We start from the raw sequence: 230,686 nt of genomic DNA on the forward strand, positions 1-230,686 counted from the left end.
CGCTTTTTTTTGATATAACTGTAATCATATTTTCCAGAGCTCAAATTAAATCATACATTTATCTCTATGAAAAATATCTGTTTTATAATTTTCTTCGCCTCCTTATTCACTATTGCTAATGCCCAGGACTGTACTAAGGAAATGGCCGCCGCGCAACCAAGTATTTTTGAAAAAGCAACCGGCGAAAATAGTATCCGAATGAAAGATCCTGCTTTGATGAAAACGGGCGAAGAAATTAACACCATGATCCTGTCAGCATTAAAAGGAGCAAACGGTTTGCATGGATTTACAGATGTGAAGAACGATGCACGCAATAGTTGTGGCGGATTGACATCTTTCCAGGCATACCTCTACGCCTACAAAATACATTGTCAGAAGGGACCTGAGAAATTCAGCTGGAAGGGAATGTGGAATTTTGAAATTATGTGTGAGGCAAACAGTATCTTAAATATTGCCGAAACAGTGCACAATGATGATATTGGAACCGGCAGGAATAAAGATATATGTGTAAACAATTCCATTGTTTATGTTACCAAATACAAGCAAAACCAAACCCTGCTAAATGGTTATCCCTACTATGACTCGAATTCTTATTGTGACGGAGTACTGGTAACAAAACCCGGTGTCCCCTTTTTCCTCCCGGTAACCCGACGGGAATATCTTGTCCTGTTACGAAAAAATACGGAAGCAACATTACTAAAGCTTAAAAAAGACTTTGCTGGCTTTCAGAAAGAAAAGACTCCGGCTCAGCCCGGTTCGGAAATTTACAAATCCAATAAGGAAATAGAAGATCAGTATAACACTTCGATTGACGGCATTACAAAAGGACTTCAGGAAATTGACCGCTTTTCATCTTCTCAGAATGAAGTATGGATGACAAAACCATGCATCACAGGCCACCTGCTTGAATTACCGTTATACAATTCTTTTGACAAGGAAAAAGAATATTTTCAGGAAACCGATGACGCGGGAAAGGCATGGATGATCATCAATCCTGATTATATAAATAAAAACATCCCGCCTACTGCTCCACAGTTTTTTATGTCAGATGGGTAAAATCAAAAAGCAACTTCGACAAAGAAAGAAGTATTGCCGAAGCAAAAGCCGCTGAGCTGTTTAAAGCCAATTTTAATTTCGGGAAACTAGCTTCACTGTTAAAATAATTTGACCTATTTCGCTGGATAAAGTTTCTAAAATTTCAATATACGTACATCCAGACTTGAACAATCTATTCGATAACCAATTTTACCAACATCCTCTTTCCGGAATCAGTACTAATTTTACAAAGCAATACGCCCTTTGCATTTGCAGTCAAATCAATCGAACAATTTTCTCCATGCGGAATTTGTTCGTCTTTATAAATAGTTTCACCAAGCAGATTTACGATTTCGATATTACTTATTTTGGATGTCGAAGAAATAAAGTTAAATTTTCCATTCGATGGATTTGGAAAAACAGAAACCCGATCAAGTTCATTAGGCTCAAACACTGAAACAAACTCATCTCCATGAGCGATGTACAAATCATTCTCAGGCCAGGAATTCGTTTGCGAAACTGCGAAAACCAAATAAGATGCATTGTCTGATACAGTAGGTTGCGTTTTCCAGGTAACGGTATCCGCAATACCCTGAACGAGATTAAAGGAACTCAGGGTGAAAGAATCTGTGAGTGATGCACGGGTGTATTCATATAATCTTGATGGTTGTCCGCTTAGCTTTAAAGGCATAAAAAAGGATAATCCGTCTTTGGATAATTGTCCCGGACTGGCAATATAATTCATTGGCATTGGAAGGATTCGAACAAGGTCGAAGGATGTGGGTCCCGATCTTGTTAATTGAATTATTTCATTTTGTACTCCCACAACATACAAATAAAGTTCATTCTGCGATTGATCGAGTGATGGACCGGAAAAAAAAGAGGTTGTAAAACCATTCAGAGTAATAATAGAAAAACTCGAAAAAGGTAATGAGGTGGATGTACGGTGACCATAATATAAAGCGCCGCCACCAGAACCATAATAATCCAATTCATCATCCGATAACCAAATTGATAAAATAGAAACGGGAAGACTGACAGGAACCGGAGAAGAAAATGGGGCCGTTGTGGTTAATCTTTGGGAGAACATGATCTGATTTCCGGATGCTGAATTTACATAATACAAATGAAGCGCGTCCGGAGACAGCCATGGATAAGCATCAGCAGCGGTAGGATCATTTAGTTCATCAATTGTGCGTACAGTATCGTAGATAAGTGAATTTGAATTTGCAGTATTAAGCATTGTCGAATGGCGAAGAAGGTTAAGAGCTGACGGAGACTCAAATTTATCACCGCCTGACCAGCCATTCATGTCGGGATTTTGCCCTGATAAAGCAACAACTAACAATTGCAAAAACAAAAAAAGTGGTAAGATTTTTTTCATGTTGATTTAGTTTAAAAATTAAAGATCGGATTATTTGTCCCAGATAACAATTAAATTTCAGAAGTTAACTAACAAAAAATATCATGAATCAATAACCTGAATAATGTGAAGATAGAAAAATTTCCTTCCAAACGACAAATATCAAATAAAAATGACAAAATAATTTTCAAAAAGAAATCATTCAGACTATTTTTGAAAATGAATGGGTCCGTATCTTAATCAATCATTGAAAAGGTCGAATTAAATGCAATTGAATAATAAAACCAAATTAATCATTGTAAAAAGCATCCACACGTTTATCTGGATATTTTTTAATGTCGTAATGTTCTATATGCTATTTGCGGTCATCACGAATAAACTGGATCTCTGGTTGTGGATAGGCTTCGGCTTGTTTGTGCTGGAAGGAATCACCTTGCTCCTGTTTAAATTTTATTGCCCATTAACACTTATCGCCCGCAAATACTCTGATTCCACAAAAGACAATTTTGACATCTATTTACCAAACTGGCTGGCAAAATACACCAAGCTTATTTACACATCGCTGCTTGTCATGATACTGCTTATGACAATCTACAGGTTACTGTAACAACCACTTCAAATTCCACATAAATCACATTTTCGAAATCATTCCTTTTACACCATCCATAAATTTACATGATAATCCTGCGAAATAGTTTGGTATCAGATTTTTTTTTATCTTGGAGAATATAAATATTTAGCCATGGATAGATTTTCTCAAAAAGGATTCCTTGTGATTCTGTTTTTATTTTTATTTCTGAATAATAGCAAAGCGCAATCCGGTTTATGGACCTGGGTACATGGCGACAGTGCTTATTATACCCTTGCCCGTTATGGAACACGTGGGATTCCTGACAGCAGCAATGTTCCGCCGGGATTATATGCTTCCGTGTTTTGGACTGATCACAATGGTAAATTCTGGATTTATGGCGGCAAAGATTATAGTAGCGGGTATTTTTCCGATATGTGGATGTTTGATCCTGACACAAGAGTTTGGACCTGGATGAAAGGCGATAGCGGAGCAGTGAATCAAGCACCGACATTTGGTATTAAAGGAGTATCCTCTCCATTGAATTCTCCGGGTTGTCGTGGATTAGGCTCTCCGGCATGGACCGACAGTACAGGCAATCTATGGATGTATGGCGGTTATACAAAACAAAGAACCGGATCATTTCCATACAGGTATATGTCTGATTTGTGGAAATATGATATACAAACAAACGAATGGACCTGGATGGATGGCGATTCTCTCCCGGGAAATCTTGTACTCGGGGTAAAAGGCGTTCCGGCTCCAACCAACTCGCCAGGTTCTCTGGCTGAATGCTCCGATTATTGGACAGACAGCGAAAATAATTTTTGGTTCTATGGTGCAGGGCAGGATTTCTATTCCGCGTATTACCTCTGGAGATACAATCCGAACACCGGTGACTGGACATGGATGTCGGGTGGTACCAATTTTGGTAACGCGCATTATGGCACGAAAGGAGTTTTTGACAGCCTGAATTGTCCGGGTGCACGTTTCGCCCACACATCATGGCAAGGTAACGATGGAAAATTCTGGCTTTTTGGAGGAAGTTTTGACGGACTGGTCTATGATCAATTTTTAAATGACCTCTGGTGCTACGACCCTCAGATCAATCAATGGGCATGGTACGCTGGAGATGATTCCTTATCCGACATTGCTCACTACGGTCCGGAATGTCATCCAGGTGATTCGCTTACACCCGGAAATGGAATTGAAGGAAGAGCTGCATGGATCGACGATCAGGGTAATCTCTGGAAATTCGGAGGAAAGTATGAGGTGCCCGGTAATGCCTATACGTTGAATCAATCTTTACTCTGGTGTTTTGTAATGGCTGATAAAAAATGGATGCTGGTAAACTCTCCTGTACCGGATCCTTCCTTTTCTTTAGATGCTCAAAGACGTTTTGGAGTCCTTGGACAAGCCGATATCAACAGTCATCCTGGAGCACGATGTGGAACAGCGAGTTTCAAAGACCGGAACGGTGTGTTTTATATGTTTGGTGGTCTAACAAAAGTACCGGTCACAGGAATGGACGTCACTGTTAATGATATGTGGAGTTACGAACCTGATCCTTCCTGCCTCCAGCTTGCAGGTATAAATGAAAATAAAAGTTCAGAAGAAGAATTGATTGTTTTTCCGAATCCGGCAAATCAGGTAGTACATATTGAACAAATTAAAGGACTCAGGTATTTGCATATTGAACTAATAAATATACATGGACAGGTTGTTATGGACAAGAATGCCGGACTTCAAACCGAACTGAATTTACAAAATATGGCTCCGGGAATTTATTACCTAATTCTCCATAATCATACTGAAAATAAATATTTAAAATTGATCGTTCAGTAAATTGCACTACCATTCCGTTAAAATTAAATAAGTGCGCATTTAACAGGCTCTATACTACAATTTATATTAGTATCCTGACAAAAACTACAGTACTTTGAAAAAATATATACTCTTCACTTTATTTACATTATACTATCTTAATGCTTCTTCACAACATATCTTTCAAAGGAAGTATTACCTCCCCGACTCTATCTATTATTCCGCTGTCAAAACAAAAGAACGCTTCGACGGAAAATTTGTAAACATGACTATTTATAGCAATCTAACTTTCCCTTCAAGCCAGATTCACCTTACAGAAATTGATCAGGCAGGTCGATTACAATGGTACAAACGGTATAACGACTTAACTCAATATTCTTTTTATAACGATCTTGACATGCTTCCTGGCGGCGAATTAGCAGTCGTTGGACAAACCGCGGGAAGTGCAGCCACTCTGGTACTTTTTGATTCTTCAGCCAATATAACTGGCGCTTCAGCACTGTTTACCAGCGGAACATCGAATTTCGAATCCATTTTTCATTCCAACACAAACGAATTTGTGATGTGCGGCGGTCTTCGTCAGCCCGACAACGCTGTTGTATTTGTTACAGATCCTTCAGGAAATTTAATCCGTGAAAATGAATATCAGGTAAACGGAAAGCCTACGCATTTTCAGGAGGGGTTACTACTTAAAAACAACAATCATCTCTTCGCGGGACAAACCTATCCTGAAACAGGTAATAACTGGAAGTCACAACTTGCATTAATGGTAACAGACAATTCAGGAAACCCGGTATGGGGGCTTCAAACAGGAGATACCGCATACTCGATAAGTCCGTTGGTAGCATTTGAACTCTACGACCTCAGCATTGTTGTTGTAAGTATTTACACAACCACAGTCGGCGGCTTATCAACTTTTCCCGTTATCACAAAACTCTCATTTGACGGACATACGCAATGGGCAAGAAAAATAACCAGTCCGGATTTCCTTTCCATAACCTCTGCGGCTCTTGTGGGACAAGACAAAATTGTTTTGACAGGATTTAATTTGCCATCCGGAACTCCGGAATCAGCAGTTATCGCTGTGTGTGATACTTCAGGGTCAGTTCTCTTCACAAAAGGGGTTTATGAGAACATATTCGGTGTGGATGGGAAAGACATCACTGCCTGTGCTGATAGCGGAATTTTGATCTCCGCCTCCACTCCTGTTGGCAATGGATTTTATTTTCGATACCTCATCAAAACTGATAATGCATTCAATTTTCATTGCAATGAAAATACAATACAATTGTCTGACACTCCAATCGCATCTTATGACAGCAGCGGATACAATCAATTTACATCCACGTATACAATTAACCAAATACCTTTAAGCAACTTTCAATTTACGCTGGAAAACCCAATAGAAACGGATGCGTGTGATCCAAGCGATATTTCTGTATTGCCAATTTCCACAAATAACCTGATAGCTTATGTAAAAGAAAAAAATCTTGCTCTTAATTTCACAATGAGCCACCCGGATGTTTTGCTATTTGAGTTATTTGATCTTTCCGGCAGAAAAATACAGGAGCAATCCATTTTCGTTTCCGAAGGTGCTTCTCAAATTAAATTGCCATTAACAAACCTGACAAGTGGAATTTATATGGTCACTTTGCATTCAGCTAAAAATTACTTTGCTGCAAAATTGATTATAAATTAGATTGACTTCACTTCGAGCTTTCGCCTTGTGGATTCACCACTTCAGACTGCCATTCAAAATGGAAGACTAATTGAATCAAATTTCCTTCAAACAGATATTTTCGAGGGCAATAAATTTTTCTTTAGCTCATCCCCCGCCTTTCTTTGATTTCACACCTTTGTTAAAATGTGTTATGAAAGCTTTTAACATGGCCCAAAATTGAACACTTAAAATAAATTGACTCTTTCATTCGTCAATTCTTCCCGCTCAGCAACATTTAATTCCGGAATCAGGCTCACCAGAGTAAGCTTGCACAAGCTATTTCAAGGTCAAATAATTTGGATTTCATATGACTGATTGATAGCCAGATAAAGTGAGACAATCAAATTTCTATGTATTTCCTGCTCTAAAGCCAGCCAAAACAATAAAAACATGAAAACAAAATTACCCTCATTTATTTTTTCCATAATTTTCGTTACCCTTTTTCAAATAAATTCTACTTATGCTTTCGGTGAAAATAAAGACTCGCGTATCACTTTTCTAAGAAATGAAGGCCAGTGGGACAATAAAATTCTTTACTGTGGGCAATCAACAGCAACTCGTGTTGCATTTCTCTATGACGGTTTAAGTTTCTCGCAACCGGGAGAAGAAGTAGAGCTTCCTGATGGTACAGAAGATCATCCATTTATAGTCTGGAATATGAAATTCGTAAATCCGGAAAGTGACATGGAAATAATCGGTTCAGATGGAAAGAAAAGTGTTTACTCATATTTGTTTGGCAATGACCCTGGCAAATGGGTTGTTCATCCTGAAGAATTCACGCATCTAAAATACCAATCAGTATTTAAGAACATCGATTTACATTTTTACGGCTATGGAAGTGAGTTGAAATATGACTATATCGTACATGCCGGTGCAGACGTTCAATCCATTCAAGCTTATTATGAAGGTGTGAACAATTTATCCATTGACCCAAAAGGTGAACTGGCGATTGCAACAGATTACAACATTCAACTTCAAAAAAACCTGTCGCATGGCAAATCATCAATGGCACAAAACACTTCGTTGAAGTAAATTACACCATGATCAATGACACAACTTTTGGGTATGAAGCTACGACAGGATACAATAAAAATTACGACTTGATCATCGATCCACTTTTTCAGATGGTATGGAGTTCATATACTCGTGCAACAGGCGCTGGAAATAATATTAATTATTGTTTCAGTAATGCAATGGACCGTAACGGAAATGTATATCTCACAGGAATTTTCGACGGCTCCATGCCGGTCACAGCGGGAGCATATTCCGGGGCCGGAAATGTTTTCCCCGAAATATTTGTAGCCAAATTTTCCAGCGATGGAACCACCATGCTGTACGGTACATACTTGCCCGGAAACTCTTCTGAATTCGGAGCAGGAATTGCGGTTGACGACCTTGGACAAGCCTATGTAACCGGGGTTGTTGATTTAAATATCACAGGAATCACAAATTTTCCATCTACCGCAAACGCTTATCAACCTGTACACAATAGTGGTTCCGATGCATTTTTAACTGTGCTTAACGCGACTGGTACCGGATTAGTGTATTCGTCATTTCTTGGCGGTACAGGAAGTGAACAGGCCTATGGTATTACATTGGGCGGCCCTGGCATAGCTTATATTACAGGTAACACATCTATAGGAAATTTCCCGGTAAAAGCGACTTCAGTATTCCCAACCGGGGACAAAGATGCATTCGTCGCGAAATTTGATATTAACCAGTCTGGCACAAACAGTCTGATTTATTCTGTAAGATTAGGAGGAGGTTCATTCTGCAACGTTGAAGGTCGTAGTATCGCGGTAAACAGTTCAGGTGAAGCATTCATCACGGGAAAAATTTTCAGCAGCTTTGGAACACCTCTCTTTCCGATTACATCAGCAGCATACAATTCCGTTTTCAATACCGGGCAAGACGGAGTAATGACCTTCGTGACAAAATTAAGTTCTACTACACCGGTCACACTGGAATACTCGACTTATGTAGCTCCCGGAACAGGAAATGCGATTGCAATACACCCTTCAACCAATGATGCATTTGTTGTTGGATCGACGAATACTTTTGCATTTCCGATCACGCCGGGAGCGCTTCAACCTTTGCATGCCGGAAATAACGGGACGGATGCTTTTGTTGTAAGACTCAATGCAAGTGGAAACAATCTCGTTTACTCTACATTTTTAGGAGGGTATCGGGAAGACGTTGGAACAGGATTAGCTGTAAATTCTCTTGGAGAAGCATATGTCACAGGTATCACCCAAGATTCATTCCCCACTTCCATCGGCGCCTATCAGCATGACAATGCAGGAACATACGATTTCTTTATTGTGAATCTGAATACAACAGGCACCGGTTATGGATGCGGAGGATCAACTTATGTAGGGGGAAGTGACGCCGATTATTCAGGAAGTGTTTACGATTACCCTTCACCGCATCTTTCTCTTCGTGATCATGGTGGCAACAACGATACGATTTGTGTAAGTTCCACATCTCATTCCCAAGATTTCCCAACAACACCCGGAGTCTATGAGCCAACTAAAGTAAACAGCAATGCTGACCAACCTGTTTTCTTTAAGATGTCCTGTTTTACTCCCGGAAACATTCCATCAGTTCAAATGAGTAGCAGTGATACAGTTTGGTGTTCAAAAAAAGCGATTGATTTCTTTGATGCATCCACTAACAATCCTACATCATGGACCTGGTATTTTCCCGGAGCTGTTCCCTCCACTTCAACAGCGCAGAATCCAACTGGAATCTATTATGCAAATGGAGGAACATTTGACGTGACTTTGGTTGCATGTAATTCTTTTGGTTGCGATTCAACGACCTTTCCTGCTCATATTACTGAATTCAATCCGCCCGCTCAACCCCTGGTTAGCATCAATGGCGATACATTATGTACCGGAATTTACTCAACTTATGAATGGTTTGCTATTTCAAATCCTGGTGTAACCCTGTCAACAGATCAGTGTTTTATAGTACCTGTATTTGGAAATTACTCAGTTATGGTAACTGATTCAAATGGATGCCAGGCTACTTCAGAATCCGCGATTACCGGAGTAGCAGAGAGTTTTTTGAATCAAACTCCCATAAAAGTAATACCCAATCCTTCTTCAGGCATCTTCTCAATTGAATTCAATTTAAGTCATCCACAGGAAGTCTCAATAAAAATTGTAAATACACTTGGTCAGGTAATTCTTGAGAATAAAAAAGACGAATTTGAAGAAGGAATCCAAAATATCGAATTTGATTGCCAAGGACTTCGTAATGGCATATATTATTGCTTGATTACAATTAACAACAACTTACAAGTAATTAAACTGATTAAAAATTAATTGTCCCACACTCACTTTAGGCATTCGGGCAATCCTTATAAATTATTTTCAGAGATATAATTATTCTGCTTAACTTTTTACAGATTGAACAATTAATAAGCTGCATTAAGGCAGGCTTGAGAATGTATTTAAGCAGACGATAAAAGAGATATCTGCATTTTTCGTTCAATGCTGTGATTGTTTTTTTGTGTTATGACCGAAATCATGATTGCCGTTCATCATTGGTCATGTCTGTAAAAGCTGCCACAGTACTACTTTTAGACTTTCCCCCGGAAATTTTTTCTTACGCTAATTAAATTCAGTTATGCGTTTTCAAAAAAGGGGAATCTCACAGAACAACAGAATTCAACTTGCGCTAATTCTGGTTTGTACTTTTCACATTCCTCCTTGAGTTAATTCCAAAAAAACTTAACAACCGGAATTGTTGTCTTTTTTTCACTGCGACATCACAATTCCCTTAATAAAAATCACAACTAACATTAAAAGAGAAATTAATTATGAAAAACAAACTAACTATCGCACTATTACTTTCCGCACTCGCTTTTGTGTTCACAAGCGCTATGCTATCAAGTAATGGAAGAGCGGGAAAAACAGGTGCTCCCGGTGAAACAACATGTACCAGTTGCCATGGCGACTATGCGCTGAATGGCGGCCCGGGTTCAGTCACTATCGCTGGTATCTCAGGTGGATCGTATATCCCTGGTACTACTTACAACATGAGCATCACAGTTGCACAAACAAACTTCCCCCTTTTTGGTTTGGACTGCGAAGTCTTGACATCTGCAAATACAAATGCAGGAACACTTGCCATTACAAACGCGGTAGAAACAAGATTGCTTGCCGCAACTGTAAGCGGTGTCAGTCGTCAAAATGTTGTTCAGGCTGCCGGAGGCGGACAAACACTGAACTCACACACATTTGCTTTTAACTGGACAGCACCCGCTGCAGGAACTGGCACTGTTACATTTTATTACACAGGAATGGCTGCGGATAATACTGGTGATGAAATAAATGATTATGTATACTCAGGATCACTCGTATTGACAGAAGGTGGCGGTTGTACAACTCCTGCACAACCCGGAACAATTGCCGGAGCGACTACTGTTTGCTCAGGTTCCTCCCAAACCTATTCCGTTGCCGCAGTCAGTGGCGCGACCGATTATATCTGGACATTGCCAGGTGGCTGGTCCGGAACATCTACAACGAATTCAATTACAGCAACCGCAAGCAGCACTTCCGGAAATATTTCGGTTGCAGCTCACAATACCTGTGGAACAAGTACCGCACAGGTTTTAGCTGTTACGTCTTCAGCAAGTGTTACTCCGGGTGTTAGTATTGCCGCAAATCCGGGAACTACAATTTGTTCAGGAACAAGTGTAACATTTACAGCTACTCCAACAAACGGAGGGACAACACCGTCTTACCAATGGAAGCTCAATGGAGCTAATGTCGGAACGAACAGTGCTACCTATACAAATGCAGCCCTTGCCAACGGAAATACTGTCAGCTGCGTAATGACTTCGAATGCAAATTGCGCTTCCCCGACTACAGCAACCTCGAATACTCTAACGATGGTAGTGAACGCAGCCGTAACGCCTTCTGTTTCGATTGCCGCTAATCCGGGTACAACTATTTGCGCCGGAACAAGTGTAACGTTTACTGCCACACCAACCAACGGCGGAACAACACCTTCATACCAATGGAAGCTCAATGGAGCCAATGTCGGAACGAACAGTGCTACCTATACAAATGCAGCGCTTGCTAATGGAAATACTGTCAGCTGTGTGATGACTTCAAATGCAAATTGCGCTTCACCGGCTACTGCAACATCCAATACATTGACGATGACGGTGACCCCAGCCGTAACTCCTTCTGTTTCTATTGGCGCCAATCCGGGTACAACTATTTGCGCCGGAACAAGTGTAACATTTACAGCCACACCAACCAATGGCGGAACAACACCTTCATACCAATGGAAACTCAATGGAGCAAATGTTGGAACAAATAGCGCTACGTATACAAATGCAGCTCTCGCAAACGGAAATACTGTCAGCTGTGTGATGACTTCAAATGCAAATTGTGCTTCACCGGCTTCCGCAACATCCAATACATTGACGATGGTGGTGAACGCAGCTGTTACTCCTTCTGTATCTATTGGCGCTAATCCGGGTACAACGATTTGTGCCGGAACAAGTGTAACGTTTACAGCTACTCCTACAAACGGTGGCACAACACCTTCTTACCAATGGAAGTTGAATGGAGCCAATGTAGGAACAAATAGCGCTACGTATACCAATGCGGCTCTTGCCAACGGTAATACAATAAGTTGTGTAATGACATCAAATGCCAATTGTGTCTCTGCGGCAACTGCAACTTCAAATACACTTACAATTGTAGTAACCACTTCCATTACACCTACAGTCAGTATTGCACCGGCACCGGGTAACACAATCTGTGCTGGAACAAATGTCACGTTTACTGCTACCCCAACGAATGGAGGAACAACTCCGGCATATCAGTGGAAATTGAATGGTAATAATGTTGGAACCAATGCTTCAACCTATTCCAACAGTGCTTTAGCGAACAACGACCAGGTAAGCTGCGTAATGACATCTAATGCAGGTTGCCTTTCAACTCCAACAGCTACTTCCAATACTATTACAATGGTTGTAAATGCTGCAGTCACTCCTTCTGTGTCTATCTCCGCTAACCCTGGCACTACCATTTGCTCAGGAACAAGTGTAACCTTTACAGCTACGCCAACAAATGGCGGAACCACACCATCCTATCAATGGAAACTTAATGGAGCAAATGTTGGGACAAACAGCGTTACTTACACAAATGCAGCTCTTGCGAATGGAAATACCATCAGCTGTGTATTGACGTCTAATGCCGGTTGCGCTTCACCAACCACAGCTACATCAAATACCCTGACAATGGTGGTAAATGCTTCGGTGACACCTGCAGTTTCAATTGCAGCAAGCCCCGGCACGACAATATGCTCCGGTACCAGTGTTACTTTTACAGCTACTCCTACAAATGGTGGCACTCCATCCTACCAGTGGAAATTAAACGGAGGAAATGTTGGCACCAACAGCGCAACGTATACAAATGCATCTCTTGCAAGCGCTGACGTAGTTTCATGTATCATGACATCTACAGCAGCATGTGCATCTCCACTCACTGCCACCAGTAATTCACTGACGATCGTTGTAAGCGGAACAGTTGTTCCTGCAGTTAACATTACCGCAAATCCCGGCAATACAATTTGTGCAGGAACCAGTGTTACATTTACCGCTACACCGGTAAATGGAGGAACAACTCCATCTTACCAATGGAAATTAAACGGCGGAAATGTTGGAACCAATACATCTACCTATACCAATGCCGCACTGGTAAATGGTGATCAGGTGAGTTGTGTCATGACCTCTAATTCCGGTTGTGCTTCACCTTTGACAGCAACATCCAATGTGATCACGATGACTCTGACAACCTCAGTAACACCTGGCGTGAGTATTTCAGCAAATCCAGGAGCAACAATTTGCCAGGGAACCAGTGTTACTTTCACCGCCACTCCGACAAATGGCGGAACAACTCCGGCCTATCAATGGAAGTTGAATGGTGCAAATGTGGGAACAAACAGTAACACATATACAAATGCAGCTCTCGCCAATGGCAACACGGTTTCCTGTGTGATGACTTCAAATGCATCTTGTGTTTCTCCTGCAACAGCAACATCGAACACGGTTACAATGGTTGTCAACGCTTCGGTCACCCCATCGGTATCCATTACTGCGAATCCAGGAACAACAATTTGTTCTGGTACGAATGTGACATTTACAGCTACTCCGGTTAATGGAGGAACAACCCCGGCCTATCAGTGGAAACTAAACGGAACCAATGTTGGCACAAACAGCAATACGTATTCAAACTCCGCATTGGCAAATGGCGATGTTGTTTCTTGTGAACTCACTACCAATGCTTCCTGTGCAACAGTGTTAAAAGCAAATTCAAACACGCTGGCTATGGTGATTTCTACAGGAACCACTCCTGCAGTGAGTATTTCTTCCATTCCTTCTACAGCAGTTTGTCCGGGTACTACCATCACTTTTACAGCAACTCCGACAAACGGAGGAACAACTCCCGCTTACCAGTGGACGCTGAATGGTGTTAACGCAGGTACAAACAGTCCTGTTTTCGCAAGTAATGCATTTGTAAATGGAGATCTTGTACAATGTACCATGACCTCAAATTCTACTTGTGCATCTGTTCTAGTGGCTACGTCAAACAGCATTAATGTTGCGATCAGCGCGCTTCCTCAGCCAATTATTAATGCAGGCGGCCCGACAAGTTTCTGTCAAGGTGGTAATGTTGTGCTCACAGCTTCCTTTGCTGATGCAGCGTCCTATTCCTGGACTCCGGGAGGTGCAACTTCTGCAAGTATCACAGTTACATCAACAGGAACATATACTGTAACCGGTACGAACACGTCAGGTTGTTCCGCTGCTTCAAGTCCTGTTACTGTAACAGTGAATCCGTTGCCGGTTGTTACATTATCCGCTTTTGCCCAAGTATGTTCAACTGATGCTTCATTTGCGCTTACCGGCGGAAATCCTGCAGGAGGAACTTATAGCGGAACAGGTGTAACCGGAGGAAATTTTGATCCTGCAGTTGCCGGAATCGGAACCTTCCAGATTACTTATTCATATACAAATACTGCCGGATGTTCCAATACAGCATCAGCTTCAATCACTGTTACAAATTGTGGCGGAGGCGGTTGTACAACTGCTCCATTGCGACCAGGCTACATCAGTGGACCAGGCAATGTTGTTTGTGGTCAAACCTCAGTGACCTATTCAATTGCTCCTATAACCGGTGCAACCAGCTATAATTGGACAGTACCTGCAAACGTTCAGATTGTTTCAAATACCGGAACATCGATCACAGTTAACTTCCTTCCAGGATTCCACGATGGCGATATCCGGGTAACAGCAAGTAATGCATGCGGAACGAGTCCGGCACGCAGCAAGCACATTGAAACAGGCAACATGAACACTTCCAGAATTATTGGCGAAGAAAATGTATGCCCTGACCAGCTTATCCAGGTGTACAGTATTCCTGCTGTAATTGGCGCAACTTCTTACTCATGGACAGTTGGTGGTGGAGCAAGTTTTACTGCAAACCTCAACTCAATTACTGTTGACTTTACGGGAGTAACAACTGAGCATGTACTGATTCGTGTACGTGTAACGAATGCATGTGGTAACAGTCAGACCCGTTCACTGTGGGTGGAAGTGAAAGACCATTGTGACGGTGATGATCACGATCGTAAAGCCGGAACATTTAATCCATCCCAGATTCAATGTGGCATTTACCCGAATCCAGGCAATGGACAATTTACAATTCAGGTTACATCGATGATCCAATCGAATTGCATTATCAGCTTGTACGATTTAATCGGCAATGAAGTTGTTAAGAATTCAGTTTCACTTACAGAAGGAATCAATACCGTTGAATTCAATGCAACAAATGCAACTCCAGGCATCTATTTCCTGAAAATAGCAGTTGTTAATGGAGAAACCCAAACAATTCGTTTGGTCATTGACAAGTAAATAGAAGATTAGGAATTAAATTAAAAAAGGAGGCTGCTTTGAAAAAGGCAGCCTCCTTTCTTTGTCATTTTCCAAAATACCTTACCAAATTTTTACCTGATATCAGGATATAACTTTTCAAAAAAACCATTCCAATAACCTCCTTTTTGGATGATTTGAACAAGTAAATAATTTTCAAAAAATATTTACTACATTTCAAGAAAATCCAAACAACAGGATCATCTATCGAAATCACTTGCAAAGTATTATTTTGCCTGATCGCCAATATTTTTAGAGGTACCCCTAAATCAAATTCCATTTGATTCATTAATAATTGCATCATTCATTGTCTAAATTTGTTTCTATAAATTTCACCAACTCTAAACTTCTAATTAAATTATCATGCCAAAATTCGTCATCGAACGCGAAATCCCCGGAGCAGGGAAACTATCTGCCGAACAATTAAAAGCAATTTCCCAAACATCATGCGGTGTACTTAGTAAAATGGGCACTCAAATACAATGGATCCACAGTTATGTCACAGACAACAAGATTTACTGTATTTATAGCGCACCCAATGAGGAAATGGTACGCGAACACGCAAAACAGGGTGGTTTCCCTGCCAATTCAGTGAGCAGAGTTGCTGCAATCATTGACCCGACTACCGCTGAGTAATTCATTCGATTTGCTTTTACCTGAAACTAAAAGCGGATTCCAAAATTCAAGCAGAAGAAGCTCTGTAGCTTTTAGAGCGATCGCCGAATCTATTTTCTGCATAAATTGACTTGATTATTTCGCATGTTTTAAAATGCGAGTTAATTTTTCATGCCAAATTCGCAGCTTCCAAATTCAAAATTTTTTCCTAATTTGGTCTTCACCACTTTATTTTAAAGCTTTCATTTGAAGCAGCTGAAACAGGAGATTACTCCCTGTAATCCTATCGATCCTCTCAATTATGCATCAGATTAAAATTGTTGTATTACTGATTTTATTATCACACACGGCAATAACTGCACAAACCGAATTCCGTTACGAACATTACACCATTTCCAATGGTCTTTCCAGTAATTTTACAAAAGCGATAGAACAAGATACTTATGGATTAATCTGGATAGGAACAATTGACGGATTAAGTTGCTTTAATGGCTATGAGTTCACAAATTATTTAAATAAGGACAATGACACTACTTCCCTGAGCGATAACTCAATTAATGATCTCCTGATTGACAAGGATGGAACACTATGGGTCGCGACAAATAAGGGGTTAAACAAATATCAGAGAGCTTCCAACAACTTCCGGCGTTTTCTCAGTGGAAATAATCAACTAAACAAGGAAGCATTGATGATTAATCGCATTTCCATTGGGCCGGACAGCAATTTATGGCTGGGCACAGACAAGGGTATTCGTGTTTTCAGAACTTCAGACAATTCCATCTCAATACCAAAAATAACAGACGATTCACTGCGGAAATTTATTGAGAGCGGTATCTCAGGAATTTTTGCTGATAAAAATGGGATCACATGGATTGGTTCTTCGATTCGAGGAGGCTTCCGATGCATGGATTCAAAAACATACGCACCGGTTCCATATCCTTCATGTATTCAGAAAGGTGTATTGTCAGGTTATCCCGTTAATGAGTTTTATGAGGACAGAAAAGGTGTTCTCTGGTTCATGACCGGGAATGGTTTGTATTCTTATTCTTCGAAATCAAATTTGTTCAAAAGACACACTCGTGAAGCTGCCCCACAGGATACACTCAATTACCTGGCTACTTCTTTTCTTGAAGATCAGCAAGGTGAGCTCTGGGTCAGCATTGCATCAGGCCCACCCTTTTATACGAGTATAGCTAAAGTAAATCCGGAAACAAACGGATTTAAAATTTATCCTTATGTTGACAATGACGACAGAGGACTTGCATGGAGCTGGGCTTCATTTATCTTTCAGGATAAAAGCGGAATTTACTGGATAGGAACAAGCAGGGGAATCGATAAAATGGATCCTCTATGTCAGCAATTCAAATTGTACCAGCAATACACCAATTTGAAATATAGTCAATTCAACAATATCTACTCAATCGTTAAAGACTCACTGATTGTTTGGCTTGGTACTGACGGGAAAAGTCTGATCAAATATGATCTCTCCACTAATAAATTTGAAAAAATAGTACCCGATGGATTCGAAATTGATCTTGGACTCTGGGCAATGTTACAACTCAAAGACGGGAATTTATTACTTGGTTCGGGGCTTGGTGTGCATTTGTATGAAATAAAAAAGAACAGGTGTAAATTATTGGTTTCTCCACCACCACCAAAAGGCAGTGGTGATTCAGAAGTGAGTTGTATTACTCAAGGCGACAATGATGAAGTCTGGATAGGATTCAACGGAGGTGGCGTGATGCGGTATAATTTGAAAACAAAAAAACAAACGCTCTTTCGTAATGATGAATCAAATCCCAAAAGCCTTTGCAGTGATCAGGTGAATGTAATATTTAAGGATTCAAAAGGAACCATTTGGGTTGGAACTGCAGATGGTGTGAATGTTTTCGGAGGAATTTCAGGTAAAGGTCTCGATCGTTTCGACGCAAAAACCTCAACATTTACTCACTTCAATCATCGTGAAGGTGATTCTGCTTCACTCAGCAACAACAATGTCATTTGCCTTGCTGAAGATAAAAATGGCATCCTGTGGGTAGGAACCAGAAATGGAGGGTTGAACAGATTTGAACCAACTATCGGAAAATTCAGAAGCTATACAAAAAACGAAGGGATGCCTTCCAATTTTATCACCGCGATCCAAATCGACGATTCAAACCGTGTCTGGGCAAGCTCTTTTACAAATGGAATCGCCTGTTTGGATCCGGGCACAGGTATTATCAGGGCATTTGACATAAGTCATGGGTTGCAAAACCTACGATTTAACAGGCATGGATCATTTAAAACAGAAGATGGTGAATTACTTTTCAGTGGTGTTTCCGGATTCAATTCATTTTACCCTTCGAAATTAAAATTCAACACACAACCACCTCCAATTCTAATCACGGAAATAAAAATTAACAATGAACCTTATATTCATGACAGCGCTATCTATGATGTCAGGTACATGAATCTGGCTTATGATCAATCAGAATTGCAATTTGATTTTGCCGCATTAAATTTTTCACAAACGAATAAAAATAAATACGCTTACAAGTTAGAAGGATATGATAAGAGTTGGATCCTATCCGGTACCTCCCGCACAGCTAAATACACGAATCTGGATCCCGGCAACTACATTTTCAAGGTAAAAGCGTGCAACAATGACGGAGTCTGGAATGAACAAGGGGTTTCTGTTTCAATTCACATTCACCCACCATGGTGGCGTACCTGGTGGGCATATGTATTGTATTTCCTTGTCCTGACCGGAAGCATCTGGTACTATATCAAATGGCGGGAACGCATCCTGAAAGCCCGTCAAAAGGTATTGGAGCAAACCGTGTCAGAACGAACAGCTGATTTGGTTGCAGAAAAGAAAAAATCCGATGATCTCTTACTAAACATTCTTCCGGAAGAAGTTGCCGAAGAACTCAAAGCAAAAGGAAGTGCCGATGCTAAGCAATTCCAGGATGTAACGGTCATGTTCACCGACTTCAAAGGATTTACTCAAATTTCTGAAAAACTTTCTCCATCAGAATTAGTATCAGAAATTGATTATTGTTTTAAAGCATTTGATGCCATTATCGGCAAACACAATATTGAAAAAATAAAAACAATTGGCGACAGTTATATGTGCGCGGGAGGTCTGCCTGTAGTCAACCTAACAAACGCTGTTGATGTGGTAAGTGCGGCTCTGGAAATACAGGAATTCATGAAGCAACATCTTCTAAAAAGAAATCGTGAAGGAAAGGAACCTTTTGAAATAAGAATTGGCATCCACACAGGTCCTGTTGTCGCAGGGATAGTAGGTCTGAAAAAATTCGCCTATGATATCTGGGGGGATACTGTAAATATAGCCAGCCGAATGGAATCAAGCGGTGAGGCCGGGAAGGTAAATATCAGTGGCAGCACATGGCAATTGGTCAATCACAAATTCCAATGCACACAGCGTGGGAAAATTCACGCGAAGAATAAGGGAGAGATCGAAATGTATTTTGTAGAAAAAGAAAATTAGCGCTCAGCTCTTTTCAAATACAAATTTCAACTTCCGCTTACTTCGGATGTTTAGCATCTTCGTTTTGTGATGGGCGATCCTTTTCAGGATTTACATTCTGCTGTTTTTGTTGTGCAGGCTTTTGCCTAACCGGAGGCCGGTTTTGAGGATGTGGTACCGCACGCTGCTCCTGTTTCGGCTGCGTTGATGGTTGGCGAGGCGATTGATTTTGCTGTGGCTTTGCCTGCTGCTGCTTTTGCTGATCACGACGTGGTTGCTCAGCCGGTTGATTCAAGTCTGGTTTATTCTGTGGCTGTTGTGGCTGAACACGTTTTTGTTGTTGTGCCGGCTGATTATCCTTTTGTTGATTTTTGGGTTGCTGTGGTTGATGAATAGCAGGTTGATCACGTTTCGGTTGATTCTGTTTAGGTTGATTCTGTTTAGGTTGAATCCCCGGCTGAACCTTTTTCACCGGTTGATCCCGTCGCGGTTGCTGCGCAGGCTGTGCTTTTCCCGGCTTACTTTGATTAGGGGATTGAACATCTGAATGTCTCTCTTTGACAGGTTTCACCTCTTTCAAATCAGACACCTTCGAAGGTGCAGGCCTGTTACCGGCCGCATTATTATTTTCTATTCGTGGTCTGTACATCTGCAACTCCCCTTTGCTCATCTGCTGACCTGGCTTATTGTATTCTTTCAAGGGAACAGCATTGATCTTACTTCCTGTACGTTTTTGAACTTCCGCTCTTTCAGGTCCGGTATTATAGGTTACATGATTTGAATTATCAATATACGTATTGTTGATCACAGTGGAATTGTTTATGATCGTCGTGGTATTCGATGAATTCACATAATAGTTATGAATGTCTCTTCGCCCAAAATCACGATCCCGAACAAATCTCCATTGATCACGGGGAACATTGTATGAGTTGCTGTAAGCAATGTTGATACTAATTCCGGGGCCAATTGGTGCCCATCCATAATACCCTTCTGATCTTCTCCATGTCACCCAACCCGGTCCCCATTCATTTCCCGGAACCCATATTGGTCCATATACAGGATCTGAATACCAACGTCCATAGTGAAAAGGTGCCCAGCCCCAAGGATAATTGGAAACCCATGTCCAGCCAAAATCTGTGTACACCCAATAACCATTACTCCCGTAAGGAGTAAAACCGGGATCCACATTTGGAATCCAGACGTATCCATATTCAGGATTCTGAATCCAGCTTCCATACGGACTCAGGTCATCATAAAAGATCTGGAAGCTTACAGATACTTGTGCACTTGATTTTTCGGGCATTAGCCACATTCCTGATTGAATAACAAAAAACAGGAACAATATTTTATGAAAGGATTTCATGGCTTTGATGTTTTTAGAGTTGAAGAAATAAGCCTTAGAAGAAGAACAAATAGTGAGATGAATTTTAAAACTGAATTATCTCTTCTTTTTGTTCAAAATAGCCCACACTCCAACCACAATTACCAGCACGGCTAAAGCGCCCCACCCATACATTGGTAATCCATAGAAATGAACCGCATTGTTTTCGTGCATCGAAATAGTATTTCACTCATTAATTCACCACAATCGACAAACGTTAATTGTGTTATTTATGTAAACATAAAATTCATCAACAAAATTGCCCCAATTCTCTTAATTTAACATTACACAATTCAACAAGAATGTTACATGTTTCACACATTTTTCATTCTTAGATCCAAAAAAAATGAAAATTTACAATTGGTTCAGAAAATATTAGAAAAATGCAGGTTCAAAAAAAATCAAAATTGTCAAATCGCCATTTCAAGAAGCAAATGAAGAATGGTTAATAAAAATAAATCCGGTAAAACATTAGTGTCCTTCGCGTCTTTGCGCGAAATAAAATCACGGAAAAACGCAAAGGACACAAACTAATAATTCAACAACATTTCTCTGCCGGATCACAGCAAGGTTCTTTTTTCTTTTCAGCATAAACTGTCACACTGAAAATACCTACTCCCGCATTTTTGTATTCTGTAAGCTCAGCCTCGTTGAGATATTCTTTCAAAATATCATCCGGTACATGAATAGGTTTTTCTTTTTGAATGATGATATTATCGAAGCCTGCATTTTTTATCATCCCGAGATAGTCCTCTTTTTGTATCGCCCCGGAGATGCAACCTGCATACAATTCAGCAGTGCGTAACAAAGATGGCGGCAATGTCCCTTTCAATACAATATCCGAAATGCTGAAATGTCCGCCCGGTTTCAATACACGATAAATTTCAGAGATCGCTTTTTGCTTTTCAGGAACCAGATTCAGCACACAATTGCTTACAACAACATCAGCGACCGCGCTGGTCACCGGCATTTTCTCGATGTCACCAAGACGAAATTCAACATTATTAAAATTCAATTTCTCCGCATTCATTCTTGCCAGTGCAATCATGGCTTCGGTCATGTCAACACCAATCACTTTTCCTGTTTCTCCTGTTTCCGCACGTGCGATAAAGCAATCATTACCTGCGCCGGAACCGAGATCAATCACAACATCTCCTTTTTTGATCTTCGCGAATTCGGTTGGAAGTCCGCAACCCAGACCAAGATCAGCCCCGGCCTGATAGCCTTCCATTTTTGAATAATCATCGGCCATCAGATGATACACTTCATCCGAACAGCAAGTTGATCCGCAACAAGAACTTGCATTGGTATCCTTATCCTGTGTCGCGATTTCTGTATACTTTTCACGAACCATTTTTTTGATTTCTTCGATTTCGTTCATTGGGATGTAGCTTATTGGGTTATTAAGTTATTGGGTTATTGGGTTATTGGGTTATTGGGTTATTGGGTTATTAGGTTATTAGGTTATTAAGTTATTGGGTTATTAGGTTATTAAGTTATTAAGTTATTGAGTTATTGGGTTATTGAGTACTGAGTATTGTACCTTAATGGAAGTACAGCTGATCAATTAGCCATAATTCATAACTCATAACTCATAATTCATAATTCATAATTCTTCTATCGTAATATTACGTTATAATAAATCAAAAAAAATCAACAGCACTTTTTGCCCTGCTTCATGCTTTTGAACAGAGAATCCAGCACCTGGCTGGCGAGTTCCCATTCTTTTTCATTGATACAGTAACAGGTTTTTACTCCTTCAATTTCTCCGGTAATCAGTCCGGCATTTTTCAGTTCTTTCAAATGCTGGCTTATGGTAGACTGAGACAAAGGAAGTTCATCAACAAGATCACCACAAATGCAAGTCTGACGCTGTACAAGAATTTGCAGAATCGCGACTCTTGCAGGGTGTGCCAATGCTTTCGCATAACGCGCGATGCGGTTATCCTTTAAAGTAAACTCCTCTGTTTTGGTAATTCCCATTTCAAATAATCTATCGCAATATTACGATAAAAGATTGGTATTGTCAAGTGTTTTAAAAAAAAGAATTCGTTTTAACAGGAATTAACCCATCCTCTCCCTTTTGATCAGATAAGGTAAAAGGACATGCCGATAGCCTTCATTAATGTCAGCCTCCACAAAATCGATCCTGTATTGACCACAACGGAGTTTCAAATCCTTTTTATAGTTAGCCATGGCTTCTATATAAGTACTCCGGATTTCATTCGAATGCACTTTTACCTGCTCTCCGGATTCTACGTCTACGAATAAATAAGGACGGTTGTCAAAATTAAAATCCTCTTCCCGCTTTTTATCTGTTACATGAAAGAGTACTACCTCGTGTTTGTTATGTTTTAAATGTTGCAATGCTGAAAACAAATCATCCGTATTCTCACCGCTTTCCATCATGTCACTAAATACAATCACCAGAGAACGTTTGTGAATGGTTTCAGCGATTTCATGTAATGCCGCTGCGGCAGCTGTTTTTTTTCCAGTTTGAATTTTCGGATCCGTAATCAGTTTTTCCATTTCACTGAACATCATTTTGTGATGAATGGAACTGGAACGTGCCGGAGTATTCAGTTCAATTTTATCTGAAAAAATACTGAGTCCGACAGCATCTCTTTGAAGACGCAACATATAAGCGATAGCAGCGGCACAATGCACTGAAAAATTAATTTTATTCATCTCCACTCCTGCTTTTCCTTCTTCGGGAAAATGCATAGACGATGAATTATCAAGAATCACCTGACAACGAAGATTTGTTTCTTCTTCATATCTTTTTACAAAAAGTTTATCCGATCGCCCAAATAATTTCCAGTCGATGTGTTTTGTCGACTCCGCAGTATTGTACAATCTGTGCTCCGCAAATTCAACAGAGAAACCATGAAAAGGACTCTTGTGCAGACCGGTAATAAATCCTTCTACCACCTGCCTTGCAAGCAATTCAAGATGTCCGAGGAGTTGTACTTCGTGTTGGTTGATTGGCATTTTTAAATGTTCCGAGTTCCGGGTTGGTTGTTTGATTTTAGAGTTTAAAATTTTATGGTAATTGCAAGATCAAACGAAGCAATAGACATTAAATTTTCACACTTTACTATTCACTCTAAATCACTTGTAATATCACCAGCTAAATGTAAAAAAAATCGTTAATCATTTCAGTCTTCACCTCAACGATTAACGATTAATAATTTCAGTCACCAAATAACTTAATTACTTAATAACTCAATAAATAATAACCTCTCAGCAATTAACTCAATTGAGCATTCAGCTTACCGGCAAGTATTGATTTCGGAACTGCTCCTACTTGTTTGTCCACAACCTGTCCGTTTTTGAAAATCAAAAGTGTCGGGATATTGCGGATACCAAAGTTCATCGAGATATTCGGATTGTGATCGACATTTACTTTGCCGATTACAGCTTTTCCATCATATTCTTTAGAGAGTTCTTCAACGATAGGCCCTACCATGCGGCAAGGTCCACACCATTCTGCCCAAAAGTCAACAAGTACCGGTTTGTCAGATTTCATGACCAGTTCTTCAAAGTTCGCGTCATTAATTTCAAGTGCCATAATGTATTTTCCTTCTTTTTTGTTAAAATTTAATTGAATGCAAAGATACTTACAATAAATGAGCCCTCTATGAGCTGAAGCCAAAATGGCAGTGCTAATTGAGCTTGTATTCCAGCTCTTTAAAGCCATCCAGTTGGCTGATTAAATCCTTGTTAACCTTGATTTTCATGCGTTTTGAAGGCAATTCCAGACTTATTTGCTCTTCAGGATCGAGGATATTGAACTTTACAACACAGTTTCCGGGGGAATTGTTTAGCGTCATATTCAAATCAGTCAGAAACTTCTCAGAAACAGCATGCAAAGGCACTTTTAAAGTAATCGATTTGGCAAGCTTGTCAGAAATATCAGAAAGATACTGAATGGTTGTCGGCTTGGCTTCAAACTGATCCGGTGAATTATACCGGGACTGAACTTTTGCCTTTATATAAACAAAAGATTCCTGAACCAGGAACTCTCTCATCTTTCCATAATCTTCCCCAAACAAAGCCATCTGGCAGGAGCCGCTATAATCTTCAATGGTAAACGTACCAAATGGCTTTCCCATTTTGCTCATGCGGTGATTTACTTCTGAAAGAATACCTGCAATGGTAATATCCTTGTTTTTTAATTTTTCAAGATCATTGAGCTGATCAATCTTATGTGTACAAAAACTCGCGATCTCAAAACGGTATTCATCCAAAGGATGACCGGAAATATAAAAACCGATGACCTCTTTTTCTCGTTTTAATTTCTCCAGAGAATTCCATGGTTCACAATTCGCAAGAACCGGAGTGGCGACATTGTCCTGATGATCCTCTCCAAACAATGTATTCTGCATCGTAGATTGCTGAGCAGACATCGCGTTACCAAAACGCGCGGCACGTTCGATTCCTGGCAATGGGTCTTTTGCATCTGCGGCGAAATATTGCGCTCTGTGAATACCTTCGAAACAATCGAAGGCGCCTGACTGTGCCAGACTTTCCAGACATTTTTTATTTGCCGCTTTACTGGTAACACGACGAGTAAGATCAAATATATCTTTATAAGGACCGGCAGCTGTACGGTCTTCAATGATCGCGATCACAGCGTTTTCTCCAACACCTTTAATTGCTCCCAACCCAAAACGAATTTCACCTTTGCGGTTAACAGCAAAGTCATATAAACTTTCATTTACATCCGGACCAAGAACAGGAATACCCATTCTCCGGCATTCTTCCATGAAGAATGTAATTTTATCGATGTTGCTCAGGTTGTGCGTGAGCACGGAAGCCATGTATTCCGCCGGGTAATGCGCTTTCAGGTAAGCTGTCTGAAATGCGACAAATGCATAACAGGTAGAATGCGATTTGTTGAATGCATAACTCGCGAAAGCTTCCCAGTCGGTCCATACTTTCTCGCAAATTTTCGGATCGTGTCCATTGGATTTACATCCTTCAACGAACTTCGATTTCATTTTGTCCAGCACTTCCTTCTGCTTCTTACCCATCGCTTTTCGGAGGGTATCCGCGTCACCTTTCGTGAAATTCGCGAGCTTCTGAGAAAGCAGCATCACCTGCTCCTGGTAAACAGTAATCCCGTAAGACTCCTCCAGAAATTCCTTCATCGCCTCCAGATCGTATTTCACAGCTTCACGACCGTTTTTTCGTGCAATGAAATTCGGAATGTATTCCAGTGGACCCGGGCGATACAACGCGTTCATCGCGATGAGATCTTCAAATTTATCCGGGCGAAGTTCTTTCAGATATTTTTGCATCCCCGCGGATTCAAACTGGAACGTTCCGTTTGTTTCACCGCGTTGATAAAGCTCAAGCGTCTTCACATCGTCAAGTGGAATTGTGTCGATGTCGATTTTTATTCCGTGGTTTTCTTCTATCAGTCGCAACGCATCCCGAATGATGGTGAGCGTTTTCAATCCGAGGAAGTCCATCTTGATTACTCCGGCATCTTCAATCACTTTCCCGTCAAATTGCGTGATCAGCAAATTGGTTTCTTTCGATGTCGACACCGGAATCAATTCCGTGAGATCCATCGGGGCGATGATGATTCCGGCAGCGTGAATACCTGTATTCCGCACAGAGCCTTCCAGAATCACTGCTTCTTTTAAAACACGCGCCTGTAAATCTGTTCCCTTATATATCTCCCTGAGTTTTTTTACTTCACCCAGTTCATCGCTGTTGAGGTTTTCCTTTTCTTTTAAACTTTTCTCTCCGTCGAGAGGTGCTTCAAGGAGTCGTTGCAATTCAATGCCCGGACGCTCCGGTACATGCTTGGCAAGGAGGTTGGATTCCGCCAGTGGCAAGTCGAGCACACGGGCAACATCCTTGATACTCATCTTCGCGGCCATTGTACCATAGGTGACAATTTGCGCTACCTGATTCTTGCCATATTTCTCCACTACATAATCGATCACCTTTTGCCGACCGACATCGTCAAAGTCGGTATCGATATCGGGCATGCTCTTACGATCCGGATTCAGGAATCGCTCAAACAGCAAATTGTATTTGATCGGATCGATATTGGTAATGCCGATGCAATAAGCGACAGCGGATCCCGCTGCTGATCCCCGTCCGGGCCCGACAAAAACTCCAAGATCACGACCTGCTTTAATGAAATCCGCAACAATCAAAAAGTATCCCGCGAAACCCATGGTCTTCACGGTGAAGAGTTCAAAATTCAATCGCTCTTCGATCTCCGGTGTAAGTTCCTTGTAACGCGCTTTCGCTCCTTCATAAGTGAGATGACGCAGGTATTCATCCTGCGAATCAAAACCGGCCGGGATTTTAAAATGCGGAAGCATGATGTCCTGCTTGAGTTTCAAGGGTTGAATTTTACCAACGATTTCATTGGTGTTATCAATCGCCTGTGGAACATCATGAAAGAGAGCGCTCATCTCTTCCGTTTTCTTAAAATAAAACTGGTCGTTATAGAAAGCGAATCTTTTTCCCTTGATGGAAACATCATCATCAAAATCTTTCAGTATTGGTGTACTTTGCTTTTCACCCGTATTGATACAAAGCAAAATATCATGCGCGTTGTAATCTTCCTGATTCACATAATGCGAATCATTCGACGCGATTACTTTCACATTGTATTTCACTGCCCACTTCAGCAGGATTTCATTCACTTTATTTTGTTCGGGTATATCGTGACGCTGAAGCTCGATATAATAATCTTCACCGAATAAATCCAGCCACCATTTGAATTCAGCTTCACCCTCCTTTTCACCTTTTCTCAAAATTGTTCTCGGAACAGAAGCGCCCAGACAACAGGTTGTCGCGATCAATCCTTTGTGATACTGAAGTACAAGTTCTTTATCGATACGCGGATATTTTCCATACAATCCTTCGATATATCCGAGCGAACACAGCTTGACAAGATTCCGGTAACCTTCAGGATTCTTTGCCAGAAAAAGCTGGTGATACCGTTGGTCTTTATCTTCTTTGGTAAATTGTCTTTTGTGTCTGTTCTCAACCAGGTAAAATTCACAACCGACAATTGGTTTGATGGTATTCGGATTTTCTTTGGTATTGTGTTTTGTCGCCTCCGCTACAAATTTGAAAACACCAAACATGTTTCCATGATCAGTGATGGCAATCGCGGGCATGTTGTCCTTGACTGCCTTTTTGTACATGTCGGATATATCGGCCGCACCGTCAAGCAAAGAAAACTGCGTATGGACGTGCAGATGGGAAAACTGGGGCATGAATGAGGAATATTGGGAGGGGAAATTAATTCAGTATAGTGGTGTAAAGTTAACAAAGAGCGGCTTTTCTGCAAGGCGGAATTTTGCGCTTGCTAAGAAATTCAGCGTTAACTTGTTCCGGGTTCAGAGTTCCTGGTTTCGGGTTAGTGGTTAGAGCTTAGTGCTTAGTGCTTAGTGGTTAGTGGTTAGTGGAAGAGTAAGTGGAAGTGGAAGTAATACTAAGCACTAACCACTAAGCACTAACCACTAAGCACAAAGAACTAACAACTAACAACTAACAACTAACAACCAACAACCAAATCACCTCACCCTCCGCCCTTTCCACTGATAACGACCAAAAGGAGAAAGGATACCGATGAGTGTAATATAGATCCAATAAAAAGGTTGCGCGGGAATGAAAAGCCATAACAATGATTTTCTTTTAAAAAATATCGCGAGAGAATACAGGAGAAGAAATTCTGAAACTAATTTCAGTGATAATGCGACGAAAAAATAATTAGCAAGGACTGGAGAAAAGAAAAGAACAATACTTCCCAACAACAACAATGCATGTGTAAACCAGGAAACAATGGCTACAGTGATTGTAAATGAACTGAGCGCAACCGGAATTTTTGAGGCCCAGCGTTTTCGCTGATTCCACAATTGTGACCAGGAATGAACCGGCGAAGCTTTCACAATCGCTCCGTGATCTTTGAGGAACATCACTTTGCTCCTATTCAACCTGGAAATTTTCAGAAGCAATTGTGTATCATCACCACTAGCTCTGTTTTTCGAGTCATCAAACCCATTTACGTCCTGAAAAATTTGTTTGGTATACGAAAGGTTAGCGCCGTTACACATCATGGGTTTTCCGAGTGCAATGCCTGCGGCTGCTATTCCAACAAGCCCCATCATTTCCAGTGACTGAACAGATCCCAGTGCTCCACCGCCTTTATGAAATGCGATAGGTCCTGCAATGAATTCGACATCATGCATTCCGTAGGCATGTACATAGGTTCGGATCCACGTTTCCGGCACAACACAATCGCCGTCTGTCACAAGAAGGATGGAATTTTTCGCGGATTGAATAGCCAGTGTAATGGCTGCTTTTTTTGACCCTGCACTTTTTTCTTCCATTCTTAAAAGCCGGATCTGATCCCGAGCATGCTCCTGAATGAATTTTTGTATCTCCTTCACTGTTGAATCCACGGAACAATCATCAACGACCAATATCTCCGTGTTGTTTTTTGGATACTCTTGTTGTGTTATCGCAGTCAACGTTTCAGAAATGCTGTGCTCTTCATTCCGAACAGGAATAATTACAGAAACGCCGGGCAATACTTTATTCGAATGCACAGGTTCAGAAGAAATCCGGCTCCATCCGTACAAACACCATATAATAAACAAGGCGTACAGCACCGAAGCAATCAGGAGGAATGTCCCGATCCAGATCATCCTTCCCTCCTCTTTCCAAGCTTGAATCCAAAAACAAAAAAACAACCGATCAAAGCAGGAAGTACCAGGTTGATGAGCCACAAAGTGATGCTTGCATTCACAACAGCGATTGGATCAAGCGTAACGGGAGAAAAGAAATAAGTGGCTACTGTCCCTCGTACACCGATTTCCATCCAGGCGATCGTTGGAATGACAGACATCACATAATAGGTCATCGCGATCAACAAAAACGCGATTGGAAATGACAGTTCAACACCGAAGATCTTGAGCAACAAATAAAATTGTGTAGTAAATATCATGTAGCGAACCCATGCCAGTCCTAAGACTGATAACAATTCGCGTGTAGAATAAAATGAAAACACTCTGGGATATTGATTCCAGGAAGCCGGAAGTTTAAATTTCCGGAAAACATTACTCAACATGGATACATTCAGAAAAAGAAGCAAGCATGCAATCGAAAGTAGAATCAGGAGAATGCTGACACCAGTCCACAGGTATTCGGGAAGGTTCACAAATAACTTCAGATAAACAATGGTACCAATAGATCCGGTTATGAGTGTTACGAGCAGCTGACTGTAATTTTCTATAACGGTGATCAGCGTACCTTCGATACGATCAGCTCTACCCAAATGAAAAACTCTGCCTGCATATTCACCTACCCTGTTTGGTGTAAAAAAACTAACAGTGAGTCCGGAGAATACCGCTTCAAGCGAACGCAGAAAACTTACGTTTTCAATTTTACCAATCATCCTCTTCCATTTCAATGCCTCCACACTCCAATTGAACAACATAAAAAGCAGAACCAAAACAAAGAGCAGGGGATGATTACCTTCTTTGATGGAAACAAGAATGATGTCCAACCATTGTCCGACTGTCGCCTTGTCCAGGACCGCCTTGTAGATGAACCCAAGGGCAGCAGCCGCGATAATGAATTTAATGAGCAGCCAGGTCTTTTTGGAAATATTTCTCTTACTTTGTTCCATACAGGTTCGCAACAAGTTTACATAAAATAAAGTGGAGCTGTATCATGAAATTATGCCTGTACCTTCCGAACGAATTATTCTTGGCATTGACCCCGGAACCAACATCATGGGTTATGGATTAATTCGGATCCAGGGCTCCACGATGGAAGTGATTACCATGGGTGTTTTACATCTGCAAAAACTCGACGGCCACGCCCTGAAACTCAAGCGTATTTTCGAGAAAACGCTTGCCCTGATCGATGAGTACCATCCTGATGACCTTGCCATCGAAGCTCCATTCTTTGGGAAAAATGTGCAGTCGATGTTGAAATTAGGCCGGGCGCAGGGTGTTGCCATGGCCGCCGGATTGTACCGTACAATCCCGATTTTTGAATATTCTCCAAAAAAAATCAAGCAAAGTATCACCGGTAACGGAAATGCCTCAAAAGAACAGGTTTCCGCGATGGTACAGACACTTTTACACTTCAAGGAGGCACCAGAGTACCTTGACGCTACGGATGCATTAGCGGCCGCCATTTGCCATTATTTTCAGCACAAAAAAGAAACCGGTACAGGGAGCACCCATACCGGTTGGAAATCTTTCCTGGCCTCAAACCCGGGCAGGGTTGTTAAATAAACTGAGACCTTATTTTTTGAGCAATTTCCTCCATTTCATCGGGAGGAAAGGATAATTTCGGACTTGCAAAGTTCATGTCACTGACCTTGTTCATTGGAATCAGGTGGATATGAGCATGAGGTACTTCCAATCCTATAACGGCAATGCCAATCCGTTTGCAAGGAACAGCACTTTTCACAGCTTTTGCTACCCTTTTTGCAAAATCCCAAAGATCTTTGTGTTGGGCATCCTCTATATCAAAAATATAATCTGTTTCCTGTTTTGGAACCACCAGTGTATGCCCTTTGGCAAGCGGACTAATATCCAGAAAGGCAAAAAAACGATCGTCCTCAGCAATCTTGTAAGATGGGATTTCTCCGCTAATGATCCGTGTAAAAACAGAGGCCATTATTATCTTGAAATTTCAATGATTTCAAATTCAATTTTACCGGAAGGGACAGCGATTTCAGCAGTATCCCCAACACTTTTTCCGAGCAAGCCTTTTCCGATCGGTGAGGTAACAGAAATTTTTCCCAGTTTCAGATCCGCTTCATTTTCCGCGACGAGGAGATAAGTCATAACAGAACCATTGGTTTTGTTTTTGATTTTCACCTTTGACAATACAAGGGCTTTGGTATTATCCAACTTGCTTTCATCAACCAGCCTCGCGCTTGCAACGATTTCTTCGAGCTTAGAAATTTTCAATTCCAAAAGTCCCTGTGCATCTTTCGCCGCGTCATATTCAGCGTTTTCAGAAAGGTCTCCCTTATCACGTGCTTCCGCGATTTGCTGTGAAATCTTAGGACGCTCAATATTTCTAAGTTGATAGAGCTCGTCCTGTAATTTTTTCAATCCTTCTGCTGTGAAATATTGTACTGACATAATGTTTTCAATTTGGGAAATGAATAAAGCAAAGCAAGACCCTGTTCCCGGGGTCTTGCTTTGTTAAGACAAATATAAGCTTAAATTTTTTTGTTTACAAGGTGAATTTAGCGCCAAAGGAATGAACGCCATCATAGGGGTTAGTCGCCCGGAAAGAATAATCAATTCCGAATTTTTTACCGGATTTCCCCATGGGCACCTCGATGCTCATACCGGCAGAAGGACCGGAATATACAGTCGTTCTCAGGTTGTCATCAAACAAATCGGGTTCGTAAGTGAACCCACCACGAAGCATAAAGATGTTTTTAAATCCATATTCAAGACCGGCAGTATACTGGTCATTGGTAAAAGAATTGGATGTGAAATTCGCGGCAATTGTCAGGCGGTGTTCTTTCGCCAGATTGATATCGTAAGCACCACCGATATTTACAAGAGAAGGGATTTCAAAACCCTGTGAACGTTGCTCAATTGTCAACTGGTAAACTCCGGAAGCAACAGGTGCGCGTGAAGACAAACCGTCACCACCAAATTTCAAAGGAGTACCTACATTTTTCAGAGCAATACCGAATTTGATATTGTCTTTGTCTTCGTTGGTACCGGTCATGTACTGGATTCCCGCGTCAATCGCGATTCCTTTTGCCGACAAATTCGAAATGTTTTCGTTGATGATTTTCACAGACATTCCGCCATAAATTGAATTCGAGAAAATCTTCGCGTAAGACAATCCGAGATTGATGTATTGCGGAGAAAATTCACCGAGTCCGCCTTCAGGAGATTCAACAGTGGTTACCTGGATATCACCAAAATCCATTGACATCACGGACAAGCCAAGCACGCCTGCTTCACCTACTTTTTGGCTGATACCAAATGCATTGATGTTGATTCCGCTTCCTTTCAGGAAGTTGGTATGACTGAAGATCACTTCCGTCTTTTTGGTAAACGCGATACCCGCGACATTTAAGAATGTTGCTTCCAGGCCATGAACAGCACCGCTGTTCGCTCCACCCCATCCGCTGGATCTTGCCCATGGATTGATCAGGAGTTCTGAAGCTCCGGATTGACCTGCACGGTCAGGATTACCGGCATTTGAAACAACCGGCAACAGGATCGTGAGTAAACCCGCCAATAACTTCTTGCCTCTCATTATATTTTTCATATTAATGTTTTTTCGTGCGTGTGTAAAATCAGGAATGAAAATCAGAATGTATCCAGGTCAATCGGACGCATCGCGCCAAACCACTTGATGGTGCGCTCTCCAACTCCCGGTGCATCAATGTGGATGATGTACATACCACTTGCGATTGGAACACCCACTGAGTTTTTCAAATCCCAATCAATCGATGTACTGGAATTGCTTTCAGGGAAAGTAGAACCGGAGGAATTGTCCAAGGGAGCATCACGTTTGTACGTGCGGATCAATACTCCGGCCGGAGAATAAATACGAACTGTACATTTCGGAGGAAGATTCACAATCTTCACACGGTTGTCAAGCTGATTTTGCTCGTAACCGGAGTAAGCATAATATGGATTTGGAACAATATTGATAATGTCCAAAGCTGATTTTGCAACTTCAGTCTGTTTAACCAAACCTACTTTTGAATCAGTGCTGAAACGGTAATATGGCTTGTAATCGTTACCGTTGGCAGTTGAATCATTGGTGAAAGTGCGATACGGGTGTGTCATGCGCAAACGAATCTTCGCATCACTTGACAACCAGGACTGAGCAGGAACCGCCATCGGAATACTTACCCACATACAATCTTTCCAGACTTCAGTTAACGTAACTTTCTCAGCATTGGTTAAAGTAGTCGCATTCGGTCGTTGTAATTTCCACAATTTTGAGTGGAGATGTTCACAACCATCATATGCAGGTCCCCAATAAGATGTATCTGTAGGATTAACGACATTATGAACATTTTTTCTTCCAAAAACATACAGGAAATGTTTGCCACCAGCAATTACTCTTGGAGTAGCATTTGTATCTGTTGGATAGAAATAAGTCGAGGTAGGATTGAATTTCATATCTCCTCCTGTTTCACCGATGTAACCGTTATCCGGTGTGATATAGGAATCCTCACCAAATGCAATATTCAAACGCTCACCGGTTTCAACATCCATTGCATATCCCGGGAACCAGCTGTAACCTGAATCGGTAGTGCTATAAGTTCCATCGATATTCATGGAAGGATGACGGCGAAGAAGGTTTTTCAGGGCTTTTCCTTCAGCATCCTGAAAACGATAGTTCATTTCAAATACAACACAACGACTCCATTTACTCTTATCGTTTGTTAAGACTACATCAATTCCATCAAGGAATCGAAGTGAATCCAACTCCTGTGATAATTTACCGGTGGAAGCTGGTTCCACGGAAGAAGCAGGAGCTAATTTATCTGCAGTACCATCATTATTTACAACACGGAAAGGAGCCCATGTTCCACCAAGAATTCTTTCATACACTTCAGGATCATCAATTCCATCCCAGTCTGGACAAGGAGTCGCGTCACAAGATCCGGAACGGATCCAGTTCAATTGTTCATCTCCGTCAATATCCGGAACTCCGCCGAGCCAACGGCTGTTTGGATCTGAATAAGTCACAGAAGCCTCAATAAACCCATTACCTCCCGCAGGATATTCTCCCGGAGCTTTCACCTGGTTGATACTTACATAGAAACCGTAATTCTCGAACAACTGGTCATAAGGGAATTCAAGAGTCTTGATTGAATTATCCGTCTGGCCTGTGTTCATGTTTTTCAATCTCCAGTTACCGGTTGAAGTTGCTGTATCAGTAAGCCACAATTCAAAATTACCCGGAACCACTTTCATTGGGTCATAAATGCGGATATCCACAGGACCTCTGGCAGCCTGATATGTAGGGAAATCAATTTTACTTTTACCCTGATTAAAAATGATTTCATTCACCTGATCTTGTTTCAGATCAAGAGTACCACGATCAGAACCGATATTGTAACCATTACCAAGACCGGTAACACGTGTAATTTCCGGACCATCACCATAGAATGTACTCAACACCAATCCTTCGGATTCAGGTGTAGAAATGTGAGGGATCGCTGTATACACTTCAATACCTGTTCCTGTAGCACCACGACGGCCCGCGAGGTAAGGTGCACTCAATCCTTCAACATAAGGATCAAATGTCGCTTCATCAGCATTGTAAGCATAGGCAATTGCCAGGAAATAATAAGTCTTGTGATTTACAAGAGTCGGATCACCGGAAGAGAATGCATCAGTTGTAACCCGGAATGTATGACGCAATCCATTGTCTTCACCATTTACCTCCTCAACCGGAGCAAATGCATTCATGTCAGGCTGAAAATACTGATTCACGATTTGCGCAACACCATTTTTAATATCGCACTGGAAAACCAAACGCGCTTTATCAGCGTTCTTCAGATCATTCGTCGTTACATCAGGAGAAGCAACCTGGTAAACTTTATATCCTTCAAAAGTGAAATAAGAAAGAGTTGATGTTACAGCAGGATCTTTTTCTTTATACAACTCTTTGTAGTTGTTTGAACTCGGAAGATTGGACAAAGACATGATCAATTCTCTGTCAAGCTCACGAATGGTGAGTTTTGGAGCATCCGGTCCGTCAACAATTTTAAAGCAATTGTCAAAAAGTATCTGTGCTTTATCATCCGCAAGACGTAACAATTTCACGGAAGCCAAAGGTCCACCTGATGAAGTTCTTGCCCAAACAGCTCCTGTAGTGATAAAATTCACAGCTCCGGGTTGAAGTGTAAAGCTACCTGCCGACTGGAGGAAACGACGGTCATCCGGCTGGTTTGGCGGATCACCGGGTTTTGGATAGTTCTCCGACCACTGGAACAATCCTGTTACTCCATGAGTCCCCCATCCCGCAGGATCGGTTTCTCCCGGGAACATGAAATCACAACTATCACCACCTGACTGATAGCCATTACCACCATAAAGCAGTTTTGATCCATCTTTCCAGATACCACGGAGATAATTGTAATAGTGAAGATCAGTAGAAGGGTTTCCAATGTTGGAAAAGTCGTTGTTATAATAAACGAACTTAGACATGATGATTTGCTCACCCGCTTCGTCAATCACACTATCACGGTCATTGTCGACATGGTCACTATCGTCAGCGATAGGACCTTCAAAGAAGTCCATACCGATAGCAGGAGGATTGAAACCGTAACCGGTTGCACCATCGTCATCCGCGTCTCCATTGTAGCAATATCCAAAACCACGCTTTACATCACAACCCACATAGTCATCGAAAGCATTTCCAAGATCCGCGTCTACCCATGAACCGAAATAGGTATTGTTCAGAATTGTAGAAGCACGGTTAATGATTTTGTACTTGTAGAAAGTCATGTTATTGATTTCATCGTTGGTATTGAATCCAAAAGCCTGGGCCTGGATTTCCACACCGATGTTGTAACGGCTTCCGGTTTCAGAATGTGTATTACCGGCATCATTGAACACCCACCAGATAGTCTGATCACCGAGAAGATACTCACCGCATCTTTGTTCAGTAGAAGAAAGATTAAATCTTGGATAGTCTCCGCTTTGATAATCATAAACTCCGTTTGAATCGATGTCTTCAAATGGAGCAAGATATTTTCCCTGAAATAAAGTTGCATCACCATTTCCCGGCCATGTCTTGATGGCATCCGGAACATCGTAACCATCCAGGTCTCCGCTGTGAGCATTGAAATAATTTACAAAATCCGCGACTTCCGCTTTTGTAATCTTCCAATGTTTGTCGTATTTCTGACACACATCGTTCGTGATGGTTGCATTGGTCGTATCCAATGGACCCGGCCAGAAATCACTTCCTGACTGACGATAGGTCTGAGCTGCCATTTTAAGGTTACCCTGGTTGTCCAGTCCGCCCACCCAGATTGCTCCGGAGAAAAGTGAATGCTTACCGGAACCATACGGTACTTCGTATTCGGCATTACCTACAAGATCCCACCACATATCACCGTTGATATAAATCGGTGTACGGACATTATTAATATCAAGATCTGCCCTTCCCTTTGAAGGAGTACAACCGGCAAAAACCTTGTGGCTGCCTGCATCCGGAGCCGCCATCCTGTGCTGTCCGATGTTTTCTTTTCCCTGAGTGAGCACTGACAGCCCAAGGAATAAGAACATTGCTTTGGCGAATTTAATCATGGTATATCGAGTCATTTTTTTACGCGATTTAAAACAGAAGGGAAGATTAGAAATTCAACTGAACACCCAAACGAATCCGGCGCGGGAGACTGTAATTGCCCGGATTATTTTCAGCGATTGTGTACAGATCAATATATGATTGTGGACTAACCTGAGAAGCGATACTTGGCTGAGCGCCTGATGAAGCAAGGTAACCGTCATCATCCGGACTTCCTGTAGCACGATACACTCCGATTACATTCATCGCGTCAAGAAGGTTCAGCACCTGAAGGTAAACGTTTGCATAAATCGGGCGGCGTGCTTCTCCATCCACTTTCTTACCAAGTTTGATCTGGAAGCTCTTATCGACCTTCGCGTCAATCTTGAACTGCCATGGGTAACGTGAACCGTTAATAGAACCGGCAATTGTTGAACGACCATTGGCAGCTGTTGTGAAGTCTGCCTCCGGTGTGATGTTTCCTTTACGTGTATATGGTGTTCCTGATCCTGCACGAAGTACAAGGTTCAAGCCTGCATCGGAAAATACTTGTTTGCCAAACCAAACCGGACCATCATAATCTTTACCTGAAGAATAGTGGTAATCAAATGATGTCACGAACGTATGACGTTGGTCAAAACTCAAAGGCAATGTTTCGCGAAGGTTTGTTTGACCTTGTTGAGCAAGAATTCCCGCATTCGCGTTGGCATCAGAACCGGTACCGTCAGCAAACTGAAGTGTGTAACTGATGTTCATACGGATGTTGCCGGTACGACGAAGGTCATAATTGAAAGTGAGTCCTTTTACTGTACCAAAGTCGAGGTTACCATAAGTAGAATAAGTGATTGGATACGCATACTGAACAGTAGTGTACTGAATCATATCACGCAACTCTTTGTAGAACGCCGCGATGGAAAATGCGGAACTGCGACTGATTTTTTGCTGGAACACGATTTCATAATCAGTTGTACGTTCCGGTTTCAAGTCCGGATTACTGATTGTACTTGACAACCCTTGAGCAAGGTTGAGATAGGAAACCGGATTAAAACGAATGAGGTTCAAATCCTGTGGACGCTGTGTGAGGATGTCATAGTGTGCAGCGAAGTAAGCTTCGTCTGAAATCGGGAAAGAGAAGGCGATACGTGGCATTACATTCACTTGCGGCGTATAATCCTTGAATATGCCCGAACGAACACGACTGTTCTGAACATCATCATAATTGAATACATACGGCTGAATACCTCCGGTTGACCCGCCATTTTCAACAAGCGGAGTCAGATCTGTAATCTGGTTACCCTGCGCGTCATACCATTTTTCATCCTTACGGAAACCGGTGATACGGCTTGGGTTTTGGGAATTGTTTACATATACATAGTAATCGCTTCCGATATTATCCGGAATATTTCCCAGGTTTTTAGCTTCCTGATCACCGGCAGTGTGTGTTTCAAACAGAAGGTATTTATCTTTCAGTACACTTTGATTCGCGTCAAAACGATCCACACGAACACCGATATTGAAAATAAGGTCATTGAAAGTAAAACGATCCTGGATATAACCGGCAATATAATTTGGACGGAACGCATCAATTGCTCGTATGTAATTGTTCTCTGAATTTTTGTCATTGATAAACGATTCGAGAGAAGAACTGCTACTCTGCATAGTTCCAAGATAATCGTAACCGTAATAACCGATCAAACCATTGCTCAATAACTCATCAGGAGTAAACATACTCAAAGAGAAACGTGAAGGATCAATAGCGTCAACCTGAACAGTATCGTTCATTGCGTAACCAAGTTGGTCACGAATTTTTTCGTAGAAACCGGGAGCTTTATCTCCATCAAGATTGGTTGAAGGAGCATAAAGTGCTTCGGAATAATCAACCTGAGTGATTGTTTGTCCGCCAAAATTCACATAAGAAATATGAGCGGAGTTAGGATCTGTACCGGTGATTCTGCTGTTAGCCAATTGGCGCATAAGGCCCCAAAGGTTGTTCGGATTCACTGACCAGGCACGATCTGTTCTTTGTTCATATTCTATACCTACAACAAGGTTGTGGTTCTTTAAGTCAGCGGAACCGGAAGCACTGATGCGGAACTGATTGTTATCTGTAACACCATAAAAGCTACGGGTCCGTCCAGGAGTTGCCCACAAACCGTAAGTGTTCAATTGAAGACGATTATCGTTGTTGATAAGAGCCCCGCGATTGATGATGTTAAACAAATTGTCCTGATAACCTGCTGTTCCCAATCCACTTGTCAGATTATAGTATTGAGTAGTGTAATTGGAAGTATTAGGATTCTGGCTTCCCGGTTCAAAAGTTACGAGTGTATCAAAAGCACCTACCTGGTTGAACACGATAGAGTCGTTATTATTAATGTCTTTTAATGTTACAGGCTGATAACCAGGAGAACCGTAGGTTGTAAACTTACCTACATATCCATAATCAAAAATTCTGTCTTTATGAATTGCATTCTGATCCACTTCATGATTGTGTGAATAATCGACCTGGATAGAATAATATGCATTTTTAATTCCTGAGGAAGACGTCTTTTCTCTGTCTTCAGAAGTAAATCGCTGAGTAATCTTTGCAAAAGCTCTCCAGTTTGTTCCGATCGTCTGAGGATTGTTATCGTAATTCATCAAAGAATAAATATCGATATAATCACGGCTTTGTGAACGCTCCAGGGATCCACCCAAAGTGAATGTAACATTTTTCACAGGACGGAAATCCAGTTTACCATTCAGACGAATCGCGTCTGCTGCCACATTCGGACGGGCTTTCACTTTCTGCAGGCTATCCATTGTAAAATAATTAGAACGATGGATATAACCATTACCTGAAGGAGATGCAATCAAAGGGTTTTTACGAACGCTTTCCAGGATATCGTCTTTCACGACATAAAAAGGAGCTGCGGAAGGTGTCGGATCTTTGTCGTACTGATATTCACCGGAAAGGAAAAATCCGGCAATAGGCTGACCAGATTTTTGACCCGTAGAATCCTTCTTGGTGAAAATCGGTCCGGCCAGATCAAAAGAAGCAAGATTGTAACCGTAATCATCAAACAATTCAGAAGTGACGAATTCGACACCACCGGTATATTGTTTGGATGGTCCGCGTGTTGTGATTGAAATGACACCACCTGTCGCGTCACCATACTGAGCGGGAAGACCGCCGGTGATAACTGTGATCTGTTCAGTTCCTTTTTGTGGAAGACCAATACCTCCTCTTACTTTAATACCATCCACATAGATCGCAGTTGCATCGGAACGTGAACCACGGAAGTTCAGAGCACTACCTCCATCATCTTTTTGGTATACACCCGCGCTTTGAGAAGCGATTGACTGAACGTCACGCGTTGGTGCCGCCTGGATTTCTTCGTATGAAGTTGTCTTTTGTGTAGCAGGACTTCCTTTGTCGATCAGAGGAACGGTATATTCTACGATGTCCAGCACCTTCAGTTCAACTCCTTTTCCCAATTCAAAATTGGCAAAAGAAATTTTATCAGAGGTAACCAGTACTCCCGTTACTTCCTGAGAGTTGTAACCAACGCAGGTAGCTTTTACATTGTACTTACCGGGGTTCAAGGGCTTGATGGAAAAGTTTCCGTCAAAATCGGTGACCGCTGCCTGTACCTGAGTTCCGTTTAGCAGTGCAGCAACACTTGCAAAAGGTACACCTTCTTTGCCGCCCTTTTCGGTAACCTTACCGCGGATTTCACCGGATTGTGCAAAGGCGCCAAACCCGATGAATAGCAGAGCGATGAGTGGTAAGTAAAACTTTCGTCCCATATCAAGTATATATTATTGTTAAGATTTAGTTAATGCGGGTGGTAAAAGTATAAATTGAAAAATTAAAACCAAAACAAATTTTCGTCCTGTTGCGACCTTTGAATTTCCGGAATTTATCTTATCATTTGTATAGATTCAATTCCGGTTTTTTTCCTTCCTCATTATCAATCGAAGAGCATTTATCAAGCTCTTTGATTGCTTTGTTAATGGATTTTAAATTTTCATGGCCGAAAGATGGGTAATGCAAATAAAAAGAATGTCAGAACTCGGTCAATTCACCCAAACTGCATGAATTTACACTTTCGCCAATAGCCTTGCCGAGTTATTAACAAAATGGTGCTTCTTATCAGAAAAAGCTATTTTTGCAGCTATTCCCTGAAACACACTAATTTATTATGCGGTTAACAACCTTAGAAATCAAAGGATTCAAAAGCTTTGGCGATAAAGTAACCATCCACTTCGACAAAGGGGTTACCTCCATTGTGGGGCCTAACGGAAGCGGAAAATCAAATGTCGTCGATGCCATGCGCTGGGTATTGGGTGAGCAAAAGACCCGGATGCTGCGTTCTGAAAAGATGGAAAATATCATCTTTAACGGAACGAAAACGAGGAAACCCGCCAACCTGGCGGAGGTGTCTTTGTCTTTTGAGAACACGAAAAATATCCTTCCTACCGAATATTCCACTGTTACAATTACCCGTCGTCTTTATCGTACCGGTGAAAGTGATTATTTATTGAACAATGTTCCCTGTCGTTTAAAAGACATTACGGAACTGTTTATGGATACCGGAATCGGATCAGATTCTTATGCCATCATTGAATTGAAAATGGTGGATGAAATCCTGAACGATAAAAACAATGCTATCAAAAACCTGCTCGAAGAAGCAGCGGGAATCTCTAAATACAAGACAAGAAAAAAACAAACCCTTTCCAAACTCGAGGATACCGATAAAGATCTGAGCCGTGTGAACGATTTGCTGTTCGAAATCGAACGCAACATGAAAACACTGGAATCTCAGGCGAGAAAAACAGAACGGTATTACAAGTTAAAAGAACAATACAAGGAGCTCAGCTCCGAGTTGGCTTTGTTCACACTTGCCGGCAGTAAAAAAACATTTGAAGAACTCCAGCAACAGGAAGAAAAACAACAGGAAGAAAAAATTACACTGGATGCTTCTCTTGATTCCTCCGAAGCGGAATTGCAAATTGTCAAATTGCATTCTTTGGAAAAGGAAAAAGAACTTTCCGAAGCTCAAAAACTGCTGAACGAAAAAATCTCTTTCATTCGTCAGCAGGAAAATGACAAGAAAATCAGCAATGAGAAATTGAAATATCTTCAGGATAAAGAATCTTCATTATCTCAACAGCTCTCCACTGACAAATCCACGCTCCTTACAACACAGGATCAGATCGCGAAATCAGAGGAAGATAAATTCAACGAAGAAATTATCCTGGAACAACTCCAGCAACAACTCCATGAATTAAAAAGCGCGCTGGATGAAACACGTGGCAATCACGATCAGATGAAAAGCGACATCAATCGTTTTTCTTCCGAAGCACGTTCTATCCAGACTTCCATGCACGAGTCGGAAAAGAGTCTCGCGGTGACTCAGGCTCGAAAAGATTCTATTCAAAAGGAAATTGAACGTCTATCAGATGATTCAATGACCAAACAACTGGAACACGATGAACTTCACGCGAAAGCGGAACAAAGTCGTCAGTTGAAAGAAGAAAAAGAACAACTTCACCACCAGTTGCTGAGCAACGAGGAACATCTTGCGCAGGAAATCATTCATGGCGATGAAGAACTGAAAAAACTCACCGAAGAAGTCATTGCCGAAGGCCGTAAGCTGGATGCCCGTCAGAATGAATTTAACCTGACCAAAAGTCTGGTGGAAAACCTGGAAGGATATCCTGAATCTCTTCGCTACCTCCGTAAAAACTCTCCTTCTACCAGCCAGGCTCCTCTTTTCTCTGAAATACTCAACTGTCCGGCTGAATACAAATCCGCGATTGAGAATTACCTCGATCCGTTCATGAACTATTTTGTGATTGATCAGATTGAAGAAGCCAGTCGCGCGGTAAATGTATTGAGCGAAGCAGCGAAAGGAAGAGCGAATTTCTTCATTCTGAAAAATTTCGAAGATACTCCGGTTCCTGCATTCGAACAGGTTTCGGACTGCATGCCTGCTATTAGTATTATTGACATCGCGGAAAAATATCGTCCACTTTGTAATCATCTGCTGCGTAATGTATATGTCGTTACGGAGAACCAGGAAAATACACCATTCCTGCAGCAGGATAACAAATCCCTCGTTTTCATTTCCAAAAATGGAAAATACTGCCGTACACGTCACTCTCTTTCCGGTGGTTCCATCGGATTGTTTGATGGCAAACGAATCGGTCGCGCGAAACACCTCGAGAATCTCAGCAAAGAAATTGAATCTCTTGCAAACGGATTGGAACGCCTGAAAACACAGCGCGACCAGGTTCAGCAACAACTGCAGGAAAATAAACGCAACAAAGAAAAACTCACAGCGGATAAAAACCGTCTGCAACAGGAAGCTAATAAAGCTGTTCACGAACATTCCTCTTTGAAAAACAAAGCGGAACACCTTCATTCCAGCATTGAAAACAACAAACGTATCCTGCAGGGGCTGCACGAACAGCAGACTTCAATTGATGAAACGCTGAGCCAAAACAACCTGAGCTTCCATGAACACCTGGAACAACTCCGTACTCAATACGAAACGGTAAGCGGTCAGCTGAACACACTCCAGCAGGAATTCAATTCCCTGACGGAAGTGATGAACAACCAAAGTCAGGGCTATAACCAGCACAACATCCAGTGTATTCAACAGCAAAACAAGATCGCGACGATCATTCGTGATCACGCTTACAAAGTCAACCTGCTGGAGACACTGAATAAAAATATTGCCAGCAATTCAGCGGAACTGGAAAACATCCAGAACCAAATCCGCGAACTGCTCGAATCCTCTACAGATTTTGATTCACAGTTGCTGACTTTGTACTCCGAAAAAGATACGATGGAGCAATCTGTTGCCGCTGTTGAAACGGAATACTTCAAGGCTCGTGGTTCAATCGATGAACTCGAAACCCGTATCCGCCAGGTACGTCACCAACGCGAGCAGTCGGAACAGATCGGTTTGGCCATCAAAGACAAAACGATGGAGCTGAAAATGCAGCTCAATTCACTTAAGGAAAGATTGTCCGTAGAATTCAATCTCGACATCAACGATATGCTCGAGAAAGAACCTTCTCCGGATTGGACGGAAGAAGAGCTTCGCGAAAAAGTAAACAAACAAAAAAATCAGCTCGACAATTACGGACCCATCAACCCGATGGCGGTCGAAGCGTATACAGAAATCAGCGAACGCCATACATTCATCAATACTCAGAAAGACGATCTTGCCAAAGCAAAAGAGTCACTGCTGAAAACTATCGAAGAAATCGAAGTGACAGCTCGCGAGAATTTCATGAAGGCATTCACGGATATTCGTCAGAATTTCATTCATGTATTCCGCTCACTGTTCACCGAGGACGATGATTGCGATCTGGTATTGCTCAATCCGGAAAATCCGACAGAAAGTGAAGTGCAGATTATCGCGAAACCAAAAGGCAAACGTCCGCTTTCAATTTCCCAGTTATCGGGAGGAGAAAAAACGCTTACGGCCACTGCCCTGCTCTTCAGTATTTACCTGTTGAAACCTGCACCGTTCTGTATCTTCGATGAGGTTGACGCTCCATTGGATGACATGAACATTGACAAGTTCAATAATATCATCCGTAAATTCTCGAAAGATTCACAGTTCATTATCATCACCCACAACAAACGTACGATGGCATCAACAGACATCATGTACGGTATCACGATGGTGGAACAGGGAGTCACTCAGGTTGTACCTGTGGATCTCGCGGAGATGGCGGAATAACAAGCCACTCTACTTATTTAATTTCTCATAAAAACACCTTCTTTCCGGAAGGTGTTTTTTTTTATTTCAATGACTTCTGTTCTTTTTCACCTTTCCTCACCGTATTAATTTCGCATAAAAATTATTAAAGATGAAAAAGCTCATACTATTGTTATTCATCACTATTTGTGCTTCAACTTCAAAATCGCAAAGCCTTCAAAATTCAGAGTGGTTCGGCACCAATCCTCCGAGTATCAATCTTTATTTTCTTTTTGGACAGGACACTTTATTTTACGCTACAACCGCTTCAGGATATTCACCATTGAGTTTATATACATCAAACAACGGACAATTTGCCATTTTTGATCTTGGTACATCCTGTAGCGATACAGGTAATTATACATATGTGATTCAGGGAACCAACCTGATTTTTACACCAGTGGTCGATCTGTGCGCTCAAAGAAGAAATACCCTGACACAATATTCCTGGGTAAGAATAAATACCGGCGTTTCTGAAACGAAAATACCTGGAAATAACCTCTTGCAATTCGTGAACCCTGCTGTGGAAGGTATTTCTGCATTTAAATACAATGGAAATAATTTCACAGCGGCTCAAATCATGGTCTGTGACATGTACGGCAGAAAAATTTATTCAGGGAATCTTTCAGACTTAAATGGGCAGATTAACCTGTCTGATTTTACAAGAGGAATGTATCTTGTAAGTCTGATTGAAGAAAACATAAATTATACATTCAAAATTTTCCGTTAACACACGAATTAACTAAGTGCATAACTTCAGGGATGCATAGATACAATCAAAAACTGCTGATTGTTTTCCATCAATGCATAGTCTGCCGACTCAACAATGCCATCGCCGTTTAGATCACCGGCATGATATCCCGCCAACAAATTCTGTGTGTCATTTTCCAGGGAATTAAAATCATCAGTATTGATTTGCCCATCCTGAATTCCTGAGCTAACACCATTTGTGATATCGCCACTCCACAACGCCCATATTCCGGGGCTCACTTCAACCTGATTGGAACCATAAGCCTGAGCTGCATTTATACTGAAATCATAATTGGTTACCGACTCCATTACAACAACAGAGGATGACCAGGTCTCGATCGAATTCCGATGTTGAATACGTATATAGAAATTTTCATCTTTCAAAGCTGGCGAAAAGTAACAGGTGAGCAATCCGTTTACATCCAGGATTGCTTCAGAACACTCGACAACAGCATGTGTATTCACATCCATCAGACAAACATGAATCGTGTCACAATCAGTCGGACTGATACTGAGTCCGGAATTATACAATGCGGGATTCATGGAACCACTTTGCAGGTAATATCCCTGGAGAAACATTTTCAATTGCAAAGATGTACTGGTTAAACAGCTTGTCTTAATTGTAAACACAGGACTTTGACCTGAACAACCGGTTAGATTGTCCATCAAGTTCAGTGAACCTGATGTTGCACCATAAGGAACAGTTACCTGGATGCTATAATCATCCACAATCGTAAATACTGATGCGGGTGTACCATTAAAACTAATACTGGTGACATTTAACAAACCCGTTCCGTTCAGTGTAATAACATCTCCCGGGCAGGCTGAGTCAACCGGAAGGAAACTATAAACTTCGGGAACCGGATTCACGGTAAATACCAGGTGATTAGACTCCGAGGTACAGCCCATTGAGTCTCGTATGACATAAAAATCATAAGTGCCGGGAGGTGATAAGTTATAGGAAATTGATGCAGAGTTATCGTATGTTGGTAACCAGAGAATATTGTCTGACAAATCGGAAGTCATGGTTACATATTCATTATTACAAACTACAAGAGAAGTGTTCGCGTTGATTACCGGTGAAACAGGGCTCGCTCCGGCAATGAAAGAAATTTCATTGTGTGTAATGCAATTATTTAAATCTGTTGCGACAAGAGAATAAGTAGCAGCTGAAGAAATTGTAATACTCTGTGTTGTTTCAGTTGTACTCCAGTTCCACGATGAAAATTGCGGCAAACCATCCGCCACCAATTCCCGTGTGCCACTACACAATGACAAACCACCACCCAATACAGTGATCAGTGGTTGTATTGTATCGTAACGTGTAACCGATGTACTTGCAAGTTGTGATGAGCAAGATCCGTTGGTGGTATACAGTGTGATGTACCGAGACGTATTCACATTGATAGATGCAGTAGTCTCACCGGTACTCCAGTGATTCGAAACCGGTGAAGAAGATGTAAGGACAACATTACCTCCGGGACAAAACGCGAGCGGTCCTCCCGCTGAAATCACAGGCGGAGCCGGTTTGGGCTGAACTACCATGCTCAGTGTCGTGGAGGCAGTACATCCGGAGGTCGCTGTTGCAGTGACTGTATATACAGTACTTGTGCTTAATGCGTTCAGGTCAGGGTTCGCGGATGCGGCATTTGATAAATTGGAGGATGGTGACCAGACATAGCTAATGGATCCGGAACCTGAACAAGTAAATCCCGGAGTGAATCCATATGTGATTGAACTGCCGGCAAGCCAGTCGGTAGCATTTTTACCAGGTGCCGCGAACCCAATTGTTCCATCCGAATTCTCCACTCCCAGGGTTTTTAACCTGCCGGTAACTGTACCCATGTTCATCGCGTCGATGCGAAGTTCAATTTTGTTTGTGCCTTCGTGCAGAATTATTTTACCACCGAATGAACCTGACTGTGAACCGATATTATAAAAAGCGACAGCGCCGGCATTGAATCGAATAACAAATTTCCGGCTGCCCACACTTCCCACAGTGAACGTATCAACACCTGTATTGACTGCAGAATGCAGCAGATCATTCCAGCACAAGGCGATGATATTGTTCGGAGTCGTTGCGTTTGGTAATTGCTGCGCTGTGAGCGATGTAGAACTGGTTCCGAATGCAAGAAATCCATTCGTGGATACAAAGCCGGACGTATAGCTGTTTCCAAAATAATTGAAACTAAAAGGCAGATTGATGGTCGCAAAACCATCATCCGCGCTTGACATGGAGAGAAATCCTGTTGCCCCTGTCGGTGTATAGTTAGCCGACGATGAATCTATGTTCATTGTGGGGCTCACGTTCAGGCAGGCGCTTGCATGCAGTGTTGTGGATAAAGGATCACATCCTTCTGTTGTATCGGCCGTTGCAGACACGCTTCCAATTGCAGGGTATACATCAATTGTCGTTGAAGCGGTCATGGAGCAACCATTGGTAGTTCCTGTAACCGTATAAGTGGTGGTGCTTGCCGGTCCTGCGATGACCACTGCACCGGTCGTTGCATTCAAACCGGTAGCCGGTGACCATGAATACGATGCGGCACCATTACCGGTAAGGGTAACAGTTTCAATGCCGCAAATTCTATTTGAGGAAGGGGTAATGGAAGTAACCGGTAATGGGTTTACAAGAATAAATTGACCGGGTGACGAAACAGTTTGTCCACTGTTGGTACAGGTAACTGTCATCCTGTAATACACAGAATTGGTTAAAACGGGGGAAGTATAGTTGATGGTAGTGGCACCACTTCCTCCTGTAACGATTGCCCAGGGATCCCCTATCCCATTATCATCCGATTCTTCCCATTGATATTGAAGTCCGCTGAATCCAATTGTTGCTCCTGTTGCAGTAAGTGTTGTGTTTGATCCATAACAAACAGCTGTATTACCGGTGACATTTCCGGGAACAGGTGTGCCGGTGCATGCCGGAATTGAAATACAGCTTACAGTTGCATCCCAACCCGAGTAGCTGAGAGAAAGATCCGAAGTAAAATGAATGGTCAGACTACCATCCGCTGCACTTGAAGTGAACGTCCCTGGCAAAGCAGATCCAGAACCGGAAAATAATTGAGGAGCTGACACAGAGTTTCCATCAAATACACTTAAAAAATCATAGCCGCTTTCGGTTACAAATGAATTGAAAACGATTTGAATTTTATTACCCGGAAGCGGGTAGAATGTATAAGTATAATCTTCTCCGTTTACATAGGATCCGGAAGGTCCCCCACTATCGTAAAACTTCGCCGAGCAGGTTGTAATGCTCCCGTTTTGCATATTGATACAATTCGTTGTCTGCACCTGGTAAGCACCGGAATAAGCAAATTGATTGCTGTTGGTACAGGTCACTTTACATTGATAATATGTTGAAGCAACCGGAGTGGCAACGTATGTTGAAGAGAGTGCCAAAGGAATAATGCTCCACGAAGTTCCGTCTGCTGAGGATTCCCACTGATAATTGAGACCTGTATTCGAGGATGGGTTCTGTAGGGAAAGTGTTACCGAAGACCCCGAGCAAACCGGATTGATGGCAGATGCAAGGGTATTCCCGGGGGAAGGTGTACCGCTGCACGGTAGAGCATTCTCATAAGTAAACGAAATATTGTCAACTGCAGGATTCGCGTTAGGCGTAAATGCATCCGATTTAAAGGTAAAAACCAGGCGAACTGTTGTACCGGCAAGCGAACTCAAATCTATCGTTGGAATGGCGGTAAATGCAGGATAAGCAGTCGCTGTATTCACAAATCGCTGAACATACCCGGATCCTGGAATTGTGCCGGTAACAGGCGTATTTGCTGTCGTCGTTGTAAATACATAGAAGTAATCAAATGTATTGTCGGTTGTGATTTGCTTCAAATAAAAGTTCAGCTGGACATTGACTGCGCCGGCGGGTACAATCAGGTCTCTGTAAAAGTGATCCACCTTTGCATTGGCGATTCCGTTGTTGTTTGTAGATGATCCTACATAAGCAGCTCGTGTTCCAGCCTGAGAACCTGCGGGTGTACCCACCCACCATTTTCTGGCGTCTCCTGCTGCCTGAACTTCAGTCCAGCCATTCGCAGTAAAAGTGGTCCCTGACTCAAACCCGCCTGCACCTGTCGGTGATAACAGGGTAATGGTTTGCGCCTGAATCCTTCCGTTAAAAAAGAAATACGCCGACAAAAAAATAATTGTCAGGAGACTTTTTTTTAATAGAATATTACCGTCTTGATTTTGAAACATGGGGTTATGTTCTCAGATTATAACCTGATAAATCCAACACATGAAAAAGAAATCCAGAAAAAACTATTCGCCGTTGAAGCTGATATTTCACGACCATTTCCAATTCAATCCACTGGATTACTCTTTCGCTCTTACTGAAATATAACCCTAAAAAGACATTAAATAAACATGTATTTGGCAAATGGAAGTATTTGCTTGGTCAATTCAATTGAAAGAATGTTAAAGCGGAAAATTTTAACAAAAAAAACAGAGTCCTGAAATTTAATAAAATGCAAAAAAGACAATTATAAATGAAATTTAATTCAGTGGGCTTACCACACAGTTAACACGCTGATTTAGATCTGTAGAAATGATCTCAAAAAAAAAGGCCATCCTTTCGGACAGCCCATTTATATTAAATATTTTATTTGAATTAAGGTAAGATGGCAAATACACCAGCAAGGTTGTTGTTATCTACCATACTAACATCATCCCCACCAATAAATCCATCACCATTGACATCGGTAACAAAATAATCAAGGAACAATCCAGCAAGGTTATCGTTGTCAACAGTACCCACGTCATCACCACCGATAAATCCATCCTGGTTAACGTCACCGGAATAAATCGCGTAAACGCCGGGTTCAACCTCAATCTGGTTATCACCGAATGCCTGTGAAGCAGATGAACTAAAATCAAAAGAACCGTTTGCAGTAACCATTACCGCGGCATTGCTCCAGGTTTGAATTGAATTACGATGGTTTACAACGATCCAGCAATTCTGTCCGGTGAGGGACATTGGAATTGTACAGGATGTAAGACCATTTGTACCGGCAACAGACTTCTCAGAATACAAGATAACAGAAGGATCAGCAACTGATCTGAATTGAATCAGGAATGTATCTGCTTGCGATCCTGTAGCATTGCTTACCATTTGATTTGCCATAACTGTTGTCATCGCGGATGATGGTACATCATAATAACCCTGTACGAAAGCGGTCACCTGATATGTTGTCGCACAAGCGGCACTGTTCGCATTTGCGCTTGCAGGAGATTTTCCATCAGCGTCAGCAAGTGACCAGAGCTCACCATTGAAATATGCCTGACCGCCATAAGGACGAGCAGGATAAAACATTTCATAATTCACTGCACATGTTCCATTAATGCGCCACGAAAGAGAAGTGTGCAAACGTTGAGAACTTGCGCTTTGAACATAATTGAACATGAGATCAGGTGTTGATGCGCAGTTAAACGACGTTGTTGTAGTCATTCTTAAGCGGGTAACCCGAACCGGTGCACTCGAAGAAATTGAACTTGAAATACAGGAAGAAGGAGTTTTTACTCCAACATTCACTGCGCAATTGATAAATTTATCTGTGTTGTTCCACATCAATGCGCCGTTGTAGCCCGGTGATGTCATCTGTGAAGAACCGGAAACATTTTGTAATGACACAGTGCCTGCACCCGCCCATGTTGGACTAACCCAAATACCTGCCTGGAAAGTTCTTAATTCAAATGTCGAAGTTGGGCCTGCGGCTTTCACCATGATATCGAATTCAAATACACTATTAGAAACGTAAGCGGCATTGTCGATATAAACCGTGAATGATGGATCGACCGCTCTTGCAAATTTGTTTGCAAAAAGGAAAGTGGTGATCAATAAAATTGATTTGAAGAAAGTAGAAGCTTTTCTCATGACAGATAGTTCGTGTTTAATTTACTGCTTCTAATATAGAGCATTTTTACTGAAAATCAAAAAATAATTTGCGAATTATTTATCCTGAAATGCAAAGAATTTTAAGAATAATTCAAAATCCAAAATAAGTGGATTTAAAGAAAAAAAAGGGCCATCCCTTGTATGGCCCTTCGGCATTGAATTTCCATGCAATGGAAATAAAAAAAGGAAGTCCTCCCCTTTCGGGAAGGACTTCCTTTTATTTAAGTGGAGAATCGATTACTCAACCACGATGCGGAGGGTTTGTACGTTACCGCCTTCGTTTTCGAGAGACAGGAGGTACATTCCTTTAGCAACTTTGCTGAGATCAAGATCCTTCATGTTAACGCCTTCAACAGCACTAACCACATCACTGATCACTACATTACCGATCAGGTCAACCACTTTTACAGTGTATTTAGCCTTCACGTCAGCAGAGAAATTCAATGTGATCATACCGCTGGTTGGGTTCGGATAAGCGCTGAGTGCAGAAACTGCAGACAGTTCTTCCTGAGCCGTACGGCAACCAAGGTTAACAGCAACTATCTTCTGAGCCGGTTGACCAGCACCGCAAGCGTTGTTTCCATTTACTTTAATAGTAGCGGAAGATGACAATGCAGTGTTGAAGTTAACAGTAGCAGAAGTACCTGCAGGGATGATAGAAGCACCACCCGTTACAGACCAAGTGTAAGTTGCAGCACCGGAGATGGCAGCAATAGTGTACACCTGAGTTGAAGTTTTACAAACAGGAGATGGACCAGTGATTACACCGGATGCTGCAGGACGTGCAGTAACCGCGTAACAACGAGCTGCACCACTTCCACAAGCATTGCTTGCAGATACACAGATGTTACCAGTGTTGGTAAATCCGGCAGTGAAGTTAACAGTGATCGATGTTCCAGTCAATGGAGTAACCGCAGTTACACCAGCAGGAAGTGTCCACAAATATCCAGTTGCACCGGCAACGGCAGCAATTGAATATGTAACACCTGACTGACCACAAAGGTTGTTTGCAGGACCAGCGATACTTCCCGGTTGAGCAGGAGTTGATTTTATTGTGTATGTTCTTGTGAACGAACCGCAAGTGTTTGAAGTTGTTACAGAAAGTACACCTGTTGTCCAACCTGCGAGGAAGTCAACTGTACAAGAAGGACCGCTTGAAGTAGCGATAGTCGCGTTTCCAGTGATGCTCCAAACATAGCTTGTAGCTCCGTTAACCGGACCCATTGAATAAGCTACACCTGAAGTACCAGCACATACGAAGCTAGGACCAACCAATGCATTAGAGTGTGTTGGTACACCAGTCAGGTAAGTTGAACGTGCAGAACCATTACCTACGCAGTTTTGACCATATACAGAGATTGTACCTTGGCCCATACCTGCAGGTACGAATACCTGTACGCTGTTTGTACCCTGACCACTTACGATAGAAACACCTGTTCCGCCTACTGTCCAAACATAGTTTGTAGCATTAGCAATCGGAAGAACTGAGAATGTGTAAGTAGCAGGTCCACAAGATGGGAATGTTCCTGAAATAACGCTTGGTAAGCCTGGTTTAACAGTCAATACCGGAACGTTGATACAAGCTGCAAGACCATTACCACAAGCATTCACAGGAGTTACACAAATAAATCCACCTACATAAGCTGCTCCACCGAAAGCAACGGTGATGCTGTTTGTTGTAGAAGAACCGGTCACACCAGCAGGCAATGACCATACATAAGATGTAGCACCTGCAACTGGAGCGATTGAGTAAACAATACCGGTTGTGTTACGGCAAGCACCTGCAGGACCAGAAATCGGACCAGCATTAGCAGGACCAGAACCAACTCCGCCAACAAGGACAGAAGCAGAACCGGTACAACCGTTAGCATCAGTAATAGTTACAGTGTATGTTCCACCAGCAAGGTTAGTTGCAGTAACAGTTGTTTGTCCGCCCGGAGCCCATACATATGTATAGCCAGGAGTACCGCCTGTAGCAACTACAGTTGCAGTTCCATCATTGAATCCGCAGTTAGCTGCAGTAGATGAAGTAGAACCTTCAACTTTTGTAGGCTCAGTCAGAGTAACTGTTGTAGAAGAAGAACAACCGTTAGCGTCAGTCACAGTGTAAACAACTGTACCTGCAGCCTGGTTAAATGTACCTGTTCCAACATATGGAAGAGTACCACCGGTAGCGCTGATCACAACAGAAGCTGTTCCACCGAAACATACAATTGTACCTGCTGATGCAGATGCAGTCGGAGTTCCAATAGTCAGAACAAGGATCTCAGTGTGACATCCTGTTACTACAGTGTATGTTCCACCAACTGTGTAAGTCTGACCGTTAACTGACCATGTGTAAGAATCACATGCACCAGCTGTAGTTGTATTAGTTGTAGATGGAGTAACTGTCAGAACAAGGATCTCAGTGTGACATCCTGTTACTACAGTGTAAGTTCCACTTGCAGTGTAAGTCTGACCGTTTACAGACCATGTGTAAGAATCACAAACTGATTCAGTAGTTGTGTTGCTTGTAGATGGAGTGATAGTCAATACAAGAATCTCAGTGTGACATCCTGTTACTACAGTGTAAGTTCCACTTGCAGTGTAAGTCTGACCATTTACTGACCATGTGTAAGAATCACAAGCTGACTGTGTAGTTGTGTTGCTTGTAGTTGGAGTGATTGTCAGAACAAGGATTTCAGTGTGACATCCTGTTACTACAGTGTAAGTTCCACTTGCAGTGTAAGTCTGACCGTTAACAGCCCATGTGTAAGAATCACAAGCTGACTCAGTTGTTGTGTTGCTTGTAGATGGAGTGATAGTCAATACAAGGATTTCAGTGTGACATCCTGTTACTACAGTGTAAGTTCCACTTGCAGTGTAAGTCTGACCATTTACTGACCATGTGTAAGAATCACAAGCTGAAGTTGTAGTTGTGTTGCTTGTAGATGGAGTGATTGTCAATACAAGGATCTCAGTGCTACATCCTGTTACAGAAGTATAAGTTCCGCTTTCAGTGTAAGTCTGACCATTTTGTGCCCATGTGTAAGTATCACAAGCAGAGATGGTAGTGGTGTTAGTACCACTTGTATTGATAGTCAACACAAGGATTTCAGTGTGACATCCTGTTACTGAAGTGTAAGTTCCACTTGCAGTGTAAGTCTGACCGTTTACTGACCATGTGTATGTATCACAAGAAGAAGCAAATGTTGTATTGCTTGTGCTTGGAGTGATTGTCAGAACAAGGATTTCAGTGTGACATCCTGTTACTACAGTGTAAGTTCCACTTGCAGTGTAAGTCTGACCATTTACTGACCATGTGTAAGTATCACAAGCTGATGTTGTAGTTGTGTTGCTTGTAGATGGAGTGATTGTCAGAACAAGGATTTCAGTGTGACATCCTGTTACTGAAGTGTAAGTTCCACTTGCAGTGTAAGTCTGACCGTTAACAGCCCATGTGTAAGAATCACAAGCTGACTCAGTTGTTGTGTTGCTTGTAGATGGAGTGATTGTCAGAACAAGGATTTCAGTGTGACATCCTGATACTGAAGTGTAGGTACCACTTGCAGTGTAAGTCTGACCGTTTACTGACCATGTGTAAGTATCACAAGCTGACTCAGTAGTTGTGTTGCTTGTAGATGGAGTGATAGTCAGATTAATGATATCAGTATGACATCCAACTGTGTTGGAGTACACACCACTAACAGTGTAAGTCTGACCATTGAGAGTCCATGTGTAAGAATCACAAGCATTCACATTAGCGAAGTTAGTTGTACTTGAAGTTATAGTCAATACAAGGATCTCAGTGTGACATCCTGTTACTACAGTGTAAGTTCCACTTGCAGTGTAAGTCTGACCATTTACTGACCATGTGTAAGTATCACAAGCCGAAGCTGTAGTTGTGTTGCTTGTAGATGGAGTGATAGTCAATACAAGGATTTCAGTGTGACATCCTGTTACTGAAGTGTAAGTTCCACTTGCAGTGTAAGTCTGACCATTTACTGACCATGTGTAAGTATCACAAGCTGATGCTGTAGTTGTGTTGCTTGTAGATGGAGTGATAGTCAATACAAGGATTTCAGTGTGACATCCTGTTACTACAGTGTAAGTTCCACTTGCAGTGTAAGTCTGACCGTTAACAGCCCATGTGTAAGTATCACAAGCTGACTCAGTAGTTGTGTTGCTTGTAGATGGAGTGATAGTCAATACAAGGATTTCAGTGTGACATCCTGTTACTGAAGTGTAAGTTCCACTTGCAGTGTAAGTCTGACCATTTACTGACCATGTGTAAGTATCACAAGCTGAAGCTGTAGTTGTGTTGCTTGTAGATGGAGTGATAGTCAATACAAGGATTTCAGTGTGACATCCTGTTACTGAAGTGTAAGTTCCACTTGCAGTGTAAGTCTGACCATTTACTGACCATGTGTAAGTATCACAAGCTGACTCAGTAGTTGTGTTGCTTGTAGATGGAGTGATAGTCAATACAAGGATCTCAGTGTGACATCCGTTTACATCAGTGTAAGTACCACTTGCAGTGTAAGTCTGTCCGTTTACTGACCATGTGTAAGTATCACAAGCTGATGTTGTAGTTGTGTTGCTTGTAGATGGAGTGATAGTAAGAACAAGGGTCTCAGTGTGACATCCTGTTACTGAAGTGTAAGTACCACTTGCAGTGTACGTCTGACCATTATCAGCCCATGTGTAAGTATCACAAGCTGAAACTGTAGTCGTGTGAGTAGTGCTTGGAGTAACTGTCAGAACAAGGATCTCAGTGTGACATCCTGTTACTGAAGTGTAAGTTCCACTTGCAGTGTAAGTCTGACCATTTACTGACCATGTGTAAGTATCACAAGCTGAAATTGTAGTTGTGTTGCTTGTAGATGGAGTGATGGTAAGAACAAGGATCTCAGTGTGACATCCGTTTACATCAGTGTAAGTACCACTTGCAGTATAAGTCTGACCATTTACTGACCATGTGTAAGTATCACAAGCTGATGTTGTAGTTGTGTTGCTTGTAGATGGAGTGATAGTAAGAACAAGGGTCTCAGTGTGACATCCTGTTACTGAAGTGTAAGTACCACTTGCAGTGTACGTCTGACCATTATCAGCCCATGTGTAAGTATCACAAGCTGAAACTGTAGTCGTGTGAGTAGTGCTTGGAGTAACTGTCAGAACAAGGATCTCAGTGTGACATCCTGTTACTACAGTGTAAGTACCACTTGCAGTGTAAGTCTGACCATTTACTGACCATGTGTAAGAATCACAAGCTGACTCAGTAGTTGTGTTGCTTGTAGATGGAGTGATTGTCAGAACAAGGATTTCAGTATTACATCCGTTTACATCAGTGTAAGTACCACTTGCTGTGTACGTCTGACCATTTACTGACCATGTGTAAGTATCACAAGCTGAAATTGTAGTTGTGTTGCTTGTAGATGGAGTGATAGTCAATACAAGGATTTCAGTGTGACATCCTGTTACTGAAGTATAAGTTCCACTTGCAGTGTAAGTCTGACCATTTACTGACCAGGTATAAGTATCACAAGCTGTCAATGTAGTTGTGTGGGTAGTACTTGGATTGATTGTCAGAACAAGGATTTCAGTGTGACATCCTGTTACTGAAGTGTAAGTTCCACTTGCAGTGTAAGTCTGACCATTTACTGACCATGTGTAAGTATCACAAGCTGAAGCTGTAGTTGTGTTGCTTGTAGATGGAGTGATTGTCAGAACAAGGATTTCAGTGTGACATCCTGTTACTGAAGTGTAAGTTCCACTTGCAGTATAAGTCTGACCATTTACTGACCATGTGTAAGTATCACAAGCTGTCAATGTAGTTGTGTTGCTTGTAGTAGGAGCAATCGTCAGGTGAAGGATGTTAGTAACACAACCCTGAGCGAAAGTGTAATCACCACTTGCATTGTATGTCTGACCATTCAATGGCCATGTATACGAATCACAAGCTGATTCTGTGAATTCAACTGTAGAAGCAGTTCCTTCAGAACCAACAACAACCGGACCGGCTGAACCTGTACAACCACCTGTAGCAACATAAGTGATAGAATAGTTGCCTGGAGCAAGACTAGAGAATACATAAGGTGAAGAAGGAGCTGAAACAGCCGGACCACCATTCAGGCTAACCTGAACAGGATAAGTAACACCTGTAAAATTAACAGCTACACTACCATCTGAAGTGTTTGAACAAGTTGCATTGGTAGGAGTTAACGTTGCAGAAGTTGTACAACCAAACGGATTTGTCAGTGTTAATGGACAAGCTGTGGCAAAAACGTTACGATCTGTACCTGCAGAACCTGCAGTTGCTAAAATTACACTGGGAGATGAAATTGAGTTACTCGAGAAGTAAGTCGTATTAACACCTGCAGCTGTGGGTGCGGTGTTAGTACTTGATCCATTTGGAAAACCTGCCGAAGCTTTGAAGCCAATCCGGCAAAAACGCCATTTGTTTGTCTGCGCCATTAAAGGAGCTGTTGATCCATTCCAAAAAGAAGCAAAAGTTGCCACAGAAATCAACTGATTTCCGACACCTGCCGCGATTGGAGTCGCAGGAGTTACAGTCATGGTCAATGCACCAAGAATAGGATCTGCATAACCTGGCACAATGGCAGCAGTCATGGTACCTGCCACCGGAATGATGGCTTTGGCTACATTAAAACGCACGTTTGCGCTTTTAAAAAGAAGGTCGATGGTTCCGGTATTCTGGATGTACACATCTACGTAGAATGAGTCAGCGCTCACCTGCGTACAGTTTTCTACGGTCATCGTCGTGATTCGCTCCGCGAACGAACTGACCGAGAATCCTAAGGATAAAACTATGGCCAGAAGCCACGTTTTTAACCACATAGTTTGGGTTGTTTTCATGTTGATTTAGTTATGGATTAATTGTTTGTTTATTTCGATTTGGTAAAAAGGTCCTCCCCCTTTTTTCAAAGGAGGAGGATTCTTTTTATTAGATCATGGATAGAGATAGAATACACCTAACAGGTTGTTGTTATCGGTAATACTAACATCATCTCCCCCTACAAATCCGTCACCATTGATATCAGTATTTAAATATTCAAACAGGAGTCCTGCAAGGTTGTCGTTATCTACATTACTTACATCATCTCCACCGACGAAACCATCCTGAGTCTGGTCACCGGCAAAGAATGCCCAAACGCCTGGCTCAACTTCTACCATCATTGGACCACCATAACCACCCAATTCATCAACCTGAGAAGATGCAGTAGTGAAGTCATAGGAAGTGGAAGTACCCATCAATACAAGACCCGCGCTGCGTGTTTGTATGTGACAACGGTGTTTAACCAGGATGTAGTAAGAATTGCCATTGACAGCAGAAGGGAAGGATACAGATCCATCACCGTTGATGTCAAGCATCATTGAATCAGAGTAAGCAAAAGTATTGCTTGCATCATACAATTCAACCATCACAAGATCAGCTTCAGTACCAGTAGGAGTACCCATGTTTCCGTTACCTAAATCAGAACGGAATTGATTAGTCCAAGCCGGTCTCATAGTTGATGTACTTGCATCATAATAACCTTCAAGATAAGCTTTCAGAGTCAGTGTAGATGCGCAAATCACCTTGATTGTGAATACCGGGCTTACACCCACACAACCTGTAGAACCGTCAGTAAGTGTCAATGAACCAGTTGTAGCTCCGACAGGAACAGTCACAGTGATTGTGAAGTCATCAACAATCGTAAAGGTAGTTGCAGGTGTTCCGTTGAAGCTGATAGCTGTTACATTGAGCAATCCTGAACCACTGAGTGTAATTACATCTCCGATACAAGCAGAATCTGCAGGCAGGAAGGTGAATACATCCGGTGTAGGATTAACAGTTACAACAAGGTGATTTGATTCAGAAGTACAACCCAATGAGTCGTAAGTCACGAAGAAGTCATACACTCCAGGAGGAGAGAAGGTATTCGTGATCGAAGCAGTAGTCTGACTTGTAGGTGACCATGACAAGCTACCAATCACCGGATCAATATCCGAAGTCATGGTAATAATAGTTCCATTACAAACAGTCAATGCTGTAGAAGCAGTAATTACCGGAGCAGGAGGTGCAACACCTGCTGTGAATGTCTGCTCGTTATGAGTCAAACAACCATTCAGGTCGGTAGCTACAACAGAGTAGGTTCCCGGTGCTGAAATAGTAATCATCTGAGTTGTCTCAGTTGTACTCCACAACCATGAAGTGTACTGAGGAGCACCATCAGCTGTAAGGTCACGTGTACCTGTACAGATTGTCGCGCCACCACCTGCAACGTTGATCAGAGGCTGGATAGTGTCATGACGTAACACATTCACAGATACCGGAGCAGAAGGACAGTATGCATCACTTGCGATAAGTGTTACCAACTGTGTAGTGCTTACAGTAATTGTTTGTGTAGTTTCAGATGTACTCCAGTTGTTCGGATAAGTATTGTTTGAAGAAGTCAAATTAACACTTCCACCCGGACAGAAAGACAACGGACCGCTAGGAGTGATAGTAGGTGTCGGAGCCTGATCGTGTACAATCAATGTGATTGTATCCTGGGCAGAACATCCACTCGCGTTCGTAGCAGTAAGAGTATAAAGAGTCACAGCAGTCAATCCTGTTACTGTCGGATCAGCGATCGCGCCATTGTCAAGATTTCCTGATGGAGTCCATGCAAATGTGATACCTGTGTTGTTACAAGTTACAGCAGCCGGAGTAAGTTCGAATGCATCACCTGCAGCAACCTCCCATGTTCCACCGTTACGTCCGGTTACAACTGCAGAAGCTGTCGCGCCTGCATTTTGCATACCCTGAACGCGTACGTTGGTAGCTGTAGAGTTGGTAACGTTTGTAGTGTGGATCTCAACTTTGTTGGAAGTCTCAGACAAGATCACCTGTGTGGTGATAATTGAACCTGCAACTCCAAGATAGAATTGTCCATTTACGAAGTTCACAACAAGCTTACGGCTTGGTGCGCTACCTTCCATCCAGTATTCAATCTTGCTGGTTGCACCGGCAGTACGCCAGTCAAGGTCACCATAACAAGCAGCAATACAAGGATTAGCAGCAGCTGTAGATGGGAAGGTATTACCATAACCTGTGTAAGTAGACGGTGTTCCGCCCATGTAAACGAATCCATTAGTGGATACTGCAAACTGGGAATAAGAAACACCATAGAAGTTGAAGCTAAAGCCAATTGGCAGAGCAGCCCAACCACCATCATCCAGAGTACCGGAAGTCATCGTTGTTACCGCGGCGTTGTTAGCTGCCAGTGTAGTTACACCTGAACCAGGAGTAGCGTGAGCAGCGAACGGAATTGAAGCCACGTTGTATGTGTTGAACACAGGGTTCGCACAAGCATGAAGTACAGTATTGAAAGGACTACATCCTTCAGTTGTATCAGCTGTAGCATTCACCGCGATCGGAGTTCCAACCGTGATTGAAGCAGTAGCCGTTGAAGTACAACCGTTAGTACCTGTAGCGGTAACAGTGTAAGTAGAAGCAACAGAAGGTGTCGCGTTTACGTTAGCACCTGTTGTTACGTTCAATCCTGCGGCAGGAGACCATGCGAAAGTTGCACTTGGATCACCTGAAGAAGCGGCAAGCGCTACCGGTGTTGGAGCACAATATAAACCTGTTGAAGGCGTAACTGAAGCGCCCGGAGCCGGATTCACAGTAATTGTGATCGGAGTTGCGCTGAGAACTGTAGCACAGTTGTCAGTTACAGTGAAGGTGTAAGTAGTAGTTGTAGTCGGACTAACAGTCAAAGCTGCAGTTGTTCCTACGCTAATTGTACCATCAGACCAGTCATAAGTGTAAGGCTGACCACCACCTGTCGCAACACCTGTCAAAGTAGATGAAATACCCTGACAAATAGTAGTTACGGAAGCGGAAGCGGAAACCACCAGCGGATCAACATTCACGGTTACTGTAGCAGTTGAAGTACATCCGTAGATGTCAGAAGCTGTAACAGTATAAGTAGAAGTTGCTGCAACTGTAGCGATTGGATTCTGAATTGCAGGATTGTTCAAACCTGCAGCCGGAGACCAGCTGTAAGTGAAGGAACCTGAAACAGGAGTTCCGATAGTTACAACATAATCTTCTGTTGAACCTGAACCCATACCAACAAGACAAGCAGTTGTTGCATCGTTTTGGTTACCATTCAGACGTGAACGAACACGCATTCCGGTTTGACCAATAGAAGCTCCAAGTGGAACGTTGATAGTAACTGTGCCGGTTGTAGCAGAAGTGTATGGTTGTACCCACTCACTTGCATCGTATACACCATTGCGGTCGTAATCGATAAATACAGACACAATTGCTGTTCCTCCTGTGGTTACCGTCAATGGATAACTGGATCCAGGTGTCAGTGTTGTTGTCTCTGAACCGGTTGGAGTATTGAAATGATAGAACGGACTTACGCAAGCCGGTGGTGTACTGTTAAGTGTATTCAGAGTAACGTTAGTTACACATGAACTTCCTTGGTTAGTCACCGCGCAATAAGTCGGAGCTGTTGGTGGCGGATAAGTTGCCACAGCATTCAGCTGGCTTGTTCCACCTGCACAAATAAAGGCAGGAGTAGCAGTAGCAGTTGTTGTTGATCCCGGAGGAATTACAACTGTTACAGTTGCTGTATTTGTACAACCTGAACCATTGGTTCCGGTTACAGTGTAAGTAGTAGTAACAGAAGGAGTAACAACCAGCGTTGTGCCACTTGCAGGGATCTGGTAACTGATTACCAGAGTTGCAGCAGTAGCACCCAATGGGAATGTAGCTTCATCTGTACCTGTGTTATCATCCGCGACATCCCAATAAAGGAGATCTACAGTACCACCGGCAGTATTTACACCACCAACATAAGTCTGTACGTAGTTGAATACACCGGCAGCAGACGGAGCTCCGATACCACCTGTAGCGGCAGCAGTTACAGCACCTGAGAATCCAAGATTCACATCGGAACCGAAGGAAGCACCAAGAGCATTGATACCGTTATAAGTAAGTGTAGAAGATGTAACAACAGCTCCTGCAGGCAGGGCAGCCATAGTCGCACTTGCTACAATGTTACCAGGTCCGAAGTTTACTTCGGTCGGCTGAGCAGCTACGTTAAACGTAATTGTTTGTGTCAGGATAGTAGGATCCAAAATGCCATTCCAGCTATAAGTAGTAGCTCCTGAAGCAGTCAGAGTTACCGGTCCTGGAGTACAGATTCCGGCAGCACTTGAAGTCAGGCCAACACTTGGAGATGGCAATACAGAAACTGCTACTGTTGCAGTTGAAACATTCAAACATGCATCAGTAACTGTAACAGTATATGTAGCCGAAGATGTCGGATTCACAGTAAGCGGATTTGTTGTACCGATACTGCCTACTCCATCAGACCAGTCGTATGTGTAAGGAGCACCACCACCTGTTACAGTTGCTGTAAGGGTTGAAGGATTTCCTGCACAAACTGTAGCAGCAGAAGCAGCTGCAGAAACAGCAAGCGGAGCAACAGTTACAGTTACAGTCGCGGATGTAGTACATCCGGTTGAATTGGTCATTGTAACTGTGTAAGTAGTTGTTCCAAGGATATTGGAAGCAACAGGATTCGCAATTGCAGGGTTGCTAAGGTCAGCAGCTGGTGACCAGCTGTATCCTGTAAGTGTTGCAGTGAAGCATTGTGTGAATGCATACGCAACCGGAGTACTAACTGTCCAACCCAAAGAGTTGAATCCTGTCGGAATCGCATTATCAGTTCCTGCCGCATTTCTCAGACCCATTGTTTTCACACGAGTAGAAGTAGCGGAAGTAATATGAATTTCAATACGTCCATTTTCGAAGATCTGAATCTGACCTGAGTGTGTACCACCACCTGAGAATTCAGGCATAGCGTTATAATCCACAACAAAGATCTGGTTCGGGCTCACCCCTACAGTACCATAAGAAATCTGGCCTGCAGTTGGCAACATATCCGCAGCGAAGATGTTGATACCATTCAATACACCGGCTGAAAGGATAGAACCACCGTTCGGTGTACCGAAGTAGATATATCCGTTTGTTCCGATATTGATGGAAGACTGAACTGTTCCAAAGAAGTTCAAACTAAACGGTAATGCAAGACCGGTAATCAGGTCATCATCATCACCACCGAGCAAAGCGGTAAAGCCTGTAGTCGGTTGCAGACCATAAGTTGCACTTGCGATCGAATAGTAAGTAGAACAGCTTGGCAATGTAGCGGTAGCATTCAACTGGGTTGTTCCGGGAGCACAAACGGCATCCGGACTGGCAGTTGCAGCAGCGCTCAGGAAGCTGACACCTACAGTAACTGTAGTTGTCGCAGTTGTTGTACAACCTGTAGCAGTGGATGTTCCCGTAACAGTGTAAACAGTAGTCACACTTGGAGTGGAAACTACTGAAGCGCCTGTTGTAACGTTCAATCCAGTTGCAGGAGACCATACATATGTATCCGCACCTGATACACCCAGTGTACTGGAAACAATCGGAGCACAAAGGCTAGGATTGGAATTCGTCACTGAAATTGTTGGAGGAGCATTTACTGTAAGAGATACAGTAGATGTTTGAGTAGCACCACAGAAATCAGAAACAGTAACTGTATATACAGTTGTTCCGGTCATCGCAACGATTGAAAGCGGGTTAGTAGTTCCGATAGAACCAACGCCATCACTCCAGTCGTATGTATATGGAGCACCACCGCCTGTTACCGTAGCAACCAGGGAAGCGGAAGAACCATCACAAGCAGGTGAAGGACTTGCAGAAGCTGCAACAACCAGCGGATCAACTGTTACAGATGCAGTAGCCGTAGCCGTACATCCTGTAGAGTTGGTCATGGTCACTGTATAAACTGTGTTTGCAAGCATTGGACTAGCAACCGGATTAGCAATTGCCGGGTTGTCAAGGTTGGCGGAAGGTGACCAGCTATAACCTGTGATCGTCGCGCTGAAACACTGTGTAAAGGCAGCGGCAGCAGGAACGGCAGTTGTCCATGCAGCGTTGTTCAGACCTGTTACAGATGTAGCATCTGTACCGGTTGTGTTTTCAACACCGAATGTTTTCAGGTTGGTAGCAGATACCGCAGTCACGTGGATTTCGATACGGTTACTTCCTTCATACAAATGGATCTGTCCGGAAATTGTACCTGAACCGTTCAAAGCAGGAACCGCGTTGTAATCAACAACGAAGATCTGGTTTGGTGAAGTACCTACAGTTCCGTAAGTGATCTGTCCTGCACCGGCAGAAAGGTCACACCAGGATAGAGCAACAACACCGTTCGGAGCTGTTACATCCGGAATTGTCTGTGCAGTATAAGCACTCGCTGTTGCACCACCAAGAATTACATAACCGTTGGTTACGATATCAATCTGGTTGGAAGATGTGCCATAGAAATTAAACGAGAACGGCATCGTCACCAATAAATTCGCATCGTCACCGGAAGGTCCTGAAGCGAAACCTGCAGTTGGCAAAAGACCATAGGTAGTCGTAGCTACACTGTAATAATTTGAACAAAGTGGAAGTGTACCGGAAGCTAACAAGTTAGATGATCCACCGACACATACTGTCGCAGGAGTAGCCGTAGCCGTAGCGGTAACGAAATCCACACCTTTTGTAACAGTAGTCGTTGCAGTAGAAGTACAACCTGTAGCTGTAGTAGTTCCGGTTACAGTATAAACTGTTGTAACTGTTGGAGTAGCGATAACCGCTGTTCCTGTTGTTACATTCAGACCTGTAGCAGGTGACCATGCGTAAGTGTCAGCAGTTCCGCTGGCAGTCAGGTTACTTGAAGTAATCGGGCTACACAGATTCGGAGCACTGTTGCTTACTGAAACAGATGGTACTGGATTTACAGTTACACTTACTGTAGCACTAACTGTAGACAAACATGCATCTGTTACAGTTACAGTATAAGTACCTGATGCAGAAGGAAGAATTGACAATGGGTTTGTAGTACCGATTGAACCAACTCCATCTGACCAGTCATATGTATAAGGAGCACCACCACCTGAAGGTGAAGCACTCAGGCTGGTTGAAGAACCGGCACAAATTGAACCTGGAGTCGCTGCAGCTGTTACGAGCAATGGATCTCCAACATTTACAGTAACAGTTCCTGAAGCAGTACAACCGAGAGCTTCAGTTACAGTAACAGTATAGGTAGTTGTAGCAGTCATCAAACTCGCTGTTGGAGTCTGAATCGCTGTGTTATTCAGGAATGTACTTGGAGACCATGCATAACCTGTAATCGTTCCGTTGTTCGGATTGATGTAACCAGCATCAAAGTAACCGATGGTTTGAGTATGAGAACTGGCGGTTGTCCAGTCAGCACCTGTATTGCTATCAGTTGTAGCAGTGCGGGAGGAACCGGCATTTCCGCTGAGCGCAGAAGCGGAACCAGACCAGTCAGCACCGGTAACACCTGTACCAGCTGCAAACGTAGCGCCGTTTGTTGCAACAGCATCCACAACGGTGGCACCGTTTTTCAGAACAAAACAAGCCAATCCGCCGGAAGAATAGAAGTTGGAAGTTCCACCGGTATTGTAATAGCGACTAGCCGGAATATCCGTTCCTGCACCAAGATGTAAAACAAGGACGGAGTTTGAAGGAATAATTGTTCCTGGACCGAATGTATAAGAGTGGTTGGCTGTCGTAGAAGCACTGCTGTAATCAGCATATGTCCAACCGCTGATATCTGCAGCAACAATGGATGTATTGGTAATTTCCGCAAAATCCAATGCTCCGGTAGAAGTGATGAATCCCGGATACGGACTTGTCAGCCCTGTTCCCTGGTCATAAAGAGTCACTTCTGTGATACGAACAAAAGGAAGCGCTGCAGTTGCAGTCACATTCAAATTCGAAGTTCCATTGTTACAAACCGTGGAAGGCGTTGCAGTTGGAGTAACCGTCTGAATCTGGATTCCTTTAGTAATAGTAGTAGTTGCAGTGGTTGTACAACCATTTGCAGTGGTAGTTCCTGTTACTGTATAAACAGTAGTTGCTGCCGGGCTTGCATTCACCGATGTTCCGGTAGTTGCGTTGAGTCCGGCTGCAGGTGACCATGCATAGGTATCAGCTGTTCCGCTAGCAGTTACCGGAATCGCTGTTCCGCAATATGTCGCGGAAGTCGGTGAAACCGATACTGAAGGACTTGGATTAACCGTTACAGTTACAGTTGCTGAGGTAGTCGACAAACAGTTGTCGGTAACAGTAACTGTAAAGGTGGTTGTACCGCTTGGGAATACTGTAAGCGGAGAAGTTGTTCCGATTGAACTAACTCCGTCGCTCCAGTCATATGTATATGGAGCACCTCCACCTGTAACCCCTGCATCGAGGGATGTGGATTGTCCACTACAAATTGTAGCTGGAGTAGCGGTCGGAGTTGAAACGAGAGCAGCACCTACTGTTACTGAAGTTGTAGCTGAAAGAGAGCAACCGTTGCTCGCAGTAGCAGTAACTGTATAAGTAGTTGAAGCAGTCATTGCGATCGCATTCGGGTTATTGATAGCGGTATTGTTCAGGAACGTTGCAGGACTCCAGGAATAACTGGAAACCGCGATAACGTTTGGAGTGAACACCTGCATATCGTTGGTAGCACCCCAAGCTACGTTATTACGACCGGCAACAGGATAACCTACTGAACCAGTAGCATTTTCAATACCCTGAGTGGACGCAATTGCTGTGAGGTTATGTTGAGTTGTGATCAGACGAACAATGTTGGTAGTTTCTTCAAGGACAACTTGTCCATTGATCAACTCACCAACAGAACCGTCACCACGACCAGTTACGTTGAAACAAACCACAAGTTTGCGGTTCGGAGCAACTCCGGTCACACCATAAGTGATGTTTCCGGCAGATGCGTTCCAGTCGTCCCAACAAAGAGCAATGATGTTATTTGGCACAGCTGCATTTGGCATAGCCACATCAGTCCAGGCAGTGCTGTATGCCGGATTGTTTGCAGTACCAGAACCATCACCCAACTGGACATTACCGTTGGTGCTGATAGTGAATTGTGTATAGTTGACTCCAAAATAGTTAAAGCTGAAGCCAATTGCAGTAGCAGCCATAGTAGCATCATCACCAGACGGACCGGCATTCGCTCCACATGTTTCCAATGCATAAGTACCTGTTGTTTGAGTGTAAGTACCCAATGCAGGTGTGGTTGCAGTAGCCAGCAAAGCTGAGTTAGAACCATTACAAATGGTACTTGGCGTAGCAGTTGCCGTTAATGAAGTCAGGTTAAGTGAATAAGTGATAGAAGCTGTCGCAGTAGCTGTACAAGTATTCGCGTCTGTTCCGGTAACTGTATAAACAGTATTTGCGGAAGGATTCGCATTCACAGTAGTTCCTGTAGTAGCATTCAATCCTGTTGCAGGAGACCATGCATATGTCAAACCACCACTGGCTGTAAGTGCAAGAGCAGGAGCTCCGGCACAATACGTAGCTGTTGTCGGAGACACGGTAACAACGGCAGCAGGGTATACAATCAAATGAACCTCATTGGAAAGAACTGAATCCCCGGTGTAAGAACATTTGAATGAAGCAACAAAATAACGATCGCTGGTATAAGCAGGAGTCGTTACACTTGTACCATTTCCACCCGGAACCTGGGTTCCCAATGGAGCCCATGTGCCTGAAGTTGTAGATTCATACCACGTAATTGTAACGCCCAGTGTTAAGTTAGGATCGTTTACTGTCAATAAAGTAGTACCTGATCCGCAACGGAATGCAGGTGACAAACTTGCAGTTCCTGCAGTTGGAGCGCCGGAACAATTTGAAGGGCGGATGCCTTCGAATTCATCTGCACCGATATCAGGAGCTGTACCTGTACCAACATAACCACCGTTACCCTGACGTGTTGTTACATCATGGTCATCAGTAATCGTAATAGGAGTAGTAATGTTCACAGCACCGGATTCCATCAATGTTGCCACGCTTGGGTCAACGTGAATGAAATTGGCATTTGAACCTGTAGTACTCAGGTAAACCGGAGTCCAGTTGATAGAAGCATTGTCCCGTGTAGAAACAAGCGTCTGGTAACCGCTCCAGTTATAAGCTGTTGTTCCATCATAATAAATGGTAGAAGCAACAAAGTTGTTGTTATTGGATGCCGCTGCATATGTCGTTAAAGTAGTGGTTGAACGACGGTAAGCAACTGCAAGACCTGCTCCATTCGCTGTAGAATTGTTGTGGAACAGGTTGTTACGCAATGTGAGCGTAGGAGTTGTGCTTGCAGAAATCGCGCTGCTTCCGAAGAGAGCGCCGGAACTGGAAGCATTCAGATAAACAGAGTTGTAGAAAACACCTACAGTGGTACCACCCGTAATGTTCAGACCAATCACCGGGTTAGCGGCATTGGCAGCTGAAGCACGAAGGTCACCGACGATGTTGTTGTAAATGTTCGCATTTGTACCCGCAGAAAGGGTTATACCGGAAACAGAACCACCTGCCGCACTTGTTGACAGATCGTATACCTTATTCTTATATATAGCAGCTGATGTAGGTGCCGAAGAAGAAATACCTGTCACAACACTTGCTGCACCTGAAGAAGCCAGTGTGCCGATCGTGTTGGAATAAATGTTAGCATTTGGAGATGAGCAAGCAATACCAACAACAGTACCACCGGTACCGGTTGAAGTAAGGTTGGTCAGTGTATTGCTATAAATAGAAGTAACACCGTTCGTGGTGCTTCCAGCATAAGTAATACCTGTTACAGCACCCTGACCCGTGACATTAGTGATGGTGTTACCATTCACAATGTTACCGCTACCACCGGCTGTACCTCCGTAATTGAGGTTCATGATTGTGATAGCACTGGTACCACCTGTAATGTTAGAGAAGGTATTGTTTTGGAAGGTTTTATTATTCAAACTGGTACCTAAACCGTCTGTATTATTCCAACCAGTGATTCCTGTAGCACCTGTAACTGTAACATTCGAGAAATTGTTATTTCTGTGAAGGATTGTCACTGTTGCAGAAACTGTAGCAGAACCTGAAGTAAAGAACGTGACAGTACCACCCGCACCACCTTTATTAAAGCCGGTAACGATTGAGTTAGCCTGAATGGTTTGTGAACCACCTGCAGGAATAGTCACACTATTGGAAATAAACGTAACACTACCCGTTGAAGTAATATTCAGGTTCGTGAAAGTGTTATTATTAATAGTAGTATTCAGATCCGCGATAGCGCTACTGATTAATGTTGTTGTTCCGGAAGGAGAAGCCACATTATATCCGCAGTTCGCGAAATCATTCGCATTGATTGTAAGGTTGGTTGTCGCATTACCTGTTGTACCTTCTACAACAATACCCTGAAGAGTACCGGTAGCAACACCTGTGGTAACTGAAATGCTGTTATTATTAATTGTTACAGCATTTGTACCAGTCGGAGCAGCGGAATAAGCTGGCAAGTAAATCCCGCGCAAAGTTCCGGATGAGGTAAGCAATCCGGCTGTATTGGAGCTGGTAATGCTATTACGTGAAATATTGACATTTCGAACATTTCGTACGAGAATACCATTCACAGTACCGGAAACGTTCAGATAGCCTGAAAATGTTCCGGTGTTTCCGTAATTGCTAAGTGTATTTCCAGTACCGGCACTTGATCCGCCGATATCGATATAATCAGCCTGGTCAGCAGCAGCGGTAGGTCCTACGTAAGTAATACCGTTGTTGACATTGCTGATGTTGTTTGTGTAAATTCTAAGACTATCATTCGCACCTGTCACACCAGTAGCTGTAGCTGCAGTTGTTATTGCAGTCGGCGAGTGTGTAGAGTTTGAATAGATACCAAAAGTGTTCTGATACGTTCTGTTCAGGGAGATTGTGTTGCCCTGGATCGTATTGCTGCTTGCACCGTTGGTAGTGGTCGCATAAAGCAATGCCACACCCCACTCCGTCATGTTGTTGGTCGCTGCAGCAGTAGTTGTGTTCGCTGCATTTTCCTGCATGATGAAATTCTGGATGGTGACGAAATCCGCACCTACCAGTTTGATGATCGCATCGTTCAGCGCTCCGGCTGTCTGCGGTGTAAATGCAGTCAGTGTAAATCCGGCACCATCAATAACGATAGTGTTTGTTGCCGATCCCTGTGCGGTGATTGAAAAACCACCCGCAGGAGCGGTTTCACTTGCAGTTAACGTGATCGTGACCGGCGAGGTAATCGTCGCAGCGTTCAACGCAGTTACTGCTGCAGCCAGGCTCGGATACGTCGGAGCCAGACCAGAGCCACTGTTCGTATTGACTTGTGCCGACGAGACATTGATCATGCCTGCAAGAAGCAGACAGCTCAAGCCCAGCCAACGCAGCCAACGAACGAGTGTTCGTGTGTTGTAAACATTGTTTTCCATGTTGGTTTGATTTAAGTTAATGATTATTGTTGATTGTTAATTTTTATAGCGGCAGTGGATAAAAAAAAATGCATCCCCATAAAGAATATGGAAATGCATCTCACAGTGAGAGTCGTAGTACAATTATTACGCGATGTAAAGTTCACGCAAGTTTCTGTGTTAAGTTTTGTCAGGTATGCAGATTGCCTCGTTGATGAAAGGCTTGTAAAGATTAGTATTTCTTTTGATAAGTACAAGAACTTTTTTTAAACATTCTGTTAAATCCCCTAATCAAATAGCCCGTTCTGTACTTTTTATCATTCCATAATATTAGTCCATTTCTTGAAATTATGCAAGAAAAATGGGTCGATACTTTTTAACATTTTGGTGAATGGCTCATAATTCTCGGTGAATTCACCATTTATAATCAAAGTCAATATTGATTAATTTTCAATCTCCTTCATTTCTAAGGACATAAGCCAATCTTCGAATTCATGCAATTTTAAAGGTTTCCCGGTAAGAAGCTTTTACCAAATCTTTAGGGCTCTATTAAATCATTCCCCGTTTTGAACGAAACCGGGATTTATAATTCCGAAAAAAGAAGTGTAATCAATGCAGCATGTGCAGTATTTCAGAGCCTCAAAACGCCAGCCACTAACCACTAAGCACTAACCACTAAGCACTAACCACTAAGCACTAACCACTAAAAACTAAAAACTAAAAACCAACATTCCCTCCCACATTGATCGTAGTTTGCTTCCCTGCCATGTTTGGCATCGAATATACATCCCGCATTATGCCTTTGTGTTCGGAGGAAGATATACCCAAAAACAACCATGCATCATTCAGCACCTGATAGCGTGCAAGCAAAGACATCTCATTCATCTCCCAATATGTTCTGCTTAAAAATGGCAGTCCCAAACCATTCCCTACAGGGTCAGAAGAAACACCTGTGTAAGCGTATTCAAAACCTTTTGTGGCCATGGTATAAGAGGCTTGTACAAACAGTTTCGACACGGGTTTAAAACCTATACTTAAAAAAACTTCTTCCGCGTTGTCGCCTAAATAATGCCCCATGTTGTAACTGCTCGAAGCGAATGTTGCAGTTGAAATATAATGCCGGTAAGCCAGCGGATTTGTTCGCGTGTATTCCGCCGTAAGGAATAAATTCTGAAGTCCAAGATTACTCAGTCGTGCACCCGCTTTCATTGATAAAAAATTTGTGTGCTTGTCTTTATCAGTTGCCCGGCCCAATGCGATTTCATCAATGAACAAACTTGCGTACAAATGCACATTACGAATATTGCGTGAACTGATATTAAAAAACAACTGGGAATTTTGTCCAAGGAAATTACTTCCCGTTGAAGTCTGCGCGTGATCAACAGTCTTGTAAAAAAAGAAAGGAATCAGGTAAGCAGGTTGCACGTTCTGATCACTGTAAATGATCGAATTCCCTATGGAAAACTGGAACTTCTTTATGGGAGTAAAAGTGAACAGATTCGCCGCCATGTATTTCGGCCGATACGTTTTACGAAGCGATTGGCCGTTTACATAAAGTCGTGAACTATCGACCACATCCGAAACCAGCCAGCCATGAACATAATTGAAATCAAACCATCTCACAGGCTGAAGATGCAATTTCAGCATAGTGAAACTGGGCTGGTGCCCGGAAAGAATGTTCGAGCCATGGTAATTATCTCCCCATACAAGATGATCCTTGATCAATCCCAAACTCCCCCATGACCAGGAATAAGTCAAGCCTCCGCGCATTTCGTCAAAGTCCCCTCCCCCTTTTGTATCTACTTTGTAATTCGACGCGTCATTTTGGTTGAGGTACATGGGATCACTCATGCGTTTACTTTCATGGTTGTCACGCAGACTCGCGTAAAATCCAAAATGTTCACCTACATAAGCAAATGCCTCTGCTCCGTTCCAGCGATGATAGAACGAACCCGAATCGTTATTGTACACACTCATTCCAAGTATAGGATTCAAAGAAAAAGTAAAGAGCGTGTCTTTGTAATACAACAAATCCAAACGCTTTTTAAAATTCTTGTCCGCCTTCAATTCTTTGTTGTAATCTTTTAGATAAAAATCAAGGTCCTTGATTTGTCTTGGATTCAACTCCTCCCTTTTACCGGAAGCTTCTCCCAGCTTTTTCGCGATGAATATTCTTGAATAAGGCTTGATCGCTGAATTTACATTGATGACCCCGGCATTCGCCAGCTCATCAATAAAATCATATACATCCGCATTGCTGACATGCTGGTATACCTCCTGAGCCTTAACGGAACTCAGACCACAGCATGTTTGAATAAATAAATAAAGCAGGATACTAAAGCTGATTCCCCTTGTCTTGTACATACGTGAATATTGGCTTGTACAAGTATAATAAATTTAAAGCAATTTTGTTGTTCTGGATTGTATTTGGTAGTCTATACGGGGTAAATGTATGGATGGGATTGGTGTAGGGGGACGAGGGACGGGGGACGGGGCAAAAGGCAAAAGGCAAAAGGCAAAAATCTAAAATCCAAAATCTAAAATCTAAAATCTAAAATCTAAAATCTAAAATCCAAAATCCAAAATCTAAAATCCAATCACTTACTTCTCGCCTTCTTGATAAGTATATTGTAAAAAGCAGCGAAGAAATATTTGAAATCAGTGAAAAACGGATGTCGTTCGTAGGATGTAAGATACCTCATTTCCGACTCCTGAATTTCTTCGAGTGTCTTTGGAAGGTCTACATAGAATGGAGGGATTAATCCGGGTTTGTGTCCGGCACGTTTCTGTTTTAATTCTTCAGAATAAAGACTGAGATAATGCGCGCTCAAAGGTCTCACCCCGACAATTTTCAGATCACCTCTCAGGAGATTCCAGATCATCGGCAATTCATCAATCCAGTATTTTCTGAAGATTTTTCCCAGAGTAGATACACGGAAATCATCTTTCAGTTTACCTCCATCGGCCAGTTTATTCTTTTCATATACATACGCCTGGATGTATTCAGAATATGCATGCATGGTCCGCATCTTAAAAACATAAATCACCTTGCCATTCTTACCATGCCTGCGCATTTTAAAAATCGGACCGTAATGACGTTCATGATTGAACAAGGGTTTTTTCACCTTGCTGGCAACGAAGTACAGATTGCTTCCGATAAATTTCTTTTCTACGATTTCAAATCCGGCAGCATATAATCTACCGAGAGTTTCTGTGCGGGACATCACTTTATTCCGTCCACCGGTGAGCCAGAAATAAATCGAACGTGTTACAGGCAATTTCGGAAATACACGTTTGAGAATAAAATCAAGAACATAATAAATGCTGTTCAATACAGGTGGAAACTTTTTCATGATGCGCTGACGGCGCAAATATTTTGTTTCCACACAACCGACAAATTTTCCACCCATCGGCAGGTGCAGGTTTACTGAATAAAAGAAATGATTAATTTCCTTTATATCATTTACCCGTTTCAAATTGACAATCGTTTCGTAGGTCTTCGGCAACTGCAGAATGCTCTCCGATATGGATGTACGAAGGATGGTGCTGGCTGAAGCCGACAAATCACAATACTGGCTGATGAATGCCCGTACATCTTTTTGCATTCCACCGATCTTTTCCAGATGCGGTTTTGGAACGAATTTTCTTCTGACAGGCTTAGCGGGAGAATAATTTGAGGCAATGGCGCCTGACCCCGAATAGCTTGCCGCTCCCCGGAACCGGTACATCCATTTTGACCCGAAATTATTGCTCTTTTTCATCTTCACAGAATTAGCTGCTGTAGGTGCAAATTAACCCGACAGACCCCGAAAGGAAACTTAATTCAGTGAAATCTTTACAGAAACACGTGAAGACAGCCATTCTGATGGCGAATAGCGCCATCATCGCTGCAACCGGACAAATAAAACTAACCCCCTTATCTGAATCGCAGAATACAGATATAGTCCTGAAATGACTAAATAATTAAAGGGTTTGGAGTACTGTTAAATCCGTTTGTAATCGTGTTTACTGAAATGAAGCAATTAAGTTAAGTTCCCTTTTGTTGATAAAGTAAAGCTAAAAAAATAATTGACTTCTTCCAAGAAAATGGAATATAAACCCACGAATGCTTGATTTTACCGCAAAATCGAAACTGCGGTATCTATAATTTCATTCAATTTGCAGACAATGGATCAATTATCGAGGAAAATTTTCAAATAATATATAGTCTCGCTTTGCCGCAATTATGTTGAATCCAAATTTTATCCCATCGTGTTTTCACAACCAAAATACAGATGGGCTTCATCAAGTTTAAACATAAAATGAAATCATATGGTAACCTGACAATCCTATTGAAACTGCGCAGTATTTTTTATTTCCAGAATGAGTTTGCGATCCTTAGGATCACATTTTAAAATCCATGCAATGCATTTTGAAAAATCCGATTTCTCGGAGAGCATTTTCATTCTCCTTTTCTGCCATTCTTCACCGAGATTCGGTACACTCAGCAACTCCTCCAGTTTGGCATACAGTTTCTCTTCTTGTCCTGCCGGAATACCATATGTGAGTGAATATGCATGTTCAAGATCTTCCAGATAGCCAAGTTTTCCGACCCAATCATTATAGCGGATTGCAGGAGTTCCCAGGACAGCGGCTTCAGCGGTCATTGTCTGACTATCTCCCAAAAACAAATCCGTGTAAGCCATTGCATGATGGATATCACTGGCACGAATGGAAATACGATAAGGTTCGAATTGTTCCGGAAGAGGACGTTCGGAAGTGATGAATACTCTACCCTCTTTTTCCAGACGATGAATGAGTCGCAAGGCAACCGCATCTGTCATTCCCGAAATTCCTGTATCGTGGTATGCGCCCAATCCTGAAAATCGCAGAATGAATTTTCGTTTCCCTGGTTCTGAAAATAAAGGCACACGTGCAGGATCAGGTTTAAAATGATTGGGATGAAGATAAGCGAGTTCGTGGTAACTGGAATACCCGATTTTTTTTCGCTCCCATTTCCAGGCACTGCAACAATCCGGACACAAGAGATACGTGGCAGCAGGACCTGCGATGCGTGCATAGGAAGGTACATATTCCAGGTCGTCTTCAAAAAAGATAAACGAGGGAATTCCGAAAAGACGGCCGAGTACCGACAACTCCGCGGTACTACCCATGAGGCGACGCGGTTTGTATTTCCGGACAATGGACGACAAGGTCAGCGTACGACCGGCAACCGCGGCGGCAAGCGAAAGCATTCCGCTTCTTTTCTTCCCTTTGTCATCAATGTTGATGTAAGGAATCCCTTCCTCCTTCAGCAATTGCTCCAGCACATCTTTTGATTTAATACACACGACCACTTCCTCCGCTTTGAGAGATCGGATCGCGAATTTAAAGAGGTGAAAATGCGCCGGGTGACCAAGATAAAATAGCGCTTCGACTGCCATGAGGAATTTGAATTTCTGATTGTGCTCCGTTTTCCGGCAGCAGTTTTTTATTATGAATAATAATTCATTTATATAATTTCATTTCCGTGAATGATTTCCATTGCCTAAATTTAAAATGAATATATGTTCATTTTTAATCCAGTCGGGAGAATCTTACCCCGTAGCGAGAGAAGAAAGAAATAATTTCTTCTCCTGTCGCGCCGCTTCCGATGCGGAGGGTATCCCCCAGCGACACCACTGCAGAATAACCCATGCCGGCAAATTTTTTCACTTCCGCCGCATCTCCGCGAAACAGAATCAGCGCAGTATCTCCGGCAGGAACAGAATCCGTGAAAGGCCCGTGTCGGTAAATCAAGGTACCACTTTTATCTCCCTGCAAAGTGGCGGTAAACCCGGCCGCATTTTGAACGGTATTTACCGTGTATCCAAAATAGGCGAGATAATCAAAAAACTCCTTGAAGATCCCGTCCACCATATCGCGCTGTGATTGAACATCCGGTTTAGCAGGGAAATTTGTTTTCAGAATTTTCGCCGGAGAGCCGGCGGCAAGACAATTGGCAGGGATATCCGCCGTCACCAGTGAATTGGCTCCGATCACAGAACCATCACCGATGTTGACACCGGGCAAAACAAATACACGCCAGGGCAGCCAGACTTTTTTCCCGAGTTTGATCGGCGCAAATGTGACCGGATAACCTTCCAGCTTTGAACTCCAGCTACCGTGTGTGAATAACAAACAATGTCCGCCAATTCCGGTATCATCACCGATTTCAACAGGCAATGTCGGGTTGATGTAGGTTAGCTGCATGATGATGGCGCGTTTGCCAACGATCAGCGCTGACTGTGGTGTTTTCATTCCACCCACGAAGACCTGTTCATTGATTCTCGCATCCTCTCCTATTTCGATTTTTTCTGTATCCAAAACAGTTAACGATCCAATCCTGGCAAATCGGTCAATACGAATGGATCTTCCCCGGATAATGGTGAAGAAACCAATCTTACAATGATCCGCCAGTTCCACATTTTTCCCTACAATGATACAGCCGAGGCTAAGACTTACTCCCTTCCCGATGCGATACCCTTTCATCCTGTACACCCACTTCTTCAACACACCGGGCAAAAACCCGATGAGGAGAATGTGGAGAACAGGGATCCTTATTTTCTTTACCAGCATAAGTTCTTTATATGGAATGAAAACAAATGTACATTCCTCGTGTAGATTTTAAAGTATTAATGTTCTCCTGTTTTATTTTTCGGCTTCGAGAGAAAATATTTCACGACATTTTTCATATTCTGAAACACCAGTTCTCTCGACCAAAGTAAATAATTATTATTCCATCTGTGCGGATGAATATTCTGCATGATCTGTGCAGGCAGATCCCCTTTGCGGAAATGCTCTATAATGTCATTCGTAGATTTGAAGGTCCGGTTGAAAGGCGAATCCACATGGTCCCGAACACTGACTGTACTCCTGTTCCAACCTCTTCCCGTATCCGTGATGTAGAGGAATTTTGAAAAGTCGGTATCAAAATACGGTTCCGCGATAATGCCATGATCCCTGTATTTGTATTTCTCCCAGATGATCCTGTTATCCCATTGTGTCATCGGACTCCCGTGCATACAAATTGTACTCACAGGATAAAACTCCCGGAACATTGCCAGGTGGCGAATAAACAACTGATAGGCTTCATCGATGTTTCCTTTCGCGATGGTCACATCTTCGTAATGATAACCCAATTCATGTCCCAATTTTACGATTTCACGAATCACACCGGGATCATAACTTTCAAGTACCCTGAAGTAATAGGTTCCACGCACGTTCAGATCAGATTCAATCTGTGCCATACGCAGGGAATTCTCAGGCATTCGGTCGGCATCATGACGCAGTATGAAGACTTTTTTATGTCCGGCTGTTTTTCCGGTGACAAAATCTTCATAGGCGGCAAGGTGATAACCCTGACTGATTGCCGCTTCCAGCATTTCCCGATAGATCGTATAGGTAAAATCGCGCATGCTTTTTATTTTCGGAACAAACGGTTCATCCTGTAACGAAGAGCATCTTTGAATTCAGGAACTGAATTGTATGTCGCTTCCGCATCATTATTTGCAATCAATTCCGGATTTCCTTTTTCGAGCAGATCCAGTGCCTTCAGCATCGCCTTTGGAGCGACCTCGTAATTCTTCCTGACCAGGGAACTGAATGTTTCCCTTTCTCCAACCGGATATTTCTCCTGAACAATGATATCTCCACTATCAATTCCCTCTTCGACAAAATGGATGGACACACCCGTCTCTTTTTCCTTCCTGTATAAGACCCAGAAAGGGGTCAAACGGCCACGATTTCTTGGAAGCAGGGCATTGTGCCGGTTAATCACCCCGATCGTCGGAATGGCCAGCAAATCCTTTTTAATGATACTCTGGCTTTGGTTGATGATGACATCCGGTTTTAGGGCTTTGAGCTGTTCCTGGAAATCCTTGTTGTTTGGTGTTTTAATGTCAAACGTCCGGATCCCGGCGTCACCTGCATATTTCAGGATCGAAGGAGATGTGATGAATGAAAATGTACCGGATAATTTCTTCCGTAACTTGAATCCAAGAGTGGTTACCGCATATTTCAGAAATGCCGGAATACCCATGATAAGCAGGAGCGAAAAAAGGTAAACCAACTGCGATTTATTCTTTCCGATGGTCAGCCTGTCGCCTTTGGTGGTCGCGATACCCACGATATCTTTTTTCCTGCGATCAATAATTTCGCGGATAAAAGGTAGTGTGTACACCGGATCCTCCATGGTTATAATAAAAATGCGCATCGTTCAGGATTTCCTTTCCGGCAACCAGCCGTTTTCAATACAATATTGTTTCACCGTAGTAAACATATAGCCACGGTTTTTATAAAATGAAATTTCATTTTCGTACAGAGGAATCGCCGCTTTGCCGAGATTTTTCACCTTCAGTTTACCGCGTAAAACATCGGCAAGCAAATAGGATATCGGATTTTTTGTTCTGCGTTCGATGATCCTTTCGCCGGTTTCTTCATTCAGAAACTCATTTGGATGGATATCAAACACCACCGGTTTATGATTCATTTTATTTTCCACATTCAGAATGCTCCTTTGCAATTTCGTGAGCCATGGAAAAATGCGCATCGTTGTACCGACATATGGAAACAAAAGAGCCGTCAGCGGCACTTCCAGTATCGGACCATTTCCTTTCCGGAACAAATTATCCGGACGGGTATAATACGGCAAACGTGGCGCGGTAAGCCATTTTAATTTTTTTATTCCTCCGAAAGAAAGAAACATATCAAATCTTTGGGAAGCTACGGAGCTGTCGATTAAATAGCCGGTTTCCGCCAGTGCTCTCGGTGTATCCGCATTCACACGCAAAGCAGGCGCACGGAAAGAAATGACCTCCTGTCCGGAAATATCTTCCAGCAATTGTTTTGATTTTTTCAAATGTTCAACCTGCATAGCATAAGGAAGTACATCAAAAGCCTGATCCACTTCATGGGAATAACCGTGTGAAGCGACTTCATGTCCATCCGCCACAATCATCCGTACAACATCCGGAAAATGTTCCGCCATGTAGCCGGTAAAATAGAACGTACTTTTTATACCAAACTTTTTATAAATATCCAGCAGGATTGGCATGCCTTCTTTCAAAACCAGTTCACCTGTTTCATAACGCAACGTATTGAACCAAATGGAATGGTCCTCCACATCGTTTGTCCACAAGGCGTATTTTCCCTTATTCATTCCCACGAGTTCCCTCCTTCCCTTTTGCCAAAGCGGCTTGCAATGTTGTGAGGCCTGCAAACATCCAGGCATTGCTCCAGCGCATGTATGAAGTACGGATGGTGTAGGTTGAAAATTTCCTGAAATAAAATGATCCGTTGGGAGCCTGCATATTTTCTACCATCCAGTTTCCGACATTTTTAGCCAGCTCAACATCACCGAAACGAATCAGTGTGAGTAAAGATTGCGCCGCGGAAGTGCAATCTACCGGATACGTTTTTGTATTGTAGAATTTCGGAATTTTATTTTGTTCAAAAAAATTCTGTTTGTAAAAAAGATATCCTTTTGCACGATGAGATGAATACGTTTCATCTCCGGTATAACGAATATATTCATCGAGACAATCCAGTATATAACCGGTGTGGTAATTGTCCACCCAGGTCCCCGCTTTGCTCATGGAATAAATCCATGCGCCACTGTCCTGCTGGTACTTCATGACAAAAGCGACAGCCTTCGAAGCAAGATCTTTCAGGTTGTCATTCTGAGTAACAGAATAAACCTGTGCTAATGTTCTTGCGCCCTTCATGCTTGCGTTGAAGACAATTTCTTTATCAAAAGGAGAATAGGAAAAACTAAAATTCCTGTCTCCGTCATAAGTTCGGTTGATGTCTTCAAGAATAAATTCCGTTGAGCTGACACAATGTTTCAGAAATCTCTCTTCTCCGGTAATTTTCCAAACATGAAACAGAGCATTGGTAATAAAACCGGTCGCTACGATGGTTGGCTGATAAGCTGGAATTCGAGCATACCTTGCTTCCCAGTCGAAATCATATCCCCAGCAAGAACCTTTGTATCCTTTTGGAATCAAACTTTCGAGTTCATCCATCAGGAAATTAATTTTTTTCAAATTATCAGTGCGACATGAAGGATTGAACACTATCTGATTTGCATAAGCCTGGATGCACAAACCAAGGGTAACCGGATTATATCCGTCCGGCACTCTTAGCAAGGGGCGAAGATTGAGCGGAATCCGTTTCAAAAGTTGTTGCATCCCAAAGCGAATCATTTTTTGATTCCGGAGCACAGGCCATTTGAATACAGGAGATTTCAGCGCATCGTATGGATCCGGACCACGGTAATGTTCCGATTCGATGTACAGCTGTAATCTGCTGATGGATTTTTCTATTTGATCGCCTTGCATCCGAATTCCTCAGAGTTGAATGGTAATTTCTTTTCCGTTTTGCGCTGCGGATTCCAGCACCTTAAATGTCGCGAGTGTACTCATGAACAAATCATCTGCGGATATAGGGCTTTCCTTTCCATTCTGAACAGCAGCAAGAAATGCCGCCACTTCCGCCTGATGTCCTTTGTCCTGGTTTCCCGAACTCTTTGACATGGATTTACCTGCAAGACTCAGTGTTTTAAAATCGTCGAGTATGGCCACCATTCCGGAGCCAAACACTTCGAGATATTCCTTGGAGACCAGCTTATTTCCATTTGAAAAATAACTGATGTTCGCGGTGCTTCCATTCGCGAAGGAGAGTCCAATTGTAACAGTATCGTGCAAACCGGCTGCATCTTCCATCCATCTCGCCGACAATGTTGTTATCGGGCTTCTGGCGATAAACATACAGAGATCAATAAAGTGACATACTTCTCCAATGATCCTTCCTCCTCCTATCGCGGGATCGTGAATCCAGTGATCCGCGGGAACGATACCTGCGTTGATTCTGTAATTGATTGCTACCGGAACACCTTCACGAAACTGTTCGCGGATCTTTGTGACAAAGGGCGCGAAACGTCTGTTGAAACCAACCATCAGTAAACTTCCGGAATCTGCATAGGCTTTCCGAATTCCCTCTAACTCTTCTTCTCGTAAACAAAGTGGTTTCTCCACAAAAACATTTTTCTTTTGCGAAAGCGCTTTCAAAACATATTCAGCATGCGAATCGTGACGTGTTGCAATAAACACCGTATTGATAGCAGGATTTGAAACCACTTCATCGGCATTGCCGGTGCAGGAAGAAAATCCATATTTATCAGCAATGTTTCGAGCATTGTGAGGACGAGCCGTCGCCACACTTACAAACTGACCTTTTCCTTTCATCGCAGGAAGAAGGAAATTTTGTCCAAATCCTCCTGCACCAATCAGTCCGATAGCCGGAGATGCGGGATCCGCTTTGTGTTCACGCAGATGCACACTCGTTTTCAGCTCCTTGCCGGAATCGTATTTCAATACAATCCCAATGAAGGGTTGCTGTTTTTCTAAAATCAGCTGATACGCTTTCGTTGCATCCTGAAAATTATAGGTATGCGTAAGTAGGCTTTTTAAATTCAGCTTCCCCGTTCGCAGCAGTTCTACAAATGCCTGCATGTTCCTGTTTTCAGTCCATCGCACGTAAGCGTATGGATAATCCAGTCCTTGTTCTTCATATTCCGGATCGTAGCGACCGGGGCCATAAGAACAAGACATGCGAAGATCAAGTTCCTTCTTAAAATAGTTCGGACGTTTAAAACCCGTAGGCACAGCACCGACAACGATCACTTTACCTTTTTTTCTGCAAAGTGATCCAGCCAGATCCACAGGGTCAGTAGAATCAGTTCCTGCAACGATGATCACTGCATCTGTACCCTGCCCGTTTGTAAAATGAAGGATCTGCTGTTCAAGATCCGCTCTTCCTCTTTCAATAGCGAGATCGCAACCGTTATCGGCAGCGAGTTTCACCATGCGGGAATCAATATCAATTCCCATTGTACGAACACCTGCCGCCTGCAACATTTGAATCGTCAATTGTCCGAGCAAACCCAGACCGATGACAACACAATTTTCACCAAGACGAAGATCTGCCTGACGTATGCCCTGCAACGCGATAGCACCAAGGGTGGTGAATGCGGCATGCTCCATCGGCACTGAAGGATCCAGTTTGACACAAAGATTTACCGGTACCGCGACTACTTCCGCGTGGATTGCTCCATTTCCTCCGCATGCCACGCGATCTCCGATACTAAAATCACTGACATCCGATGCGACAGCAATAACTTCTCCCGCGCAGCTATATCCAAGTGGAGAAGGAGCGTCAAGCTTATTCATCACCATTCGGTAGGTATTCAGGATGCCCAGCGTTTTGGCGGTATCAATGACTTTTTTTACTTCGTCTCTTCTCGCTCTTGCTTTACCGATATATCCCAATCGGGCATCTTTCACCGTCTTGCCTTCCGTTCCGGCACTGATGAGTGAGTAGTGGTTTCGCACGAGGATACAACCTCCGGGCAGCGCCGGGAAAGGCACTTCCAGAATTTTCATTTCACCGTCTTTCAGGTTTTGTGTCAATTGTTCCATCTCTCTGAGTTTCGTTCAATACTATGCCATTGCTTTTTCGAAAGTTTCCGAAAGTCGCCCTACCATTTTTTCTTCTGTAAAATTCTCTTCGTACAATCTCCTGCTCTCTCTGCCCATACGTTCGCGTAATGAACTATCGGAGATCAGCTGTTTCAATTTTACCGCAATTTGTTCTGGATTATTCACCGGAACAATGAATCCGTTCTGTCCGTCAAGAATGCACTCGGCTATCGCTCCACGATCAGTGGAAATAACCGGCAAACCCGCGGCCATGGCTTCGACTATCACCCAGGGATGACCTTCGGGAGCTCGTGGAGGGAATACAAAAATATCCGCGTTACTGAGGAATTCCATTTTCTTTTTACCCGCATCCGCAGGATGAAATGTAACCGGTAATTTATTATCCGAAACCAATTTTTCACAATTAACTCTGGTCTCTTCTGATCTCCATTGTCCAACCACATCCAAATGAAAATTTCCTGTTTCTTGTTTCAGCAAGAGTCGCACTGCTTCAAGTACATCTTCAATTCCTTTTGAAGCCTGTAAGTTCGCGAGATACAAAACGCGAACAGGTGAATTATGCTTTTGCGTAAAAGACAAATTATAATTCGCGCCATTTGGCACTACATATATTTTATCCGGAGAATAATATTCTTCAAAAATATGACGGAGTGATTTGCCCAATACGATCATGCCCTGTGTACGGTGAAGAATGAATGCGGCATAGCGTTGCATCCATTTCGCCGAACTTTTGAGCCAGGTTTTAAAATCACTTCCTCTCAATTGCAAGAGCACTCGCCTGCCTGTAAGCCGGGCGATGAGAATAAAAACAGAGTCTTTTATAAAACCTGTTGTTGCTTGTGATACCGGAATCAGCACCAAATCCGGACGCCTGGAAATGCAAACACGAAGCATCCGGAAATAGATGGCGTTATTTCTGATTATTTTTTTCACACTCCACTTCCCTAATTCATTCAGAGAATCATACGCTTTCGTGTCAATATGAAACAACCGGTACTTCACCTTCAATGACGAATCCAGGATGATCCTGGTTGCCAGAGCCGGCCCCATGTATGGCGGAGGTAATTTTCCGAGGATGAGTATTTTTTTTGCCGGCATCAGATAACAGAGAATGGTGGAGGTGTCGTTTGTATAGCAGAACCCGGATAGACTCTTGCTTTTGGCAGAAACGCGAATGCATATACAGGCAGAAGGTAATTCAGCATTGGCAGATATAAAGTAGGGAGAGTACTTATCGCGTAGAGAATGAACACGCCTACCGAGGAAACAATCAGAAATCGTTCCGGCACCCTGAACCGGGTGTTACGGTTAAAGATGGACAGGAAAAACATCAGGAACAAACCTAAGCCTATAAAGCCACAGAGAAATAAATTTCGGACAAAGTCGCTATGCATCCCACCACTTAGCATGACAGGAATTTTTTCTTCTCCCGTGAATGAAATCCCGACGAAATGCGAATACAATGGAAGGTCACTCCAGATGGCGAAATAATTTTCCCATCTATCCATACGTCCGTTGAATGCACGATTCACTTCCGCATCACCTTTTACAACATTTATCTCCTTACTGATCAGAGGTTCAATCTGACTTTGATACAACATGGGTCCAAAAATCGGCAGCAGAAGGATCAGGAAGAATATCGTAGCGATGAGCCCTTTGGATCTTTTCGAATTAAACATCAGGATCAAACCGCAAAGGAAGAGGAATACTGTCCATGAAGAAACGTGTTTGATTGAAATCAATCCAAGAAGGCAAATGCAAAACACAATGAACATTCTTGCAGATGTTATTTTCTTTTTACCTATCCACCAGCGGGAATATATCCCATCGATATACAGGTAACTGTAAATCAAAAATGCTCCGGTGATGTACACCGCATAGCTCATGATGTCGCCGTACTGTCCACGAATACGCGACCCGCCTCCACGTCCTTCCGACAAATAGGTTGGTCGTATTGGACCAAAGACAAGTTCGTATCCGAAAATCGCGAGCGGAATTGAACAGGAGAGCAAAAATGTATAGAGAATAAAAACGAGATCGTCTTTCGATTGAATAAACCTTCGGGCATACAGAAATAAAAATGTTGGTGTGACAAACTTTATCGCTTCTCCAAGGAAATCAATAGAGAAATGGTAAACGAGCACAACTACACAATTGATAAAAACTATCGCGCCATAAGAATTCATCAAACCGTCAACACCGTTGCGGATTTTCCCCGGCATTTTTTGATTGTAAAAACTGATGATGCACAACAACGGTGTAAGCACACCAACGATGGTGAGCGGAGACAGCAGCGGAGAAATTTCCTTTAACCAGAAAAAATTATCCACCAATGGACGGATTAGCACGAAAACAGGAAACCACTTCCTTGTCCAGTGTAACTGATTAAACCAATTTTTCCAGAGTTTATACATGCAATTGCCTACCGCTTTCTCCCAAAAAATTTGACGTTTGGGCACAAAACCGGATCATACTATACGAAAAACGCCGAATTTTGTTCGATAAAAAAGGTCAAAAACAACGGAAAAATCACATTTTCCAATAATATGATCGCCTAAAAAACAAAGGAATTACTTCGAAATAATTGAAAAAACGAGGCTTTAGCCGATGACAAACCTGGCCGCATCCACCATTGCCCTGGCGGAAATATGAATACTTGCTTTTTCCGCAATTGTCTTTCTGGCATTCTGTCCCATTTCCAGCGCTTCTTGCGGGTGATCCAGCATCCAGTTCATTTTCTCGGCTACTTTGTTTTGATCCGAAAAATCCAACGCGAATCCGTTCACACCATCTTCGATCAGATCAACTGTAACACCGGAATGAACCGACGAAATACATGGCAAAGCCGCTGACATGGCTTCGTTGACTACCAGTCCCCAAATGTCGTAGTTGGAGGGAAATACAAAACAGCTGCTTTTGGCTAACCATTGTGGCAGATCACTTTTCTGGACAAAGCCTGCAAAATTTACAACACGTTCCAGGTGATGGGTCTTCACATATTCTTCGAAAAAAAGTTTGTCGGCACCATCCCCAATCAAATCGAGCACAAAATCCTGACGATGTTTTGAAAGCACTTCAACAGCTTTCATCAATTGTTCCAGATTTTTTTTCCGAATGATAAAACCAACATACGTGAAATGCATTTTCTTCGGATCATTCACCATAGTTTTTCTTTCCCTGTCGGTTTGCTCAGAAAAAAAACGGGTGTCAACAGTATTTCGTGCGATGAAAATATTGTCGGCTTTCGCTCCGAGATCCTGAAGATATTCCTTTGCTCTTTGTCCGTATGCGATAAAGGCTGCAGCTCTGCGCAAAAGCATTTTCCTTTGCATGACACGCAAAGGAGAAAATTTCCCTCCCCTGCTTTTCACGGTTCCTGACCAAATCACGTAAGGTGTTTTACGAAAAAGTGATCTCCACCACAAACGAAGTGTTCCTACAGAAAAACCGTTGATGATGATGCAATCCGCGTGTTCCTTAGCCAGAGCTTTCAGCAGTCCTTTGTATGTAAAAACAATTTTCTCATTGTTACCAAAATCGAGTTTTCGCGAGTCCAGTATTTCATAGGGAAAAAGACAGTCGTTCATGTCCAGAACAAATTTTCTCCTGGCATAATTCTGAGCACCGAATATCACTTTGAATTCAATTTTGTGGTCGTTGCATTGTCGCCACATTTCATTGAACAGCGGTATCCTGTATGGATTTGGAATATTGGTAACCACGATTACTTTTTTCATAGGCGATAAAGTATCAAGGCAACCATTTTTTAAACCAGGACATGAGGAAGTACAATGTCCAGAGTTGATTTGTGACCTGCTGATCACCACTCCGAAGACGGTTCAATTGTTCTTCAAGTCCGGGATATGAAAACTGTGGATGATCTTTGCAAAATGATTTGAGATTTTGTCCGACGTAATCACTGATCAAATCTCCTGCCCACTCACGCAAAGGGACATTGAAACCTCTTTTCTTTCGGTATAGTAATTCATGACCAAGCTCCTGTTCAAGGCTCTTTTTCAGAATGTATTTCGGTTCGTTGTTTTTTATTTTTAGCGGACCCGGAACAGACAAGGCAAGATTCACGAAATCAGTATCCAGAAAAGGAGTTCGTATTTCAATAGAATGTGCCATTCCCAATTTATCCATTCTGTAAAGATAAAAATTGGGGATATTGAATTTGTATCCGAGATAGCACATCCAGTCAATAAATTTCAATTGAGGGTGACGTTTTTGAAGTTCATCAAACCGGTCTCTGAATTCTTTGATAACACTATAAGAATTCAGTCCTGAAGTACGTTGATTGTACTCATCGGAAAGAAATTTTCGTTTACTACTTTCCTTAAAACTCCTTGCGCCGCCCCAGAAAAAATCCTGGTTGTTAGCTGCACGGTGGAGAATATCGGCGAAGGGAGAGGTAGGTTTCACCATTTCAAATCCTGAAGCAACCATGCGTTTCAGGAAATCAGGCAAGGCGGAATAGGTCTGAAATGCAGGATGTCTTTTAATAAACTTCTGCCAGTTTCTATAGCCGGCAAAAAGTTCATCGCTTCCATCGCCGGTAAGCACTACAATTGTTCCGTTCTCTCTGGCCTTTTGTGAAATGAAATAAATGGGGATGCAGGTTGAATCCGCCATTGGTTCATCAAAGATGTCAATGATCTTCGGTAAAAAATCCCGGATATCCTGAGGGCTGATAATTTTTTCATAATGATCAGTCCCGTATTTCTTTGCTACTACTGCAGCATATTTCAATTCATCATAATCGGGCTGACCTTCAAACCCGACAGAATATGTTTTCACCGCATGACTTGAGCGTTTCGCCATTGCGGCTACGACGGCGCTTGAATCAACTCCACCGCTCAGGAACGCACCAACAGGCACATCACTGACCATCCTGTAATCAACAGCTTTTGAAAAAGCCTCCCTGATTTTTTCAGAAACCTGCTCTTCGGATTGATTGGAGAGATCAGTATAATTTACATCCCAATAAGGCTCATACGATTGGATACCGTTTTTCCCGACTTTCATTTTGTAAGCCGGATGAAACTTACTGATCCCTTTAAACATGGTCAGCGGCGGTGGTAATAAGTTATAAGTAAGGAAGTGATACAATGCATCCTCATCCAGCTCCGCTTTTACATAAGGTAATTCAAGTAATCCTTTAATCTCGGAGGAGAAAGCGAATACACCATTGCGCATGGAGTAATAAATCGGTTTCTTGCCTGCTCTGTCTCTTGCGAGAAACAACTCCTCCTTAGCAGGATCCCAGATCGCGAAAGCGAACATACCGTTCAGATACTGAAGACAATCTTCGCCGAATTTTTCATAGAGCAGCAATAAAATTTCCGTATCACCGGAGGAATTCAGTTGTTCATTTTTAAAAAAGCGCTCACGGATTTCTTTGTAATTATAAATCTCACCGTTAAAAACGATAGCCGTACCATTTTTTGAGATCATTGGCTGGTGGCCGGATGGAGAAAGGTCGATAATGGAAAGACGAAGGTGTCCAAAAAATACTTTTCCGGAAGGATCCTTCCAGTAACCACGATCATCCGGACCTCTGTGGCTGAGGCGCTCATTCATCGCGGCAATATTGTCCGCGGCGCGATCAATACCAACACCTGAAAAAGAAAAGAGTCCGTTTATTCCGCACATAATATTTCTCCGCGAATTTACGCTTTCAGTAATTCATCCATTGCATCCAGCCAGGCATTGCGAAAGTAGTTCATATCAAATTTCGAGACGAAAGATTTTCCTTTTTCCGCCAGTTCATTTCTGTTTTGCAAAACTTCTTTGACAGCCTGATTCAAACCTTCCGGTAACGGAACAATTTTTTGTCCGCCGCCTTCCAACAATTCACGCATACCTCCCACTCCACTTCCAATAACAGGAGTGCCACAAAGTAATGCTTCGTGAGCGATCCGGTTCCAGCCTTCTATCATTTTTGAAAATGTAATCACCACTGATGAAGCTGCAAGGAGAGACAAGTATTCTGAATGATCCACTTTCAGGTATTTAACAGGTAAATCCGGAGCATGATTTTGCGGCCCCGACATGACCAGGAAATAATTTTCATTACGAAGGGCTTCGTACACTTCGTAAGCGCCCTTTTGACGGGAAGCATTACCGATATAAATCAAGTGCTTATCTGAGGGAATGTTGTATTTTTCTTTAAATCCTGTTACGGAAGCTTGTGAGATAGTATATGGATTCGGATCAAAGCTATTGTAGATTACTTTCACATTTTTGCATCCGATATTTTCAAGATACGTTTTCCAAAACGAGGACACGGTCACAATCATATCCAGTTTCTGCAACTTTCTTTTTAATCTTCTGAAATACCAGCTGTGCTTTACAGAGGATTTTCCCAATACATCATCAATATGATGAACCATTCCCGCATATTTTATTCCTGACAAGCGCTTGCCGAAAACAATGGGATAGGGTTCGCAAATCACTGCATCAGCAGAAGGAACATCCTTCCTCATCCTCCTCCAATAAGACAACATGGATTCACCCGCCTGAAGCAATGCAGCTTCGCTCATTTCAACACTGAATTTTTCTTTCAGAGCCATTGCAGAAAAATAATCATAGGCATTTCCACCATTCGCAATGGAAGAAAGCCGCTGATCCCGGAAGGAATCACTGACAATATGCGTTTTTGTTTGCCAGATAATTTTTTTCATAAATGTAAACTACTGCTAAGGGTGTAAAAGTGAGGTAAAAAGGTACGATTGTAATTTCTACAAGTTTCAATGAAATTAAAATACTCCCCAATTTCAGAAGGAATATTCTCCTGAAGGAAAGGGCTTTCGATTCTAAATCTATTCAGTTTGTTCAGGACTTTATGAATTTTGTTTCCAAATAAAAGCGAACCGAATGGAACCGGAATGCCAAATTTGTGATAGGCAAGGTGCGTGGATTTTCTTAAACGAATATTTTTTGCAAGCTGAAGAGAACTTTCAGGAGAAACAAAAAAAGAACGATGGGCAAGCTCCTGTTCAAGAAATCGGCTCAATGCAGAGAAAAAATCATCAAACCAGGAAATCAATTCGTTCTCCGGATGATCCTGATCAAACCACTTCTGCCGGATATTCATGCATTGGTGAATTAAATCGTGTACTGGCCCTGACTGTATACCCAGAAATTCCAGATCGAATAAAAGTCCTTTTACATGCAAGAGAAGACTCCGCACTTTAAGTGTTTTGTACTCCTTTTGCAAGACAAGATTTACATACATCTTCAGAAGGAATTCAAGCGCTACTTGTTGCTTGAGAGTTGGTGAAATTCCTGTGGCAGAATCAGTACTTGTCAGCTTTTCTCCCGACAGTTGTTTGTATGTTCCAAAGAATGAAAATTTATCCGCCTCTCTGAATTGCTCTTTACTGCAACCATACAAATTGTGAATGAAAAGATATTTACCGGAATGGGTTAAAGCTGTGAGTGGCTGGACGTCCAGCTTCTGCTGATCATTGCAAACGACCACCATATCAATATCTGAAATTCCCGGAGCACCAACACTTCCCACCTGGTAGATAGCTGTTACCTGTGGAAATTGCAACAACCACTCGGACATGTGACTGAGTTCGTCGTTGTATTCCCTGACAGGGACAATATGAGGGATGTCAATCAGCTTATACTTGGGCATACTTTTCAGGCAGCAGCATTCCTTAACCGGATTCTAATCATTCCGGCAGGCCCGGTATCAATCACATCAAAATCATAACGATTTTTATGTTGTTGCAAGTGCATCAGCACTTCTACTCCTTTGCCGCGGTTTAATATATCGTGACAAAAGATAATTCCTTTTGGGGACATATGTTTTTCAATGAGATGAAATTCCGCAAGTGCACTACCTTTACGGGAATCGATGAACGCGATATCCACCTTTTGGGATACAAGATCTTTTTCGAGAAGGTTCCGCAATGTATTTACCGGCCCGGTATAATTTGCAAGCTCCTCATAGGCAGGGTTTGTGGTTTCTTCTCTGGTGACGCTCAGACCAAGAAGCGCATGAAAGTGATCGGCATTTTTATATTTTTCCCGGATAGCTTCATAATGCTGAGGAAATATTTCCAGTGTATAAAAATGACAACCCGGATAATTGGATTGCAGGTAATTGAATACATAGGTAGCAGAAATTCCACGACCGGTTCCGATTTCGATATAAGTCTCCGGTTTTACTTCATCGATTCCCTGTTTGAGCACTGTATAATCCAACTCGGTAACAGCGCCGGCATTATCAAAATGATCTCCACGCAGAGCTCTATAATATTTTTTTAGCCTCTTTTTGACGCCTTTTTTAAGGAACAAATAGAAAGAACCTGCCATCTGATTACGATTAATTGTCAAGACTGAATATATAAACTTCTGACAAGTTGGCCAGATTCGCAACTCTTTCGTAGAATTTCTGATCCAATTGCTCCTTCATTGAATCCGGGATACCCGGACCATACCTTTTTCTATATTGGGTCCAAATGTAACCGATTTTACTGAAGAGATTTTTTTGAAAATCGGTCATTTCATTTGGCCAGTTTTTTCTCATTTTGCTGACTTCTTCTATTATACTCCAGTCTTCTTCTTTAAAATCCTTTGCAGCAGCAGTAAAACTATACTTTTTGAAAATTCCCTGACGGTCCCTGGCCTGAACATACAATGCAGGAAGCATCATGAACTCGCTTAAAAAACTCTTTAGCTGATACAATGTTCTTGGTTGGCCGGTATATTGGGTTTTCTTTCTCAGGTGTCGGCACAATTCCTTCAAAGGTAAATAGTAATCCGTATTTGATTCGGGATAAATTGTAAGGGTATCTCCTCTTTCTGACAGCAGTGATTTTGCTTCCCGGATAACATCTGACGGAAGATACGTTTCAGGATAATGAGAAAGATCCGATTCGGTGAGCAGGAACCAGCCATGATGTTGAAGTGGATCCATACGCAACATGATCTCGCGTGTCTGATTAATTTTTTGGGCAGCGTTTATCAGACGTTGTTTATCTGTGAACACCTCATCCTTCAGGAAAATCAAGCCATCAAAATCACTGTAGATAACTTCTTCTCCGGTCGCAAGACTACCGTGTACAAAAGCATAAGCAATGTCATCTCTGATATCTTTAAGAGCGGAGATCATTTCTAATACTCCGGAATTGCTGCCATCATAGTAAGGCACATGAAATGAAATCGATGTTCCTACTTTTTCGGAAAAGGTTTCCTTCGCATATTCATCCATTACTTTTTGCGCATTTCTTTCGAACGGTAATGCAGGAAACAACGAAGAAAGAAATCCCTCCTTCACTGTAAAGCAGCCTCCGTTAAAATAACGGGACATCGTTGATCGAAAAGCAGGTGATGACACAGCAGATTGTAATTATTCGAAAAAAAACCTATTCCCCCTTTATTCTTATATGAAATAAGGTTCCGAAAGTTACATTTTTTAAGCTTATATCCTCTTTAGAAAAAGGATTTACCGGCCGTTTGAGTCAGGGAGTGAAAGACTGGAAATCATCCGGTTCAATTCTAAAACCTTCCTTTGGATAATTATTTCCATTCCCCTGAAACTTCCATAACAAAAGATAAGTTGAATTGAATGACTAATACTGTATTTCTATGGCGAAAAAGGATCTGAATATCGCTCCAAGCATTGTTTCACAATCACAGGCACAAAACCGAAATGAAATCATTGAATTATTCCGAAAAAATCCACTTCCGGATGATGAAATGATGCGAAACCTGGGTTTGTTTCTGAATCCCGCAGATTTGAAAAAGTTCCTTTTCATCAATGACCTTTATGTCAGGAATACAGGTATTCATGGTGTTATTATGGAATTTGGGGTCCGCTGGGGACAGAATCTGAATTTGTTCCAATCTCTGCGATCGATCTATGAGCCTTTCAATTACAGCAGAAGAATTATTGGTTTTGACACATGGGAAGGCTTTCCTTCGGTTCATGAAAAAGATGGAAAAGAAAGATATGCGCTAAAAGGCGCATACTCTGTTTCAAAAAATTACGAATCTTACCTGAACCAGGTACTTCGTACGCTCGAGAAAGAGAGTCCGCTTGATCATATGCAGAAATTTGAACTTGTTAAAGGAGATGCCAGCGAACAATTGAAAAAGTACCTAAAACAACATCCTGAAACTATTATCTCTCTTGCCTATTTTGATTTCGATATTTACGAGCCGACAAAAAAATGTCTCGACTTGATTCGGCCTCACCTGACAAAAGGTAGTGTTATCGGTTTTGATGAATTAAATCAGCCAAAATTCCCGGGTGAAACTGTTGCACTGCGTGAGGCTTTCGGCTTAGACAAATACAGCATTCGCAGAAGTCCGTATAGTCATTATCAGTCGTTTATTGTTGTGGAATGAGAGACGGGATTGGAGATTTTGGATTTTAGATTTTAGATTTTAGATTTTAGATTTTTTTGGAGTAAGGAAACGGTCTGGCTATATAAAAGTGATAGATTTTTATAGCTAATGAGAAAATGGACTTGCACTAACTAATCACTAACCACTAACCACTAACCACTAATAACTAATAACTAATAACTAATAACTATTTTCTCATTTCAATTTTGAAACGAAGTCAAGCAGTTCACGGGTTCTGCTTTCAAAAGTCAGTTGCTTAACATCTTCCATTGCCTGATTTGCAATTTTCTTTGCATATTCCTTTTCTTCAACCGCTTTCCGTATTCCTTTCGCAAGTGAAGCAGGCTGATCAGGCTCTACGAATATCACATTTGATTCATTGAGCACATCACGAGTGGCGGGAAAATCAGGAGTGACAACAGGGTTTCTTGTGGACAAGTATTCGTTTACCTTTTGCGGATAATTGAACTCTATCATGTGATCTTTGGATGTGTAATAGGAAACAAGTACATCCGCTGCAATCTGGAAATTTCTCACAAAAGTAGAATCATCAAAAAATCCGGTAAAGATGACATTGTTCACTCCTCTTTCCTCACAATATTTTTTTACAGCATCCACAACCTGTGGTCTGCCTCCGGTAAAAAGAAAATTATATTCCGGCAGCAATCCGGCTGTTTCGAAAATATAAATCACTTCCAGTACATCCAGACCAAGCTTTCCGGTGTACACCACCAAAGGTTTATCACTTTTGTAATCGATGATTTTCCTTGCTTCAATTTTCGTTGGATCGTTTTTATATACCGGAACCGGAGCCAGCGAAAGAATAAATTTCTCTTCAGGCACTGTGGCTATTTCACGGATGGCATCACGTGTTGTTGATACACCGGCGAAAATTCCATCCGTTTCACGAATGACTTTTCGGTATAAATTGTTCGACTTCACTTCCGCTGCCATAAAGATCACTTTGACACGAAAAAGTCTGCCGAATATTTTTTTAAAATACAAAGCAGGTACCAGTAATTTCGGATCTCTCGAAAAGAGTATTGTTCGTTTACGTGAAAATAGTGATGAAATAAAAATACGCAGGGTACTCCAGGAGAATGCCAACATCATCCAAAATAAAAAAGCATATTTTGAAGATGTCTCACGCAAAGGCGTAAACAACATTCTTGTTTTAACACGGTACTGAAGTCCATAGCTTACAGGAATATTTCTCGGATGAATATTCCCTTTCATATATGCATAAGGATAAACGATTGTAACAGGCACTCCGTGTCCGGCAAAGGAATCACAGAGTCTCATGTCAAAAATCCTGTTGGTGGTAGGGCGCAACAGGCAGTAGGGAGAAAAAACTATTATACGTAAAGGCTTTCCTGTATTCATCCTCTTGTAAAGCGCGGTTTATTTCTTTTCAGAAAGGAAACGCTTTGTCATTTTATTAAAAATTCATAGGACAACACAGACATGACCAAAACATCCCTGAACTCGCCTTGTTTATACATATCATCTCTGAGGACACCTTCCTGAGTAAATCCGCAATGCGTATATACTTTAATGGCCGCTTCATTGTCTTTTCTTACTTTAAGATAAACACGATGCAAACCCAAATCCTGAAAGGCAAAACGAAGTGTTTCCATACAGGCTTCTTTGCCGTATCCCTTACCGCTCTGAGCTTTGTCCATGAGAATAGCAAATTCCGCCTGACGATGAATCTGATTGATATTTTTCAGAAATGTCATCCCAACAAGTTTGGTTCCGGAAATTACCTCCACACCGAAAACGGTCATCGGCATATTTGAATTCAGCACTTTTTGAACCCATTCCTTTTCCTGCTCATAATTAACAGGGAAAGGATGGCCTGAGAAATCATTCCTGATCTCGGGCTGGTTACGCCATTGCCAGGTGATTTGGGCATCATCCAGAGTGAGTGCTCTCAATCGAATATTTGGAACAGGTGTTGACATGGATATTTAAAGCAGGTCTTCTTTCTCCCAGCGATAACGCTGAAGAATTGATTTGTATTTTGATGATTGATCCGCGAATCGCTGATCCCAATCGTGAATCAAAGTGTCATAGGTTGCTTTATCAAAGATACGCTTCCCGATATAAAATTTCTCTGTAAGTGAAGAGAAATTTTTTTTGAATACCAGCAATGGATCATTTTCATCCGCAGTCAGTCCGCCTCCCAAATGCATCTTTTTCATTCCCTGACTTCTTGCCCAAAGAATACCCGAGTGCAGCATGAGATTGCTTACCGCGTTTTTCTTTCCGGCTTCTGTCGCGGATGAAAGAAAGTAATGTGCGTTTCTTCCTCCGCCCAGAAAAACGGAAGCACCAAGAATTTCCGCACCTGCTTTTGCAAGGATAAGTGCTCCATTTTCCTTCACGATTCTTTTTAGCTGATCAAAAAATGCGGGAGAGAAATAATACATTTTTGCAGCTCTCAAGGCATTCATGTTTTCAGTGTAAATGCGGACGAAATCATCAAAATGATCCAGCTGTTCATCCTGAACAGTTGTCACACCCGACTTCCATGCTTTCCGGATTTTATTTCGGTTTTGACTGGTATACGCTTCAAATATTTTTTCTGTTGTGTTTTGCAGTTCCACATACACATAATCCCTCAATGGAACGAGAGCAATATCCGCTTCGCTCATGGCCATTTCCGCGTTGTGCAGCAAAGGATGAAAACGAAGAAATTCACAAACCACCTTTTGTTCATGACACCATACATGAAAGGCTTCTGATGAACGTTTTTTGAATCCGGGTTCCTGTGAACTCCATAGTGGTCCGGTGTAACCATAAACATTTTCAATATCCTGATAACCGCTTTGTACTACCGTGTTTTTTATCGGACGAATCAAAAAAGGATAATAGAAAATCGCATCAGACTCACGATAGACAAACAAACGGATTGATCCATCTCCATTTTTCTCGTAAAGGAAAATATAATCGAATGTGTAATGAATATCCTTCAGCTCCTCCGGCAAGGCACTGAAGTTTTCATCCCAGGATGATTTTTGGGAAGAATCGAATACCATTAATTTATCCGCAATGGAATGCATGGTTCATCGGGACTGAGTACGCATGAAGTCTTTGATTTTCCTGGCAACTGTGAGAATCTGACTACGTGTCAGTTCCGGGAAGCTCGGTAAAATCAGGCATTGATGATTGAGAAGCTCAGCAACTTCGTTCCCTTTCGTATACTGACGAAGGTGAGCATGCTGATTGATCGGATAAAACATCGGGCGCGTTTCAATATTGTTTTCAAAAAGAAACAATTCGAGGTCACGCTTTTTCTGCTGGTTAAATTTTTCAAAACGCAGGGCGTACATCCACTGTGCATGCTCTGTATTTGGTTCTGTCTGTTGAAAACGGATCCCTTCTACATCTTTCAGCTCCTGCGTGTACAGATCAAATACTGCACGCTTTCTCTCACGGATTTCAGGCAGTATTTCAAGCTGACCGTAGAGTAAAGCAGCCTGGATATTGGTCATCCGGTAATTGTAACCCAGTTTGTCATGAATATAACGAACGCTCGACTGACCCTGGCCACGAACTGAATTCAGGTATTCGAACAACTCTTCATCTTGTGTAAATACGGCTCCGCCTTCTCCGCTGGTAATTGTTTTGTTACCAAAAAATGAAACGGAAGAAATGAGAGACTGTGTTCCTGAATAATGATTTTCATGTTTACCAAACAAGCCTTCGCAATTATCTTCCACGATGAGCATTTTTGGAAACTTCTTCTTCAGTGCCGGAACATTTACAATGTTACCCAGATTATGAACTACAAGAAAAGCTGTCTCCTCATCTGGAACCGGAATTTTATTGTGGTCTACATTCCAGGTGTGTTCATCCGCGTCAACGGTTATAAAATCAAAACCACCGGAAAATAAAAAGCTGTTCCATGCGGCAACATAGACATTGTTCGGGACAATAATTTTCCTGATGTGGGGATATTTGAATTTGAGTCCAAGGGCAAGCATGTGTGTAGCACATGTGCCATTGTTGACCATGATTACATATTTGCTACCGACAATTTCCTTTAGCTTTTCTTTGGCTTTATCGATGTAAACACCCTGTGAAGAAATCCAGGTAGAATCCAATGCATCGTGTGCATATTTCAGGCATTCTTTCGGCAGATAAGGTTGGTAGATGGGCAGCATAGTAAATCAATCACCGTTCATCCTGTATCCAGATGATTCCGGGCTAATTGCTATTACTCAATTTTGCCTTAAAAGTTACTAAAAAAGCCTGTCCCGTTATTCATTTCCGTGAGTTGAAACCCCTAAATTGAGGCTGAAACGGAGTTTTTCAAATGGATTTCCTCGTCTTTTTTCATCTTTTTTATAGCCTCATAGGTGAAGATGAAGAGATTCAGAACGTTGGTAAAAAGAAGTGCCAGTGACATCCCCGCGGCATGCATTTGAGGTACAAGGAACCATGCTGACAATGACCCAACCAAAATGGTAAACACGTAAACTTTCACTCTCATTTTCACCAGACCAAGACTTTGCACAAGCGGCAATACCCAGAAAGTACTTGCACCCAGTACAGAGCCAATCAGGAAATAATAGAATGGCTGAGCCGCTGCGCGGTATTCGATGCCATAGACTGTAACGATGATCCATTCGTTGAAGAAAAAAGCGAGGATCAGAAAAATCAGTGATGGAATCATCGCCAAAGAGGTAATCTTAAGAAGCATTCTTCGGATTTCCGGATAACGTCTTTCCGCGAGTAGTTTACTCAATTGCGGATAAATTGACTGGACCAAAGGGTCCGATAATGTGAATACAGAGAATGCGACTTTTTTAGCGACAGAATAAAAACCGACCTGTTCAGGATTCGACAAGGCTCCGAGTAAAAGTACATCGCCCTGAGAGATTACAGTTTTAAGTGAATTCCCTATGGAATTTCCAATAACAAATTTGGAGAACTTTTTCTTTTCATCTTTCACCAACAAACTACTGGCGTTGCGATGAGGCATCAATTCTCTTCTCAGTTCCCAAAATGCAAGCGCGTTACAAATGAATCCATTCAGGAAGCGTGTTAAAATAACTGCGACAAAAAAGATATTGAGATCACGGGGATAAAGGAACACCGCGACTGCTATCATTCCGGTTTCCACCACGTCCATGATCATCTGGATGATGGAACTGAGTTTGAATTTATAATACAAACGGAGAAGTCCTCTTGAGATGGAATTTACATAGGTAATGGCTGCGGCAATTGCATAGGCGATGATAAACCAATGAAGACCCGGTTTTTCAAAGAAAGTGGAATAAGAAATTAAACTAAGTGCGGCGATGAGTACAACGGAAGCGCCTGCCATGATGATACTGGTGACCAGGCTGCTTTTTACCATGGCCATCAACTTGTCGACCCTTTTTTCATCCTGATAAACTGCGCCGAATTTAATCAGGGCTGTACCGATATTGGGATTCAGGAATTCCTGGATGAGGGCAACAAAGGCGACAACAATCGCATAGGTTCCGTAAATCTCGGCTCCTAAACCACGCGCAATGACAACAGACCGAAGAAAGGCCAGTGCGGTACTAAAGAAGTTTGAAAAAAAAACCCAGGTGCTGTTTTTAAAAAGCGTTTTGCTTTCCTTGTCAAGTCTTTTTTTCAGGAACCTCATAGGAAAATAAGATATGCTCAGAGATCTAAAAAGTCCTCATCCATCCCGAAATCAAGCGGGTTTTCCTGGCTTACCTGGCTTACCCTGTTTTTCAGGTTTGTCTGGTTTATCAGAAGTTTCAGATTTAACCTGGCTTTTCTTTTTACGACCAAAGAACTTCTTTTTGTTACCGGTTTCATCCTCTTCGTAGTAACCATAGCCATTACCATAGCCGTAGCCATAACCGTAACCATAGCCGTAACCATAGCCATAACCATAAGGTAAACTTCCGGCTTTAACAGCGTTCAGAATAATACTCAGATTACGGATTCGACCATCTCTGTACATCTTATTAATGATATCCAGGTGATGCTTACGGGTAACATTTTGTCTGACTACGTAGACGGTTGAAGTAGCGTACTTCGAAAGCATCATTGCATCCGTGATCAGACCGATCGGCGGTGAGTCAATGATGATGTATTCGTAACGCTCTTTGAGAAAATTAATAAGGTCATCCATTTTGTCACTGAGGAGCAACTCGGATGGATTTGGTGGCTTCGGTCCGGAAAGGACGAAGTCAAGATTTTTAACATCAGAGACCTGGACAATATCTTCCAGTGTTGCTGCACCAATCAGGTAGTTACTTACACCCATTTCACTTTTCAGATCAAAGCGCTCAGGTGATTTTGGTTTGCGCAAGTCAAGCCCCAACAGCACAGTACGTTTTCCTGAGAGCGCGATAATCCCGGCGAGATTGAGCGCGCAGTAACTTTTTCCTTCAGCACTAACGGAAGAAGTAACGAGAACAGTTGTTACTTTTTTCGGATCCGGCTGAAAGTATTGCAAATTGGTTCGGATAGAACGGAATGCTTCTGCTATATAACCCTTGGGGTTATTATACACTGCAAGTTCCGCTTCAGCGTTACTCAATCCCACAATACCCAATAAAGGAATATTTGTAGAACGTTCAAGTGTAAGTCGGTCACGGATTTTATCATTCAATGCATCCCTGAAATAAGTAAAGCCCGCAGGAAGAACCAATCCAATGAGAATTGCGATCGCGAAAACTTCACTTTTCACGGGGCGAATCGGTCTTGAACTGGCATGTCCTCTGTCGACAAGTTTATTATCTGAAATGGTTGAGGCGAGGATAATTGCAGTCTCCGCTCTTTTTTGCATAAGGTAAGTGTACAGGCTGGCTTTCACTGTTCTTTGCCTGTCGATATTTACCATGACACGCTGTGACCCGGGGAGCAATTTAATCTTCGCTTCTACCCTGCTTAACTGAGCAGTAGCTTCTGTTTGTGAAGCTTTGAGACCGGCACGTATACTTTTAATATTTTCAAGCAGATCGCCTTTTGTGTTCTGGATCGCAAGATTCAGTTCCACCATTCGCGGGTTGTCGGGTGTCGCTGAACCCGACAGCATGTCTCTTTGTCCCTGCAAATCGTTCAATTGTGTGACGAGTTTCAACAGTAAGGCATCATCAATACCAATACTTGCCGGAGACATTCCTCTAAGATTCTTTTCTTCGCGAACGTAATTTTCCAGATAGGAAATGAAACTCAGTTTCAGGTCCAGTTCTGAAATTTTCGCGTCATAATTTTTCGCCGCATCAAGAAAGGAAGCCGCTTCCGCGGTAACATCGGTAATTCCTTTTTCGGAACGGAAACGTTCGTATTCGCCTTCTACTTCGTCAAGATCTTTTGAAATCAGCGCGAGCTGTTCATCGATAAATACCAGGGAATTTCTTGCCAGTTCATTTTTTTCTTCGATGTTGCTGCGCAACCAAACTTCAACCAGTTTATTGATAAAATCGACCGCCTTTTCGGGCACAGGATCTTCAAGGGTAAGACGGAGAATTGAAGATTGCTTATTGGCAATTGAAATATCAATTGCTTTTTGATAGCGATCAATCAGACCATCTTCTGTATTGAAACGAATGATAAAATTCCGTTTATCGTAATCCGGATTTTTATAGGCCGCGTTATTGAAAAAGTCTTTTTTATCAAGAGAATAAGCACCTAACTGATTGATTACTTTCTCCCCGAACAAATGGGTTTCTTTGATCTCTTTTCCTTCACGCGGGTTAAAAAAAGCAAGTTCATATTTAGAATCGCTAATGATATGGATTTTCACCGGAATTGTATATGCGAAAAACCTCAGGGTATCGTATTTGAACCGGAAAGGGCAATTGTTATACAATTCACTGGTTTTCAAATTTCCTTTGAGGAAATATGTCACTCCAAAATTCAGATCATTAACTGTTTTAGAAACCAGTGAACGGGATTTCAGTACTTCAATTTCATTCTGAATATTTCTGTCGGTGGTAAAATCATCCAACTGTTTGAGGATGTCTGCCGCGTCGGTAGTGCTTTTGGGCTGCTTGACCATCACCAATCCATTCGCGCTATAAACAGGAGTTACATACCAACTGTAATAATAAGCAAACAGTAAGGCAAGCACCATACTGATCAGGTAGAGATACCAGAATCTTACCACATAATTGAAAAAGAAATGCATCAGGTTTAGCCCCTGATCATCCGGTTCGATTGGTTCCTGTGGTGTGGTTACAGTTTGATTCATGTCGGCAATTGGCATTAAATGCTATACTATTTGAAAATTGAATAGACAGCAATAAGGGAAACAATACCTCCGAAGACAACCGGAAGTACACGATAATAATTCTGTGCGAGAAACTTCTTTTGTTTAGTTGGCTCTACGTACACAATATCGTTGCAATGCAGATTATAATATGGAGAATTGAATAATTCCCGATTGGTAAGATCAACAATTCCAAATTCCTTCTTTCCATCCTTTTCACGGATCACCATTATGTTTTCACGTACACTAAACACTGTAAGATCCCCTGCCAATGCAATAGCTTCCGGCAACGTAACTTTTTCATTCGGGACTGTAAAAACTCCGGGATGAAGTACTTCGCCCATTACTGTTATTCTGAAATTCCGGATATTCAATTTTACTGATGGGTTGATCAGGTATTTCACCAATTTGCTGATGATTGTATCTCTTGCTCCGGCTGAAGTAAGTCCTGAAACTTTCACATCTCCTACCAATGGTAATTGGATATTTCCTTTTGTGTCGACCAGGTAACCGTTTGCCATGGAATTGGCATCATCCGGTTTTTCGATATAATTAAAATATTTACTTGCCTCCAGACTAATACTGGCTACATATATAGTCAGGATGTCGTTCGGTTGAATCACGGCCATATAACCCGTGTCCTGGAATGTAGCAATGGTATCCTGATGATTTATGTTTTGAAAATACACCATCCGTTTTTGCGGTATGCATGAAAACATAAGTCCGATGGACAGTACCGTAATGAAATGTCTGATTGTCTTCAATTTCTTTTCTAAATAATTTCAAAGGGGAACAAAAAGATTCCCGCTTAACAAAACAGTTTACTCCTTTCATACTAATTTGTTTCAGGTCTTCCCCCCTTTTTCTTTTTAATCAAAAAAAAAGCCCCCCGCTGATGACGGGGAGCTTTGTTAAAGTATTAATAATCTGATTATTGCAAGAGTAATGGATATTTGTTAATTCCGGATTCAGGACTTTCCAAAATCACCATATACAAACCTGCTGACAGATCTTCAACATCAATTTGCTGTACGTTAATTCCGGACGAAGCGTTAATAATCATTGATTTGATAATTCTTCCTGTCTGATCCATAACTTTCATATTCACATCCTGTGCGCTGGAAGCATTGAAACTAACATTGAATAAACCATGCGCCGGATTCGGATAAACTTTCGTTTCCATTGTATTTGAAGTAGTCACAGTTTGTGCAAGACGGCAGGACATCACTACAGGTAAAGTTCTTGTACCAGAGTTTCCACATCCATTGGTAGCTTTCACACCGATGCTACCTGCATTTGCACCCCACAGAATTACTGCAGTAGTACTAATTGTTGGTGTTCCTGTAAGAACTGTGGCTCCAACCGGCACAAATACCTGATAGAAAGAAGCACCAGGAACAGACGGCCAGCTGTATACTTCTGTTGAACCTGCACAAACATCTGTTGAACCACTGATGGTTCCGGGTGTACCCGGGTTACCGAAGAGGTTTACACAACGACTGTAACCGTTACCACAACTATTCACTCCGCTAACGCACAATTGTCCGGAAACGAAATTTGAAGGGAATTGCAAGGTGATGGTGTTGGACGTAGGCGGACTCAAAGAGATTACACCGGAAGGGAGGCTCCAGGAATAACCTAAAGTCGCACCAGCCAATGAAGGAATGCTGTATTGATAAGTTTGTCCGCATACACCGGTTGTAGGATCACCGGTAATATTTCCAGGAGTTGGCAATTTGCTTGTGCCAATTGTTTTACAACGTTGAGCACTATTACCGAGCGGTGAACCGCAAGAGCTAACAGCAACAACACATACACTACCGGATGTGAACGCGGAAGTAGCATTTACAGTTGCACTTGTTCCTGATCCAACGATGGAAAGACCTGCACCGGAAACGGTCCAAATGTAAGAAGCCGCTCCAACGACAGGGGAAATATTATAGACAGAAGATGTACCCGGGCAAATGGTAGTAGAGCCACTGATTGCTCCCGGTAAAGCAGGCGCTGCTGTGATACTCATGCATCTGCTGCTTCCTGCATAACCACAGGATGTTTTTGCATACACACAGAGTTGACCTGAAGAGAATCCGCCACCAAATGTAACATTGACGTTTGGAACCGTTGTAGTAACCGTTGAGCCTGCACCATTGATGGACGCGCTACCGGTAATAGTCCAAACATATTGCGCGGCACCGTCTACCGGGTTCACACTATATCCTAATGTTGTAGATGGACAGCCGATCGTTGATCCAAGAATTACAGATGGAGAAGAAATTGTTGCACGAATCCAGTGACATTTTGTATTGGCGCTGGTACCGCAAGGATTCGCCCCTGCTACACATATATTCCAACCTGATATTCCTGTTGCAGGAAGTGCTGTAAAACTAAGTGTGACAGTTGTTGAGACAGAGCTGACAGTTCCGGACTGCCCATTGATAAGTACACCTGCCGGAGCTATCCAACTATAAGAAGTGGCACCAGGTACAGTGGCACAGGTAATGGTTGCGGTTCCACCAACACACCCGCTTGCAGGCGCGTTAAGAATCGCAATTGGAGAAGGCAAAGTATTTATTCCCGTAACAGTTGCAGATACACATGCTGAATTTCCGCAGAGACCCTCTGCTCTCACAAAGTATGTATGTATTCCAAGAGTTGCGATAGTTACTGAAATGGAAGTGCCATTTCCGATTGGTGAACCGGCCGCACATCCTCCTTCATACCAAACCCAGTCAGCAGCAGTTCCAAGTGCTCCACCTACGACAGTAAGCGTAACCTGAGAGCCAAGGCATTGAATAGATGCGGAAGTATTGATTGAAGAGGCTGCAGAGGACACAATACCTGTTGTAACAATTGTTGCTGAAGCTGTTGTTGAACATCCATTCGCATCGGTTACAGTATAGGAATAAGTACCTGCGGTTAATCCGTTAACAACTCCGGTTCCTGTATAAGGACCTGTACCGCCAGTGGCAGTTACATCGATACTTCCATCAGAAGAACCGATACAAGTTTCATTGGTCAATACAGAAGCTGAGGCAACAAGAACTGCAGGCTCTGTAATTGTTACAGAACAAGAAGCGGTACATCCATTAGCATCTGTTACAGTATAGGAATAAGTACCGGCTGAAAGTCCAGTGAAGGTTCCCTCACCGCTGTATGGAGTAACACCACCGGATGCACTTACAGAAGCAGATCCGTCTGTACCACCATTACAGGAAACATTTGTAAGGACAGTGCAGGTTGCTACCAAAGCAGCAGGTTGAGAAATAGTTACTGTACAGGAAGCCGAGCAACCATTCGCATCAGTAACGGTGAATGTATAGGTATCCGCGGAAAGACCGAGCATGACTCCAACCCCGCTATAAGGGCCAACTCCGCCTGACGCACTTACCGAAGCTGATCCATCACTACCACCATGGCAGGAAACATCTGAAACAAGTGAGCAAGTTGCTACAAGGGCTGTTGGTTCTGAAACGATAACAGTACAGCTGGTTGAGCATCCGTTCGCATCAGTTACTGTTAATGTATGTGTACCCGCACTGAGACCGGAAATTAACCCGGCACCTGTATAAGGCGCAGTTCCTCCTGTAACATTCACGTCAGCAGAACCATCTGAACCACCGTTACAGGAAACATCAGAAACCAATGTACATGTTGCCTGAAGTACTGCAGGTTCAGTGATGGTAACTGAACAAGATGCAGTGCATCCGTTTGCATCAGTGATATTATATGAATATGTACCCGCAGCAAGTCCGGTGAATGTTCCGGTGCCTGAGTACGGCGAAGTACCGCCAATTGCAGAAACTACAGCCGACCCGTCACTTCCTCCATTGCAGGATACATTTGATACAACAGAACAATTCGCCACAAGTACAGCAGGTTCTGAAATAGTAACGGAACAGGATGCTGTGCATCCATTGGCATCAGAAATATTATAAGTATAGGTACCAGCAGCAAGTCCTGTAAATGTTCCTTCTCCGGTATAAGGAGCGCTACCACCGGACGCTGTTACGCTTGCTGAACCATCAGACAATCCATTGCAGGAAACAGTTGAAACAACAGAACATGTCGCGACAAGTGCGGAAGGTTCAAGAATTGTAACTGACCCACTCGCTGTGCATCCCAGTCCATCAGTAACAGTAACAGAATAAGTTCCTGCGGCTAGACCTGTGGCAGTCGCTGTTGTTTGTCCATCAGACCAGGCGTAGGATACATATGAACCATCACCACCTGAAGGAGTTACCGTTGCAGTTCCAAGGGTTGCGCCATTACATACATTATCCGTTTGACTCATTGTCAACACAAGATCCGGGTTGATTGACACAACTGATTCGAAGGATGTAGAACATCCATTTGCCAAAGAAGCTGAAACTGTATAAGTTGTATTTGTAATCGGAGAAGCATTCACTGAAGAACCTGTTGAGGTATTCAGTCCGGTTGCAGGAGACCAAGCGTAAGAAACCGGCTGAGTCACATTGAAGCGAACGCTGTTTCGGGAAGAATAGGAGTAGTTCATTGTTCCGGAAAACCCATCAACAGCAGTAGCAGTGACGTTATCAGCACGATAGAAGTTGGTAGCCGTATATCCAATACCTGTATTAAAAGATGCAGTGTTCGTCGTTAAGCTTCCAGTATTATTATTGCTAAAATTAAATTCAAGCAGCAGGGCACTGGTACCGTCCCAAGTAATAGGAGAACTGAAGGTAATAGTATTCAGGCCTACAGAAGGTGTGACCGACTGAGGGCCAAAAATTGTTTGCCATCCTGTTGTGACAGGTGTTGTAGACAAGGCTATTATTGAACTTGACAATTGGTATTTCACCCTATAGTTCAACAATGCATAAGATGTATTCGCAGAAGGAAGATTGATAGTGATCGAATTAATTTTAGATCCATTCACCAGTCCCAGAGCAGTTAATTCAGATGCTCTCCACATCGTTTGCTCCTTGCTTCCGCCATAATAATTCTGCATTGGATTAGGTCCAAGTGAAGAGCCCGTGGTCAATCCGTTAGTTGTTGAAGTTCCTGTACCGGAGGTGAAGTTCATGGTTACACTTCCACCTGCAGCGGTAAGATTCGTGGTTCCTCCCGGGCAAATAGTAATAGCCGCCGGAGAAGCTGTAACTGCACCAGGAGTTACAAGTACGGTTGCAGTAGCCGTAATTGTGCTTCCGGTACATCCTGCACCGGAAGTTGGAGTTACAGTGTACACTGCAGTTCCGGTTGGAATGTTGACCGCTGTTGAAAGACTTTGAGCAATTGCTGTTCCTGATCCTGAACTTGCACCTGTAACATTCGTTTGAGTGACGGTCCATGTAAAATTCGTTCCGGATACTGCACTTGACAGAGCAAAACCTGTTGTGCCGCCACTGCAGATCGATTCAGATGAAGGTGCTACAACCGCTACAGGAACCGGGTTTACGGTAATGTCGGCAGTGAATGTATTTCCTGAACATCCATTTGCAGTAGGTGTTACCGTATATGTTGCAGTACCCTGAACAGGTGCACTTGTTGAAAGTGTTTGATTGATAGAAGAGCCACAAGATGACACACAATTACTTCCTCCTGTCAGACCACTCAATGAAACAGTCCAGTTGTAGGATGTACCACTAACCGTACTGCTCAGAGCAATTGCAGGTCCCGTTGCTGAGCAAATTGTCTTTACCGAAGGTGTCGCGGTTCCAACAGGAATCGGATTTACGGTCATTGTTGCCGTGAAATTATTTCCTGTACAAGAAGCAGTTGCCGGTGTGATTGTATAGGCCACAGTTCCGGGAGTATTACCGGTGGAACTGATCGCATCGGCAATATTTGTTCCACAAGAGGATGGGCAGGCAATCCCTCCTGTTGCATTTGTATTTGCAACTGTCCATGTAAATGATGTTCCTGATAAAGTACTATTCAGGTTTATATTCGTTGTCCCTGATGCACAAAATGATTGTGTTGATGGAGAAGCAGAACCAACGGGTTTAGGATTTACAGTTACAGATACAGTTAGTGTATTTCCTGCGCAGCTGTTTGCTGTTGGGGTTACTGTATATGTAGCTGTACCAGCAACAATTCCGCTTGCGGTTAATGTCTGGTTAATGGTTGATCCACAAGAAGAACTACAATTGCTTGCTCCCGTAACTCCACTTTGTGAAACAGTCCATGCATAGCTTGTTCCTGAAACAGTACTGCTAAGACTAACACCTGGTCCACTTGCACTACAAATTTCAGGTGCAGTATTGCTTGCTGAAACCACAGGTTTCGGACGCACTGTGATTGTTGCGGTGAATGTTGCACCTGTACAGGATGCTGTTGTTGGAGTAACAGTATATGTAGCTGTTCCGCTGCTTGTGCCGTTCACATTTGCCAGAGCCTCAGCAATACTTGTTCCACATGGTCCAGCACAATCAGCGGCTCCGCTGACATTCGATTGCACAACTGTCCAGGTGAAAGAAGTACCAGCGACGGTACTGTTCAAATTGACTGCAGTTGTTCCGCTTCCGCAAAGTGTTTGGGTAGAAGGAGAAGCAGATCCAACAGGAGTGGAATTAACAGTGAGTGAAGAAGCACTGGTACCAGTTCCACCGGGGCCTGTCACAGCAACGGTACCGGATGTTGATGCGTTCGCAACAGTACATGTAATCGTCGTCGAATTGACAACTGTAACACTTGTTGCAGCAGTACCATTGATGCTAACCCCTGTTGCACCTGTAAAACCTGTTCCAGTAACAGTTAACTGAGCACCGGTACAGATTGGAGACGGGCTGAAGCTTGTAACATCAGGAACATTGTAAACACACAATGAACCATTAAGAGTACCGAGACCATTACTGTTTCGTGCTATACGTACACGATAGGTTGTACCGATTGTAGTGGTTAAGGCAGAAATTGTTTCATCTCCAGAAGATCCGTTGGCATTAGCACATCCGACCAATGTCAAAGATCCACAAGCGCCTGTATAAACAGCAAGCAACGGATCCCGGTTTGAGTTGTTATTAAAATAGATCGTTGTTTTGATACTCGTTGCAACAAAATAATACCAGCCATCCCTGGAAAGACCGGAAAGACATCCGGAGGCACTTGGATCATTTACCGTTGCATCGTTAACATCCTGGTTGGATGTACAGTTACCAACAGTGATTTGTTGTGCACCGGAACAGTTGGTGGAGATTGTTTGCGCTGACAGTCGATTCTGACTGATAACGAATAAAACTACGATGGGCAACCAACGTAATCGTGTAATTTGTAGAATGTGGGGGTACATGTGTTTCAAGTATTTAGGGGTTTATTTTTCTTGTTGAAGGGCAAAATAGGTCTGGCGTCTACTGATTTTCAATTATTTTACACGAATTCCCATGATTTTAAGGGTAGCCGACCCATTATTGTTGGTGAACAAGCACATTAACATTTACTAAATTCACTTATTTCTTGGTCAGTTTCCTTTCCACATCGCGGATACAGCAAGCCAAATATGTTCGTGATCTGAAGGAAATCTTCTGAATTCTCAAAATACTACACTGTACAATTTCCTTTTTATAATGGACAGGAAATGAATACTATTTCCATTTTAAAAAGCAATGAAAACACTCGAATGATTCAGGCCTCTCAGATTTCTTCATCTTTCTGCCAGAAGAATGCCTGAATTGTAACAAATATAAGCTCCTGAAACCCGCTCTACTAGCGGTTTTTGGCCAAACATCATTTTTAGTTGGTAAATAGACCCCCGGAAAGCCACATTTAACAATGGTTTCAGAGGATTGACGAATTTCGGGATTTTCATATAGCCCAAAAACCCCTGTCAATTAAGCCTTTCGGAGACATAGACTTAAAACGATCACAATAAAAAATAAAATTTTCCAGGTTCATCCAAAATCTTTTTCATAAAAAAAAACAGGGTTTGATTCTCATGATCAAACCCTGTTTTAGAAAATTGTATTCCGGAAAATTTATTGAAGCATCAGAGGATATTTACTTATTCCCGATTTACTTTCCAATACAACAAGATAAACTCCCGGTGCAAGATCACTTGCATCCAGTTGTTGCAAATTAACTCCTTCAACGGCATTGATCTGTTGTGTTCTTACAATTCTTCCTGTCTGATCAACAATACGAAGATTGAAGTTTTCAGAAGTTGAAGTTGTAAAGCTGACATTAAATGAACCGTGAGCAGGATTTGGATAAATACTGGTTTGAATACTATTCGACTCATTTATTGTTTGTGCTGTACGACATGAAATTGTTACAGGCAGTGTTCTTGTTCCTGAAACTCCGCAGCCATTAATCGCCTTCACTCCCACATTACCTGAAGTAGATCCCCATGTAATTACAGCCATAGTATTTACTGTCGGGCTACCGGTAAGAACAATACTTCCCGCGGGAACAATTACCTGGTAGGATGTAGCACCCGGAACTGAAGGCCATGTATAAACTTCCGTAGATCCAACACACACACTGGAATTTCCTGAAATAGCAGATGGTGTTCCAGGATTTCCAAAGACATTAACACAACGTGTGAAACCGTTTCCACAAGCATTGATACCATTGGCACAAATGGTTCCTGAGACGAAGTTAGAAGGGAACTGTAAAGTTATAGAGTTGGAATTAGAAGGTCCTATAACAGTTACACCTGCAGGTATAGACCACAGATAACCACCGGTTGCACCGGAAATAGATGGTATAGAATATTGGTATGTTTGTCCGCAAACTCCCGTTGTAGGATCACCCGTAATATTTCCCGGTGTAGCCAATTTACCTGTACCAATCGTCTTACAACGTTGAGCGCTGTTTCCAATCGGAGAACCGCAGGCACTGACTGCAACGACACAGACACTTCCGGAAGTAAATGCGCCGGTAGTTGTCACAGTTGCACTGGTTCCTGAACCGACAACAGATACACCTGCCCCTGTCGTTGTCCACAAATAAGAAGCGGCTCCGGCAACAGGGCTGATTGAATAAGTTGAACTGCTTCCGGGGCAAATTGTTGTTGAACCGCTAATTGCTCCTGGTAATCCAGGGGCAGTAGCAATTGTGAGACAGCGGCTAGCTCCTGAATAACCACAAGATGTTTTTGCATAAACACACAATTGACCGGTTGTGAAACCTGCCCCAAAGTTGACAGTAACATTTGGAACTGTCGTTGTTATGGTTGTTCCTGCTCCATTTAATCCGGCAGTGCCAGAAATCGTCCACACATATTGTGCGGCACCATCGACAGGAGTTACACTATAGTTTCCATTTGTAGAAGGACATCCTACTACTGAACCAACAATAGGTGATGGAGTTGAAATGGTAGCGCGAATCCAGTAGCATTTTGTATTAGGACTTGTACCACAAGCATTAATTCCTGAGACACACACATTCCATCCACTGATACCAGTTGGTGGAAGAGCTGTGAAAGTAACAGTCACAGTAGTTGACGCTGTGATTACCGGTCCTGCCACACCATTGATCAACACACCACTTGGAGCGGTCCATTGATAAGCTGTTGCTCCTGCTACAGACGAACACGTTACTGTTCCGCTTCCTCCAATACATCCGCTAACGGGAGCTGAAAGTATTGTGATAGGTGCAGGTAGAACTGTAATTCCATCTACACTTACAGAAGCACAGATCGTTGTTCCACACAATCCTTCTGCTCTTACGAAATAACTGTGGGTTCCAAGTGTGGTAACAGGCACGGAAATACTTGCTCCTGTTCCTATAGGAGTACCAGCACCGCACCCTCCTTCGAACCAAACCCAGTCAGCACCAGTACCCAGACTACCACCTGTAACCTGGAGTGTAACATTACCGCCCAGACAAATTTCGGAAGCTGAAGCTGTTGCTCCGCTCGGATCAGTAGAAGGAACACAATCCGTTCCTACTGTAGTTGTGCAAGAAGTTGTACAACCATTTGCATCAGTTACAGTGTAAGTGTAAGTACCTGCAGCAAGACCAGTATGCAAACCATCATTAGAATAAGGAGCTGTTCCGCCCGTTGCAAGAATGCTAACACTTCCATTGTTTGCTCCTGGATAAGTTTCATTTGTTGGAGTACAAACAATACTTAATACCGTAGGTTCAGAGATTGTTACTGAACAAGAAGCTGTGCAACCGTTAGCGTCAGTGACTGTATAGTTATAAGTTCCAGCAGCAAGACCAGAGAAGGTTCCTTCTCCTGAATATGGAGCTGTTCCACCGGATGCGCTTACTGAAGCAGAACCATCAGTTCCACCGTTACAAGTTACATTTGAAACAACAGAACATGTTGCAACAAGGGCAGCAGGTTCAGAGATTGTTACTGAACAAGAAGCTGTGCAACCATTGGCATCGGTTACTGTGTAATTATATGTTCCGGCAGAAAGTCCTGTGAAAGAACCCGTGCCTGAATATGGACCGGTACCTCCTGAAGCGCTTACTGATGCGGCTCCATCGGAACCGCCATTACAAGATACATTTGAAACAACTGTGCAAGTGGCAACCAGTGCTGCAGGTTCTGTGATTGTTACAGAACATGTAGCGGTGCAACCGTTAGCATCAGTAACAGTAATCGTATTTGTTCCTGCTACTGCTCCGGCATAACCACCGGTTCCGGTATATGGTCCGGTACCGCCGCTGGCGCTCACGTTAAAGGCACCATCAGAACCGCCATTACAAGATACATTTGAAACAACTGTGCAAGTGGCAACCAGTGCTGCAGGTTCTGTGATAGTAACTGAGCAAGAAGCAGTGCATCCATTTGCATCGGTTACTGTGTAAGAATATGTTCCGGCAGCAAGTCCTGTGAATGTTCCTTCTCCTGAATAAGGTCCAACTCCGCCGGATGCGCTTACTGAAGCTGATCCGTCTGAACCACCATTGCAGGTAACATTAGAAACAACAGAACATGTTGCAACCAGTGCAGCAGGCTCTGTGATAGTAACTGAACAGGAAGCTGTACAACCGTTTGCATCGGTTACTGTGTAATTATATGTTCCGGCAGAAAGACTAGTGAAAGTTCCTGTACCGGAATAAGGTGAAGTACCACCGGATGCACTTACTGATGCGGATCCGTCGGTTCCTCCATTACAAGATACATTGGAAACAACTGAACATGTTGCAACCAATGCAGCTGGTTCAGTGATGGTCACTGAACATGTAGACGTGCAACCGTTAGCATCAGTTACAGTAATCGTATTTGTTCCTGCTACTGCTCCGGCATAACCACCGGTGCCGGTATATGGTCCGGTTCCGCCGCTTGCGCTTACATTGAAGGCACCATCAGAACCGCCATTACATGATACATTCGAAACAACAGTACAAGTAGCAACCAGTGCAGCAGGTTCAGAGATTGTTACTGAACATGAAGCTGTGCAACCGTTAGCGTCAGTTACTGTATATGAATATGTTCCTGCAGCAAGACCAGAGAATGTTCCTTCTCCGGAATATGGAGCTGTTCCACCAGAAGCGCTTACTGAAGCAGAACCATCGGTTCCACCGTTACATGAAACATTTGAAACAACTGAACAAGTAGCAACAAGTGCAGCCGGTTCAGAGATTGTTACTGAACAAGAAGCTGTACAACCGTTTGCATCAGTGACTGTGTAAGTATATGTTCCGGCAGAAAGACCAGGGAATGTTCCTTCTCCTGAATATGGAGCCGTTCCACCAGAAGCGCTTACTGAAGCTGATCCGTCTGTTCCACCATTACAGGTAACATTTGAAACAACAGAGCAAGTAGCAACAAGTGCTGCAGGTTCTGTGATAGTAACTGAGCAAGAAGCAGTGCAACCGTTTGCATCAGTGACTGTGTAATTATATGTTCCGGCAGCAAGTCCTGTGAAAGAACCGGTTCCTGAATAAGGTGCTGTTCCACCCGATGCACTTACTGAAGCAGAACCGTCGGTTCCTCCATTACAAGATACATTTGAAACTACTGAACAAGTAGCAACCAGTGCTGCAGGTTCTGTGATTGTTACTGAACATGTAGCGGTGCAACCGTTAGCATCAGTAACAGTAATCGTATTTGTTCCTGCTACTGCTCCGGCATAACCACCTGTTCCGGTATATGGTCCGGTTCCGCCGCTTGCGCTCACGTTAAAGGCACCATCGGATCCACCATTACAAGATACATTGGAAACAACTGTGCAAGTGGCAACCAGTGCTGCAGGTTCTGTGATTGTTACAGAACATGTAGCGGTGCAACCGTTAGCATCAGTAACAGTAATCGTATTTGTTCCTGCAACTGCTCCGGCGTAACCACCGGTGCCGGTAAATGGTCCGGTGCCTCCGCTGGCGCTCACGTTAAAGGCACCATCGGATCCACCATTACAAGATACATTTGAAACAACTGTGCAAGTGGCAACCAGTGCTGCAGGTTCTGTGATGGTCACTGAACAAGTAGCTGTACAACCGTTTGCATCGGTAACAGTATAAGAATATGTTCCTGCAGAAAGTCCTGTGAATGTTCCTTCGCCTGAGTACGGAGCTGATCCGCCGGATGCGCTTACTGAAGCTGATCCGTCTGAACCACCATTGCAGGTAACATTAGAAACAACAGAACATGTTGCAACCAGTGCTGCAGGTTCTGTGATTGTTACAGAACAGGAAGCTGTGCAACCGTTCGCATCGGTAACAGTGTACGAATAGGTTCCGGCAGCAAGACCGGTAAATGTTCCTTCCCCTGTGTATGGAGTTGTTCCACCCGAAGCACTTACTGATGCTGATCCATCTGTTCCTCCATTACAAGTAACTTGAGAAACAACTGTGCAAGTTGCTACAAGTACTGCAGGCTCAGTAATGGTCACTGAACATGTAGCGGTACAACCATTAGCATCGGTTACTGTGTAATTATATGTTCCGGCAGAAAGACTGGTGAAAGTTCCTGTACCGGAATAAGGTGAAGTACCACCGGATGCGCTTACTGATGCGGATCCGTCGGTCCCTCCATTACAAGATACATTTGAAACAACTGAACATGTTGCAACAAGTGCTGCAGGTTCTGTGATAGTAACTGAACATGTAGCGGTGCATCCGTTAGCATCAGTAACAGTAATCGTATTTGTTCCTGCTACTGCTCCGGCATAACCACCGGTTCCGGTATATGGTCCGGTACCTCCGCTGGCGCTCACGTTAAAGGCACCATCAGAACCGCCATTACAAGATACATTTGAAACAACAGAACATGTTGCAACAAGTGCTGCAGGTTCTGTGATTGTTACAGAACATGTAGCTGTACATCCGTTGGCGTCAGTTACAGTAATCGTATTTGTTCCTGCAACTGCTCCGGCATAACCACCAGTTCCGGTATATGGTCCGGTACCGCCGCTGGCGCTCACGTTAAAGGCACCATCAGAACCACCATTACAAGATACATTGGAAACAACTGTACAAGTAGCAACCAGGACTGCAGGCTCAGTGATGGTCACTGAACATGAAGCTGTGCAACCGTTTGCATCAGTGACTGTGTAGTTATAAGTTCCGGCTGCAAGACCAGAGAAGGTTCCTTCTCCTGAATATGGAGCTGTTCCACCAGAAGCGCTTACTGAAGCAGAACCGTCGGTTCCACCATTACAGGTAACATTGGAAACAACTGAACAAGTGGCAACCAGTGCAGCAGGTTCAGAAATTGTTACTGAACATGAAGCTGTGCAACCGTTAGCATCAGTCACTGTGTAGTTATAAGTTCCTGCAGCAAGACCTGTGAAAGAACCGGTTCCTGAATATGGAGCGGTACCACCAGAAGCGCTTACTGAAGCGGAACCATCGGTTCCACCATTACAAGATACATTGGAAACAACAGAACAAGTAGCAACAAGTGCAGCAGGTTCAGAGATTGTTACTGAACATGTAGCGGTACAACCATTAGCATCAGTTACTGTGATGGTATTAGTTCCTGCTACTGCTCCTGCATAACCACCAGTTCCGGTATATGGACCGGTTCCGCCGCTTGCGCTTACGTTGAAGGCACCATCAGAGCCACCATTACATGATACATTTGAAACAACTGTACAAGTAGCAACCAGTGCAGCAGGCTCAGAAATTGTTACTGAACAAGAAGCTGTGCAACCATTTGCATCAGTGACTGTGTAGTTATAAGTTCCTGCAGCAAGACCTGTGAATGTTCCTTCTCCGGAGTACGGAGCAACACCACCGGATGCACTTACTGAAGCAGAACCATCGGTTCCGCCGTTACAGGTAACATTGGAAACAACTGAGCAAGTAGCAACCAGTGCTGCAGGTTCAGAGATTGTTACTGAACATGAAGCTGTGCAACCGTTAGCATCAGTGACTGTATAGTTATAAGTTCCTGCAGCAAGACCTGAGAAAGAACCGGTTCCTGAATATGGAGCGGTACCACCGGATCCACTTACTGAAGCGGAACCATCGGTTCCACCATTACAAGATACATTGGAAACAACTGAACAAGTAGCAACCAGAACTGCAGGTTCAGTGATGGTCACTGAACAAGTAGCGGTACAACCGTTAGCATCAGTTACTGTGATAACGTTTGTTCCGGCAACTGCACCCGCGTAACCACCTGTTCCGGTATATGGTCCGGTTCCGCCGCTTGCGCTTACATTGAAGGCACCATCAGAACCGCCATTACATGATACATTCGAAACAACAGTACAAGTAGCAACCAGTGCAGCAGGTTCAGAAATTGTTACTGAACATGAAGCTGTGCAACCGTTGGCGTCAGTTACTGTATATGAATATGTTCCTGCAGCAAGACCAGAGAATGTTCCTTCTCCGGAATATGGAGCTGTTCCACCAGAAGCGCTTACTGAAGCAGAACCATCGGTTCCACCGTTACAAGATACATTGGAAACAACTGAACAAGTAGCAACAAGTGCAGCCGGTTCAGAGATTGTTACTGAACAAGAAGCTGTACAACCGTTTGCATCAGTGACTGTATAGTTATAAGTTCCTGCAGCAAGACCAGGGAATGTTCCTTCTCCTGAATATGGAGCCGTTCCACCAGAAGCGCTTACTGAAGCAGAACCGTCGGTTCCGCCATTACAGGTAACATTTGAAACAACTGAGCAAGTAGCAACCAGTGCTGCAGGTTCAGAGATTGTTACTGAACAGGAAGCTGTGCAACCGTTTGCATCAGTGACTGTGTAATTATATGTTCCGGCAGCAAGTCCTGTGAAAGAACCGGTTCCTGAATAAGGTGCTGTTCCACCCGATGCACTTACTGAAGCAGAACCATCGGTTCCACCGTTACAAGATACATTGGAAACAACTGAACAAGTAGCAACCAGGACTGCAGGCTCAGTGATGGTCACTGAACATGTAGCGGTACAACCGTTAGCATCCGTTACTGTGATGGTATTAGTTCCTGCTACTGCTCCTGCGTAACTACCGGTTCCGGTATATGGTCCGGTTCCGCCGCTTGCGCTTACGTTGAAGGCACCATCAGAACCACCATTACAAGATACATTGGAAACAACTGTGCAAGTTGCTACAAGGACTGCAGGTTCTGTAATTGTCACTGAACAAGAAGTGGTACAACCATTAGCATCGGTAACAGTAATTGTGTTTGTTCCAGCTACGGCTCCGGCATAAGCACCCGTTCCTGAATATGGTCCGGTTCCGCCACTTGCGCTAACGTTAAAGGCACCATCAGAACCACCATTACAAGAAACATTGGAAACAACTGTGCATGTTGCTACAAGGACTGCAGGCTCTGTAATTGTCACTGAACAAGAAGCGGTACAACCGTTGGCATCGGTAATTGTGTATGAATAAGTTCCGGCAGCAAGACCTGTGAATGGTCCTTCGCCTGTGTATGGAGCTGTTCCACCGGATGCGCTCACTGATGCGGATCCATCGGTTCCTCCATTACAAGTAACATGTGAAACAACTGAACAGCTAGCGACCAGTGCCGCAGGTTCATTGATAACAACCGTGCAGGTTGCTGTACAACCATTCGCATCTGTGACAGTAAGAGTTTGTGTACCCGCGGAAAGTCCGCCTACAAGTCCTGTTCCTGTGTAAGGACCTGTTCCACCTGAAGCACTTACTGTGGCTGATCCATCATTTCCTCCGTTACAGGTAACATCTGAAACCCATGTGCAGGAGACAGACAAGGCAGATGGCTCAGTGATTGTAACTGTACAAGTAGCGGTACAACCATTAGCATCGGTAACAGTAATTGTGTTTGTTCCAGCTACGGCTCCGGCATAAGCACCTGTTCCGCTATATGGTCCGGTTCCGCCGCTTGCGCTAACGTTAAAAGCACCATCAGAACCACCGTTACAAGATACATTGGAAACAACTGTGCATGTTGCTATAAGGACTGCAGGTTCTGTAATTGTCACTGAACAAGAAGTGGTACAACCATTAGCATCGGTAACAGTAATTGTGTTTGTTCCAGCTACGGCTCCGGCATAAGCACCCGTTCCTGAATATGGTCCGGTACCGCCGCTGGCGCTCACGTTAAAGGCACCATCGGATCCACCATTACAAGATACATTGGAAACAACTGTGCAAGTAGCAACCAGTGCAGCAGGTTCTGTGATTGTTACAGAACAAGTAGCTGTACAACCGCTTGCATCGGTAACTGTATAAGAATATGTTCCGGCAGAAAGTCCTGTGAAAGTTCCTTCGCCTGTATAAGGTCCAACTCCGCCGGATGCGCTTACTGAAGCTGATCCGTCTGAGCCACCATTGCAGGTAACATTTGAGCCAACAGAACAAGTGGCCACTAATGCAGAAGGTTGATTAATCACTACAGTGCACGTCGCGGTGCAACCATTCGCATCTGTGACAGTAAGGGTTTGCGTTCCCGCTGAAAGTCCGCTTACAAGTCCTGTTCCTGTGTAAGGTCCAGTTCCACCCGAAGCGCTTACAGTTGCAGAACCATCATTTCCTCCGTTACAGGTAACATCTGAAACCCAGGTGCAGGATGCAGACAATGCAGATGGCTCTGTAATTGTCACTGAACAAGAAGTGGTACAACCATTAGCATCGGTAACAGTAATTGTGTTTGTTCCAGCTACGGCTCCGATATAACCACCTGTTCCGGTATATGGTCCGGTTCCGCCGCTTGCGCTAACGTTAAAGGCACCATCAGAACCACCATTACATGATACATTAGAAACAACTGTGCAAGTTGCTACAAGTACTGCAGGCTCTGTAATTGTTACAGAACATGAAGCGGTGCAACCGTTAGCATCAGTAACAGTGTATGAATAGGTTCCGGCTGCAAGACCGGTAAATGTTCCTTCGCCTGTAAATGGAGCAGTTCCACCGGATGCGCTCACTGATGCGGATCCATCGGTTCCTCCATTACAAGTAACATGTGAAACAACTGAACAAGTAGCAACCAGTGCTGCAGGCTCTGTAATTGTTACAGAACAAGAAGCTGTGCAACCATTAGCATCGGTAATAGTGTATGAATAAGTTCCGGCTGCAAGACCGGTAAATGTTCCTTCGCCTGTATATGGAGCTGTTCCACCGGATGCGCTTACTGATGCGGATCCATCGGTTCCTCCGTTACAAGTAACATGAGAAACAACTGAACAAGATGCAACAAGTTGTGTCGGTTCTGATACTACTACTGAATTGCTGGCGGTGCATCCCAATCCATCCGTAACTGTTACAGAATAAGTTCCGGCAATAAGTCCGGTTGCTGTAGCAGTAGTCTGACCATTGGACCATAAATAACTGACAAAACTTCCATTTCCACCTGTGGGATTAGCTGTAGCTGATCCGTTCGTTCCACCATTGCAACTCACATTGGTACTAGTGAATGAAATCGAGATCGCCGGGTTAATGGAAACAGAGGATGTCGCAGTTGAACTACAACCATTCGCAAGTGTTCCACTGACTGTGTAAGTTGTTGAAGAAGCCGGACTGGCAACAACTGTTGTTCCGGTTGAAACATTCAAACCGGTAACCGGAAGCCAGGAATAAGAAACCGGCTGAGTCACGTTAAATTGAACATTATTTCTTGAAGAATATGAAAAGTTCACAGTACTCGAAAAAGCATCAACGGATGCCGCGGTAACATTGTCCGCACGGTAGAAGTTTGTAGCCGTATAGCCTATTCCAGTGTTGTATGTTGCCGTATTGAGCGTGCCTGTACTACCGGTATTGTTGTTACTAAAATTGAATTCTAAAATTAAAGCACTTGTACCATCCCAAACGATCGGAGAACTAAAAGTGAACGTATTTATACCTGAAACCGGAGTATAACTTTGAGGACCATAGATTGTTGTCCAGCCTGTGGTGATTGGCGTTGTCGAAAGTGCAGTTACAGAGGAAGATAATTGGTATTTGATCCTATAATTCAAAAGGGCATAAGTGGTACCCGCAGTGGCAAGGTTAATAGTGATTGAATTTATTTTAGATCCGTTCACCAGGCCTAAAGCGATTAATTCGGAAGAACGCCACATAGTTTGTTGTTTGCTTCCTCCATAATAATTTTGAAGCGGATTCGGGCCCAATGTGGAAGCACTTGTATTGGATGTTGTCGTCGATGAACCAGTTCCTGATATGTAGGTTATTGCTACTGGTCCACCCGAAGCATTAAGCGAAGTATTTGCTCCAGGGCATATTGTTATTGACGAGGGTGATACTGAAACAGCAGTTGGTGAAGCAAGTACGGTTGCCGATGCAGTAATAGTGCTTCCTGTACATCCTGCACCTGATGTCGGAGTAACAGTATAAACTGATGTTCCTGATGCTGCATTTGCTGCAGCTGAAAGCGTTTGAGCAATTGATGAGCCTGAGCCGGCTGTAGCGCCAGTTACATTTGTTTGAACAACAGTCCATGCAAAATTTGTCCCGGCAACGGTACTTGTCAATGCAAAGCCTGTTGTTCCCCCTCCACATATCGTCTGACTGGAAGGAGTGGAAGTAGCCACCGGCACAGGATTTACTGTTATATCCGCAGTAAGAGTGCTGCCAGGACAACCATTCGCAGTTGGTGTCACAGTATAGGTAGCGGTTCCCTGCACCGGAGAACTGGTAGTTAATGATTGATTGATACTTGTTCCACAAGAAGAACTACAGTTGCTGCCTCCGCTAACTCCGCTTTGAGAAACTGTCCAGGTATAGGATGTTCCGGAAACGGTGCTACTTAATGCAATAGCCGGTCCGGACACCGAACAAATTGTTTTTGTGGAAGGGGTGGCTGTACCGGTAGGAATCGGGTTTACTGTCATTGTTGAGGTAAAAGTATTTCCCGTACACAATGCAGTTGCAGGAGTGATTGTATAGGTTACGGTACCGGGTGTATTGCTAGTAGAACTAATCACATCAGCGATATTCGTTCCACAGGCAGAAGGACATGCGGCACTGCCGGTTGCATTGGATTGAGCTATTGTCCAGGAATAAGAAGTTCCGGCCACCGTACTTGACAGATTAATATTGGTGGTGCCTGATCCACAAAAAGCTCCTGTAGAAGGAGTCGCGGTTCCAACCGGTTTCGGATTTACAGTTACAGTTACTGTAAAAGTATTTCCGGCACATGAACTTGCAGTTGGTGTGACAGTATAAGTAGCGGTACCGGCAACGGCGCCGGTAGCTGTTAGTGTTTGATTGATGCTGGTTCCACATGAGGAAGAACAAGTACTACCTCCACTCACTCCACTCTGTGAAACTGTCCAAGTGTAGGCTGTTCCGGCTACAGTACTGCTCAATGCATCAGCAGGTCCTGTACCCGAACATATTGCCGGGGTGGAATTAGCTGCAGAACCCACAGGTTTTGGATTGACAGTAATCGTAGCCGTAATCGGACTACCTGTACACGAAGCAGTTGCAGGTGTAATTGTGTATACTGCGGAACCGGATGTAGTTCCGTTTATATTTGAAAGAGATTGAGCAATACTGCTTCCACAAGCAGAAGCACAATTTGAACCACCGCTGACATTTGTTTGAGCGACTGTCCATATATAAGATGTCCCACCAACAGAACTGCTCAATGCGACAGAGGTCGACCCTGATCCACACAGCGTTTGAGTCGACGGAGTGGCGGTAGCAACCGGAGTTGAATTCACAGTCAGTGACGATGCGCTGGTACCTGATCCGGTACCATTGGTTACATTGATGGTACCGGTTGTCGTACCTGCCGCAACAACTGCGGTAATGGATGTTCCACTGACAACGTTGAAACTTGTCACAGCTGTTCCATTAACAGTAACGGCTGTTGTACCTGTAAATCCTGAACCTGTAATTGTTATTGTCCCACCTGTACACACGGGGCTTGGTGAAAAGCTGGTGATACTTGGCAATTCATTCACACAAACAGAACCATTCAGATTCGTTGTCGTTCCTGAGATCCGAAGTATACGGATTCGATAAGTACTTCCTACACTTGTATTCACAATAAGTAATTCGTCACCACTACTTCCAGTTGCATTTACGCAACCTATTGCGGTCAAACTCCCGCATGATCCTGAATAAACAATTATTCCGGCATCACGGTTTGAATTATTAAAAAAATCAACCTGAGTCCTTGCTGACGTTGCCACAAAATAAAACCAGCCATCACGTGTTGGCGAGGTGATACACCCGCTGGCATTTGGATCATTCACAGTCGCATCACTTACATTCTGATTTGTCGTACAATTGCCAACAGTGATCTGACTTGCTCCACTACATGTTGCGGAAATAGTCTGAGCTGCGGAGAAATCCGACAAGCCCAAAACTAAGATACTAATCCATACAATTTTTGTTACAATCTTGCTCGGGGGAGAGTACAAGTTTTTCATAATTTATAATTTATTGATCTATTTTTATCATAGCAAAAATCCGTATCCCAAAAGGACATGGATTTATTATTGAAACATTGCATTTTACTTTCCTGCAATTGCAATCTTTATTTTGAAAACTGAGTCATTCCTGATATTTGGGACGGAAATATATCTCCTACCCCCACCCTTCCTCAATTTATCTTGTCCACATGCCTTTATGAAGTGGTGAATGCAAGTAATTGAATGGCTAACCACAAGCACAAATCCCGTATTTATTCACATTTGAAGGGCATGAATTCCAGAAATATTTTTTCTCCTTTCAGCTGTTTCCACATCCATCCGGAGTTGATTTCATTGTATATCGGGAAGAATTTGTAAATAGTGAGGCTCAGGTGATCAATACAAATCGGTTAAACAAATCATTTCATAGGTTTCACACATGTATTATACACGACCCGTCAGAATCCATTTGAATGAATTTCAATATTCTTTAGGATGCCGGAAACCCTCTCCCAACAAGGGCTTTCAGCATATTTACAAAAATATACCTCAAAAAGCAGCCATGGAAGCGGTTTTTGGCGAATGTGAAATATCGCTTGGGGAAAAAATGTTAAATAAACAGGGCTAACGCCTGACTACAACTGAATCAAAATAAAGTGCAAATGATTAATAAAACACTGCGTCAAATCAGTGATTTTTCTTTCTGAGCCACCGTGTAAGAAAAAAACCCTTCTTATCCTCATTCCATCGCTTAGATGTGTGATGACTTTTACGCATCATCTTGCGGGTATTCTTAGACTGATTTTTCAGGTGTTGTTTCTTCGCCTTGGCAATAGACTGATCAATTTTCTTTTGTTGCTTGGCTTTCTTTTTCTCAGCGGCTTTCTGTTGTTTGGCCACAGGCGCAGGTTGGGGAGAGCGTGCATCCACATCTTGTGCATGCAGCGCTTTCCCCATAAAAATCATGAGAATAAAAAAAAGAATTTTTACCTTTTTCATCATGGTTTAAGAACGATTTTTCCGAAAATAAATTTTATAACGTTCTTCAACAGTTTAAATTCGACAAAATAAAGATCGACTCCTGCGAATAAATAATGATTCAAAAATTAACTTTTCACCTGCAGTTCCATTCCACACTGAGGACATTGTCCGGGTTTATCGGAAAGCACATCCGGATGCATAGGGCAAGTGTATTGAGCTGCTGTAGCAGGAGCAGTGGTAGTATCTGCAGGAGCAGCAGTGGCTGCGGAATCTGTAGCCGCTGTATTGGCATTGTTTTCATTACCTTTGCAAGCAAACAGCATTGCCGGAATCGAGAGAAGTAAGAGATATTTCTTCATGTTGTTGGGTTTGAATGACAAATATAATCCAGGAAAAAAAAGCCTAATTCCCTCCATTCAATTGTTATGAACAAATTTGTGCTTTGTTTAATCGCCGGATTCACCCTGTTAGTCTCTTTTTCCTGTAAAAAAAGCAGAGATGAAAACAGCATTCCTAATGTTTCAGTGGATCTGGTAGTCCCTCTGGGGCTTCCTCAATATGTAGCACTGAATGTCATTGGAAACTCTCTTGCAATTTCAGGAGGGGTAAAAGGCATTATTGTTTATCGCAGAAGTATTGACGAATTCACTGCTTCCGAACGTTCCTGCCCTTTCGATCCCCTGGTGAATGATGCTATCATCGAAATCGATACCAGCCAGGTGATTGGGGTTGATCGTCACTGCGGAAGTAAGTTCAGCTTCGCGGACGGGTCTATCATTCAGGGTCCTGCTTCAAGAGGCCTCAAACAATATACCTGTGAATACGATGCCGGAACGCAGCAGATCTATATCCACAATTGATTTTTTCCCGGTCTGATTGCATCAAGAAAGACCTCTCCGAAAATTTCAGGTTACTGATGGAGAGTCGGTATTTTCATTTTGTCCGGAATTCATAAATACTGAAAGCGAAGGATAAGCAAAATCACTTCCATTCCTGCGGACGATGTCAAGAATATTAAAATTGATCTCTTCTTTTACCTGGAGAAACTCTTCAAAAACGGGTGTTTTCACTATATAAATGATTAGAATATCAAGAGAACTCTGACTGAATTGTTCAAAGCGAACAACAGGGTTGGCATCAATCAAATCGTGCGCATGAAGCAAATTATTTATATCCTGAATAATCGCCTTCATTTGTTCAGGACGAGTTGAATAAAGTAACCCAATAGAAAATTTCGCTCTGCGAACAGTTCGTGCAGTTTCGTTAATCAGTTCCGCATCCACCATTTTCTTATTTGGCATGGTCACAAGCATCCTGTCAAGTGCGCGAATGCGGGTTGACCTGAATCCAATGCTCTCAATTGAGCCTTCGACAGTCCCAACCTTCACCTGATCACCGACAATAAAAGGTTTGTCTAGGAAAATGGTGAAGGAGCCCAAAAGGTTTTCCAGTGTTTCCTTTGCAGCCAGAGCTATGGCCAGTCCACCGATTCCTAATCCCGCAACCAGCGATAATACATCCAGATCGAAAGTCACGGCAAGCATAATCAGAAACCCGACACCGGCAACAATGACTTTGGCGATTTCTTTTACAAAAGGAACCAGTTGATCGTCGAGACGGGATTCGGTTTGCGCGGCACGAGATTTCATGACAAGTCCGACAAACTCGATTGCCCGGGTGATGATCCAGGTAATAGCAAGTACCATTGTACCCTGAAAAACCTGGATCAATACAAAGCGTACTCCAAAAACATTGTCAGGAACAAGATGCCATTCAGTAGGGAACCTTAAGCGGTCACAGGCGGCATAAACGATGATGACCAGAATGAGAAAACCGACGGGAGCAGATAATAGATCTATGAACTTTTCAACCCCGACATGTTTTCCATACCTGAGAAAAATCCTGTAAAGAAGTCTGCTCAAAAGTTTCGAAAGAAATTTTTTCAAAACGAGACCAAGAATCAGGATACCGAAAAACCAGAGATAATCCCCAAGGGTATTATCTAAAAAAGTCTGATGTAGGGTTGTACTGATTTCGTTCATGTGAGCTTCACAGGAGAATATACACAATAGGCCAAACAACCTCCGGTTGCTTTTCATTCAGGCACTGCATCCGGTGTTTCTATATTTCCAAATACATAGCGGAAACAAAAGACTCAGATCAGTTTCTCAATGGACCATTCCAATGCAGCCTGACTCAAACGAGTTGGATCAGGGTGGCGTTGACGAACTTCTTTCAATGCACCGCCAATACATTCGGATACATCATTAAAGATTGCCTTGTCACTGATTTCAACCTGATCCCCCATGAGGTATCTGAACACTCTCGCCATTCCGCAATTCGCGATGAAATCCGGAATAACGGTCACATGAGAATCAGCATATTCCGCTATCGGCCCAAAGAAAATTTCATTATCGGCAAAAGGTACATTCGCTCCACAGGATATTATTTCAAGACCTTTGCCTATCAAACCTTTAATGTGTTCACGGTGCAGGAGTCTGGATGCGGCCGCAGGAATAAAAATCTCAGCTTCTGTTGACCAGATTTCCTTCTTGATTGCCTCCAGGGGCAACATCTCTTTTGCAACAAGTTGATTACCGTTCCGGTTTAAATAGAGCTCCCTGACCTGCTCAAAGGTATAGCCTGCTTTATTTAATACCCCGCCATTTCGGTCAATGATTCCAACAATCTTTGCTCCCATTTGAGCGAGATAATAACCTGCAGCGGCTCCAACATTTCCCCAACCCTGCACGATCACACGTTTCCCTTCAATTGAAGCACCTTGCAATAAATATTCATGCCTGACTGATTCCGCAACACCATATCCGGTGATCATGTCAGCGACGGTTATATTTTTATTTATATCAGGTGAAAAATGTGCATCGTCCAGTCTTTTTTTGACTCCCTTGCGCAGCTGTTCGATAATCGCTGATTTACGTTCTTCAGTAGCATTAAAGTGGGCAACCACTGTACCTTCCTGAGGGTGACGCAGACCCAGCTTTTCTGTGATCGGGATGACATCATGGATTTCGTCCACATTCAAATCACCACCGGTACCATAATAGGTCTTTAACAAGGGCATCACAGCTTTGAACCAGCGTTCCAATACTCCTTTTTTTCGGGGATCAGCAGGATCAAAGTTGATTCCGGATTTAGCACCACCGATTGGTGGTCCGCTCACCGAAAATTTGATTTCCATTGTCTTGGCCAGGGATTCTACCTCACGCATATCCAGCCCTTTTCTCATGCGCGTACCACCACCGGCAGATCCTCCACGCAAGGAATTTATTACTATCCATCCCTCGGCTTCAGTCTCAGGATCCTTCCATTCGAATACAATTTCAGGTCGTTTTTCCTCAAAACGACGGATTAATTCTTTAAGTCTTGCTGATTCAACAGTCGCAGTTTGTTCGCTCATAATCTTTAAAAGTGGTGCAAACCTACGGGAAATCAGGGAAAAGGCAAAGGGATTGGCAACTAGGTTAGTTGGTTATTGAGTTATTAGGCTATTAAGTCTGAGGGGTATTGGGAATGATCATGTAAAAAGGATGACAAAAATCATCCCATACTAATCACTGAATTGGATACGACACTGATCTAAACATTTCAATAATCGGATGTAAACATGCCACACGACCCTCGCCCCTCGTCCCTTGTCCCTCGTCCCTACACTAAAGAATTAATTAAAAAAATTTTGGAAGAAATTGATTTGATATTGTAAATTTGAACATCACCATCTAATATTGCAGTATCGTCTAATCAAATTCAATTCACCAGCCATGGCAACCAAAAAGAAAACTTCAAAAAAACCTGCAGCAAAAAAACCTGCAAAGAAAAAATCTCCGGCTAAAAAAGCTGCTAAAAAAGGAGCTACTAAAAAGGCAGCAAAAAAGAAAGCCACACCTGCTAAAAAAGCAACCAAAAAAGCTGCTGCTAAAAAACCGGCTGCTAAGAAAGCTGCTCCCGCGAAAAAAGCCGCTCCTAAAAAACCAGCTGCGAAAAAAGCTGCTCCTAAACCTGCTGCAAAACCTGCTGCAAAGAAACCGGCTCCTAAAGCAAAACCTGCTGCTGAGCCAAAAGCTATCATAACAAAAGCTGAAATTATTGAAATCACTCCTATCGCTCCACCGGATATGGACAGCGCAGAAGATATGGATCTTCCAATGGAAGAGGATATCAAAGGATTTGACGATCCTGCACCAATGAGTGATTTTGAAGACGACGACGACGACTTTTAATCAATAGGGAATTTTTTTCGTTCTGCTGTGGCGTTTTGCGTTGCATGCAGATGGTGAATATTGTCCCTTTAACACAAAGAGCATTCGTACCAAACGAATGCTCTTTTTTCATTCAAAATTTCGAATGTAAAACGGATTCTAAGGTTGCCAGATGGTCCCGCCACAGTTATCACGGCTGGCACCGGTTACACTGGAAAGACAATTTATTTCTTTTTTCATTCTTAATACACCGAGAAACGCGAAGATCAATGCTTCCTTAAAATTTACCAGCTTTGAATCCGGGATAATCACTTTTGCAGGAGAAAATGAATTTATTCTTTCAATTAAAAAATCATTCTGAGCTCCGCCTCCTGTTATCAACACATTTCCTGCACCAAGACATTTTCCGATTTGCATTGCTATATGTTCGCAGAATGTTGCCAGTAAATCTTCAACAGGAATTTCAGGGCGGTCGAAAACAGGGAAGATATCCGTTTCCAGATCTTCTCTTCCTAAGGATTTCGGAAATGACTTTTCGAAATATTTGCTTTGATTTACTTTATCGAGGAGATCTTTTCTCACTTTTCCTTTCGCGGCCATCTCTCCGCCTGCATCGTATTCTTTTCCTACCCGAGAAGAAAGAGCATTCAATAAAAGGTTGCATCCGCAAATATCAAACGCGATTCTTTTTGAGTTTTGTTCAAATGAAATATTCGCAATCCCTCCCAGATTCAGACAATAATCGTATTCATGAAACAATAACTTGTCTCCTATCGGAACCAATGGAGCGCCTTGCCCACCAAGTGCAACATCCGCTGTACGGAAATCGCAAATCACAGGAAAGCCACTTTCAACAGCTAATGCGGCGCCATCACCAATCTGACTCGTAAATCCTGCTGAAGGCTGATGAAATATAGTATGACCGTGAGAGGAGATAAAGTCAGGTTTTAAATTATAACGTTGACAAAAATCCTTACTCAGTTTCCCGAAATATTTTCCGAGTTCAGCATGTACTGCAACAAATTTTTCTGCCTTGACAGAAGGCAGAGTTAATAGAATATTTTTCCATTCACTTGTATATGGAATGGTTTCAGCTTCCAGGAGTTTGTATGTCCAATGCTTATCGAATGCAAATTCACAATATGCAAGATCAACACCATCCAGTGAGGTTCCCGACATGATCCCAACTACTTTGTAAGTCTGCATCTCAAAATTATTTTAAATCAATTTCCTTTGGTCAACAGAATTTTACCTTGCATCACATCACCTTTTTCAGTTTGTCCGAAAAGGAAATATGCACCTGCTGCTAAAGAGGACAATTCCAAACTTTCACTGCAATGTTTGGCACGGAATACAATCTTTCCGCTAAAATCAGTGACGGTAACATTATTCAGTTCTGATGGCATAAATCGCAGATTGCCTTCAGAAGGATTTGGATACACCTTAATCTCATTCGTCAATTGCAATGGTAGGGTTTCTCCAAGCAAAATCCCGCCTGTTGCATCTGTTTTCACGAGATAAACCTGCGGTAAACCTGTTGTCATGCCGGCACTTCCAGCAGCAAGATACCCTGAATCAAGAGTCGCGATGACACTGTTTCCCTGCGCATCACCGGAATTGTAATCGTGTTTCCATTCCTGATTGCCAAGTGTATCTACTTTAATTAACTCAAGATAAGCCTGAGAATTGCCGCAAAGAATATAACAATTGTCGGAAGAGAAACTGAGTGCCTTTGTACGTTCATCCAGATTCTGAAAACCATATGTACGTGTCCACAAAGTATCTCCTGAAAAATTTGTTTTTACCAGAAAATGATCCCCTGCTAATTGTGAACCAGCGGATGTGGAACCTGCAATCAGTAATCCATCAGACAGACACAGAATCGAATTCCCGGTCGCCCATCCGGCACCAAAATATTTCTTTGTCCACAAGGAATCTCCATTCGCTCCGATGTGCATCAAAAACATGGACCCGCTGGTGTCTCCAAAATCAAGGAGATAACCCGTAGCGTAGAATGAACTATCAGTACCCTGACAAATGGAATTAATTTCTCCCAATCGTGTGCGCCATTCTTTTGTCCAGATTGGAACGCCGGAAGAATGAAGAGCAGCGCATTTCATGAAGTAATAATTGCTTTGAATTTCCACTGCTCGTCCTGCTCCCACAACAATACCTTCATTTGTCAGACACAAATTATTATACCTCTCGTTACGTGTAGTTGTTCCAAGACGGTGTCTCCACACAACTCCTCCACTTGAATCAAGTTTGAGCAGCATGGCATCACTAGTCGTGGAATCTTCCATTCTTCCTGAAACATAAATGCTTCCCGAATCATTGCGAAGTCCGAATGATGCGATTTCCCGTAATGCTGCAGGTTGAACAATTTTTGTTCGGGTAGTATCGCCTCTGGAATTTGTCCAGACAAAGCATACCTTTTGTCTTTGCACACTATCTGAAATTGAGCCGATTGCAAGAATGCTGGTATCCGGCAGTTCGATTCCGGAAACTCCGGAATGAGCGGATCCGGAATAAATGCCGATTGTTCTTTCAAAAGACTGTTGAGCAGACAAATCAGTGAATGACAGACAGATCAGCAAACCAAGAACAATACCCTTGAAAATATCCCGCGAACAAGATGATGATTTCACAGCTTTTGCACACAAATTCAAAGAGTTAGAAAGAAATTTAAGAGGCATGTGAAGGGTCATTTTTCCTTTGGGAATCACGCGCAAATCGTGTAGGTTTGTTCGCGCAAATAAAAGTAGCAAATCCTCCCGGAATCCTGCAAAACGGGAAACATTTCAACAAAAGAACACGATTATGAATTTCGAATTGAGCGAAGAACACCTGATGATCCAAAAGGCTGCACGCGATTTTGCACAAAATGAATTGAAGCCGGGAGTAATTGAAAGAGATGAACACCAGAAATTTCCTGCTGAACAAATCCGCAAAATGGGTGAGCTCGGATTTCTTGGAATGATGGTAGATCCGAAATATGGTGGCGGCGGAATGGATACCATCAGTTATGTACTCGCCATGGAAGAAATCTCTAAAGTCGATGCTTCCGCTTCGGTTGTGATGTCTGTGAACAATTCTCTGGTTTGCTGGGGTCTTGAAAATTTCGGAACAGAAGAACAGAAACAAAAATATCTGGTTCCTTTGGCAAAGGGTGAAATTATCGGAGCATTTTGTCTTTCAGAACCGGAAGCAGGTTCTGACGCGACTTCTCAACACACTACCGCTATTGATGCCGGTGATCATTATGTTCTGAACGGAACAAAAAACTGGATCACCAATGGTTCAACAGCTTCCGTTTACCTGGTGATTGCACAAACTGACGTCGCTAAAGGACATAAAGGAATCAATGCGCTTATCGTTGAAAAAGGAATGCCCGGATTCACGATCGGACCGAAAGAAAATAAATTAGGTATTCGCGGCAGTGATACTCACTCGCTGATGTTTACCGATGTAAAAGTGCCAAAGAAAAACAGAATTGGCGAAGATGGCTTTGGTTTCAAATTCGCTATGAAGACTCTTACGGGTGGAAGAATTGGTATCGCTTCTCAGGCATTGGGAATCGCATCCGGTGCATATGAACTGGCACTTCAGTATTCCAAAGAAAGAAAAGCATTTGGTGTTCCGATTTCACAACACCAGGCAATTCAGTTCAAACTTGCCGACATGGCGACAGAAATTGAAGCGGCTCGTTTGCTTTGTCTGAAAGCCGCATGGATGAAAGATGAACATCTTGATTACGGACTTTCTTCCTCCATGGCGAAGTTGTTTGCTTCACGTGTGGCTATGGAAACCACGGTTGAAGCTGTACAGATCCACGGCGGATACGGATTCGTTAAAGAATTCCATGTAGAACGATTGATGCGCGACGCGAAGATCACTCAGATTTATGAGGGTACTTCTGAAGTTCAGAAAATCGTCATTTCCCGTTCTATTATCGGTAAATAATTTTTTCATTCTTACTTTATTGCTTGTCGATGTATCGTAACATCCTGAAAATCGTATTGCCTCTTCTCCTTAGCGTGTTGTTTAGCTGCACGTCACAGAAAAAGCTGGTTTATTTCCAGGGTAATATTCCACAACTGAAGGAATCCGACATCTACAAACTCAGGATCTATCCCGGAGATATCCTCTCCATCAATATTTTCACCATCAATGCTGAGGCTTACCCATATCTGGCAGTTCCTGCCGACAAGCCATCCAGTGACAACCGTTCAGCATACGAAAAAGGTTATATCGTTAATGAAAACGGAGAGGTGAAATTACCACTCATTGGCTCTGTTCTGCTGACAGGAAAAACAATGAGTGAAGCCACACAAATACTCGAAGCGAAATTCAAGGAATTCATGGAAGACCCTATCGTCACTGTGAAAAAACTGAATTTTAAAGTAACTGTCCTTGGCGAAGTAAATCGTCCCGGAACATACCCCATTCTCAACGAACATGCAACTTTGCCTGAAGTATTGGGAATGGCCGGTGATCTCAGCGTGTATGGCGACCGTCAAAAGGTTCGCATCATCCGTGAAGAAAATCAACAGACAAAAGATTTTTTCATTGACATGACCAACGCGTCAAGTCTTTCAGCGGAAACCTATTATTTGCATCCTGACGACATCATTTATGTACAGCCATTGAAAAGACGGGCCTTTCAGAACATCAGTCCGTCGGTGACCATCTTTACTTCCATCGTTACCACAGCGGTGATTGCACTTACATTTATTATTACCCAAACAAAGTAAACCATGCGAACAAACGAAGGAGCACAGCGCCGTAATGACGATGAAATAGACCTGCGTTTGCTTTTCTACAATATGCGTAGAAAATGGCATTACTTTCTTTTCTCAGCCATCCTCTTTTGCATTGGAGCTTTGTTGTATATCCGTTTTACATTGCCGGTTTTTGAGGCTCGTACAAGCATCCTGGTTAAAGACACAAAAAACACTTCAAATAATATCGAAGACTTTTTAACCGGTGATCTCTTCGGGAATACAAAAAACATTGCCACTGAAATCGGAATCCTCAAGTCAAGATCCGTACTGGAAGAAACGATCAACGAACTCAATCTTGGAGTCAGTTATTTTGGCAAGACGACTTTCTTCAAATACCCGCTTTACAGAAACCAGCCTTTCCAGGTGAAGCCTGTACGAATGACCGAAGGTGTGTATGATGAGTTTTTTCATATTACAATTCTGGACAGCAGCACCTACAAACTCGAACTCGATGCCGACAATAAAATCCTGAATGATTATTCATACAAAGGAACACATCATTTTGGCGAAGAAGTCCGAACTACGTATTTCACACTAGTTGTCAATCACAATGACTCCGCGATTAATGTGGTCAATGACGATGATTTTGTTTTCACAGTGAATTCACTGAACAAAATGATCGCTTATTACCAGGAGAAAATGAAAGCGGAACCTCAGAACAAGGATGCCACGATCGTTGAAATTTCAGTTCAGGATAAAATCAAAGAAAGAGCGACCGATTTTCTGAATACCCTTGGGAAAGTCTACATCAATCGCGATGTAAAAGATAAATCTTCCGTTGCCGGACTCACGCTGAAATTTGTCGACGAACAACTCGAAGAAATCAGCAAAACACTAAACGCGACGGAACTTGAATTGCAAAAGTTCAAAGAACAAAAAGGAACTGTTGACCTAAGTGAAGAATCCAAAGCTTATCTCGAACGCGTAACCAATATCGACGCGGATCGCGTGAAAGCAGAGATCGAACTGAAATCATTGGATTACCTCTACTCCTATGTCACCGGCAACCGCGACGTGGAAGAACTTGCTCCAAGCAGTCTGGGCAATCCCGATCCATTGCTGATCGACCTGATCACAAAACTCAAGGAACTCCAAAGCAAACGTAAAAGTCTTGCTTATGGAAGCAGTACACAATCTCCTGCTATTAAAGTGATCGATCAGCAGATCGAACAAACCAAACGGACTCTTGTTGAAAACATCAACAACCTGCGGAACATGACCAAGGTGAATCTTTCCAGCATCAACACAGAACTGATGCGTTACGAAGGAAGCATCCGGAAAATCCCGAATATCGAACGGGAACTCCTCGGCATTCAAAGAAATTTCAGTGTCAACGAAAACATTTACCTCTATCTTCTTCAGAAGAAAGCTGAAACCGGAATCGCGAAAGCAACTGCGGTTTCGGACAACAAAGTACTTGATGAAGCAAGCATCAATGATATTCCTGTAATCCCGAACACCAAAGCTATTCTCATCATTACGCTGATGCTGGCCTTGATTGTTCCGGTCATTCTGATCATCCTGCAAGGGTATGTCAAGAATACCATCAGCAACAAAGAAGATATCGAGAAGATGAGTAAAATTCCAATCATCGGTGTGGTCGGACATCACAATACAGGTGAGCGACTCGTTGTTTCCAGCAAACCGAAATCATCCATTACCGAAGCGTTCCGTTCCATTCGCGCGAACCTGATGTTCTTCGGACTGGCAGATCAGCATAAAATTGTTCTCATCACTTCATCTGTAGGCGGTGAAGGAAAATCATTTTCCAGTCTGAACCTTGCCGCTGTTCTTTCTCTCCAGCACCATAAAGTGATCATCGTTGGAATGGATTTGAGAAAACCTCAGTTGGTACAGGATCTCGGAATAAAAAATGAAACAGGAGTTAGTACCTACCTGATCGGTAAAGCCAAACTGGATGAAGTGATCCAGCATACTTCTGTCGATAATCTTGACATCATTCCATCCGGACCTGTTCCTCCTAACCCTGCGGAATTGCTTGCGAAAAAAGAAACTCACAAATTGCTTGATGAGTTGCGTGAGCGTTACGACTACATCATCATCGATACACCACCCGTTGGAATTGTAAGCGACGCCATGATGCTGATGAACCTCGCGGATATCAATATTTTCATCCTTCGTGAAAATTATTCAAAGAAGGAATACATGAAAACCATTAACGATTATTACACCCAGGGTAAAGTGAAAAACCTGTGTGTTCTTTTAAATGATGCCGGCACGAATCATCGTTATGGGTACGGTTACGGATACAGTTATGGCTATCATGGTTATGGCTATTATGATGAAGAGCAGGGTAAAAAAGGAATTCTCGGAAAAGTTTTCAAAAAATCCTGATACAAATGAGTATCCCCAAACAAATTGCCGATCAATTCAGAAAGGTACATTTCGGCGGAAACTGGACCGGCTCTTGTCTGAAAGAACTGATGACCAACCTGACCTGGGAACAGGCAACTACAAAAGTTCGTTCTTTCAATACGATCGCAACACTGGTTTTTCATGTAAATTACTATGTGGGAGCCGTTATGTCGGTATTGAAAAATCAACCTTTCAATGCAAAGGATGAATTTAGTTTCGCCCACCCTCCTATTGAATCGCAGGAGGATTGGGAGAATTTTCTTAATAAGATCTGGTCTGAAGCTGAGGAATTAGCTGTTTTCATTGAAAATTTTCCGGAATCACAATTAGAGGAGATTTTTGTAAAAGAGAAGTATGGTACTTATTACAGAAATTTCACCGGAGTCATTGAACACATGCATTATCATTTGGGACAAATTGCTTTGATCAGGAAAATGATTGAACAGGAATCGCACCTTTGAAAAAAAGAAGAAGCCTTCATGTGAAATTAATAATTTATTACATTTGGTCTACGATGACGTGATTTTGATTGCTTCCTGTAATTTATTTAGATGTTTAAAGTTATGAATTTTATTCAAATTATTTTCTAATTCCAATAAGGCTGCAGCAACCCATCTTTGTCGTTGATTACTGTTGGTCCAATGCTTAACATTTCGTACATATTTCGCCATTTGGGAGTTCAGGTTTTCAATACAATTTGTCGTAGCCAAACTTCTGGAAAATATTTGCGCAACTTTCAATTTGTGGAGTGTAAGCGTTTCTTCCAAGCCTTCCAGTAGAGAGTTCGCTGCATTTTGATTGATTTTTAAGAGCTCTTTGTGGATGTTTAGCAATACCAGTTTAGCTTTATTGTAATCAGGTTCCCGGTTCTTTCAATACGATCGCCACACTGGTTTTTCATGTAAATTACTATGTGGGAGCCGTTATGTCGGTATTGAAAAGTCAACCTTTCAATGCAAAGGATGAATTTACGTTTCGCCCCACCCTCCTATTGAATCGCAGGAGGATTGGGAGAATTTTCTTAATAAGATCTGGTCTGAAGCTGAGGAATTAGCTGTTTTCATTGAAAATTTTCCGGAATCACAATTAGAGGAGATTTTTGTAAAAGAGAAGTATGGTACTTATTACAGAAATTTCACCGGAGTCATTGAACACATGCATTATCATTTGGGACAAATTGCTTTGATCAGGAAAATGATTGAACAGGAATCGCACCTTTGAAAAAAAGAAGAAGCCTTCATGTGAAATTAATAATTTATTACATTTGGTCTACGCACTTCAATCAAACCTTCCCTCATCATTTTTTATCTTTATTTCCAAAATTCCGAATTATAATTTTACATTAATTTACCATCCATTTTCCAATATGATTGTATTGGGCAATTAAATCAAAATACTATTATTACGTGTTCAATGAAATCCATTCTGAAAGCAGTTCACATATTTATTCTAATGATCTATTTTTCTCCAACCTTGTTGGCTCAAACACCAAGTTGGCTGTGGGCGAATTCTGCTGGAGGTGGAATAGTTTATGATATTGCTACCGATAGTTACGGAAATGTGTATGCAACTGGTTATTATACCGATTCAATTATGTCATTTGGGACTCTTTCAATTGCAAGTGAAGGAGAAGACGAAGGATTCATCGCTAAATACGACCCTTCTGGAAATCTACTTTGGGCAAAATCATTTGGAGGGAAAAATCAGGACCGAGGAACCAGTATTACAACAGATTATTTAGGAAATGTGATTTTAAGTGGTTTTTTTCATAGTGACACATTAATCATAGGAGGAAATTCTTTCTTTTATTCATTAGGAGCTTCAGACATTTTTGTCGCGAAGTTTAACACGTCAGGAAATCTTCTTTGGGCTAGAGCCTATGGAAGCCAGAGTGTGGATGTTAATAATAGTGTTGTAACAGATCGCCAGGGAAATGTTTTTATAGCCGGCAGCTTTGCGGGTACATCAATTTCATTTGGAACAACTTCGTTGATAAATAGCGGTGTTGTAGGATATGATGATCTTTTTATTGCAAAATTAAACTCTTCAGGAAATGAATTGTGGGCCATTTCGCAAGGAAATTCAATTGGCGGTGAAGTTGCCAATCAGTTAGCTGTAGATAGTATTGGGAATTTATTTGTTGCAGGCGCCTTTAATGGCAACTCAACTTCACTCGGGAGTTACAATTTCAATAATTCTCATTCCGGGTTGAATGATTTATTTATCGAAAAACTTTCACCTGCAGGAAACCAGATTTGGGCTAAATCTGCAGGAAGTATTGACGAGGATTATTGTCAAGGTATTTGTGTAGATTCCAGTGGTAATATCATTATTGCTGGTGGTTTTAGAAATGCAAATCTATCCCTTGACACAATTTCTCTTTTAAATTCAGGAGGTAATGATGTATTCATTGCAAAGTATGATCAGTCAGGCAATATAATATGGGCTAAAACTATTGGTGCAACAGGTAATGAATTTTGTGAAAATGTAGCTTTTGATAGGGTTGGAAATGCTTACTTAACGGGTACTTTCAACGATCCAACATTAACAATTGGTTCGAATACTTTTCCAGGAACATTTCACTTTTATATAGCTCATTTTGATTTAGCGGGTAATGTAGTATGGGCTACTACAACAGGAACTAATGGACCTATCGGGCCACGAGGAATAACTGTTGATGATGCAGGGAGCGTGATTCTTGCTGGATCTTTACCTAGCAATACTACTTTTTTCGGAACAATTCCATTAGTACATTGGGGAATTACAAATATTTTTGTGTCTAAATTTAATTTACAAACAGGAATCAATGACATAAGAAATACATCTCCAATTTTGTTGTACCCGAATCCCTCCAAAAATCAACTTACTGTATTGTGTAATTCAGAAGCAAAACAGGTAATTCAAGTGTTTGATATTTCAGGCAAGATTCGCTTCTCACAACAGTTATGGACGGGAGGATCTAATTCATTGAATATTGATGTAAGTGAATGGAAGCAAGGCCTCTATTTTGTAAACATTGAAAAATCCGACGGCAATAACACCTCGACTTTTTTTATTAAAGAATAAATGTACATCCCTTAGCATGGATGAGTATTACCAATTTATTTAGTAAATGTCGTTAACAGAATATTCAAAATAGATTCCGTAATTTTTTTGTAACATAAAAACAATATAATCAATGGCTGAATTGAAAACAAAAAAAACTGAACTAAGCGTTGATTTTTTTTTGAAGAAAATTTCGTCCGAACAACAAAGGAAAGATGCTTATGTAATTATTGGTCTGATGGAAAAGGCCACAAAAGCAAAAGCGAAAATGTGGGGAACTGCGATCATCGGTTTTGGTGACCGCAAACTGAAATATGAAAGCGGACGTGAACTGGACTGGTTTGTGATGGGCTTCTCTCCACGCAAACAAAATCTCGCCTTGTATATTTCGGGAGCAGTTCAAAAACAAGGTGCTCTTCTTAAAAAACTGGGAAAGCACAAAACCGGAAAAGGATGTTTGTACATCAACAAGCTGGAAGAAGTGGATTTAACGATATTAAAAGATATCATTAAACTGGGGATCGTGGAATGAAAATCTTTCATTTAAATCCGTACGAATAGTCCCGATATCTTTCCAAACCCAATTCATTCCAATACATTCTTCATTCATTAATATCTCAAAATTTTCATCATCAGGTTTAGAAAATAAAAATCATGAACGACGAACGCGAAATGAAAGCATGGGTGTACACCAGGTACGGCCCACCGGAAGTTGTTCAACTCAAAACAGTAGAACGACCTTTACCGAAGGACAACGAAGTACTGATTAGAATTCACGCTACAACCGTAAACCGAACCGATTGTGGTTTTCGGAGCGCGGAGTATTTCATCTCGAGATTTTTTACAGGACTACTGAAACCCAAAAATCAGATTTTGGGTAATGAATTCGCCGGGGAAATTGTTGCTGTCGGAACTTATACCAATACTTATAAAATCGGGGACAGAGTTTTTGGCTACAACGACCGGACAATGGGCGGACATGCGCAGTATTTAGCATTGCCTGAAACGGCAACATTTACCACCATTCCTTCCGGCATGAGCTATGCAGAAGCGGCACCGATTTGCGAAGGAAGTCATTATGCATTGTGCGACATTCGTGCCGCAAAAGTGAAAAGCGGTCAGCGTACACTGGTTTATGGAGCAACCGGAGCCATCGGATCTGCTGCTGTACAATTACTCAAACATTTTGGTGCACATGTAACTGCTGTATGTCACACCAATTATATTGATCTCGTTAAATCACTGGGTGCAGATGAAGTGATTGATTACACCAAAAGTGATTACACCAACACACAAAACAAATACGATTTAGTCTTTGACGCTGTAGGTAAAACTTCGTTTGGAAAATGTAAGCCGGTACTAACTGAAAAAGGAATTTATATTTCTACAGAACTCGGGAAAAATTCAGAAAACATCCGGTTTGCAATCAGTACATCTTTTTTTAAGGGGAAAAGAGTACTGTTTCCCATTCCAACATTTTCTCATGATGATTTAAACTTTTTAAAGACTTTGGTTGAGAAAAAAATCTACAGACCTGTTCTTGACAGAATTTTCAAATTCGAAGAAATGCATGAAGCATATCATTTTGTTGAAACAGGGCAAAAAATCGGGAATGTTGTAATCACAGTGGAATAATCCGGAAATGATAATAACAGACTAAAAAAAAACGAATAGTTATTTTCATAAAAATAAAATATATCTTCGTTTCAACATCATTTATTTGCAATCTCATTTCTTTGATTCAAAAAACAGAACAATAAACTCTCTACTATGAATCCAACCTTAAGAAATATTTTAGCGGTAATTGCAGGAGTTATTGTTGGAAGTATTGTAAACATGGCGATTGTGATGCTAAGCGGATCTGTCATCCCTCCTCCTGCGGGAGCTGACGCGACAACTATTGAAGGTTTGAAAGCATCGATGCATTTGTTTGAACCCAAGCATTTCATTTTTCCTTTCCTTGCTCATGCGATTGGAACACTGGTTGGGGCCTATCTCGCAGCTTTGATGGCCGCAAGCAGCAAAATGAGATTTGCATTGATCATCGGTGCGCTTTTTATGATTGGTGGGATTATCAATGTCACCATGCTTCCTTCTCCTGTCTGGTTTAGTGTGCTGGATATTGCAGGAGCTTATATTCCGATGGCTTACCTCGGCTGGAAATTTGCAGCCCGAAGAAAATAGATCCTTGAAAGAAAAGGATCAGGACTCCTTCATGATAAAAATATTTACAAAATGAAAATTACAACAATCATAGCGTGTTGTGTGTTTCTTGCCTTGAATTCAACAGCACAAACAACAAATCCGAATTACGATTCGACTTTGGCAAAGAACCTTGGTGCCGACGAATTTGGGATGAAAATGTATACCATGGTAATTCTGAAGACAGGGACAAACACAACAGAAAGCAAAGAATCCAAAGACACGTTATTTGCCGGGCATCTGGCGAATATCGGGCGATTGGCTGACTTAAAAAAACTGGTGATTGCGGGACCATTCGGAAAAAACGACAAGAATTTTCGAGGAATATTCATCCTCGATGTAGCGAACGAAGCGGAAGCACTCGCACTTCTTGAATCAGATCCTGCCATCAAAGCAAAATTATTGCAACCGGAATTGTATCCATGGTATGGTTCCGCGGCGATTTCGGAATATCTGAAATCGCATGATAAGATCTGGAAGGCGAAACCCTGATCGGAAGCTGAGAAAAATAAGTTACAGCGCCTCTGCTACTTTTTCCATCATAGTACTTCGGGATCCTTTGACAAGGATAACAGAATTCTTAACCGGATTTTTCTTCACCCAGTTGGCTGCTTCATCAGAGGTCTGGAAATACAAACAATCGATCTGATCTTTGAATGCACCAAAGTTCTTCCCGACAAGGATAAATTTTTCTGCAGGAATCTTTTTGAGCAATTGCATGATGCGTTCATGCTCCGCCCGGCTTTCTTCGCCCAGTTCCGCCATATCACCAATACAAACCAGTTTGTGCGGATCAGGAAGCGCTGCAAAATTTTTCAAAGCCGCTTCCATGCTGGTCGGGTTGGCATTGTAAGCATCCAGAATAATGGTGTTGGTTCCCTTCTTTACGACCTGTGAACGGCTATTGTCCGGAACGTAAGCAGCAATTGCCTCGTCGATAGCTTCAGCGGAAACACCAAAATAATTTCCTATGCAAACAGCCGCGAGGATATTTTCAAAATTATAAGCACCGATAATTTGCGACTGAATTTGACCGGAATGATCACCCTGCTTCCATTTCACTTCCAGCGTAGGTGAATCAGTGACCAATGCGCCGTAGCAATCAAAACCTTCTTCAGTTCCGTATACTACTGCATACTGCACTTTATGATCTTTTGCCATTTCATGCAAAATGGAATTGTTGCCATTCAAAAAAATTGTTTTGGAATGCGAAGCGATCCAGGCATACAATTCACCTTTTCCTTTTTTCACACCTTCAAAACCGCCAAAACCTTCAAGGTGAGCTTTGCCTACATTCGTGATCAATCCATAATGCGGCTCCGCGATTTTGCAATACGATTCAATCTCGCCCTGGTGATTGGCTCCCATCTCGATGACCGCGAATTCAATATCCGGACTGATAGACAACAACGTGAGAGGTACTCCGATATGATTGTTCAGATTGCCTTTTGTCGCGAGCGTGTTGTAGCGCTTAGACAAAACCGAGCGGATCAATTCCTTGGTGGTTGTTTTACCATTGGATCCCGTCACCGCGAGTACCGGTATTGTTAATTGATGACGATGGTAATTCGCCAGTTGTTGAAGCGCTATCAATCCATCACCCACGAGCAGACAACGATCATTTTTCTGAAACTCCGGCTCATCGACTACAGCATAAGCCGCACCCAACTCGAGGGCTTTTTCCGCAAAAGCGTTTCCATTAAAACTCGGACCTTTCAGGGAGAAAAATACAGATCCCGGAATGATGGCTCTGGTATCTGTAGAAATCCTGGGGTGTCGCTGGTAAATGGAATAGAGTTCCTCTGTCGATATCATAAAACAAATGTAAAATTCAGGATCAAGCAATCCGCATCTTTGAAAAAGAGATATCAAACGGGAGGATTAGAGTTCTATCAACAAAAACGCATCAAATCTGCTTCAATTGAAGAAATGAGAAAGGAATTGCTTTTCACTCATAATTCACTGAATAACAGTTGTTTAATTTTACTATTCACAGACGAATTTTGACAGGAATTTACCAACACCCGCCCTGTTTTTAAAAAAAAGAAGTACTTTTGCGCTCTGAAATCAAAAACCTTAAATCTACATACTTAATCATGGCGAATATTGGAAAAATTACCCAGATCATCGGGCCGGTTGTCGACGTTAGTTTTGATGCGGAAGACACAGCGCTTCCGAACATTTTGGATGCATTGGAAATCGACCGCCCGGGTGGTGGTGTCCTGGTACTTGAGTGCCAGCAGCACATTGGTGAAGATACCGTGCGCGCCATCGCGATGGACTCTACGGATGGTCTGACACGCGGAACCATCGTTCGCGCAGTGGGTGCTCCAATCCAGATGCCGGCAAGTGACGCCATCAAAGGACGTCTTTTCAATGTTGTAGGTGATGCCATCGATGGTATCGGAAAGGTTTCCAAAGAAAAAAGTGTTCCGATTCACCGTCAGGCTCCGAAATTCGAAAACCTGTCGACTGAATCTGAAATCCTTCTTACTGGTATCAAAGTAATCGACCTTATCGAACCTTATGCAAAAGGTGGTAAGATCGGTCTGTTCGGTGGTGCCGGTGTAGGAAAGACAGTATTGATCATGGAATTGATCAACAATATCGCGAAGTCTTATTCCGGTTTGTCTGTATTCGCCGGTGTCGGTGAACGTACCCGTGAAGGAAATGACCTGCTGCGTGAAATGATCGAATCAAACGTAATCCGTTACGGTGAGGAGTTCAAACACAGCATGGAAAAAGGCGGATGGGATCTCAGCAAAGTAGATATGACCGAGCTTGGAAAATCACAGGCGACTCTGGTGTTCGGACAAATGAACGAGCCACCGGGAGCACGTGCACGTGTGGCTTTGTCGGGTCTTACAGTAGCTGAATATTTCCGTGACGGTGATGAAAAATCCGGCGGTCGTGATATCCTCTTCTTTATCGACAATATCTTCCGTTTCACACAGGCAGGATCTGAAGTATCCGCGCTGCTTGGCCGTATGCCGTCAGCCGTAGGTTACCAGCCGACGCTTGCTACTGAAATGGGATTGATGCAGGAACGTATCACTTCTACAAAACGTGGTTCGATCACATCTGTACAGGCGGTTTACGTACCTGCGGATGACTTGACTGACCCGGCTCCTGCGACAACTTTCGCTCACCTTGACGCGACAACAGTATTGAACCGTAAAATTTCCGAGTTGGGTATCTACCCTGCGGTGGATCCACTGGATTCTACATCCCGTATCCTTTCTCCACTTGTTGTTGGTGAAGAACATTACAATACCGCTCAGCGTGTGAAAAATATCCTTCAGCGTTACAAAGAACTCCAGGATATCATTGCCATCCTTGGTATGGATGAATTGAGCGACGAAGATAAGCTGACTGTACACCGCGCTCGTCGTGTACAACGTTTCCTTTCACAGCCGTTCAACGTAGCTGAACAGTTCACCGGATTGAAAGGTGTAATCGTTCCGCTCGAAGAAACAATCAAAGGATTCAACATGATCATGAATGGTGAAGTGGATGAATATCCTGAAGCAGCATTCAACCTCGTTGGAACAATTGATGACGCGATCGCGAAGGGTAAGAAGTTGTTGGCAGAATCGAACTAAGTGGTGCTTGGTGGTTGGAGGTTGGTGCTTAGAGTTTCGAAGAATGCACAGTCTATCAATCTACAATCATCAATCAGCAATCTACAATCAGCAATCTCCAATCAGCAATCTCCAATCATCAATTAAAACGTCCATAACTTAGCTAGAAGAATAACATGCAACTCGAAATAATCACCCCGGATAAAAAAGTTTACAGTGGCGATGTCACTTCCGTTTCCGTTCCGGGAGCGAAAGGACGATTTGAAATGCTGAACAATCACGCAGCCGTGATCTCCACTCTTCTCAATGGAAAAGTAAAGATCAAAGACAAAGAAGGTGTAAAAAGCTTTGATGTAAAAGGCGGAGTGGTTGAAAATCTGAAAAACAAAATCGTCATCCTCGCGGAATCCGTTTAACCATATCTCTCCGCAATAAAAAAAAGGACAATGGCCACAGGCGATTGTCCTTTTTTCTTTTTCTGAGGCATTGATCAGCTCACGGCCTTTTCAATTTCTTTATCCGGAATCATCCAGAGTATCGCGATGCTGAAAAACAAAGCTCCGGAAATCACAGGATGTACATAGGCCATCGGGATGGCAACCGCATACGCTATTTGTGAGATGATTCCTTTTCGGGTGTGTTTTTGAAATGCAACATTAAGGGTGCCTTCCGCTTGAACACTATTTTCAATCACTTTTTGCAAAATGAAATACGCAAAGCCTGACAACAACAGATTGGCAGCATACAATGCAGTCGGATTCGCTTCAAAATGATTCTCCCCCATCCATCCTGTTGTGAACGGGATCAGTGACAACCAAAACAAAAGATGAAGATTGGCAAGAATAATCTTACCACTTACATGTTTCGCGGTATGCATCAGGTGATGATGATTACCCCAGTAAATACCGACGTATACAAAACTAAAAATGTAACTGATAAAAACCGGAGCCAGTTCAAACAATGCGGACCACTGCGCCCCATGCGGAACTTTTATTTCCAATACCATAATCGTAATGATGATGGCCAATACACCATCACTGAATGCTTCTAGTCTGCCTTTTCCCATATCTGATTTTCTTTAAGATAAAATTTAATAATTCCTGAAGCAACAGATCAGGCTTCAGGATAGTTTCGATTAATGCAAAACAAGAGAACAACCGTTTTATTTACCGGCAATATATAAATGAAATATTAAGTCCTAAAATACATAAAATATCCGCGATTCTGTTTCCTCAGGTTAAAGCTGAATCAAAGGGAGTATTAGGCAGCCCAAACCCCCACCCCTGAAGGGTTTCCGGAAGGTTTTAATTACTTTTTCCGCTTATAATGATTTTGATTTCTCAGGGATATATTTACATTTGCTATTACTACTTCTCTCTAAACGAAAACGAAAACAAAAACACATGAAAAACTTTATCCGTACTCTTGGACTCTTGTTCCTGGTGATTTTTGCGGGCTGTAACCGGCTTGATGATAACCAGGCAACTCCGACCACAGCAAATGAATCTGTTCTGGTTCAAAAACAAAATCCGGTTTCAGTGCCGACTGAAGCGATGTACAATCGCTCGGAGCTCGACAACCGGGTTGTTGCTTTGCAGGCTGAACGCCACGATTTTCACTGGGAATGGACCGACATGAGAACCATCTGGAGCGCAGCTAATCAGTGCTACCAGGTCGCTCTTGGTTACAAACCTGCCAACATCGACAACATCGATCCCATCATTCACCAGATTAACCTCCAGAGCAAAGAATGGAAATCCGTTCACGATGCTTTGCTGGATCTTGTATTGAAAGGACTTAACAAGAACGGACAAACTGTAACTCTGAACGATATCATCGTTGAAGACGACCAGGTATTACCAATCCTCGTTCTGCGTATCACTGATAAAGATGTACTCACACAATTGTACAATCTTAAAAACGTACGTTACCTCGAGCCATATGGCTATTGGCCTGCGCAATGGGAAAACCGTTCATCTTCCGGATGCAGTGGTTCTTCCTATGCTTTGAATGCTGCCGATTATACAACCATCACTCCCGGCTGCAAATTGCCATGGGATTTTAATAATGTCAACATTCCTGCAGCATGGAATACAGCTCAGGGAGCAGGGATTCGCATCGGCGTGATTGATGCAGGAATCAGTTCCAGCCAGACTTTGCTGGGTAGCCAGTTCAACGATGGCGAAAGCAATGTCGGTCGCAGCATCACTACCGATTACACATATGGCACTACTGCCTACACTTCCTGTTCACACGGAACTTCCATGGCAGGTCTTGCTGCCGGTCCGCGCAATGCACAAAATGCCACAACAGGTGTCGCTTACAAAGCAAACCTGCATTTCATCCGTGGTTGTGATGATGTGGTGCTCGATGCTTCAGCGGAATTATCCGGAGTAAAAAACGCGCTCATCCGCATGGGTGATCTCAACGATATCAAAATCATCAGCATGTCAATCGGTACGCCTTTCTCCAGTGGAACATTGAAAGATGGCGTTACATATGCTTACAACAAAGGCAAACTGATCTTCGCCGCGGCAGGAACTTCTTTTTCATGGACAAGCTGGTGGGGTGTAATTTATCCGGCAGCATTGAGTCAATGTCAGGCTGTAACAGGAGTAACGGAAAGCAGCTCTACCTGCAGTGATTGTCACGATGGAAGTCAGGTTGATTTCACTATCCCGATGCAGCGCAACGGCAATTCCAACAGAACATCTTTATCGCTTGCACCAAGCGGATTCAACCCAACCTATATCGGTGGTTCTTCCTGCGCGACAGCGATCACAGCGGGTATTGCAGGAATCATCTGGTCGGTAAAACCAACCCTGACCAGGACACAAATTATCACAGCTATGCAGCAAACCGCACAGTATTATCCAAGCCCGAATTCAAGCAGAGGTTTTGGAAATATCAATGCAGCAGCAGCTGTCGCGCTGGCCTCCACTTATTGATTCAAAACACCTCATTTTCTTTTAAAAGGGGATCCTCACCGGATCCCCTTTTTTATTTCAAATACTCGCCTTTAGCCTTCAAATACTCAAACATTCAAAGAAATCCCAATTGATTGTCATCTCTTCACCCTTCTCCATTTACTCTTCACTTCTGAAACTCTATGGTTTTCAAAGCGTAAAACCCCGGTGCCCCAAACCCTCAAGCCATTTTCCAATCTGAATTTTTATTGTTCAATGGATGAATCTATTGATTGTTTGGGATATGACTCCAGTCATTCATCCTTTCAGACAAACAGGTTAATTTAGATTTGTTTTCTCTTCATGAAAAAATTATTGGTCATCGGTTTTCTTGGTATCGTGATATACGGTTGTCACGACGCGCCGCCAGAAATTGACTACAACGAACTGGACAGAAAAGCGAACGAGACACTCATCGTCGAAGCGAATAAATTTTTCAAACCACTTCCCATTCGCGAGTACCAGTATGACCGCTCGGAAATTTCCAAACAAGTCAAGCTGGGCAAAATGTTGTATTACGATCCCCGGCTTTCAAAATACGGTTCTTACTCCTGCAATTCCTGTCACAATCTTTCTACATCCGGTGTCGACAACAAACCGACCACTGTAGCCAATTCCTCCAAAGAGATTGTAAGAAATGTACCTACGGTTTTGAACGCGATGATGAATCACATCTCATCATGGGACGGCACGTTTGAAGAAAATAAAAATGAAGATGAACTGGCGATTCCTCATCAGGATATTCTTTCCAAAAGAATCGCGGAGATTCCCGACTACCATCGTTTGTTTGAAGAAGCGTTCCCGAGCGAAGACAAACCGCTCACTTTAAAAAATCTTCAGTCCGCGATTATCGCATTTGAACGTACACTCATCACTCCTTCTCCTCTCGATAAATTCCTGCAGGGAAATATTTATGCATTGTCTTATGATGAAAGAGAAGGTTTGCGGCTTTTCATCCAGACAGGTTGTACCGATTGCCATTCCGGAACTATGCTTGGCGGATCCATGGTGCGTAAATTCGGTGAGGCGCACGATTATCATCCCTTGACAGGAAGTTCACACAAAGACGAAGGTTTGAAAAACAGAACCGGCGATCTGAAGGACAAAGATAAATTCAAAGTTGCAGGACTGAGAAACATCGGCCGCACGTATCCTTATTTTCATGATGGCAGTGTGGAGTATCTGAGTACTGCTGTAAAAATCATGGCTAAAACTCAACTCGACAAGGATCTTGATGATGAGCAAATCCGACTCATTGTTACTTTTCTAAATGCACTCTCCGGCGACGTCCCTGAAGATGCCCAAAAAGCTCCGCTCAGCCTGGCGAGTTATTGATTCTGATTTCCTATCAAAATTAGTGGAATTTTTTTAGATCCAATCGTCTCCGTGTACCTCTGTGGTCAAAAGATAAATTCATTAAATAAGTATAGACTTATTTAATTCGGAAAGTGTTTTTAAAAGCCAGATTATTTTAGACACAGAGGTGCACAGAATATTTCTGAATAAAACTATTGAATAAAAAAAGAGGCGCCGGGATCAAACCCTGGCGCCTCTTTTCAAAAAGCAATCTATATTCTTAGTAACGGTAATGTTCAGATTTGAACGGACCACTTTTCTGTACACCGATATAATTTGCCTGCTCATCTGTAAGCTCATCGATTTCCACGCCGATTTTCTTCAGGTGTAAACGTGCAACTTTTTCATCCAGATGTTTAGGAAGTGTGTACACTTTGTTTTCGTATTTGCTGTGGTTCTGCCACAATTCAAGCTGAGCCATTGTCTGGTTGGTGAATGAATTGGACATTACGAAAGAAGGGTGTCCCATCGCGCAACCCAGATTCACCAGACGTCCTTCTGCAAGAACGATGATGTCTTTGCCATCAATGGTATATTTATCCACCTGTGGTTTGATAGTGTCTTTTGACGCGCCGTAGTTTTTGTTCAACCAGGCCATATCGATTTCATTATCGAAGTGACCGATGTTACAAACCACCGCGTTGTGCTTCATCGCTTTGAAGTGACGATCTTTGATGATGTTATAGTTTCCGGTTGCAGTCACAATGATGTCTGCTTCCTTCACCGCGTCATCCATCTTTTTCACTTCATAACCTTCCATCGCCGCCTGCAATGCGCAGATCGGATCGATCTCAGTAACGATTACACGTACTTTAGAATCTTTCAAAGACTCAGCGGAACCTTTACCAACATCACCAAAGCCTGCAACAACTGCAATCTTTCCGGCCATCATCAGGTCAGTAGCACGACGGATCGCGTCAACCAGTGATTCACGGCAACCGTATTTATTATCGAATTTGGATTTGGTAACCGAATCGTTGATATTGATCGCGGGAATCGGAAGTGTTCCGTTCTTCACGCGCTCGTGCAAACGGTGAACACCGGTTGTCGTTTCTTCAGAAAGTCCTTTGATGTTTTGAACGAGCTCAGGATATTTATCGAGAACCATGTTGGTCAGATCACCACCATCGTCAAGAATCATGTTCAATGGTTTGCGGTCTTCGCCAAAAAAGAGAGTCTGCTCAATACACCAGTCGAATTCCTCCGCGTTCATACCTTTCCAGGCATACACAGAAACTCCCGCAGCGGCAATCGCGGCAGCAGCATGGTCCTGAGTAGAGAAAATATTGCAGGAAGACCAGGTCACTTCAGCGCCCAGTTCCACGAGAGTTTCAATCAGGACAGCAGTCTGGATGGTCATATGCAGACAACCGGCAATACGCGCACCTTTCAAAGGTTTTTGTTTGCCATATTCTTCACGAAGAGACATCAGACCCGGCATTTCAGCCTCGGCCAGTTTAATCTCTTTACGGCCCCATTCGGCCAGGGAAATGTCTTTTACCTTGTATTTCACGAATTTGTCAACGCTAGTGGTGTTTGCCATGATTAGAATTAGGTTTTTTGGATAGTCTTGAATTTCAGGCTGCAAAGATAACCAAAGCCTCTCTTTATTCAAAGAAATCATTGGAAATCCTGGAAAGCCCCGATTTTAGGTATGAAACAAGAATTTGGGGGAAATGTTTTGATTTTGGGGGGACGAGGGGCGAGGGACGGTGGGACGGTGGGGCGATGTCATTATGTCAAAAGTGGGTCTGCCTGTTTACTCGAGAGGATATTACCAAATTTCCAAAAAGGTCTCTGCGAGATGACAAAGCTTTTACTTATCAATATCGTCCAGATCCCGCCGAACAAGCCTTGGTTCATTTAACCAAATTGGATTGGCGGGATCTGGACGATAAAATCTCATGCTATGCGCTTGTCATCTCGAAGAGAACTTTTAGGTCAGTTGAGACTAAATTGGTTTCTTATCTTAAAAACATTGGGGAAAAGGGGCGGGAGTTAGTGGAAGTGGAAGTGGAAGTGGAAGTGGAAGTTTAAAGTGGAAGTGGAAGTGGAAGTTTAAAGTGAAAGCAAAAATTGGGTTATTGATGGGATATAAAAATTTTGGAGGTCTGGGATTTTGAGTTCTTGAGGATTTGCAGGAAATAGATACCGGAACTGATTCCCCGGAGATCGAGGGTGTTTTTTTGGGTGGAGGTGGACCAGTGATGGATCAGACGGCCGGTGGGATCAATGAGTTGAATGGAAACCGGTTCAATTGGTGGACTGTTGAGTTCCACATTCAGAATTGATGAAACAGGATTGGGATAAACAACAGGTTTTTCTGAATCATCCTGAACCGTACCAATACCGACATTATTCAAACAAACATCCAGAATGAAAGCACTTGCCTGTGCAACAGAATCACAGGGCAGATGGGCGATGCTGTCATAACTGACATCCGGATTGCATTGATAAAAACCTCCGATCAATGCACGATCAGAAACTCCAAAACACATCATTCCCGGAGCAAAACCGGCCAGACTGTCTTCGTAATCAAAAAATCTTGTAAGGTTACAACTGGTGTCCAGTGTTGCCAGAAATAATTTCGCGTTACTGTTTGCTGAATAGAATGAATGATTTCCAATCGACATGGAATCGGAATATCTTCCCGACAAATAAATTCTATTTTCAAAAGTTTGAAGAATAGAAAAAGTTGGAGAAGGCGGTGTACCTATTTCCATTTCCAGAGAAAACAAAGAATCACCAAGCGGTGAATATTTTGTAATGAAATCGTAGTTCGCATCCAATGCATAAACATTCCCATGTTCATCGCCTGTTGCTTTGATCAAAGCAGTGGAAATTCCATTCTTCGCCCAGCGGATTGTACCACTCGAATCATAACAGGCGACAAAGGAAGAATTGTTCGCCGCGTTCAGCACGACACCATTTCCGAAATTCAATGTGACACTGTAATTTCCACTGATCGCGATACCATTTCCTCCTATTGCACTCAATCCATAAGGAAGCGAACCATTTGGTGTACTTGCCTGTTTTGCCCAGATCACATTTCCGGAAGGATCCATTTTCATGAGGAAGACGTCCATGGTCCCGGAGCAAATAAGAGTGTACGGTCCCAATCTGCAATATCCCCAAAAGCCACCCGTGACCAAAAGATTACCGGATTCATCAAGCTGCATCTCTCTTGTAATTTCTGATCCGTTACTTCCTCCACGAAATAACCATTGGCAGGCGCCGGTTGAAGCATTTAATTTCGCGACATAGACATCCCAGATCCCAAGAGTAGCGTAAGAAAAACCACCCAAAGAGATGCTGTCTATAAATGATCCGGAAACATAGACACTGCCATCCTGCGAATAAAGTACACGACAGGTAATGTCATTCTGATCATGTGCATACACATGGATCCATTGCAAATGCTGAGCCCCATTGAGGCAAGCGATGTAACTGTTGTATTTTTGTCCGACGATACTTTGTCCGCCCAGATTTAAACTATCCGTAAAAAATCCGGCGATAAATACATTTCCACTATCATCAGCAGCCAATCCGTTGATATAATGCTCACCGGGAAATCCCGCTCCCATGAACTGGTCACAGGAAATTTGAGCAAAAATATTTTTTGCAAAAAAGAATAAAATCAGAAATACAAAAATGCGTCTAAGCATACTCATTGAATTTAAACAAGCTTAAAATTTACGAAATAAACTCTGCAAATTACCCAACTGTTCCTGCACAGCGAATTTATACCAAATAAGTCCAATACTTTCCCCGCAACATCTTTTTTAGAAAACTGAATTGATTTGGCCTACATTTGAACCCGCAATTCTGCCTGAATTTATGCCGCTGACGTATCATCACAAGACCGACATTCTCCAACTGGGGATCTGGAAAAGTTCCGAACCCATGGAAGAGCTCGAGCAACTGGCAGGTCTGAGCGAATCAGAAATCATGCTGGTGCAAAGCTTTAAAAGCGAATTGAGAAAAAAAGAATTCCTGAGCGTACGCGCATTGCTGCACAACATGCATCCGGCTTCATCGCTGGTAATTCAATACGACGAGAATGGAAAACCCTATCTCGACAACATGCTTTCATTGTCCATATCTCACACGCAGGATTATGTCTCGGTTTTGTTCTCTCCCCTGCCCTATGTCGGCCTGGATCTGGAAACCATTCGTCCTCAGATTGAAAAGATCGCGCACAAATTTGTCAACGAAGAGGAGGCAAAATACATAGATGAAAAAAACAGGCGTCAGCACCTGCACATTCTCTGGGGCGCGAAAGAAGTTCTTTATAAAATTTACGGGAAAGGGAACGTTGATTTTCGCGGGCATTTGTCGGTAGCTCCATTCCAGTGCACCGATAAAGGAAGCACAGAAGCTACCATCAGGATGCCTGATTTTGAACGTACTTTCCTCGTTCATTTTGAAAAAACAGAAAACCGCATGCTGGCCTATGCCACCGGTGAATGATTCAAGGCTTCTTTGTATCTTCGTTTCGAACATTTAGCACATGAACCTGCTTTACAATCGTATCCTCGCCGGCCGTGCGGGTCGCAAAAAATCTCTCGCGGTACTTGTTGATCCTGACAAGACCTCTCTTGTTGCCTGCGAAAAACTCGCTCACAACGCACTCGATGCCGGAGTTGATTATTTATTTGTCGGAAGCAGTATTCTCACCCACGGCGATCTTGATGCCTGTATTTCTGTACTGAAGCAAAACTGCAATATTCCTGTGATTCTTTTTCCGGGAAATACCATGCAAATTTCCGACAAAGCCGACGCGATTCTTTTTCTTTCTCTCATCAGTGGCAGAAACGCGGAAATGCTGATTGGCAGACACGTGATCTCCGCTCCCATGCTAAAAAAAAGCGGACTGGAAATTCTTCCTACCGGATATATGCTCATTGATAGCGGCGCTCCAACATCTGTGAGTTACATGAGCAACACCTTTCCGATTCCACATGACAAGGACGATATTGCTGCATGTACTGCCATGGCCGGAGAAATGCTGGGACTAAAAATGATATATATGGATGCCGGTAGTGGCGCACGCTTTCCGGTAAGCAAATCCATGATCGCTTGTGTAAAAAACACGGTCAACACACCATTGATTGTAGGCGGAGGAATTCGTACTCCGGAAAAAGCACTTGATCAATGTAATGCCGGAGCGGATATTGTGGTGATAGGAAATGCAATAGAAAAAGATCCCGCGCTGATTGGCGAAATTGCCACTGCAATGCACGTGGAGATCTTCAAATAATCGTATTTTTTTTCCGAAAATTCTTTACACCAGCTGGCTTTTATTCTGCCTTACCGCATTCGCGTTCGAACCGAATTTCATTTTGAATCTCCTGCTGAAATAAGCCGGGTCTTTGAATCCTACACGGTGAGCGATTTCCTGGATATTATCGGGCTGGGTACGCAATAAAAACATTGCGCGTTCGAGACGCTGGTTCTCGATATAATCCTGAAGATTTTTATTGGTGAGTGATTTGAAAAACTGCCCAACATAATCTTCCGAAACATAGGCGATATTCGCGATGGTCTTGTTGGACAAATCTTTTTCCAGATTTTCCTGGATGTATTTCACAATATCCACAAGGCGGCGATCCGATAAAAATTCCAGACGGTCAGTATACTTTTTAAATTTCTCCTGTGATTCTATATACCGGCACATGTGGATCATAATTTCCTCCATGTAATTCCGGATGAGTTTATCGCGGCCGAGTTTGTTCTGTTCGTTTTCCAGCGCGATATGTTTCACAAGGAATCCGAATTCTTCATCCTTTGTAAGCGCGAAAGGAGGCATTCCTAATACTTCAAAGAAAGGAATGGCATCGTACAGCGTTACATCAAAGGCGAGAATGGTAAAAACTTCTTTCATGGAATTGAAGTCTTCCAGTCCGCTGATGGTTCTTAAAAACCTCGAACGATGATCATCATCCTTGAATCCGTCAGGACCCAAATCATGATGATTGCCGATTGCATGTTTCACATAAATCGGCTGACCGGCAGGAAAGAAATAAAAACTGTCCTGGGGCATCACCTCATTGTCGTGACCGACAAAAAGGTTTCCACGGTTCAGGTGGATGATTACATTGTGTTTGTCAAAACTTCCATTTAGTTTGACCGGATGAACCACTTCCCGAAAAGCGGTCCGGTGGAGGTCTACATTTAGGGAATCGATAAATTTGCTTAATAATGCCATAGTTAAAACCCCCGATTTAAAAAATTATTCGGCTTTGAATAATACCCCCCCCCTTGGTATAATACAAATGTATCGAACAATATTACTTAAATACAAATACTTCAGCAATTTCCTGACACAGCTATGACAAAAAGGGGCCAATAACTTAAAATTTCTTCATTATAAACCATCCCCCTCCTTGTGACCACCTTAAATAAATCCAATTTACCATAAAATGTCCTTTGGATTCGGATATTTGCTCCCGTGGACCAGTACCAAATCTTAATTTTCGGCCAGCAGATCAATATTCTGGAACTCTTGGCCATGCTCAGCGGGATCATTGCTGTTTGGCTAACCGTGAAACATTCTGTCTGGTGCTTTCCGATTGGAATCGTCAATGTCCTACTGTATGCCTGGCTCTTCTACTCACCCTCTGTACGTCTTTATGCCGATACATTACTGCAATGTATTTATGTAATTCTACTTATCTATGGATGGATCCGGTGGAACAGTAAAAAAGAGGAGAACCCTGATTTTGTGCCGGAGAACATGAGTCCAGATCAATGGAAAAAAAGCCTGCTTGTGTTTCTTGCAGGAAGCTGCCTCTTTGGTTACCTTTTTCAAAATTTCACGGACGCTTCTCTACCCTGGCTGGATTCAACGCTCACAACGGCAAGTCTTATCGCTCAATGGATGGTAGCGAAAAAGAAAATTGAAAACTGGATTATCTGGATTATCGCGAACAGTGTTTACATTCCGCTCTTCTTTTTCAAACATCTCCCACTCACCTCGCTCCTGTATTTTCTCTTTCTCATTATGGCGATTTCAGGTTATCTTCAATGGAAAAAGTTAATGCCTGCAAATCAGTCATGAACAAACGAATCAAAAGGATCGCGTTGATTGGTCCTGAATCTACAGGAAAGACAACGCTTGCAGAGCAACTCGCCAGGCATTATAAAACTGTTTGGATACCCGAATATTCGAGGAACTATGTAGAAAATCTAAACAGGAAATACACCAAAGAAGATATCCTGCTGACCATCCGGGAGCAATGCGCTGAGGAAGACAGGTTGCTGGAACAGGCCAATAAATTTCTCTTCGCGGATACAGAACCGATTCTGGCGCAAGTGTGGATGATGGATGTTTACCATGAAAAGTCCGCCGAAATCGAAAAGCTGATCCAGGAACGAGCCTATGATTTGTACCTGTTACTTTCTCCTGATTTACCCTATGTAAATGATCCTGTGCGGGAAAACCCTGCACGGCGAGATTTTTTCTTTGATTGGTATAAAAAGGAATTGGAAGAAAGACAGCTGCCCTACCGCGTGATAACAGGCACAGGAGAATCACGACTTGCTATCGCGATCAAAGAGATTGAATCACTCCGGGAAAATTAGCGGAACACGTAGCGAACAGTGACACCAAAATCAATCCACTCCGGTCCGGGATTGTAAAACTCATAATAGGGAACAACGTCGATACCGATTGTGAAGGGAGCAATTTTTTTCACCTGGTATTCTATCTGGATCGTCGCGTCAACACCGGCAGAAACAACACTTTTATCATAGTACAAAGGCTCACCGTTTCTGCGTTTGTAATAACCTTGTTTGTTGTAAGGAAAATAGGCCCCGTGTACTCCTGCGCCGTAGATAAAATCAAGAGGCAATTGCACAATCGGCATCTTGAACGGAATCTGTTTGATCAGGATGGCTTTTACAGTGTATCCCTTGGAGGCAATATTGGTATAGTAACCATCCAGGAGTAAGCCGGTCGCATTGTCGGCGTTAAAAAAGGATTTGATAGAAATCCCCGTATTGAATTTTCCCGCTCTAACACCTAATCCAAATACATACAGCTGTGCCTGAGCTGCGGAGAGGATCATCAGGAAACAAATGCACAAAAGAACTCTTTTCATAGTAAGCCGCTAAGGTTGCACAAGTTAAAAAATTACCCGTTCATGAAAAATTACTTATGAAGTATTTTGCAAAAAAAATTCAGTCAAGGAATTTTTGATACTTTTGTACCATCAAACTGGGGTGCTCCTGATCTACGGGGCTGAGATTATACCCATCGAACCTGTTCAGGGTAATGCCTGCGAAGGGAACGAGGTAAACAAATTATGGCGCGTTCACACCCCATGGTGCGTGCATTGTTCATCCTTAAATAATAAATCATGAAGAAGGTATTTTTTGCAGGCCGGCACTGCCGGAATTTGCTCCTGATCATTTTCGTTTGTCTTCAGGCAAATTCATTTGCACAACAAAACATCACCGGAGTTATCCTTGACGATGAAAACAATCAGCCTGTCGCAGGCGCTTCAATTCATATTGAAGGAACTTTCTTCACCATTCTGAGCAATGATGAAGGAAAATTTTCTTTTCTGGATTATAAAAAAGGAGAAGCCGATCTGACCATCACGCACATCTCCTATGAAACAAAAAAAATCCATGTTCTGAGTAAAGATTCACCACAAAGTATTCGCATGAGCGTGAAGAATTATTTATCGGAAGAAGTCACCATCACTGCAACACGCATGGATGGCAGAAATGGTTTCGCTTACAGCAATCAGAATAAAGAAGAACTGGAGAAGAAAAATCTAGGACAGGATTTACCCTTCCTGCTGAACATGACCCCTTCGCTTGTTGTCACTTCCGATGCCGGAAACGGTGTCGGTTATACCGGACTGCGCATCCGTGGAAGCGACGCGAGCAGGATCAATGTGACACTTAACGGAATTCCAGTGAACGACCCGGAATCTCACCAGGTGTATTGGGTGGATCTTCCTGACCTTGCTTCTTCAGCGGAAAACATCCAGGTGCAACGCGGTGTGGGAACCTCCACCAATGGCGCCGGAGCTTTCGGTGGCAGTGTAAATATTCAATCCAGCGCTTTCCAGTCGAAAGCATTCGGACAAGTGAACAGCGCTGTTGGCTCCTTTAATACATGGAAAAACACCGTCTCCTTTGGAAGCGGATTAATCGACAATAAATTTTCTATCGATGGAAGATTTTCGAAAATAAATTCGGGCGGTTATATCGACCGATCAAAAAGTGATTTGCATTCGATGTATTTATCGGGCGGATATTATGGAAAGAAAAGTTCGCTGCGCGGACTCATTTTATCCGGTAAAGAAAAAACCTACCAGGCCTGGTACGGCGTTCCTGAGGATTCTTTGAGTTCAAATCCGAGTTTCAATCCGGCAGGCTTGTATACTGATGCCGCTGGAAATATTTTGTATTACGAAAATCAAACCGACAATTATCAGCAGGACTATTACCAGTTGATTCATGCGATTGAACTCAGTCCCTCCCTGCTTTTAAATACAGCTGTTCATTACACAAAAGGAAAAGGATACTATGAAGAATACAGTGTTGGTGACGCTTTCTCCAAATACGGACTTCCTGATATTTACACTGCAACAGACACCATCAGCAGTTCTGATTTCATTCGCAGACGATGGCTCAACAACGATTTCTACGGACTCACTGCCAATCTTCATTATGAGAAAGAAAAATGGAATTTCATTCTCGGACTTTGCGCTAATGAATACGATGGAAAACATTTCGGTGAAGTGATTTGGGCAAAAGACGGATCTGTCCCTAATGGAAAACTGGAATACTACAGTGATGACGCTGTTAAAAAAGAAAGCAGCGGATTCTTAAAACTCGGCGGAACTTTTGCGCATGGAATTTATGTGTATGCAGATCTGCAGTCGCGTTTTGTTTCCTATCAATTTATCGGTTACGACAGAGACGGAAAAAATCTTCCTCAAAAAACAAACTCAGCTTTTTTTAATCCGAAAGCCGGAATGTCCTGGCAGATCAATGAAAAACAACAGTTCTGTTTGTCGGTGGCTGTTGCTCACAAAGAACCGGTTCGTGACGATTATGTGAATTCATCGCCCGATAGTCGTCCGAAAGCGGAAGCACTCACCGATCTTGAAGCTGGTTACCGTTTTAGTCTGAAGAAATTTTTTCTTTCCGCAAATTTCTATCACATGGCATACACTGACCAGCTGATTCTCACCGGAGAAATCAATGATGTCGGTGAATACACAAGACAAAATGTCGCCGACAGCTACCGACAAGGAATAGAATTTGAAGGAGGCTGGTCGGTGTCGGAGAAAGTGAAGTTGTCGGCTAATGCTACATTCAGCAAAAATAAAATCAAACATTTCGAAGAATACATCGACAACTACGACGATTATACGCAGCAAAGAAATGATTACGACAACACAGACATTTCATTTTCACCCTCACTCATCAGCGCGGGAATTATCAATTGGACACCGATAAAAAATCTCGAATTTGAATTCACCGGAAAATACATTGGCAAACAATTTCTGGACAACACCATGAATGAAAAAAGAAAGCTCGATGCTTATGTTGTCAATGACGCGAGAATTGCCTGGACCATCAAACCAAAAGGCATCAGCGAAATCGGTTTTACTCTCGCCGTCAACAACCTCTTTGATCAACGCTATTCATCGAACGGTTATACCTATAGTTATATCTACGGCGGAAGCGCTTCTACTTTTAATTACTATTTCCCGCAAGCAGGGGTGACGGTGATGTTTGGAATAAAAGCACGAATCTAGTTTCGGGATATGAGTTATGAGTTGAGAGTTAGAATTATGAATTATGAATTATGAGTGCCATAATTTCTAAGCACTAACCACTAACCTCTAAGCACTAAGCACCAACCACCAAGCACCAAGCACTAACCTCTAAGCACTAAGCACCAACCACTAAGCACTAATTCTTACAAGCGCAACTCGGCGACATATAAATCTTCGCTGTCTTCACGACAAGTGAATCGATGCGGGCTTGTTGTTCATCGGAAAAAAGAATTCCTCTTAGTTCGAGTACTTTCAGATTGCCGAGATTACCAATTTCATCGGGAACATCAGCGAGTTCATTGTCCCAGAGTTCGAGCACTTCCAGACTTTGCAGTTTACCAATGCTTGCCGGCAATGATTCAAGAACATTGCGGTTGAGTCCGAGGTATTCAAGTTTGATCAGGTTACCGATTTCTTCCGGAAGAGAATCCAGTTTGTTGTTAGCCAGATTCAATCGTTTCAATTGTGTAAGCTGTCCGATTTCAGGAGGCAAAGAATGCAACCTGTTTTTGCTCAGATCCAGTTCGCGGAGGTTTTTGAAAAGCAGAATTTCAGCCGGGAAACTATCGAGTTTTGTTTTGCTCAGGTTCAGGCGAAAAACCTGATCAGGATTTTCTTTAGCCTCTCTGATGCTACGATAAACATAGGCTGAATCTCTGAAAACCGCATGCGTCTCCTGAGCACTGGAAGTGAATACCGGTGCAAGAAGGTAAAATATGCTCAAAAGGCAGTTTTTCAGGAAATTCAATGCGATTCGTTTAGTCTCAGAAAAACGTCAGGAAAGCAATTTTGTTGCGTTCTGAAGGTCTTCCTTCATCTTTTCCTTCAATTGTTCCAGATTTTCGAAGTGCATATCACCCCGGATCCTCGTTTTTAGAAAAACAGTGATGGTTTTGCCATAAATATCTCTGTTAAAATCAAGGATATTCACTTCAGAAGTGTGTTTTTTGCCGTCGACCGTCGGCCTAGTTCCGAGATACAGCATTCCTTTATGAAGCTCTCCGTCAACTTCCACCATGACCGCGTAAATGCCATCCTCCGGAATCAATTTATACGATTCCCTGATTTTGATATTGGCAGTCGGAAAACCAAGACTGGTGCCGATTCTGTCACCTTTAATGACCTCCCCACGCAGGGTGAAATCATGTCCCAATAATTTATTTGCAGCCTCAACATCACCCAGCAAAAGGGCTTTGCGAATCTTCGTAGAACTGACAGCAACCTCATCAATAACCTGTTTCGAGATCTCTTCCAGTCTGAACCCATACATCGATGCCATTTCCTCGAGTTCTTTGTATGAGCCTTCCCGGTTTCTTCCGAAATGGTGATCATAACCAATCACCAGAGTTTTCATACCTATCTTACTGAGCAAAACATCCCGAACAAATTCCGTCGCGGAGATGCGGGAAAATTCCTTGCTGAAAGGTTGCACAATCAGATGATGGATTCCGTTTTTTTCGAGAAGAAGGGTTCTTTCCTCCATCGTGGTAATGAGCTTTAAATCACTGTCATCCGGCTGGAGAACCATCCTTGGATGAGGAAAAAATGTGAGCAAAACCGTTTCACCCTTCGTTTCCCTGGCTACATCATTCAGTCTTTGAATAATTTTATTGTGACCGGCATGAACTCCGTCGAAGGTGCCGATGGTCACCACCGCATTCTCCAGACCGGGAAACTCTTCAACTGAATTGTATACTTTCAAGGGTTAATGAATCAGGGAGCAAAAATAAGATTCCCCATGAAACTACGGGTATATCCGGAAAGGAGGTTTTTAGCGTCCGTTCAGACAGCAGCCTCATTTTGCAAATATTGGCCTTTCTCCGGTTCCTATGACTATTTCCATTTCAAGGATACTTTGAAATGATTATTTTCGCCCTCCATTTTTAATATATCAATACTATGTCAGGAAATAAAATTACCATGTCGGGCGGAAAGTTAACGGTTCCCGATCAACCTATTATTCCATTTATTGAAGGCGATGGCACCGGTCCGGATATCTGGCGTGCTTCTGTGCGTGTTTTGGATGCAGCGGTAGAAAAAGCGTATGCAGGCAAAAAGAAGATTGAATGGAAAGAAGTTCTTGCCGGTGAAAAATCGTTCAAGAAAACAGGAAACTGGTTGCCCGATGAAACGCTCGACGCATTCAAAGAATATCTCGTTGGTATTAAAGGTCCGCTGACAACTCCTGTTGGCGGAGGTATCCGTTCCCTCAATGTGGCATTACGTCAGATTCTTGATTTGTACGTTTGTCTGCGTCCCGTGCGTTGGTTTGAAGGTGTTCCTTCTCCGGTGAAAAATCCGGGTGCTGTTGACATGGTTATTTTCCGTGAGAACACAGAAGATATCTACGCGGGAATTGAATTTGTTGCCGGTTCACCGGAAGCACAAAAGGTTTTGGATTTTATCGCGAAAGAATTTCCGAAAGATTTCAATAAGATTCGTTTTGGTACAGAAGAAAAAGGCAAAGGCTTTTTACAGGCTGCCGGTTCTTCAGATAGCACAGCGGTTGCCGTTGGAATCGGTATTAAACCGGTTTCAAAAATTGGTTCCGAGCGTTTGATCAGCTCAGCGATCGATTACGCGATTCTTCACAAAAAGAAATCGGTGACCATCGTTCACAAAGGCAATATCATGAAATACACTGAAGGTGCATTCCGTGACTGGGGCTATGCTGTCGCTGAAAAGAAATATGGCGACAAGGTTTACACATGGTCGACCTGGGAGAAAACTAAAAAAGAAAAAGGTGAAGCTGCAGCTAATGAAGAACAAAAAGCGGCTTTGGCAGCAGGAAGAATTCTTGTGAAAGATTCCATTGCTGACATCACTCTGCAACAGGTACTCACTCGTCCGGAAGATTTTGATGTGATCGCAACACTCAATCTGAATGGAGATTACCTCAGTGACGCATTGGCTGCACAAGTTGGTGGAATCGGTATTGCTCCGGGAGCGAATATCAACTATGTGACCGGACATGCGATCTTCGAAGCTACTCACGGTACAGCGCCAAAATATGCGGATCAGGACAAAGTAAATCCGGGTTCAGTAATTCTTTCCGGAGCGATGATGCTGGAACACCTCGGATGGATCGAAGCCGCTAACCTTATCTACAAGAGCATGGAAAAAAGCATCGCGAAGAAACGTGTTACTTACGATTTCGAACGCCAGATGCAGGGAGCTACACTGCTGAAATGCTCTGAATTCGGAGATGAATTAATCAGCAATATGTAATTTATCCTTCCTTATTTTTTTAAGAGCCTCGCGAATGCGGGGCTTTTTTTTTAGAGACAGGGGGCGAGGGACGGGTGACGGGGGATGAACGATTAGGCAGGAGAGAGAAAATATAACAATGAAATGGCCCATTCAAAAATAAACAATACTCAAGAAGTTTTCTCGAAACCTAATAACCTAATAACTCAATAACTCAATAACTTAGTAACTTAATAACTCAATAACAAATCGTCCCCCGCCCCTTCTTCATGAACAACCCGGAACTCAGAACTCGAAACCCTACACCATTACCATATTAACTGAATTTCCTTATTTTCGCTCAGCCAAAGAAATGAAATGCCGCTGATCGGAGCTCTTATTAAACAGGGATTGAAACTGGGTACACGCGTCAAACTGCGTGATTATACTCCTATTCAACACCAGCGTAAGGAATTACGTAAACTCATGCGAAAAGCGGAGCATACCGCTTTTGGCAATCATTACGGTTTTAGCAAGATGCTTGACTCCCGGAATTTTGTCAGGGCATTCCAGAATGACGTTCCGGTTTTCAATTACAACTCTATTTTTCAGAACTGGTGGCATCGTTGTCTGGCCGAAGAAGAAAATGTCTGCTGGCCGGGACATGTGAATTATTTCGCCCTGAGTTCAGGCACTTCTGAATCCGCAAGCAAACACATTCCTGTCACCAACGACATGGTGAAATCCTTGCGCAAAGCAAGCATTCGTCAGATTATCACACTCAGCAAATACGATTTACCGGCTTCTTTTTTTGAAAAAGGAATTCTCTGGCTTGGCGGATCAACACAACTCAACAGACACGGTGGATATTACGAAGGTGATGTGAGCGGAATTTCCGCCCGACGTGTTCCGATCTGGTTTCAGCAATATTACAAACCCGGAAAAAAAATTTCCAAGGAGAAAGACTGGAATATCAAACTCGAAGAAATTACCAAGCAGGCCGACAAATGGGATATCGGAATTATTACCGGTGTTCCTTCATGGGTTCAGCTGCTGATGGAAAAAGTAATCGAACGTTACAAGTTAAAAAGCATCCACGATATTTGGCCCAATCTCCAGGTAGTCGCTCATGGTGGTGTTTCTTTCGAGCCATACCGCAGAAGCTTTGAGCGTTTCTTTTCCAAACCTGTACACTTCATCGAAATGTATCCTGCTTCGGAAGGCTTCATCGCGTTCCAGGCAGAACCGGATGTACGTTACATGAAACTCATCCTGAACAACGGACTGTTTTATGAATTCGTTCCTTTCAACGATGAGAACTTCGACGCGAATGGAGAACTAAAACAAAACCCTCAGGCATTACTGGTGAATGAAGTAAAAGAAGGTGTTGATTACGCCATTCTAATCAGCACCTGCGCCGGAGCATGGAGATATATGATTGGTGATGTTGTTCGATTTGTCAACAAAGAGAACTGCGAAATCGTCATTAGCGGAAGAACAAAACATTTCCTCAGTCTGGTTGGCGAACATCTCAGTGTCGATAACATGAACAAAGCTGTCGAATATGTCGCGGAACAACTCAATGTTGAAATCCCCGAATTCACTGTCGCCGGAATTCCTTACGAAGGATCTTTTGCCCATCACTGGTTTCTTGGTGTGAATGGAAATCTGGACAGAGCCCAGGCCAAACTTTTACTCGATAAAAAACTAAAAGAACTGAACGACGATTACGCCGTTGAACGTGTCTCTGCATTGAAAGAAGTCATTATCGAAACACTTCCTGCAATTAAGTTCTACAACTACATGAGCAACAACGGCAGGCTCGGCGGACAAAACAAATTCCCCCGCGTACTCAAAGCTTCGCAGTTGGAGGAGTGGAAGCAATATATTGCTGGCTAGTTCCGGGTTCCGGGTTCGAAGTTCAAAGTTTGAGCAGATCTCAATTCTCCCAACCACTAAGCACTAACCACTAACCACTAACCACAAACCCGGAACCCAAAAAATGCTCGAACCCATTTTCAGCGGATTTACTTTTGGACTGTTGCTGGCAATCATGCTGGGGCCGGTGTTTTTTGCTTTGCTGCAAACGAGTCTGCACGAAGGGTTCAAGGCGGGTGTACACATGGCAATTGGCGTATTCATCAGTGACGCGACAGTCATCGCCGTTTGTTATTTTTTCGCTGCTCAGCTTAACCTCATGGAACAAAACAAAACCCTGATGGGTTGGATCGGAGGGATCTTGCTGATTGGATTTGGTGTTGTCAATTTCATCAAGAAAATAAAAGTAAAAGAAGTGGATGATGACAAAAAAACCGTCCATGCCAAATTTATGTTGCAGGGATTTCTCCTCAACATCATGAACCCGGCGGTTTTACTTTTCTGGCTGAGTGTAATCAGTATGGTGAGTCTGAAATCCTATAACCGGAGCGAAGAGGCTGCATTCTTTGCTTCTGTTTTATTGACAGTCTTTGGGACTGATTTACTGAAATCATTTGTCGCTAACCGTATTAAAAATCTTTTAAAAGCCAATGTCATCCTTTGGGTGAACCGTGTCATCGGTTGCGCACTGATTGGATTTGGCGTTCACATGATCTGGAAGATTATCTGATTTGTTCGGGCTTTCAATTATTTTTCAAAATTCCAGTTTCAAATTTTATTCCTGCAAAATCACAGCATTTCTATAGGCAGAAATAATACCAATTCTGATCATTGGTCATAGTATTTTTTTGTGTTTGTATCTAACTTTAATAGACAAAACCGAAGAATCATGAAAACCGCTGAAAATTTCGAAACAGGATGTTGCCCACGATTTAACCTTGATGCCTGGCAGGAAAAAGAAGTGACTTTCACGGACAAATTATTTCTGAAAGATCATGTCACCAGTATTTTTCACATTCCGCTGAACTTTGGAAAGGTGATGGAGAAAAACATGGAAATAATTGAACACGCCGGAGCGAAAAGCAAAGAACAGCTTGTTTTGTCAGAAGAAAAATCTCCCTGGGGATCTGAAGTCCATATCGCGGTAGAAAAGGAAATCCCTCAGGCGGAAATGGAAAAGATTTCCGGCACTTTTTTATCAAAAGTTTTCGAAGGTTCCTACAACGAGATGGCGAAGTTCGTAGAACAGATGAAGGTGTATGTCCATTCTAAAGGAAAAGAAGCAAAGAAATTATTGTTCTACTATCCTTACTGTCCGAAGTGCGCGAAGGCTTACGGTAAAAACTACATAGTTATTTTGGCTCAATTGTAGGTCAACTAACTACTCTTCACCTCTTCCTTCCCATCCGCGTGTTTGGCAAACCTGCTTTTTTCACGCGGGTGAACCTGATCATATCTCGGCCATGGCCAGCCACCGAATTGAGTGCGGTGATAATCTTCAAAAGCCTGGTTGATTTCTTCCTTGGTGTTCATCACAAATGGTCCGTATTGAATGACGGTTTCACCAATCGGTTTTCCTTGGAGCAATAAGATACTAGTCGGCTGATCACCTGCCTGAACCAATACATCCATATTGGCTTCGAGTTCCACCGCATTGTATTTGGGAATGGAAGTACCTGCAAGATTGAGCGATTCACCTTCATAGAAATAAACGGTACGGTTAATTCCTGCAGAAGCTTTTGGCAAAGTCCAGACCGCGCCCGGATTCATTTTAATATTCCATATAGCAACTTCATTACTCTCTGTCGCGGCCCAGGAATCCGGCGGAGGCGCAGGAGCTTTGATACTTCCGATCTTACCGGCAATCACTTCAACTGTTGTTGATTTTCCGTTATTGTCTTTGTGAACATAACGTGGAATCATATCCTGCCATAACATTTTAAAATGCGGCTCAACCATTTTATTTTTCTTCGGAAGATTCAGCCAGATCTGAAAAAGCTCCATCGGATTTTCCTTCTTTTCACTCAGCAGTGGAAACATTTCCGAATGCTGAACACCTTTGCCTGCAGTCATCCATTGCACATCACCATTACCATATCTTCCTGCCGCACCCATGGAATCCGCGTGATCCACGATACCTTGTCTGACCACCGTAATCGTTTCAAATCCCCGGTGAGGATGACCGGGAAAACCGGGAACTTTTTTCCCGTGATACATTCTGAAACCATCCTTGATGATAAAATCATCGCCGAGATTTCTTCCCTGCATCGATGTAACCGGACCCATCTCCGCATTTCCTTTTGGAAATTTGTCTTCATGATGAACACAAAACAAAAACGGATCTGCGGTGTCCCACATAAATCCAAGGGGTTTGATATTTTTTATCGGGTTCATTTTCTTGTCCTCAGGATTGATAGATTCTTTGATTGAATTTGAAATTCCGTTGAAAGGAACAGCAATTGCTGACACCAGTCCGAGAGTTACACGGGAGATGAAGCTTCTTCGCTTTAAGGGTTCGCTCATTGGATTAGGATTGTTGGTTGGGGAGCTTGAAATTACAAAATTTTAATTATTAAAACTGCGAGGCAGGATCGTTCAATTCAACCAGCCTGATTTTAACATTTGATGATGAGTGGAAGAGTAAGTGTAAGTGCAAGTGCAAGTCTCAAGTTTGGGTGTTTAAAGAAATGAAAGATTTTCAATCCAAAGGGTACCAAAAACCAACAACCAAAAACTAATAACCAATAAAAAAAGTGGACGCTACAGGATTCGAACCTGTGACCCCTACCCTGTCAAGGTAATGCTCTAAACCAACTGAGCTAAGCGTCCATTTCTTCCTGAATTCGGAAGAGGCGGCAAAACTAAAAATAAATCCGGATTCACTCTAAAATTTAAGCCTATTTCATCTTTCCGGCGCTATTTATCTGCGATGCGAAATGATTTTTGGGTTTAATTCGTAGATTTGCCTTAGTTCAAACAGAACATCTTGAGCCTCACTACAGAAAACATTTTTCGCAGTCGTTCCTCACCGGAATCCGCTTCCATTTTCATCCTTGATGAAAGCCTGGAAACGCAAACCGCCGGGCGTTGCGATCTGTTTGTTTCCGTGGAACCGGGCGGAATTCAGCTTGCTTTGAAGGAGCTAAAAGAGAATTGCTTTCTCGCACTTGAATGTTTTCCTGCTGATCCTAAAAAAACTGAAACACAATGGACGGAAGTTTTTGAAAAAATTTCCGCTCAAAGTAAGTTGCTCAGGAAATATGAATTTGCCAGGGTCACAGTAAGTATTTCCACTCCGTATTACACATTGGTGCCGGATGGTTTATTCCGCAAAGGCGATGAGCAGGGTTACCTTCAGTTTAATTTCCCAGTAGAACAGGACATGACTGTTTACGCAACCCCAGTTCCGTTTTTTCAATTGTATTCTGTTTTTGCCATTCCAACTTCCCTGGTTACCGAACTGAATCATCTTTTTGAAGATCCTGAAATTGTTCACCACTCCAGGGCTCTCCTGGAAAGTATGAGCATGTTTGCACGTACGCACCAGGAGCGACAACTCTTTCTGAATTTTTACGGTAACGACATGGACGCGATTGTCACCGACGGAAAGAATCTCATTCTGATGAATTCATTTTCCTGCAAAGGCATTGAAGATACCTTGTATTTCGTTCTCTTCCTTTGCGAACAGCTCGATATGAATCCGGAAACAATCGATGTTAGACTTGCCGGAAATATCGAAAAAGAATCCGCCTTGTATAAACTCTTGTTCCGTTACATTCGTAACCTGAGCTTCAGCACGCGTCCTGGTCCTGCCGAATACAGTTACGGCTTCAAGGATTTGCCTTCCCAGTTCTTTCACCCGCTTTTTAGTCTGGCCCTTTGCGAATCATAGGAGGAAAATACGGAGGCCGCACTTTACTTGCTCCGGCTTCTTTGCCTGTGAGGCCGACAACAGATTACGCGAAGTCGGGCTTATTCAATATCCTCAACAACAAAATCGATTTTGAATCCCTGCGTGTGCTTGATCTGTTTAGCGGAGTCGGCGGAATCAGTCTTGAATTCGCGTCCAGAGGCGCGAAAAGTGTTACCGCTGTGGATATTCATTTCAATTGTGTCAAATACCTGAATGATACCGCAGCAAAACTTGGCATCAAAGAACTGAAATGCATTCGTTCCGATGTCTACAAGTTCCTGAAACAAAACACCTCCACCTACGATCTGATATTCGCTGATCCGCCATTTGATCAAGCCGAAACCGACCAGATCCCGGATCTGGTTTTTGAAAGAAATCTACTCGAACCCGGAGGAATTCTTATCGTTGAACATCAATCCAAACGAGAACTAAATTCAAAAATCCCGGCCACCGAAATACGGAAGTATGGGAATGTGGGGTTTTCGTTTTATGAAGCTTAATTTACTTGGTACCTGGCACCTTGTACCATGTAATTAGTACAAGGTACCAGGATTATTGTTAGGAAAACTTTAAAATTATTTTCGATATTTGATATCTCAATCTAAGCACCAAGCACCAAGCACCAAGCATCAACACCTAACACCTAACAACTAACAACTAACAACCACTCCGAATGTCATCAAAAAAAATCGCAGTATTCCCGGGATCATTTGATCCAATCACGAAAGGGCACGAAAGCATTGTGAGCCGTTGTCTGGATTTATTTGATGAAATCGTTATCGGTATTGGTTACAATTCAAACAAACATTATTATTTCTCACAGGACAGACGGGAACATTTTATTAAAAAGACTTTTGAAAATCAAAGCAAGGTCAGGGTTGAAAGATACAGCGGACTCACTGTTGAGTTTTGCAAACAGATTGGCGCGCAGTACATCCTGCGTGGACTGCGTACATCAGCAGACTTTGAATTCGAGCGTGCGATTGCACAGATGAACAGGGCCATGATTCCGGAAGTAGAAACTATTTTTATTGTATCCGATCCTGCATTGTCACATATCTCCTCCACGATCGTCCGTGACATCCTGCTCTACCAGGGAGATGTTTCCAAATTTGTTCCGGTTGCCGTTACAGTTTAATTTCCTTCGGAATTTCTTCAAATAGATTCGATATCCCTGCGTTAGATATTCAAACAATCAAAAGATACGGGAAGATTATTTCTAATTCATTCATACAAATGAATCGGTTACTCATCACATTGCTTGTTGTTCTCGGACTGAATTGCATTCGCACTACCGCCAATGCACAGGGAACCCTTGTGTTTTGTGAAAGTGTCACACCTGCCGGTCAGCCTGTGGGAATCATGGAATCACTGATAATGGATCCGGGCGGACAAACAGTGAAGATGTTTTATAAAGCCTCGAATGGAAAACTGGATACCAGAAAAATAAAAATCACTTTCGAAAAGCTGAAGAAGAGCGCTTTCCAAAAAATCAATGAGATTTCATTTTTCAGCGACCCGACAAAGGAGAGCATTGTGAATGATTTCAGGATTGTTGAAAGCGGAGATTACAGAATTCGTTATTACGATTACGATAACAAACTTCTCGCGGATGAAGTATTAAGTGTTTCTGATGCCATGCAGGAAGGAGATTCTCAACATGAAACTGATGCTGTGGCTCTTGCTCCCGACAGTTTGCACACTACTCAGATACTTTTTTCAGACGGCCCACTTGGTGATGGCGCCAATCTGAATACGGAATTTTCATTTCGAGGAACACATGGCAAATTGCATCTCTACATAGAACCGTTCGATGAAAACAACAAAAACAGAATTGTGGATATCTGGAAAAAAGAAGGCGAAGAATACAGCCGGTTCGTGAACTCGAGTCAATTTTCTTTTTCAGCTGATAAAAACCGTGGCTTTACCATCGTGACATTTCCTGAAGCTGCGGCCTATAAAGTTACGCTCTACACCACAGAAAATATCCTGATCACCACCAGCTACGTAGAGTTCAAATAATGCTTACTTCACAGGAGTAAAAAAAGTTTCCAGCAGATCCCGGATTGAAATATACGTTTTTGGATAAACAGTTTTTATTATTTCCTCTTCCGACATCCACACAGCTTCCTGAATATCTTCTTCCGCCTGTGGAACAAGTTCACGTTTGTCTTCGGAATCCATCAGGTACCAATGTGTTTTTTTGAGAATGCGCTTACCGCCCTCAGGATAGGTATGAAATGTTGCAGGCAATGCTTTGAGAATTCTCAACTGACCAATTCCACACTCCTCTTCCACTTCGCGCACAGCGGCCTGTTCAGGAGTTTCATCATAGTCGAGTTTTCCTTTTGGTAAATCCCATTTTCCTCTTCTGAAAATCACCAGGTATTTATCTTCCTCATTTTTCACCAATCCACCTGCTGCTTCTATCAATGTATACAAAGAGACAAAACGAAGCCAGCATTGAGCGGGAGAATCCGACAAATAAATAACTTGTTTCCACTTTTTATTTCTCTCCAATTCACCGACTGCCTTCTCGAGCGGCATCGCGGATTCACTCAACACCTGGATTCCCTCTGAAGAATCTTCTTTGAGAGGATTGTAAATCTCCCTGATGAGAAAGGGTTTATCATTTACAAAAACTTTGAATTCGCTTTTTTCTTTCATCCTTCTTTACCGCTAAACCTGATGCATGACAAAGGTAAGCGATTGAACGCAATGCATTGATCTGATGAAAATCATTTTTTTGATTTGTTGTTCACTTTGTCAAGTGGCGGAAATCGTGTACGTTTGTCCTATGCCAGTAAAAGACGAAACGGCAGGGAATATTGCCGAATACCTCCTCCAGATCAAAGCGATAAAATTACAACCCGACAAGCCTTTTACCTGGGCTTCAGGATGGAAATCACCGATTTACTGTGACAACAGAATAAGCTTATCCTATCCTAAAGTCAGGACATACATCCGCCAGGCACTTGTTAAAGCAATCGAAGAAAAGTTCGGTAAGCCGGACTGTATCGCAGGTGTTGCCACAGCAGCCATTGCTCAGGGAGCATTGGTAGCGGAAGCCATGGGATTGCCTTTCGTGTATGTCAGATCCTCCCCCAAGGATCATGGTCGGGAAAATCTGATCGAAGGCGAAATCAGCAAGGGCCAGTCAGTAGTTGTCATTGAAGACCTCATTTCTACAGGCAAATCATCTCTCAAAGCTGTCGAAGCACTCCGCGAAGCAGGTTGCAAAGTGAAAGGTATGATTTCTGTTTTCACCTACGGCTTCCCGCTTGCAGACGCGAATTTCGAAAAAGAAAACTGTCAGAATATTTCTCTCTGCGATTACGAAACCCTTCTCGAAAAAGCACTTGAAGCAAAATACATCTCCAAAAACGATCTCGACACTCTCCGTAAATGGCGAGAGGCTCCGGAAGCATGGGGGATTTAGTGAGTTATGAGTTTTGAATTATGAATTATGAGTTATGAGTTATTTTGCTTCTGGTTCACCGTTATTTAATTTTAATTGAATAAAATAGCTAACCTAAAAAACCTAGAGCACTCAGAAATTACCCTTCACTAAACACCAGAGTCCAGACTATTACTTTCGCAAATCACAGACACCACACACGCACTTCACAAACACTCCCTCAACAATGACTCGTATCGAAAGTGACAAAGTAGTTGTAAAAAAAACACAGGCTGAGATTTATAATTTCCTGAGCAACTTCAACAATTTCCAGAAACTGATGCCTGAACAGGTAACGAACTGGCAATCGACAGAAGAAGAATGCAGTTTCACCATCGCGGGAATGGCCAGTCTTGGAATGAAAATTATTGAAAAGACACCGAATAGTCAGATAAAAGTTACAAGAAACGGAAAAGCTCCTTTTGATTTTAATCTCGACTGCGCCATCAAAGATCTTTCTGACAATTGCGAAGTACAACTTGCATTCGATGCTGATCTGAATCCGATGCTGAAAATGATGGCAGTCAAACCACTCACGAACTTTTTAAATCTCCTCGTACACAAACTCAACGAATTGCCATAAACACGTTGTTCCAAAAATTCACAAAAAAGATTTGTTAAGGATTCCTCAACAAATCTTTTTTTTATGTCCTCATTCTGTTCGTTTTTCATCCGATAGCGTTAAACTTTGTTAGCGAATTCCGGGAATCAAAAACCACGATTTACTTTGCGCTTCCAAATAAAAATTCATTATGAAAAAATTTACCCCCACTCCATTTACATTCATTCTATCCTTCATTCTTTTACTCAGCAATCTTGTAGCATTTTCGACACCTCCGCAATGGACAAGTCTGATAACCGGCACTACAGAAAAACTTCGAGATGTCAATTTCCTTGATCCGGATTATGGTATTGTTGTTGGCGACAATGCAACAGTTCTCCTCACAAGTGATGGTGGACAAACCTGGTCCAACATCAACGCGCATGCATTTTCAGGAAATGTGTATTCCGGTTTGGTTTTGAATCAGGATACATTCGTGGTTTGCACCTTTGATCAAATCAATTTTACCGGTGGAACATATATCACTTATAATGCCGGCAATAGCTGGACACAGATCGGCACAGAACCCGGAACCGCGCATCCAACTCAATTGGGAAGCTCAGATCATCAGAATATCTATTCAGTTGGAAGTAATTTATTGAGGTCAACAAATTCGGGCCTAGCTTGGGATACTTTGCTTCAATATACAGGCGGAATCAATTCCCTTTACCAGATCCAGTTTCAGGATCAGCAAACCGGTGTCGCGGGCGGATTGAACTCAGGCTTCGCGACGTATTCGGCAAATTTCGCGCGTACGACCAATGGAACAAACTGGTACCTGGCTGATGTTTTTTCATTTCCGAACGCGGATGCATACACAACACTTGACTTCCCGGCGCTGGATACCGGTTATATGTTTGTGAATCATTACAACGGATTTGTTCCTTCGAATCAGAATGCACTCTGGAAGCTTTACAACTTCACACTAAGCGTCCCCTTCCCCGGCGATTCACTTGTGCAGTTCAGCAGTCAGATCGTGAACGCGAACACACCGGGATATGCATTCGCCGCTGATTTTCAAGATACTCAAAACGGGTATGCTTTATTTACCGGTGGAACAATTTACAAAACCAATGACGGTGGTCTCAACTGGAACCTTGATTTCACTTCTACTGCAGATACTTTATCCGATATTCAAATCTTTGAAGAAAGCACAGGATATGCGGTTGGCGATGACGGAACCGTTTTGAAATTATCGCAAAGCACGGCTGTTCCTTCTGTTCAAAAAGAAGTGTCCTACCACTTATTCCCCAACCCCGCTTCTGACAAAGTAGTATTGTCATGTCATTCAAAAGAAAACTCATTGACATATTCCATTGTATCCCTGGACGGCAAAATCTGTTTAAGCGGAATAATAAAAGATAAAAATACAGACATCAATATTTCTGACCTCACTCCAGGAGTTTATTCTTTTAAGCTTTTGAATCCCGATGGAACCTTGCTGAGCGATTCGAAACTGTTGAAGCAGTAAACAAAAACAGATTAACTATCGATCAGATAAATCGAATCTCCTTGGTGTCATACGAAACAACTTGGCCGTCTTCCGATTTCAGGGTAAGGCGGCCTGAAGGATCGATGCCGGTGATTTTCGCAGTGAAAACTGTATTCGCTTTTTCAAATGGAAACCATTCGTCAAAACGATACAGGACGTTCAGGTAATCTCTGTTGAGTAAATCGTATTCTCCTCTTTTCAGCTGAAGATACCTCGCTTCAAGAAAATTGCACAGGGCATTGATTTCTTCATCGAGATTCAACTCCTTTCCTATTATCTGGGACATGGAAATAGCGATATCCAAAAAATCCGGAAACACGTCCTGGTTTACATTTAAACCGATACCAAGGATGGACTGGTTGATACTACTGCTGTTGATTTGGTTCTCTACGAGGATCCCACAAATCTTCTTGTTTTTGAAATATATGTCATTAGGCCACTTGATTCGGACATCGCTCCCAACATGGGATTTGACGTAATCAAAAATGCCAAGGGAATAAGCTTTATTGAGCATGAAAATATCCTTTACATGCAAAAAAACGGGAAAAAAGGCGATGCTAACCAACATATTCTTGCCTTTTTCGCTAAACCAGCGGGTTTCACCCTGTCCGCGGCCGGCTGACTGACTTGATGCTTTCAGGAGGGTTCCCTCAGGCATAATACGCATTCGGAGCAAATCAGAAAGGTAGGAATTGGTAGACATAACCGTCCCCAAAGAAATGACCTGCCGCCCTGTGAATAAGGTTGTTAACTCTTTTTGCATAAAATAAAGAATGGTAAGTCCTGAACGGAATACCTTTAAGTGTCGACAATATTTTCAGTACTTTTGCGTCCTCAATCTTGATAAGACTTAATCAGAAGAATGATCAAAAAGACTAAATCTCCTTCGCGAAAGGTAACGAAAAAACCTTCGAAAAAGACAGATGAATCGGTACGAATGAAGGATTTGATTGTGGAAGGAATGCAGGAAAAAAAAGCAAAGGACATTGTCTGTATTGATCTCCGAAATTTAAAAAATGCCGTGGCAGATTTTTTTGTGGTCTGTCACGCGGATTCCAGGACTCACATTGACGCAATTGCCCGTTCCGTTGAAGAATTCGTCTACAAAAAACAAGGTGAAGATCCCCTTCACCGCGAAGGAATGGCGAATTCAGAGTGGATATTGCTCGATTATGTCAATGTGGTTGCCCACGTTTTCCGCCAGGAACAGCGGGAATTTTATGGAATCGAGCGCCTGTGGGCGGACGCCGAAATTCAGCGTATTGCAAGTAACTATTAATCCGTAACTTTGTTAAAGATGACGATATGTCGGATGCCATGAAGATGGTATCATGTTTGACTTTCGTATACGATTACATTTTCCATGAGCGAGAACAATAGAAATAACGAGTCATCGGGCGGACAGCCCAAAGGCGGGAAAGACGGAAAAAAATTTCCAAACTCTCCCCGCTTCAATTTTAATTTTTACTGGATCTACGGGATTATCATTGTAGTCTTGATCATTACCCAGTTTTTTCAATGGGGTACTGCCGAGCATAAAATACTTTTTGATGATTTCGAAAGGACCATGCTGGTCTCCAAAGATGTCGACCGTATCGTGGTCACCAATGATGTCGCGCACATCTATATTAAAAAAGACAAACTCAGCGATCCGAAATACAAAGATGTCAGGTTTAAAACCTGGGGCAATGTAGAAAACCCGGGTCCGCATTACTACCTGAATACCGGTCCGGCTGAACTTTTTTCCAAAAAAGTTGAGGAAGCTCAGAAAGATTTTAAGCCTGAAGAAAAAATCAGCATCGACTACGAGCAGGACAGCCACAGCTATTGGGACATTGTCCTGAACTGGTTACTCCCGATCGGATTCTTTATTGTTATCTGGGTCTTCATCATGCGCCGGATGGGCGGTGGTGGTGGCGGAAGCCAGATTTTCAATATCGGGAAATCAAAAGCTCAGCTCTTTGATAAAGATCTTCAGGTACGTGTTACCTTCAACGATGTAGCAGGTCTGGAAGAAGCGAAAGTGGAAGTCATGGAAATTGTCGACTTCCTCAAAACGCCAAAAAAATATACTACCCTCGGTGGAAAAATTCCACGCGGAGCATTGCTTGTGGGCCCTCCGGGAACAGGTAAAACTCTCCTTGCAAAAGCCGTTGCCGGCGAAGCACAGGTGCCTTTCTTCTCCTTGTCTGGTTCCGATTTCGTAGAAATGTTCGTTGGTGTGGGAGCTTCCCGTGTAAGGGATCTTTTCCGTCAGGCAAAAGAAAAAGCGCCTTGTATTATTTTCATTGATGAAATTGACGCGATCGGTCGTGCCCGTGGCAAATCGCCTTCCTTCTCCGCGAATGACGAGCGGGAAAGTACACTCAACCAGTTGCTCACGGAAATGGATGGTTTCGGAAGCAATTCCGGTGTCATCATCCTTGCTGCTACTAACCGTGCGGATATTCTCGACAGAGCTCTTTTACGTCCCGGACGTTTTGACCGCCAGATTTATGTCGAGCTTCCGGATGTGAACGGACGTAAAGCAATTTTCCTCGTTCACCTGAAGCCACTCAAAATTAACGACACGCTCGATATCGATTTCCTTGCCCGCCAGACACCGGGATTCTCCGGCGCGGATATTGCAAACGTCTGTAACGAAGCAGCGTTGATCGCCGCGCGTAAGAACAAAACGAGTATCGATAAACAGGACTTCCTCGATGCCATTGACAGAATCATCGGTGGTCTTGAAAAGAAAAACAAAATCATTTCTCCACAGGAAAAGAAAGTCATCGCTTTTCACGAAGCCGGTCATGCCGCAGTGAGCTGGTTGCTTGAACATGCTCACCCGCTGATTAAAGTTACCATCGTTCCACGCGGTAATTCTCTCGGCGCTGCATGGTATCTTCCTGAAGAAAGACAAATCACGACTACCGATCAGCTCATGGATGAAATCTGCGCGGCCCTCGGCGGACGTGTGGCCGAAGACATCATCTTCGGAAAAATCTCTACCGGTGCGCTGAGTGATCTGGAAAAAATCACCAAGCAGGCTTATGCCATGGTGACGATTTATGGATTGAATGAAAAAATCGGAAACATCAGTTTTTACGATAGCTCCGGTCAGCAAGAATATACTTTCAACAAACCTTACAGCGAACAAACAGCTGAGACGATTGATTCCGAAGTGAAGAAAATGATCGACATCGCTTATGCACGCACCAAGGACATTCTTTCCAGACACAAAGAACAATTGTCACAACTGGCAGGCCGTCTGCTTGAACGCGAAGTCATCTTCAAAGAAGACCTCGAACAAATCTTTGGCAAACGTCAGTGGGAAGATAAACCGGAAGTTCCGCTACTGCCTGTTCCAAATTCCAATGGAAGCAGCAATGGCTCAAACACTCCAAAAGACCAGGAAATTCCAAGCATGCCACCGGTAAATCCTCCGACAGCATTCGATGCGAATCCGCGATCTGAGTGAAAACGGGAATAAGAATTTCCGATATGAACGATTTGACCGGGTAGATAATTTTAGCAAAAAATTGACCCTTACGTATGCAGGACAGTACAACGCGGGAGAAAATACTAAAGAAAATCCGCCAGGCATTGATTCACAAAACGAATCAACGTTTTCCGAATATTGATTGGGACAAAAATATTTATGTCACTTCAGATGAAAGTCTGGAGGAACAATTCGCGAAATCATTTACTAAAATTGGCGGTCAGTTTGTCTTTTGTGAAAATGAACTTGAATTTTTAGAACACCTTGTCGGCCTTGCAGAAGAACGCGGGTGGAAATTAATCCATTGCCGTGAACAAAAAATCACGGATCTGATGGATCAGGTTGAATTTCCTTATCTGAAAAATAGTGTCGATTATCCCGAGGGAATGGTCTCCGTGACCAGTTGCGAAGCATTGGTTGCAAGACTTGGATCAGTAATCATTTCCTCCAAACTCGGGTCGGGCCGACAATTATTTGTTGTACCAACAACGCATGTTGTTCTCGCATACACTTCTCAACTTGTACCTGAATTAAAAGACGCTCTTCAGCTGATCCGAAGTAAATATGGCGATCAAACACCTTCCATGATCGCTTCCCTTACCGGCCCGAGTCGTACCGCTGATATTGAAAAAACATTGGTTACACCGGCCCATGGTCCGCGTGACATTATGGTTTTTCTGGTGGACGACAGCGCTACTGAATGATTTTGCTCTATGGAAAACGGATGGGAATGTATTTACAGCAGCGATAAAATGCACCTGGCTGAAATTGTGCAGGCTGTGTTGCGTGACGAAGGAATAGAATCTGTCGCGGTAGACAAACGCGACTCCAGCTACGTAACAATTGGCGAAGTCGAATTGTATGTCCCCGGAGAAAATGCTATTCTTGCGCGTTCAATAATCGAACAACATCAACTGTGAGCAACTTCCTTCAACGTCTTTTTACCGCACTCATCGGCGCAGCCGTGGTGATTTTCAGCATCCTTTACAGTGAGTGGACTTTTTTACTTTTGTTGGTACTGATGGTCACATTGGGATTAAGGGAGTTTTATTCACTGAGTAAAGGTGAGGGAATCCAACCACAGGCAATGTTTGGAATTTTACTGGGACTGGTCCCATTTCTTTCTCCACTGCTCAACAGCGCGCTGAAAATTGAACTGAATTTTCTTCCCTTGTTGCTTATCCTTCCTTATTTTATTTTTATCAGGGAACTGTATACGAAAGCTGAAAAGCCATTCACCAACATTGCTTACACACTTCTTGGCCCGATTTATATTTCTGCTTCTGTGTTTATGTTCTATCTGTTTTCATTCCAGGGACTTGAACAAGGCACTTATCATGGAACAAATATCGTCGGCTACTTTCTCCTCCTGTGGGCAAATGATACCGGCGCTTACCTGGCAGGAAGATGGCTTGGTAAAACAAAATTGTTCGAAAGGATCTCACCAAAAAAAACCTGGGAAGGAGTTTTCGGCGGAATCGTTTTGACTGCTATCGTTGCTTCGATTATCTCACACTATTTTACAAACATTGATGTTGTGAACTGGTATTTTATTGCCGGGATCATTATCCTTACGGGAACTCTTGGTGATCTCGTTGAATCTCTTTTCAAAAGAAGTGTTCATACCAAAGATTCTTCCTCCCTTCTTCCAGGTCATGGTGGTGTGCTGGATCGTTTCGATGGGCTTTTCATTTCGGCGCCATTCGTATTCTTCTATATGCTGATGATTTTTTCCTGAGCTGATCTTTCAGGAGGTGTTAAACAGACATCTATAAAATCTGTTTTTGCCCCAGAGAGACGTATCTGCATTTTTCCTGAATTTTTTTTCTCTTCGGACCAACCCCTAAAGCAATGGTATTAAGGGTATTGAGGATATTTGAAAATTGGACTTCATTTCAGGATAAATCAAAAGTCCCTGCTACTTCTTAAAAGCCTACCTTTGCCGCCCTCAAATAAAAACCATGATTACTGCGGAATCCAAAGAATTAACAAATGCCGGTCTGGCTTCAAAAGACACCAACAACCCCTACGACTCCATGATACAGCGCTTTGATGTCGCTGCAAAAATTATGGGTCTTGATGATGACACTTACAATGTTCTCAAAACCCCACATCGCCAATATCTGGTCAGTCTGCCGGTAAAAATGGACGATGGAAAAGTAAAAGTTTTCGAAGGTTATCGTATCGTGCACAACGCGAGTCGTGGTCCTTCAAAAGGTGGAATACGTTATTCCCTTGAAGTAAACCTCGATGAAGTAAAAGCTCTTGCTGCATGGATGACGTGGAAATGCGCCATCGCTGATATTCCATATGGCGGTGCGAAAGGCGGTATTACCGTTGACCCTTCCAAATTATCCGAAGGCGAACTCGAGCGACTCACACGTGCCTATACTGCTGCCATGAGTGATGTCTTTGGTGTTGACAAAGATATTCCTGCTCCGGATGTAGCTACCGGCCCTCGTGAAATGGCATGGATCGTTGATGAATATTCAAAAATCAAAGGCGCATTTACTCCCGGCGTGGTTACAGGAAAACCAATTCACCTTGGCGGTTCTGAAGGACGTGTTGAAGCAACCGGTCGTGGTGTAAATACAGCCGCTCTGGAAGCAATGAAAAAAATTAAGATGGACCCGAAAAAATCCACTGCCGCTGTACAGGGCTTTGGAAATGTAGGTTCCATCACCGCCAAATACATGGAAGAAGCGGGCATAAAAATTGTCGCAATCAGTGATCATACCGGAGCATTCTACAATGCAGAAGGAATCAACATCGCGGATGCCATTGCTTACCGTACTTTGAACAACGGAGTCCTCAAGGGCTTTCCCGGTGGAAAATTAATTCCGAACGAGGAATTACTCACACTTGATGTAAACATCCTCGCCCCTTGTGCGCTGGAAAATCAGATCCGTCGTGCAAATGCGAATGATATCAAAGCACAACTCATCGTCGAAGGTGCCAACGGCCCGATCACCGCGGGGGCAGATGAAATTCTTACTCAAAAAGGAATTGTCGTGATCCCGGATATCCTCGCAAATGGTGGCGGCGTAACCGTTTCTTATTTTGAATGGACACAAAACCGTTTCGGATATTATTATCCTGTAGAAGAAATTCACAAACGTGCCGACCGTTCCATGATCAGAGCCTTTGAAAATGTTTGGGCAATTTCACAAAAACACAAAGTATCCATGCGTATAGCGGCTTACATTTTTGCACTGGAAAAGGTGTCTGTCGCCTTAAAATCACGCGGAAACTATTGATTCCGGCTTAAAAAACGGAGAAGCTTCAGGGCTTCTCCGTTTTTGTTTTAGATAACTCTAAAAAGATGTTGAAATCCCCTTTTCAAAAAGCATCACGCTTCACCTACAAATCCTATATTCGCTCCTGAATTCTGATCAAAAGCATCTCACAATACTAAATCCATGACGATTCACAAAGAAGGCTATGCATCCCTTGCCATCACAATCCTCGTACTGGCAGGATTACACATTCTCGGGGACCAGTTCCTCAGTAATTTCCCCATGCTCCGCCTGGGAATCCTCATTGGCTCCATTATTCTTTTTCTCATCATCCTTCAATTTTTCAGACATCCTTCCCGCAACATCGTAAAGAACGAAAACTATGTCATCTGTCCTGCGGATGGTAAAGTGGTGGTGATTGAAGAAACTACTGAAGGAGAATACCTGAAAGACAAAAGGATCCAGGTTTCTATTTTTATGTCGCCGTTCAATGTGCATGTGAATCGTTATCCGGTGAGCGGACAAGTTACTTTTTGTAAATATCATCCCGGCTTGTATCTCGTCGCATGGCATCCAAAATCTTCCACGGAGAATGAAAGAACTACAGTTGTGATCGAGACCAGTTCCAAAACACAAATTCTTCTCAGACAAATTGCAGGAGCTCTTGCACGACGTATTGTCTGCTACCCGCAACAAGGCTGGATGGTAAAACAGGGAGAAGAAATGGGCTTCATCAAATTCGGCTCTCGAGTGGATGTCTTCCTTCCACTCAATGCAAAGATCAAAGTGAATATGGATCAAAAGGTAACAGGCGGAGAAACAATCCTGGCTGAACTTTCCTGATCCACTCCAAAAATTTTTCAAATAAAAAAAGGGAGCCATTCGGTTCCCTATTTTATTTATTCTTATTGAAGAAAATTTATTTATGCGCGCTGCCGGTTCTATAGTCAGGTATTTGACCATCCTTGATGGTAAAATTAAATGAAAGTGTATTGTTGTTATTGTATGTACCTGAACCGGTAACTGTATCGCCCGCAAATACATTCAAAGGAGCTCCGGGGATTGTTATCGAATTACCAGTGACAGTAGCAACAACCATCGTATACGCATCAAAATTATACATTAGGATTTGGTCCGGCGCACTGTTACTTGCGGAAATTGTCATGTTCCAGTTGAGTGAATTCCCTGAAGATCCTGTTGAAGATCCCTGCCAGTCACCCAGAAATTTTTCCCGATCAGTGGTTGTAGGACCATTTTCGGTGGAATTCTTCTCGCAGGAATACAATACCAACAAAGAACTCACTATCACCATTGCCGAAAGCAATTTTATTTTTCTCATGAGAAGCATTTAAGCTTAAACTAGTCAATTACCGGACCAAAATTATTTGAGCCTTGCTTTCAGGTCTAAATTGAACTTCCGTGCCGTATCCAGAGCAATGTCATAGCCGGCATCCGCATGACGAATGACACCCATTGCAGGGTCGTTATTGAGTACACGTTTGATCCTTCTCTTTGCATCATCTGTACCATCCGCGACGATGACCATGCCGGAATGGATGCTATAACCCATTCCAACGCCTCCTCCATGATGCAATGACACCCAGCTGGCACCACCGGCTGTGTTGATCAGCGCGTTCAATACAGGCCAGTCTGCAATCGCGTCACTGCCATCTTTCATGGCTTCGGTTTCCCTGTTGGGTGAAGCCACACTACCTGTATCGAGGTGATCACGACCAATCACAATCGGCGCCTTCACCTTGCCTGATTTCACGAGCTCGTTAAAAGCCAGTCCTGCCTTTTCACGATCGCCCATACCGAGCCAACAAATTCGTGCAGGCAAACCCTGGAAGGCGATTCTTTCCTGCGCCATTTTTATCCAGCGGTGGAGAGATTTGTTTTCAGGGAAGAGCTCGAGAATAACTTTATCCGTCTCGTAAATATCCTGTGGATCTCCGCTCAAAGCTGCCCAACGGAAAGGTCCCTTTCCTTCGCAAAACAATGGACGAATATAAGCAGGAACAAAACCGGGAAAATCAAAAGCGTTTTTCACGCCGTGTTCGAGTGCGCGTCCGCGGAGATTATTGCCGTAATCAAACGTAATCGCTCCCTTCGCCTGTAATTCGAGCATCAAACGCACATGTTCCGCCATGGAATCATAAGCCATTTCAAGATAACGTGCAGGATTGGATTCTCTCAGCACATTTGCTTCTTCATTGCTGAGACCTTCCGGCAAATAACCCACAAGCGGATCGTGCGCGGAAGTCTGATCTGTAAGTGCATCCGGAATTACACCGCGCTCTTTCAAACGACGCAGCAATTTTACCGCGGTGCAGATAACACCAATGGATTTATTTTCGCCACTCTTCTTAAACGAAAGTGCGAGATCAATCGCCTTATCTATATCATGTTCGATAAAATCAAGATAACGTGTCTCCACACGCTTTTGCGCGCGCCATTCTTCCACTTCCGCGGCAAGACAAACACCATCTGCCATGGTGATAGCAAGTGGCTGAGCTCCGCCCATTCCGCCAAGCCCTGCTGTTACACAGAGCTTGCCTTTGAGGCTTCCGTTAAAATGTTTATCCGCAAGCGCGTTGAATGTTTCGTAAGTACCCTGTACGATGCCCTGTGAGCCGATGTATATCCAGGAACCTGCTGTCATCTGACCATACATGATCAGACCTTTCTTTTCCAGCTCATCGAATACTTCCCAGGTCGCCCAATGCGGAACCAACTGAGAATTGCTGATGATGACACGCGGAGCATCTTTGTGTGTCGGTAAAATCCCAACCGGCTTTCCACTCTGCACCAGCAAAGTTTCATCTTCATTCAGATCACGCAGTGCTTTCACAATGAGGTGAAACGATTCTACATTTCTGGCAGCCTTCCCTCTGCCACCATAAACAATCAGATCCTCCGGGCGTTCCGCTACATCCGGATCCAGGTTGTTATGAAGCATGCGTAAGGCAGCTTCCTGAATCCAGCCTTTGCAGGAAATAGTTGTACCTGTTGGCGTCTTGGTTTTTGACAAATCCAGCTTCTCATGAAGTGTTGTTGATGGTATCATGTTCAATCTCTTTTGTATTTCTTTTTCAAAGATTCATTGTATTTCCAAGGACAATGACGGCATCCGCTCTGACAACAATATCCTCTTTTCAGATGATATTTCTCTGTAAAGATAATATAGCCTTCAGGTGATAAGTAAAAATCCTCTTTCTCAAATTTCTCGTGATGGGCCATATTCGGCAATAGGATCAGATGAAAATCAGTGAATCACTTCGGAGCCCCTGATTATCAATAGAATATTATCATTCAGGTGTCAAATTTACCGATTCGGAATGGAAGCACAAATTGTAGTTTTGCACCGTGTTGAACAGCGATCCGGTCTCCAAAATCGAAGAAATTCAGTTTTCTCCCCTTCATAACAGCGGTATCAGGCTTTTTGTTCTGCGGGATGATCTCATTCATCCATTTCTTAGCGGAAATAAATGGAGAAAATTAAAATACAATATCCCTGATATACTCAAAGAGCCTAATACTGTTATGGTCACCTTTGGTGGCGCCTGGTCCAACCACCTCATTGCCTCCGCAGCAGCGGGAAAAATTTATGGCTTTGAAACAATAGGCATTGTGCGTGGTGAGGAAGGTGTGATGAATGATGCCTTACGTTTTGCACAAAAATGCGGTATGAATTTGTATTACATTTCCCGTGAAGAGTATCGCAAACGCAAGGACCCTGAATTTTTATCCCACATTGAAAACAATTTGAGGATATTTTTTCCATCAATTCTTCAAAATAAAAATATTTTTCACCTCCCCGAAGGCGGATCAAATGCAGCGGCAGTAAAAGGCTGCGAAGAAATTCCTTCCGCGATTCCAATTCATACGGATTATATCTGTTGCGCATGCGGCACGGGAGCAACACTGGCAGGCATTGCAAGAGGATTGAAACATAATCAAAAAGCATTGGGAATACCGGTTCTGAAAGCGGAGTCCTTTATGCATAAGGATGTCATGCAATGGAATGTAAACCCTGAAAATTTTGAACTGCACTTTGGTTACAGTTTCGGAGGTTATGCAAAATTCAGTACCGAGCTAATCAATTTCTGTCATGACTTCAGCAGGGAAACACATGTCCCGATAGAACCCGTTTACACCGGTAAATTATTTTTCGCACTCACACAATTGATCAGGCAGGGATATTTTAAAAAGGGTTCGGTAATCACAGCTGTACACAGCGGCGGTCTTTACGATTTTACAAAAGAATGCTGACCATTCTTCATTAGAAATTTAAATCATTTAATGTGTAAATGAAAAATGTTACATTTTTGGAAGAATTTTTTCTAATAATCAGGAGTAATTTTTAATGAAGAAAATAAATGATACGGATTTTATATTCTGCTGTATCCATTTAAGCACATTTCAGGTATAAAATGAACAAAACCTTACCGTTTAGGTTCGGAATTCAATTTGTCGTCAACAAAACCGTTGTAATACCAATGAAACAAACATCCCTCTTATTGCTGAGCTTATTCTTTGCAGTCTCCTCCTTCGCCGGAGACAACCGGCGCATGTCGAGAAGCGAATACATCGCTCTGTATAAAGACGATGCGATTCGTGATATGCAAAAAACAGGTGTTCCTGCCTGCATCACTATGGCGCAGGCTCTCCTGGAATCGAATGATGGAAATTCTCCCCTCGCGCTTGAAGCCAATAATCATTTCGGTATCAAGTGCGCCGAATGGACAGGACCTTCCTATATCCAGGATGATGACAAAAGAGATGAATGCTTCCGTAAATACAGCAGCGTTCTTGAATCATACGATGACCACTCCAACTTTTTGAAAACAAGACCGCGTTATTCTTCTCTCTTTCAACTTGACATTACCGATTACAAAGGATGGGCAAAAGGATTGAAAAAAGCAGGTTACGCGACCGATCCAACGTATGCGGATCGTCTGATAAAAATTATTGAAGACAATCAACTGTATCTGCTCGACCAGGGACAATCTCCTCCGGAATATGCAAGCACCAACAACTTCATCTCTATTCCTGAAGAAAAACCTGTCGCGGAGCCCAAACGTATTTTTGTTCCAAGTGTAGACGCGGTGGATCCTTACACTTCCCGTCGTGTTAAACAGGTGAATGGAGTTGATTACATTGTTGCACGCCGTGGTGATACTTTCAAAAGCATCGCGAAAGAATTTGAACTGGGTTACTGGCAACTTCCTAAGTACAATGAACTCTCAGATGATGTTCCGCTGGTTGAAGGACAGATCGTTTTCCTGAAACCAAAGAAAAAAGAAGGTGAACGCACTAATTATACTGTTAAAGAAGGCGACACGGTGTACTATATCTCCCAGGTGATGGGCATCAAAATAAAATATCTTTACAAATACAACAACCTGAGCGAAGGTCAGCAACTCCAGCCCGGACAGAAATTAAATCTGAAAAAACAATCCTAAGGGTACCACTTAGGATAAAATAAAAAACTGCTCCTGTAAGAGCAGTTTTTTTGTTTTGCATCAAAGTGTGATGCTGACCATGTAAAATTTATTTTCCTTGTAAGCCGGCAGTACGATCGTCTCTTCATCTATTTGTCGTGCCGATCTGGCAACAATACTCACCTTTTCGATTTCATTGAACAGAACATCCGTTTTCTGGTTCCCTTGTCCATCGACAGTTGAATACAATACGGAAGACTCTTCGTCCGCATACTTGTTATAGATCGTGATTATTTTTCCTCCTGAAATCGCGGAAGCGTAAGATGAATAATACCCGGCATCATCCGTAGAATTCTGATCTTTACTAAACACAGTACTCCAAAGAATATTTCCATCCGGGTTGACGGAAAGAATCATGATGTTCCCGAAGTGGTAATAATAGTGACTGGTAACCGTTTGCGTATAATAATCCCAATAGGTCCTCGATGTTTCATAATAGGATTCAGCCACAACTGCGGCTCCTCCATCCTTTCTTAAAACCAGTCGGTCGATGGAATAATTGACGAGCTCCTTATTTTTATTTTCCTTTCTGTCACCTACAAACTTCTGAAGAAACGCGGCAGGGAACGGCGAATTCGTCACCTGCTGATCTTTCAGACTATCTTCTTCAAAAGAACAGGAAAATATACCTGCCGTAGAATAAGTGGTTTTATCCGAATAAAATCCGGCCACAACAATTTTGTGATTGAAGTTATCACTTGAAATTGCCACATCGGTCAGGAATTTATCCTGGATCTTTACTTCTTTATCAATCACACGATCTTCTTTCAGATTATATCCTACTAGTTGGTAATAACTTTCTCCCGGCGCTTTCACTTTTTTATCAGTGGTATATTTTATTCCCAGAACAAAATAATTTCCGGAGTCAGACAAGACCGCTGTCACCGGTACAAAATACCGGATCGCGAGAGGCACCTGTATTTCCTTACGGTACAAAATACGAAGTGTATTATCCGCGACCACAACCATGAAGGCCTGCACTTCCTGATCTTTCTGAAATTTACGATAGGACATGGCGAATTTTGTCTGATCATGTGACAGCATTATTCCCGGTTTATTTTCTTCATCAAATTCATCCGCTGAAAAATCATCAAGCAATACAGCCTGATCCTGCCATTTACCTGAAGCATTTATAAACTGAACATAGAAATTGAATTTCTTACTCGCTTTATCACGCGTGTAAAACAAAACGATCACTTTATCATCCATCACCTGAACGTCGGCGATTTTACCACCTTCTGCGGGAGCTGTCAGTTCTTGTTCCCAATGCAGATTCAATTCCATCCCGTAATATTGCAAAAGGTATTTCCTGCTCTTAAATCCGGACCTATCCTTTGTTGAGCTCAGCGAGAGATTGCTGCGCAAAACATAAAAACCATCTCCATCAGAACCAATAATTTTCAGGTAGCCGTATTTACTGTTATCAGCCATGGGTTGGGACCAGCGTACACTTTGGCACAAGGCAGATGGCAACATGGATATGCTGAAAAATACAACCAGAAAAAATATCAAACGATTTAAGTTATGCATAGACATATTATTCAAAAATTAATGATCTAAAACTCCCACAATTAAATTTCAATCTCACGTATTCATGCTTCAGGAATAATTTCTATTTTGCCTACAAAATAAGCGTATGAAATCTACATTCCGCATCCTTGTATTCATTTTATTTTGTTCTGTCGCGCAAAACAGCCATGCACAATCCGAAGAACTGAAAACTCTTTCACAATGGATGTCCGGGTCCTATTCGAGTGAAGCGCAACACCTCAAAGATACAGCGAATTATTTCGACATCCGACTCCAGATTATCCCCATCTGGACCAACCGAAAAGACGGATTCTGGTTTTATGTGGAACAGGCTGTTGCAAGCTATATTGACCAGCCTTATCGCCAACGCGTTTATCACTTGAAAGAAAACGATAAAGGCAAATTTGAAAGCGTGGTTTACACTCTCAGCAATCCGCTTCGTTTTACACATAAACCTGAAGATGTTGAAAAACTGAGCACCGACAGTCTTAGCGAAAAAGAAGGATGTTCCGTTTACCTGACCAGGAAAGACAAGGATTCATTCTCAGGTGGTACCGATGGTAAAAAATGCCCAAGTGATCGCAAAGGTGCAGCTTATGCTACTTCTGAAGTCAGCATCACAGCTAACGAATTAATTTCATGGGATCGCGGATACAATGATAAAGACGAACAGGTTTGGGGAGCTGAAAAGGGAGGATATCATTTTATCAAAATTTCTCAGATCAATTCAGTCGAAAAAAAATAAAATACTAAGACGAATACTAAGCGACAAGGGTTCATTTCAAAAAAAATGAACCCTTGCTTTTTTTATAATCCTAAATTAAATTTTTCAGAAAATCCTTCAGACAATCAATTAAAACTTTTCCAGAAAACAGGTTTGCAGGATTTAATTCTTGCCTGGATCCGTTTTTCTGCGACATCGGGATTACTCCTTACGAATTTGTGAATTTCATATTCAGTCTCCGCTTCCACCAACGTTATGAAGCCACTGCCATTTTCAAACAAAGCGGCCATCAACAAACGTCCGTCTTTGTATGCCTGTCGAATATAATTTTCATGGCGCTGCAAATCGGCATTTGTAAAACTTTTGTGTGCAGGAAAATTTTCCCCCATGGTCCAAAGGATAAAATACAATTGTTTCAATCCGCGTTCTACGGGCGCTTCCTCATTTCCGAAATACGTCATGTCGATGTTTGGTTTCATAAGTGGTGAAATAGTTTTTATGTGAGAATTTTATTTTCGTGTATATGAAATATGCCATAACGATTTCCAGTTGAGTCGGTCAGTAGAGCTCTGCCAGTCCCACTCAAAACTGTCTTTTTTTATCGAAAAGAATATCATACGTCTGTAATTCTTCTGTCCGTTTTTTGTCACAGTTTCATCTCCTTCAAAAATCACCGTATCGCCTTCTTTTCTCCCGGTGAACACGAGATAAGCTCCCGCATTATCCACCCAGGTTTGTCTCCATTTCGATGTTGTCGAATCAAACATGCTCCAGCTTTTACCAATAAAGGTTCCATCACTGTAGTGAAAATTTTCTTCAATCACTTTGTTGTCAAGAATCCGGGAAATATGATTTGTCGCCTGAACGGAATCACCCCAGACACAATTCCAGTCACCCAGCCAGAAATCCATGAGGTCTTTTTGCATGGCTGGTATTTCAGCTTTTGTCATGATGCAAAGAAGCAGGGAGAGGAGGGTGAGTGTGAGTGTGAGTGTGAGTGTGCGTGTGAGTGTGGGCATTGCTCTTTAGTTTCTTGCGATGATTAGCTTTAACACTTTCTGAACATCGCCGCACATATAACGGATAGTATATATCCCATTGCTATAGCCTTGCAGGTTGAGTATTTCGCCCTGGCTAAGTGATTCTGAAGAAAATTTCTTTTGCAAAATTTCTCTTCCCGAATAATCATACATTATCAACACGATTTCTTTCCCCGTATTGCTACTGGCTTTGATCATCACCTGATCCTTGTGCACAGGATTGGGATATACATCTACTGAAAAATTATTTTTCTGTGATGGCGATAAGATTCCTGTTGCAACACCCGGACAAGAAGGCAAAGTCATCGCCAATGGTCCGCCATAGACACCCATGTCATTTTGCAATGATCCAAGTGAAGGAAATTCCGCCACACCAATGGATTCAGATTCCGGATCGAAAAAAACAGAACCCGGAGTACCCGCATCAATACAGGGTGAACCAATCGACAAGAGCCAAGAAGAAGTATTCGCGAAAAGCGGATTCACATCGATATTGGATGTACCGGGATAACCTCCTTCAATATCGCAATGACTCGCTCTGACAACACCACCGAAATATGTATTGATGGGACCGCCGGCGGACTGTGTATTTCCCCAGACAATATTGTTTTGTAAATCAAATTTTATCGAGAACACAAAAATGCCTCCGCCTTTGCCTGCATAAGAACCTGTTCCTGTTACCTGATTGTTCACGATGGTGTTGTTGATCACATGCACGACAGTATTTGAATCAACTCCTGTTCCCCACAAACCACCACCTCCGTAGGATTGTCCGCCTGAATTGTAAGCGATCAGATTGTTCTCTACCCTTCCCTGGCAATAGTTTAAAACGATACCACCGCCATATTTTCCCTGGTTGTGACAAATGACATTATTCCGGATGGTCGGATTTCCATCACCGGAGCGAATTCCTCCACCACCGGTAGAATTTACGTTGGTAGTATTCATTACGATATTGTCATGAATCAGGTTGTACTGAATCACAGGCGAAGAAAACTCCGTGATGATCCCTCCACCTTCGCGAAATGTTCCGGCACCATGAATATCCAGCCAGACAGTTCCTGCTCCACCGGTCAGAGTGAATCCCTGAATTACTGTTGTGGAATCCTCACCTGAATTAAAAATGACACAGGAAGCAGTATCCGGATGAATGGGCTGACTTCCATTAATGATAGTAGAATGTATAAATGCAGTATCAAGAGATTCATAAAACCGGCTTGTAAGCACAATTTTTTTTCCTCTGAAATTTATATTTTCATAATACGTTCCCGGGGCGACCACAACCGTATCGCCATTCGCGGAAGCCAGAATGGCCGATTGGATCTGTGGATAATCAGCAGGGACCTGAATCAGTCCGGCCCGGAGAGAAAAACTCAACAGGCAAAAAACAAGCAGCGGGGGTAAGAATTGTTTTTTCATGATTCAGGAATTTGGAGCACAAAAATCTCCCCTGATCATGCAAAGAGAGTCCTGAATTATAAAAAACAGGTACTATCTTATAAGTATAGACCACATTTTTATAAAAAAAGGTCGGTTCCGGTGCGGACAACACGTAATGTTTGTCTCGACTGCGCCCGTTTAAATTCCAATGGCGACATTCCCGTTAACTTTTTGAAAGCACTGTTGAATGTTGCCTTGTTACTGTAACCGACATCAAAAGCGATACTGAGAATTTTCGTTTCCGCATAATTCGGATCAGAGAGCAGTCGTTCCGCTTCTCTGATCCTGTATTTATGAATGAATTCAGGATAACTCAGTCCTAGTTGTTCATTCACCAATTGCGAAAGCTGATGTGAAGAAATCCCCATCATTTCCGAGAGTTGCTGAATTTTTAACTCACTGTTAAGAAATGGCTTCTTTTCCTCCATCAATTGGATCAGTCGTTCTTTAAGCAGAATCAATTGTTCCGGTTTCAAAGTGGATCTGGAATATTTTGCTTCCGCTTCTTTTTTCTGTTGTTCGACACCATTGAAAATTTCAGGTTGCCGGAAACCAAGATATCCGGTCATGTAAATGAATACGGAGATCGCGAAAGAAATTGTGTAATCGTATTCGACACGAATCATGTCGGTCCACACGAGAACCCAATACAACAAGTAGCCCCACACAAAACCATTGTAAGCGAGGATCACTTTTTTTAGCCAGCTTTTTTTCACGGCTTCTGCCTGATCTGATGAATCAGAAGGAGCATATTTTTTCAGATCGCGAAGCAGGATGACTCCATAAGTAATAAGGCTGATATTTTGTGCGACCACGACTGTTCTGAAAAACCACAGCCAGTGACGCATATTCCCGAAAAGCGGCATGATCCAATCAGGACTACCGAAAGTATTTTTGATCAATACAGGAACGAGATAGATCAGCGAAAGCCAGACGGGGATAAAATGTCTTTTATAATTCCGAGGCAGCGTGCCATCTTCAAGCACTTTGACATAGAAATAAGTAAGCGGACCGAAGATGAGCGGGAATGAATCGGTCCATCCATCCATCCAGGTATACACTTTATAATAGCCCGTCCAATAGATCACATAGGAGACGAGTGTGATGGAATACAGACCGATGAGTAGAGAAAGAATATGATTGGCCAGCAGGTTACCCTTCTTGTGCCGGAAGAGCACCAGCGACAAAAAGAAGCCTTGTAGGGCGGCTACCAGGAAGAGGGAAGTCCAGGTATCGAAGGAAGCCTGGTTCTGCAGGTCCAGAAGTATGCTCATTAACATAGTGGTGAAAATACAGAAAGGAACAAGGGCAGTCATTAGTTCCCCTGTTAATCTTTGTTAATGATGCATTTATGAGATTTGAAGCCATATCCCGCCTATTCCTCTCCAAATTTTTTAAACCCCTTAAAACCAGCCATTTTTAAAATAAATCAAAGAAATTTTGTTAAAAATAAAAAGTGGCTATCTTTGCCGTCCGTTTTTGAGGGAGCTTAGCTCAAATCAAAAAAGGAACATAATGGGAGCTTAGCTCAGCTGGTTCAGAGCATCTGCCTTACAAGCAGAGGGTCACAGGTTCGAACCCTGTAGCTCCCACTTCAAACAAAGCCCACCATAAGGTGGGTTTTGTCGTTTTAAGTAAATTCATTTTGTTCACCATCATAAAAGCAACAACAGAGCATCCCGGTTTATAACCGGGAGGGTCACAGGTTCGAACCCTGTAGCTCCCACTTCAAACAAAGCCCACCACTTGGTGGGTTTTGTCGTTTTAAGTAAATTCATTTTGTTCACCATCATAAAAGCAACAACAGAGCATCCCGGTTTATAACCGGGAGGGTCACAGGTTCGAACCCTGTAGCTCCCACTTCAAAACAAAACATTTATCCTTGTAAAAATACACCGCTCATATTATCTTTTAGACCCTGATCAATTTAATTGTGTCCAGACGAAAAATAAGGGACAAAACCGAAAAGAGTAGCAGCCCATGAACCCCAATCAAATTCTGATTGATAAAATCTTCAAAGCACAGGATGAAAACGGTTTATGGAAAGTGTTACCGACTTCCGACAAACATTATCCCGACTATCTTCATTACAAACCGAATTTCAGTGCTTCCTTGTGGACTTTGATATTGCTGGCTGATCTGGAGACCGACAGAAATGAGCCACGTGTGAAACAGGCATTAGCTGAAATTAAAAACCATTTCTACGACAAAAAATTCGGGATCTATACTTTAAAAGAAGACCACTTCCCAATACCATGCTTAAACGGGAACATTCTTTATATCGATTTCTACTTCAACAAAACACCGGATCCGCGAAGCCTGAAAGCACTTTCATTCTTTTGCAAAAATCAAAGATTTGACGATGGAAAATACGAGGAACCCAAAAATGAATTTTGTTCCAATACCAGCTGTTACGGAAAACACTCCTGTTACTGGGGAATTGTAAAACTTTTCAAAGGCATTTCATTTATTCCTGCTAAATCCAGAACAAAAGAAATCCTGGAATTGAGAGACAAATGTGTAAGCTTTATTTTAAAACATCATGTTTGCTTTAGCTCACATTCTCCCGATAATTTTATGATCGACAAAATTGACCGGCTTACTTTTCCAAACATGTACATAAGTGATTTTCTGGAAATTCTCTGGCTATTGAAACGTGAAAAAATAAAATCCGAAGAACTTACCAAAGCCATTCGTCTCCTCAAATCAAAACAACAAAAGGACGGCACCTGGCATCTGAAAGAAAAGTGAACAACATGGTTGTTTCCATTGGTGAACTTGAGAAGTACAATCCTTTTGTCACAAAAAGAGCTAATGAAGTTTTGGAGTATTACCACTCATGAACAGTTAAATTTTTTCATAAACTCCAAATGAAAATTTGAAAAACAAGATTTAAGCACTTAAAGAAATTTTTTTGGAACAATTTTCTCCGTATTGACAAGCTTTGTGAGTGTAGGTTACCCGTATCTTCTAAAATTAATATCTTAGTCCTTCAATTCCTCTCCTTGAAGTATTTCGCAAAATTTGAAATCCTGATCATCGGGTTAATTTTCATCATCTGTGCCTCAAACATCAATTGGGGAAAAGATAGGTGGAAGGACATCATCGCGACAGATGGAAAAGGCTATTACGCCTATTTGCCCGCGATTTTCATTTACCATGATGCTTCTTTTAGTTTTCACAATGAAATTGAAGAGAAATATTACCCGCCCTACTCCCGCTATGACTACCGGATAAAATACGGTGAGCAAACAATCAATAAATACTTCGCGGGTACAGCCATCGCTGAATTGCCATTCTTCGCCATAGCGCATGTCTGTGCTCTGGTATTTCATCAACCCGCGGATGGATATTCTTTCCCTTACCAGGTCGCAATCAATATCGCGGCTATTTTTTATACGCTTGCGGGTTTCTGGTTTTTGAAAAAGTGGTTGCAGCAAAATAATATCAAATCCGCACTGATCAGCCTTACCTTACTTTGCATGGCTTTCGGGACGCATTTGTTTTATTATGCAGTAGACGACGCATCTTTGTCACACGCTTATTCATTCGGAATCACTTCCGCTCTTATTTTTCTTGCCGATCAGTTTTTCAGAAACAAAAGCGAAAAACGGTGGCTGCTTCTTGTCGCACTTCTCGCCTGGATCATTCTCATTCGTCCGGTGAATGGAATCATTGTACTTGCACTTCCATTTCTTGCAGGTAACAAGAAAGCTCTCCTCGAAGGGATTGCATTTGTACTTAGAAAGAAAACTATTTTCATACTGTCTCTGCTATTGCTATTTTGTATTCCCGGCATTCAGCTCCTCGCCTATTATTGGCAGACAGGCCACTTCTTTGTGTACACATACGGCTCCGAACATCTGGACTTACTGCAAGCGCATTTCATGGATTTTCTTTTCAGTTATAAAAAAGGATTGTTCATTTATACTCCGCTTCTATTCCTGAGTCTTTTCGGGTTTCTGCATTTTGCAAAAACAAATAAATGGCAGCTGATCACACTCTCAGGATTCCTGGTCATTCTGATCTATGTTCTCTCTTGCTGGTCGGTGTGGTGGTATGGAGGAAGTTTCAGTCAGCGCCCGGTCATTGAGTTTCTCCCGTTTTTTGCATTTCTCCTTTGCCATTTCTTTCAGCTAATCAAAAAGCGAATTCCTGCTATCATGATTGGAACAGCATTTTTATTTCTTATGGTTCTGAACCAGGTACAAATCTACCAGTACCGTTACAACGTGATTCATTGGGAAAATATGGACAAGGAACACTACTGGAGAGTTTTCCTCCGTATTGATCAGATCATGAAAAACGAAAACGCGAACAAAGATTTACTCCGTTAACATTGAAATCAGGATAATGCCTGTAGAATTTCTGCCACCACAAAAGTACTTCCTCCGATAAAAACAAAATCCGATTTCTCCGCCGCATTTTTCGCGGCAAGAAAAGCGTCGTAAACTGAATCGTAAGCTTCACCCTTGAGGCCAAAATTTTGAGCTTGATTTTTTAACTCCTCCTGTCCAAGCGCCCTCGGTAAATTCGCTTTGCAAAAATAATATTTGGCATTTACCGGTAGCAGTTTCAGGATGGACGTGACATCCTTATCATTGACCACTCCAAAAACAATGTGCAAACGATCATACGAAAGCAATGCCAGCTGATTCAGAATCTCACGAATACCGTCTTCATTGTGTCCAACATCACAGACGATTCGCGGAGATTCAGATATTGTTTGCCATCGTCCCATCAAACCGGTAAGTCCACGGACATTGCTTAATCCTGCACGAATATGTTCTTCTTCTATTCTAAATCCCGCTTCATTCAATTTCAAAACAGACTCAATGACCGTAAGAATATTTTTACGCTGGTAATGTCCGGCAAGGTCGATCTCGAGTGAGTCAAAAAGCAATTGCTTCCCGGCATAAATGCTAAACACCTGACGGTCGGGAGCCGTAGATTCCTTTTGTTCCGCGCGCAGGAGAACTTCTGCGAAAACAATAGGAGCACTCATTGAAGCAGCTTTGTCGGTGAACACAACTGCTGTTACTTCTCTTACCTCTCCAATCACAACAGGGATTTCTTTTTTGATAATGCCCGCTTTTTCAGCTGCGATTTTTTTCAATGTATCTCCAAGCAGGTTGGCATGATCCCAGCTGATATTGGTGATGACGGATAAAAGCGGCGTGATCACATTGGTAGAATCGAGCCGGCCACCAAGACCCGTTTCAATAACCGCGATTTCCACTTTTTCGTTTGCAAAATAATCGAAGGCTAGCCCAACAGTCCACTCAAAAAAAGAAGGCTGCACTTTTTCAAACTGCGTTTTATATTTCTCTACAAATCCAACAACAGCATCCTTCGAAATCATTTCACCGTTGATCCGAATGCGTTCCCGGAAATCGATGAGGTGGGGAGAAGTATATAATCCTGTCTTGTATCCTGCCGACTGCAGAATAGCCGCAAGCATGTGAGAAGTACTGCCTTTACCGTTGGTCCCCGCTATGTGTATGGAACGAAATTTATTTTCCGGATGATCCAGGAATTCGCAAATCGCATGGGTGTTGTCAAGGTTGGCCTTGTACGCCGCGGCACCGATACGATGAAACATCGGCAATTGGGCAAAAAGATAATCCAGGGTTTCCTCGTAATTCATGTCCGCGATTTGAAAAAATCGCGCAGTCCGATAACATACCGGTACGCGAAATTTATTGCACTACAAAAACAAAGGTAATTGTCCCTTTTTGAATATCCGCGTCATCCGGACCGGCATTAAATTTAGCTTTCATGGCAGCTTCCCGTGCAAGTTTATATAAATAGGAAGACGTTGTCGTAGATCCACGACCTCCCGGAACAGCAGCAGTTACTTCACCATTTTTATCTACAGTAATATCGACAACAACCTTTCCGGTTTCCTGGGAGCGGTCGTTGATTTGTGGTGTACGAATCATTCTGCGACCAGCCAGACTAAAGCTCACACCACCACCTTTTCCGGGACCCTGACCGGGACCTTCACCCGGACCAATTCCGGGTCCATTGCCACTACCGTTTTTACCTGTATACCGTGAGTTTGGATCTCCTTGCGGATCACCCTGGTCACCTGCACCTTTGCCGGTTCCCTGTGATGTACTGTTGTTGGATTTTCCTTTATACAGTGAACGAGTATCAACAGTTTTTACAGGCTCAACCACGGGTTTATTTTCCTTTGGTGTTGTAACCGTTGGCTTGACTTTTTGTACATCTACTTTCTTTGGATCTTTTACTTCTCTGGCCACACCGGATTCTTCCAGATCCTGTGTCGCAAAATTTTCTTCCGGTTGAACGGCAGGTTTTGCTTTTGTGAGTGAAGGGTCTTCGGTAATATTTTCCGACATCGGTTGAATCTCACCACCGGCTTCATCCACATATCCGATGTTCACGATCACTCCGCCGCCGCCGCCTGTTTCCGGGAAGGGAGGAATTTGTGTTTTCACCATCACAAAAAGCAGGATGAGAAACAGCACCGAGTGAATCGCTACTGAAATAATAATGGACCTTGAACGGATGGTTGCATCCATAGTAAGCTTATTGCTTGGAGGATTGAGTGGCCAGCACCATTTTAATTTTTAAACGATTCCCGATATCGAGAAGGTCAACGAGGTTTTGAACCTGAACCGATTTGTCAACCTTCAACAAAGCTGTCGGATCGGTTTGTCCTGCTATATTCACTTTAATGGCCGCTTCCAGTTCGTCCGCGCTGATGGGAGTATTGTTAATCGCATATTGCAAATCGGCAGTAACTGAAATGGTGAGCGGGTGCTTCACAGATTGCGTGCTGCTCTTGGCGTTAGGAAGCAAGAGCTTCAACACGTTCGGTGTCGCCATCGTAGACGTGATGAGGAAGAACAACAACAGAAAAAACATGATGTCATTCAGGGAAGCGCTGTACACTTCACCAACTACTCGTGTTCTTCTTCGGAGATTCATTTTTGTTATTATTTATTTTTGAATTTTGTAGGGGACGAGGGACGGTGAAAAGGGGACGAGGGACGGGGGGCGAGGGACGTTAAATTAGTGTGTCACACATTCAAATTTCCTTCCCGCACCAACCACTAAGCACCAACCACCAGGCACTAGTTCTTCACCGGCTCCTCAAGCAGGTCGATAAACTGAACCGCGTTAATTTCCATTTTATTGATTACCCTGTCGATCATGTGAACGAGATAGTGATAAGCTGCGTAAGCGATCATACCGACAAGCAGACCTGCCGCGCTGGAAATCATTTTCACATAGAGACCACCTGAAATTGTATTGATCTCAAGAGAATTCTGAAGAGCGATCTGATAGAAGATTTTGATTACACCGAAGATGGTACCAAGGAATCCGAACATCGGAGCGATACCGGCGATAGTTCCGAGGATGTTGAGGTTTTTCTCCATCATGTAGATCTGGAGTTTCCCGACATTCTCTATCGCGCCTTCAATTTCCTTTACAGGTTTTCCGAGACGCATCAGTCCTTTTTCGATCATACGTGCAACCGGACTGCTGGTGTTTTTGCAGAGCGCTTTTGCAGCGTCGATATTTCCACTGTGGACGTAATCGCGAATCTGGTTCATGAAATTCATATCAATTTTTGAGAAACGCTGAATAGTAAACAGCCTTTCAAAAAAGATGTAGAATGCCATCACTGAAAGAATCGCGATTGGAACGAGGATGGGCCCGCCTTTTACAGCCATATCCCAGAGAGAAATGGATTGCTCAACAGGAGGAGTAACAGCTGTCGTTGCAGCCTGAGCAAGCGAGTCCGAGGCTGCGCCAAGGTTTTGAGTGATCTGCAGGATGAGTCCGTAGGTCATAAAGTGGTTTGGATATTAATAACTCACAAAAGTAGGGACTGAGCTCCCATGCAGGCTGGAACATGCCCCTACTTTTAAACATTGTCGTGTTAGTCTAAACGAGCCTTTGAAATTATTATTGAAGAAGATTAAAGCTGATCGGGAGCACCATTTGTGTCCGAACAGGTCTGGTTTGACTGATTCCGGGTTTCCATACCGGGGAAGAGGCCAAAACCTTCTGTACTTCTTCATCCTGACCATAACCAATAGATTTCATCATTTCCACATCACTGATGGTTCCGTTTTCATTCACGATAAAGGTTACATAATACCTTCCATTCAGTCCTGCCGCTCTGGCTTGAGGAGTATAACGTATGTGATTTTTCAGGAATTCATAAAATTTGAATAAACCGCCCGGAAAATCAGGTTGTACGTCAACAGAAGCGATGTTCAGAGGTTTATCAATAATTTTCGGTGGAGGATTTGTAGCGATTCCGGTCGGACTACCGATCAGAGGTTGAGTGGGAGTTGCGGTTCCTGTTCCGGAACCTATGGCCGGTGAAATTGGTTCAATCTTCGGTGCCGGAACATTTACTACAGGTTTGAATGCATTTTCGTCGACCTGTGGCTTCGGTTGAATCGTCCTGTGATTAAGTTCAGGCGGGATCACTTTTGGAGCGGGGATATCTACATAAAAATTATCCGAAACAAACAGACGCTCATCGTTTGGCCTGGCCCGGGCGATTTCTTCCCGGAAAAAGATTTTACTGATCGCAAGTGGTATAAAAAAAAGAGCGGTAAGTCCCAGCAACATAAAAAGAAGAGATTTGGTAAGGCGCCGGTCATAGTTCATTCTCAATTCATAAGCACCATAGGCTTTATTCCTGTTTTCAAAAAGGACATCTTCCCAGGCTGTCTTTGCTTTTTTTTCTGTAAACATGGCTTGAGTATTTAAAGCATAGAGCATGGTGTGTACCTGATTCCATAAAATCTTGAAAATTTTCGGTTAATGAACTTATGTATGTCGTAAGTGGGTCATGATATTTCCTGAACTTCAGGCTGCTGTGATATTTGAAGGAATGCTCATGAACCCCTTTTTTTTGCTGCTGCAAATTTTTATACCTTTCCCATTCAATTCACAGACCAGCATATGTTTAAAGCGAATAAACTCTTCCTGATCATTTTCCTTTTCTTTTCAGTTCTCTCGCAAGATTCCTTTGCCCAATTGAAAGTGACATTTCCTTCAAAAGACAGTTTGCAAATCACCGCGGACTGGTACCCTATAAGCAGCGAGATGCCGATCATCCTGTTGTGTCATCAGAATAAATTCAGCCGCGGAGAATACAATGAAACGGCTTTGCGTTTAAACAAATTCGGGTTTAATTGTCTGGCCATCGACCAACGTGTAGGAGATGCCGTGAACGGAATAAAAAATGAAACTGCCGAAAGAGCAAAAGCTGCCGGCAAAACTCCTTTGAATACAGATGCGGAACAAGACATCGAAGCAGCCATTGATTTCCTTTATGATAAATACAATAAAAACATCATCGTCATCGGTAGCTCCTACTCCGCTTCCCTTGCATTAAAAATTGCGGCGACAAACAATAAAGTGCTGGGTGTTGCAGTTTTTAGTCCGGGAGAATATTTCGCCGATCCGAATTACATCTCGAAAAGTATAGGCAATCTGAATAAACCTTTATTCGCGACCTCTTCACTTCAGGAAGCAGATGCCGTCACCGACTTGCTCAAGGATGTCAATTCGAGAATTAAAGTGCAATACATCCCAAAAACTCCGGGGAATCATGGCTCCAAAGTACTCTGGTCTGTCGCACCCGACAATCAGGAATACTGGATCGCTCTCATGAGCTTCCTGAATAAGATGAAAACACTTTGATGAAGGTCAAGTACTCCTTTTCTTTTCCGAATTCATTTCACAGGCTATCAGTGTATTTTCTTTTTTTCATGCTTGCAACCACACCGTTGAAAGCACAAAAAGGAATCACAACAGTAGGAATCCAGTACAAACCTATTTTTCCTGTTTCATTTCTTGGCACAGGAAAACAAAGCACTTCCTCGAATCAGGTAAATTTTGATGTAGAATTAAAATCCGGTTTCTGCGGAGGAATGGTGGTACGTCATGGGTTTTCCGAACTGCTTGCATTTGAGACAGGAATTAATTATGTCAAAAGAAAGTACGACCTCATCATTACGGATGGTGATTTCAAAGGAACCTCTGAATTCAGAATTATAGGATATGAAATACCGGTGAATCTGTTGGTCTATATTCAGCTCGGTGAAAAATTATTCATGAATGCATCCATGGGACCGAGCGCGGATATGTTCGCGAGCAATGTGCAATCCTATGACGAATATTTTCAGCATGTATCTTTCCGAAACCATATTTTTCAGGCTTCCGTTCTTGCGAATCTTGGCTGGGAATGGAGAACAGAAAAAAGTGGCTTCATCTATCTTGGCGCATCTTATCATCGTCCCTTTTCTTTTATTTATCTCACAAAAGTTGAATACAAATTTCGTGGGAAGGACGAATCTACCGATCAGAAATTGCTTGGCAATTACCTGACTCTGGATCTGCGTTATTTTTTCCCTGAGAACAAAGGCAAGAAGCCGGGCAGAAATGAATAAGGAGCGGATTGCTCCACTCCTTAGATGATCATTAGATCAAAAATTATCAGATTGGTTGATGAGATTACTCAACAATCATTCTTGCGATACTTTCATTTTCTCCGGTTTGCATTTTCACGAAATAAATTCCTGCACTGAGGCCGGATACATCCTGTGAAATACGATGGTTGCCTGAATCAAACTTTTGATTTTCAAAAATGCGGCTCACGAGTTGTCCGGTAGATGAATAAATTTTCATGGATACAGTCGTTGCTTTGGGCAAATGGAAAGAAATCAATGACGGATGATTAGCACCGGCAGGACTTGCTGTCAAACCAAGATTATTAACATTAACAGATCCGACCTGAGTAGTACCATTTGCAACAACTACCACAGTACCAAAATAAGGGATACGATTGTACGCAGTAACGGTAACATCAAGTGTATCTCCGATGGTCAATCCGGGAATGGTGAGATAGGCAGAACCACTCAGCGCATATCCTGTACTTACGATCTGATTATGGTGACTGAGACAAACCAATGCCTGATCAACATTGCATTGCACCACCCAAGTTGAGGTATTTTCATCAATTGTTGCATCGTGGGCTACCGGAATCGGTTCAGGAGTTGCAGTCCGCACTGTGATACTTGGATCTCCAAAGCATGTCCATGTATCTGTCATTTCCACTCCTGCAGCTCCATACTGATCATTCATGTGAAGACAGCCATTGACAGAAATTCCACCAAAAGTATGCTTGATATTTCCAGGATAAGTTTCAACAAGAATGTCCACCATTTCATCCTGTCCATCCATTGGAGGATCCCAACTCTGGTTGATTGTTGACATCAAGGTAGCGATCGCTCCAATCGGAGCACCAGAAATTGTAGTGGTTCTCATCAGTGCTTCCGCAAGACAACTTCCATTGTTAAAATCACCATTCACACAGGCAACTGACCAGATGAATGGAAGCATGTTTTCGTTTGTGAGATTCTGTACATCACCTGAACTAAAGCTGGTTGTTCCACAGCTGTTCTGACTTCCATGTCCTGTATACGTAAGTACACTGCGACCAGAATTGAAAGCATCTGCAAGATCCTGTGGACCCGGATCACCGGAAACATCCATTCCACCCTGACTGCCGTCGTAAATCTCATCAACATCGGTATAGGTGTAGCCCAGATATTTCAGACGAATATTTCTTTCATGTTCGAAATCAATTTCGTTGTCATCACCAGGTCCTTGGTCTGACCCTACACAAATTCCTTTGTGATACCATTGCCCCATTGGGTCGGGATGCATTTCATAACTGATGGAACGCTGAACTTGCGTTTCCAATTCAGCAGGAGTATTCGCGGAAAAACGACCGACAATTACTTCAGCATAGGAATCGTTACCAAGGATATCACCATAAGATGGATCTGAATCTCCGTTTCCTGTAGGATACGGAGGAATCTGCGGACCATCACCAACCAGCAGAACAAACGTCAATCCATCTGTATTGTATTTATCTGTTATAAATGTCTTGATCGCTGTGGGACTTACGCCAATGGTACTTACATCTACCATTTCTGTTTTTTGCCCCATTCTGTTTTTCCAGTCAACAAAAGGCTGCATAGTAGCCATCAGGGAAGGATCTGAAATTACCAGCATACTACCTGTTTCAGCAGTTTGCACGTACTGAGTCTGGTTGTAATTGATAAAACGATTGGAATAAATCGGATTAAAAATATCGTTAGGTTGTGGTTGACGGGAACGTGAGAATGCATTCAGAGAAACAGAAGAAGTTACCGGACTTGTTTTGACAGTAAGCTGATCATACACACGTAATACACGAGTGACAGGATTGTATTGAAAAGGATACACGACAATGGTTTGTCCACGGAAATCACGAAGAATATATGGATCTCTTAGTTCAGCGATTGTACCCGGATAAAAGCTATTGCTTGAATATGCCGGTCCGTATGTGTATGGAATTGCAGACGGATCCTGATTTCTTTTCAGGTTTCCTTTGGAAGGGAGCAAATGAATATTGTTGTATTCATGATAGGAAGAAGCAATCACCTGCACATCCATTGTTGCAGCATCCGGAATGATAACCGATACCGCCATTTTCAAAACATCAGGAGCTCCTGCAATCAATAAATGACTTGCATTTTCCGCATCAATCTGATGCGAAATACCCTGCGCAGTGGAAACTGTTTGCAGGTTAAACCCGGGAACATGAAAAGCGATTGTAGTCTCATCACCGGATTGTTGCACAAGACTTGCGCTGAGTTTCTGAGATGTAGAATGATCTGCCGAAATCCATTGTTTCGGATTTGATGAAAAAGCAATAGCTGAAATCATCAGACAGATTCCTGAAAGGAGTATTCTTTTTTTCATACGATTTATTTCTACCGGCCATGAAGCACGGAAAAGCCGGGATTAAGATACATAATTACTGTATATATTACACATTGTCAGAGAAGTGTCAGGCATTACAGTGAGGAATCGTAGAATTCTTTCAGGAATTAATCCAATTTTGGATTTTGCTTGTGACGTTCAGAATCCCGTTTTGATTTTTTTCAAGATTTTTCTGAAATGCGGCGGTCAGATCTACGCCGGTTTGATTGGCCAGACAGATCAACACAAACAATACATCAGCAAGTTCATCGCCCAGATCTTTTCCAAGATCCGATTCTTTTGAAGATTGCTCACCGTATTTCCTGGCAATAATTCGGGCTACCTCTCCTACTTCTTCGGTAAGCATAGCCATATTGGTGAGCTCATTAAAATAACGAACGCCATGAGTTTTGATCCACTGGTCTACTTGGGCTTGTGCTTCGGTGAGGTCCATGTTAGTTGTTAGTTTTTAGTGGTTGGTGCTTAGTGGTTGGTGCTTGGTGCTTAGAATGCATTGTAAACTTGCTGACTCAAGACTCCGAACTCCAGACTTTTTAACCCAAGCTCCTGTCATTCGATTCCAAATTTCCGTTACTCTTTATTCTTTGAGTCTATCCAAATCGTAACCGGGCCGTCGTTGATGAGAGCGACTTTCATATCGGCACCGAACTCTCCGGAGTAGACATTTCTTCCGCTTTCCTGTGCAAGTCGTGATAGAAATTTTTCATACAAAGGAATTGCCTGTTCAGGTCGGGCTGCGCGGATGAATGACGGGCGATTCCCTTTTTTTGTGGATGCATGTAGTGTGAACTGACTCACCACCAGAAAATCTCCCTGAACATCTGAAACAGAGAGATTCATTTGTCCGTTTTCGTCACCGAACACACGAAGCTTTGATATTTTACCACATAGCCACTCTATGTCTTCGTCCGTGTCAGCTTCTTCAATTCCAAGAAGAATAAGAAAACCATTTGCTATCGCAGCTTTTTCATTTCCTTCTATATTGACAGAAGCCTGTGATACGCGTTGAATAAGGACCCTCATGAGATTCTTGATAAATTCTGAGAAAGAAACATGAAATATATTTATCTGAAAATATCCTGGTTACTCAGAATACTGAGATAACTATCGTACCGGCTGTATGCGATTTCGCCCCGTTCCACTGCCGGTTTAACGGCACAATCCTTTTCAGTGGTGTGCAAACAGTTATTGAATTTACAACCTTTCCCAACAGCAAAAATATCAGGGAAGAAGTGTGACACTTCATACTTGTCAAAATCAATAGTACCGAATTCACGAATTCCGGGAGTATCGATTAGGAAACCTCCTTCAGGCAGCGCATGCATCTCTGCAAATGTGGTTGTATGCGTTCCTTTCATGTGCTGAGATGAAAGCGTAGAGGTTTTCAAACCGAGTCCGGGAATAAGCGCGTTAATCAAGGAGGACTTCCCTACTCCGCTATGTCCGGAAAACAGATTCACTTTCCCCTTGAGTTCGTCCTTCAAAGCATGCAAACCAAAACCCGACAATCCAGAAACTGCAAGTACTTTATAACCAATTCCCTCGTAGAGATTTTTCAGCTCATTCACAAAATCCCAGACATCATCATCGTAAATGTCTGCTTTGTTCCAGAGTATTCCGGCCGGAACACTATGAGCCTCCGCTGTTGCCAGAAACCTGTCAATAAAACCAAGTGACGTTTTCGGAAGAACAGGAGTCGCCACAACCCAGGCGCGATCTACGTTGGCAGCAATGATCTGAACCTGTTTGGATAGTTTGACAGACTTCCGGATGATGTAATTCTTACGATCGAAAACACGAATAATATGGCCGACTTCATGCGCTGAATCCCATTCCACCTCAACCTTGTCGCCAACTGTTACCGGGTTAGTTGCCTCAAAATCCTTTAAACGTAAATTTCCACGAATCCTGCAGGTCAGATTCTTACCATCCTCCAGTCTTACCGTGTATAAAGAACCCGTTGATTTTATCACTATCCCATGCATGGCACGAAAGTAAAAAAAGCAAGTGGAGAATTCACCTGAATTTCGTGAGAAATAACTTAGATTTGCGCTTCTCGGGTTCTGAGTTCTGAGTTCTGAGTTCCGAGTTCTGAGTTCCGAGTTCAAGGTTCGAAGTTCAATGTTTGAATTGTTCGAGGATCGAGGTTAATGAATGCTAGAAGTATCAGGTAAAAATTCTAAGCACTAAGCACTAACCACCAAGCACTAACCACCAAGCACCAAGCACCAAAAAAAATGAGTGTAAAAGTCAGTTCGATCACTAAAATGTATGGAAGTCAGAAGGCGCTGGATGAAGTGACATTTAGCGTTGATGGCGGTCAGGTTGTGGGGTTTCTTGGTCCAAATGGGGCGGGGAAATCAACGATGATGAAGATTATCACCTGCTTCATTCCTCAGACTTCCGGCAAAGTGGATGTTTGCGGATATGATGTGACGGAACAAAGCCTGGAAGTGAGAAAACTGGTAGGATATTTGCCTGAGCACAACCCGCTTTACCTTGAAATGTACGTCAAGGAATACCTCGAGTTCATCGCAGGATTGCATCACCTCGCCGGAACCAAGAAAGCGAGGATCTCTGAAATGATTGAAATCACCGGATTGCAAATAGAACAGAATAAAAAAATCGGAGCCTTGTCAAAAGGCTACCGGCAGCGCGTTGGCCTGGCTCAGGCCATGATTCACGATCCGAAAGTGCTTATTCTCGATGAACCAACCTCCGGTCTGGATCCAAACCAATTGTCTGAAATCCGTGCATTGATAAAATCCATCGGAAAAGAAAAAACCGTGATTCTTTCGACGCATATCATGCAGGAAGTTGAGGCGATTTGCGACAGAGTCATCATCATCAACAAAGGAAAAATAGTTGCAGATGAAAATACCGAGTTATTGCGAAAGTCCTCTACCGGTGATGATATTATCATGGTAGAGTTTGATAATCCCTGTTCTTCCAAACAACTTTTACAGATTGAAGGTGTTGTCAGAGCAGAAGCATTGAATGGAAACAACTGGAAACTTGTTTCCGATGGCAAAACAGATATCCGCAGTCATGTTTTTCAATTTGCTGTTCAGAATAATCTCACAGTATTGTCAATGCAAAAGCAGGAGCAGAAACTCGAAGATATTTTCCATCAGCTGACGCAGAAAAAAAATTCCTGATCCGAAAGAATGGCAGCGTCAAGACAAACCACAAAGTCTTTGTTGATTCAAAAACTGATTTTGATTTTCATCATCAGTTTTTATTACTCATTGTCTTTGCGTGCACAAAACATTTCCGCTTACACGGATTACAGAGGGTATTTGCAGGCCTTTGACAACGGGATGTTCAAGCAACTCGAATACCTGCCGCCAAAATCCTATAAGTTCGGTGCGAGTTCTATTGCCTACATCGACAATAGGAGTGATTTTAAAATTTATTACAAGGGGCAGACTTACCCACAGATTAACGCGGCTGATTTTTCATATTTCATGACCGACTATCTTGTTGCCTTTAAAGTTGGTTCTGTCTTGTATATTTTTGATGACGGCAATCGTAAAACACTGAGTTATTACAATTCAATTGTCGCCGTGAATGACAGCGTCATGGCGTATTTTGATGATTCGAATTACAATCTGAGCGTTTATTACCGGGGCAAAACAGCGGTGCTTGAATCCTCTTTACTCGATAAACCAAAGAGCATAAAAACAGGAGCCAATACAATCGCATGGGTCAACCAGAGTAATTTTTTCAGCATTTTTTACCGGGGACAGGTACACACGATAAGCAACATTCCTCCAATCGAATATCAGGCCGGAAGAGATCTGGTTGCTTATGTGGATGATTACGACAAACATTTTCATCTTTTTTACAAAGGTGATTCCGCGGTGGTGGAAGAATATGCTCCCGATTCCTTCAAAGTTGGTTATGGTATTATGGCTTATGTCGACAATCTTGGCAATTTCAGGGTGTTTTACAATGGAGCTACAAAGAGGCTCCTGTCGGACCGACCGGATTTCTTTGTTGTCAAAGGAAATATGGTGGTATATTCTTATAACCGGATGTTCAATGTGTTTTACAACGGACAAGTCACTACTATTGAGAATTTCGCCCCAAACGACTTCCAGGTGGGTACAGATGCTGTTGCCTGGATCAACGACAGTGGCAGGCTGAAAATATTCGACAAAGGCAAGACCTATACGGCTTCCTATGAACTGATCAATAAATACAACCTGACCGGAAATGTGCTCAAATACGAAACCGGAACAAATACGGTCACTGTGTTTTTTGATGGTAAAAACTACTGATTCCCCTGCTTTTGGGTATTTTTTCCTCTTGAATTCAATGTATTTTAGAGTCTCCTGCGACTCCTGAATCAAAGTAATTTCTTACTTTTGCAGCCGAGTGGAAAGATTTGATTAGCTGCCTGTATCAGTAGCAATATTGCAACCACGGTAAAAAATGCTAAAGCTGGACTAAAGCTTTTGCACCCGCGATCAAACCCTCCCGATTCCTTGTTTTACAAAAATAGTCTTTAAAAAACCTACAGAGAACCATGTCTTATTTGTTCACCTCAGAATCCGTTTCCGAAGGGCATCCCGACAAAGTAGCGGACCAGATTTCAGATGCATTGATTGATTATTTCCTGGCCTATGATCCCAAGTCAAAAGTGGCTTGTGAAACACTTGTTACTACCGGACAGGTTGTCCTTGCAGGGGAAGTAAAATCGGAGGCTTACCTCGATGTTCAGGATATCGCACGTGATGTAATCCGTAAAATCGGTTACACCAAAAGCGAATATATGTTCGAGGCCAACTCCTGCGGAATTTTCAGCGCGATTCACGAACAATCACCGGATATCAACCAGGGTGTAGATAAAAAGGATCCATGGAAACAAGGTGCCGGTGATCAGGGTATGATGTTCGGTTATGCCAGCAAAGAAACGGATACCTACATGCCTTTGCCACTGGAACTCGCACACCTTTTGTTGCGTGAACTTGCTGCTATCCGCAAAGAAGGCAAGACAATGACTTACCTCCGTCCGGATGCTAAGTCACAGGTGACGATCGAATACGGCGACGACAATCAACCTATCCGTATTGACACGATTGTGATTTCCACACAACATGACGATTTCGAAAAGGATGCCGCTATGTTGAAGAAAATTAAAGAAGATGTTATCAATATCCTCGTGCCACGTGTGATGAAAAAATTACCAAAACGTGTGCAGGCATTGTTCAATGATAAAATCAAATACCATGTGAATCCGACCGGTAAATTTGTGATCGGTGGACCACACGGTGATACAGGACTTACAGGACGTAAAATTATCGTGGATACATACGGTGGAAAAGGTGCTCACGGTGGTGGTGCATTCTCCGGCAAAGATCCGTCAAAAGTGGACCGTTCCGCGGCATATGCCACACGTCACATTGCCAAAAACATGGTTGCAGCAGGTTTGTGCGACGAAGTACTTGTACAGGTTGCTTATGCTATCGGTGTCGCTGAGCCTGTTGGATTGTATGTAAATACTTATGGTACTGCTAAAGTTCAAATGAACGACGGAGAAATTGCTCAAAAGATTCGCAAGATTTTTGACATGCGCCCTTACGCGATTGAACAGCGTTTTAATCTTCGTACCCCAATTTATCTTGAGACTGCAGCATATGGTCACATGGGCCGCGAAACCAAGGTGGTGGAAAAAATCTTCAACAAAGGGAAGAAGAATGAGAAACGTATCAAGGTTAAATTATTCCCTTGGGAAGAACTTAACTACGTAACTCGTTTGAAAGATCTTTTCGTTACAGAAAAAAAGAGCGCCAAGAAAACCAACGCGAAACAAGCGCAGCTTGAAATGGTATAATTACTGAATTCAGTGAATCTGAAAAGGCTTTCCGAAAGGGAAGCCTTTTTTATGACAATTTTTTTAAGAAAAAATTTGTGTTGAAACTATTATTACAAAAAAGCAGATATCAAATGATGGTAAATTGTGAAACGACTGAAAAGCCGTTTATATTCACACCATGAATTCCAGGATGCTCAAGATTTTGATTGGCCCGGCGGCAGCAATAGTGACTTACCTATTACTCTTCTATCAGGGATTGTCACAACCAATTGCGGGTACTGCTTGTGTTCTGGTCTGGATGGCTCTGTGGTGGATCATGGAACCTGTAGATCTCGGAGTTACTTCATTTATTCCTTTCATCCTCTTTCCGATCCTTGGCGTCATGGACACCGCGACGGTCGCGATGCAATACATGGAACAAACCATTTTTCTTTTCATGGGAGGATTTTTCATGGCTTATGCAATGGAAAAATGGAATCTGCACCACCGGCTGGCATACAAAGTACTTCGCCACACCGGACAACGTCCTTCGAAAGTTTTACTTGGAGTGATGCTTACTACTTTTCTTGTATCCATGTGGATTTCGAATACTGCAACAGTCATGATGTTGCTTGCGGCAGTTTTATCTATTGTAAGACACGAACATTTGTTTGACAGAAAATACCACACACAAATTGCATGTGCATTACTACTCGGACTTGGTTACACTGCTTCCATTGGCGGAATGGCAACACTCGTAGGTACTCCAACCAATATGATTTTCGCGGGATTTTATGACAAAACTTTTCCGAACGCTGATCCTGTAAGCTTTTCAAGATGGTTTCTTTTCGCATTTCCCTTTTCTTCTATACTCGCTGTGATCGCTTATTTCATCATTCGCAAAATATTTATTCCAAAAGCTGCGGATCTACCTTTCGACATGGAATTCATCCGCAAAGAACAGGAGAAATCCGGCAAAATGAGTAAGGAAGAAAAACGGGTGCTGATGGTATTTCTCGTGACCGTTGTACTATGGTTCACACGCGCGGACATTCGCATCGGTGATCATGAACTGAGAGGATGGGCCGGTTATCTTTCATTTGGAAAATGGATCAAAGACAGTACTGTCGCCATGGCAGCAGCTTTAGCATTGTTTATCATTCCTTCTTCTCAAACAAAAAACGAAGCATTACTGGAATGGAAGGATGTGACCAAATTGCCTTTACGCATTCTGTTATTATTCGGAAGCGGTTTCGCGCTTGCGGAAGGCTTTGAACAAAGCGGACTTGGAAATTTATTTGCAGGAAAACTGATCCTTCTCAAAGATTTTCCAACCTGGATGATTGTTCTGGGTGTCGCCACACTCGTCACGGTATTGAGTGAGTTCGCATCCAATGTCGCAAGTATACAGCTGATGCTTCCAATCCTGCTGCCTCTGTCATCGACAATGGGTGCTGATCCTTTGCAGCTCATGGTTCCGGCAACACTCGCGGCTTCATTTGGCTACATGCTTCCTGTTGCTACCGCGGCGAATACCATCGTGTACGGAACAGGATATATTCCTGTGAAGAGTATGATGAAAACCGGATTGCTGTTGAATCTTTCCGGCATCCTCCTGCTTACATTGCTGATGCAGTGGCTACACTTTTAAGCGGTGTGTTCTTCTACAATTTTTCTTAGCCATTTCAACATAAAGAGGATTGAAACGGCAGCAAGTAAGGCAACAAAAAAGTTCACCCAGAAAAAATTCTCTTTGTGTTCATAGCCATCCCACAAAGCAGCCAGCACACCTGACATTTTATTCCCGATTGATGTACTCAGAAACCATCCACCCATCATCAGTGAAGTTAAACGGGGCGGACTGAGTTTAGAAACCAGCGACAATCCCATTGGACTTAAACACAACTCACCGACAGTGATCACGGCATAAACTCCGACCAGCCACATGGCAGAACTCTTTTCCAAACCGTTCTGACTAACAAGTACAGCGCTTACCATCACGAGGGTTGAGAGAGCTGTAATGAGCAAGCCCCAGAATATTTTGGCCGGTGTTGATGGTTCTCTGTTTCGCCGTCGCATAAACGCGAAGAAACCAACGACAAGGGGTGTGAGAACAACAACAAAAAACGGATTCACTGACTGGAACAATTCCGTGGAGACAAGATGCAAAGTTCCTCCGGGTTCAGGCCATTTGTCTTTTGACAAATTCATAAAATAATGAGGAACACTTACTTCTTTGATAATATTACCCTGAGGATCTTTCTGAGTTCGAAACTGTACATCTACTTTCGGAAAGGTATCTTCTTCAAATTTTAATTCCTGCACCACCCCAATGGTTTTTGCAGCAGGTACAATAACAGCAGGTAATTCTCTGTCAGTATAACTCTCAGCCCAGGTTGTAAGAGCAGTACCGTTTTGCTTGAAGATGGCCCAGAACACAATGACAACACCAAAGATGGCCAGCAATGCGGATACCGGCCTGCGATCTTCCGCATTGAGACGTGAAAGTAAGGTGACATAGAAAATCGCCACCGGCAGCGCGCCAAAAATGAACGCGTCAGTCGAATCGGAGCCGAAAATATTTCCGGGAATGATCCATCCCAGGTAACCGGCGATGAAGGCCGGTAACAAAACCACGCCAAAGACTTTTCCCAAACCCATATCCTCAGGATTAGCAGGCTTCAATACATCCGCGTGTTTATAATGTTTATTTCCAATCCAGAAGATGGCGACACCAAGCAACATCCCGATTCCCGCAGCCATGAATGCATGACCCCAACCAAATGTGTTTCTCAGGTAGGCGGCAAAAAAATTACAGATGAATGCTCCGATATTTATTCCCATGTAGAAAATATTGTAACCGGCATCCTTCTTCTGCTTATACTTTGGTTCATTGTAAAGATTCCCAAGGAGTGTAGAAATATTCGGTTTGAAAAAACCATTGCCTACAATAATCAACAGAAGAGAAACGTAAAACATGGTAACTCCCGGAATAGCGAGCGACATGTATCCGATTCCCATCAGGATCCCTCCTATGGTAATAGATGTACGATACCCGAGAACTCTGTCGGCAAGCAAACCTCCGATAAAAGGAGTCAGAAACACTAGCGCGATAAAAGTTCCAAAAACATCCGACGCTTCTTTTCGTTCAAAGCCAAGTCCGCCTTTTGCAGTATCTGTCATGTAAAGGAACAGAATTCCGAGCATGAGATAATACCCGAAACGCTCCCACATCTCTGTAAAAAATAAAAAACGTAAACCGGCAGGGTGTTTAACTTTTTCAGTAGCCATAAAGTAAATTTTCAGATGACAAAATACACAAGAACCCTTAGCTGACCAATACTTTCTGGTTAAATTCAAAAAAAAATCCCTCCGGAGAAACCGGAAGGATTTTGAAAATTCAAGGGAGTTTATCCTTTATTCAATAAAAACTCCAAGGAAAGCGAACAATGATTAAAACATTTTTTTCAGATTGTCCATAATTCCTCCGCCTCCACCCAATGAGCTCATGATTCCCTGCAAATCAAATGAGCTGTCGTTGGGGTCATTTGTTTTGTGTACCAGCTTGTTCATCACAGTGGGGATCAGCGACTGAACAATACCACTCGCCTGTCCCGCGTCGATGCCGAATTTATTCATCAAAGATTGCGCGACATTGTTTCCGATTTGACCAACTGCCGGATGTGAACCAGCGTTCCCGTTTTGAAATATTTCCATAAGGTTTTGCGCACCGCCGCCACTCATCATCCCTTTCAGTTGATCCATAATTCCTTCACCGGCAACAGAGATCGCGGCATCGTTTTTCTCATTTGGAATAGCCGGATTATTGATGATCGCTTCACCGGCGTTTTCTTTGATTAGTTGTAGGAGATTGTCTAACATTTGTTGTTGGTTTCTAGTGGTTAGTGGTTAGTGCTTAGTGCTTAGTGGTTGGTGCTTAGTGGTTGGTGCTTAGTGGTTGGGAATGGACACTAATACAAATTGGTCTTATGTTGGGCGATGAATTATTTTTTGCCTTTTGAATTTTGCCTTTTGAATTCAAAATTTTTCATACCATTTACTATTCATTACTCGGCTGCATATCTCCGCAGCTCTTCTATCAATGTTGGCTCTACAGGACGTGGAGCATTGAAATTAACGATGTCCCCTTTCTTATTCATAATCATGTAACGAGGAATACTATTGATCTGGAAATAACTGCATGCTTTTGAACTCCAATTCCCAGGAGAAAGAACGTTGACACCCTGAATATCCATATCCTTAATTCCTTTGAGCCATCCGTCTTTGTTCGCGTCAATGGAGATGTATAGAAAAATAATTTGCTTTTTTTCTTTGTCGGTGAGTTGTTCATGCAGTTTTTTTGAAAACGGCATCATTCCGCGACACGGCCCGCACCAGCTTGCCCAGAAATCGATATAAACCACTTTCCCTTTGAAATCACTCAGCTTAACGGATTTGCCATTGACATCGGTTAGATCGAGGCCATCATCAGATGTTTTTGAACTTTCCTTTGTTTCCTTTACCGGCTCGGCTTGTTGTGCAAGTGAGGTTCCTGTTCGTCCGTCACAATGCGCTTTAACCGAAGGCGTATAAATATTGGCCGCGTCATTTTCTTTTAACTCCGCCATCATTTTTTTCATGATAAAGGGAGACATACGCTCACATTCATCCGTAGTAAATCGTGCAAGCCAATATGCATATACCTGTCCATTCAACTTCTCCTTCGCGACCGCCTGTTTACGATCAGCGGAAGTGGAAGGATCTTTGAATTTATTGAATCCATTTGCTTTGGAAGCAAAATAGGTCACGTAATATTTCAGGAACTCACGGTATGCATCACTGACCAAAGCTTTTTCATTACTCACATTAACTTTCTCAAGCCCTTCCAGCATTACTGCAGGCAAAGGAGAAACGGTCAGGATTTTTTGATCTTTATTTGCATTGAGTATCGAATACGCGAGTAACTGATGCCAGTAATGGTAATTTATCTGATCCTGGAGGAAGAGCATGAAATCAGGCGACAACTTATCTTTTTGAGGTGCGTTTTTAAGAAACTCGTTTTGCGTCTTTCTTTGTTTGAAGGCTTCCATTTCAAAAGCATCTATTGTAGAAGAAAGTGCACGCACCTGGATAAGACTGTCATTAAAATCAGCTTGAAAAAGCGTGAAAAATTTCTGCACCATTCCGTTTTCTTCAGCCACACTTCCATTGATTTGCATTTGCACCGGAATTGCATCCGTAAATTCAATGTTCAGTTCTTTACCCGGCTCAGCATATACGGGCATCCTCATTGTCCCGTAATTCAGTTCGACCATCCTGTTTCTTTCAAGATTAAGTGTGAAGCTAAACTGACCTGACGTAAGAGGAACAGTTGTAATTTCCGGTTTGTATAAAAGATACGATCGGTTGATTTGCACCTGTACAGATTTTTCCTTCGCCTCCGCAATTTTTCCGTTGAGGACAAAAGAGGATTGCGCCAAAGCAGAATTCAGACCAATGAATATAAAAAGCAATGTTAGTAGCCGCATACAATTAATTTTCCGTAAAAATAATAGAATTTAGCTTCACTTGAAGCCTCATCTTGAAAACTGCATCATCAATCAAAAATCCTCAATCAGCAATCATCAATCAAAAATCCTCAATCAAAAATCCTCAATCAACAATCTTCAATTCAATCAGTCTTCCTTGTTCTTGCTTCGGAAAAATAAATTGATCGGAACACCGGAAAAATCGAAGCGTTCGCGGAGTTTATTCTCGAGAAAACGCTTGTAAGGTTCATTCACATACTGCGGAAGGTTGCAGAAAAACGCGAATTGCGGTGTATGTGTAGGAAGTTGAGTGACGTATTTTACTTTAACATATTTTCCTTTAACCGTTGGCGGAGGTGTTTTCTCCATGATCGGAAGGATGAAATCATTCAGTTCAGAAGTCTTGATTTTCTTGATCCGGTTCTCATACACATGTACGGCCATTTCAAGGGCTTTGTGTATACGTTGTTTGTCCTGTACAGATGTAAACACAATCGGCACATCGGTGAAAGGTGCGATTTTGGACTGAATCATCTCAGTGTATTTTTTCACTGAATGCTGATCCTTTTCCATGAGGTCCCATTTATTAACAATGATGAGAACACCTTTTTTATTTCTTTCGATCAGACTGAAAATCGCGAGATCCTGCGCGTTGATACCACTCTGCGCGTCAAGCATGAACAAACACACATCGGCTTCTTCAATCGCGCGGATGGAACGAAGCACGGAATAATATTCCAGATCTTCCTTTACTTTATTTTTTCTGCGAACACCTGCGGTATCTACAAGGAGAAAATCATGGCCGTATTTTGAATAACGCTGGTGAATCGTATCACGCGTCGTCCCGGCGAGTGGAGTAACGATACTTCGCTCTTCACCGGTGAGCATATTCAGGAGGGAAGATTTACCGACGTTAGGCTGACCAACAATCGCGAAACGTGGAAGTCCTTCTGTTTCGTCGACAAATTCTTTCGGCAATTCTTTCACCAGATCATCGAGCAGTTCACCTGTTCCGCTGCCACTGATGGAAGAAACACAATAAGGATCACCGAGACCCATTTTATAAAACACCGCGGCATCCGGAATCCGTTGAGGATTGTCAACTTTATTGGCGACGATAAAAACTTTCTTTTTTGTTTTCCGAAGTACAGCGGCCATGGCATCATCCAGATCGGTGATACCAATTTCAACATCTACAACGAAGAGCAGCAAATCCGCTTCTTCGATGGCTACTTCAACCTGGCGACGGATCTCTTCTTCAAAAATATCATCAGAACCACGCACATATCCACCGGTATCGATGACGGAAAATTTCTTGCCGTTCCATTCGGCATGGCCGTAATGACGATCACGCGTCACACCGCTGTGCTCATCGACAATCGCTTTACGCGATTCAGTGAGACGGTTGAAGAGGGTGGATTTACCCACATTCGGACGACCTACAATGGCAACAATGGTAGACACGGGTGATTTGAAATTAAAAATGAACTATTCGGAATAAGACCGAAATTAAATCAAAATAGCCGAATTTCTTCGGCTATTTTTTTAGGTAGCGGGGACAGGACTCGAACCTGTGACCTTTGGGTTATGAGCCCAACGAGCTACCAACTGCTCCACCCCGCACTATATCTTATTAAACTAATTTATTGAAATACAATTAGTTTGACTTAATTTCCTTAATTTTGGTGTGCAAAGATATAATTCGTTCTTTTACCTGACTAATCTTTCTAAAAATAAATATGGGTCATCAAGCTGGCTTTGTTAGTATTATCGGGAAACCGAATGTTGGAAAATCGACCCTGATGAACAGGCTTGTAGGCCAAAGTCTGTCGATTGTAACGCCAAAAGCCCAAACAACCCGTCACCGGATCAAGGGAATTCTGAATGACGAGAATTATCAGGTTGTTTTTTCTGACACTCCGGGAATCCTGGAACCGCATTATCTGCTCCAGGAGAAAATGATGGATTTTGTAACTGAATCTCTTAAAGACGCGGATGCTGTATTGTATATCTCTGATCTGAGTGAAGCGTATGGTGATGAAGATCTGATGCGCAGATTGCTCCAGATTAAAGTTCCAGTTGTTGTTGTCATCAATAAAATGGATCAGAGTTCGCCTGATGAAATCAACAAGCTGGTACATGGATGGAAAAAGAAACTGAATCCACACGCTATCATTCCCATTTCCGCTTTGAAAGATTTTAATGTGGAACAGGTTCGTGACGCATTGCTTGCATTGATGCCCGAAGCGCCTCCTTATTTTCCAAAAGAAAACCTGAGTGATGCTTCGGAAAGATTTTTTGTTTCTGAAATCATCCGTGAAAAAATCTTCATGCATTACCAGCAGGAGATTCCTTATTCCGCTGAAGTTGGCATTGAAGAATTTAAGGAAGAAAACAAAATCATCCGTATCAACGCGGTGATTTTTGTAGAGAGAGATTCACAAAAAGGAATTCTCATTGGCAAAGGTGGTGAATCCATCAAACGTATTGGTACAGAAGCCAGAAAAGATATTGAACGCTTCCTTGGAAAGAAAGTATTCCTGGAGCTTTTTGTCAAAGTCGAAAAAGACTGGAGAAAAAGTGAAAATAAATTGCGACGTTTTGGATATTCCCTTTGATCTTTTGTTCTAATTACGGAAATTAACAGCGTGAAGTTATTCAAACGGATTTTCTTTTTTTCTCTCGGGATCATATTGCTGCTGACCGGAATTGTCTGGATTTATCTTTGGACAACCAAGCCTGTTTATTCCGGCAACATTCCTGTTAAGGGAATGTCGCAACCTGTCGAAACCTATTTTGACTCGTATGGAATTCCTCACATCTACGGACAAAACGAAGAAGATGTGTTTCGTGCCCTGGGATATATCCAGGCACAGGACCGCTTGTTCCAGATGGAAATGCTGCGTCGCGTAAGCGCTGGACGTTTGTGTGAAATTTTTGGAAGCAGTCTGCTCGATGTAGACCGCTTTTTCAGGATGCTGGGAATCGCCCATCATGCCGAAGCTTCCGCTCAGCATTTTTCAAAAGACACCATCAGCTCAAGTCATCGCGCCGCACTTGCTTACATCGAAGGCGTGAATGAATATCTTGAAAATGGAAAGACTCCTGTTGAATTTCAGTTACTCGGAATTCCGAAAGAAAAATTCACCGTAAAAGATTTATATCTCATCGTTGATTTCATGTCTTTCAATTTTCAGATGGGATTCCGCACAGATCCGTTGATGAGCAGAATCCGAAAGAACTTCGGTGAAGATTACCTGAAAGATCTTGCCCTTGGTTATGTTCCGGGTACGCTCACCGAGCCTGTACATTTCCCTCAGGATTCGATGTCAAAAATCAAAGACTCCACACTGATCAGCAGTATTGACAAAGTAGAAGAATTGCTTCCTTTTAAAATCTGGATGGGCAGCAATGCCTGGGTCGTTTCCGCCAACCGATCATCTTCCGGAAAAGTGCTTTTCGCGAATGATACACACATTGGTCATCAGCAACCTGCTGTGTGGTATGAAGCGCATCTTGAATGTCCGGGATTCAGTTTCTACGGAAATTTTCTTGCCGGATTTCCATTCGCTCCGATCGGCCACAGTTTGCGTCACGCCTGGGGACTAACCATTTTTGAAAATGATGATTTGGATTTCTTTGTAGAAAAACCCGACTCCACCAACCCCAATCGGATTTGGAGAAAAGATCGCTGGGAGGAGCTGAGTTCGCGCGAAGAAATCATACACGTAAAGGACAGTGCTGACATCCGTATCCTCTGCCGAAGTTCGGACCACGGACCAATCTGCAGTGATGTGATGAGCGATTTTAAAGACATCACAACTGCTCCTGTCGCAGCTTGCTGGTCATTTTTAAAAGAAGAAAACAACCTGCTTGAAGCTACATATGATCTAGCGCATGCGACCAGCATGGAAAATTTCCGTGCAGCTGTGTCACAAATCGCTGCTCCCGGTTTGAATGTATTGTATGGAGATACAGAAAATAATATCGCCTGGTGGACCGCCGCGAAAATTGTCAATCGCCCGAAAAACGTCAACCCAAGTTTACTTTTGGATGGCTCTACGGGCAATGATGACTGGCTGGGTTATTATCCATTCTCCGCAAATCCCCGCTCGGAAAATCCTCCAAACGGCTATGTTTATTCTACAAACAACCAGCCGGATTCTGTAAACCACGTTTTGTATCCCGGATATTATTTACCGGAAGACCGAGCTGTGAGAGTAACGCAGTTCCTCAATTCAAGAGGTGTTTTTGATGTACATGCCTTTCAGCAACTGAATACGGATGTGATCAATCCTGTTGCTGCACAAAACGGAAAAAACCTGCTGATCTCTCTACCGGATGAAATACGCGCTTCCTCCACAGCAGCTGCATCCGCTGCGGCTATTCTTGAAAAATGGAATGGTTCACATCAGTTGGAAGACTGTGCTCCTACAATCTACTACCGCTGGTTATACGAAGTGCTTCACAGAACTTTCGCCGATGAAATGGGTGAAAAAGATTTTGAAGCCTTTCTCAAAACACATGTTGAAAAATGTTCAGTCGCTCCATTTCTGAAATTAAATGAATCAGTGTGGTGGGACAATGTCAAAACCACCGACAAAAAAGAAAGTAAAAAAGAAATTGTAGGCGAAGCTTTTCTCGCTGCTGTTGGAGTATTAGTTGACAAGCTTGGTCCTGATCCGGAAAAGTGGGCATGGAAACGTGTGCACACACTGGAATTTGAACATCCTCTTGGAAAACAAAAACCGCTGGACCGTTTTTTTAATATCGGTCCTTTCCCTGAAATGGGTGGAATTGAAACTGTGAATAACCAAAGCTTCAATATGACCGCCGATTATCGTTGCAAAACAAATCTCGGTCCTGCTCTTCGCAGAATTCTCGACTTCTCGGATCCGGAACATGGCATCAGTATCAACCCGACAGGACAAAGTGGAAATTTCATGAGCGATCATTACGATGATCAGTCGGCATTGTATGTACGCGGACTGTTTCGTGCGGAGCTGATGAATCGCGATGAAATTATTCGACAGGGTGGAGATGCATTGATGATGGAGCCGGTGAAATAATCTCGTATTGTAAAGCGGCTGTTTCCAGTTTCATTTCGAAACTGATTGAACCCTGTAAGTAGTCAATCCATTGGATCTTGCAGTCACAATACAATTTCCCAAAAGCAGCTATTTTCCACTATTTCCCCGTTTCTGCCTAAACGAATTGCTTTGTAATTTCGCCTGCAGTACTACCTTTGCACGGCCAAAAAAACTGGTCTCATAGTACAACGGATAGTACGTGGGCCTCCGAAGCCTGAGATCTAGGTTCGATTCCTAGTGAGACCGCAATAAAAAAGCGATGTAGACTTTTTCTGCATCGCTTTTTTTATTTGAAAAAAATATCAGTTCAGAGTTTCTCTCTCCCGCAAACTGAACAACAAAGCTTTTTTTCCTTTGTGTTGAATAAAGCTTGCCCGGAGGTCAACGGGAATTTCTTTGCCGTCTTTCATCCAGATAAATGCACTGTATTTATCAATTTCTCCGGAATAGAATTTTCTGTGGACATCCATAATTTCCGCCCTTTTGTTTTCAGGAACAAGTTCGAGCATATTCTTACCAACCAGTTCCGGCAAATCTAAACCCTGGAGTTGAGCTGCTCGAATATTGGCTTCCAGAATCACACCATCCGCGTCTTCGATAAACATGGCTTCCGGACTGAGATCAAAAATCTGTCTGAACCTGGATTCAGATTCCCTTATTCTTTCATCGGCCTTGAGCAATTTGGTATAGTCAAATGCAAAAGCCCCAACAAACACCTTTCCGTTGGATTGTGGCAATGGAAATTTGTGAACGATCCAATCCCGCTGCACACCATCAGGAGTGGTCATGTTATAAATATATTCAACCGTCTTACCGTAATCAAGAGCGAGTTTATCGGTATCACTGATTTCTTCTTTTGCAGCGAGAAATAATTCTTTGTACGATTTGCCCAGGACTTCAGACGACAATTTTCCACTCATGGTCTCGAAGCCGGAATTGACAAATACGTATTTGCCTTGTCCGTCACGAATCCAGGCTGCACCGGGAGCATTATGCATGAATATCCGGAAACGCTCCTCGCTTTCTTCCAACTGTAACTCAAAAGATTTCCGTTCTGAAATATCCCGGAGCTGAACCATGATACCGTTAACTTGCGGAATATTGATCATGTTGTTAAAAATGCACTCCATCCAAACGTATTCCTTGTGCGCATTTAACACCCTGTAATCCGCTGTGACCCGATTGCCCGGATAAACCAGCAAGACGGACTGACGTAATTTAGCAGTATGGTGATCCGCCGGATGAATAAAGTCCAGAGCAGATTTACCTACCAGTTCCCTGGGATCATATCCAAATAATTTGCCTACAGTTACACTCGCGTAGAGGACAATTCCCTGTTCATCGACCACAAAAAAAGCATCCGTCCGATGCTCTATCAGCTTCTCGAAATACTCCTGTTTCTGCATATGCCTCGAAATGGTCATTGTTCTTGTACTAATGTTTATTTATTGTTAACGGGGGCTAAAAAAACGATTTTTTTTGGGATAATAGATGAATAATCAGTGATATCTCAGCATTATTTTCATAGTTGAAACAATCTACTTACTGGATTGTTTACAAAGGGTTCTAAGAACTATCTTTACAGGAATGGAATCCAATCTGATTATCAATATTTTAGCATTTATCATCACTTATCTTCTCATGGAAGGTGTTGCCTGGACTACACACAAGTATGTGATGCACGGCTTTCTGTGGTCCCTACACGAATCTCATCACCGTCCGCATAAAGGTATTTTTGAAAAAAATGACTTCTTTTTCCTCATGTATGCGTCTATCGCGATGGTACTGATGTATTTCGGATATGAAAATCTGGACTATCGTTTCTGGATGGGTATAGGTGTAACTGCCTATGGATTTACTTATTTCCTCCTGCACGATGTGTTCATCCACCGAAGAGCAAAATGGCTGGAAAAAATCAACTCACGTTATTTTCAGGCGATGCGTAAGGCACACAAGGTTCATCATAAAACTTTGGGCAAAGAAGGTGCGGAAGAATTCGGGCTTTTACTTTTCAAACGCCGTCACTGGCGTTCCTGATTTTTTCTCCGTAAAAAAATCCCCCTCAAAGATTTTATTTGAATAATTGAAAGGCTAAGATGTCAAAGAAAGTATTAATTATAGGAACGGGACTTGGAGCATTGTCAACCGCGCTCAGGTTATCCTCCAAAGGATATAAAGTTGAGATGGTAGAAAAATACCATCGCGCCGGTGGACGTTTAAACCTTCTTGAAAAGGATGGGTTTACATTCGACATGGGTCCTTCCTTTTTTAGCATGAGTTATGAATTTGACGAACTGTTCCGTTCATGCAATGTTCCCAATCCTCTTGAACTGGAAGCACTGGATCCGGTATACTCTGTAAGGTTCGCAAATCGTGAGAATCCATTCTACATTTACAAAGACCTCGCGAAACTGGCCAATGAATTCAAAGATCTCGAAGTAGATTTTGAAATCAAAATGCGTGCTTACCTCGACGCAGCAAAACGAATGTTCCACGATACGGAAGACATTGTGATCCGGAAAAATTTCAATTCTCGTCTGGATTACCTGATGAAGCTCACCCGGGTTCCTCTAAAACACAGTCCAAAGATGTTCCGTTCCATGTGGACGGAACTCAGCAATACTTTTCAATCAGAAGAAGTACGAGTGATTTTTTCACTGGTTGCATTTTTTCTGGGCTCCACACCTTTTCAAACTCCTGCAGTTTATAGTTTACTCAGCTATACAGAACTCGAACACGACGGCTACTGGAATGTAAAAGGTGGAATGTACCGCATTGTCGAAGAACTTTTACGTCTGATTAAAGAACGTGGCGTAACCATTCATTACAATACTGAAATCACATCTGTTCAAACAAGCAATGGAATGATCCGTTGTTTTGTGGATGCAAAAGGAAAAGAATGGGACGCTGATATTTATGTCGCTAACAGTGACGCGGCAAGTTTCCGGGGTAAAATTCTGAAACGTGAAAAATTCACCACCGAAAAACTGGATGCGATGGAATGGACGCTTGCACCATTCACAATATACTTAGGTATAAAAGGAAAAATTCCAAACCTCATTCATCACAACTATTTTCTTGGAAGTAATTTCAAGGATTACGCGGATACAATTTTCAAAACTTCCGTCACACCCGAAAAACCATATTACTACGTGAATGTAAGCAGCAAATCCAACCCGGAATCAGCTCCGGAAGGTTGTGAAAACCTCTTCATTCTCTGTCCCGTACCTGATCTGCGTCACAAACCCGAATGGAAGGATGCTGATCAATTTGCCAATGTAATTCTGGAGGACTTGTCGTCGCGAATCGGTTATGATCTGAAGGCGACAACACTTACTAAAACGATTCTCACTCCGACAGACTGGCAAAATCAGTTTAATCTTTACCAGGGCAGCGGGCTTGGACTCGCGCATGGATTGAACCAGGTAGGTGGCTGGAGACCTTCCAATAAAGATGAAAAATTCAGTAACTTGTTCTACGTTGGCGCTTCGACAACACCCGGAACAGGTCTGCCTATGGTTGTCATCGGATCCAAACTTGTCCTTGAACGCATCGAACATGAATATGGAACTCTATAATCAGATCAGCTACAAAGCGGGTAAGGTGATCACGAAGGATTACAGTACGTCCTTTTCTCTCGGCATTCGGATGCTGGACAGAAAGTTTCATGATCCTATTTACGCCATCTACGCTTTCGTGCGTGTCGCTGATGAAATCGTTGATTCCTTTTATCAGTGCGACCAGGCTGCAATACTGCGTAAATTCATTGAAGCTACAGATGACGCTTTGAAATGCAGACTGAGTACAAATCCCGTGCTGCATGCCTTCCAGGATGTTGTTCACCGCTACTCCATTGAAAGACCGTTGATCGATGCCTTTCTTCACAGCATGGAAATGGATTTATCCGAAAAGAAACACGAAGAAAATTCGTATTCGGAATATATATACGGAAGCGCTGAAGTCGTTGGACTGATGTGCCTGAGAGTGTTTTGCGAGAATGATGCTGATCTTTACGATCGCCTGCTCGGACCCGCACGAAAACTAGGCGCGGCATTTCAGAAAGTCAATTTTCTGAGAGACATGAAAAGCGATTACAGCGATCGTGGGCGTATTTATTTTCCCGGAATTGATTTTGAAAAATTCGACAATGAGAGTAAAAAGCTGATTGAAGCCGACATACAAAAAGATTTTGATGACAGCCTCGAAGGGATCCGTGCTTTGCCACAAGGTTCACGACTGGGAGTGACCATTGCCTATATCTACTATCGTGCTCTTTTCCGTAAAATCAAAATGGCTTCAGCTGCCACCGTGCAACAACAACGCATCCGAGTTCCTGATTCACAAAAACTATTTTTGTTGTTGAAAACCTGGTTCCGATACAAACTCAACCTGATCTGATTGAAACATCTGTTGCTATATCTCTGCGGTTTCCTGATTTCATTTCAGGTTTCAGGAGCTCATCTCTCGGTGGATGCGGTCAGAGCCGCCTTTGTTCAGTCAGCAAATGACGAAGATAAAACAGAGCAATTACTCAGCGACCTGAGTGGTAACCTGTCAGATCCTCTACTCATTGCTTACCGTGCCGGAACAGAAGCCCTCATGGGAAAGTTCTCTTCGATTCCCTGGACCAAGTATTCCTATTGCAAACAAGCCATGAAATCTTTTCAGGATGCAGTTTCAAAAGATCCTTCGAATATCGAAATACGTTATCTCAGAATTGCCGTTCAGGCAAACCTTCCCTCCTTTCTCAACATGAGTGAAAATATTGAGGAAGACAAAAAAGTCATCATTAAAAATATACAGACATCGTCAGACATTTCACTGAATAAAAAAATCGCGGCGCTTTTGCTTGACAAAGTTTCCTGTTCAGAAGCAGAAAAAAGTATTCTTCGAAAATACTAAACCGACGTGTTGCCAGAAGGACACGCATTATAGATTTACCGGACTGAAATCAATGTACACCTATCTCCTCATTAACATTTTTTCAATCAGCGTACCCCTTCTTTTCTCTTTTGAAAAAAGACTGGCCTTTTACAAAAAATGGAAAGCCCTGTTTCCGGCTATTCTGATCACCGGCGTGTTTTTTGTCATTTGGGACCATTACCTGACAGTTTGGAATGTCTGGAGTTTTAATCCCAAATACCTCACAGGCATCAATATCTGGGGACTTCCGATTGAGGAGTGGATGTTTTTCTTCACCATTCCCTATTCCTGTGTTTTTATCTATGAAAGCCTGAATATTCTTCTGAAAAAGGATCCATTTCAACGCTTTTCAAAAAACATTTCCATCACTCTGATTGTTATCCTTTCCGTTACAGCATTGTGCAATACAGACAAAAGCTACACCGGTATCAAATTATCTCTTACCGCGCTGATGCTGCTGTTTGTAGTCATCCGGAATTTTCCATTTATGGGGAAATTCTATCGTGCATACCTGGTGAGTCTCATTCCATTCTTCATCGTGAATGGAATCCTGACCAGTCTGCCGGTTGTGATTTACAACGATAGTGAAAATCTCGGTATCCGGATCTTCACCATTCCGATTGAAGACACGATGTACAGCCTGTTGCTGCTCCTGATGAATATTGTTTTGTTTGAATACTTCAAAAATGAAAAATCTCCGCGTCACCATTGATACAAATTCAGGCTTTTGCTTTGGAGTGGTGTATGCAATCAAATTAGCTGAGGAAATTCTGAATGAGCACGGGCAGTTATTTTGCCTTGGTGATATCGTTCACAATGACGCTGAGATAGACCGTCTGAAGAAAAAAGGTTTACAAATCATCAGTCATGATGAGCTGAAAAACCTCCGCGATGTACAGGTACTCATTCGTGCGCATGGAGAACCGCCTTCCACCTACCAACTGGCTTTAGAGAACAACCTTACTTTGATTGACGCTTCCTGTCCGGTTGTACTCAAACTTCAAAACCGTGTAAAGCAAACTGCGGACGAAGACAAAAATATTTTTATCTATGGTAAAAGAGGACATGCGGAAGTAGAAGGGCTGATCGGACAAGTAGGAAAAGATGTGACTGTATTTTCAGATATCAATGAATTGAACTGGGAAAAAGTCCCTTCACGCATTTCACTGTACAGTCAGACTACAAAAAGCACTGAAAAATTTTACTCTATTTATGATCAGTTCATCGAGAAAGGCATCGATGTAGAGTTGAATGACACTACCTGCAGACAGGTCTCCAACCGCGATTTACAGCTCCGGGAATTTGCATTGGCCTATGATGTCATCATTTTCGTTTCAGGCCTTAAATCGTCCAATGGAAACGTTTTGTACAATGTCTGCAAAACCTTTAATCCCCGCACACATTTTATCAGTACGGTCGGTGAAATTAAAAATGAATGGTTTGAAAACAACAACTCCGTAGGCATTTGCGGCGCCACTTCTACTCCTATGTGGTTGATGGAGGAGGTTCGGGAAATCGTTAGCGGGTTCTGAGTTCCGGGTTCCGGGTTAGTTCAAGGTTAGCTTGAGATTGAGTTTAGTTCAAGGTTCTGATTCAACATCACTAACCTCTAACACTAAACAACTAACAACTAACAACTAAGCACTAAGCACCAACCACCAACCACCAAAAAAAAAGCCCGACTGAAAAAATCAGCCGGGCCTTTTTAGTGTTGAATGGGTTTTTAGAATTCCCACATATCGTGTTCGAAATTCGTGATATCATCTTTGATTCTTTCTGATTCCAGGAGAGCGCTGAGGCCCTGACGGTAGTCGGAAATCAAGCGGTCGTATACGTTGGCCTCTTTGTAGATATAAGAGCCGAATAAACGCTTCTGGAAGATATCATCAAATGATCTGCGTTCCGCATCGTTCTGACGGTTAAAGACCTCCGCATTGGCCAGGAGCTTACGTGCTTCAGGATAATAGACCCAGAACAAAGGCTTCTTGATATTTCCTTCACGAACGTTACCAAACTCATCACGGTCGTAAATCAGAGGAGCGATTCCGATAATGCGAACATCCATCACTGAACGTTGCTTGTCGAAGAACCAGTCTTCCTTTACACGGTAACCGATCACATTGTCACGTGAAAATTCACGAACGATAACAGTATCGAATTCATCGTATGGAGGATCTGGACGCTGCATTTTGGTGGTATCAGTACGAGCACCGCCGCGTGATTCGATCTCTTTCAGTGTAATAGGAAGCGTAAACTGATCATCCTGATAACCGTAAGCGGTCAGAGAACCTTCAGTAATGGCGTCCATTACAACGTCAATGAGATTTTTACGATCCTTGGTAGCATCGTGTAATGGGTATTTGAGGGGAAGATTAATCTTCTCGTTCAAATCGATCACACGCCAGATCCGTTTGGACCACATCACATCGGCCTCACGTAAGTAGGGATACGGAATCACCTGACGGGTCACCGTATGTTCCTTTACATAAACACCGTCAAGTACATTCTGAGACATAGCTGTTCCTGCAAGCAGGGCAGCGAAGAATGTCAAGAGGATTCTGATTTTCATTGTAGAACCTTTTAGGTTGAATTTATTGAATGACAAAGCTCATTGGCGACAAATTACGTGACGATTGATCGGCACCTGTAGCCATTCTTGCTTTGATGTATTCAAAGAACACTTTGTCTCCGGCTCTTGATTTCGCCAGGGCATCACGCATTTGTTGGGTCAGCTGGTTTCCTGTAGATTCAAAATCCTGAGGATCTTTACCCTTTCCGGATATTGCCATTCTGAATCCGGTAATCTTGAAGAACAATTCGAAGTCGAAGTTTTCAAGTTGTGGGATCAGGGTTCCAGCCATCAACAAGTTTTTGTTGATCGGGCCACCTTTGCTATTGGAAATAGTTGCAACAGGATCCGGAACACGTTTCACACGATATTCGAAGGCTCCCATTGGCATTACTTTTCCTCCAATCTCCGCGGACACTTTGATCGTTGCTTTTCCTACTGTGGCAACATTTGCCATATAGTGACCGCCACCGAGTGTCGCGTTTGGTTTCAATGTACCGCCGCCACCTTCGATGCTGACTTTAACCTTGTCATTGGAAACGCCAGGAACGGAGATCGACATCGGGTTATCCACACCGATATACAATACGTTCATTTTATCTGCAGACACTACAGAGTTTGGTTTTTTGAGCAACGTAGGACTGACTGAAAGGATAGTATTCATAGCTTCCATCCGGTTTTTTCACGCGGATAACACCGCCCCATTTTTTCTCCCCTTCTGAACCCGGGCGATCGTTGTATTTCGCGTAACCACCTTCAACAGGAAGAGGTTTATCGCTGCCACCACGCATTTGTTTTGCAACAGAATCATAAGTAGCACCGATGAATACTTCAGGAGCCATGGTAGAAGAAGTAGCAGACAAGAAATACATCCGCCTGATAGTCGGAACCAATGGTAACAACAGTACTGTTTGCGATAACTTTCGCATTCAGTTTATTGAGTTTAATGACGTTCTTATCAACGGAAGAAAGCAATACATCAATCACTTGGGATTCGGCATTGCGCACGTCAGCCTGGATCTTGGTTAACAAGGCCACGGTTGCAACAATCGGGTTGTGATAAAAGCTGGCCATTTCCCATGTCCTTTTTCCGTCTTCCGGTTTTTTCGGGTCCGATGTATTTAACAGGATATCCAATTGCTTTTTAAATTCCTCTTCTGTTCCTTTTGGAACGTTTGCTAGAATCGTTTTCTTGAATGACTCAAGATCTTTTTTCAACTCAGATGCCTTCGCGCCCTGGCCGTCCTGGTTATCACCGACCATCACGTGTGTAGGCACATCGTAATCGTCTTTTCTTTCCATTTCTGGCAATGCCGGAGTTGGTTCTCCTTTGTCAAGATGATCCGCTTCACGAATGAGCAGTTCTTTCAAATCATCAATTTTCTTTACAAGGTCATTCGCGCCTTTTTTAACGTTGTTCGCTCTGTCGTTAACGTCTTTGTATTTCGCGGCATCTACTGACATCGCCTGAGCGAAAGCAGCATACGTATTCTGATTCTTTTTGTCGATATTCTCTTTTGATAACTGGACACTCTCGTTGATCGTAACGAAGGCGTTAATTACCTCCTTCGTGACATTCAACGCCAGGAGGGCTGTCAACACGAGATACATCATGTTGATCATCTTCTGCCTGGGTGTCAATTTTCCACCTGCCATAGTTGATTAGTGTTTTGCTGGTTAAGTGTATTGGATTAATTGCTGATCTCCGCCATTTCGCTTAGCGAATGGTCATAGCGGACAACATGTTACCATAGACCGTATTGAGTTGTGAAAGGTTCTTGGCCAATGTCGCAACTTCTTCACGATACTTACGCGTATCATCAAGAGATGAATTGAGGTTCGACATAAGCTCGTTGATACCATCGTAAAAACGGCTGGTTTGTTTGAGGTGTTCATTGCTGTCCTGCAATTGCAGTTCATACACCGCATTCAAAGCCGCCAGGTTTTTACCTGCATTCACGACCTGGTCTTTGTATACACGCACCTCTTCGGTGGAAGAAGATAATGCTTCAACAGCAGAGGCAGCTTTTGTATAAGAATTATTCAGCTGATCAACTGACTGGGATGCTTTCGATACATTTTTTACGTAATCGTCCGTTGCAACAGATGCGCTGCTCAGGTTAGCCATAGAGGCTGTATTCTCGCTCAATGAACGGAGACCGGTACCGAGGCTTTCGATAAGTTCCGGACCAATTTTGGCATCCGACATCAGCTTGTCCAATTGTTGTGCAATCGGATCTGTTTTCTTTTTCTTTTCCTTTTTACCGTGAGCATCATCATCCATTCCTGCGAGTTCAGGGTAAACAAGGGACCAATCTACATCTTCATGTGGTGGTTCAAACGCGGAGAAGAAGAAGATCACCGCTTCTGTACCGAGACCGAGCACCAGGAAGAATCCCGATAATGGCCAGTGTTGAATTTTAAAAAGTGCACCGATGATTACAATGGATGCTCCCCATCCGTATAATCTGGCCATGAATTTCTTGAACTTCTTTCCTTGTGTTAATTCGCTAAGTCCCATAGTTTTCGAATTGATTTATTGGTTAGACGTTGATTTGTTTGTCGAGTTTTGGTAATAGTCAATGATAATATAATTCGGCGAAAAACCCGAACGGGAGGATCGGGAATTCCGGTAAATTCTAGTAATCAGCCTTATCACGACCGAGGAAACTCATGACACAACGGAAGCCAACATAACACTTGGCTGTGTCCTGATATTCAAAGGTACGGGAGCCTGTTTGCAGATAATACATGACGTCTTTCCAGGAACCGCCACGGATTACTTTACGCTTTAATGAAGGAGGATCAGAATCCTTTGCTTCATATTCGTAATCAGTACTCACGTCATGAGTAAAACTATACGCAGATTCATCAAATGCATTGCTGGTCCACTCGGAAACGTTACCGGCCATGCAGTACAGACCGTAATCGTTCGGCCAGTAAGAAGTAGCTTTTACTGTGTAAACACCGCCATCATCCATGTAATTACCGCGCATCGGTTTAAAGTTTCCAAGGAAACAACCACGGCTGTTACGGATGTAAGGACCTCCCCAAGGATACGGAGACAAGTCCAGACCACCACGAGCGGCATATTCCCATTCAGATTCTGTCGGCAGACGGAAATCCTGAACAAAAGAACCGCCATTATCGGCAAGATAGCTGTTGAGTAATTGTGTTCTCCAGATACAGAAAGCACGGGCCTGTTTCCAGGATACACCTACTACAGGATAATCATCATAGGATGGATGCCAGAAATACATTTGTGTTAATGGCTCATGATATGAATAAGTATAGTCGTGGATCCAGGATAAAGTATCCGGGTAAACATTGATTACATCTTTCTTGATAAACACTGAACGGTCGCGCATCCCTTGCTCACGATTTTCTTTCGCGGCAGCTGAACGAAGGTCGATCCAGTAGTATTCAAAATTGAGTTTAC

General features: G+C 42.7%; 160 protein-coding genes, 6 tRNA genes, 1 pseudogene and 1 riboswitch (1 of these 168 running past the window's edge). Of the genes and pseudogenes, 75 read left to right on the forward strand and 92 right to left on the reverse strand.

All coding sequences use genetic code 11. From position 1 onward, the window contains the following. The first annotated feature begins 66 nt into the window (after positions 1-66). Positions 67-1,056, forward strand: a complete 990-nt coding sequence (locus tag IPP86_04485; protein ID MBL0137773.1) for a hypothetical protein — start codon at positions 67-69, stop codon at positions 1,054-1,056. A gap of 172 nt (positions 1,057-1,228) precedes the next feature. Here IPP86_04485 and IPP86_04490 read toward each other — a convergent pair whose 3' ends face one another. Then, a complete protein-coding gene (locus IPP86_04490; protein MBL0137774.1) occupies positions 1,229-2,419 on the reverse strand; it encodes a T9SS type A sorting domain-containing protein in 1,191 nt (396 codons plus the stop codon). A 250-nt stretch (positions 2,420-2,669) separates the two neighbouring features. Here IPP86_04490 and IPP86_04495 point away from each other — a divergent pair, with 250 nt between their 5' ends. The 8 genes from IPP86_04495 (at position 2,670) to IPP86_04530 (ending at position 19,577) form a co-directional block, all read left to right on the forward strand. Continuing rightward, positions 2,670-3,005 carry a hypothetical protein gene (locus tag IPP86_04495; GenBank protein ID MBL0137775.1) on the forward strand — a complete coding sequence of 112 codons (336 nt, stop codon included), beginning with the start codon at positions 2,670-2,672 and terminating at the stop codon, positions 3,003-3,005. A 135-nt stretch (positions 3,006-3,140) separates the two neighbouring features. Next, on the forward strand, positions 3,141-4,811 hold the full coding sequence (locus IPP86_04500) for a T9SS type A sorting domain-containing protein (protein ID MBL0137776.1): 1,671 nt from the start codon (positions 3,141-3,143) through the stop codon (positions 4,809-4,811). A gap of 94 nt (positions 4,812-4,905) precedes the next feature. After that, positions 4,906-6,489, forward strand: coding sequence for a T9SS type A sorting domain-containing protein (locus IPP86_04505; protein MBL0137777.1), 1,584 nt, complete (start codon positions 4,906-4,908; stop codon positions 6,487-6,489). A 411-nt stretch (positions 6,490-6,900) separates the two neighbouring features. Continuing rightward, positions 6,901-7,542 carry a hypothetical protein gene (locus IPP86_04510; GenBank protein ID MBL0137778.1) on the forward strand — a complete coding sequence of 214 codons (642 nt, stop codon included), beginning with the start codon at positions 6,901-6,903 and terminating at the stop codon, positions 7,540-7,542. Positions 7,543-7,550: 8 nt separating this feature from the next. After that, positions 7,551-9,839 (forward strand): T9SS type A sorting domain-containing protein, encoded by a 2,289-nt coding sequence (locus tag IPP86_04515; protein MBL0137779.1) that lies wholly within the window; start codon positions 7,551-7,553, stop codon positions 9,837-9,839. A 497-nt stretch (positions 9,840-10,336) separates the two neighbouring features. Next, positions 10,337-15,451, forward strand: a complete 5,115-nt coding sequence (locus tag IPP86_04520) for a T9SS type A sorting domain-containing protein (GenBank protein ID MBL0137780.1) — start codon at positions 10,337-10,339, stop codon at positions 15,449-15,451. Between the two features lie 381 nt (positions 15,452-15,832). Further along, entirely contained in the window at positions 15,833-16,105 is a 273-nt protein-coding gene (locus IPP86_04525) for a DUF4242 domain-containing protein (GenBank protein ID MBL0137781.1), read from the forward strand. A gap of 280 nt (positions 16,106-16,385) precedes the next feature. Then, complete coding sequence (locus tag IPP86_04530) at positions 16,386-19,577, forward strand: hypothetical protein (protein ID MBL0137782.1); 3,192 nt, start codon at positions 16,386-16,388, stop codon at positions 19,575-19,577. Positions 19,578-19,614: 37 nt separating this feature from the next. On the opposite strand, the gene IPP86_04535 is transcribed toward IPP86_04530, so the two are convergent. The 8 genes from IPP86_04535 to IPP86_04570 form a co-directional block, all read right to left on the reverse strand. After that, the gene (locus tag IPP86_04535) at positions 19,615-20,919 is read right to left on the reverse strand and encodes a hypothetical protein (protein ID MBL0137783.1); all 1,305 of its coding nucleotides are present in this window, start codon (positions 20,917-20,919) and stop codon (positions 19,615-19,617) included. 556 nt (positions 20,920-21,475) lie between these two features. Further along, the gene (locus IPP86_04540; GenBank protein ID MBL0137784.1) at positions 21,476-22,318 is read right to left on the reverse strand and encodes an arsenite methyltransferase; all 843 of its coding nucleotides are present in this window, start codon (positions 22,316-22,318) and stop codon (positions 21,476-21,478) included. Positions 22,319-22,590: 272 nt separating this feature from the next. Further along, entirely contained in the window at positions 22,591-22,920 is a 330-nt protein-coding gene (locus IPP86_04545) for a winged helix-turn-helix transcriptional regulator (GenBank protein ID MBL0137785.1), read from the reverse strand. Between the two features lie 81 nt (positions 22,921-23,001). Beyond that, positions 23,002-23,928: a DUF58 domain-containing protein gene (locus IPP86_04550; GenBank protein ID MBL0137786.1), complete on the reverse strand. Its 927-nt coding sequence runs from the start codon at positions 23,926-23,928 to the stop codon at positions 23,002-23,004. 259 nt (positions 23,929-24,187) lie between these two features. Beyond that, positions 24,188-24,508: a thioredoxin gene (gene trxA, locus IPP86_04555; GenBank protein MBL0137787.1), complete on the reverse strand. Its 321-nt coding sequence runs from the start codon at positions 24,506-24,508 to the stop codon at positions 24,188-24,190. Between the two features lie 94 nt (positions 24,509-24,602). Next, positions 24,603-28,190, reverse strand: a complete 3,588-nt coding sequence (dnaE, locus tag IPP86_04560) for a DNA polymerase III subunit alpha (protein ID MBL0137788.1) — start codon at positions 28,188-28,190, stop codon at positions 24,603-24,605. A 300-nt stretch (positions 28,191-28,490) separates the two neighbouring features. Then, positions 28,491-29,624, reverse strand: a complete 1,134-nt coding sequence (locus tag IPP86_04565; protein MBL0137789.1) for a glycosyltransferase — start codon at positions 29,622-29,624, stop codon at positions 28,491-28,493. Beyond that, complete coding sequence (locus IPP86_04570; GenBank protein ID MBL0137790.1) at positions 29,621-30,607, reverse strand: flippase-like domain-containing protein; 987 nt, start codon at positions 30,605-30,607, stop codon at positions 29,621-29,623. Before IPP86_04570 ends, IPP86_04565 begins: the two co-directional genes overlap by 4 nt. 52 nt (positions 30,608-30,659) lie before the next feature. Between IPP86_04570 and ruvC the strand changes: the two genes are divergently transcribed. Next, the gene (gene ruvC / locus IPP86_04575) at positions 30,660-31,223 is read left to right on the forward strand and encodes a crossover junction endodeoxyribonuclease RuvC (protein MBL0137791.1); all 564 of its coding nucleotides are present in this window, start codon (positions 30,660-30,662) and stop codon (positions 31,221-31,223) included. On the opposite strand, the gene IPP86_04580 is transcribed toward ruvC, so the two are convergent. The 5 genes from IPP86_04580 to IPP86_04600 all read right to left on the reverse strand — a co-directional run bounded on the left by IPP86_04580 (position 31,216) and on the right by IPP86_04600 (position 41,019). Then, positions 31,216-31,611: an HIT family protein gene (locus tag IPP86_04580; protein MBL0137792.1), complete on the reverse strand. Its 396-nt coding sequence runs from the start codon at positions 31,609-31,611 to the stop codon at positions 31,216-31,218. The two genes, ruvC and IPP86_04580, sit on opposite strands and share 8 nt — an antisense overlap. Before the next feature lie 2 nt (positions 31,612-31,613). Next, on the reverse strand, positions 31,614-32,087 hold the full coding sequence (gene greA, locus IPP86_04585; protein MBL0137793.1) for a transcription elongation factor GreA: 474 nt from the start codon (positions 32,085-32,087) through the stop codon (positions 31,614-31,616). A gap of 91 nt (positions 32,088-32,178) precedes the next feature. After that, positions 32,179-33,240: a PorV/PorQ family protein gene (locus IPP86_04590; protein ID MBL0137794.1), complete on the reverse strand. Its 1,062-nt coding sequence runs from the start codon at positions 33,238-33,240 to the stop codon at positions 32,179-32,181. A gap of 41 nt (positions 33,241-33,281) precedes the next feature. Continuing rightward, positions 33,282-37,268 carry a hypothetical protein gene (locus IPP86_04595; GenBank protein ID MBL0137795.1) on the reverse strand — a complete coding sequence of 1,329 codons (3,987 nt, stop codon included), beginning with the start codon at positions 37,266-37,268 and terminating at the stop codon, positions 33,282-33,284. 31 nt (positions 37,269-37,299) lie between these two features. Then, the gene (locus IPP86_04600; protein MBL0137796.1) at positions 37,300-41,019 is read right to left on the reverse strand and encodes a carboxypeptidase regulatory-like domain-containing protein; all 3,720 of its coding nucleotides are present in this window, start codon (positions 41,017-41,019) and stop codon (positions 37,300-37,302) included. Between the two features lie 395 nt (positions 41,020-41,414). Here IPP86_04600 and smc point away from each other — a divergent pair, with 395 nt between their 5' ends. Both smc and IPP86_04610 read left to right on the forward strand, forming a co-directional pair. Further along, the gene (gene smc / locus IPP86_04605; GenBank protein ID MBL0137797.1) at positions 41,415-44,972 is read left to right on the forward strand and encodes a chromosome segregation protein SMC; all 3,558 of its coding nucleotides are present in this window, start codon (positions 41,415-41,417) and stop codon (positions 44,970-44,972) included. 130 nt (positions 44,973-45,102) lie between these two features. Further along, a complete protein-coding gene (locus IPP86_04610) occupies positions 45,103-45,720 on the forward strand; it encodes a T9SS type A sorting domain-containing protein (GenBank protein MBL0137798.1) in 618 nt (205 codons plus the stop codon). A gap of 26 nt (positions 45,721-45,746) precedes the next feature. On the opposite strand, the gene IPP86_04615 is transcribed toward IPP86_04610, so the two are convergent. From IPP86_04615 to IPP86_04715, 21 genes are all read right to left on the reverse strand, one after another. Next, positions 45,747-49,961, reverse strand: a complete 4,215-nt coding sequence (locus IPP86_04615; protein ID MBL0137799.1) for a hypothetical protein — start codon at positions 49,959-49,961, stop codon at positions 45,747-45,749. Between the two features lie 412 nt (positions 49,962-50,373). Beyond that, complete coding sequence (locus IPP86_04620) at positions 50,374-51,636, reverse strand: hypothetical protein (protein ID MBL0137800.1); 1,263 nt, start codon at positions 51,634-51,636, stop codon at positions 50,374-50,376. Between the two features lie 258 nt (positions 51,637-51,894). Beyond that, a complete protein-coding gene (locus IPP86_04625; GenBank protein MBL0137801.1) occupies positions 51,895-58,512 on the reverse strand; it encodes a T9SS type A sorting domain-containing protein in 6,618 nt (2,205 codons plus the stop codon). A gap of 93 nt (positions 58,513-58,605) precedes the next feature. After that, complete coding sequence (locus IPP86_04630; protein MBL0137802.1) at positions 58,606-70,968, reverse strand: lamin tail domain-containing protein; 12,363 nt, start codon at positions 70,966-70,968, stop codon at positions 58,606-58,608. Positions 70,969-71,664: 696 nt separating this feature from the next. Next, the gene (locus tag IPP86_04635) at positions 71,665-73,311 is read right to left on the reverse strand and encodes a hypothetical protein (GenBank protein MBL0137803.1); all 1,647 of its coding nucleotides are present in this window, start codon (positions 73,309-73,311) and stop codon (positions 71,665-71,667) included. Between the two features lie 233 nt (positions 73,312-73,544). Further along, positions 73,545-74,708, reverse strand: a complete 1,164-nt coding sequence (locus tag IPP86_04640; protein MBL0137804.1) for a sugar transferase — start codon at positions 74,706-74,708, stop codon at positions 73,545-73,547. Between the two features lie 567 nt (positions 74,709-75,275). Next, positions 75,276-76,370 carry a hypothetical protein gene (locus IPP86_04645; GenBank protein ID MBL0137805.1) on the reverse strand — a complete coding sequence of 365 codons (1,095 nt, stop codon included), beginning with the start codon at positions 76,368-76,370 and terminating at the stop codon, positions 75,276-75,278. A 133-nt stretch (positions 76,371-76,503) separates the two neighbouring features. Next, positions 76,504-77,544, reverse strand: a complete 1,041-nt coding sequence (locus tag IPP86_04650; protein MBL0137806.1) for a hypothetical protein — start codon at positions 77,542-77,544, stop codon at positions 76,504-76,506. Between the two features lie 56 nt (positions 77,545-77,600). Continuing rightward, on the reverse strand, positions 77,601-78,383 hold the full coding sequence (locus tag IPP86_04655; GenBank protein MBL0137807.1) for a hypothetical protein: 783 nt from the start codon (positions 78,381-78,383) through the stop codon (positions 77,601-77,603). 5 nt (positions 78,384-78,388) lie between these two features. Then, a complete protein-coding gene (locus IPP86_04660; GenBank protein ID MBL0137808.1) occupies positions 78,389-79,180 on the reverse strand; it encodes a hypothetical protein in 792 nt (263 codons plus the stop codon). Positions 79,181-79,183: 3 nt separating this feature from the next. Next, positions 79,184-80,089 (reverse strand): polysaccharide deacetylase family protein, encoded by a 906-nt coding sequence (locus IPP86_04665; GenBank protein MBL0137809.1) that lies wholly within the window; start codon positions 80,087-80,089, stop codon positions 79,184-79,186. A gap of 28 nt (positions 80,090-80,117) precedes the next feature. Further along, positions 80,118-81,305, reverse strand: a complete 1,188-nt coding sequence (locus tag IPP86_04670) for a delta-aminolevulinic acid dehydratase (protein MBL0137810.1) — start codon at positions 81,303-81,305, stop codon at positions 80,118-80,120. Between the two features lie 9 nt (positions 81,306-81,314). Then, positions 81,315-83,444: a bi-domain-containing oxidoreductase gene (locus tag IPP86_04675; protein ID MBL0137811.1), complete on the reverse strand. Its 2,130-nt coding sequence runs from the start codon at positions 83,442-83,444 to the stop codon at positions 81,315-81,317. Between the two features lie 21 nt (positions 83,445-83,465). Further along, a complete protein-coding gene (locus IPP86_04680; protein ID MBL0137812.1) occupies positions 83,466-84,563 on the reverse strand; it encodes a glycosyltransferase family 4 protein in 1,098 nt (365 codons plus the stop codon). After that, positions 84,563-85,879: a hypothetical protein gene (locus IPP86_04685; GenBank protein ID MBL0137813.1), complete on the reverse strand. Its 1,317-nt coding sequence runs from the start codon at positions 85,877-85,879 to the stop codon at positions 84,563-84,565. Before IPP86_04685 ends, IPP86_04680 begins: the two co-directional genes overlap by 1 nt. Before the next feature lie 186 nt (positions 85,880-86,065). Then, positions 86,066-87,202: a glycosyltransferase family 4 protein gene (locus tag IPP86_04690; GenBank protein MBL0137814.1), complete on the reverse strand. Its 1,137-nt coding sequence runs from the start codon at positions 87,200-87,202 to the stop codon at positions 86,066-86,068. 13 nt (positions 87,203-87,215) lie between these two features. After that, on the reverse strand, positions 87,216-89,120 hold the full coding sequence (asnB, locus tag IPP86_04695) for an asparagine synthase (glutamine-hydrolyzing) (protein ID MBL0137815.1): 1,905 nt from the start codon (positions 89,118-89,120) through the stop codon (positions 87,216-87,218). A 17-nt stretch (positions 89,121-89,137) separates the two neighbouring features. Further along, a complete protein-coding gene (locus IPP86_04700) occupies positions 89,138-90,151 on the reverse strand; it encodes a glycosyltransferase family 4 protein (protein ID MBL0137816.1) in 1,014 nt (337 codons plus the stop codon). After that, on the reverse strand, positions 90,148-91,113 hold the full coding sequence (locus IPP86_04705; protein ID MBL0137817.1) for a hypothetical protein: 966 nt from the start codon (positions 91,111-91,113) through the stop codon (positions 90,148-90,150). Before IPP86_04705 ends, IPP86_04700 begins: the two co-directional genes overlap by 4 nt. A gap of 5 nt (positions 91,114-91,118) precedes the next feature. Next, positions 91,119-91,796 carry a class I SAM-dependent methyltransferase gene (locus IPP86_04710; protein ID MBL0137818.1) on the reverse strand — a complete coding sequence of 226 codons (678 nt, stop codon included), beginning with the start codon at positions 91,794-91,796 and terminating at the stop codon, positions 91,119-91,121. A gap of 10 nt (positions 91,797-91,806) precedes the next feature. Next, a complete protein-coding gene (locus IPP86_04715; protein ID MBL0137819.1) occupies positions 91,807-92,793 on the reverse strand; it encodes a nucleotidyltransferase domain-containing protein in 987 nt (328 codons plus the stop codon). A 278-nt stretch (positions 92,794-93,071) separates the two neighbouring features. On the opposite strand from IPP86_04715, the gene IPP86_04720 reads away from it, so the two are divergent. Continuing rightward, complete coding sequence (locus tag IPP86_04720) at positions 93,072-93,833, forward strand: crotonobetainyl-CoA--carnitine CoA-transferase (GenBank protein MBL0137820.1); 762 nt, start codon at positions 93,072-93,074, stop codon at positions 93,831-93,833. A 195-nt stretch (positions 93,834-94,028) separates the two neighbouring features. Here IPP86_04720 and IPP86_04725 read toward each other — a convergent pair whose 3' ends face one another. From IPP86_04725 to IPP86_04775, 11 genes are all read right to left on the reverse strand, one after another. Continuing rightward, a complete protein-coding gene (locus IPP86_04725; GenBank protein MBL0137821.1) occupies positions 94,029-95,135 on the reverse strand; it encodes a glycosyltransferase in 1,107 nt (368 codons plus the stop codon). A gap of 128 nt (positions 95,136-95,263) precedes the next feature. Next, positions 95,264-95,797, reverse strand: coding sequence for a GNAT family N-acetyltransferase (locus IPP86_04730; GenBank protein MBL0137822.1), 534 nt, complete (start codon positions 95,795-95,797; stop codon positions 95,264-95,266). Positions 95,798-95,803: 6 nt separating this feature from the next. After that, entirely contained in the window at positions 95,804-96,898 is a 1,095-nt protein-coding gene (locus IPP86_04735) for a GNAT family N-acetyltransferase (protein MBL0137823.1), read from the reverse strand. 3 nt (positions 96,899-96,901) lie between these two features. After that, positions 96,902-98,002 (reverse strand): DegT/DnrJ/EryC1/StrS aminotransferase family protein, encoded by a 1,101-nt coding sequence (locus IPP86_04740; GenBank protein ID MBL0137824.1) that lies wholly within the window; start codon positions 98,000-98,002, stop codon positions 96,902-96,904. Between the two features lie 122 nt (positions 98,003-98,124). Next, entirely contained in the window at positions 98,125-99,477 is a 1,353-nt protein-coding gene (locus IPP86_04745; GenBank protein ID MBL0137825.1) for an oligosaccharide flippase family protein, read from the reverse strand. Between the two features lie 51 nt (positions 99,478-99,528). Then, positions 99,529-102,042, reverse strand: coding sequence for a polysaccharide biosynthesis tyrosine autokinase (locus IPP86_04750; protein MBL0137826.1), 2,514 nt, complete (start codon positions 102,040-102,042; stop codon positions 99,529-99,531). Positions 102,043-102,068: 26 nt separating this feature from the next. Then, the gene (locus IPP86_04755; protein MBL0137827.1) at positions 102,069-102,824 is read right to left on the reverse strand and encodes a polysaccharide biosynthesis/export family protein; all 756 of its coding nucleotides are present in this window, start codon (positions 102,822-102,824) and stop codon (positions 102,069-102,071) included. Between the two features lie 167 nt (positions 102,825-102,991). Beyond that, entirely contained in the window at positions 102,992-109,309 is a 6,318-nt protein-coding gene (locus IPP86_04760; GenBank protein ID MBL0137828.1) for a T9SS type A sorting domain-containing protein, read from the reverse strand. 682 nt (positions 109,310-109,991) lie between these two features. Continuing rightward, on the reverse strand, positions 109,992-122,726 hold the full coding sequence (locus tag IPP86_04765) for a T9SS type A sorting domain-containing protein (GenBank protein ID MBL0137829.1): 12,735 nt from the start codon (positions 122,724-122,726) through the stop codon (positions 109,992-109,994). 669 nt (positions 122,727-123,395) lie between these two features. Next, positions 123,396-123,707: a hypothetical protein gene (locus tag IPP86_04770; protein MBL0137830.1), complete on the reverse strand. Its 312-nt coding sequence runs from the start codon at positions 123,705-123,707 to the stop codon at positions 123,396-123,398. 107 nt (positions 123,708-123,814) lie between these two features. Next, entirely contained in the window at positions 123,815-124,048 is a 234-nt protein-coding gene (locus IPP86_04775; GenBank protein ID MBL0137831.1) for a hypothetical protein, read from the reverse strand. 66 nt (positions 124,049-124,114) lie between these two features. Here IPP86_04775 and IPP86_04780 point away from each other — a divergent pair, with 66 nt between their 5' ends. After that, positions 124,115-124,549, forward strand: a complete 435-nt coding sequence (locus tag IPP86_04780; GenBank protein ID MBL0137832.1) for a hypothetical protein — start codon at positions 124,115-124,117, stop codon at positions 124,547-124,549. A gap of 45 nt (positions 124,550-124,594) precedes the next feature. Here the strand turns inward: IPP86_04780 and IPP86_04785 are convergent, their stop codons facing one another. After that, entirely contained in the window at positions 124,595-125,731 is a 1,137-nt protein-coding gene (locus IPP86_04785) for a mechanosensitive ion channel family protein (GenBank protein MBL0137833.1), read from the reverse strand. Between the two features lie 113 nt (positions 125,732-125,844). Then, positions 125,845-127,107, reverse strand: a complete 1,263-nt coding sequence (locus IPP86_04790) for a Glu/Leu/Phe/Val dehydrogenase (GenBank protein MBL0137834.1) — start codon at positions 127,105-127,107, stop codon at positions 125,845-125,847. Positions 127,108-127,468: 361 nt separating this feature from the next. Between IPP86_04790 and IPP86_04795 the strand changes: the two genes are divergently transcribed. Next, positions 127,469-127,927 (forward strand): hypothetical protein, encoded by a 459-nt coding sequence (locus IPP86_04795; protein ID MBL0137835.1) that lies wholly within the window; start codon positions 127,469-127,471, stop codon positions 127,925-127,927. Between the two features lie 138 nt (positions 127,928-128,065). Here the strand turns inward: IPP86_04795 and IPP86_04800 are convergent, their stop codons facing one another. Next, positions 128,066-129,112, reverse strand: a complete 1,047-nt coding sequence (locus IPP86_04800; GenBank protein ID MBL0137836.1) for an anhydro-N-acetylmuramic acid kinase — start codon at positions 129,110-129,112, stop codon at positions 128,066-128,068. A gap of 17 nt (positions 129,113-129,129) precedes the next feature. Further along, a complete protein-coding gene (locus IPP86_04805; protein ID MBL0137837.1) occupies positions 129,130-130,602 on the reverse strand; it encodes a T9SS type A sorting domain-containing protein in 1,473 nt (490 codons plus the stop codon). A 124-nt stretch (positions 130,603-130,726) separates the two neighbouring features. On the opposite strand from IPP86_04805, the gene IPP86_04810 reads away from it, so the two are divergent. From IPP86_04810 to IPP86_04825, 4 genes are read left to right on the forward strand one after another with little or no spacing between them, the layout of a single operon-like run. Next, positions 130,727-131,869 carry an acyl-CoA dehydrogenase gene (locus IPP86_04810; protein MBL0137838.1) on the forward strand — a complete coding sequence of 381 codons (1,143 nt, stop codon included), beginning with the start codon at positions 130,727-130,729 and terminating at the stop codon, positions 131,867-131,869. A 29-nt stretch (positions 131,870-131,898) separates the two neighbouring features. Continuing rightward, complete coding sequence (locus tag IPP86_04815) at positions 131,899-132,660, forward strand: polysaccharide export protein (GenBank protein MBL0137839.1); 762 nt, start codon at positions 131,899-131,901, stop codon at positions 132,658-132,660. 3 nt (positions 132,661-132,663) lie between these two features. Further along, entirely contained in the window at positions 132,664-135,045 is a 2,382-nt protein-coding gene (locus IPP86_04820) for a polysaccharide biosynthesis tyrosine autokinase (protein MBL0137840.1), read from the forward strand. Between the two features lie 5 nt (positions 135,046-135,050). Further along, complete coding sequence (locus IPP86_04825) at positions 135,051-135,527, forward strand: DUF1572 domain-containing protein (protein ID MBL0137841.1); 477 nt, start codon at positions 135,051-135,053, stop codon at positions 135,525-135,527. A gap of 48 nt (positions 135,528-135,575) precedes the next feature. On the opposite strand, the gene IPP86_04830 is transcribed toward IPP86_04825, so the two are convergent. After that, entirely contained in the window at positions 135,576-135,899 is a 324-nt protein-coding gene (locus IPP86_04830; GenBank protein MBL0137842.1) for a transposase, read from the reverse strand. 580 nt (positions 135,900-136,479) lie between these two features. On the opposite strand from IPP86_04830, the gene IPP86_04835 reads away from it, so the two are divergent. From IPP86_04835 to IPP86_04855, 5 genes are all read left to right on the forward strand, one after another. After that, positions 136,480-138,132: an SBBP repeat-containing protein gene (locus IPP86_04835; GenBank protein ID MBL0137843.1), complete on the forward strand. Its 1,653-nt coding sequence runs from the start codon at positions 136,480-136,482 to the stop codon at positions 138,130-138,132. A 112-nt stretch (positions 138,133-138,244) separates the two neighbouring features. Then, on the forward strand, positions 138,245-138,643 hold the full coding sequence (locus IPP86_04840) for a DUF1801 domain-containing protein (protein ID MBL0137844.1): 399 nt from the start codon (positions 138,245-138,247) through the stop codon (positions 138,641-138,643). A 140-nt stretch (positions 138,644-138,783) separates the two neighbouring features. Beyond that, a complete protein-coding gene (locus tag IPP86_04845; protein ID MBL0137845.1) occupies positions 138,784-139,746 on the forward strand; it encodes an NAD(P)-dependent alcohol dehydrogenase in 963 nt (320 codons plus the stop codon). A 135-nt stretch (positions 139,747-139,881) separates the two neighbouring features. Then, positions 139,882-140,295, forward strand: coding sequence for a hypothetical protein (locus tag IPP86_04850; protein ID MBL0137846.1), 414 nt, complete (start codon positions 139,882-139,884; stop codon positions 140,293-140,295). Positions 140,296-140,346: 51 nt separating this feature from the next. Then, positions 140,347-140,805, forward strand: coding sequence for a hypothetical protein (locus IPP86_04855; protein MBL0137847.1), 459 nt, complete (start codon positions 140,347-140,349; stop codon positions 140,803-140,805). A 21-nt stretch (positions 140,806-140,826) separates the two neighbouring features. Here IPP86_04855 and IPP86_04860 read toward each other — a convergent pair whose 3' ends face one another. Further along, a complete protein-coding gene (locus tag IPP86_04860) occupies positions 140,827-142,128 on the reverse strand; it encodes a UDP-N-acetylmuramoyl-tripeptide--D-alanyl-D-alanine ligase (GenBank protein MBL0137848.1) in 1,302 nt (433 codons plus the stop codon). 281 nt (positions 142,129-142,409) lie between these two features. Here IPP86_04860 and IPP86_04865 point away from each other — a divergent pair, with 281 nt between their 5' ends. Beyond that, complete coding sequence (locus IPP86_04865) at positions 142,410-143,915, forward strand: F0F1 ATP synthase subunit beta (protein MBL0137849.1); 1,506 nt, start codon at positions 142,410-142,412, stop codon at positions 143,913-143,915. 155 nt (positions 143,916-144,070) lie between these two features. Beyond that, a complete protein-coding gene (gene atpC / locus IPP86_04870) occupies positions 144,071-144,310 on the forward strand; it encodes an ATP synthase F1 subunit epsilon (GenBank protein ID MBL0137850.1) in 240 nt (79 codons plus the stop codon). Between the two features lie 74 nt (positions 144,311-144,384). On the opposite strand, the gene IPP86_04875 is transcribed toward atpC, so the two are convergent. Then, the gene (locus IPP86_04875; GenBank protein ID MBL0137851.1) at positions 144,385-144,960 is read right to left on the reverse strand and encodes a DUF1211 domain-containing protein; all 576 of its coding nucleotides are present in this window, start codon (positions 144,958-144,960) and stop codon (positions 144,385-144,387) included. A 337-nt stretch (positions 144,961-145,297) separates the two neighbouring features. On the opposite strand from IPP86_04875, the gene IPP86_04880 reads away from it, so the two are divergent. Next, positions 145,298-146,842 (forward strand): S8 family serine peptidase, encoded by a 1,545-nt coding sequence (locus IPP86_04880; protein MBL0137852.1) that lies wholly within the window; start codon positions 145,298-145,300, stop codon positions 146,840-146,842. Between the two features lie 321 nt (positions 146,843-147,163). Next, positions 147,164-148,195 (forward strand): c-type cytochrome, encoded by a 1,032-nt coding sequence (locus tag IPP86_04885; GenBank protein MBL0137853.1) that lies wholly within the window; start codon positions 147,164-147,166, stop codon positions 148,193-148,195. Between the two features lie 241 nt (positions 148,196-148,436). Here the strand turns inward: IPP86_04885 and IPP86_04890 are convergent, their stop codons facing one another. Further along, positions 148,437-149,759 carry an adenosylhomocysteinase gene (locus IPP86_04890; GenBank protein MBL0137854.1) on the reverse strand — a complete coding sequence of 441 codons (1,323 nt, stop codon included), beginning with the start codon at positions 149,757-149,759 and terminating at the stop codon, positions 148,437-148,439. A 17-nt stretch (positions 149,760-149,776) separates the two neighbouring features. On the opposite strand from IPP86_04890, the gene IPP86_04895 reads away from it, so the two are divergent. Beyond that, a complete protein-coding gene (locus tag IPP86_04895; GenBank protein MBL0137855.1) occupies positions 149,777-150,253 on the forward strand; it encodes a hypothetical protein in 477 nt (158 codons plus the stop codon). Between the two features lie 44 nt (positions 150,254-150,297). Here the strand turns inward: IPP86_04895 and IPP86_04900 are convergent, their stop codons facing one another. Then, positions 150,298-151,881: a T9SS type A sorting domain-containing protein gene (locus IPP86_04900; GenBank protein ID MBL0137856.1), complete on the reverse strand. Its 1,584-nt coding sequence runs from the start codon at positions 151,879-151,881 to the stop codon at positions 150,298-150,300. Positions 151,882-152,053: 172 nt separating this feature from the next. Between IPP86_04900 and IPP86_04905 the strand changes: the two genes are divergently transcribed. Further along, positions 152,054-152,686, forward strand: a complete 633-nt coding sequence (locus tag IPP86_04905; protein ID MBL0137857.1) for a 4'-phosphopantetheinyl transferase superfamily protein — start codon at positions 152,054-152,056, stop codon at positions 152,684-152,686. Positions 152,687-152,726: 40 nt separating this feature from the next. After that, a complete protein-coding gene (locus tag IPP86_04910) occupies positions 152,727-153,476 on the forward strand; it encodes a geranylgeranylglyceryl/heptaprenylglyceryl phosphate synthase (protein MBL0137858.1) in 750 nt (249 codons plus the stop codon). A gap of 24 nt (positions 153,477-153,500) precedes the next feature. On the opposite strand, the gene IPP86_04915 is transcribed toward IPP86_04910, so the two are convergent. Next, positions 153,501-154,424, reverse strand: a complete 924-nt coding sequence (locus tag IPP86_04915; GenBank protein MBL0137859.1) for a helix-turn-helix transcriptional regulator — start codon at positions 154,422-154,424, stop codon at positions 153,501-153,503. A gap of 243 nt (positions 154,425-154,667) precedes the next feature. Between IPP86_04915 and IPP86_04920 the strand changes: the two genes are divergently transcribed. Together IPP86_04920 and IPP86_04925 are read left to right on the forward strand one after the other, a co-directional pair. Then, a complete protein-coding gene (locus IPP86_04920; GenBank protein ID MBL0137860.1) occupies positions 154,668-155,276 on the forward strand; it encodes a nicotinamide mononucleotide transporter in 609 nt (202 codons plus the stop codon). Continuing rightward, positions 155,273-155,800 (forward strand): ATP-binding protein, encoded by a 528-nt coding sequence (locus tag IPP86_04925; GenBank protein ID MBL0137861.1) that lies wholly within the window; start codon positions 155,273-155,275, stop codon positions 155,798-155,800. Before IPP86_04920 ends, IPP86_04925 begins: the two co-directional genes overlap by 4 nt. On the opposite strand, the gene IPP86_04930 is transcribed toward IPP86_04925, so the two are convergent. Beyond that, on the reverse strand, positions 155,797-156,318 hold the full coding sequence (locus tag IPP86_04930) for a hypothetical protein (GenBank protein ID MBL0137862.1): 522 nt from the start codon (positions 156,316-156,318) through the stop codon (positions 155,797-155,799). The genes IPP86_04925 and IPP86_04930 overlap by 4 nt on opposite strands. Before the next feature lie 107 nt (positions 156,319-156,425). After that, positions 156,426-156,523, forward strand: a riboswitch (TPP riboswitch). Between the two features lie 53 nt (positions 156,524-156,576). Here IPP86_04930 and IPP86_04935 point away from each other — a divergent pair. Next, positions 156,577-159,000 (forward strand): TonB-dependent receptor, encoded by a 2,424-nt coding sequence (locus IPP86_04935; protein MBL0137863.1) that lies wholly within the window; start codon positions 156,577-156,579, stop codon positions 158,998-159,000. Between the two features lie 157 nt (positions 159,001-159,157). Here the strand turns inward: IPP86_04935 and IPP86_04940 are convergent, their stop codons facing one another. Both IPP86_04940 and IPP86_04945 read right to left on the reverse strand, forming a co-directional pair. After that, positions 159,158-159,745 carry a leucine-rich repeat domain-containing protein gene (locus IPP86_04940; GenBank protein ID MBL0137864.1) on the reverse strand — a complete coding sequence of 196 codons (588 nt, stop codon included), beginning with the start codon at positions 159,743-159,745 and terminating at the stop codon, positions 159,158-159,160. Between the two features lie 51 nt (positions 159,746-159,796). After that, positions 159,797-160,723 (reverse strand): bifunctional riboflavin kinase/FAD synthetase, encoded by a 927-nt coding sequence (locus tag IPP86_04945; GenBank protein ID MBL0137865.1) that lies wholly within the window; start codon positions 160,721-160,723, stop codon positions 159,797-159,799. A 197-nt stretch (positions 160,724-160,920) separates the two neighbouring features. On the opposite strand from IPP86_04945, the gene icd reads away from it, so the two are divergent. From icd to IPP86_04965, 4 genes are all read left to right on the forward strand, one after another. Continuing rightward, positions 160,921-162,249, forward strand: coding sequence for an NADP-dependent isocitrate dehydrogenase (icd, locus tag IPP86_04950; GenBank protein MBL0137866.1), 1,329 nt, complete (start codon positions 160,921-160,923; stop codon positions 162,247-162,249). Positions 162,250-162,585: 336 nt separating this feature from the next. After that, the gene (locus IPP86_04955) at positions 162,586-164,106 is read left to right on the forward strand and encodes a GH3 auxin-responsive promoter family protein (protein ID MBL0137867.1); all 1,521 of its coding nucleotides are present in this window, start codon (positions 162,586-162,588) and stop codon (positions 164,104-164,106) included. Positions 164,107-164,209: 103 nt separating this feature from the next. After that, complete coding sequence (locus IPP86_04960; GenBank protein ID MBL0137868.1) at positions 164,210-164,815, forward strand: LysE family translocator; 606 nt, start codon at positions 164,210-164,212, stop codon at positions 164,813-164,815. A 159-nt stretch (positions 164,816-164,974) separates the two neighbouring features. Further along, entirely contained in the window at positions 164,975-165,457 is a 483-nt protein-coding gene (locus IPP86_04965; GenBank protein MBL0137869.1) for a hypothetical protein, read from the forward strand. Between the two features lie 5 nt (positions 165,458-165,462). Here IPP86_04965 and IPP86_04970 read toward each other — a convergent pair whose 3' ends face one another. Together IPP86_04970 and IPP86_04975 are read right to left on the reverse strand one after the other, a co-directional pair. Further along, the gene (locus IPP86_04970) at positions 165,463-166,608 is read right to left on the reverse strand and encodes a pirin family protein (protein MBL0137870.1); all 1,146 of its coding nucleotides are present in this window, start codon (positions 166,606-166,608) and stop codon (positions 165,463-165,465) included. 231 nt (positions 166,609-166,839) lie between these two features. Continuing rightward, positions 166,840-166,914 (reverse strand) — tRNA-Val (locus tag IPP86_04975). Between the two features lie 157 nt (positions 166,915-167,071). Between IPP86_04975 and IPP86_04980 the strand changes: the two genes are divergently transcribed. From IPP86_04980 to IPP86_04995, 4 genes are all read left to right on the forward strand, one after another. Then, positions 167,072-167,977, forward strand: a complete 906-nt coding sequence (locus IPP86_04980; protein ID MBL0137871.1) for a DUF3822 family protein — start codon at positions 167,072-167,074, stop codon at positions 167,975-167,977. Next, complete coding sequence (gene rsmD / locus IPP86_04985; GenBank protein ID MBL0137872.1) at positions 167,965-168,498, forward strand: 16S rRNA (guanine(966)-N(2))-methyltransferase RsmD; 534 nt, start codon at positions 167,965-167,967, stop codon at positions 168,496-168,498. Before IPP86_04980 ends, rsmD begins: the two co-directional genes overlap by 13 nt. Before the next feature lie 173 nt (positions 168,499-168,671). After that, positions 168,672-169,136 (forward strand): pantetheine-phosphate adenylyltransferase, encoded by a 465-nt coding sequence (gene coaD, locus IPP86_04990; protein MBL0137873.1) that lies wholly within the window; start codon positions 168,672-168,674, stop codon positions 169,134-169,136. Between the two features lie 98 nt (positions 169,137-169,234). Next, a complete protein-coding gene (locus tag IPP86_04995; GenBank protein ID MBL0137874.1) occupies positions 169,235-170,020 on the forward strand; it encodes a hypothetical protein in 786 nt (261 codons plus the stop codon). 3 nt (positions 170,021-170,023) lie between these two features. Here the strand turns inward: IPP86_04995 and IPP86_05000 are convergent, their stop codons facing one another. Then, positions 170,024-170,665: an NUDIX domain-containing protein gene (locus IPP86_05000; protein ID MBL0137875.1), complete on the reverse strand. Its 642-nt coding sequence runs from the start codon at positions 170,663-170,665 to the stop codon at positions 170,024-170,026. A gap of 130 nt (positions 170,666-170,795) precedes the next feature. Here IPP86_05000 and IPP86_05005 point away from each other — a divergent pair, with 130 nt between their 5' ends. The 3 genes from IPP86_05005 (at position 170,796) to IPP86_05015 (ending at position 173,527) form a co-directional block, all read left to right on the forward strand. Then, positions 170,796-171,437 carry an orotate phosphoribosyltransferase gene (locus IPP86_05005; protein MBL0137876.1) on the forward strand — a complete coding sequence of 214 codons (642 nt, stop codon included), beginning with the start codon at positions 170,796-170,798 and terminating at the stop codon, positions 171,435-171,437. A gap of 205 nt (positions 171,438-171,642) precedes the next feature. Beyond that, a complete protein-coding gene (locus tag IPP86_05010; GenBank protein ID MBL0137877.1) occupies positions 171,643-172,038 on the forward strand; it encodes an SRPBCC family protein in 396 nt (131 codons plus the stop codon). Positions 172,039-172,207: 169 nt separating this feature from the next. After that, positions 172,208-173,527 carry a T9SS type A sorting domain-containing protein gene (locus tag IPP86_05015; GenBank protein ID MBL0137878.1) on the forward strand — a complete coding sequence of 440 codons (1,320 nt, stop codon included), beginning with the start codon at positions 172,208-172,210 and terminating at the stop codon, positions 173,525-173,527. Between the two features lie 22 nt (positions 173,528-173,549). Here IPP86_05015 and IPP86_05020 read toward each other — a convergent pair whose 3' ends face one another. Then, a complete protein-coding gene (locus IPP86_05020) occupies positions 173,550-174,311 on the reverse strand; it encodes a biotin--[acetyl-CoA-carboxylase] ligase (GenBank protein ID MBL0137879.1) in 762 nt (253 codons plus the stop codon). Positions 174,312-174,410: 99 nt separating this feature from the next. On the opposite strand from IPP86_05020, the gene rsfS reads away from it, so the two are divergent. From rsfS to IPP86_05055, 7 genes are all read left to right on the forward strand, one after another. Then, positions 174,411-174,827: a ribosome silencing factor gene (gene rsfS, locus IPP86_05025; protein MBL0137880.1), complete on the forward strand. Its 417-nt coding sequence runs from the start codon at positions 174,411-174,413 to the stop codon at positions 174,825-174,827. Between the two features lie 84 nt (positions 174,828-174,911). Next, positions 174,912-177,011, forward strand: coding sequence for an ATP-dependent zinc metalloprotease FtsH (ftsH, locus tag IPP86_05030; protein MBL0137881.1), 2,100 nt, complete (start codon positions 174,912-174,914; stop codon positions 177,009-177,011). Between the two features lie 74 nt (positions 177,012-177,085). Continuing rightward, positions 177,086-177,736, forward strand: coding sequence for an LUD domain-containing protein (locus tag IPP86_05035; protein MBL0137882.1), 651 nt, complete (start codon positions 177,086-177,088; stop codon positions 177,734-177,736). A 9-nt stretch (positions 177,737-177,745) separates the two neighbouring features. Continuing rightward, positions 177,746-177,952: a DUF2007 domain-containing protein gene (locus IPP86_05040; protein MBL0137883.1), complete on the forward strand. Its 207-nt coding sequence runs from the start codon at positions 177,746-177,748 to the stop codon at positions 177,950-177,952. Further along, a complete protein-coding gene (locus tag IPP86_05045; protein MBL0137884.1) occupies positions 177,949-178,770 on the forward strand; it encodes a phosphatidate cytidylyltransferase in 822 nt (273 codons plus the stop codon). The genes IPP86_05040 and IPP86_05045 overlap by 4 nt, the downstream gene beginning before the upstream one ends. Before the next feature lie 223 nt (positions 178,771-178,993). Further along, positions 178,994-180,289, forward strand: coding sequence for a Glu/Leu/Phe/Val dehydrogenase (locus IPP86_05050; protein MBL0137885.1), 1,296 nt, complete (start codon positions 178,994-178,996; stop codon positions 180,287-180,289). A gap of 162 nt (positions 180,290-180,451) precedes the next feature. Continuing rightward, positions 180,452-181,111 (forward strand): phosphatidylserine decarboxylase family protein, encoded by a 660-nt coding sequence (locus IPP86_05055; protein ID MBL0137886.1) that lies wholly within the window; start codon positions 180,452-180,454, stop codon positions 181,109-181,111. A 76-nt stretch (positions 181,112-181,187) separates the two neighbouring features. Here the strand turns inward: IPP86_05055 and IPP86_05060 are convergent, their stop codons facing one another. Genes IPP86_05060 through IPP86_05070 form a run of 3 tightly spaced genes read right to left on the reverse strand, consistent with a single transcriptional unit; the run spans position 181,188 to position 183,508 of the window. Further along, positions 181,188-181,607, reverse strand: coding sequence for a hypothetical protein (locus IPP86_05060; GenBank protein ID MBL0137887.1), 420 nt, complete (start codon positions 181,605-181,607; stop codon positions 181,188-181,190). Between the two features lie 42 nt (positions 181,608-181,649). Further along, positions 181,650-183,335: a urocanate hydratase gene (gene hutU, locus IPP86_05065; protein ID MBL0137888.1), complete on the reverse strand. Its 1,686-nt coding sequence runs from the start codon at positions 183,333-183,335 to the stop codon at positions 181,650-181,652. 2 nt (positions 183,336-183,337) lie between these two features. Further along, positions 183,338-183,508 carry a hypothetical protein gene (locus IPP86_05070; protein MBL0137889.1) on the reverse strand — a complete coding sequence of 57 codons (171 nt, stop codon included), beginning with the start codon at positions 183,506-183,508 and terminating at the stop codon, positions 183,338-183,340. Positions 183,509-183,661: 153 nt separating this feature from the next. On the opposite strand from IPP86_05070, the gene IPP86_05075 reads away from it, so the two are divergent. Together IPP86_05075 and IPP86_05080 are read left to right on the forward strand one after the other, a co-directional pair. Next, on the forward strand, positions 183,662-184,540 hold the full coding sequence (locus IPP86_05075; protein MBL0137890.1) for a 1-aminocyclopropane-1-carboxylate deaminase/D-cysteine desulfhydrase: 879 nt from the start codon (positions 183,662-183,664) through the stop codon (positions 184,538-184,540). 227 nt (positions 184,541-184,767) lie between these two features. Next, positions 184,768-185,733 (forward strand): glucosaminidase domain-containing protein, encoded by a 966-nt coding sequence (locus IPP86_05080; GenBank protein ID MBL0137891.1) that lies wholly within the window; start codon positions 184,768-184,770, stop codon positions 185,731-185,733. A gap of 60 nt (positions 185,734-185,793) precedes the next feature. Here IPP86_05080 and IPP86_05085 read toward each other — a convergent pair whose 3' ends face one another. Then, complete coding sequence (locus IPP86_05085; protein MBL0137892.1) at positions 185,794-187,302, reverse strand: hypothetical protein; 1,509 nt, start codon at positions 187,300-187,302, stop codon at positions 185,794-185,796. 106 nt (positions 187,303-187,408) lie between these two features. On the opposite strand from IPP86_05085, the gene IPP86_05090 reads away from it, so the two are divergent. Then, positions 187,409-188,047 carry a chromophore lyase CpcT/CpeT gene (locus tag IPP86_05090; protein ID MBL0137893.1) on the forward strand — a complete coding sequence of 213 codons (639 nt, stop codon included), beginning with the start codon at positions 187,409-187,411 and terminating at the stop codon, positions 188,045-188,047. A gap of 104 nt (positions 188,048-188,151) precedes the next feature. On the opposite strand, the gene IPP86_05095 is transcribed toward IPP86_05090, so the two are convergent. The 4 genes from IPP86_05095 to IPP86_05110 form a co-directional block, all read right to left on the reverse strand. Further along, positions 188,152-188,505 (reverse strand): hypothetical protein, encoded by a 354-nt coding sequence (locus tag IPP86_05095; GenBank protein MBL0137894.1) that lies wholly within the window; start codon positions 188,503-188,505, stop codon positions 188,152-188,154. A gap of 30 nt (positions 188,506-188,535) precedes the next feature. Beyond that, positions 188,536-189,045 carry a hypothetical protein gene (locus tag IPP86_05100; protein ID MBL0137895.1) on the reverse strand — a complete coding sequence of 170 codons (510 nt, stop codon included), beginning with the start codon at positions 189,043-189,045 and terminating at the stop codon, positions 188,536-188,538. Positions 189,046-189,051: 6 nt separating this feature from the next. Further along, on the reverse strand, positions 189,052-190,485 hold the full coding sequence (locus IPP86_05105) for a T9SS type A sorting domain-containing protein (GenBank protein ID MBL0137896.1): 1,434 nt from the start codon (positions 190,483-190,485) through the stop codon (positions 189,052-189,054). Positions 190,486-190,583: 98 nt separating this feature from the next. Further along, positions 190,584-191,780: a helix-turn-helix transcriptional regulator gene (locus IPP86_05110; GenBank protein MBL0137897.1), complete on the reverse strand. Its 1,197-nt coding sequence runs from the start codon at positions 191,778-191,780 to the stop codon at positions 190,584-190,586. A 243-nt stretch (positions 191,781-192,023) separates the two neighbouring features. Between IPP86_05110 and IPP86_05115 the strand changes: the two genes are divergently transcribed. The 5 genes from IPP86_05115 (at position 192,024) to IPP86_05135 (ending at position 194,843) form a co-directional block, all read left to right on the forward strand. Then, positions 192,024-192,098 (forward strand) — tRNA-Val (locus IPP86_05115). Between the two features lie 23 nt (positions 192,099-192,121). Beyond that, positions 192,122-192,232: transfer RNA gene (locus IPP86_05120), tRNA-Ile, on the forward strand. Between the two features lie 23 nt (positions 192,233-192,255). Beyond that, positions 192,256-192,366: transfer RNA gene (locus IPP86_05125), tRNA-Ile, on the forward strand. Between the two features lie 120 nt (positions 192,367-192,486). Beyond that, positions 192,487-193,257 carry a hypothetical protein gene (locus IPP86_05130; GenBank protein MBL0137898.1) on the forward strand — a complete coding sequence of 257 codons (771 nt, stop codon included), beginning with the start codon at positions 192,487-192,489 and terminating at the stop codon, positions 193,255-193,257. A 254-nt stretch (positions 193,258-193,511) separates the two neighbouring features. Continuing rightward, on the forward strand, positions 193,512-194,843 hold the full coding sequence (locus IPP86_05135) for a hypothetical protein (GenBank protein MBL0137899.1): 1,332 nt from the start codon (positions 193,512-193,514) through the stop codon (positions 194,841-194,843). An 8-nt stretch (positions 194,844-194,851) separates the two neighbouring features. Here the strand turns inward: IPP86_05135 and IPP86_05140 are convergent, their stop codons facing one another. From IPP86_05140 to IPP86_05160, 5 genes are all read right to left on the reverse strand, one after another. Beyond that, positions 194,852-196,153, reverse strand: coding sequence for a bifunctional folylpolyglutamate synthase/dihydrofolate synthase (locus IPP86_05140; GenBank protein ID MBL0137900.1), 1,302 nt, complete (start codon positions 196,151-196,153; stop codon positions 194,852-194,854). 52 nt (positions 196,154-196,205) lie between these two features. Further along, positions 196,206-197,054 (reverse strand): hypothetical protein, encoded by an 849-nt coding sequence (locus IPP86_05145; GenBank protein MBL0137901.1) that lies wholly within the window; start codon positions 197,052-197,054, stop codon positions 196,206-196,208. 7 nt (positions 197,055-197,061) lie between these two features. Further along, positions 197,062-197,463 carry a biopolymer transporter ExbD gene (locus IPP86_05150; protein MBL0137902.1) on the reverse strand — a complete coding sequence of 134 codons (402 nt, stop codon included), beginning with the start codon at positions 197,461-197,463 and terminating at the stop codon, positions 197,062-197,064. 146 nt (positions 197,464-197,609) lie between these two features. Further along, positions 197,610-198,332 carry a MotA/TolQ/ExbB proton channel family protein gene (locus IPP86_05155; protein ID MBL0137903.1) on the reverse strand — a complete coding sequence of 241 codons (723 nt, stop codon included), beginning with the start codon at positions 198,330-198,332 and terminating at the stop codon, positions 197,610-197,612. Positions 198,333-198,447: 115 nt separating this feature from the next. Next, positions 198,448-199,278 carry a TonB family protein gene (locus IPP86_05160; GenBank protein ID MBL0137904.1) on the reverse strand — a complete coding sequence of 277 codons (831 nt, stop codon included), beginning with the start codon at positions 199,276-199,278 and terminating at the stop codon, positions 198,448-198,450. A 183-nt stretch (positions 199,279-199,461) separates the two neighbouring features. On the opposite strand from IPP86_05160, the gene IPP86_05165 reads away from it, so the two are divergent. Together IPP86_05165 and IPP86_05170 are read left to right on the forward strand one after the other, a co-directional pair. Further along, positions 199,462-200,205, forward strand: coding sequence for a hypothetical protein (locus IPP86_05165; protein ID MBL0137905.1), 744 nt, complete (start codon positions 199,462-199,464; stop codon positions 200,203-200,205). Continuing rightward, complete coding sequence (locus IPP86_05170) at positions 200,205-200,954, forward strand: outer membrane beta-barrel protein (GenBank protein ID MBL0137906.1); 750 nt, start codon at positions 200,205-200,207, stop codon at positions 200,952-200,954. Before IPP86_05165 ends, IPP86_05170 begins: the two co-directional genes overlap by 1 nt. A gap of 64 nt (positions 200,955-201,018) precedes the next feature. Here the strand turns inward: IPP86_05170 and IPP86_05175 are convergent, their stop codons facing one another. From IPP86_05175 to rsgA, 4 genes and pseudogenes are all read right to left on the reverse strand, one after another. Continuing rightward, positions 201,019-203,316 carry a T9SS type A sorting domain-containing protein gene (locus tag IPP86_05175; protein ID MBL0137907.1) on the reverse strand — a complete coding sequence of 766 codons (2,298 nt, stop codon included), beginning with the start codon at positions 203,314-203,316 and terminating at the stop codon, positions 201,019-201,021. A gap of 128 nt (positions 203,317-203,444) precedes the next feature. Next, a pseudogene (locus IPP86_05180) lies at positions 203,445-203,770 on the reverse strand (nucleotide pyrophosphohydrolase). 137 nt (positions 203,771-203,907) lie between these two features. Beyond that, positions 203,908-204,360 carry a D-tyrosyl-tRNA(Tyr) deacylase gene (locus IPP86_05185; GenBank protein ID MBL0137908.1) on the reverse strand — a complete coding sequence of 151 codons (453 nt, stop codon included), beginning with the start codon at positions 204,358-204,360 and terminating at the stop codon, positions 203,908-203,910. A 41-nt stretch (positions 204,361-204,401) separates the two neighbouring features. Further along, complete coding sequence (gene rsgA, locus IPP86_05190) at positions 204,402-205,322, reverse strand: ribosome small subunit-dependent GTPase A (protein MBL0137909.1); 921 nt, start codon at positions 205,320-205,322, stop codon at positions 204,402-204,404. Positions 205,323-205,574: 252 nt separating this feature from the next. On the opposite strand from rsgA, the gene gldA reads away from it, so the two are divergent. The 4 genes from gldA (at position 205,575) to IPP86_05210 (ending at position 210,788) form a co-directional block, all read left to right on the forward strand. Beyond that, complete coding sequence (gene gldA, locus IPP86_05195) at positions 205,575-206,495, forward strand: gliding motility-associated ABC transporter ATP-binding subunit GldA (protein ID MBL0137910.1); 921 nt, start codon at positions 205,575-205,577, stop codon at positions 206,493-206,495. Positions 206,496-206,504: 9 nt separating this feature from the next. Further along, positions 206,505-207,620, forward strand: a complete 1,116-nt coding sequence (locus IPP86_05200) for a hypothetical protein (GenBank protein MBL0137911.1) — start codon at positions 206,505-206,507, stop codon at positions 207,618-207,620. A gap of 248 nt (positions 207,621-207,868) precedes the next feature. Then, the gene (locus IPP86_05205) at positions 207,869-209,176 is read left to right on the forward strand and encodes a methionine adenosyltransferase (protein ID MBL0137912.1); all 1,308 of its coding nucleotides are present in this window, start codon (positions 207,869-207,871) and stop codon (positions 209,174-209,176) included. Between the two features lie 172 nt (positions 209,177-209,348). Then, complete coding sequence (locus IPP86_05210; protein ID MBL0137913.1) at positions 209,349-210,788, forward strand: DASS family sodium-coupled anion symporter; 1,440 nt, start codon at positions 209,349-209,351, stop codon at positions 210,786-210,788. Here IPP86_05210 and IPP86_05215 read toward each other — a convergent pair. The 5 genes from IPP86_05215 to IPP86_05235 all read right to left on the reverse strand — a co-directional run bounded on the left by IPP86_05215 (position 210,785) and on the right by IPP86_05235 (position 216,288). Further along, positions 210,785-212,428, reverse strand: a complete 1,644-nt coding sequence (locus IPP86_05215; GenBank protein ID MBL0137914.1) for a peptide MFS transporter — start codon at positions 212,426-212,428, stop codon at positions 210,785-210,787. The genes IPP86_05210 and IPP86_05215 overlap by 4 nt on opposite strands. 162 nt (positions 212,429-212,590) lie before the next feature. Next, positions 212,591-213,019: a DUF937 domain-containing protein gene (locus IPP86_05220; protein ID MBL0137915.1), complete on the reverse strand. Its 429-nt coding sequence runs from the start codon at positions 213,017-213,019 to the stop codon at positions 212,591-212,593. Between the two features lie 185 nt (positions 213,020-213,204). After that, the gene (locus IPP86_05225; GenBank protein ID MBL0137916.1) at positions 213,205-214,665 is read right to left on the reverse strand and encodes an AhpC/TSA family protein; all 1,461 of its coding nucleotides are present in this window, start codon (positions 214,663-214,665) and stop codon (positions 213,205-213,207) included. A 147-nt stretch (positions 214,666-214,812) separates the two neighbouring features. Continuing rightward, entirely contained in the window at positions 214,813-216,129 is a 1,317-nt protein-coding gene (gene der, locus IPP86_05230; GenBank protein ID MBL0137917.1) for a ribosome biogenesis GTPase Der, read from the reverse strand. 86 nt (positions 216,130-216,215) lie between these two features. Next, positions 216,216-216,288 (reverse strand) — tRNA-Met (locus IPP86_05235). A 116-nt stretch (positions 216,289-216,404) separates the two neighbouring features. Between IPP86_05235 and era the strand changes: the two genes are divergently transcribed. From era to IPP86_05250, 3 genes are all read left to right on the forward strand, one after another. Then, positions 216,405-217,283: a GTPase Era gene (gene era / locus IPP86_05240; protein ID MBL0137918.1), complete on the forward strand. Its 879-nt coding sequence runs from the start codon at positions 216,405-216,407 to the stop codon at positions 217,281-217,283. Between the two features lie 30 nt (positions 217,284-217,313). Continuing rightward, positions 217,314-219,734 carry a penicillin acylase family protein gene (locus tag IPP86_05245; protein ID MBL0137919.1) on the forward strand — a complete coding sequence of 807 codons (2,421 nt, stop codon included), beginning with the start codon at positions 217,314-217,316 and terminating at the stop codon, positions 219,732-219,734. A gap of 195 nt (positions 219,735-219,929) precedes the next feature. After that, a tRNA-Arg gene (locus tag IPP86_05250) sits at positions 219,930-220,001 on the forward strand. A gap of 56 nt (positions 220,002-220,057) precedes the next feature. Here the strand turns inward: IPP86_05250 and IPP86_05255 are convergent. Then, positions 220,058-221,179: a PAS domain-containing protein gene (locus tag IPP86_05255; GenBank protein ID MBL0137920.1), complete on the reverse strand. Its 1,122-nt coding sequence runs from the start codon at positions 221,177-221,179 to the stop codon at positions 220,058-220,060. A gap of 163 nt (positions 221,180-221,342) precedes the next feature. Between IPP86_05255 and IPP86_05260 the strand changes: the two genes are divergently transcribed. Genes IPP86_05260 through IPP86_05285 form a run of 6 tightly spaced genes read left to right on the forward strand, consistent with a single transcriptional unit; the run spans position 221,343 to position 226,210 of the window. Further along, a complete protein-coding gene (locus IPP86_05260; protein ID MBL0137921.1) occupies positions 221,343-221,792 on the forward strand; it encodes a sterol desaturase family protein in 450 nt (149 codons plus the stop codon). 59 nt (positions 221,793-221,851) lie between these two features. Then, positions 221,852-223,333 (forward strand): phytoene desaturase, encoded by a 1,482-nt coding sequence (crtI, locus tag IPP86_05265; GenBank protein MBL0137922.1) that lies wholly within the window; start codon positions 221,852-221,854, stop codon positions 223,331-223,333. Further along, complete coding sequence (locus IPP86_05270; protein ID MBL0137923.1) at positions 223,314-224,153, forward strand: phytoene/squalene synthase family protein; 840 nt, start codon at positions 223,314-223,316, stop codon at positions 224,151-224,153. Before crtI ends, IPP86_05270 begins: the two co-directional genes overlap by 20 nt. Beyond that, positions 224,154-224,657, forward strand: coding sequence for a hypothetical protein (locus IPP86_05275; GenBank protein MBL0137924.1), 504 nt, complete (start codon positions 224,154-224,156; stop codon positions 224,655-224,657). It begins immediately after the preceding gene. A gap of 52 nt (positions 224,658-224,709) precedes the next feature. Further along, positions 224,710-225,390: a lycopene cyclase domain-containing protein gene (locus tag IPP86_05280; protein MBL0137925.1), complete on the forward strand. Its 681-nt coding sequence runs from the start codon at positions 224,710-224,712 to the stop codon at positions 225,388-225,390. Further along, complete coding sequence (locus IPP86_05285) at positions 225,365-226,210, forward strand: 4-hydroxy-3-methylbut-2-enyl diphosphate reductase (protein MBL0137926.1); 846 nt, start codon at positions 225,365-225,367, stop codon at positions 226,208-226,210. The genes IPP86_05280 and IPP86_05285 overlap by 26 nt, the downstream gene beginning before the upstream one ends. A gap of 191 nt (positions 226,211-226,401) precedes the next feature. Here the strand turns inward: IPP86_05285 and gldN are convergent, their stop codons facing one another. From gldN to IPP86_05315, 6 genes are all read right to left on the reverse strand, one after another. Then, on the reverse strand, positions 226,402-227,247 hold the full coding sequence (gene gldN / locus IPP86_05290; GenBank protein MBL0137927.1) for a gliding motility protein GldN: 846 nt from the start codon (positions 227,245-227,247) through the stop codon (positions 226,402-226,404). A 22-nt stretch (positions 227,248-227,269) separates the two neighbouring features. After that, a complete protein-coding gene (locus IPP86_05295) occupies positions 227,270-227,911 on the reverse strand; it encodes a hypothetical protein (protein MBL0137928.1) in 642 nt (213 codons plus the stop codon). Then, a complete protein-coding gene (locus IPP86_05300) occupies positions 227,844-228,089 on the reverse strand; it encodes a hypothetical protein (GenBank protein MBL0137929.1) in 246 nt (81 codons plus the stop codon). The genes IPP86_05295 and IPP86_05300 overlap by 68 nt, the downstream gene beginning before the upstream one ends. Continuing rightward, positions 228,079-228,903, reverse strand: a complete 825-nt coding sequence (locus tag IPP86_05305; GenBank protein ID MBL0137930.1) for a hypothetical protein — start codon at positions 228,901-228,903, stop codon at positions 228,079-228,081. Before IPP86_05305 ends, IPP86_05300 begins: the two co-directional genes overlap by 11 nt. Before the next feature lie 61 nt (positions 228,904-228,964). Then, positions 228,965-229,723, reverse strand: a complete 759-nt coding sequence (gldL, locus tag IPP86_05310; protein MBL0137931.1) for a gliding motility protein GldL — start codon at positions 229,721-229,723, stop codon at positions 228,965-228,967. Positions 229,724-229,886: 163 nt separating this feature from the next. After that, a protein-coding gene (locus IPP86_05315) for an SUMF1/EgtB/PvdO family nonheme iron enzyme (protein MBL0137932.1) crosses the window boundary here: on the reverse strand, positions 229,887-230,686 show its 3' portion. It continues 487 nt past the right edge of the window; 800 of the gene's 1,287 nt are visible here — the last part of the coding sequence; the start codon falls outside the window, past its right edge — the gene reads right to left on this strand; its stop codon occupies positions 229,887-229,889.

The organism is Bacteroidota bacterium (assembly GCA_016720935.1).
Lineage (GTDB): Bacteria > Bacteroidota > Bacteroidia > AKYH767-A > 2013-40CM-41-45 > JADKJP01.

Bases quoted from the DNA above. Each gene is read 5' to 3' on its own strand.
- IPP86_04530 (MBL0137782.1), top strand. From the start codon at position 16,386: ATGCATCAGATTAAAATTGTTGTATTACTGATTTTATTATCACACACG.
- IPP86_05260 (MBL0137921.1), top strand. From the start codon at position 221,343: ATGGAATCCAATCTGATTATCAATATTTTAGCATTTATCATCACTTAT.
- IPP86_04995 (MBL0137874.1), top strand. From the start codon at position 169,235: ATGAATCGGTTACTCATCACATTGCTTGTTGTTCTCGGACTGAATTGC.
- IPP86_05060 (MBL0137887.1), bottom strand. From the start codon at position 181,607: ATGAGAAAAATAAAATTGCTTTCGGCAATGGTGATAGTGAGTTCTTTG.
- IPP86_05050 (MBL0137885.1), top strand. From the start codon at position 178,994: ATGATTACTGCGGAATCCAAAGAATTAACAAATGCCGGTCTGGCTTCA.
- IPP86_04880 (MBL0137852.1), top strand. From the start codon at position 145,298: ATGAAAAACTTTATCCGTACTCTTGGACTCTTGTTCCTGGTGATTTTT.
- IPP86_04515 (MBL0137779.1), top strand. From the start codon at position 7,551: ATGATCAATGACACAACTTTTGGGTATGAAGCTACGACAGGATACAAT.
- IPP86_04780 (MBL0137832.1), top strand. From the start codon at position 124,115: ATGAACAAATTTGTGCTTTGTTTAATCGCCGGATTCACCCTGTTAGTC.
- IPP86_05205 (MBL0137912.1), top strand. From the start codon at position 207,869: ATGTCTTATTTGTTCACCTCAGAATCCGTTTCCGAAGGGCATCCCGAC.
- IPP86_04625 (MBL0137801.1), bottom strand. From the start codon at position 58,512: ATGAAAACAACCCAAACTATGTGGTTAAAAACGTGGCTTCTGGCCATA.
- era (MBL0137918.1), top strand. From the start codon at position 216,405: ATGGGTCATCAAGCTGGCTTTGTTAGTATTATCGGGAAACCGAATGTT.
- IPP86_04670 (MBL0137810.1), bottom strand. From the start codon at position 81,305: ATGCAAGGCGATCAAATAGAAAAATCCATCAGCAGATTACAGCTGTAC.
- IPP86_04925 (MBL0137861.1), top strand. From the start codon at position 155,273: ATGAACAAACGAATCAAAAGGATCGCGTTGATTGGTCCTGAATCTACA.
- IPP86_04655 (MBL0137807.1), bottom strand. From the start codon at position 78,383: ATGCGCGATTTTACCTATACGATCTATCGGGAAATGCTGGAAGCGGCA.
- IPP86_04570 (MBL0137790.1), bottom strand. From the start codon at position 30,607: ATGGAACAAAGTAAGAGAAATATTTCCAAAAAGACCTGGCTGCTCATT.
- IPP86_04720 (MBL0137820.1), top strand. From the start codon at position 93,072: ATGGCGAAAAAGGATCTGAATATCGCTCCAAGCATTGTTTCACAATCA.
- IPP86_05155 (MBL0137903.1), bottom strand. From the start codon at position 198,332: ATGACCTACGGACTCATCCTGCAGATCACTCAAAACCTTGGCGCAGCC.
- IPP86_04805 (MBL0137837.1), bottom strand. From the start codon at position 130,602: ATGCCTCTTAAATTTCTTTCTAACTCTTTGAATTTGTGTGCAAAAGCT.
- IPP86_04760 (MBL0137828.1), bottom strand. From the start codon at position 109,309: ATGTACCCCCACATTCTACAAATTACACGATTACGTTGGTTGCCCATC.
- IPP86_04705 (MBL0137817.1), bottom strand. From the start codon at position 91,113: ATGCCCAAGTATAAGCTGATTGACATCCCTCATATTGTCCCTGTCAGG.
- IPP86_04840 (MBL0137844.1), top strand. From the start codon at position 138,245: ATGGCTGAATTGAAAACAAAAAAAACTGAACTAAGCGTTGATTTTTTT.
- IPP86_04700 (MBL0137816.1), bottom strand. From the start codon at position 90,151: ATGAAAAAAATTATCTGGCAAACAAAAACGCATATTGTCAGTGATTCC.
- IPP86_04535 (MBL0137783.1), bottom strand. From the start codon at position 20,919: ATGAAATCCTTTCATAAAATATTGTTCCTGTTTTTTGTTATTCAATCA.
- IPP86_04680 (MBL0137812.1), bottom strand. From the start codon at position 84,563: ATGCCGGCAAAAAAAATACTCATCCTCGGAAAATTACCTCCGCCATAC.
- icd (MBL0137866.1), top strand. From the start codon at position 160,921: ATGTCAGGAAATAAAATTACCATGTCGGGCGGAAAGTTAACGGTTCCC.
- gldN (MBL0137927.1), bottom strand. From the start codon at position 227,247: ATGAAAATCAGAATCCTCTTGACATTCTTCGCTGCCCTGCTTGCAGGA.
- IPP86_05145 (MBL0137901.1), bottom strand. From the start codon at position 197,054: ATGGATGCAACCATCCGTTCAAGGTCCATTATTATTTCAGTAGCGATT.
- IPP86_04595 (MBL0137795.1), bottom strand. From the start codon at position 37,268: ATGACTCGATATACCATGATTAAATTCGCCAAAGCAATGTTCTTATTC.
- IPP86_04525 (MBL0137781.1), top strand. From the start codon at position 15,833: ATGCCAAAATTCGTCATCGAACGCGAAATCCCCGGAGCAGGGAAACTA.
- IPP86_05020 (MBL0137879.1), bottom strand. From the start codon at position 174,311: ATGCAAAAAGAGTTAACAACCTTATTCACAGGGCGGCAGGTCATTTCT.
- IPP86_05295 (MBL0137928.1), bottom strand. From the start codon at position 227,911: ATGAATACTATCCTTTCAGTCAGTCCTACGTTGCTCAAAAAACCAAAC.
- IPP86_04750 (MBL0137826.1), bottom strand. From the start codon at position 102,042: ATGAATCAAACTGTAACCACACCACAGGAACCAATCGAACCGGATGAT.
- IPP86_04860 (MBL0137848.1), bottom strand. From the start codon at position 142,128: ATGATATCGACAGAGGAACTCTATTCCATTTACCAGCGACACCCCAGG.
- IPP86_04845 (MBL0137845.1), top strand. From the start codon at position 138,784: ATGAAAGCATGGGTGTACACCAGGTACGGCCCACCGGAAGTTGTTCAA.
- gldL (MBL0137931.1), bottom strand. From the start codon at position 229,723: ATGGCCAGATTATACGGATGGGGAGCATCCATTGTAATCATCGGTGCA.
- IPP86_04885 (MBL0137853.1), top strand. From the start codon at position 147,164: ATGAAAAAATTATTGGTCATCGGTTTTCTTGGTATCGTGATATACGGT.
- IPP86_05255 (MBL0137920.1), bottom strand. From the start codon at position 221,179: ATGACCATTTCGAGGCATATGCAGAAACAGGAGTATTTCGAGAAGCTG.
- IPP86_05220 (MBL0137915.1), bottom strand. From the start codon at position 213,019: ATGTTAGACAATCTCCTACAACTAATCAAAGAAAACGCCGGTGAAGCG.
- IPP86_05215 (MBL0137914.1), bottom strand. From the start codon at position 212,428: ATGGCTACTGAAAAAGTTAAACACCCTGCCGGTTTACGTTTTTTATTT.
- IPP86_04765 (MBL0137829.1), bottom strand. From the start codon at position 122,726: ATGAAAAACTTGTACTCTCCCCCGAGCAAGATTGTAACAAAAATTGTA.
- IPP86_04775 (MBL0137831.1), bottom strand. From the start codon at position 124,048: ATGAAGAAATATCTCTTACTTCTCTCGATTCCGGCAATGCTGTTTGCT.
- IPP86_05080 (MBL0137891.1), top strand. From the start codon at position 184,768: ATGAAACAAACATCCCTCTTATTGCTGAGCTTATTCTTTGCAGTCTCC.
- IPP86_05165 (MBL0137905.1), top strand. From the start codon at position 199,462: ATGTTTAAAGCGAATAAACTCTTCCTGATCATTTTCCTTTTCTTTTCA.
- IPP86_04815 (MBL0137839.1), top strand. From the start codon at position 131,899: ATGTATCGTAACATCCTGAAAATCGTATTGCCTCTTCTCCTTAGCGTG.
- IPP86_04965 (MBL0137869.1), top strand. From the start codon at position 164,975: ATGAAAACCGCTGAAAATTTCGAAACAGGATGTTGCCCACGATTTAAC.
- IPP86_04500 (MBL0137776.1), top strand. From the start codon at position 3,141: ATGGATAGATTTTCTCAAAAAGGATTCCTTGTGATTCTGTTTTTATTT.
- IPP86_04645 (MBL0137805.1), bottom strand. From the start codon at position 76,370: ATGGCAGTCGAAGCGCTATTTTATCTTGGTCACCCGGCGCATTTTCAC.
- IPP86_04820 (MBL0137840.1), top strand. From the start codon at position 132,664: ATGCGAACAAACGAAGGAGCACAGCGCCGTAATGACGATGAAATAGAC.
- IPP86_05010 (MBL0137877.1), top strand. From the start codon at position 171,643: ATGACTCGTATCGAAAGTGACAAAGTAGTTGTAAAAAAAACACAGGCT.
- IPP86_05100 (MBL0137895.1), bottom strand. From the start codon at position 189,045: ATGCCCACACTCACACGCACACTCACACTCACACTCACACTCACCCTC.
- IPP86_04610 (MBL0137798.1), top strand. From the start codon at position 45,103: ATGAAAAAGCTCATACTATTGTTATTCATCACTATTTGTGCTTCAACT.
- IPP86_04785 (MBL0137833.1), bottom strand. From the start codon at position 125,731: ATGAACGAAATCAGTACAACCCTACATCAGACTTTTTTAGATAATACC.
- IPP86_04550 (MBL0137786.1), bottom strand. From the start codon at position 23,928: ATGCCAATCAACCAACACGAAGTACAACTCCTCGGACATCTTGAATTG.
- IPP86_04635 (MBL0137803.1), bottom strand. From the start codon at position 73,311: ATGTACAAGACAAGGGGAATCAGCTTTAGTATCCTGCTTTATTTATTT.
- IPP86_04640 (MBL0137804.1), bottom strand. From the start codon at position 74,708: ATGAAAAAGAGCAATAATTTCGGGTCAAAATGGATGTACCGGTTCCGG.
- IPP86_04825 (MBL0137841.1), top strand. From the start codon at position 135,051: ATGAGTATCCCCAAACAAATTGCCGATCAATTCAGAAAGGTACATTTC.
- ftsH (MBL0137881.1), top strand. From the start codon at position 174,912: ATGAGCGAGAACAATAGAAATAACGAGTCATCGGGCGGACAGCCCAAA.
- IPP86_05040 (MBL0137883.1), top strand. From the start codon at position 177,746: ATGGAAAACGGATGGGAATGTATTTACAGCAGCGATAAAATGCACCTG.
- IPP86_05175 (MBL0137907.1), bottom strand. From the start codon at position 203,316: ATGAAAAAAAGAATACTCCTTTCAGGAATCTGTCTGATGATTTCAGCT.
- IPP86_04650 (MBL0137806.1), bottom strand. From the start codon at position 77,544: ATGCTGGTAAAGAAAATAAGGATCCCTGTTCTCCACATTCTCCTCATC.
- IPP86_05000 (MBL0137875.1), bottom strand. From the start codon at position 170,665: ATGAAAGAAAAAAGCGAATTCAAAGTTTTTGTAAATGATAAACCCTTT.
- IPP86_05110 (MBL0137897.1), bottom strand. From the start codon at position 191,780: ATGAGCATACTTCTGGACCTGCAGAACCAGGCTTCCTTCGATACCTGG.
- IPP86_05185 (MBL0137908.1), bottom strand. From the start codon at position 204,360: ATGAGGGTCCTTATTCAACGCGTATCACAGGCTTCTGTCAATATAGAA.
- ruvC (MBL0137791.1), top strand. From the start codon at position 30,660: ATGCCTGTACCTTCCGAACGAATTATTCTTGGCATTGACCCCGGAACC.
- gldA (MBL0137910.1), top strand. From the start codon at position 205,575: ATGAGTGTAAAAGTCAGTTCGATCACTAAAATGTATGGAAGTCAGAAG.
- rsgA (MBL0137909.1), bottom strand. From the start codon at position 205,322: ATGCATGGGATAGTGATAAAATCAACGGGTTCTTTATACACGGTAAGA.
- IPP86_05210 (MBL0137913.1), top strand. From the start codon at position 209,349: ATGCTCAAGATTTTGATTGGCCCGGCGGCAGCAATAGTGACTTACCTA.
- IPP86_04730 (MBL0137822.1), bottom strand. From the start codon at position 95,797: ATGTCAACACCTGTTCCAAATATTCGATTGAGAGCACTCACTCTGGAT.
- IPP86_04960 (MBL0137868.1), top strand. From the start codon at position 164,210: ATGCTCGAACCCATTTTCAGCGGATTTACTTTTGGACTGTTGCTGGCA.
- IPP86_05160 (MBL0137904.1), bottom strand. From the start codon at position 199,278: ATGCTCTATGCTTTAAATACTCAAGCCATGTTTACAGAAAAAAAAGCA.
- IPP86_04740 (MBL0137824.1), bottom strand. From the start codon at position 98,002: ATGCTGCCCATCTACCAACCTTATCTGCCGAAAGAATGCCTGAAATAT.
- IPP86_05055 (MBL0137886.1), top strand. From the start codon at position 180,452: ATGACGATTCACAAAGAAGGCTATGCATCCCTTGCCATCACAATCCTC.
- IPP86_04915 (MBL0137859.1), bottom strand. From the start codon at position 154,424: ATGGCATTATTAAGCAAATTTATCGATTCCCTAAATGTAGACCTCCAC.
- IPP86_04565 (MBL0137789.1), bottom strand. From the start codon at position 29,624: ATGATCTGGATCGGGACATTCCTCCTGATTGCTTCGGTGCTGTACGCC.
- IPP86_05105 (MBL0137896.1), bottom strand. From the start codon at position 190,485: ATGAAAAAACAATTCTTACCCCCGCTGCTTGTTTTTTGCCTGTTGAGT.
- IPP86_04795 (MBL0137835.1), top strand. From the start codon at position 127,469: ATGGCAACCAAAAAGAAAACTTCAAAAAAACCTGCAGCAAAAAAACCT.
- IPP86_05170 (MBL0137906.1), top strand. From the start codon at position 200,205: ATGAAGGTCAAGTACTCCTTTTCTTTTCCGAATTCATTTCACAGGCTA.
- trxA (MBL0137787.1), bottom strand. From the start codon at position 24,508: ATGGCACTTGAAATTAATGACGCGAACTTTGAAGAACTGGTCATGAAA.
- IPP86_04630 (MBL0137802.1), bottom strand. From the start codon at position 70,968: ATGGAAAACAATGTTTACAACACACGAACACTCGTTCGTTGGCTGCGT.
- IPP86_04745 (MBL0137825.1), bottom strand. From the start codon at position 99,477: ATGAGGTTCCTGAAAAAAAGACTTGACAAGGAAAGCAAAACGCTTTTT.
- IPP86_04710 (MBL0137818.1), bottom strand. From the start codon at position 91,796: ATGGCAGGTTCTTTCTATTTGTTCCTTAAAAAAGGCGTCAAAAAGAGG.
- IPP86_04620 (MBL0137800.1), bottom strand. From the start codon at position 51,636: ATGAGAAAAGCTTCTACTTTCTTCAAATCAATTTTATTGATCACCACT.
- IPP86_04660 (MBL0137808.1), bottom strand. From the start codon at position 79,180: ATGCGCATTTTTATTATAACCATGGAGGATCCGGTGTACACACTACCT.
- IPP86_04690 (MBL0137814.1), bottom strand. From the start codon at position 87,202: ATGAAAAAAGTAATCGTGGTTACCAATATTCCAAATCCATACAGGATA.
- IPP86_04600 (MBL0137796.1), bottom strand. From the start codon at position 41,019: ATGGGACGAAAGTTTTACTTACCACTCATCGCTCTGCTATTCATCGGG.
- IPP86_04875 (MBL0137851.1), bottom strand. From the start codon at position 144,960: ATGGGAAAAGGCAGACTAGAAGCATTCAGTGATGGTGTATTGGCCATC.
- rsfS (MBL0137880.1), top strand. From the start codon at position 174,411: ATGATCAAAAAGACTAAATCTCCTTCGCGAAAGGTAACGAAAAAACCT.
- IPP86_05130 (MBL0137898.1), top strand. From the start codon at position 192,487: ATGAACCCCAATCAAATTCTGATTGATAAAATCTTCAAAGCACAGGAT.
- IPP86_05015 (MBL0137878.1), top strand. From the start codon at position 172,208: ATGAAAAAATTTACCCCCACTCCATTTACATTCATTCTATCCTTCATT.
- IPP86_04510 (MBL0137778.1), top strand. From the start codon at position 6,901: ATGAAAACAAAATTACCCTCATTTATTTTTTCCATAATTTTCGTTACC.
- IPP86_04930 (MBL0137862.1), bottom strand. From the start codon at position 156,318: ATGAAAAGAGTTCTTTTGTGCATTTGTTTCCTGATGATCCTCTCCGCA.
- IPP86_04855 (MBL0137847.1), top strand. From the start codon at position 140,347: ATGAAAATTACAACAATCATAGCGTGTTGTGTGTTTCTTGCCTTGAAT.
- IPP86_05035 (MBL0137882.1), top strand. From the start codon at position 177,086: ATGCAGGACAGTACAACGCGGGAGAAAATACTAAAGAAAATCCGCCAG.
- IPP86_05270 (MBL0137923.1), top strand. From the start codon at position 223,314: ATGAATATGGAACTCTATAATCAGATCAGCTACAAAGCGGGTAAGGTG.
- IPP86_04850 (MBL0137846.1), top strand. From the start codon at position 139,882: ATGAATCCAACCTTAAGAAATATTTTAGCGGTAATTGCAGGAGTTATT.
- IPP86_04905 (MBL0137857.1), top strand. From the start codon at position 152,054: ATGCCGCTGACGTATCATCACAAGACCGACATTCTCCAACTGGGGATC.
- IPP86_04520 (MBL0137780.1), top strand. From the start codon at position 10,337: ATGAAAAACAAACTAACTATCGCACTATTACTTTCCGCACTCGCTTTT.
- IPP86_05150 (MBL0137902.1), bottom strand. From the start codon at position 197,463: ATGAATCTCCGAAGAAGAACACGAGTAGTTGGTGAAGTGTACAGCGCT.
- IPP86_04540 (MBL0137784.1), bottom strand. From the start codon at position 22,318: ATGAACGAAATCGAAGAAATCAAAAAAATGGTTCGTGAAAAGTATACA.
- IPP86_05005 (MBL0137876.1), top strand. From the start codon at position 170,796: ATGCCAGTAAAAGACGAAACGGCAGGGAATATTGCCGAATACCTCCTC.
- IPP86_05090 (MBL0137893.1), top strand. From the start codon at position 187,409: ATGAAATCTACATTCCGCATCCTTGTATTCATTTTATTTTGTTCTGTC.
- IPP86_05200 (MBL0137911.1), top strand. From the start codon at position 206,505: ATGGCAGCGTCAAGACAAACCACAAAGTCTTTGTTGATTCAAAAACTG.
- IPP86_04735 (MBL0137823.1), bottom strand. From the start codon at position 96,898: ATGCATTCCATTGCGGATAAATTAATGGTATTCGATTCTTCCCAAAAA.
- IPP86_04935 (MBL0137863.1), top strand. From the start codon at position 156,577: ATGAAGAAGGTATTTTTTGCAGGCCGGCACTGCCGGAATTTGCTCCTG.
- IPP86_04970 (MBL0137870.1), bottom strand. From the start codon at position 166,608: ATGAGCGAACCCTTAAAGCGAAGAAGCTTCATCTCCCGTGTAACTCTC.
- IPP86_04790 (MBL0137834.1), bottom strand. From the start codon at position 127,107: ATGAGCGAACAAACTGCGACTGTTGAATCAGCAAGACTTAAAGAATTA.
- IPP86_04590 (MBL0137794.1), bottom strand. From the start codon at position 33,240: ATGAAAAATATAATGAGAGGCAAGAAGTTATTGGCGGGTTTACTCACG.
- IPP86_04910 (MBL0137858.1), top strand. From the start codon at position 152,727: ATGAACCTGCTTTACAATCGTATCCTCGCCGGCCGTGCGGGTCGCAAA.
- asnB (MBL0137815.1), bottom strand. From the start codon at position 89,120: ATGTGCGGAATAAACGGACTCTTTTCTTTTTCAGGTGTTGGTATTGAT.
- smc (MBL0137797.1), top strand. From the start codon at position 41,415: ATGCGGTTAACAACCTTAGAAATCAAAGGATTCAAAAGCTTTGGCGAT.
- IPP86_05085 (MBL0137892.1), bottom strand. From the start codon at position 187,302: ATGCATAACTTAAATCGTTTGATATTTTTTCTGGTTGTATTTTTCAGC.
- IPP86_05300 (MBL0137929.1), bottom strand. From the start codon at position 228,089: ATGGCTCCTGAAGTATTCATCGGTGCTACTTATGATTCTGTTGCAAAA.
- IPP86_05225 (MBL0137916.1), bottom strand. From the start codon at position 214,665: ATGCGGCTACTAACATTGCTTTTTATATTCATTGGTCTGAATTCTGCT.
- IPP86_04715 (MBL0137819.1), bottom strand. From the start codon at position 92,793: ATGTCCCGTTATTTTAACGGAGGCTGCTTTACAGTGAAGGAGGGATTT.
- IPP86_05140 (MBL0137900.1), bottom strand. From the start codon at position 196,153: ATGAATTACGAGGAAACCCTGGATTATCTTTTTGCCCAATTGCCGATG.
- IPP86_04725 (MBL0137821.1), bottom strand. From the start codon at position 95,135: ATGAGACTCTGTGATTCCTTTGCCGGACACGGAGTGCCTGTTACAATC.
- IPP86_04955 (MBL0137867.1), top strand. From the start codon at position 162,586: ATGCCGCTGATCGGAGCTCTTATTAAACAGGGATTGAAACTGGGTACA.
- IPP86_04490 (MBL0137774.1), bottom strand. From the start codon at position 2,419: ATGAAAAAAATCTTACCACTTTTTTTGTTTTTGCAATTGTTAGTTGTT.
- IPP86_04835 (MBL0137843.1), top strand. From the start codon at position 136,480: ATGAAATCCATTCTGAAAGCAGTTCACATATTTATTCTAATGATCTAT.
- IPP86_05305 (MBL0137930.1), bottom strand. From the start codon at position 228,903: ATGGCAGGTGGAAAATTGACACCCAGGCAGAAGATGATCAACATGATG.
- IPP86_05280 (MBL0137925.1), top strand. From the start codon at position 224,710: ATGTACACCTATCTCCTCATTAACATTTTTTCAATCAGCGTACCCCTT.
- IPP86_05070 (MBL0137889.1), bottom strand. From the start codon at position 183,508: ATGGCCCATCACGAGAAATTTGAGAAAGAGGATTTTTACTTATCACCT.
- IPP86_04900 (MBL0137856.1), bottom strand. From the start codon at position 151,881: ATGCTTAGACGCATTTTTGTATTTCTGATTTTATTCTTTTTTGCAAAA.
- IPP86_04890 (MBL0137854.1), bottom strand. From the start codon at position 149,759: ATGGCAAACACCACTAGCGTTGACAAATTCGTGAAATACAAGGTAAAA.
- IPP86_05095 (MBL0137894.1), bottom strand. From the start codon at position 188,505: ATGAAACCAAACATCGACATGACGTATTTCGGAAATGAGGAAGCGCCC.
- IPP86_04800 (MBL0137836.1), bottom strand. From the start codon at position 129,112: ATGCAGACTTACAAAGTAGTTGGGATCATGTCGGGAACCTCACTGGAT.
- crtI (MBL0137922.1), top strand. From the start codon at position 221,852: ATGTCAAAGAAAGTATTAATTATAGGAACGGGACTTGGAGCATTGTCA.
- IPP86_04580 (MBL0137792.1), bottom strand. From the start codon at position 31,611: ATGGCCTCTGTTTTTACACGGATCATTAGCGGAGAAATCCCATCTTAC.
- IPP86_04865 (MBL0137849.1), top strand. From the start codon at position 142,410: ATGGCGAATATTGGAAAAATTACCCAGATCATCGGGCCGGTTGTCGAC.
- IPP86_04685 (MBL0137813.1), bottom strand. From the start codon at position 85,879: ATGTATAAACTCTGGAAAAATTGGTTTAATCAGTTACACTGGACAAGG.
- IPP86_04485 (MBL0137773.1), top strand. From the start codon at position 67: ATGAAAAATATCTGTTTTATAATTTTCTTCGCCTCCTTATTCACTATT.
- IPP86_04615 (MBL0137799.1), bottom strand. From the start codon at position 49,961: ATGTTTCAAAATCAAGACGGTAATATTCTATTAAAAAAAAGTCTCCTG.
- dnaE (MBL0137788.1), bottom strand. From the start codon at position 28,190: ATGCCCCAGTTTTCCCATCTGCACGTCCATACGCAGTTTTCTTTGCTT.
- IPP86_04545 (MBL0137785.1), bottom strand. From the start codon at position 22,920: ATGGGAATTACCAAAACAGAGGAGTTTACTTTAAAGGATAACCGCATC.
- atpC (MBL0137850.1), top strand. From the start codon at position 144,071: ATGCAACTCGAAATAATCACCCCGGATAAAAAAGTTTACAGTGGCGAT.
- IPP86_04770 (MBL0137830.1), bottom strand. From the start codon at position 123,707: ATGAAAAAGGTAAAAATTCTTTTTTTTATTCTCATGATTTTTATGGGG.
- hutU (MBL0137888.1), bottom strand. From the start codon at position 183,335: ATGATACCATCAACAACACTTCATGAGAAGCTGGATTTGTCAAAAACC.
- coaD (MBL0137873.1), top strand. From the start codon at position 168,672: ATGTCATCAAAAAAAATCGCAGTATTCCCGGGATCATTTGATCCAATC.
- IPP86_05285 (MBL0137926.1), top strand. From the start codon at position 225,365: ATGAAAAATCTCCGCGTCACCATTGATACAAATTCAGGCTTTTGCTTT.
- IPP86_04810 (MBL0137838.1), top strand. From the start codon at position 130,727: ATGAATTTCGAATTGAGCGAAGAACACCTGATGATCCAAAAGGCTGCA.
- IPP86_04675 (MBL0137811.1), bottom strand. From the start codon at position 83,444: ATGGAACAATTGACACAAAACCTGAAAGACGGTGAAATGAAAATTCTG.